Origin of the sequence: Shinella lacus, from assembly GCF_010994755.1 — a bacterium.
Lineage (GTDB): Bacteria > Pseudomonadota > Alphaproteobacteria > Rhizobiales > Rhizobiaceae > Shinella > Shinella lacus.
This window is the reverse complement of record NZ_WHSB02000013.1, coordinates 1-164,200: the sequence shown is the minus strand read 5'-3', so window position 1 is coordinate 164,200 and position 164,200 is coordinate 1. Positions and strand designations below refer to the sequence as shown.

Sequence of the window (164,200 nt, the reverse complement as noted above, 5' to 3'; positions counted from 1 at the left end):
TCTTCCAGCGGTAGAGCAGGTCGTTCAGGCAATGGCCGAAGCGCGACACCATGAGCAGCACCTTCATGCGCTCGTCGCTGTCGTTGAAGCGGTAGGTCATCGCGAATTTCTTGCCGACGGCGGCAAAGCCGGACTTGATCTCCTCCTCCGACACGCCTTCCTGGCTGAGGAAGGTGAGGCGCATGAAGAACAGGCCCGTCACCAGGTCGTCGAACTGCGAACTGTCGGAGATATAACACCCCTTCTCGGCGAGGTAGCCGGTGATCGCGGCGACGATGCCGCGGGTCGATTGGCAGGATACGGTCAGCACATGGCTCTTCATCGGTTCTTTTCTCTTGGATGTGGCGCCTCAGACCGGGCGTGCCGAACGCGCCAGTGCCTTGAAGGCCATTTCGCGCGTCAGCATGCCCGTCGCCGCGCCGCCCTCCGTGACGAGGATGGCGTCCTGCGCGGCGAGCAGCGGGAAGCACTGGCCGATGGCGGCACCGGCATCGACGGACGCCACCGCGATCGCCTCGCCCGTTGCACCGCGCGCGAGAAGGCGGGGTGCGACACCATTGGTAACGACAACGCCCGGATGCTCCCGCAACAGCGCGGCCGAGCGTTCCGGGGTCGCCTCGGCACTCGTCAGGACCGGAACCTTCGTGAAGGCCTCATGCGCATACATCGCCCGCGACAGGTCGACCTTGCGCACGAAGCGCTCGACATAATCGTCGGCCGGGCGGAACAGGATTTCTTCTCCCGTACCGACCTGGCGCAACTCGCCGTCCTTGAGGATGGCGATGCGGTCGCCGAGATGGAGCGCCTCGTCGAGATCGTGCGTGATGAAGATGATCGTCTTCTTCAGCCGCGCCTGGATGTCCTTCAGCTGCTCCTGCATGTCGCTCTTGATCAGCGGGTCGAGCGCACTGAAGGCCTCGTCCATCAGGAGCACGTCCGCCTTGGTCGCCAGCGCCCGGGCGAGGCCGACGCGCTGCTGCATGCCGCCCGAAAGCTGCCGCGGGAAGCGGTTCTCGAAGCCCTTCAGCCCGACGAGTTCCAGCTGTTCCATGCCGAGCGCCACCGCCTCGCGGCGGTTCACGCCCTGCAGGATCGGCCCGCAGATCGTGTTTTCCAGCACCGTCTGGTGCGGCAGCAGGCCGAAGCGCTGGAACACCATGGAAATGCCATTTCGACGGAAGGCGAGAAGCTCCTTCGCATTCATCTCCATGATGTTGCGGCCACCGACCAGAATGCGACCGGCGGTGGGCTCGATCAGCCGGTTGAAGTGGCGGATCAGGGTCGATTTTCCCGATCCCGACAGGCCCATGATGACGAAGGTCTCGCCGTTGCGGATCGAGAAATCGATGTCCTTGAGGCCGACGACACAACCGGTCTTCTGCAGCACCTCGGTCTTCTGCGCCCCGGCGCGCAGCTCGGCGATCGCATCGTCCGGGCGGTCGCCGAAGATCTTGTAGACCTTCTCGATCTGGATTTTCACGTCGGAAGCGGTCACGGCCTCACTCTCCGCTGGCAAGGTGTTTCTGGGCGCGCCGTCCATAGGACTGGGCGATGCGGTCGAAGATCACGGCGAGGAAGACGATGGCGATGCCGGCGATGAGGCCGCGGCTCACTTCCAGCCGCTGGATGCCCTGCAGCACCTGGTAGCCGAGGCCGCCCGCGCCGATCATCGAGGCGATGACCACCATGGAGAGCGCCATCATCGTCGTCTGGTTGATGCCGGCCATGATCGTCGGCAAGGCGAGCGGGATCTGCACTTTGAAGAGCTTTTGCCGGGGCGTCGCGCCGAAGGCGGTAATCGCCTCGACCACCTCGCCATCGACCTGGCGGATGCCGAGATCGGTGAGCCGGATGACCGGCGGAATGGCGAAGAACACGGTGGCGAGGATGGCCGGGATCTTGCCCGGGCCGAACAGCATGACGAAGGGAATGAGATAGACGAAGATCGGCAGCGTCTGCATGATGTCGAGCAGCGGCAGGGCCATCGAGCGCAGCCAGTCCGAGCGCGCCATCGCGATGCCGAGCGGAATGCCGACCACGACGGCCACCACCGTTGCGGCGAGCATGAGCGCGATCGTCGCCATGGCGTCGTTCCACAGGCCCAGCGCGCCGATGAAGACAAGCATGACCGCGGCACCGGCGGTCGCCTTCAGGCTGCGCGATGCGGAATAGGTCAGGGCGGCAATGGCGGCGATAGTGACGTACCAGGGCAGCCATTGCAGGAAGGTTTCCATGCCGCTGAGCAGCTTGAGCAGCGGCATCAGCAGCCGCTCGAACACGTCGCCATAGTTCGCCACGACCCAGCTGAAGCCATCGTCGATGGCAAAGCGCAGGCCGCGGGTGTCGATGAGCTCGGGGAAATTGTCTGCCACGGCACAAGCCTTTCAGGATACATCTCTTGCCGGCCACAAGGCGGCGCGAACCATCGGCAAAGGAAGTTTGCAAGGGCAGCGCAACCGGGAGGATTGCGCCGGCCCCACAAGATGGGCCTCAGAACGAGGCCTTGACCTTCTCGACGACATCGGCCGGCACCCACTTGGTCCAGATCGCTTCGTAGTTCTTGAAGAAGTACGTCGCGACCTCCTCCGGCGAGGCCTTGTTGTCGTCGCCCCAGGCCAGCACATCGCTGATCTCGGCGTTCGGCACCTGCATCTTCGACAGGAACTCGGCGACGGCAGGGGCCTTTTCCTTGAGGCTGGTCGTTGCGGCCACGGCGACTTCACCGATCGCCCAGCCGGTCAGTTCCGGCTTCTCGCACTTCGCATCGGTGAGGCAGGTGAACTTGGCCGCGTCATAGGCCGGCATCTCGAGCACCTTCAGCTTGTACTTGCCGATCACTTCGGTCGGCCCCCAGTACCAGCCGATGAAGGGCTTCTTGCGCGAGACCTGCCGGGCGATGGTCGCCTTCAGGTTGGCACCGGAACCGGTCGGGTAGATCTCGTAGGTCTCTTCAAGGCCGAGCGCCTTGACGAGGTTGTTGGTGATGATCTCGCAGCCCCAGCCCGGAGGGCAGGCATAGAAGCGGCCCTTGCCGGCGTTCGATTCGTCCTCGAAGACCTTCCAGTTGTCCTTGAGGTCGCTGACGGAGCGGATTTCCGGATGCGCCTCGGCAACGTAATCCGGGATCCACCAGCCCTCCTGGCCACCGCTCGCGAAGATATCGCCCGCCTTGTAGACGGTGCCCTTCGCCAGCATCTGGTCCCAGGTCGACTTGACGGTGGAGACCCAGAGTTCCGGTGCGATATCCGGCTCGCCCTTGGCCAGCATGGAGGAGGCGGTCGGCACCGTGTCGCCGGGCACAATCTGGACATTGCAGCCGTAGCCTTCGGTAAGGATCGCCTTGGCGACATAGGCGAGCGTGCCGGCGGAAAGCCAGGTCATTTCGGCGACGGTGATGGGGTCGGTCGTGCCGCATTCCGCAGCCTGGGCGGCGTTGCCGCCGAGAACCATGCAGGACAGGCAGGCGCCCGCAAGAATGGATGTCTTGATCTTCATGTCCGTTCCCTTTGTTGTGGTTGTAGTGGTCTTGACGGTTACGATGTCGAAAGCGGCCACTTTTATCAAACCGAAATAACTGATCCGGATTTCAGAAAAACTTTAGCGGAAGAGTGCTTCGATCCGTTCGATCAGCGCCGGATCGATAGGCACGCCGTCGCGCTCGGTGCGCTCGCGTGCCGCCTTCCGGCGGCCACCGGGAAGCCGCGCGCCGTCCTGCATGGCGATGGCGCCAAGCAGACTTGCGACCTGTTGTGAAAAGCCTTCGGAGAAGGCTGAAGGGTCGAAGGCGATGAAACATTGGCCGGTTTTCGGCGGACCGCCCGCCGTGCCGGAAAACGGGCTGGCATCCTTGCTGAGCACCGCCCCCGACAGGCAGGAGGCCAGGATTTCGACGAGAAGCCCGGCACCGAAGCCCTTGTGCCCGCCTGCGGGCAGCATGGATCCTTTGAGGGCGGCGGCCGGTTCCACCGTCGGCGCGCCCTCCGCATCGAGCGCCCAGCCGGGCTCGATGGGCCGCCTTTCGCGGGACCGCAGGAGAATTTCCGATTTCGCGACCACGCTCGCCGACTGGTCGAGCACGAGTGCCGCCCCGCCCCCGCCATCGGGAACGCCGAGCGCGAAGGGATTGGTGCCAATGACCGGCACGCGCCCGCCCGGCGGGGCGATGGAGGCCGGCGCGTGGGTGGTGCAGAGGCCGAGCAGGCCGGCTTCGGCGATGCGCTCGGCGTGGTGGCCGAGCACGCCGCAATTGTAGGAGTTGAACACCGTCATCACGGCGACACCGTTTTCGCGCGCAGCGGTGATGAACTTCGCCCAGCCGGCATCGATTGCCGGATGGGCGAAGCCGGTTGCCGCATCGACGACGACCGCGCCGGGACGCGGGCGCGACACGGCCGGTTGCGCCATGCCATCGACCTTGCCAGCGCGCACATGCTCCGCATAGATCGGCACATAAAGCAGCCCGTGGCTGCGAATGCCGTCGCGCTCCGCCAGCATTGTCGAGCGGGCGACGGCGGCGGCATTGGGCTTGCTGGCGCCCGCGGCCACCAAGGCGCGCAGACACAGGTGCTCGATCGCGGCGAGCGTCATCATCCGGTCCGTCATGGAAACATCCTCAATCGTTGTCGGTCGTGCCGGCGCCGGCGCCCTGGGCGCGCGACAGGTCCGAAGCCGGCACGTAGGTCCTGGCTGCCAGGCTAAGCGCTGCCGCGTAGGCCGCGGCATCGGTCGGCGTTGGCCGCGGCGATCCGGAGCAGGCGGGCGCGGCATCGTCAGGCATAACGCGCAAGGTCTTCATGGTGAGCAACAGGCCGCCGACATCGCTCACCCGGGCGAGTGGGGCGACATCGCCATTTCCCTGCTGCACGGTAAGGTTCAGCCCCGTATCCATCGCCGCCGCGCCGGCAAGGCCGATCAGCAACAGGCTATAGGCCTGATCCTCAGGCAAGCCCTGCTCGGTCTCTCCGCAGCACAGCGCATCGATGGCCGCTTGACCACGGAGAACGGCCTGCCTGCCCTGTGCCTCGTCGCCAAGGGCATCGACGACGACCCTGATGGCATCGACGCCGCGCGCCGAGAGCCAGACGGCTGCGTGGCCGATTTCTTCCGCGACGCCATGGGGCAGGCCCGCGCCGCTGGCCGCCTTGCGGGCGAGCGATTGCACTTCGTTGTAGGAAAGAAGGATCGTCGTCATGGCAGCACCGGAAGCCAGCAATCGTCGGTTTCGCCGGCCGTGATCTCGCCGGCCGTCGGCGCACCCTGGAAAAGCGTGATGCGGGTCCAGCGATCCGAGCGCGGGTCGAACTTCGAGGCGCCGAAGAAGGCGAGCTTGCAGCGCAGCATGTCGATCGGCAGGCAGCGATCCGACAGCAGGTTGTCGCGGATTTCCGCATAGGGCGCAGCCGCCGTCGTCTGGATGCGGCGCACCACGTGACGATGCTGCGGGAAACGCGCGAGGAAGGCGGCGACCGTCTGCCCGTCCGGCGTATCCGCAAGGTCGGCGGCGAGCTGCTGCACTTGCCGGGCGATATCGAGCGGCAGTTCCAGATCCGCGCCGGGCTCCGTGGCGCGACGACCGAGGCGGGGTTCCAGCTTCTCCTCCGAGACATACCAGAACTGGGCGGTTTCGGCCGGCGCGTCGAAGGCGATGGCCATGGCCCAGCCGTAGTGATCACGCAGGAGCCCGCGAAGGGCTGAGACCCGCATGCCCGTTTCAGGCCCCCCTTCCCGCGCGGCCGCCATGCCGTCCGCAAGATCGTCGTTCTCCGCGCCCGCCATTTCAATGATGAGAGCGGCCAGCAACTCCTGGAAGTCTATGGACAGGGATTGCGAACGGTCGAGCAGTGAGGCGACCGGGAACGAGGTGGCCAGCAGCCTTGCCGGATCGATCCAGCCTTCGGCTTCGGTCCATTCCCTGCGCAGGAGCAGGAGGCGTGCCATCAAGGCACCGTCCTCGACCGACCATTGATCGAGATGCAGGGCCGCCTGCCGCCAGAGATCGGCCAACCGGTTCAGCGCCGCCGCATCCGGATACGGCTTCGCCCGCACCCGCGCCAAGGCGGTTTCGCGGGCGAGGACCCAGTTGTTCAGAAGCACCGGATGGTTCGCCAGGAACGGCGCCATGCCGAGGCCGGTGGAGTTGCCGACGCCGATATGGCGGCGCAGGTCCGGCGCGAGCGGCACGAAGGTTTTTGGCGCTCTGCGCCGGGCGACGTGCTCGACCAGATCGTGGGAGAATTCACGGATCAGCCAGACGGTCAGCATCTCCGCCTGGAAGGGACCGGCGAGCCCCTCGCGTTCCGCCAGCACGAAACGATCGGCAATGCCGAACTTGCCGTTGCCGTAGACGGCGGTGGTGCGCAGCAGGTAGCCGACCTCGCCGAGGCGCTGCCGATCCGGCTGGCGGCCGTGGGCGAGGCTGTCGGCGACATGCTCGAAGAAACGCACGGACTTGTTGGCGCGGCTCAGCACCAGATCGCACGGGCCGAACCGCCCCGCTTCCTGCCGCGGCGCATTCGCCCGCAGCCGGTCAATCTCGGTCGCGTCGGGAATACCGTCATAGAGCACGTAGCTCGTATCCCAGGCTTCCGCGATCACGCGGTCGGAGCGCTGGTCGTCGGGAAGCGGGCATGAGAAGGCAACGAGACTGTAGTCGTGCCCGCCGAGCGTGAGCGTATAGACCGCATCGCCAAAACCCGCATCGTCCATGCTCCAGAGCGATCGGCGGACCGTGGTGCCGCTTGCAGCAAGACGGCGGATCAGGCTGCGCAGGAAGCTGAGCCGCGTCGGGAAGGAGGCACCCATCCGCTGCAGACGCATGACGACGTCCGGCGAACGCAGCGCCAACGCCGGTCCTGTCGTGATGTCGAGCGCCCGGCTGGTCATGGCATCGGCCCGAAGGACGCGGTGTAGAACCGCAGCCAGTTGCCGCCCATGATGCCGCCGACCTCCTCCTCGGAGAAGCCGGCATTGCGCAGGCCATGGCGCAGGTTGCCGAGGTCCGCATTGCTGCCGAACCAGGCCGGCTGCCGGGGAAAGCCCGCCGCTGCCGCCGATCCTTCACCGTAATCCGTCGCCTTCGACCAGCGGCCGTTGCGCATCCAGGTCACAACGGAATCCGGCTGATCCTGGCACAGATCGCTGCCGATGCCGACATGCTCGACGCCGTAGCGCGATGCCGTATCCGCGACCATGGCGCAAAAACTTTCCAGCGTGCAGTTCGACCCGTCCTTCAGGTGATGCGGATAGAGCGACAGGCCGAGCATGCCGCCCGACTGCGCCAGCGCCTTCAGCACGGTGTCGGATTTGTTGCGCAGTGCGGGATGCCACCAGTGCGGATTGGCGTGGGTAATGGCGATCGGGCGCGTGGAAATCTCGATTGCCTCCAGCGTGGAGCGTTCGGCGGAATGGCTCATGTCGATGACCATGCCGACCCGGTTCATCTCGGCGATAGCCTGCCGGCCGAAACGGGTAATACCCGGATCTTCCCCCTCGTAGCAGCCGGTGGCAAGCAATGACTGGTTGTTGTAGGAGAGCTGCATGAAGCGCACGCCGAGCATATGGCAGACCTCGATCAGACCGATGTCGTCCTCGATCGGCGACGGGTTCTGCAGGCCGAAGAAGATGGCGGTGCGCCCTTCCCGCATGGCGCGCTCGATATCGCTGCCGGAGCGGCCGGGGAAGATGAGATCCGGGTGACGCTCGAAATGGCGGTTCCAGGCGATGATGTTGGCCACCGTCTCGCGGAAATTTTCGTGATAGGCGATGGTGGCATGCACGGCATGCACGCCGCCGGCCCGCATCTCGGTGAAGACGCTCGGGCTCCAGTTGGCATATTGCAGGCAGTCTACGAGGGGGCTGGCGATCTTTGCGTCCATGGCCTTACTCCGGCTCCCCCGCCCGGATATAGGCGGTCTTGACCTGAGTGTAGAACTCGGCCGCCGAACGGCCCTGCTCGCGTGAACCGAAACTCGAATCCTTCCGCCCGCCGAAGGGTACATGATAGTCCGTCCCCGCCGTCGGGAGATTGATGGTGACGCAGCCGGTTTCGACATGGCGCCGGAAATGCGTGGTGCGGGCAAGCGAGCGGCTGAAGATGCCGGCGACGAGGCCGAAGCGCGTATCGTTGACGACGGAAAGTCCCTCCTCGTAGGAAGAGACCGTCTGCACGGCGGCGATGGGCGCGAACATTTCCTCGCGGTTGAAATCCATGGCATTGGTCGTGCCGGTCAGGAGCGCCGGCGTCATGTAGAAGCCGTCATGGGCGAGTTGCAGGCGCTCGCCGCCGATGGCGACTTCGGCACCTGCGGAGCGGGCGCGATCCACCCACGCGAGGTTCGCCGCAAGCTGGCGTTCGCTCACCACCGGCCCGACCTGCGTGCCGTCCGCGAGCGCATGCCCCACTTTCAACGCGGCGACGGCGGCGGCAAGTTTTTGGACGAAGACGTCATGGACCTTTTCATGCACCACAAGGCGTGAGGACGCCGTGCATTTCTGCCCCGTACCGGAATAGCCGCCGCCAATGGAGGCCGCGACGGCGAGGTCGAGATCGGCGTCATCCATGATGAGCAGCGCGTTCTTCGAGCCGAGTTCCAGCTGGAATTTCGTGAGGTTCGCGGCGGCCGCGACTGCGACCTGGCAGCCGACCTCGTAGGACCCGGTGAAAGTGATGGCATCAACGCCGCGATGGCCGGCAAGCCCGTTGCCGACGACGGCGCCCGGCCCCATCAGCAGCTGGAATGCGCCATCCGGCAGGCCGGCGCGGTGGATGATGTCGGCGAGCGCGAAGGCCGAGGCCGGCGTCTCGTTGGCCGGCTTCCAGATGACCGCATTGCCGTAAGCGAGTGCCGGCGCGATCTTCCAACTCGCCGTGGCGGTCGGAAAGTTCCATGGCGAGACGACGGCGACAAGCCCCATCGGCTCGCGGCGCATGTCGATCTCGATGCCGGGGCGCACGGAATCCGCGTTCTCGCCGAGCTGGCGCAACACCTCGGCTGCATAATAGGTGAAGAACTGGCCGGCGCGAAAAACCTCGCCGCGGCCTTCCGCCAGCGGCTTGCCCTCTTCGCGCGACAAGAGTTCACCGAGTTCGGCGGAGCGCTCCATCAGTTCCATGCCGATCTTGTTGAGGATCGCTTGGCGCTGTTCGAGCCCGGTCGCACGCCAGGTCGGCATCGCTGCACGACCGGCGGCAATCGCCTCGTCGACATCGGCTTCATCGGCCTGCGCATAGAGGCCGATCAGGTCGGTGACATCCGACGGATTGCGGTTTTCATGGAAGCGTGCGCCCTGCCTCCATTTGCCGCCGATCAGGTTGGCGTAGCGTTCTGCCATGTGCGGTCTCCATTCTGTTGAGACGAAAATCCGCCAGCACAGCACTTCAATCAAGCGGATATTTCTGTTATCAATTTCAGAAGAATTGAAGTTGGTGCTATGATCAAGCTGGAAGCATTGCGGGTCTTCGTGACGGTGGCGGAGAGCGGGAACATCAAGGACGCGGCCGATGCCGTCGGCCGCACGGCCTCGGCCGTGTCGATGACACTGAAACAGCTGGAAGAAGAGATCGGCGGGCCGCTGTTCCAGACCGACCGCAAGAACAGCCTGACGGCGCTCGGCAACCTGATGCTCGATCTCGGCCGCGAGCAGATCCGCAGCTTCGACAAGTCGGTCAGCATCATGCGCGCCTTCGCGCACAGCCGCATCGGCAGCCTGTCCATCGCCTCCGTGCCATCGGTGGCGACGAACGTGCTGCCGCCGATCCTGCAACGGTTTCTCGAAACCCGGCCGCAGGTGCAAGTGGAGCTTTTCGACATAGACACCGCGCAGGTGCGGCGCATGGTGGAGAGCGGCGTCGCCGATATCGGCATCGCCGGCGAAAGCCGCACAGGCGGCGGGGTGGAATTCACGCCACTCTTCTCCGACCGGTTCAAGTTGCTGTGCAAAGACGACCACGATCTTTGCCGTCTGGATCGGCCCGTGGAGTGGAGCGACCTCAAGGCTGCAACGCTGATCCGCAACGGCGCTTCCGACAGGATCGAGGCGGAAGACTATAAGCAGATTTCGGCACGTTCGCTGATCACCGTCTACAACGTCACCTCGCTCGTCGCGATGGTGAAGACGGGTCTCGGCCTCACCATTCTGCCTTCGCTAACCATGTACGGGGCCTATGAGGGCGTGGCGGCGCTGGACCTCGGCGATACGACGGCGAGCCGTCAGGTAGGGCTTGTCGAACGGCGCGATGTGCCGCCTTCTCCGGTCGCTGCCGCCTTCCGCGCCTTCGCCCTGAAGGAAATCCCGGTCCTGGTTTCCGAGCAGCTCGGCGGTTAGCGTCGCGCACCCGCCGGTGTCTGTCCATAGGCGGCCTTAAAGGCGCGGGAAAAATGGCCGGCGCTGGAAAAGCCAGTTGCATAGGCGATCTCGGCGATGGACAGCGGGCTCTGCTCCAGGAGCCGGCGACCATGCGCCAGACGGATCGCGCGGTAAGTATCGAGAAAACTTTCCCCGCGATGGGTTAGAAAAAGCCGGTCGAGATGCCGCGGGCTGATGCCGGCAAGTCTCGCCATTTCAGGACGGCCGAGCGGATTCTCGATCGACGCCTCCATCATCTCCAGCACCGTCAGCAGCGCCGGATGATGGGTGCCGTAACGCTCGGCCGCCGAGCCACGCTGGGGATCGGCCGATTCGGCGACGGCGGTATGGAGATACCAGTCGCTAACACGACGGGCGAAATCCGCGCCCATGCGCTCGGCGATGACGGCATGCATCATGTCGAGCGGCGCTACGCCGCCGCCGCAGGTCACGCGCCCGCCATCGACAACGAAGCGCGCCTGGCGCGGCGTGAGATGCGGAAAGGTCTCGCGCAGCAGCGGCGCATGCTCCCAATGGACCGTGAAGTCGCAGGTTTCCAGCAGACCGGCGGCGGCCAGGATATACGCGCCGCTCGAAATGCCGCCAATGCGCACCCCGTCGCGGGCGAACTTTCGCAGGGGCGCATGCAGCGCGGCGCTGTCCCGCCAGTCGGCCGGGTTGCCGCCGGCGCAGACATGCAGCGTGTGGCAGGCGCCGCCGAGATCCGCGAGCCGGCCGCAGGCGATCTCCAGTCCGGCGGAACTGCGCACCGGCAGGCCGTCCGCCGAAAGCGGTACGATGTCGTAAAGCGGAGTGCCGGCAATGAGGTTTGCCGCGCGCAGCGGTTCGCTCGCCGAGGCATAGGACATCAGGGCGAAATTCGGCACGAGCACAAAGCCGATGCGCTGGAGGTTGCGGGTGTCTGGCAGGAGCATGGCCCAAATCTATCCGAATTTGTCCTTATCATGCAATATAGGCAAGCCCGCCGCTGCTACGAAAAGCAAACAGCCTCTTTTCGACGAGCGATGCCATGCGCTACTCAGTCTTCTCCCTCCTCTGGAACGGCCTTCGCGGCAACCGCGACTGGACGCCTGCCTGGCGTCAGCCTGAACCGAAGCCGCATTACGACGTGGTCATCGTCGGTGGCGGCGGACATGGGCTGGCGACCGCCTATTATCTCGCCAAGGAATTCGGCATCGCCAATGTGGCGGTGCTGGAAAAGAATTACATCGGCTCCGGCAATGTCGGCCGCAACACAACGATCATCCGCTCCAACTATCTGCTGCCCGCCAACAACCCGTTCTACGAGCTGTCGATGAAGCTCTGGGAAGGGCTGGAGCAGGATTTCAACTTCAACGCCATGGTCTCGCAGCGCGGCGTGCTTAATCTCTATCATTCCGACGCCCAACGCGACGCCTTCACGCGGCGCGGCAATGCCATGCGCCTGCACGGCGTCGATGCCGAGTTACTGGACCGGGAGGCGGTGCGCCGCATGGTGCCCTTCCTCGATTTCGACAATGCGCGCTTTCCCATCAAGGGCGGGCTGCTGCAGCGGCGCGGCGGCACCGTGCGCCACGATGCGGTGGCCTGGGGTTATGCGCGCGGCGCCGACAGCCGCGGCATCGACATCATCCAGGGCTGCGAAGTGACCGGCATCCGGCGTGAGAACGGCCGCGTTACCGGCGTCGAGACCAGCCGCGGCTTCATCGGCTGCGGCAAGCTGGCGCTGGCGGCGGCCGGAAATTCCTCCGAGGTCGCCCGCATGGCCGATCTCAAGCTGCCGCTGGAAAGCCACGTCCTGCAGGCCTTCGTGTCCGAGGGGCTGAAACCCTTCATCGACGGCGTCGTCACCTTTGGCGCGGGACATTTCTATGTGTCGCAATCCGACAAGGGCGGGCTCGTCTTCGGCGGCGACATCGACGGCTACAATTCCTACGCCCAGCGCGGCAACCTCGCGACCGTCGAGCATGTCGCAGAGGCCGGCAAGGCGATGATCCCGGCGCTCTCGCGGGTGCGGGTCCTGCGGGCGTGGGGCGGCATCATGGACATGTCGATGGACGGCTCGCCGATCATCGACCGCACCCACATCGACAATCTCTATCTCAATGCCGGCTGGTGCTACGGCGGCTTCAAGGCGACGCCCGCCTCCGGCTTCTGCTTCGCCCATCTTCTGGCGCGCGGCACGCCGCACGAGAAGGCAGCGGCCTTCCGCCTCGACCGTTTCCGCCGCGGCCACCTTCTCGACGAAAAGGGCCAGGGCGCCCAGCCCAACCTCCACTGACGAACCGATCGAGGACCTTCGACATGGCAAGCCTTGTGCCCTGCCCGCATTGCGGATCACGACCGAAAGAGGAATTCACCATCAAGGGCGCGGCGCTGGCGCGCCCCGCACCCGACGCCGACCCGGACAGTTGGTTCCACTACGTCTATCTCCGGGAGAACCCGCGTGGCGCCTATGAGGAATACTGGCACCACACTGCCGGCTGCCGCCGCTGGCTGATCGTCTGCCGCGATACCGTAACCCATCAGGTCAACACCTCCCAGGATGCCGCCGCCGCGAAAGGACAAGCCGCATGACCTCCTATCGTTTGCCGCAGGGCGGCTTGATCGACCGCGGCCACCCCCTTTCCTTCACCTTCGACGGCAAGGCCTTGCAGGGCGTCCAAGGCGACAGCCTCGCCTCAGCACTTCTCGCCAATGGCCGCCGTCTCGTCGGCCGCAGCTTCAAGTATCATCGCCCGCGTGGCATTCTGACATCAGGCGCGGCGGAGCCGAATGCTCTGATGACCATCGGCAGCAGCGGCCGCACGGAGCCCAACACCCGCGCGACCATGCAGGAGCTTTATGCCGGCCTCGAAGCCCGCAGCCAGAACCGCTGGCCGTCGCTCGCCTTCGATATCGGCGCGCTCAACAGCCTCGCCTCGCCGTTCCTCGGCGCCGGCTTCTACTACAAGACCTTCATGTGGCCCGCGCCGTTTTGGGAGAAAGTCTACGAGCCCTTCATCCGAAAAGCTGCCGGCCTAGGCCGGGCGACGCACGAGGCCGACCCGGACAGCTACGACAAGTGCTGGGCGCATTGCGATCTGCTGGTCGTCGGCAGCGGGCCGGCGGGCCTCGCCGCGGCGCTGACAGCCGGCCGCGCCGGCGCCAGGGTCATTGTCGCCGATGAACACGCCATGGCTGGCGGCTCATTGCTTTCGGAGACCGCAATCATCGGCGGAACGCCAGCATCCGCCTTCGCCGAGGCCTGCGCGACGGAGCTAAGATCGCTGCCCAATGTCACCCTTCTGACGCGCACCACCGTCTTCGGCTGGTATGACGGCAATGTCTTCGGTGCAGTCGAACGCGTGCAGAGGCATATCGCGACACTGTCGCCGTCCCGGCCGGTCGAGCGTCTCTGGCGCATCGTCGCCAAGGGCACAATCCTGGCAACCGGCGCGGAGGAGCGACCGCTTGTCTTCGGCGGAAACGACATTCCCGGCGTGATGATGGCCGGCGCCATGCGAACCTATCTCAACCGCTACGCCGTTGCCCCCGGCAGGACGACGGCGATCTTCACCGCCAACGATAGCGGCTACCAGCTGGCCGCCGACCTGGAGGCGCGCGGCGTCCGCGTTTCGGCCATCGTCGACCCGCGGGCGGCGGGCGGCGCGACCTATGCTGGCAAGGCACGTGTGCTGCGCGATGCCGTCGTCACGGACGCCCATGGCGGCAGGAGCCTCGCCGCCATCGATATCCGCAGCGGCAGCCGTACGGACCGGCTGAAGGTCGATGCGCTCGCCATGTCCGGCGGCTTCAGCCCGGTCGTCCATCTCGCCTGCCACCGCGGCGGCAGGCCGGTCTGGTCGGATGAGAAGGCCGGCTTCCTGCCGCCGGCCAACTTCGGCGGCCTCACGCCCGCCGGTGCGGCCCGCGGCATCGACGGACTTGCGGCCTGCCTGGACGACGGCGCGCGGCGGGGGGCCAACCTGGTGGCCACGTTCGGTTTTACCGCAACGCCGGTCGCCTTCGGCACGGTCGAAGGCGATGTGCCTGTGTCGGCCCCCGCCAAAACTCTCTGGTCAATCCCCGGCGGCAAGGGAAAGGCCTTCGTCGACTATCAGAACGACGTGCATCGCAAGGATCTCGACCTCGCGGTCAAGGAAGGCTACGGCCATGTCGAGCTAGCAAAGCGCTATACCACCGGCGGCATGGCGACCGACCAGGGCAAGCTCTCCAACGTCAACGCCATCGGACTTCTCGCCGAGGCGCGCGGCCTTTCGCCGGGCGCGGTGGGCACGACTACCTTCCGCCCGTTTTATACCCCAGTGTCCTTCGGTGCGCTCGCTGGCGCTCATCACGGGGAGCATTTCCAGCCCGTCCGCCGCTCTCCGCTTCATGGCTGGGCGGCCAGGCATGGCGCGGTCTTCGTTGAAACCGGCCTTTGGTATCGCTCCGCCTGGTTCCCCCGCACCGGCGAGAAAGACTGGCGCGAAAGCGTCGCCCGCGAAGTCGTCAACGTGCGCAGGAATGCCGGCCTTTGCGACGTGTCGATGCTCGGCAAGATCGAAATCTGCGGTCCCGATGCAGCCGAATTCCTCAACCGCGTCTATTGCAACGCCTTCCTGAAGCTGCCGATCGGAAAGGCGCGATACGGCCTGATGCTGCGCGAGGACGGCATGATCTACGACGACGGCACGACGAGCCGGCTGGAGGAAAACCGCTTCCTCATGACGACGACCACCGCCTATGCGGCGGGCGCCATGAACCATCTGGAATTCTGCGCCCAGGCGCTCTGGCCGGACCTCGATGTGCGCCTTGCCTCCGTCACCGACCAATGGGCGCAGATGGCGATTGCCGGGCCGAAATCCCGCAAAATCCTGCAGGCGATCATCGACGAGGATATCGGGGACGCAGCCTTCCCGTATCTGGCAGCGCACGAGGTTTCGCTTTTCGGGGGCGCCTTGCACGGCCGGCTGTTCCGCATCTCCTTCTCCGGCGAGCTCGCCTATGAGCTCGCCATACCCGCAGCCTATGGCGACAGCGTCGCGGAGGCGCTGATGGCGACAGGTCGGACGGAAGGCCTCATGCCCTACGGCGTCGAGGCACTGAGTGTGCTGCGCATTGAAAAAGGCCATGTCACCCACAACGAGATTAACGGGACGGTGGTACCCGCCGATCTCGGTTTTGGTAAAATGGTCTCGTTGGCCAAGCCGGACTTCATCGGCAAAGCCATGCTGCAACGCGAAGGCCTTGCCGCACCCGACCGGCCGCGCCTCGTCGGCGTCGTGCCGCTCGACCCTGCCGACACCTTTCGCACCGGCGCACATATCCTCGCCAAGAACGCGGCGGCGACGTTGGAGAACGACCAGGGCTATGTGACGTCCAGCGCCCATTCCCCGCATGTCGGCTCGACGATAGGCCTGGCGCTGGTCAAACGCGGGGACGAGCGGCACGGCGAGGAGGTCGTCGTCTGGAATGGCCTCAATGGCGAATTCACCTCCGCCCGGCTCTGCCCGCCCGTGTTCTTCGATCCCAGCAACGAGAAGCTCCATGCCTGATCTTCGCGCCCTGCCCGCCCTCGCCGATCGCACGCCTCTCGTCTCGCACGGCATCCGTCTCTCACCGCTTCCCGAGGGGACGGTGCTGCAGATGATTGTCGGCCCCGACGCACCGGACCAGACGGCAAATGTCGAACGGCTCGCCAATGAATCTGGATTGGCGGCACGCCCCCTTTCACCCGGCCAGTGGCTGCTCATCGGCGATAAGCCGACGCGCCGTGCCGATATGAAGCACCTGCTTGCCGCACTCGAACCGCAGGCAAGCGGTATAGATCAGAGCCATGGCCGCGTGCGCATGCGGCTGGAGGGACCGATGGCCGTGAAGGTCCTGGCGAAGGGGACCGCCGTCGACCTTAATCAGCGTGCCTTTCCGCCCGGGAGATCCGTCGCGACCCTGATCGGCCATATCGCGGCCCACCTCACGCGCCATGACGTGGAGGATTTCGAGATTGCAGTCCTGCGTGGATTGGCGGAGGCATGCTGGATCGATCTCGCCGGTATGTGCGAAGAATTCGTATAGCGCGATGTTCTAGCCGAACTGTCATGCCTCGATAATCCCGCCCTTATAGCTGACCGTTGCACCGGCTCGAAGTGGTGACCCGAATACACCAAGGTGTTGATCCAACTTGAATCGTCGGCACGCCCTTCAAATTTCACAAGTGTTTGCCAACGGCACTTAGTCACGCAACACTGGGAGCCTGCATCCTGCACCTAGGAGATGAGTTTGCTGATATGTCAGCTGGACGTGAAGTGCTCAACAGTGAATTCATCCAGCACCGCCCTATCAAATTGGAACCCCCATCCCGCCCGATCGGTGAGGATCAGTTGCCCGTCTTTATAGACCTGGCGTGTTTCCGGCGTCACAAGAAGCTCGAAATTGTAAATGTCCTTCTCAGGCAGGAAATGTTCGACCTCTCCGCAGCGCGCGTTACGCGGATCCATTCGCGGACACCGCCGAGCACGCCAACATCTGGCTGCAGAATGTCTGCAGAACGCTGTTCGACCAACCTGCGGAACTCGTGGCGTGTCTGGTGTATCTCGCCTGTCGCTACCGGGGTTTCCAGCCTATAGGCAAGTTCAGCATGCCCGGCATAGTCGTCGGGTGAAAGAGGCTCCTCGAACCACCAGAGGCCGTCGTCTCCCGCCGCCTTTTCGAAAACGCGTGCCGCGTGCAACGCCTCACTGAAGTCGCGGTAGGCATTGTTCGCATCGAGCGCGAGCCTGCCTCGACCATCCATAGCATCGATCGCCGCCCTCACACGGTCGGCGTCTTCTTTGATCGAGAGCCCACCCACTTTGATCTTGTGGTCCGAAAAACCATGCTCGACGTTGAACCGTATTTCGCGATGGACAGCCTTGGCCCATTCCCCGTCATCCGGCTGATAATATCCGACAGACGCATAGGCCGGTACCAGCCTCACTGCGCCGCCCAGCATGACGGCCAGCGGTAAAATCCTGCGTTTCGCCGCAAGATCCCATAGCGCCATGTCGACGGCGGAAATCGCGCGCAGCGCGATCCCCTGCCGGCCGGTCAGGAGTGTCTCCTGATACATGCGGTCCCAATGACCCCAGATGTCGTCGGCATCGGCGCCGATCAGCACGGGCGAGAGGAGTTCGGCAACGATCTTTGCGGCAACCGCGCCGCCGCGCGTACACGACGAGGTAGTCGCGCTTGTCGAGAACCCGCTTGGCAATCCGCGTGGGCTTGGCGACAGTCGGCGAGAAGGACGGACTGGACAGGCCAGTTCGTCGGCAATGCGATGAAATCAGCGCCCGCCAAAGCCAGCGTCCGCGAGACCTCCGGAAAGCGAATCTCGTAGCATATCGCAACGCCGACCTTGCCCACCGCCGTCTCGAAGATCGAAACCACGAAGCGATCTGCGCCAAGGAACGGCAGATGACGCTTGCGGTGGATGCCGGTCACGCCCCTGGGCCCGATGATTGCCGCTACATTATCGAGCTTCGGCCCGACCCGCTCCAGAAAGCCGACAACGACCTCCATTTAATGCTCGGCGCAAAGCAGGCGCACCTGTTCCAGCTCAGGCCCATCCTGTTCGATGGCGCATGCATCGACCGACGTGATGTTGACGATGTGCCTGGTCGGGCCGGGCGTGTTCACGAGCCGGCGCAAGTCGCGCACCGCCGCCCCATCATGTGATAGGTGTTTCTTCACGCTGATGGCGTTTTCCAAATCCCAGTCCTCGTCAGGAATTTCGGGGATCGGTTTGCGCGGAGGCGTGCGAGCATGAAGAGGTCCTCCGATAGGAGCCGAGGGATAGCAGGTATCCCCGACAGGCAGCGACGCTATATTTTATAGAATATTTCGCTTTTCGCCGATGATACGCGGGCAAATTTTCGCGAAAACGCCTGATAGTCTGGAGCTGTTCTCTCTGTCTGGACCGTAGTAGCTTTGCAACACGGCATGCTATCGCGTACTCGCCAAAACAGGAGACTCCCATGAAGATCAGCGCACGCAACCGCCTCAAGGGCAAGATCATCGAAGTAACCAAAGGCGCGACCACGGCTCATGTACGCATCGAGGTTGCCGGCGGCGCGGTCGTCACCGCATCCATCACCAATGAATCCGTCGATGAACTGGGCCTCGCTGTTGGCGGAGAGGCCTACGCCGTCGTCAAGGCGTCGGACGTGATGGTCGCCGTCGATTAAATCGCGCTAAAAATCGCTTGCCGCAACATAGAACGCGGCAAGCGCTTCGTCCTACATATGTTCCCGCGCATATATCCTAATTTCACGGCGCCGTGACAACAGCAGTCCCTCTTCCGGCGAGGACATCAGGCTGGCACCCTTGTCAGAATGGTAAAACCTCGACGACATCTCCCTCTAGTATCTCGGTTTGTTCAGAGTGGAGGACGATCATGACGTCAGCGACGGCAAGGTAACGGAGCCTCGCCGAGCCTTGGTCCGGCAAGGGTTCGACCGCCGTGGCTCGGCCAAGCAAACCTTGACGCAATCGCCCCAAAAGAACCTGCGTCCGCCCCGGCGGTTTGGCGATCCCACTGGTGACTGGCAAATGCCAAGCGTGCCGCTCATTTGATCCCTTCCCACCAAGGCGGGCGATGATGGCACGCCCCAGAAGGGCGAAGCTCGCTGCCGCCGCCAAAGGATTTCCGGGGAGGAGCAGAATGGGGCAATCGTCGATATCGCCAAAGCCGACGGGTTTTCCCGGCCGCATGTCGAGCTTCCAGAACTCAAGGTAACCGCGCCGGACGATGATCCGTGTCAGGTGATCGGCAAAACCAGCAGACGCGCCGCCAGTGGAAATCAGGAGATCGTGGTCGGCTGCCGCGGCGACAAGCCGTTCAAGAATGAGTTCTGGGTCGTCGCGGGCAATGCCGAGATCCGTGACGGCGGCTCCGGCGGCTTGGAGCATCCGAATGAGCATGGGCCGGTTCGTATCGAATATTTTACCCGGCTCGAGGAGACCGGGATTGTCAACAAGTTCGTCACCTGTTGACAGAAGTGCCACCTTCGGTCGTGCCACAACCAAAACGGATCTAAGCCCAAGCGATGAGAGAAGCGCGATTTGGCCAGGCCCGATGCGGGTGCCGGCCACCATCACGACCGTGCCCTGGGCAACGTCTTCCCCCTTTTTGCGGATATGCAGCTTGCCACCGGCGGGAGCTCTGAGATGAACCTGATCGCCATCAAGCCGGGCAGCTTCCTGCACGACGACACGATCGGCGCCGGGTGGCACGGGCGCACCCGTCGTTATTCGCGCCGCCTCACCAGCGCGGAGCGTGCTCAAGGCTTCCTGCCCCGCTGTAATTGTCTGACTGATTTTAAGGCAGGCGGCTCCGTCCGGCCGCACATCATCTGTTCGGATGGCAAAGCCGTCCATCGCCGCATTGTCGAAACGCGGCAGCGAGACAGAGGCGACTATATCTTCCGCCAGAAGATGATCATAGGCCGCAGAAACGGAAACCCGCATGGGTGGTATTGCCGCTTCTATGTAGCTGGCGATAAAGGCCAGCGCATCGTCAAGGCTCCTTACTTCGCGATCGCTCATTGATCTTTCCACGCCCAGTTCGCTCGATTACTCGAGAGCGCGCCGTGGCAAAGCTAGCATAGGGACCAAGACATCCGCTCTTCCGAATCCGATATATTTTTTGGAATATAATGATACAAAGATGCCAGTCGAGTCTCAACTGGGATAAGCGCATCTCGAAATCGTGTGATGATGGATCCATGCAAGCGAACTCCATCAGGCGTGCGAGCTTCCTCGCCGGTCCTGCACGTATTGGCGGCTCAAGCCGGCGCAAAGCTTCTCAACGAACGGCCGCGGCATTGCCGGAGCGGCAACTCACCGCCAGCGGTTGGCTGATGGGTTCCCAGATCGGCAGTGGAGATATCTCTCTCCCATCGAACAAGAGACCGACGCCTGCGCTAGCGCTGACATTCGCCTGCATGATCTCCGCCAGGATGGAGAGCGCGATGGAGGATGCACTCTTGCCGCTTTCGAACAAGCCCGCCGGCCCGCGGATGCGACCGAGCTTCTCTTTTTCCACACCGAAGCGCGCAAGGATGTCGAGCCGGCGCTGGTGGGTCTTTCGACTGCCCATGGCGCCGACATAGAAAGCATCGGTCTCCAGGATCAGCGGCAGCAGGTTCGTTTCCCATTCATGATCGTGAAACATCACCGCGACCGCCGTGTGGCGGTCGGCGTGAACAATGGGCAGGCTTGCCGCGCTTGGAATCGGCACAACCTCGACGCCGGGCGTTTTCAGGATCTCCTCGCGTGTTTCCGCATCGGGCGAATAAAGCACCACTTCGAAACCGGTAACAAGACCGAGCCTTGAGAGCTGGACCGCGGAGGGACCGATGCCGGCGATGATGATGCGCGTGCGCGGAGCGTAGATCCGGGTCAGCGTTTCGCTCTCGTCGCCCGCAAGTGATGGTACATGCATCATGGCCGGCAGACGGCGGTGCAGGCGCGCGTCGATCGCGACGAGATCGTCATCAGCAATGTTGACGTCAAAGACGAGTTCGATCGCACTGCCGCAGGGGAGCTGGATGTCGAAGTACTTCGATCCGCGACCATAACGCACGCGTCTGTTTTCGCCGTCCTGAATGGCGGCGATGGCTTCGCTCACCACGGCGCGCTCGATACAGCCTCCCGAAAGATAGCCCGTCCAACGCCCGCTTTCCGAGACGGCCATCTGCGCGCCAAGAGGGCGTGGCGACGATCCTTCGATCTGGACAAGCGTGACGATTGCGATCCGCTCGCCGCGGCGTTTTCGGTCAACGGCGAAATCGATGACATAGTCGTCGAATTGATCCCATGATTCGGCCGGCATTTTCATCACGCACTCCTTTTTTCAGGCAGGTTCATAGGCGGTCGCGGCGCTCGCTTGCGAAGGCCGCGCCTCTGCGGCGAGCTTGTAAAGCCGATCCGCCTTGAAGGGCGTTGCGTAGAGCCGCACGCCGATGGCGTCTCGAATAGCGTTGCCGAGAGCAGCGGCGACCGGATTGTATGGGCTCTCGCTCATGGATTTGGCGCCAAGCGGACCTATGCGATCGTACGTGTCGGCGAAATAGACCTCGGCACGGGGGATGTCGGCGAAAGCCGGAATGTGATAGCCGCGGAACGTCGGATTGGTGACCTTTCCCTCTCCATCGATGTTCAGGTCTTCATAGAGGGCCGCGCCGATCGCCTGCGCGACACCTCCTTCCACTTGCCCGCGGCACTGCATCGGATTCATCACCGTCCCGGCGTCCGCCGCGTGGATCGAGCGCAAGATGCGGATTTCGCCATAACGACGGTGGATTGCCACCTCGAAACCCTGGACATTGAAGGCGACCGACCGCGGCGTACCACCGCTGCGCCCCTGCCCCGACAATTTTACGCCTGCCTCCGCAGCAGCGACAGCCAAGACAGGGAGAGCGATGCGACGGCTGCCGGCTATAACGGCACCTTCGCCAAGCTTGCATTCCGATCGCCCGACATTGGCCAAGGACGCTGCAAAATCCAGGATAATGCCGGCAAGATCTTCCGCGGCCTCCCGGGTTGCCGATCCCGCGACCACCGTTCCGGTGCTGCCGAAAGCGCCGGTATCGTGCGAAATATGATCCGTATCCGACTGCTTGATGCGGACGTGGGCCAGCGTCGTTCCAAGCAAGGAGGCGACAATCTGGCAATGTACGGTCGTGGTACCATTGCCGAATTCCGCCGTGCCGGTCTTCAATTCGTAGGTACCATCAGGCAGGAGCGTGACCCGGCTTTCGGCCCGGTGCCCGCGCGGCGGGATCGTGTCGATCATGCCGGCAGCGACACCGCGCCCGACAAGCCAATCGTCCGAAAGATTAGGGGCTGGGCTGCGGGCAAGTGCGGCTTCTACCATGTCGAGGCACTGGTCCAGGCCGTAACTACCGTACTCCACATCATGAGGCCCATCGTCAGCCGATGTCATCGGGTCACCGGGCACAACCACATTTCGCCTGCGGAACTCGATCGGGTCCATGCCGATCTGGCGCGCGATCTCATCCATCGCGGATTCAACCGCAAAATTGCTCTGGCTCAGCCCGTATCCGCGAAAGGCGCCGCTCGGCATTTCGTTGGTGTAGACCGCGACGGAATCGACTTTCTTGTTCGGGCAGCGGTAGAGCGCTATGCATTCGCCAGAGCCGTGATACATCACACCCGGCCCGTGATTGCCATAAGCACCTGTATTGGAAAGCATGCGCATGGAGATGGCGGTCAGCAGACCGTCGTTCGTCGCACCGACCTTCACCGTGATCTTCATAGGGTGACGGCTGGTGGAGGCGGAGAACTGCTCCGTTCGTGTATACTCGAGTTTTACCGGTCGACCGGTCTTGAAGACCGCAAGTGCCACGATATCCTCGGTGATCATTTCCTGCTTGCCGCCAAAGCCCCCGCCGACGCGCTCCGCAAAGACGCGAACCTTCTCCTGCGGAAGATCGAAGAGCGTGCAAAGGGCATCGCGTGTCAGGAACGGCACCTGCGTGCTCGTTCGCATATTGAGCCGCCCGTCACCATCGAGCCAACCGATAGCTCCATGCGTTTCCAGATGAGCATGTTGCACCCGTTGGATGTAATAGGTGCCCTCGTGGATGGCATCCGCTTTCGCAAAACCTTTGTCGACATCGCCCAGATGCCCATGCAGCTCGGCGACGATATTGCGCTGTGGATAGGCGATGCGTGAGGAAAGCGGCTTGTCATGAACGACATGCGCACCCGGCCGTAGGGCTTCTTCGGGATCGAAGACCGCAGGCAGCAACTCATATTCGACAGCGATCAGCTTGCATGCTGCTTCCGCAATACCCTCGCTGTCAGCGACGACCGCCGCGACACGCTGCCCGATATGGCGAATGACTGGATCCAGCACCAGCGTATCGTCTGGATCGTCGGTGTACATTTCGTGACGTGCGGTCGAAAAATAGTGATCAGGCGCATCTGCGTGGGTCAGCACGGCCACAACGCCCGGCAGGGCAAGTGCATTGCTTGTATCGATGGAAAGAATACGAGCGGATGGATGCGGCGAGCGCAGGATTTTCATATGCGTGAGGCCAGCAAGATCGCCAACTGGTGCGACATCCATCGTATAGCGCACGCGACCTGTTACCACGCCGGGTCCAGCGGGCGCGGCGAGGTTTCGCCCGCACGCCTGACCCGCACCGACACGCTCGACATGCTTGACGCCCTCAATGGCATCCGCGATTGCGCGATAGCCGGTGCAACGGCAAAGATTGCCCTTCAGCGCCGCGGGAAGATTGCGCCGCTGGGCCTGGTCGAGCGCCGCCGCGGTCATAATCGCACCTGCCGTGCAGAACCCGCACTGGAAACCCTGCGCATCGAGGAAAGACTGCTGAACCGGGTGAAGGTCGTCCGGAGAGCCGAGCCCTTCGATCGTCGTGACTTCCTGGTTCTCTGCCCGAAAGGCCGGCACGAGGCAGCTGTGCACGGGCCGTCCGTCGATGTGAACCGTACAGGCGCCACAGTCGCCCGCGTCGCAGCCCTTCTTCACGCCGAAGCAGCCAAGATCCCGCAGGAACGTGCGCAAACACTGGCCCGGCCGCGGGATCGCCTCATGCGTCTTGCCGTCAACGAGATAGGTCATGTCCATTCTCCAAGCTCTTTACGGATTTCCTCCGCGAAAAGGTGCGTCATATGTTGGCGCCAGTCGGGCAGGCCATGAATGTCGTCATAATAGAGCGCGTCCGGAATATCGTTTTCGAGGCGGCGCTCCAGTTCGCGGGCGCTTGGGCAGTGCGGGAATGCGAACTGCACCGGTCGGCGCGTCGAAGCGGTGACCGTGAGCACGAAGCCGCCCTTGGCCGAGAGCGTACCGATGAGAAGCACGCCCGAGCGACCTAGCGGGGTAAGGCTCGCCCGGCGAAATGCCGTCCTGCGTGAAAGCGCCTCCCACGGCAGGTTGATACCGCGCAGAATTTCGCCAGGCCGCAGATCATTGCTCAGTGGCCCTTTTACGAAATCGACGACCGGGACTTTTCGTGCTGAACCATCCGATGACCATATCGTGCAAACCCCTTCGAGCGCTGCGGTCAACGAGATCATGGGGCCGGCCGGCAGGGACATGCACAGGTTGCCGCCGACAGTAGCCATGTTCCAGATCTTGAACGAGGCCAGGAATGAGCGGCAGCATTTGCCGATCAGTCGCGCTGCAGGCCATGCGACAGGTGGCTCGAAAGCATCGAGCGTCGCTACCTTGCAGTTCGCGCTGATCGATAGACCGGCATCGGTCGTTGTAAGAGGCTGCCAGTCGAGCAAAGACAGATCCACGAGCCTCTGAAGTTTGGGTTGCGGCTCGGAAAACAACCATGTCCCACCGCCAAGCCATGCATCACCCTCCTGAAATGGCCAAAGTTCGGCGCGGCTCTGCGGCCTGCTGACGGCGTTGATCGTGTTGATATCCAAGGCGAAGACCTCCGGTGAACATTGGCAACGTGAATGTCCTTCATCCGGATTGATCTTGCTATTTCCAATTTAAGAGCGAATTGTTGCCTAAAAAGCATCAATGAACGGAACGTCTCATGCGCACGCCAGAAGCTGCCCCCATTCGGCCATCTCCGCCACGTGAGCGCGCACTGTCCCCTATGCTGCTCGCCCGTATATTTCACCAGCCGGCCATGATCTATTTCCAGACCGCCGCGGAACTGTTGTCCATCCGGGAATGCGCGCGCCGCCTCAACGTCGCCTCGTCTGCCGTATCCAGGCAAATCACCCAGCTTGAGGACGCATTGGGCATGGCATTATTTCAGCGCGAAGGCCGCCGCATCAAGATGACCGCCGCCGGCGAAATTCTCTATAGGCACGTCCGTCGTGTCGCCTCGCCGCTTGAAGCGGCAGTGTCGGAGCTCGACATGCTGCGCGGGCTCAAGACCGGTTCCGTCCGTATCGCCACGGTCGAAAGCGTCGGTCTGTCCTTCCTGCCGGCCCTTCTGACGGCGTTTTCGCAGCGTCACCCGACATTGCATCTAAATGTCGAAGTCACGTCCTCGTCCGACGTCGTCTCCCGCCTCATCGACGAAACAATCGACGTCGGTTTCGGCTTTGTTACGGCACCGCCTCGTGAGATCGAAATGGCGGTGCGCCGCGACGTGCGTGTCGGCGCGCTCATGCGACCGGATCACCCGCTTGCCTCTCAGCAAAGCCTTACCCTCGCGGACTGCTTTGCCCACCCTGTTGCCATTGGAACGCGCGAGCTCTCCATCCGCCGGGCAATCCAGCCCAATCTCGAAGCGGCAGCAACAGCACGGCCGCCATTACTGGAGGTCGGATCGATCCGCATGCTCGTGGAGTTGGCACAAGCCGGGCATCATATTTCCATCATGACACCAATTGGTGCACACAACGAGATCGGCAGCGGAGCATTGATTTTTCTCCCTCTCACCGATCCTGGGCTTTCGACCAATCGCTTCGGGCTGATGGTCCGAACCGGTGCAGACCTGCACTTCGCCCCTGCCGTCTTCTATGATCAGGCAAAAGAGCATTTCCGCAGCTTGGAACTGCCTGGGGCGGTGCTATCCTAGTTCACCCGAAGAGCATCACGCTTCACCTCGCCCAGGACCGAAAGCCGGAGGCAAGCTCGCTCTCAACGGGATATAGTCGGAGACCTCGTAGGCGTCGGCGCCTACGATTTTGGTGAGCGGTGATCCTGAATATCATTCCGGCAACGGTGTCGGCACGGCTTTGGGATATCTACGAAGATGGGTTGAAACCTCTTCCTGGGCCGTGGTGACGACTTAACGATTTGCGATTCCTCGCAAGGAGCAAAGCAGATTCAAGCCTGATTTTTGGGCAAGATCAGTCATGCCTGCCGATAAGGCCCCATTTATCATGGGAGCGGTTGTATCAGGCGCGCTGCCTCAGCAACGCGCCCCCGAAATCAGCGAGCGAAACTGTTCCATCACCTCAGGGTTCGCTGGACTGTAAACCATCATGTTGAGGTCAGATCTGCCTTCGACTGCAAAATTCGAGAATTCAAGTTCTATCGGCCCCAGGACAGGATGGTGGAGACGCTTTACGCCGTCTCGGAAACCCGCGATTTCATTGTCCTCCCAGAGCGCCTTGAATTCCGGGCTGCTGGCTGAAAGCTCATCCACCAACTGCTGAATTTCCGCGCCGGCACCAGCACGCGTGGCATCGGCTCGGAAAGCAGCAACCACGTAGCGGGCGACACTTTGCCAATCGTCCTGCGCCGCGCGAACCCGTTCGTCGGAGAACATCATGCGAAGGATGTTGCGCCGATCCTTGGGGAGCTTGGAATAGTCCGTCAGGATCACAGTTGCTGCCGCATTCCACGCTAACACATCCCATGTGGCTGTCCTGATAATGGCAGGGCTGAAAGGCATGGCATCGAGGACGCGTTGAAGCCGCGGGGTAATGCCTTCAGGTTGGCGGTATCGCACCTCCGGCGGATGGCCGAAAGCGAGAATGTGAAGATGGTCGCGTTCGGGCTCGGTCAGCATGAGCCCGCTGGCGATCCGATCAAGCACATGGGCTGATGGTGCTCCGCCGCGCCCCTGCTCCAGCCAAGTATACCAGGTCGGGCTTATATTCGAGCGCTGGGCGACCTCTTCGCGACGCAAGCCCGGCGTGCGGCGGCGTCCAACCTGGAAGCCGAATGTCGCGGGATCAAGCCGCATGCGCCGGTCGCGCAAGAACGTGCCCAGGATATTTTCGGAATCGCTCACGCTGATGATCCTGTTGGTGATTATACCATGATAAAGTCACTACTTTAACAGGACAATTTTTCATGGGATCAGGCGCCACGTCAATATCGGAGACTTTCCCATGCGTGTTTTCCTAACAGGTGCCACAGGCTTCATCGGATCCCGGATTCTTCCCGAACTGCTGGCCGCCGGCCATGAAATCATCGGCCTCACCCGCTCCAAGGCCGGTGCGGACGCTTTGGCAGCGGCAGGCGCAAGCGCTCATCTCGGAACGCTGGAGGATCCAACCGGCCTTGCGGATGGAGCACGGAACGCAGACGCCATCATCCATACGGCCTTTGATCATGATTTCACGAATTTCGTGGCAAATTGCGAAAAGGATCGCGGTGCCATTGCCGCACTCGGGTCGGTGCTGAAGGGGTCGGATCGGCCGCTGCTCATCACGTCGGGCGTTGGCATCGGAGACCCAGGCGATGGCCGACCTGCCAGGGAAGATGTTTTCGATGCACATCATTTCAATCCGCGCATCGCGTCGGAACTGGCGGGCCAAGCCCTGCTCGAAGCAGGCGTAAACCTGTCCGTCGTGCGGCTGCCGCAGGTGCACAATACCTTCAAGCAGGGCTTGATCTCCCCCTATATCGAGATGGCGCGGGAGAAGGGCGTGGTCGCCTATGTCGGGCAAGGCGCCAACCGTTGGGCGGCCGGCCACGTACGCGATGTGGCGAAGCTCTATGTGCTTGCCCTCGATCGCGCCGAGGCAGGTGCCCGTTACCATGCTGTCGCCGAAGAAGGCGTGGCGGCGCGGGACATAGCCGAGGTGGTCGCTGCAGGCCTCGATCTTCCGGTTGTCTCTCTTTCGCCGGACGAGGCGGCACCGCATTTTGGTTGGTTCGCGATGTTCGCCGGGGCGGATATCGTGGCATCCAGCGCCCAGACGCGGGAGAAATTGGATTGGGTGCCGACAGGCCCGAGCCTGATCGAAGACCTGCGGCAGATGGATTATTCCGTGAAGACAGCCTGACGTCTGACGCGATCGACATCAATACGAATAAGGTCATGCGGATGACGCAGGTCGACGAGCGGACGGTTGCTCGAAATCCTGGTCATCCGCAGCGGAGATCAGCCGGCGGCGCTGGGCGCCGGCGTATTGAGCAGCTGTTGTTCCCACAAGTAGGCGATGCCGCTGCCGCCAAAGTGCTGGATGAGAATCTCGGTCAGCGCCTCGACATGCTCTGTGCGCGCCCAATCGCGTTGCCATTCGCCGGCGAGCGCCATCACCGTCATCACGTTCGCGCCAGCCGTGATCAGCCGCTGGATGGCAACTTCGTGAGACTCCTTCGAAGTACCACCTGACGCATCGGTAATCACGGTCACGTCCCAGCCTTCGCCGGCGGCCTGGATCACAGGCATTGCGACGCAAACCTCGGTCCACAGGCCGGCGATGATCAGTTGCTTGCGGCCGGTCGCCTTGACGACGTTCACCACATTCTCGTCCTGCCAGGTGTTCACCCATGTGCGATCGATGACGTCCTGACCCGGGAACACGTCGGTGATCTGCTTAAAGAGAAGTCCACCGCGCGCCGCGATGACGCTGGTGAGAATGGTCGGAACATTGAAGGCTTTTGCCAGCTTCGCCAGCGCGGTCGTGCTGTTGACCACAGCTTGCGGGTCGTGGCTGTTGAGGTTCGCGAGCTGGTAGGGTTGATGGTCGATCAGAACGAGGACCGAGTCTTCGGGACGAAGAAGCGAATCAAGGCCGTTACGAAGGGTCATCAATATTTCCTTTCTCTGCCGCTATGGGCGGCATTGGGTTCACGGGGGACATGCGCCAATGGTGACGTCGCCGGAACGCAATTTGCTGTTCCTTTTCGTGATACGATAGTGCCATAATCAGGCAAGCTGTGTAGCGAAACGAGGAACGCGGAATGGACATCGAAGACCTGCAGACATTCGTTGCCGTGGCCGATGCAGGGGGTGTTTCGGCCGCCGCGCGCCGGCTCGGCGTCTCCAAGTCGATCGTCAGTCGGCGGCTCTTTCGCGTTGAGGCAGAGCTTGGCGTCCAGCTTCTGGCACGAACGACCCGCGGCGCAGCGCTCACAGAAGCGGGAATGACGTTCAGGGACCATGCGGCCCGGGCCAGCGCCGAGATCGATACGGCGAGAGAAGCGATCCTGCCGACCGGTGAGCTGCGCGGCCGCCTAAGGGTGGCGATGCCGCTCTCTTTCGGCCCGACCCACTTCGCCCCCGTGCTTGCGGAAATGGCGCAGCACCACCCGCAGCTCCACATCCATGCCGCCTACAGCGATCGCTTTGTCGATCTGGTCGCCGAAGGTTTCGATTGCGCGATCCGAGTTGGGTACCTTCAGGACTCCAACCTGATCGCCAAACGAGTCGGGCCGATCTATGGAAAGCTTGTCGCAAGCCCGGATTACATAAAAGCGCACGGTTCACCGGAGACGGTGGAACAGCTCGCCGACCATCAGGCCCTCATGCAGGGAACGGAAGCCTGGCAATTCATGGATGGCGACAGGATCGTCGCAGTTCAGCCGCAGGGCAGGTTCAAGGCCGACAATGCGACTGCGCTTGCCTCCGCCGCGGCCGCGGGGCTCGGCATCGCCTGGCTCCCCGATTGCATCACACACGACTATGTGGTCTCCGGCGCGCTCGTTCCGGTGATGACAGGCTACCCCCCACCGTCGGCAGGGGCCTATGTCGTCCGACCGCCGGGTAAGCACCCTGCGCGGAAAGTCCGGGTGCTTATCGAAATGCTGATCGCGTATTTCGCTCAAAACCCAGACGTTTGGGGTTTCGACCGTTAAGACCGAAACTTGCAGCGCGCCTTAAGCTCGTCGCTGACATTCTCCCGCCACTCTCCCAAACATCAGCCTCGCCCAGGATGACGAGCACCTTGGGCGACGCGTTGCTCCGTCGGAGCCGCCGGCAAGACGCCGGCACGGCCGATCTGGTCGGAGCGTCGCACCAAAGTTGCTGCCGGCGCGGTTGATCTCCTGCAGCGCACCCATTTCGCCATCGACGGCGGCGGCGACGATACCCTGTTCGGCATCGACCGCGATGTTTTCCTCTTACGAGGCGGCCGCATTCCGCCGCACGCCGGCGGCTGCTTCCGAAAGACGACCCAGAGATATCCGTCCGGATCGCGCCGCCGCGGCAATGCCATCGCATAAGGCATCAAGGTGCGGCCCTCCCCCAACCAAAAGCAGATCGGCTCCCGCATTGACCGAAGAGATGGCGGTTTCAAGCAGCGAGCGGCCGCGCATGGTGGCCGGTGCATCAAGGTCGTCGCTGACGATCAGGCCCCCGAAACCGAAATCGTCGCGCAGCATCGCCATGACTGCCGGCGACGTACTCGCGGCATTTTGCCCGTCGAACGCGGCAACGGGCGCCGGGCCGGTCATGATCGCCTTGATTCCAGCTTCGATCGCCGCCCTGAACGGCAGGGCATTGTGCAGAATGCGCTCCCGCGGCGTGAGCAGGGAAACATCGACGAGTGCCGGGTCGCCCGCCAGATCGTTGAAGCCCGGAAAATGCTTGGTCACGGCGGTAATGCCGGCGCTCTGGACGCCCGTGACGAAAGCGGAAACCAGCCTTGCCACGGCCTCCGGATAGCTGGCCATCGTGCGGCCCCGCAGCCATGGGTTCTGTCCGTCGATGACATCGGCGATCGGTGCCAGGAACATCGACACCCCGAGTTCACGGGCAGCCGAAGCCGTGATCCGGCACCGCTCTGCAAGCGATGCATCGTCCAGCGCGTGGGCTTCGTCCAGGGAGGGGAGCGGCGGCACCAGCCCCGTGAGCCGCTGGATGCCGCCCAGTTCCTGATCCACCGCGACGATCAAATGGGGCGTGACGGATTTCAGCTCTGCGATGCGGGCCTGGAAGACGGCCGGCGTTTCGCCGGCGAGCCTTTCTGCGGACATGGCGCGTGCGACATATTCCGCCCGCGTCTCGCCGATCAGAATGGAACAGCCGCCCTTTTCCAGGAAGGGCACCATGACATCCAGCACATCGAGCGTATCAAATGCCGGCAGCAGGATCGCTCGGGCGTCCTCGTCAGGTGAAAAAGCCATCGTCATCTCCGTAATGCAGGATGTTGAGAGGTGTCAGACAATCGTGACATCGACACCGGCCTCGCCGATGGCGGTGAGGATGGCGGTGTCTTTGCTGTCTGTGAAAAGTGCCGAGACGGCGGAAATCCGAGCGACCTCATGGGTTGCGGCCTGGCCGAGCTTGTCGGCGGTCGCCAGAAGGAGGGTCTTGTTCGCAGCCCTGATCATCGTGGATTTGAGGTGTGCATCCTCGAAGTCGTCGCTGCGCAGCATCAGGTCGTGATCGACGCCGCACGTACCGAGGATGCAGTAGTCGGCCCGAACCGCCCGCACGGCATCGATCGCTCCGGCACCGGTCGCGCTGCGGGTCAGCCTGCCCAGGCGGCCGCCAAGCATGATCACTTCGGTGAGCGGATGGTCGAGCGCGGCGGCGGCTACATCGATGGCGGTCGTGATGATGCGAATGGAGAGCGCCGGTGAAAGACTGCGCACGAACTGCACGACGGTCGTGCTGGAATCCACCAGCAGCGTCGCGCCGTCCGGGATGGTTGCGGCGGCGGCAAGCCCGATCCGCTGCTTCTCTCCGGCATGCAGCGTTTCGCGACGATGGAAATCGAGCGCAGGCGTGACAAGCCGCGCCGCACCGCCGTGAAACCGCTGCACGAGGCCTGCATCCGAAAGGTCGCGCAGGTCGCGGCGGATCGAATCTTCCGAAACGCCAAACTCCTGCGCGAGCCCGGCCGCGAGGACACGCCCCGCCGCATTCACCTTGTCGAGGATGACGGCCTGCCGCTCCTCCGGGGAAAGCGCTGCCAGTTCCGCCTTGTCCGCGCTCATGCCGTCGCCTCCTCCGCATGGGGAAGAAGTCCGAGCGCCGTCAGCCGAGCCTCCAGCGCCTCGGCCGTGCGGAAGTGTTCGGTGTGGAAGCCAAGGGCTGCCGCCGCGGCAATGTTCGCCGCGTTGTCATCGATGAAGATGCAATCCGCAGCGCGCACACCCGCCCGCTCCAGGAAGCGGTTGAAGATCGCGGCATCCGGCTTCACCAGTTTCTCCGTGCCGGAGACGACGAGAACGTCGAACAGGCCCAGGAAGGGATAGATGTCCTTTGCGCGTGGGAAGGTTTCGGCCGACCAGTTCGAAATCGCGTACACCGGAACACCGGCCGTTTTCAGGCGTCGGAGAATCTCGGCCGTCCCGGCGACCTCCCCTCCCAGCATTTCGTGCCAGCGCAGCCAGTAGGCCTCGATCAGGGCAGCCCGCTCGGGATGACGCTCGCCAAGCGCGGCGATGCCCTCGGCAAAAGGCCGGCCCGCATCGAACTGCTCGTTCCAGGCCGATGTGCAGACCTCGCTGAGGAAAGCGGACACCGCCGCCTCATCAGGGAGCAGTTTACGATAGAGATAGGCGGGATTCCAGTCGATCAGAACGCCACCGATATCGAACACAGCAACAGTCGGATTCATTTTTGCCTCTTTATGCATGTATTGATTCTTACTATGCACGAATAGGCAGATACACGCAATAAAAAGCACGAAAGAATCCGACGCTTCTCGTCACGACCTAGGACCGCAGAAATTCGGCTGCGCGCTCGCCGATCATGATGCAGACGGAATTCGGGTTGCCGGAAATCAGCGTCGGCATGACCGATGCATCGGCGACACGAAGCCGTTCAATTCCATGCACGCGCAGTTTCGGATCGACCACCGCCATGTCGTCGCCGCCCATCCGGCACGTTCCGGCAGGATGAAGGGCTGCATGCGCATCCTTGACACAGAAGGCCCTGATATCCTCCCGCGTCTTCAGCGCCGGCGATGGCGCGTGCCGTGCCGTCACGAATTTCGCGATTGCCGGCTGCGCCATGATGTCGATGGCGGCCAACGCGCCCTCGGTCATGGCATCGAGATCGTAGGGATCGGAAAAATAGCGCGGCGCTACGCGCGGGTTCGCCGCCGGGTTGGCGCTCAGGAGCGTGACTTCTCCCCTGGAGCGCGGCCGGATCTGCCCGAGATTGACCGTACAGCCATTACCGCCGGGCACCGCATCGACGCCCTCCTCGATGCCGGCACCGACGACCATGAAATACTGGATGTCCGGGCTCGCCTCGCCCCGGTTGCCCCACCAGAAGGCGCCGCCTTCGATGAGGTTCGAGGATGCCGGACCATTGCGGAACAGCGCATAGTTCAGCCCGGCAAGCGCCTTCCAATGCGGCTTCTTGTACTTGTCGTAGCTGTGCGGGCCGTTGAGTTGGTAGACGAGCGAAATCTCAATGTGATCCTGCAAGTTCTGGCCGACGCCCGGCAGGTCGGCGTGCACGTCGAGGCCCTGGCGCCGAATCTGGTCCGCCGGGCCGACGCCCGACAGCATCAAGAGCTTCGGCGTGGCGATCGCCCCCGTCGACAGGACGACCTCCTGGTCGGCGCGGTACACGACCGTGCGCTTGCCCTTGACACACTCGACACCCATCGCACGGCCGTTTTCGACGAGCACGCGCGTGACCATGGCGCCGGTTTCCACACGCAGATTGCGCCGCTTGCGTGCCGGGTTGAGATAGGCCACAGCGGCGGAGCTGCGGCGACCGTTGCGGGCGGTGATCTGGTAGAGGCCGCAGCCTTCCGGATCGCCGGAGTTGAAATCCGGATTATACGGCAGGCCCGCCTGCTGGCATGCCTGCAGCCAGGCTCGGGTCAGGGGGTGGATGTAGTCGATATCGGAAACGCCGAGCGGGCCGCCGACACCGTGCGCCTCGTTGCAGAAACGGTTATTGTCCTCGGCGCGCTTGAAGTAGGGCAGAACATCGGCATATCCCCAGCCTTCGGCGCCAAGCTCGAGCCATTGCTCATAGTCGGCCGGCACGCCGCGAATGTAGATCATGGCATTGACGGAGCTGCCGCCGCCCAGAACCCGGGCCTGCACCATGGTCGGCGTCTCCGTGCGCTCCTGTTCGGCCATCGGCTCCCAGGGAATGCGCTTCAGCAAGTCGCCCTGCGCGGTCTTGTAGTACGCGCCGGGAATATGGATGTACGGGCTGCGGTCGCGTGGCCCCTCCTCAAGCAGGAGCACGTTGACGGCGGGGTCTTCCGATAGGCGCGCGGCGACGACGCAGCCCGTCGAGCCGCCACCGACCACGATATAGTCGAATGTGGTGATCTCGTCCCGATGCCGGGGCGAAATGCCGTGACGCGCCGATCCCATGTCCCGAAGTCCCATCACTGCCCCCTTGAAATGGCGCTGCCGGCCTTGATCGCGAGGGCAGCAATGGTCAGAGCCGGATTGACGGCGGCCGATGTCGGCAGCACGGAGGCATCGGTGATGTAGAGGTTCTCGACATCATGGCTGCGGCAATCGAGATCAACCACCGAGGCTTGCGGATCGCTGCCCATGCGGGCGGTTCCGCATTGGTGCGACGTCGTCTTGCGGCCGAATGTGTGTGTCAGCACGATCGGGAAACCGGCCTTGCGCATGACCGCGCGGGTCTTGGCAATCAGCGCCTCGTGTGCGCGCATGTTCGAGCGGATCCAGTGCATGACGATGCGGTTGTCGCGCACCATCACACGACTTTCCGGATTGGGCAGGTCCTCGCTCGTCAGAAACCAGCCATAGGCGTAGCGCGCTATGAGCTTTGCGACCCATGCGGGCGCCGGCACGGGCAAATTGGCCTTGAGGATGTTGCCGGTAATGTGCCCGAGAAGCTGGACGTTGCCGAGCGGCGCGCCGTATTCGTTGTCCGCGTTGTAGAAATCGTTGAAAGCGATGGTCTTCTGGTAGACCGAGGTATTGGCCGCAAAGGGATCGATCGTCAGCATCGCCGTCGTGTTGTGGTTCATGAAGTTGCGGCCCACCTGATCCGAGCCGTTGGCGAGGCCGGTCGGATGCGCCTTGCTGGCGGAGCGCAGGAGCAGCGCTGCGGTCTGGACGGCACCCGCCGCCACGGCGAAGCGATCGGCGGAAATGCGGTGCTCGATCCCATCCTTCACATAGACGGCGGCAATGACCCGGCGGCCCGTCTCGTCGGTCTCAAGGCGTGTCACGCTGGCGCCGGTCAGGAGGCTGACATTCGGGTGGGCGAGCGCACTTGTGAGCGGCCCCACTTCCGCATCGATCTTGCCGGCGCCCGTGTTCGGAAACGCATCCCAGCCCGTCTTCGCCCGTTTCAGCCAGGCGTCGATATCGATCGAGAGCGGCAGGGCCGCCGGATGAATGCCGGCCCTTTCCAGCCGGCGGCGGACGGCCGCGATCGCCGGTTCGTCAGGAACCTTCGGATAGGCATAGGGCGTGTCGTGCGGCGGCTCCGTCGGATCCTCGGAAACCGAACCGCGCACCCGGAAAATGCTTTCGGCTGCATCATACCAGGGCGAAAGCGCCTCATAGGACATCGGCCAGCCCGGAGATGCGCCATCCATGTGCGGCCGCGGCGCAAAATCCTCGCGGCGGTAGCGATACATGACGGCACCGAAGAACTTCGAATTGCCACCCACATAATAGTAGTTGCCCGGAAGGAAGCTCTCGCCATCCGTGCCCAGCCATTCCTCCGAAGAGCGGTAGAAGCCCTTCTGGAAGATCGCACGGTCATCGCGCGCCTCCGGGCTGTCCTTCAGGTAATCGCCACGCTCAAGAATGACGATCCGCAGGTCGGAGGGCGCCAGGCTGTGTGCCAGGGAGGCGCCGCCGATGCCGGAGCCGATGATGACGATGTCTGCGGTCTGGGTCATGATGTCTTTCAGTCGATGCGCGTTTCGGATTCGATGTCGAACAGCACGGTCTTCGATGTGTCGACGGACAGGGCGGCTTCCTGCCCCGCATGGGCCTGCTTGGGCGGAAGACGGGCCGTCACCTCGACGCCGCCGAGTTGGAAGACGGCCAAGGTGTCAGGCCCGGTCGGCTCGACCACGTCGAAATCGATGGTGAGCGACGGCGGAGCAGCGCCCGTGGCAATCGAGAAGTTTTCCGGGCGGATGCCGACGAGCACTTTCTTGCCGGCGTAGCGTTGCAGGGCCTCTGACGACAGGGTGATGCCGGCAATGCGCGCCGCCGGACGCCTGGCAATGTCGATGACGGCCGTCGCCGTCGAACCCTGCACCTCCAGAACCGCCGGCACGATGTTCATCGCTGGCGAACCGACGAAGCGCGCGACATAGACATTGGCCGGCCGGTCATAGACGGCCTGCGGCTCGTCGAGCTGCTGCACGACGCCGTCCTTCATGACAGCCACGCGGGTGGCAAGCGTCATGGCCTCGATCTGGTCATGCGTGACATAGACGATCGTCGTGCCGAGACGTGCATGCAGGCGCTTGATCTCGGTGCGCATATCCACGCGCAGCTTGGCGTCGAGGTTCGACAGCGGCTCGTCGAACAGGAAAAGCTTCGGCTCGCGCACGATGGCACGCCCCATCGCCACGCGCTGGCGCTGGCCGCCGGAGAGCTGCGATGGCTTGCGATCGAGCAGATGATCGATCTGCAACAGGTCGGACGCCGTCTTCACGGCCTTGGCGCGGTCGGCCTGGGTGACCTTTCGGATCTTCATGCCGAACTCGATATTCTGCCGCACGGTCATCGTCGGGTAGAGCGCATAGGACTGAAACACCATCGCGATGTCCCGATCCTTCGGCGAAAGCTCGTTGACGGTCTTTCCCGCGATGCGGATCTCGCCACCCGAGATCGTCTCCAGGCCGGCGATCATGTTGAGAAGCGTCGACTTGCCGCAGCCGGAGGGGCCGAGCAGCACGAGGAAATCGCCGGTTCCGATGGAGATCGAAACCTCCTTCAGAACCTCGAAATGGCCGTAGGACTTGCGGACACGATCGATTTCAAGAGTGGACATGGTCTCAGCCTTTCACGGCACCGGCCGTCAACCCGCGGACGAAATATCGACCAGCGACGATGTAGACGACCAAAGTTGGGATGGCGGCGATCATGGCGGCAGCCATGTCGACATTGTACTGCTTGCGACCGGTGGTCACGTTGACGATGTTGTTGAGTGCGACCGTGATCGGGCTGCTCGAACCGGAGGTGAAGGACACACCGAAGAGGAAGTCGTTCCAAATCTGCGTGAACTGCCAGATGCAGGACACGACAATGATCGGAATGGAGGTCGGCAGGATGACACTCCAGAAAATCCGGAAGAAACCGGCGCCATCGACCATCGCCGCCTTTGTCAGTTCATCCGGCAGCGAGACGAAGTAGTTGCGGAAAAACAGCGTCGTGAAGCAGATGCCGTAGGAGACATGGACCGCCACGAGACCGGGAATGGAGCCGGCGAGCCCCAGCAGCCCGAGCGTGCGCGCCATGGGAATGAGGATCGCCTGGTACGGCAGGAAACAGCCGAAGAGCATGAGGCCGAAAACGAAGTTGGCGCCGGGAAACTTCCATTTCGTGAGGATGTAGCCATTGATCGCGCCGATCCCCGTCGACAGGGCGACGGCCGGGATGACCATCAGCAGCGAGTTGACGAAATAGGGTTTCAGCCCGGTGCATTCGGTTCCGATGCAGGCCTGCGACCAGGCCGCCCGCCACGCATCGAGCGTCACCACCTTGGGCAGGCCGATGAACGAGCCGCCATAAATCTCGTCGAGCGGCTTCAGCGAAGTCGACACCATGACCCAGAGCGGCATCAGGTAGAGCAGTGCCACGATCAGCAGGCAGGTGTAGATGACGATGCGGCCGAGGCGCGCCTTGCCGGATTGCGAGAGTGCTTCAGCCATTGTTTTTCTCCCGCAGCTCGGAATAGAGGTAGGGAATGATGATCGCCGCGACGGTCATGAGCATCATCACGGCACTGGCCGCACCGACGCCCATCTGGTTTCGCCGGAAGGTGGCGGAGAACATGAAGGTCGAGGGCAGTTCGGTCGCCGTGCCGGGGCCGCCGTTCGTCAAGGCCAGTACCAGGTCGAAGCTCTTGATGGCGATGTAGCTCAGCAGGACGATCACGCTCAGCATGGCCGGGCGCAGCATGGGAATAATGATCTGCCGGTAGATCAGCGGCAGCGTGGCGCCCTCGATCTGCGCCGCCTTGATGACGGAGTTGTCGATGCCCCTGAGCCCCGCAAGGAAGATCGCCATGGCAAAGCCCGAAGACTGCCAGACGCCGGCCACCACGACGGTGTAGATCGCCATCTGGGGATCGGTGATCCAGTCGAAGCGGAAGTCCGTCCAGCCGAGGTCGTTCACCACGCGCTGGATGCCGAGACCGGGATTCATGATCCACTTCCAGGCCGTTCCCGTGACGATGAACGACAGCGCCATCGGATAGAGATAGATCGCCCGAAGAGCCCCTTCGGCCCGGATGTTCTGGTCCAGGAGGATCGCCATCAGCAGGCCCAGGCCCGTGGACAGCGCCAGGAAGAGCGCGGAGAAGATGAACAGGTTCGCGACGGCGGTGTGCCAGCGAGGGGTCGCCCAGAGGCGCACATATTGTTCAAGCCCGACGAAATCGTAGGTCGGCACGAATTTCGACGAGGTGACGGAAATCAGCCCCGTCCACAGGATAAACAGGTAGACGGTGACGATGACGACGAGCAGGCTGGGAGCGACGACGATGCGCGGAAGCCAGGCTGCCAATCGCGATGACATGCGCGTAGAAGCGCTCATGGGTCAGCTCCGATTGCGGGTACGGTGGAGGAGCCGACAGGCGCGGCTCCTCCGGTTGGCAGTTGGGCTTTAACGCGCGTTGTCGATGCCGGAGACCAGCATCTTGACGGCGTCTTCCGAGCTCATGTTGCCGACGAAGAACTGCGCGGCGACGTCGCTGAAGACGGAGGCGAATTCCGGCTTGGCGGCGAAGCCGTGCGTCATAGCGCCCTGCATGCTGCCCTTCTCGATCGCCGCGGCGCGCTCCTGGTAGCCGAGCTTGGCGCAATCGTCGAAGTCGTCGACCGAGACGTCGCTGCGGGCCGGGATCGAGCCCTTGATCAGGTTGAAGCCTTTCTGGACCTTCGGATCCATGATGGTCTCGGCAAGTGCCGTCTGCGCGTTCTGCACGTTCTCGTCCTGTACGGTGAACATGCCGAAGCTATCGATCAGGTACTGGAAGGAGGTCACCTGGCCGGGCGTGGCGAAGCAGTAGAAGTCCTGGTTGGGCTTCAGGCCCTTCGCCAGGAACTCGCCCTTCGCCCAGTCGCCCATGAACTGCATCGCGGCTTCCCCGTTGATGACCATGCCCGTGGCAACCGCCCAGTCGCGGCCGACGAAGTTGTTGTCGACGAGGCCGCGCACCTCGCGCAGCGTGTCGAACACCTTCACCATCTCGGCACTGCCGAGCGCTGCCGGATCGAGATCGATCGCCGTCTTCTGGTAGAATTCCGGTCCGTTGACGTCCGACAGGAGGGCGTCGAAAATGATCCCGATCTGCCACGGCTCGTCACCCATCGCGACGGGAACGATACCCTTCTCCTGAAGCGTCTTGCCGGCCGCGATCAGCTCCGCCCAGGACTTCGGAACGGCAATGCCGGCATCGTCGAAGATCTTCTTGTTGGCCCAGACCCAGTTCTGGCGGTGCATGTTGATGGGGGCTGCAATGAAGGCATCACCCGATGTCACGAAGGGCAGGAGCTGAGGGGCAAGCGCTTCACGCCAGCCGCCGGTCTTGGCGAGGTCGTTCAGGTCGCGAACGACGCCCTGCTCCGCCCACTGAACGCCTTCCCAGCCAAGAAACTGCATGGCGCCCGGCGGGTTGCCCGCCGTGAGGCGCGAGCGCAGCGCCTGCTGCGCATTCGCGCCGCTCATGCCGCCCACGGCGGAATCCTTCCACGTAAACCCCTTGGCCTCGAGCTCCTTGCGAATGACGTTGAGCGCGTCCACCTCGCTTTGCGAGACCCAATGGTGCAGAACTTCGATCTCGCCTTCCGCACGCGCCGCAACGGGCACGAGCATGGTGGCGGCAAGAACAGTGGCAATAAACTTCGACATGACGTTGGTCCTCTCTGGTTGAGTTTTTTAGCGCGGCCCCTGTCGGGCTCTTGTGCGTGGTCGTTAAACGGGGTCTGCGGGCATCGCGTAGCCGACGTTGCGGCCGCCGTAGCGGCGGACACGAATGTTTGCCTGCTCGGCATGCCCGGCGAAGCCTTCCATCAGGCAGAGCCGCGAGCCGTAGGCGCCGATCATCGCGGACGCCTCGTCGGTCAGGACCTTCTGGTAGGTGCAGGTCTTCAGGAATTTTCCGACCCAGAGGCCGCCGGTGTAGCGGGCCGCCTTGTTGGTCGGCAGCGTATGGTTGGTGCCGATCACCTTGTCGCCGAAAGCGACATTCGTGCGCGCACCCAGGAACAGCGCGCCATAGTTCGTCATGTTGGCGAGGAAGTAGTCCGGATCGCGGGTCATGACCTGCACATGTTCGGACGCCACGCGGTCGCCTTCCGCCAGCATCTCCTCGATCGTGTCGCAGAAAATGATCTCGCCGAAATCCTCCCAGGCCTTGCCCGCGACCGCCGCCGTCGGGAGGATCGCAAGCAGGCGCTCGATCTCGGAAAGCGTGTCACGCGCCAGCTTCTCCGAATTGGTGATGAGAATCGCCGGCGAATTGACGCCATGCTCGGCCTGGCCGAGGAGGTCCGTCGCCACCAGTTCGCCGTCGACGCTGTCGTCGGCGATGATCAGCGTTTCCGTCGGGCCAGCGAAAAGATCGATACCGACGCGGCCGAAGAGCAGCCGCTTGGCTTCCGCGACATAGGCATTGCCGGGGCCAGCCAGCATGTCGACCGGATCGATCGTTTCCGTGCCGTACGCCATCGCGGCGATCGCCTGGACGCCGCCGATGCAATAGATCTCGTCGGCGCCGGCAAGCGCCTGCGCCGCAACGATCTTTTCGGCAATCCGGCCCTGGAAGGGCGGTGCGCAGGTGATCACCCGCTGGCAGCCGGCGACACGCGCCGTCAGCACGGTCATGTGGGCGGATGCCAGCAGCGGATATTTGCCGCCCGGCACATAGCAGCCGACATTCTGGATCGGCACGTTCTTGTGGCCGAGCACGACGCCCGGCAGGGTCTCGACCTCAACGTCCTTCAGCGCCGCCTTCTGGACCTCTGCGAACCGGCGAATCTGATCCTGCGCAAAATCGAGGTCTTCGCGTTCCCGGGCCGTGAGCGCGTTGATGCAGCCCGCGATCTCATCCTTCGTCAGCCGGTAGGATTCGCGATCGAACTTGTCGAACTGCACGGACAGTTCGCGAACCGCCTTGTCGCCGCCATCCCTGACTTTTGCGAGAAGTGCCTCGACTGCCTTGGTGACCGCGCTGTCGGTTCCGCCGTCTTCGATGGGAGCCTTGGCTGTTTTGATGTGCCGGATCATGACAAAGTCTCTTCGTTCACGGCCGCCATGGGCGCCGCGTTATCAAGGGCTTGGGAGGGCAAGGGAGGCTCAGGCCTCCCCTGCTCGAGATGTCTAGAGGTGCTGTTCGCGGGCGCGCATCTCTGCGTGTGCGGCCTGCTCCTTTTCGTAATAGGCCGGCGACGGGAAGTCCCACCAGCCGGTTGCGAAGGGACCGGCGGCATCGCGCGAGACGATCACTTCGACGAGGGCCGGACCGCCGCATTCGAGCGCCGCCTTCAGGCTGCTTTCGAGGTCCTCGTCCTTCTCCACCTTCCACGCCTGAAGGCCGAAGGCCTTGGCGGAGGCCGTGATGTCGGCCGAATAGGGCGCGCCGTTACCGGCATGGTGGTTGAACTCGGATGCGATATGGCGGCCCATGAACTTGCGCTGCCCGCCGCGGATCGACATGTAGCCCTGGTTGTTCAGCACCAGGAACACGACATTGATGCCGTTCATGACGGCCGTGCCCATTTCCGGCAGCGACATCATGAAGTCGCCGTCGCCGACGATGGCGACGACCTGCCGGTCCGGGCAGGCGAGCTTGGCGCCAAGCGCTGCCGGCACCGCCCAGCCCATCGGCGAATAGGAACCGGAGGTGAGATGCGTACGGGGTTCGTAGATCGGGAAGCTCTGCTTGACCGAGCCCTGCGTATTGCCCGAGCCGACGACGACGATGCCGTTGCGGTCGAGGACCTTGCGGAGCGCCATCAACGGGCGCTGCGAGGTGAAGGGCGTCTCGCGGCTGTTTTCGCGCGGCTCGACCTGGGCGCGCCATTCGGCCTTGGCCTTCTGCACATCGGCGACGAAGGTCTCGCGGCGCGATAGCATCTTCTGCGAATCCGCATCGGAAATCAGCGACAGGATCGCCTCCAGCGTCACCTTGGCATCGGCGACGATGCCGACTTCCGTCTCGTAGTTCTTGCCGATCTCGCGCGGGTCGAGGTCGATATGGATGAGTTTGGCCGAGGGGATCGAGAAGGAGACGCCCTTGGCATAGGAGGAGGCCGACCAGTCGGTGAAGCGGCAGCCGACCGAAACGACGACGTCGGCCGATGCGGTGATCTTGTTGCCGCAGGTCGTGCCCGTCTGGCCGACGGCGCCGATGAACAACTGGTGATCCTCGGAAATGGCGCCCTTGCCGTTCCATGTGATCGAGACGGCGGCACCGAGCTTTTCGGCAAGGCGCGTCAGTTCTGCCGATGCATTGGCCGTGATCGCGCCGCCGCCGGCGACGATGACCGGGCGCTCGGCGGAGAGAAGAACCTTCAGCGCGGCTTCAATGGCCTTCGGATCCGGATAGGCGACGCCGACCGGCAGGCGCTTGCCGAGCGGATGGATGGTGACATCCGCCGCGTCGACCTGAACGTCCATCGGGACTTCGACATGAACCGGACCCGGGCGGCCCGTCAGCAACTCGCTGAAGGCACGGTGCATAATGCTTGGGAGGACCTGCACCGAATTGGCCTGCCAGGCGCGCTTGGTCACCTGCTCGGTGATGCGCGGGAAGGCATTGTCCTGCTGGCGCTCCAGCTCCTGCATAGTGCCGTGGCCATGCATATAGGTCTGGGGCGAGCCGGAAACGTAGAAGAGCGAAGTGGAATCGCAATAGGCGGTTGCAAGGCCAATGATCGTGTTGGCCGCGCCCGGACCGACCGAGGTGGAGCAAGCCATCGGCTTGCCGCAGGCGCGGTAGTAGCCGTCGGCCATGTGAACCGCGCTCTGCTCGTGCATCACCTGGATGAAGGGGATTTCCGATCCCTCCTGCAGGAACGCGTCGAACAGCGACCAGATGCCGTGGCCGGGCACGCCCGCCACATATTCGACGCCATATTCCTTCAACGCTTTCGCGACGACTTGACCACCTGTCAGCTTCATTGATCGACCCTCTGAAATCTCGTTATCTTGTGAGCAGGACGGGGACGCCCTCCAGCGATAGGCTTATTCTTCCGCCGAGCGAGGCAAACTCGCAAGTTCGCAGCCATCGAAACACTGACGCGAGATGACGCACTTCAAAAGCAGTTTTGCGTCAGGGTTCATGATCGCGACGGCCGCGCCGCCGCCGGCGCGGTCAATTTGCAGCGGTCCGCAGGCATCCCGGTGGGGAGCGGCAGGCGATCCCGAACAGTGCCATCCTTCGCAAAGTGAAGCTGGAGCCGCGCCATCATGCGAATAAATTAATTCCGGCGCGCACTTTTTTCGCGGCGCGCGCTATGGCTTTCTCAGAACACGGACAGACAAAAGAGGCACCGCCGTGCAGAACCTGAGCAGAGACCTGGCTTTCGCAGACGACTTCATTTCCGCCACGCTTGTCGAGAACGTCGCGGACTATGACGTGACGGACGCCGTCGTGGTCAATATCAGCCCCTCCCCGATGGTCACCGGCGACGAGCATCCGGCCATCGTACCGGCGTGGAAGTCGACCTGGCTGAAGGGCGGCCGCATCCGCTCGGCGGATCGCGCCGCGATCATCAAGGTCGTCAGGCCGACCAATCTCGGTGGCTGCATGTTTCGTGGCTGGGACTGGCTGGGCAACCGCATCCGCAGCTTTCCCCGCGACACGCCGCTCTACATATCGGCGCAGGACGAGATCGGCACCGTTACCCTGGACCCCCGCGTCTTCACCAATGAACGCGCGGCAGCCGAAGCGCCGCAGACCTTCACGCTGAAGCTCAATCTTTGGTGGTCGCCCGGCGACACGGATTGCTTCATCCATAACGAGCACCCGTTCCTGGAAACGCACACGCAGATCCATGGGTCGGGTCGCATGCAGAAATTCAAGGCGCGCGACGCAGCGACGCTCTATGAGGACGTGGTGATGCCGATCGGCTATTCGCACGATCCCTTCTGCCGGGTCACCGGCGAGAACCAGTGGACCTATCCCTGGCACCGCTACTATGCGGATACCGACAGCGTCTGGCTCGCCGTCGAACTGCACCCCTGACGGATGGCCTTCAACTCATCTGGATCATGTCGGAGCCGTCGCCGAGATATTGCAGCGCCTCGCGCGGAATGCTGGGATCGTTGCGGTCCATGACCGTCAGCTCCTTGAGATGCTCGCGGCGCAGCAGGCCCGGCCCCCGGTAGTGCAGCGCGACCTTCGTGGAATAGGGCTGGCGGAAGACGGTCGCGGCAATGCCGCTGGAAATTCCGAACATGAAGCGTTTGGCGTTCCGCTTGACCTGCGCATAGACGCCAAAGGTCAATTCGTTCGACTGGATGCCCTCGAAATCCGCTGTGAAGAGGCGGTCAGCGACGGGGAAGCAGAAACCATAATATTTGAAGACATATTCCGTCTTCTTCGGGTCGTCGAAGCTCGGGAAACGCTCGACATAATAGTGCTGGAGGAATTCCTTGTTGCGATAGATGCAGAAAGCCGAGCGCAGCACGAAGCCCTTGTAGATCGAGGAGAACTGATAGCGGTCGTAGATCCCGACGATGTCGTTGTGATCGGCATTGTTCTCCACGATCATCTCCGACACGAAGCGCGAGAACTCCGGCAGCTGGCGGGCGGTCGCCATCGCATGGAAGAAGTTGCCTTCCACCAGCGTGCGGAACTCCTCCGGGTCGGCAAAGAGCATGGCGACGCTGAGGCCGAAATAGTTCGCGATGATCCTCAGATTGGCCGCCGACGGCACATGCGCGCCCGACAGGTACTTGTTGAACTGCTGCCGGTTGACATTGATCTTGCGGCAGACGGCGGCCACGGAGCCGTGCTGCTCGCACAGCGTTCTCAGGTTCGCCGCCAGGGCGGCCCCATCTCTTCCCAGCTGTTCCATTAAAGCCCCCGGTATGACGCACTGTGACGCTAATTGTACTTCATATCGCTAAAGACATCAATTGTCTGCGAAGTTGTAGCGCGCCGGGCGACCGGTCAATCTCCGGATGATGAAGAGGAGGACGTGCGGTGCATTCCGGGGAAGAACTTGGATGGTCGGTCATGGGCACCGGCACCATTGCAACCGAGCACATGGTGGCGGCGATCCGTTCGGTTGGGCATCAGCCCCTGTGGGTCGTCAGTCGGAACCGGCAGTATGCGACACACTTCTCGCAGGACATGCAGATAGCCGGCATCGCCGTTGATGCGCGGCCGACCCTTCGCGATCCGCGCGTCCAATATGCTTATGTGAGCGCCGCGCGGGACCGTCGCAAGCACTATATCCTCGCCGCAGCAGCGGCGCGAAAACACGTCCTGTGCGACGGCCCGATTGCCGGCAACAGCCGTATCGCGGCAAACTTGGCCGAAGAATGCAGGAAGGCCGGCATCCTCCTGGCCCTCAACCAGCCATTCCGCACCCTCTCGCCCCACCAGACCATGCGTCGGCTTCTGCAGGATGGCGAGATCGGCACGTTGCAGTCGCTTCTCATCGCGCGGGGCGCACCGTTTCAGCTCCCGCCCAACCGTCACATCGACGAGGCAGTGGATCGCGGCGGCGCCCTTCTTGAAATGTCCGTCGATAGCATCGATCTGGCACGATTTCTCACCGGTCAGGAACCAGCGGCGGTGACTGCCCTTTCTTCCGTGCCGGCCAGCCCCGACGGCGACCAGATATCCTACGCGATCCGTCTGTCCAGTGGAGCGCTCTTTCAATCCTACGAGAGTTTCACGACTGCGGAGTTCGAAAGTATCGTCATGCTCGCCGGCGATCGCGGCACGCTCACTGCGCATGGAACCCTCAGCGGCAGAGGGTCCGGTGCCCTGGTGCGCCGCCTGAACGGCCGGAACGAGCTTATTCCGGTGCGCGAACGCGACCAGCACATGACCACGATCGAGGCCTTCCTCGCCCTGCCCCAGAGCTCAGGCACATGGATGTCGCTTGCGGAAGACAATGTCATCGCTCTGCGCACTGCCGAAGCCGTCCAGGCAGCGGCACGCAGGCGCCACATTTCTGTCAGCAGCCCGTAATGAACGAATAGAGGAGGCCGGTGGCCATGACCAGAACCCAGAACCAACTCATCTTTCATTCGATGGCATCCAAATCGAACACCCTGGCCATCGACATCGAAATCGCCCGTACTATCGGGTTCGATGGCCTTGAAACCTCCGGCAACAAGATCGGCGCATTTCTCGATGCCGGCTTCACCGTGCCGGAGTTGAAGGCGCGCCTCGACGGCCTTTTCCTCCCCGGCATCGGCTTTCTGATCGATCTGGAACGACAGGGCGACGCCCGTCGGCAGATGCTGCGCGAAGCCGAACAACTTTGCGTGTTGGCCTCCGCGGCGGGCGCGAAAGGGATTGAAGCCATCACCGGCCCTTTGGATATCCGCGTTTTCGAGCCGGGCGCCGCGGAGCGCTATCCACATCTCTACCGCGGCCTGATCGACCTACCAACGGGTATCCAGACCGAACAAACGGCCGCCAACCTTCAGGCCGTGGCCGACATCGCCGCCTCCCACGGATTACTCGTCTATCTAGAGTCTCTGTCGTGGACGCCGCTCAACACCCTGGATGCGCAACAGCGGATCCTCGACTTGTGCAAGCGGGACAATGTGCGGATCGTCATCGACTTTTGGCACTCCTATACCTCGGGTGATACGCCGGAGCGGATCGCACGACTGGACAAGGACCTGATATACGGTGTGCACCTCTGCGATTCCCTGCCCTATACCGGCGGCATACCGAACGAACCGGTGCTGCGCGACATCCCCACCGGACAGGGCGTCCTCGATCTTCAAAGCTGGGTAGATGCCGTGAAATCGACAGGCTATACCGGCTGGTGGAGCTGCGAACTGTTCTGCACCCAACAGCACCAGGACAACAGCTTTGCCGTGGCGCGCGATCTGAAAGCCCTCATGGAGCGCCTGATTCCGGCATGACCGATGGGTTCGTCGACCCGCTTGCCAGAGATCGGGTCGCCCTTGCCATGGCCGTGTCGAACCGGGGAAGCCTCTGCGGCAAAATGGGTGCGAAGCCATGCCGGAACGCTATATCGCACCGTGCGGATTATGAACAAAAAATACGAAATAAAGCACGCCACATCGCTCTATTATAATGGCGGATAATCCCTTTTACCGGGCCATTCTTTTGCAAGGCCCGGCTTTAAAACGGGCAGGTCCGCTCTGCATCTTCGCATCTGCCGGCAACGGCAACTGATCACCATGCTTTGCAGTCTTAAGGTTATTGCATACGCCTGTTCCGGCGCTTTGCGACACTTTTCCCCGCCACCTCACGCGCTAAGGCGAGAAAAGCCTTAACGCCGGCGGATAGATTTCGGCGGCCGGGATAATACAGGCAGAGCCCCGGAAAGGGCGGCGTCCAATCCTCCAGCACGCGGACCAGACGGCCTGCCTCTATATCGGCGAGGACGCCTTGCTCCATGAAGCAACCAATGCCGATATTCTCCATGACGGCGGTTCGCGCGAGGCTTACTTCGTCGAGCATGATAGGCCCCCGCACGTCGATCTGAACCGTCTCCCCGTCCTTCTCGAAACGCCATCGGAAAAGCGCGCCGTCCGGCAAGCGCACACGGATGCATTTGTGGCCGAGAAGGTCCGGTGGGACACGCGGTTTTCCGTTGTGCCTGAAATAGTCGGGAGACCCGACGATAGCATATCGCTGCGGGCGGCCGAGTGGGACGGCGATCATGTCGCTGGGAACCAGGCCGGCAACCCGCACGCCTAGATCAAAACCATCGGCAACGATATCGATCAACCGCCCTTCGGTCACCAGGTCGACGTTCATGTCCGGATAGCGACGAAGAAATTCGATGACGAGCGGCGAGATGATTTCGCGCGCGGCAAACGGAGCGGCATTGATCCGTATCGTCCCCGAGGGCGTCTCCCGTTGGGATCGCACCATATCCAATGCGCCATGGATATCCTGAAGTGCAGGCCCCACCCGTTCCACGAACAGCCTGCCGGCATCGGTCAGCGAGACGCTGCGCGTCGTGCGATTGAACAGGCGCACGCCAAGATTTGCCTCGAGCTTTCCGATGGCATGGCTCAGCGCGGTCGTGGACATCCCGAGATCGATGGCGGCCGCTCGAAACGTTCTCCTGCGCGCAATTGCGATGACGGCATTCAGGTCGTTCAGGCCAGCGCGCTCCATTGTCCCGATTCGTTCAATTAGTCATCCCGTTTTATCCCACTTATTCATACAATCGTCGAGCCTTATCTAGGAGGAACATACAGATGAGGAAGAAGCGATGGATATGCCTGACGTTGTGAAAGCCTATTTCGACGCCGACAGGCGCAACGACCCGGATGCCCTGGCTGCGGTGTTCTCCGCGAGCGCCGTGGTTAACGACGAGGGCTCCCGCCATGAAGGTGTGGGCGCAATCCGTAGCTGGTGGGTGGCAGCAAAGGAAAAGTACCGTCACGTCGCCGAGCCCATCGAGACGAAAGGTGCGGGTGACAACGTTTCCGTCCGTGCGACGGTGACGGGACAATTTCCCAACAGCCCCGTGACGCTCGATTTTTCCTTCACCGTCAAGGACGACAGGATCGTCGGACTGGAGATTGGCTGATGACCGGATTTCTCACGTTGAAAGGCAAACGCGCCCTCATCACCGCGGGAACGAAGGGCGCTGGCGCCGCCACCGTGGAACTGTTCCGGGAGCTCGGTGCGCAGGTGCTCACGACCGCCCGCGCCCGGCCCGAGGCCCTGCCTGAAGAGCTCTTCATTGCGGCCGATCTCACCACCGAGGAAGGTTGTGCCGCCGTGGCCCACGCCGTGCGTGAGCGGCTTGGCGGCGTCGACATCATCGTGCATATGCTCGGCGGCTCCTCGGCGCCGGGCGGCGGCTTTTCGGCGCTGACCGATGCCGAGTGGCACAAGGAGCTATATCTCAATCTCTTCCCTGCCATCCGGCTTGATCGGCAGCTTGTTCCGGAAATGGTCGCTCAGGGATGTGGCGTCGTGATCCATGTCTCTTCCATCCAGAGGGTCCTCCCCCTGCCGGAGTCGACGACTGCCTATGCGGCGGCGAAGGCCGCGCTTTCGACCTACAGCAAGGCCCTGTCGAAAGAGGTGTCTCCCAAGGGCGTGCGCGTGGCGCGGGTGTCGCCGGGCTGGATCGAGACCGAGGCGGCGGTGCGTCTGGCCGAACGCCTGGCAGAGCAGGCCGGCACCGACTATGAGGGCGGCAAGAAGATCATCATGGATGCGCTCGGCGGCATTCCGATGGGCCGGCCGGCAAAGCCGCACGAAGTCGCCAACCTCATCGCCTTCCTTGCCTCCGACCGAGCTTCGGCGATAACGGGGACGGAATACATCATCGATGGCGGAACCGTGCCGACAGTATAGGCGCAACCCGCCGAGGGGCAGGACGCAGCCTGGAAAAAATCAGTTCAGGCCGTCTTCCCATGCGTTTGGCGGTGGATAATCGCCCTCCAGCGTGCAACCGGCACCAAAGCTGCGACAAACAACAGGAGCGCCGCAGCGAGCAGCAGCGCCGAACCCGGCCGCTCCAACAGCACCAGCGCATCACCGCGCGACAAAAGCATGGTGCGGCGAAAATACTCCTCCATCATTGGCCCGAGTACGAAACCGATGAGCTGCGGCGCGGGCTCGAAACGGTCGAGCCGCACCCAGAGGCCGATCAGCGGAATGTTCAGCTCCAGCAGGAAGACATTGCCGATGAGGAAGCTGACCACCAGGAGGCCCCAGAAGAGGCGCAGATGCTCCTCGACGATGCGCGGGCCGGGATGCCGACCAGCGTGCGGCAGAAAGAGGCGATCGCCGTCATGACGAGCGCGACGCCCGCCCAGCCCACGCCCGCAGCCCGAAGTACAACCACGCCGCCGTGCCGGCCGTCTGCCACCGCATCATGGTGCATGCGAGCCTTCGCGCCGGCGCCGAAGGACGCGCGCGTCTGCGCCGGATCGAGGCCGTCAACGCGGCGATCGGTAGCCTTTAGGCGGGCCGGACAAAACGGTTTTGCGCTGCGATTGTGGCGCCAAACCCCACTTTTCTCTCATTTCGACCTCGACTAATATTCCCTTTCACCTCCCGGAGCAGTTCCTCGTGAAATTCGTGTTCTTCTCTCCGCACTTTCCCGCCAACAATGCCGACTTCTGCGATCGCCTCCGGCAGGCCGGCGCCACGATCCTGGGGATCGGCGACGCGCCCTTCGACCGCCTCGCCCCGAAGCTCAAGAACGCCCTCAGCGAATATTACCGCATCGCGGACATGGAGAATGCCGAGCAGGTGCTGCGCGCCATGGGCCATTTCATCCATCGCTGGGGCCGCATCGAACGGTTCGAATCACTCAACGAGCACTGGCTGGAGCAGGACGCGGCGATTCGCACTGATTTCAACATTCCCGGCATCCGCAGCGATTTCATCGAGAACCTTAAGCAGAAGTCGAAGATGAGCGCCTTCTTCAAGAAGGCCGGCGTCGAGACGATCCGCCAGCACGGCTATGTCGACCGGGCCGGCGTGGAGGCCTTCATCGCCGAGGTCGGCTATCCCATCGTAATCAAGCCGGACCAGGGCTCGGGCGCCAGCAACACGCTGAAGATCAGCGACAAGGCGGATCTCGACGCCTTCGAGGCGGCGAAAAAGCCCGGCGTGCGTTATGTCGCCGAACAGTTCATCGACGGCATCATCCTGACCTATGACGGGCTGGTGAACCGCGACGGCGAGATCGTCTTCGCCGCCAGCCACCGTTTCGAGCAGAGCATCATGGGCGTGGTCAACGCCGATTCGCACCTCAACTACTATTGCCTGCCCTTCGTCGATCCCGCGGTACAAAAGGCCGGCCGCGCCGCCGTCAAGGCCTTCGGCATCCGCGAAAAGTTCTTCCATATCGAGTTCTTCCAGACCCGCTCGGACGGGCGCATCGTGGCGCTGGAGGTCAACATGCGCCCGCCCGGCGCCTGGATGACCGACGCCATCAACTACTCCTACGATATGGACGTCTATCGCGAATGGGCCGGCATGGTCGTCAACAACAAGGTCGCCGGCCCCTTCACGGGGCGCTACTATACCGGCTATGCCAGCCGCAAGAATCACATTCGCTACGTCAACGACCACGGGGCGATTCTGGCGGCCCATGGCAAGAAGATCGTGCATTGCGCGCCGATCGAGGATGTGTTCAGCCGGGCTATGGGCAATTTCGCCTATCAGTTCCGTTCGGAAGATTTTGAAGAGGTGAAAGCCATCGTGCGCTTCATCCAGGATGTGGAGCGTTAATACGGTGCAGGTCGACTATCAGAAGCGCTTCAGCCATCACCTCGGGCGGGAGATGGAGTTCAAGACCTACGGCCATGCCGGCCGGCCGGTGCTCGTCTTCCCCACATCCAACGGACGCTTCTACCAGTACGAGGATTCAGGCGGCGTCAACGCGCTCGCCGATCGCATTAACGCCGGCGAAATCCGGCTCTGGACCGCCGACGGCATCGACGGCGAGAGCTTCTTTTCCAACGGCCACGACCTTCCGGCCCGCATCGCCCGCCACGAATCCTATTTCCGCTACATCAACGACGAATTGCTGCCGGAGATCCTTGCCGCCGGCGGCGGCTTGCCGATCCTGTCGGGCTGTTCGATGGGCGCCTTCCACGCCAGCAACTTCCTGTTCCGCTTCCCCGACCGCGCCGCCGGCGTCATCGCGCTGAGTGGCGTCTACTCCACTCGGCATTTCTTCGGCGATGCACTGGACGGCCAGATCTACTTCAACTCGCCGGTGAACTATCTCGCAGGAATGCCCGAAGGCGATCTCCTCGACCGGATCCGCTCGCGCCGCCTCTTCTTCTGCTGCGGCCAGGGCGCCTGGGAGGAGCAGATGATCGAGGACACCCGTCACCTGGAGGCCGTGTTGCGCGAGAAGGGCATTCCCGCCTGGGTCGATTTCTGGGGGCCGGACGCGAGCCACGACTGGCCGTGGTGGCATAAGCAGATCGCGTATTTCTTCGGCAAGTGGCTGGAAATGTAAGCCACTCCGGCAGGGGAGGTGCCGGAGTGGCTTTGCTCAGAACAACGCCGCGACCTTGTCGGCGATCGCGTGTCCGAGCGTGATGTTGGTCTCGGCGGAGAAGTGGATGCCATCCACGCCGTCGGTCGAGACGTGGTCTCCGGCCGACAGGTACTCGACCTTCATGAAATCGGCGAGCGCCTTAGACTTTTCATAGCCGTCGCCGAACATGCCCTCGAACCAGAGGTCCGGCATGGGGCAAGCGGCGATGGGGTGCCGGATAGGGCGCGCCGACGCCGACCACGAGTTTGCCTATGCCGTCTGCTGCTTCTCCTCCTTCATCCCGGCCAGCATCTGTACGGCGCTGTACGATCTCGTCCGAGAAGAAATCCCACCATCGACGAAATCGTCGGCAAGACCTATGCTGCCCCCAAGGCAGTCGGCGCGGCAAGCCTGCCGTTCAGCTCACGCTTCATGGTGAAATGAGGCCGCGGGGTTCCCCTCGTCGCGCCCAACTGCATGTTGGTGTTGCCGTGAAGCGCGTTGCGCGGTCTCAGAACTGCGCGTATCGTCGCGCGCAATATCCTCCTTCACATGTTCGTTGATTCCGTTGGCCGACTTGCGCAACCTTCCCCTGCCGACGCTGCGAACATTCGAGGCGGCCGCGCGCCATCAGAGCCTTGCCAAGGCGGCGGCCGAGCTTCACCTGACCGACAGCGCGGTCAGCCATCAGATCCGCCGCCTGGAAGAGGCGCTCGGCTGCGATCTCTTCGCCAAGGCCGGACGTGGCGTGGCGCTGACGGATGCTGGCCGCATCCTCGCAAAGACGGTGTCCGCCGCACTTCAGGAAATCCTCGCCGCCACGATGCGCCTCTCCGACGCGAGCCAGGTCGGCGGGCGGCTCGACGTCGCGTGTCCGCCCATGTTCGCCAATACCTGGCTTGCCCGGCACATCAGCGATTTCTGCCAGGACCATCCCTCGATCGAATGCCACATCCGCCTGGTCGAGAACCAGCGCGTGCACGAGCTCGGCGACATCGATGTCGGCATCTCCTTTGGCCCGGGTGGCTGGGCGGATCGCTGGTCCGCGCTTCTTGCGCATGTGAATGTCACACCGGTTTGCAGCCCGCTGCTGTTCGAGCGCATCGGCGGCTCGATCACCCAACCAGCCGATCTCCGCCACTGCCTGCTGCTGCACTGGGACGACGGGTCCGAATGGCGGCGCTGGTTTTCCGAAGCAGGCGAGCCCGATCTCGCCCAGCAGGCCCGTCATCTCTATTGCAGCGACCTCGGCATGGCGATCGACCTTGCGATCCACGGCACCGGCGTCGCGCTGGTGAGCGACACGCTGTCGGCGTCAGACCTCAAGCGCGGCGTGCTGATCAAACCCTTCTCCTTTTCCATCGACGCCTTCGGCGGCTGGCATGTGGTCTGCAACAATGCGAGCCTCGGCCGATCCGTGACACGGCTTTTCCTGCGCTGGCTGCTTGCACGCTTCGGTCGCGATGCCTCCTGGGAAACTCTTCCCTGACGGGTCTCGCCCCCCGCGAAAGCTGACGGCAAATCATAAATTATTCCATCGACTTCACGGCTGCGCCTGACGCGGCTGAGGGATACATGATTTCACATCATGTATCGGGTGAAGAATCGTCATTTGCGCAAAATGCAGCCATGTCCCTAGATGGCAAAAGAATTGAGCAGAAGAGCGGTTCGAGCCGCCTCGCCAAGAGGGATCCGATGCTGAAACTCAGCGCGACAGACATTCACAAGTCCTATGGGACGCATGAGGTGCTGAAGGGCGTTTCGCTCCAGGCGAAAGCCGGCGACGTCATCAGCGTCATCGGTGCCAGCGGCTCCGGCAAGAGCACGTTCCTGCGCTGCATCAACTTCCTGGAGCGCCCGAGTACCGGCACCGTCGCCATCAACGGCGAGGTGCTGGCGACGGTCAAGGATCGCGACGGCATGCTGCGGGCGAATGACCGGCACCAGTTGCGCCGCATGCGCAGCCGGCTTGCCATGGTCTTCCAGAATTTCTGCCTGTGGTCGCACATGTCGGTGCTGTCGAATGTCGCCGAGGCGCCGGTGAGCGTGCTCGGCCTTTCGCGCAAGGACGCAATCGAGCGGGCAAAGGCCAACCTGGCGAAGGTCGGCCTCAACCACGAGGTCCTGGAGAAATACCCTTCCCACCTTTCCGGCGGCCAGCAGCAGCGCGTGGCGATCGCGCGTGCCCTCAGCATGAACCCGGACGTGATGCTCTTCGACGAGCCGACCTCGGCGCTCGATCCGGAGCTCGTCAGCGAGGTCCTGCGCGTCATGCAGGCGCTTGCGGAGGAAGGGCGCACGATGATCGTCGTCACCCACGAGATGGGCTTTGCGCGCCATGCCTCCAGCCGCGTCGTCTACCTCCACCAGGGACGGGTGGAGGAGGAAGGCACGCCGGACGCCATCTTCACCGAGGCGAAGAGCCCGCGGTTGCAGCAGTTCCTGGCCGGCCGGCTCCAGCACTAAACGCCGGCGATCCCCAAAATCCAGACGATAACCAAACCCGAGAGGACGGAACAATGAAGGCTATTCTCAAATCCCTGTGCGCCACCATGATCGTGGCCGCGACCCTGACGACGGCACAGGCCGCCGAGACGCTGGATATCGCTACCGACGCCACGTTCCCGCCGTTCGAATATATCGATTCCGAAGGCAAGCTCGTCGGCTACGACATCGAGCTGATGCAGGCCGTCTGCGAGGCCGCGCAACTCGACTGCAACATCTTCAACGCCGCCTGGGACGGCATGATCCCGGGGCTGATCGACGGCAAGTACGACGCGCTGATCTCGCAGCTCACCGTCACCGAGAAGCGCCGGCAGGTCATTGCGTTCAGCGATATCTACGACCGCCCGATCTTCCGTTTCGTCGCCAAGAAGGGTGCTGCGCTCGACATCACGCCCGAAGGGCTCGCCGGCAAGACGATCGCCGTGCAGACCGGCACGCCGATGGACGCCTATGTCACCAGCCACTACCCGACGGCGACCATCACGCGCTACGACACCGGCAGCGCGCCCTATCTGGAGCTTACGGCCGGCCGCGCCGACCTGCATATCAGCTACCAGGCTCAGGTCATCCATGGCTTCCTGAACAGCGATGCGGGCAAGGATTTCGAGCTCGTCGGGCCGCAATTGACCGGCGCGGACGCCAAGGAGTTCGGCGAAGGGGTGGCAATTGCCATCAACAAGAAGAACGAGGCCCTCGTCGAGAGCGTCAACAAGGGGCTCGCCATCATCCGCGAAAACGGCAAGCTCGACGCCATCAACGCCAAATATTTCGGTCAATGACCGGAATGGTCGCCGCATTCACCGCGACGATCCTGGCAGCGGGGTCGACGACCCTGCTGCTGGCCGTGGCCTCGCTCGTTGTGGCGACAATCCTCGGCATGGGGGCCGCCTTCGCCAAGCTCTCCGGCAACCGGCTGCTCAGGACGATCGCCTCGGCCTACACCTTCGTGGTGCGCGGCATTCCCGACCTCGTCGTCATGCTGCTGATCTATTACAGCCTGCCGGCCCTGCTCAACCAGTGGATCGACGCGATGGGCATCGACGCGCGCGTCGAGTTTCCTCCGATCGTCGCCGGCATCGCCACGCTCGGGCTGATCTTCGGCGCCTATATGACGGAGACGTTCAAGACGGCGTTGCAGAACATTCCCAAGGGACAGATCGAGGCCGCCATCGCCTACGGCCTGACGCGGCGGCGCATGTTCGTCTGTATCATCCTGCCGCAGCTCATCCGTCTCGCCCTGCCCGGCTTCACCAACAACTGGCTGGTCCTCGCCAAGGCGACGGCGCTGGTCTCGCTGATCGGGCTGCAGGACGTGATGTTTCGCGCGAAGGGCGCCGCGGAGGCGACCGGCATGCCCTTCACCTTCTATCTCATCGCTGCCGGGTTCTATCTGTTCGTGACGGTCTTCTCCCTCATCCTTCTGGCGCTGCTGGCGCGCCGCTTCGAGATCGGCCTTCGGGAGCTTGCGCCATGAACTGGGACGTCATCGCCGAAAACCTCCCGCTTTACGCCGAAGGGGCAAAGCTGACGCTGCTTCTCGCGGTCGTTTCGCTGGCCCTGTCCTTCGTGCTCGCCGTGCCGCTGGCCTTCCTGCGCAACGGCCGGGTTCCGGCGGTGCGCTATGCCGTCCTCGGCTATACGCTGGTCTTCCGCGGCACGCCGCTGCTCGTGCAGCTGTTCCTCGTCTATTTCGGTCTTGCCCAGTTCGAGCTCATCCGGGCCAGCGTGTTCTGGCCGTGGCTTTCGAGCCCGATGGTCTGCGTGCTTCTCACCTTCGTGCTCAACACGACCGCCTACAGCACGGAAATCTTCGCGGGCGGGCTGCGTCACATTCCGGTGGGCGAGATCGAGGCGGCGCGGGCCTATGGCATGTCGCGCCGGGCGCAGGCTTTTCGCATCCTCATTCCCGGCATGCTGACCCGGTCGCTGCCGCTCTACGGCAACGAGATGATCATGATGCTGCACGCAACAGCGCTCGCCAGCACCGTGACGCTGCTTGAGACGACCGGCGTCGCGCGCCGGATCACCCTCAACTATTACATCCAGTTCGAGCCCTATGTGACGGCCGCCGCGATCTACCTCACACTGACATTCGTGCTGGTTTCCGGCTTCCAGCTCATCCAGCGGCGCTGGGCCGGCTATCTCGAAAGCCGGATCGGCTGATCGCCGCCACCCCCATCCATCCAGAGCATTTTCCGGCTGAACGCCGCAACACAGGAGGACCATCCATGAATGAAAAGCCCGATCTCGGCGCGCTCTTCGGCGCGGCTGCCGAAACCGCGACCTTCCTCGGCCTTGCGGCCTGCGACAACCTCGATGCGCTGTCCGCGCCGGTGGCGCTGATCGGCGCGCCCTGCGCCACGCCCTATGCCTCCGTCGGCGCCTATTGCCGCAATGCGCCGGATGCCTTGCGCAAGGCGACGGGAGCGCTTACCGCCAATGTCGACCGCCACGACTTCGATCACGGCGGCCCCGTCTTCCCCGCTCCGCACCTGCGGCCGGTCGATTGCGGCAACCTGCCCTTCGACGAGGCCGACACTGCCGGTAACCGTGCGCGGATTGCTGAGGCTGTCAGCAAGGTGCGGGCGCGGGGCGCCGTGCCGGTGCTCGTCGGCGGTGACGATTCCATCCCGATCCCGATGATCGAGGCGATCGGCGCTTCGGCCGGCGACCAGAAATTCACGATCCTGCAGATCGACGCCCATATCGACTGGCGCGAAATCCACATGGGCGAGCGCCTAGGCCTCTCCTCCACCATGCGGCGCGCATCGGAAATGCCGCATGTCGAGCGGATCATCCAGGTCGGCGCGCGCGGCATCGGCTCGGCGGCAACCAGCGACTACGAAGACGCGCTCGCCTGGGGCGTCACATTCGTGACCGCATACGAGCTGCACCGGCAGGGCGTCGGCGCCGTGCTCGATCTCATCCCGGAAGGCAGCAACATCATCATCTGCATCGACGCAGATGCGCTCGACCCGTCGATCGTTCCGGGCGTCATCGGCCGCGCGCCGGGAGGCCTCAGCTATTACCAGGCCGTCGATCTCATCAAGGGTGCCGCCGGGCGCGGCCGGATTGCGGCCATGGATTTCGTCGAGTTCATGCCGGAACGGGACGTCGACGGCATCGGCGCGCTGACCTTCGCCCGCCTGATCACGACGGCGCTCGGCGTTCTCGTCCGCCAGGCGGCATAACCAACGGCCTGCCGGTACGCCCGGCAGGCCCCTCAAACGTCGCGCCGAAAACCTTCGCTGGCGGCGAGCAGGCCGCGGGTGTAATCCTGCGTCACCTCGCGCGCCGCGAGATCCGCGGCCGTGAGCTGTTCCACCGTGCGGCCGTTCTGCATGACCATCAGGCGGTCGCACATGTGGGTAATGACGGCGAGGTCGTGGCTGACCATGACGAAGGTGAGATTGCGCGCGGCGCGTAGCTGTTCGAGCAGGTTCAGCACCTCGGCCTGCACCGAGGCATCGAGCGCCGACGTCGGTTCGTCCAGCAGCAGGATGGAGGGTTCGAGGATCAGCGCGCGGGCGATCGCCACGCGCTGGCGCTGGCCGCCGGAAAGCTGGTGCGAATAGCGGAAGCGGAAACCGGAGCCGAGCCCCACCTCGTCCAGCGCCCGCACGATGCGGTCTTCGGCATCGTCGAAGCCGTGGATTGCGAGGGGTTCGAGCAGGAGCCGGTCCACCGTCTGGCGCGGGTGCAGCGAGCCATAGGGGTCCTGAAAGACCATCTGGACCTTGCGATAGAAGGCCTTGTCGCGTTTGCTGCCGAGGACCTTGCCGTCGACCGCGATGGTGCCGGCGGAAGCGGGCGCAAGGCCGGCGACCGCGCGCAGCAGCGTCGACTTGCCGGAGCCGGATTCACCCACCAGCCCGAAGGAACCACCGGGCGCAACCGACAGGCTCACATCCTCCAGCGCCACGAAATCGTCGAAGGCCACGCCAAGCCCGTCGATGGCGAGAGCCGGCGTCATGTTCTCCACTCCGGCCTGCGGTCGAGCACCGGCAGCGGGTGCCGGTCGGCGCCGATCTCGGGCATGCAGTTGAGCAGGCCGCGGGTATAGGGGTGCTGGGCTTCGGAAAGCCTTGCCGCCGGCAATTCCTCCACGATGCGGCCGGCATACATGACGATAACGCGGTCGCAAAAGGAGGAGACGAGCCGCAGGTCATGCGAGATGAAGATCAGGCCCATGCCGCGATCGGCGACCAGCCGGTTGAGTATCGCGAGGACGTCGAGCTGCACCGTCACGTCGAGCGCCGAGGTCGGCTCGTCAGCGATCAGGAGTTCGGGGCCGGCAATCAGCATCATGGCGATCATCGCGCGCTGGCCCATGCCACCGGAAACCTCATGCGGATAAAGATCGAAGACGCGCTCGGGATCGCGGATCTGCACGGCCGCGAGCATGTCGAGTGCGCGTTTGCGCGCCTCCGCCCGCCCAACCCGCTCATGCGTGCGGAGCGTCTCGACGATCTGGCGGCCGATGGTCATGACCGGGTTTAGCGAGTATTTCGGATCCTGCAAAATCATCGCGATGCGCTTGCCGCGCAGCGCCCGTCGCTCGGCTTTCGAGGCCTTGAGAAGGTCGATGCCGCTGAATTCCAAGCGTTTCGCATCGATCACGCCGTGCTCGGCGGTGAGCCCCATGATGGCGCGTCCGGTTTGCGACTTGCCGGAGCCGGATTCGCCGACGATGCCGAGCCGCTCGCGTCCGAGCGTGAAGGAGACGCCGCGCACGGCCTCGATGACGCCGGTGCGGGTCGGAAAGGAAACGCGCAGATCCTCAACCTCGAGCAACGCACTCATTGGCCGCTCCCGCGCGGATCGAGCGCATCGCGAAGGCCGTCGCCGAGCAGATTGAAGCCGAGGCTGACGACGAGGATGGCAAAGCCCGGTGCAGCGGCGACCCACCATTGATCGAGGATGAAGCGGCGGCCGGAGGCGATCATCGCGCCCCATTCGGGCAGCGGCGGCTGCGCGCCGAGACCGAGGAAGCCAAGGCCGGCGGCGGTGAGGATGATGCCCGCCATGTCGAGCGTCACGCGCACGATGAGCGAGGAAATGCAGAGCGGCATGATATGGCGCAGCACGATGCGCCAGGGCGAGGCGCCCATCAGCTGCACCGCCAGAATATAGTCCGAGTTGCGCACCGTCAGGGTCTCCGCCCGCGCGATGCGCGCATAGGGGGGCCAGGAGGTGATGGCGATGGCGATGATCGCATTGCCGATGCCCGGCCCGAGTGCGGCGACGAAGGCGAGCGCCAGCACGAGCTTGGGAAAGGCGAGGAAGATATCGGTGATGCGCATCAGCACCGCATCCACCCAGCCGCCGGCATAGCCGGCGACCGTGCCGACCAGAAGGCCGATGGGCGCCGCGATGACCGCCACCAGCAGCACGACCTGCAAGGTGAGGCGCGAACCGTAAATGAGGCGCGAGAGGATGTCGCGGCCCTGGTCGTCCGTGCCGAGCCAATGCGCCGGCCCCGGCGTCATCAGGCGGGACTTGGCGAGATCGCCGACATAGGGCGAATGGGGGGCAAGCAGCGGCGCAAAGATGGCGAGAAAGACCATGCCGAGGATGATCAGCAGGCCGACGACGGCGAGCCGATTGGCGGTGAAACGCCGCCAGGCGACATAGGCACGGCCGAGCCGGGCTTGCAGGCGCGATTGCGGCCGGTCGGTCAGGAGCCATTCTCGGCGGGTCATTGCGGTCTCGCTCATCGTGTCCTCGTTCTCGGGTCGAGCATGCGGTAGAGCACGTCGGACAAAAGGTTGATGGCGATGAAGACGGAGCCGATCACGATGGTGCCGCCCAGCACCGCGTTCATGTCGGCATTTTGCAGCGAATTGGTGATGTAGAGGCCGAGCCCCGGCCAGGCGAAGACGGTTTCCGTCAAGACAGAACCCTCCAGCAGGCCGGCATAGGAGAGCGCGATGACGGTGACGAGCGGCACTGCCGCATTGCGCAGCGCATGGCCCCAGATGATCCGGGTTTCCGACAGGCCCTTGGCGCGCGCGGCGACGATATATTCCTGACCAAGCTCGTTCAGCATGAAGGAGCGCGTCATGCGGCTGATATAGGCCATGGAGAAATAGCCGAGCAGCGAGGCCGGCAGGATGATGTGCGAGACGATGTCACGCAACGCGGCCCAGTCGCCGGTAATGATCGCGTCGAGCAGGAAGAAGCCGGTGACGGGCGTGAACGTATATTCGAACACCACATCCATGCGTCCGGGGCCGGAGGTCCAACCGAGGCGGGCGTAGAAGACGAGCAGCGCCAGCAGGCCCAGCCAGAAGATCGGCACGGAATAGCCGATGAGGCCGACGATGCGCACCACCTGGTCGATGAGGCTGCCGCGCTTGACGGCGGCAAGCACGCCGAGCGGGATGCCGAAAAACGCGCCGATGAGCGTGCCGACCGTGGCAAGCTCCATGGTTGCCGGGAAAACGCGACGGATGTCGGCCATGACGGGATTCGTGGTGAGCACCGAGGTGCCGAAATCACCCCGAAGCACGCCGGTCATATAGAGCCAGAACTGCTGGTAGTATGGCAGGTCGAGCCCCATTTCCTGCCGAACGCGCTCGATCACATGGGCCGGCGCCCGGTCGCCGACGATCGCCAGCACCGGATCGATCGGCACGACGCGGCCGATGAAGAAGGTGACCGCGAGCAGGCCGAGATAGGTGGTGGCGACCACCACGAGGAAGCCCGCCACCGATTTCAGCCGTGCAGAAGCGCGCCGTTTGGCGCGCCCTGCCGGCTTTCGCATTTCAGCCATGCTCAAGGAAGGTTATTCCTTGGAGACAGGCGCGAGCGGGTTGGAATCGAAACTCGGCCCCAGCTTATAGCCCTTGACCTTGCCGCGCACGCCCGCCACCTCGATCTGCTGGAAGATCATCACGAAGGGGCTGGTCTCCAGCGCCTGCTGCTGGAGCTTTTCATACATTGCCGCACGCTTGGCGTTGTCACGCTCCAGAAGGGCCGCCTTGGATTCGGCGGTCAGCTCCGGAATATCCCAGGCGTTGCGCCAGGCGAGCGTCTTGACCGATGCATCGTCGCCATTGTCCGGGTTGGAGGTGAAGGCTTCGCCATTCGAGTTCGGATCCCAGTAGTCCATGCCCCACTGGCCGATATAGAGATCGTGATTGCGGGCGCGATACTTGGTCAACGTCTGCTTACCATCGCCCGGGATGATCTCGATCTTCACGCCTGCCTGCCCGGCCGTCTGCTGGAAGGATTCGGCAATGCCCGTCACAGGCTGCGTGTTGCGCACGTCGAAGGTAACGGAGAAGCCGTCCTTCAGGCCCACCTTCTCCAGAAGTTCCTTGGCCTTCGCGACGTCGAATTTGTAGGGGCTCGCATCGAGCGCACCGAGCACGCCCTTCGCCTGGTAGGTCTGGCGGATTTCGCCGATGCCCTTGATGAGCGTCGCTCCGATCGCGTCATAATCGACAAGATACTTGAAGGCCTCGCGAACCTCGGGCTTGGCGAGATTCTCGTTCTTCTGGTTGAGGCTGATGTAATAGACCGTGCCCTTCGGCGCGCTGGCGGTCGTGAGGTCCGCGTTCTTCGACACGGCCTCCAGGTCGCCCGGCTCCAGGTTGCGGGCCACATCGACGTCGCCGGCCTCCAGCATCAGGCGCTGCGTGGCGCTTTCCTTGACGTGGCGGTAGATGACGCGGGTCAGCGCGGGCTTTTCGCCATAATAATTGTCGTTGCGCTCCAGCACGACGATTTCGTTGGCGCGCCAGTCGCGGATCTTGAACGGTCCGGAGCCGGCATAGTTGGTCTTGAGCCAGCCATAGCCGAAATCGGTGTCGTATTTGTATTCATCGCTCGGCGTCTTGGCCTCGGCGTGTTCCATCACCAGCTTCTTGTCGAGCACGGCGCCGACGGTGGCGGTCAGGCAGTTCAACACGAAGCTCGGCGCATAGGACTTGTCGACGGTGAAGACGAAGGTGTTTTCGTCGACCGCCTTGGCCTTTTCCGTCACGTTGTCGCCCGTCAGGCCGAACTGGGTGAGGATGAAGGCGGGGCTCTTGTCGAGCTTGACGACGCGCTCGAAGGACCAGGCGACATCCTCGGCGGTGATCGGGTTGCCGGAGGCGAACTTGATGCCCGGCTTCAGCTTGAACGTATAGGTGAGGCCGTCGTCGGAGACGGTCCAACTGTCGGCAATGCCGCCTTTGACCTTCGTCGTGTCGGCGATGTCGAGGCGCACCAGCATGTCATAGGCGTTGCCGATGAATTCCGCCGGCGACAGTTCGAAGGATTCGGCCGGGTCGAGCGTGATCGTATCGTCGATCGCCCAGGCCTGGACCAGCGTATCCGCCGGCGTTTCCGCGAAGGCCGGTGCCGTGCCGCCGCAGACGAGCAGCAGCGAGAAGGCCGCGCCGGCAAGCAGCGGACGCATGCGGTTCATTGTCTTTTCCCTGTTCATTGGCGTTCCCCGTTTCTGACAATAGACCTTCGCCATCCGCCTGGACGGACGTCATTATCGTAAGTCAATCATACTATTGACGGCAAAGACAAGGGCTAAACGGACAGTCGAGGCCGCGGTCGAAAACCAATCGGCAAGTCCGGCGCGGCATTATAGCTCGACGACAGCCCCGGTTGGACTTGTGGGAATGGCGCACAGGCACCATATATGCGAAGAGGAACAGAGCGCGTCGCGCACGGCGTTACCGCCTTCCTAACCCCCAAGGAGAAAATCCATGAGCAATATGAATGACGCGTCTGCGTCAGCGAAGGGCTATGACGTGAAGACACTCGCGAAAAAGCATCGCATCAGCGTCGAGGACGCCACCAAGATCGTGGCTCAGTTCGGCTCGGACCGCAAAGCCTGCGACAAGGCTGCGCGCCGCATCGCCGTCTGACGTTTACGTCCAGTTCGCTCCCGGTTCTCGTCCAAGGGGATCATCCCCTTGCATGAGAAACAGCTCCCGGGAGCGGTCCGGCCTGCCATTTCGACTGGGTTCCGCCCGTCGCGGCGCGCCTACGGCAAAACCAACGACAGTGCATCGCCCGTTCTCAAAACCGTAGCAAACTCCTGCCGCAGCGTCGCGACATGGGCGCGATGCACGTCCCGCGCGGCAATCGTCCCGCCCTCCCCGTCCGGCAGGTCGAAACAGTCGCAGGCATCTTCAATGAGAACGATCCTATAACCCAGGTTCGCGCCCACGCGGACGCTGGTCGACACGCACATATCGGTCGAAATCCCGAAAAGCACGACCGTGTCCGCGCCCATGCGGCGCAGGCGAAGGTCGAGATCGGTGCCGATGAAGGCGGCATTGACGCTTTTCGTCACCAGGGGTTCGCCGGCCTGCGGCTCGAAGCCCGGGCGAAAGGCATTGCCCGGCCGTTCCGGCCGCAGCGTGGAATTCGGTTCGACGCTGTCATGGCGAACATGGATAATGGCCCTCCCCGTGGCACGCCACGCGCCGAGCAAGGCAAGGCCGTTCTCATCCGCCTTGCCGTTCCAACGTTGCGGCCACGCGGTCTCATCGAACGCCCGCTGCATGTCGATCGGGATCAGCACGGCGGATTGCGGTATGGTCGGCATCGATATCTCTCCTTCAAACGATGACCGACGCTAGTTGCTTTTTCGTCCGCTTTCGCGCAGCAAGGTGACGGATGACCGGACACTCGTCCGGCCGGAGGAAGAGTTATCCGGATGAACGATTTGGACGAGAAGGACAGGCTGCTCCTGGGGGCGCTACGCGCCGACGCCCGCATGAGCCTTATCGAGCTTACGCGCCATGTCGGCCTTTCCCGCAGCGCGGTGCACGAACGCATCCGCCGGCTGGAGGCAAACGGCGTGATCGCCGGCTACACCGTGAAACTCGGTACGGAGAGGGAACGACCGGGTGTCGAGGCGCTCGTCGCGATCGGCTTCCAGCCGGGCCGCAACTGCGATCATATCGTGCCGCATCTCAGCGGAATCCCGAACGTCGTGACATGCTGGTCGCTCGCCGGCCCCACGGACTTGATGCTGCTCATCGAATGCGCCTCGAACGCCGAACTTGACACCATACGCCGCCAGATCGCAACAACGCCCGGCATCGCGACCGTACAGACGCACGTATCGCTACGCACCCATTTCGACCGCCGCTGACCTGCCCGGTCACGTTTAGCTGCTGCTACCGCGCCTGCCGGTGCAGGATCGCGCTGGTCACTGCGATCTGGCAGTCGAGTTCGGCAATGATATCATCAAGGCTGTAGGGCTTCGAGAAGAACCGAGCACGAGCCGACATATGCCCTTCCTTCAGATCATTCCCGCCTGAGACAACGATTTGGGCGGCGGTCGGCCGGCACTGGCTGAACAGCTCGAGCAAATCAAGGCCGCTCAAACCGCCCGGCAAATCCACATCCGTCACAAGGCCATCTATATGCGGAAATTTTCCCATAAGGCCAATCGCCTCCAAGACGCTGGAAGCAGCGAGCACAAGATAACCTTCATCTTGCAATGCCTCAATCAGAACAAGCCGGATCAGCGGCTCGTCCTCCACGACGAGGATGGTATGCTGGTCGGTGGGCATGGCTGTCTCCAGTCCGAGTTCTTTCGCGCAACAACGCGCATCCCCCGAGTTTTTACCCATCCCCGAAAATGAGTGTTTGCAAACAAATTTAATAAAATATGAACTTGCGAACGAGTCATCGCATTGCCGAAAGCACGATCGGGGCTGGGGATCTGGATAAATCGGCCAGGCCGGCCAACATTCTCGCAGCCTCATACTATTCGATCGCGGGTTCGCCGAACCAGGTTCTCAGTGCATCATCGAGACCTGTAATGCTTCCGTCTCCCACCCAGGCGACGTGCCCGTCGGGCCGGATCAGCACGGCGGTGGGAGTCTGTACCACGCCGATCACGGGAAGATCGCACACCCCTTCGAATTTCGCGTCGATCAGCTTGACGCGATCTGTCCAGCCGGCGATGCCGAGAGTGTTGGGCTCTCCGAGATTGAGCAGCACCGGCCGCGCATCGTGCAGAAGGGTGAAAACCCGAGTCGGCCCGTCGGCCGTGAGAATATCAAGATCGGGCATGCGGCGGCCGAGCAGCGGGTGGCCTTTGCCGAGGTCGTAGCGAATGTCGAGGTCGGACATCATTGCGGAATACCAGAGGCGCGGCGCGTCCATCTGCATGACTTGCGCCATCATTTCGCGCAAGGCATTCGTTCGCTCGTCGCCGCGATTGAGCGCCGTGAGCGCCAGGGTCTGTTTGAGCAGGGCTGCTCCGACCGGATGCCGCTCGGCATGGTAGGTGTCGAGCAGGCTTTCCGAAGAAATGTCCTTGACCACCTGTGCCAGCTTCCAACCCAGATTGACGGCGTCCTGGAGGCCAATGTTCAGGCCCTGCCCGCCGACGGGAGAATGCACATGCGCGGCGTCACCGGCCAGCAACACGCGCCCCTCCCGGTAGGCGGCGGCCTGGCGCGCCGCATCGGTGAATCGCGACAGCCAGGTGATGTCGTGGACGCCGAAATCCGATCCGTAAGCGGCGATGAGCGCCCCGCGAAGCGCATCGATCGTGGGCTTGTCGCCCCGTTCGAGCCGTTGCTCGGTCACGACGCCGCGCACGCGTTTGCCGTCCTCCAGCCTTCCAAGGGCGTAAACACCTCTTTCGCCATACCGCATGCCAAGCGCCGGGTCGTCCGCCATATCGGCTTCGAAGATCAGGTAGCTGATGGCCGGATCCCATCCCGGGAAGTCGATGCCGGCCGTCTTGCGGACCAGGCTGCGGCCACCGTCGCAGCCGACGAGATATTTCGATCGCAATGTCCGTCCATCGTTTAACGCGACATCGACGCACGTATCATTCTGCACGAAGCCCGTTACGTCACAGCCGCGATAGGCCTCAACCGCCAGCTCGGACGCCCAGTCGGCGAGGCCGCGCTCGATCTTGGCCTGCCACAGCGCGAGCGTGTAGTTGTGACGGGTCGGCCGGTCGCTGGCGTCGAGAACGGCGCCGGCAAACAGCACGACGCCGTGTTTTTCTCCCTGCGACAGGAAGCGGTCGGCGATGCCACGCTGGTCGAGCAGTTCGATCGATCGCGGATGCAACCCGCTCGCGCGCGAGCCCTCGACGTCCTGGTTTATGCGCCGCTCAACAATGGCGACATCCACGCCCGCCAATGCCAGTTCACCCGCCAACATCAGCCCCGTCGGGCCACCTCCGGCGATGACGACGTCATGTTCGGATGAATACATGTCGAACACCTACGGAACCGGCTGGGCCAGGACAAGCCGCAAACCGGCGTCCTCCGGGCTGCCCCAGTCGCTCGGCTCGGGCGGGATGCTGAGATCGGGAACGAGATCCGCCTTGCCGGGAAGGAACTCGTAATAGCGTGTGGAGACGCCGACACTGAGACCCGAGTTCGGCAAAGTGAACCGTCGCACCTCCTGCCAGTTGTTGGGCGCCGCGCCGGCGGGTTCGCCGACCAGAATGACCTCCGTCGAGCGCTGGAAATCCACGGCATTCGTCATCGCCGCAGAGAATGTCTTGCGGCCGATCATCACGTAGAGAACGCCGCGCCGGTTGAGCCAGGGGCGGCGCTTTATCTCTTCGACGAAAATACGCCCGATATTGAAATCGCCGCCGTCATTGTCGCGCAGGTCGATGATCAGCCTGTGCGGGTGCTCCGCGTCCAGCCTTCGCAGCAGCGCCGCCATATTGTCGGCAAGACCATCATAGGATCGCCAGTTCACATAGACGCTGCCGTCAGCAAGCCGCTCACTCCAGAAGGCTTGCTCCTCGTTCCGTTGCCAGAGCGGCACATCCCCGCTCAGCGTGGCGTCTGCCCCCGTTTCGGTTGCCGCGGTCATGTCGAGAGACTTTTGCGTGCCGTCCTCAGTCTCTAAGTTGAACGTATAGGCCGGCCCCGCCCCCAGCCCGATCGCCCGAAGAACGTCCGGATTGGCCAGCAGAGCCGGCACGCCTGCGCGAAAGTGCCATTGAGTCTCCGCCTGCGGGATGTGAGCGCGAAGCCGCTCGGTGACGTCGCTGACAGCCACATTGTTGACAGCGATCAACTTGGCGCCGAGCGCGCTGCTTTGTGATCCGGAAATGCCCGTGACACGCAGCCCATCCTCGAACCAATAGAATTCAATAGGCAGGCGCGGCCGCCCATTTGAGAGAGCCACCGACGTATGTCCATCGCCGATCAGCGCCGCAAGCCTGCGAAATTCCACGGCGACCGCAGGACCGTCCAGCTTGGGAAGCGCGGCGCGCAATTCCGATGCCTGTTGCTCGAACTGCGCGCGCGACACCCGATGGAAGGGAGATGCATGCTCGGTGGTGAGGATTGTCACCAGCCGGTCGAGATCTTCCGTCCATTGGGCGGTCGTCAGGTCGAGCCGCTGTTCGGGAGGCCTGAAGAAGCTTTCAGCGTCCGCGGCGGTGCGATGCGCCGTGATTGTTCCGGGCTGGCCTGCAAGATCGAAGGCACCGGTGAGGTCGTCTCCGGCGATGTTCAAGGTCAGGGCGCCGCTTCCGCCCTGGCCCTGGAAGCGCCCGGCAATCGCGTTTCCGCCCGCTGCGTCGACCAGTTCGAACGTGGCGCCCGGGATCGACACCGTTCCGGTCACGGCCTCGCCCGATCTGTGCAACTCGATATGGATCGGAATCGCAGGTTGCGCGCCGAGGCTCGCCTCGCCGGCGAAGCGCTCGCCCGCGCCTTGTGCCATCGCAATGCCGCCTGCTGCGGCCGAGATCAGCAGGAAAATGAAGCCAAGGATGTTTTTGAAGCGGACCATATCTTATGCCTCAGCGGTTTTGCGGTTACGGCGCTGCTGGACGATTGCGGCGACGCCCTGCCCCTCACCGGTGCCGAGGCCATCGAGCGGGATGCAGACGTTGTGGACGCGAACGCGTGACATATCGGTGCTCCTTCGGTTATTGGGATCACGGACAGAATGGCGCTGCACGCTGTCCAGATTGAGGTCGCATGCCGCGAGGATGGCATGCTGCGGCCCATTTCACAGGCTCGGTTCTTGCTCTTCTCGGGGGACGGAATGACACCATCGCGGGCGCGGCAGCTTTATTCGGGTGAGAAACGTCATGGGCTCTCCTTGCCGCGCCTCCAGGCCACCTATGCCTGGATGCCGCCATTCGAGGGTGCCTCCCGCACGCGCGCCAATCGGCTCGAAGTCGTCTTCTCCTGCCACGACCGTGTCGCACTGGAACAATCGGGACGGACCTACGATGTCGAGGTTGCCGCCGGGGGCTTTTATGTGATCGGCGAGGAGCCCACGACGCTCCTGAGCGTGCCCGAACACAGCGACACGCTGGAAATGTATCCGCATACGTCGCTGCTGGATGCGGTAGCCGAGGAAATCGGTCGCAAGGTGCCTCTCGAACCGACGCTGGGACGGCACAAGGGACGTCAGCAATTCGCCGTCGAACCCCTCATGCTGGGCATCGCCCACGTCTTGCGACAGGCGTGTCTGGGGCAGCGCACACTGTCGCCCATCGAGGCCAGCGGCCTCGAACATGCCCTGGTCCGGCATTTGCTGGGTCCGGGGAAGGCACCCCACCCCAAAGGCCAGCTTCGCGCCTCCGTCCTCGCCAGGGTGGTCGAGAAGATCGAAAGCGACGTCGCGCAGGTCCTGACCCTTGACGATCTTGCATCGGAAGCGGGTCTCAGCCCTTTCCATTTTGCGCGTGCTTTCCGCAGAACCACCGGCTTGGCTCCCCATCGCTACGTTCTGGCAAGGCGGATGGACCTGGCCAAGAACCGGATTCTCAACACCCGCCTGCCGATTACGGACATAGCCGCATCGATCGGGTTCGAAAATCCGCACCACTTCCGGCGACAATTCCGGGCCGAATTCGGCGTGCTGCCCGGCGATATGCGCGGTGCGGGCTCTCGCGAAACAACCGCGGAGTAATCCCGAACCGTCGCTCCACTTAATCCGGCGCGTCGAGAACGGATGAAAATGTTGTCGCGTTGAACACTTCGAGCCTTGCTTCCCCCTTCGGGAAGGCGAGGATGGTCAGGCTGGCCGGGCCAGCCGGGATGATCCGCGCCGGTGCAAGTCCGAGCGTGCTGTCGAGCGCCGCCCGGATCACGCCGCCGTGGCAGACCATCAGGATCGTTTCGTCCGGCATGTCGATGGCGGCCTGGATTGCCTGCCTGATCCGGGCGCGGAAATCGGCCCAGATCTCTCCGTTCTCCGGCGCGAAGGTGCCGGCCCGCCAGCCTGCATAGGCCGCTGGTGTCTCGGCCATGAGCGTTGCGATCTCTGCGCCGGTCCAGTTCCCGACGCTCTGCTCGCGCAGCAGCGGTTCGCGCACGGCATCCGCATAGCCAAGCAGTGCCGCGGTCGCGACCGCCCGTTTCAGGTCGGAGGTCAACACCACGTCCGGCGCATAGGTCGCAACCATAGAAGCGAGCGTGCGCGCCTGTTGTTCGCCAAGCGCCGATAGTCCGATATCGGCCTGTCCCTGCAGGCGCCGGATGGCGTTCCACTCGCTTTCGCCGTGTCGCACCAGGAGAATGCGTTTCATGAAATACGTTTTCCTTCACTGTCGAAAATCGCTGCGGCTGCGGGAGGCAGCCGGAAGCGGAGATTGGATGGTAACCGGTCCGTACTGTCCGTTATGGCGGTGATACGGACACCATTGGCCACCCCCGTCACGAGCCGGCGGCCGGCCATGGGCACGACTTCGGCAAGCGTCACGCTCACCGTGCGCGGCCCTGCCTCGTCGGCAAGTTCGATGGTCTCGGCCCGGACCATGGCGTGCCCCGCAATGTCCGGCAGGGCTGCGTCCGCGATGGTGCCCAGCCATTTGCCGTCGGCGATCGGGATGAGATTGGCCGCCGGGGTGCCGACAAAACCGGCCACGAAGGCCGAGGACGGTTCGGCGAGCAGGCGCTCCGGCGCATCGAACTGTTCGATCCGGCCGTGGTTCATGACCGCAACATGGCTTGCCATGGTCATCGCCTCGACCTGGTCATGCGTGACATAGACCGAGGTGGCGCCCGTGGCGGCGTGGACCTTGAGCAGTTCGAACCGCATCTCGACGCGCAGGGTGGCATCGAGATTGGAGAGCGGCTCGTCGAACAGCATCACCTTCGGGCGCGGCGCGATCATGCGGGCAAGCGCGACGCGCTGCTGCTGTCCGCCGGAGATCTCGCCCGGGTAGCGCTGGGCGAGTTGCGTGATCCCGAGCATCTCCATGGCTTCGGCGATGCGCGCCCGGCGCTCTTCGGCAGGCAGCCGTGCGACCTTCAGCGGCCAGTCTATGTTGCCGGCCACGGTCATGTGCGGCCAGAGCGCATAGGACTGGAAGACGAGGCCGGCGTCGCGTCGCGCCGGCGGCAGGGCGAAGCCGGAACCACCATCGGCGACCAACATGTCGCCGAACCGGATCTGGCCGCCGGTCGGCTGTTCGAGGCCCGCCAGCATGCGAAGCATGGTGCTTTTGCCGCAGCCGGACGGGCCGAGCAGCACGAGGAAGGCACCTTCCGGCACCGAAAAGCTGACATCGTCGACGACGCGGGTGCCGGCAAAGGATTTGGAGACCTGGTTGAGCGAAATCACGGGGCGGGCTCTCACGCAAAGGTCTGGCGCCGGCGGCCGCGCAGAAGCGTGGCGGCGCAGGTGGCCAGCATGGAGATGACGAGAATGACGAGGGTGACGGCATTGGCGAACTGATGGAACCCGTCGGAGGCATAGCTGTAGGACAGGACGGCGAGCAGCGGCGATGTCGGCGTGTAGAGCAGCACGGTGATCGCAAGATCGCCGATGACATTGACGAAGGAGATCAGCAGGCCGGCGGCAAGTCCGCGCGCTGCCAGCGGCAGGGTGATGGCCCAGAGCCGGTGGAAGAAACCGGCCCCGGTCATACGCGCCGCTTCGTCGATATCGCCGGAAATCTGCGCCACGGTCGCCCTCCCCGTCTGCACGGCAAACGGCAGCATCGCGGCCGTCAGCGCCAGGCCAAGCAGCAGCTTGGTGCCGTAGAGGGCGGGCAGCGGACCGATCGGCGCGCCGTAAAGGGCGATATAGGCGGCCGCAAACGCGATGCCGGGCAGGAGCATAGGCAGGAAGCTCAATTGCGAGACCGCATTGCTCAGCACCGGAACCTTCTGGCGCGTCAGCGCGACGGCGATCAATAGGCCGAGGGCATTGGCGGCGAAGACCACGCCCGCCCCAAGCATCAGCGTCGTCGTCAGTGCCGAGATCAATTGCGGATGGTGGAAGATACCGGGCTGGCCGCGGGCGAAGGCGGGGTCCGCCGCGCCGATCCAGTAGTGCAGCGTCCAGTCGGAAAACAGCGAGAGGGACGAGGGTGCGAGGCTGGCTGCAAGAAGAAGCAGGATCGGCAGGAGTGTGGTGAGGATGCAGACGGTCCAGGCCAGGAGCGCAAGCGGCAGCCGCATCGTGCCAAGGGTGAAGCGACGAGGCCGCGCGCCCTTGCCGCTGATGGTGGCGAAGCTGCGCCGGCTGTTGAGAATGCGGTTGCCGATGCCGAGGAAGATTGCGGAAATCGCGATCAGCAGAATAGCGAGAACATAACCGCGCTCCGTCTGGCCGATCTCGATCATGCCGAACAACCGGGTCGACAGCGTCTGCATGCGGACCGGCAGCCCGAGCAGGGCGGGAGCGGCGAAATTCGACACGGCGCCCGCGAAGGCGAGCGACCCGCCGGCGATAACGGCCGGGGTGACGACGGGCAGCACGATGCCGAACAGGATGCGCTTGCGCGATGCACCCGTCATCTGTGCGGCCTCGACCAGATCGCCGTTGACGGTCGAAAGGGCGGCGGCAATCACCGTGAAGGCCAGCGCATAGTAGTGCGCGATCAGCACGACGATCGTCGGCACCATGCCCCAGGACAACCAATCCGGCACGCTGAAGCCGAGGCCTTCGAGGAGGCCTCCCGCGCCGCCGACGCGGCCATTGCGGAAAACGCTGCCCCAGGCGAGCGCGGTCGCGAAGCTCGGAATCATGAAGGGAAGCGTTGCCATGAAGGCGATGAGCGGACGGCCCGGAACATCGGTCATCACCACGAGCCAGGCGAGGAAGCCGCCGAGCAGCACGCAGCCGCCGGCTACAGCCAGCCCGATGATCATGGTGTTGGTCGCGGGGCGCCAGAACAGGTTCTGCGACAAGCGGCTGGCGAGAACATCGGCCCAGGCGCCGCCGCCGGACTGGAGGGTCTGGATAAGGATCGTCGCAAGGGGAGCGGCGACCAGGACAACGAGGATCAGGGCCATGGCAGCGGTCAGGCCATAGCGGGCGAGCGACGGCCTGAGGCGGCGAAGCGGGACTGTCATGCGGAACTCCGGAGTGGACGGGTGCCGTGGCGCCCGTCTTGTCCCGTCAGGTTATTGCAGCGCGAGGACGAAATCAGCGACATTCGCCCGGATCTTGGCCGTTTCGGCGGCATCGATCTGCCAGCTCTTGAAGTCGGAAAGCGGGATGGCGTCGGGATGCTGGGCAAGGTCGGTGCGGGTCGGCCAGTCGCCGGCGACGTAGAACGGCTTGAAGCCATCGCCACCGGTGTTGCTGTCGTCGCCCATCATGAAATCGATGGCGAGGCGTGCTGCGGCCGGATTGGCGGCCGTGGCGTTGAGCGCAAGGAAGGCCGGAAAGACGATGCCGTTCGACGGCTCGATATCGTTGGCGACCTGCAAGGCCCAGCCTTCATCTTCATTGTCGCGGCGATCCGAATAGCTGGTGAAGCCGATGGGCGGGTTCTTCTGGCCCTTCGCGCCGATCGCCTTGTTGACGTCGTCCGTCGAGCCGACCAGGACGAGATCGTTGGCGAAGAGATCGGTGATGAACTGCTCGCCGGCATTATCGATCCCCTCGCCAAGCGCGATCGGCTTGCCGAAGGCAGCCTCATAGGCCTTGGCCATGTCGTCCGACTTCAGGACGATCTCCGTCATGAGGTCGAGGTAGTCGCCGCGTTGCAGCGGATCGACCATGATCACGCGGCCCTTCCACTCCGGTTTGGTGAGATCCCAGAGGTTCTTGACGGGGGAGCCGTCGGGATAGGCTTCCTCGTTGTACATCAGCACCTTCGTCGAAAGACGCTGTGCGAGAAGCGGCGACTTGAACTGCTCCGGCACCAGGCTTTCCATGCGCGGCGGCACGTAGCGGGTCACAAGGTTCTGGCTTGCAAGCTCCGTCAACACGACGGGCGCATCGGAGATGTAGATGACGTCGGCACCCGCAACCCCGGCGGCGGCCTCGCTCTTGATGCGGGCGATCTGCTCGGTCGACGACATGTCGAAGGCCACCATGTCTATGCCGGGATAGGCCGCCTCGAAGGCCTCCTCCACCCGGCCAATGCGGCTGGTGAAGGCGTAGACGGTGACCTTGGCTTCTTTTTTCGCAAGCGGCAGCAGGTCCGCGACGGACTTGCTGTCGAGGTCCTGGGCATAGGCGGACGTGGCCAGCGCCAGCGCACAGAATGGGGCGAGCATTTTCAACATGTGGGGAACTCCTCTTGTGGATGGTGTACCCCATGTAGTGTTTTCTTGCAACAATTATATGACATGCAAGTTTACTTGCATAATCAGTCTCCGAATTGCGTGATCAGGGCGCCCAGGCGGTCGAGTTTCGCAAGCGCGTCCGGTCCCCGCCTGTCCGCAAGGGCGAGAACAACGGCATTGCAGAGCGCCATCGGCACGGTCAGCGTCTGGTAGCTCTCCCGGCTGCCGGCGCGAGGTGCGGAGAGTAGGAGATCGGGTTTTGGCTGCAGCGAGGGACCGATGGTGCCGGACACCGTTACCGTCGAGGCCATCACGTCGCGTGCAACGTCCATGATGCGGCTGTAGTCCGGAGGCTGGCGGCGGAAGGCAAACATGAGGACGGCATCGTCCCGGCCGAGCGTCAGCATCTGCTCGGCGAGATCCCGGCGGTTTCCCGTCAGCCGCAGGGTGACGATGCCAAGCCGCCGCAGTCGACGCTCCATCAGGAGAACCAGCGTTTCGGCATTGCCGTGCCCGTAGATGAAAACCCGGGCGCGGTCGAGCATGGAAGCAGCCTCGACGATCTGCTCATCTGTGACATGGTCGGAGACCGCTCCCAGCGCAGCCATCTCCTGGTCGATCAACAGCGGCAGAAAACCTTGCCGCCTGCTTTCGCTGAGCGTCGCGGAAATCCGGCTGGCCGGGGCCGAACTGCGCAGGAACTCATCCCGCAGATGCGCGCGGAACTGCGCATAGGTCGCAAAGCCGAGCTTGCGCGACAGCCGCGACGTCGTCGCCTCATGCACGTTGAGCCGTGCCGCAAATTCGCTGGACGTGCCAAGCGCAATCTCCCGCGGCGCCTTCAAAAGCTCCGAGATCAACCGCTGCTCCGTGTCCGTCAGCGTATGCGCAACGTCCTGCACACGCTCGACAAGGGATTTGTGGTCCGCATCCTCATCCATATCCGGCACCTGTTGCTGTCGCTCAATCCCTAGAACTTCGAGCGTGGCAGAGCAACGGTCGTTGGCGAAGCATGTGGGGCGGCGAGCCGATGCTCCAAGCACCGATGGGAGCCTGCTGCTACTCGGAGCAGGCAGATGGCTTGACCGGATTTGAATCCACCAAACACGCCACCAGGGGAGAAACCGCCGGCAGCGTGTTCGGGGGAGGAGCTGGGTAAGGAAGAGGTTAGTTGAGGGGGATGGCGTTGCCGTCCTTGCTTGCCTGGTAGACGACGGAGAGGTCGTCGTATTTCAGGCGGATGGCTTCGGCTCGCTCCCTAAATTCCTCGCGCTGCGGCTCGGGAAGCCGGTCGATCAGGGCTTGGATCGATCGGCCCTTCCAGAAGGCGTTCGTCTTGTTGTAGCCGCCGGCGTCCAGTGTGAAGACTTCCTTCAGGATCTTCAGATCGTGCGGGATGGAAAACGCGTCGCGGGAATCCTCGTGGCTGAAGAAGTAGAAGAAGTTGTCGAAGCCGGCCCAGGTGATCGCCGAAAGGCACATCGAGCAGGGCTCGTGCGTCGATAGGAAGATGAGATCCTTCGAGTCCGGCCGGTCGCATTGCGGCATCTCGTAAAACCGCTTCAGGGTATGAACCTCCCCGTGCCACAGAGGGTTTTCCATCTCGTTGTTGGTCTCGACGAGGACCGTCGAGAGGTCCGACTTGCGCAGCAGCGCTGCGCCGAAGACCTTGTTTCCGGCCGCAACGCCGGTTTCCGTGGCGGGGATAACGCCGTCCTCCATCGTGCCGAACAGGGCGTCGAGCAGGCGGCGGGTTTCGGTTTCTTCCGACATTTTGTCTCCTTTGAGGTCGGTGGAAAAGTGGGTCCGGATCAGGGGCCAATCCCGATCCGGATCGCGTGGTGCAAGGCGCCTAGTGGGCGGCTTCCGGGATCATCGGGATCTCGACACCCTTGGCGTCGTAGAGCCTGCCATTGAGGAAGTAGTCGCCGTCGTGCAGGCGGGCGATGTCCGTGTAGCGGATCGTTCGCTCCGTACCCGCCACGAAGACGGATTGCTGATCGGAGTTGCCGGCCTTGACATGGTTGAAAAGCAGGTTGAGGACGATGGCCATCAGGGCGGCTGAGCTGATGCCGGAATGGAAGATCGTCGCGACCCAGGCCGGGAAATGCTCGTAGAAACCCGGCGAGGCGATCGGGATCATGCCGAAGCCGATCGACGTCGCGACAATGACCAGGTTCATGTTGTTCTGGTAGTCGACCTTGGAGAGCGTGCGGATGCCGCTGGCCGCGACCGTGCCGAAAAGCACGATGCCGGCGCCGCCGAGCACCGAACTCGGCACCGCGGCCACGACGCGCCCCATGACGGGCAGCAAGCCGAGGATCACGAGGAACAGGCCGCCCGTCGCCACCACATAGCGGCTCTTGACGCCGGTGACGGCGACGAGGCCGACATTCTGTGCAAAGGCACTCTGGGTGAACGAGCCGAAGATCGGAGCGAGTATGCTGGAAAGCATGTCGGCGCGCAGCCCATCGCCGAGGCGGCGGGAATCTACCTTCGTCTCGACGATCTCGCCGACCGCCAGAATATCGGCCGAGGTCTCCACCAGAGTGACGACGATGACGATCAGCATGGAGATGATGGCCGCGATCTCGAAGGTCGGATAGCCAAAGTGGAAGATCGTCGGCAGCGCGAAGACGGGACCGTTTGTCACTTGCGAAAAATCGGTCATGCCGGCGGCGTAGGCAATGCCGGTTCCGATCACCAGGGCAAGCAGGATGGACAGCCGCGAGATCGAAGCGCTGCCCACCTTGCTGAGCAGGAGAACGATGGCAAGCGTTACGGCCGCAAGCTGGATGTTCGACGGGCTTCCGAAATCCGGCGCCTTGCTGTTGCCGCCCATGGCCCAGAAGGCTGCGACCGGCATCAGCGTCAGGCCGATCGTGGTAATGACGATGCCCGTGACGAGCGGCGGGAAGAAACGCGTGATCCGCGAGAAGACCGGCGTAATCAGGAGGCCGATCAACGAGGCGACAATGACGGCGCCCAGGATGGACGGAATGCCGCCATTGCCGGAAATGGCGACCATCGTCGCGACCCCGGAAAACGAGACGCCCTGCACGAGCGGCAGGCGGCTGCCGAAGAAGGGCAATCCCAGGGTCTGCAGGATGGTCGCAAGACCGCCCGCAAAAAGCGATGCCGTCACCAGAAGGCCGACATCGCTGGGGCTCAGCCCCGCTGCCTGGCCGACGATCAGGGGGACCGCGACGATGCCTCCATACATCGTCAGAACGTGTTGAAGCCCATAGGCGATGTTGGCGCCAATGCCGAGCTTTTCATCTTCCGGCCGTGCGATGGCCGCACTGTCTTCATCTGCTTTTGCCAAGGTAAACTCCTCCATACCTTTGCCTGCGTTGAACTGTGAGGTGAGCCCCGTTGCACTCAGGCGCTTCGGCATGGCCACGGGGCACGGACGCATGCCGGAGCGTTTCTCACGCCCGAAGCTGAGATCCGGGCGCCAGCCGACATGGTGCGGCAGGACAACCTGCCGGGAAGGTCAAATCGGCATCGCGCTGCCAGCCAACGTGATGGTTGGCAGCAAGCGAACGACATGCCGATGGGCTGCCCAAAGTGCGAGCAGAAGAAAAATCGTCAGGAAAGAGAGTATCAGCCGTCATGCCCACCAGCTTCCATAGTTGAACCGGCTTATGGCCGGTTTCGCCAGGACCCTGTTCCAGGAGGTGCGAGCTCCGGATCGTCATCAACATACGTTGAGCGGGGCATTTCTGTGCGGGCCTAGACCTGCACTGTCATAAAGCTTGCATTCTCATGGTGGAGCCTGTCAAGGCGAGGTGCCGATAATTCATTCGTTCGACCACACGCATCACGCCGTAGGCCTGTGCGTTCCGTGCCTCGAATTCAGCCAAAACCGGGCGTGGCCGCGCTCTATGCGGCCCACCGCCAGCACTATCTTTTCGAAAAAAGCAAAACAGCTTCGGCGAAACCGACATAGGAAGCGGCTGCAAACACGCGCGTTGTCGTATTTTGCACTTTTCGCAGGAGTGTCAGTATCTTAAAAGGTTGGCACGGGAAAATTGCATAGGAGACTGCGGTGAGCCAGGACCAGAAAACCATCACGACCTGGTATGTCGACCCGGACGCGGAAGACCGGATGTCGGATGGCCATGCGCCGATCTGGCGGCACCTCATCGAGTTGATCGTCGAGCGCGACCTCAGCCAGAAAAGCGTGCTCGATTTCGGCTGCAACCAGGGTGGCCTGCTGCGGCATCTCTATGCGCTCCGGCCCTTCCGCAAGGCCCTCGGCATCGACATCGCCGAACAGTCGGTCGCCAAGGCCGAGGCTTTCAAGGGCAATATTCCCGTCCAGCATGCCGTCGGCGGAACGCTTGAGGGATGGATCGAAGAGTTCGATCTCGCGATCAGCCACGAGGTGATCTATCTTATCGAGGATATCGACGCCCATGCCGCCGATATCTTCAAGGCTTTGAAGCCGGGCGGGGTCTACTACGCCGTCACGGGCTGCCACACCGACAATCCGCTCTGGCCGAAATGGCGCGAGCTGGTCGCCCAGCGCACGAACACGATCGTTCAGGATCGCTCGATCACCGACTACGCGAAGGCCTTCGCCAAGGCCGGTTTCCAGGTCTCCGCCCGTAAGCTGGAATATGATGGCTTCATTCCCTACTTCGCCGATGGCTGGACGCCGGATTTTGCCGATGCCCTCGACTACTACACACAGACGAAGATCGTCTTCCGGCTCATCAAGAACCAGACCGGTGCAGCTTCGTAAGCTCGACGTCGAAATGGGGCGGCTTGTCGGGCGCGACCTCGACGAAGCGGCCCCTCACCCGAAAGGTCTTTTCGATCAGGCCGCTTGCGGCGAGCGCCTTGGGCTCGCCGTCGAAGCGTAGTTCGCCCTTCTCCAGAAGGGAGATACGGTCGCTGACGGCAATCGCCTGGTTGATGTCGTGGATCGCCATGAGGATCGTCACGCCGCGCTCGCGGCTGAGGCGATGCACGAGGTCCAGCACCTCCACCTGGTAGCCGATATCGAGGAAGGACGTCGGCTCGTCCAGAAGCAGGATGCCGGCCTCCTGCGCAAGCGCTGCCGAAATCCATGCGCGCTGACGCTCGCCGCCGGAAAGCTCTTGCAATGTCCGATCGGCAAAGGCGGTCAGGCCCGTGCTTTCAAGTGCCCATTCGATCGCCTCCTCGTCCTTGCGGTCATAGGAGCGGAACAGGCCGACATGGGGAAAACGGCCCTGGCGCACAAGCTGGGCGATCGTCATCTCATCCGGGGCAGTCGGCTGCTGCGGCAGGAAGGCGAGCCTCTTGGCGATGTTACGCCGCGACATGGAGGCGACCGCGACGCCCTCAATGTCTGCCCTTCCCTTCGAGGGGGTGATCAGCCCGGCCAAGGCCTGGAGCGCCGTGCTCTTTCCCGATCCGTTCGGGCCGATCAGCGCGCGGATTTCCCCCTTCTCCATCGACAGGGAGAAATTGGCCAAGGCGCTGCGGCGACCATAGTGAACCGACAGTTGCGAGCAGGCGAGCGGCATGGGCGACCTCATGGAACCTTGCGCAGAAGCACGAGCAGGACGGGCACGCCCATGAGGGCGGTGACGACGCCGATCGGCACTTCCTCCGGCCCGCCGGCGAGCCGGCCGATCAGGTCGCCCAGCGTGACGATGACGGCGCCCAGAACGATGGTGAGCGGAAGGACCAGCGGGAAATGCCGCCCCGCAAGGAAGCGTGCCAGATGCGGAACGATCAGGCCGACGAAAACGACCGGCCCGACCGCGCCGACGGCACTGGCCGCGAGCGCGCAGGAGACGAGCAGGACAAAGGAGAACTGCTTTTTATAGGAAAGCCCGAAGGAGCGGGCGACGGCCGCGTCGAACCGAAGCAGGATGAGCGGCCGGTAGATCAGCGGAAGCATCGCGAGGCCGACGATTGTGAACGGCAGCAGGAACAAGGCGTGATCCCAGGTCCTCGCATAGAGGCTGCCGGAGAGCCATTCGAGGATGATCTCGATGCGCGCCGAACCCCATCCCGCAATCAGCCCTATCGCGATGGCGTGCAGCACCGCGCCGATGGCGATGCCGCAGAGCGTGATGCGCAGCGGGCTGAGATCGAGGCGGAAGGCAAGCAGATAGATGATGCCGCCCGCGATCATGCCGCCGATCATGCCGGCGGGCGGAAGCCAGGCGATGGGCAGTTCGTTGACGGAATAGGAATCGGGATTGGCCCGATAGACCGTGAAGAGAAGGAAGACCGTGACGGTCAGCGTCGCGCCCTGCGAGACGCCCATGAGCGAGGGATCGGCGAGCGGGTTGCGCGTGATGGTCTGGAGAAGCAGGCCCGCGAGGGCAAACTGCACGCCGGCGAGAATGCCCGTAACGATGCGGGGCAACCGGATATCGAGGATGATCGAGCGCGCTTCCGGCGACCCGCTTCCGGTCAGCGCCGACAGGACGTCGTGGGCGGGGATATCGACGATTCCGAGGAAAACGGCCGCCACGAACGACAGGAGGACGAGCACAAGGGCGGCAGGCAGGACCCAGCGGCTTGGCCGGCCGATCGCCGGGGCGTCGTTCAGGCTCATACCCCCTCCCCCTTGAAATCGAGCCGGCCACGCTGGATGAGGTAGACGAAGAGCGGACCGCCGAGCAGAGCGGTGACGATGCCGACCGGCAGTTCCTTGGGGATGGCGATGGTTCGCGCGATCAGGTCCGCCGCCGTCACGATCAGCGCGCCGATGGCGGCGGTGAGGCCGATCTCCCAGAGCGTACCCCGCGGCCGCAGCAGCCTCGCGATATGCGGCGCGGCCAGGCCGACGAACGCCACGGGGCCGGCGACAGGCGCAACACCCGCAACGGGGCATATGCCAAGCAGCAGCAGGACCGGTTTCCACAACGTGAGCTGCACCCCCATCGCCGCGGCGGAATGGTCGCTGAGGGCGAACATGGCGAGGACCCGATGGAGGAACAAGGCACCCAGCACCCCGATCAGCACCCATGGCAGCATCTGGAGCAGGTGCATCCAGGTCCGGCCGGCAAAGCCCCCGGCCAGCCAGAACAGCAGCGCCGTCGATTGCGGCCCCGCAAACAGCAGCACATAGATCGTGATCGCGCCGAGGAAGAGCGACACGCTGACGCCGCCGAGTGCCAGATGAAGCGGATGGCTGTTGCCGCCCCGCGCCACCCAGAACGTCACCGACGCCGCCGCAAGCCCGCCGGCAAGCCCGACGAGCGGATAATAGAGCCCGGAAACCCAGGGCAGGAAAACGAAACAGGTAACGATCGGCGCGATCGCTCCGGCCGTAACCCCCGTGATGCCGGGATCGGCGAGCGGGTTTCGGGTGAGCGACTGGAGGAGATAGCCCGACACGGCAAGCCCCGCGCCCGCCGTCGCGGCGGCAAGGCTCCGCGGCAGCCGCAGGGTCCAGACCAGGATCGACTCGATCTTGCCATCGGGGCTCACGAGCGCCCGCAGGACCGCATCGAACGAGAGCGTCCGCGCACCCGGCATCAGCCCGGCCGCAATGACAAGAAGGGTCGCGACGACGATGAAGCCGATGGCTATCGAGGATTTCCGTGCATCCATCGTCGTCGCGGTCAATCGCTTATTTCTGGAGTTCGGCCGGGATGATCTTGGCCGCTTCCGCCTTCACGTCAACCTTGGGGAAGACATCCGGATAGAGATAATGGGCCGCCTCGCGCAGAACGATCTCGCGCGCGATCGGACCGTTGGTCTCGACCCATTGGTCGCCGACATAGAAGACCCGGTTGTTCTTGACCGCCGTGAGCTCCTTCCAGATCGGATTGTTCTCATGCGGGCGATCCGGACCATAGTCATAGATGAACAGGACTTCCGGGTCCTTTTCGAGCATGGTTTCGAGGCTGAGATCGATGCCGAACTCGCCGCCCGGCGTCATGGCGCCGGCAATGTTCTCGCCGCCGATGGCGTTCACGATCGAGGCGGACGTGTTCTCGTCATGGAAGGCGAACGGCACCTCGCCGCCCCACATGATGGCATAGCGGGGATGCGTGTCCTTCGGCGCCTTGGCCGCAATCTCGGCGAGGTGCGCGCGGAAATCCCTGTTCAACTCGATACCGCGCTCGGGCTTGCCGAGAACCTTCGCCAGCGCTTCGATTTCCTTGTCGCTGCCATCGAGCAGCTCCATGTTCCAGGCGACGTAGGGCGCGATCTTCTCAAGCTGCGGCGCATTGCCGACGGTGTAGCGTCGGATGGCGACGATGAGGTCGGGCTTTGCTTCCGAAAGCAGTTCAAGGTTCGGCTTCGCGCGCTGGCCGATCTGCGTCATGCCCCCGGTGAGGCCGAGCAGGAATTCCGGCGGACGATCCGCCACCATGTAGGTGCTCGCCACCGGCTTGATGCCGAGTGCCAGCGCCACGTCGTCGGCGAAGAACGAGATCGAGGCGATCCGTTTCGGGTGGGCGGGGATTTCGACCTCGACGCCACGGTCGTCGGTGACCTTCTGCGTCGCGTCCTCGGCAAGGACGGGCATGGCCGCAAGGCAGACGGCGAATGCGCCGGACAAAACAGCGCGCCTGCTCGGCAAGGCAAAACTGGAAAACATGGTTCTCTCCCTCGATCAGTGATGACAGTGGCGGACCGCAGGCTGCGCACGCCGTTGCGCAGAATGCATGCTGCCGCCCGGCAGAAAGCCCGGCGTGCCTTGATCGCGCCGCTTGCGGATATCGGTCTTCAAGACTGGGCTTCCCGGATAATTCTTGTCGCTCCGGAAGAATGTGGATAGATATAGTCAACTTATTTGCAATCGAAAGATTCTCACGCCGGCATGAGAAATCCTCAATCCAACCGCATCAAACTGCCGCCGCTGGCGACGCTCCCCGCCTTCTCGATCGCCGCGCGCACGGGCAGCCTAACGCTGGCGGCGCGGGAACTGCACCTGACGCCCGGCGCGATCAGCCGGCAGATCAAGTCGCTTGAGGATACGCTCGGCGTTCAGCTGTTCCACAGAAGGCACAACGCAATCTCGCTCACAGATGCGGGGCGGCAGTACCTTATCCATGTGAATGCGGCGCTGGCCACGCTGGAAAACGGCACACTCGCCCTTTTGCCGGATCGCGTGCGCCTGGTGATCCAGGCGCCGATCACGCTGGCGCGGCGCTGGCTCATCCCGAGGATCGGCGCCTACCTGCAGGAAAACCCCAGCGTCGATCTCAACATACAGTCGCTCGCGCTCGGCGCCAGCGATCTGCCCGATGTCACGATCAGCTATACCAGAGGCGCCGACGAAACCCGGTTTCCCTCCGCCTTCCTGCTCGACCGGACGGTCGCCGTCTGTTCCCCGCTCCTGATCGGCAGCGTGGCCAAAACGGTGACGCCGGAGGCGCTGCTGGATCTGCCGATCCTGCTCGACACCGCAGATGCCTGGTCGTGGCGCCGCTGGTGCGAGGCAGCAGGCATACCCTTCCGGCCGCGCAGCGGAAGCATCACCTTCGACACCGACGAAGCCTCCATCGATGCCTGCATGACCGGACTCGGCATCGGCCAGGCAAGCCCCTTCCTGATCGAGAGGGAGTTGCGCGAAGGCCAGCTCATTCTCCTCCGCCCCACGATCAATCCCATCGTCGGAGCCTACGAGATCGCCGGATCCACCCCGACCGGCAGGGCGGTCGGGTTCAACCAATGGCTCCAGACCTCGCAGGCGGCGTGACGTCTGCTTTTGATCGTCAACGCAGGCGGCAGCGGTCGACCTGTCTTGCCATGACGCACATCAGCTCGAAGAGGATGGTGGCGCCGGCGATCGCGGTCATGCCGGCGAGGTCGAATGGCGGGGCAACTTCCACGACATCGGCGCCGACAAGGTTCAGACCATCGAGGCGCCGCACCAGGTCCTGAGCTTCCCTGGTCGTAAAGCCGCCGATTTCCGGCGTGCCGGTGCCTGGCGCCATGGATGGATCGATCGAGTCAATATCGAAGGTCACATAAGTCGGTGCGTCGCCAACGATGTCGCGAACCTCGGCCATTATGGCCTCGGGACCGCGCGCGCTGAACTCTTCCATATAGATGATGCGCACACCCTGCGCCTTGGCCCAATCATGTTCGTCCGGCGAATAGATAGAGCCGCGAATTCCGATCTGCACCACCCTGCGGGGATCGAGCAGGTTTTCCTCGATTGCGCGACGGAACGGCGTGCCATGCGTGTACGGGTTGTCGCCGAAATAGGTGTCGTTGGTGTCCGAATGCGCATCGAAGTGGATGAGGCCGACCGGCGCTTTCCTGGCGACCGCCCGCAGAACCGGAAGCGTGGTAAGATGATCGCCACCGACACAAAGCGGCAGTGCACCAGCGTTGACGATATCCGCAACACCACCCTCGATGAGCTTCAGGCCATCGAGGAGATCGATCGGATTGACGGAAAGGTCGCCGACATCGGCAATATTGGCGATCTTGAACGGCTCGGTCTTGAAGACGTGATGGGTGCTACGCATGAGGCTGGACTGGTTGCGGACTTCGCGCGGGCCGTGTCGCGCACCGGCACGGTTGGTCGTTCCGCCGTCCCAGGGGATGCCTGCAAGCGCGATATCGAGCCCTTCGGCCGAGGCGACGGCGGGCAGCCGCATGAATGTCGCATGGCCTGCAAAGCGCGGCACCTTGGCGGCATCGACCGGCTGGTGGAATTTCTCTCCCATGATCAAAGTCCTATTTGAATTCTTCGTTGATGATGTCGATCATCCGGCCGACGCTGTCGGCCAGGAGCCATTCGCCCTTTTCCGCCGTCGAGCCTTCCGTCATGGACAGGACCCCGGATGGCGGCACTTCGACGGGCGGCTTGGGAAAACGATCGTAGGGCCGGAATTGTGCCGGCCCACCATGCAGGGCGCGGGTAAGATCGACGAGGTCGGGCCTGATCGCCAGCATCAGGGAGGTCTCGAGCACGCTCGCATGCTCGAGTTCGATGCCGGGATAACCATCGGGGAAGATGCGCGCGATGGTCTCGGGCCCCGCAAATTCCCAGAAGGTGGCCGACGGGGACCTCGATATCGTCATCGGCCCCCTCTCCCAAAAAGCGCCGAGTGTCACCTATCGCGACTTCGCAACGGAACCGCATTCACTCTATTGCGGCGCCGCACATCCGCTTTTTGCCAGAAACGACAAAGATCTCGACATGAAGGACATCGAGAACAGCCGGTTCTGCGTGCGGCGCTACCGGCATTTCGACGACCTCTATATCGTCGGCCATCCCCGCGCCAGCGCATCGGCCGTAGAGATGGAAGCGCAAGCCATGATGATTTTATCAGGCCATTTCATCGGCTTCCTGCCCTGCCATTTCGCCGAGCCCTGGGTGAAAACCGGCGAGTTGAGAGCCTTGAAGAAGGGAACCTTCGACTTCTCCTCCACACATCGCATCGCGTATCGGACTGCAAACGCGGCGAACCCCTTGGTCGTTGCTTTCTTGCAGGCCTTGCTCGAGCCAGCGAGATGAAATCTAGCGCTCCGTCCCTTGACGGAATTCAAACAGCTGGCCCCTCGTGTAGACAAGGATCATGCAGACTAGGACTTAATCAGTTTCCAGCGAAGCGGTTCTCAAATGCGGCGGCTACAATGTATCCATCACTCTTCTACTTCGGCAATTTGCGAATCCGACAAGACGTCAAAGCGCAATTTTGATCGTCTTCATCTGGGTGAATTCCAGCAGTTCCTCGATCGATTCTTCACGCCCCACGCCGGAAAGCTTGTAGCCGCCGAACGGTGCGCCGATGTAATGGGATGACGTGTCGTTGACCCACACGAAGCCGGACTGGACCTGCCGGGCCGCGCGATGGGCCGTGGTGACATTCGTTGTGTAAATCGCCGCGGTGAGCCCGTAGTCGACACTGTTGACATGGCGCATCATGTCCGCCTCGTCAGTCCATTTGATCACGGCGAGGACTGGCCCGAAGATCTCTTCGTGCGCGATCGCCATGTCGGGCGTGACATCGGTAAAGATCGTAGGCTCGATGAAGTAACCATTGGCAAGGTCGGGCAACGTCGGGCGCGCGCCACCCAGCCGGAGCGTCGCGCCCTGCTGCTTGCCGAGCTCAATGTAACCCATGATCTTCTCGTACTGCGCCTTGGAGATGATGGCGCCCATATTCGTTGCCGGGTCTGTGGCAAGGCCGGGCTTAAAGCGTCGCGTCGCGGCGATGATGCCCTCAACGACAGCATCGTGGATATCTGCGTGGACGAAGAGCCGCGATGTCGAACCACAGGACTGGCCGCACCAGGTGAAGTTCATGCCCCGTACCGCACCCTCGACGGTGCGGCCGATATCGGCATCGGCATAGACGATCAACGCGTTCTTGCCCGAGAGCTCACAGATCATCGGTTTCAGTCGGTCGGCGCAGGCCTTCGCAACCGCTTTTCCAGTGGCGATGCTACCGACAATCGACACCATGGCGACATCGCGGTGCGTGACCAGCGCCTGGGTGGATTCAAGCCCACAGGTCATGAAGTTGATGACACCCGGTGGCGCAATACCGTCGATCAATTCCGCCAACCGCAGAGCGGAGAGCGGGGCCTGCGGCGAAGGCTTCATGATCACGCTGTTTCCAGCTGCCAACGGCGCGCCGAGCTTGCCGCCGGCAAAGGAGAGCGGGTGGTTGAAAGCGCCGATCCGGAGGCAGACACCCCAGGGTTCGCGCACTGTCATGCACATCATGTCCTGGCCAGCGGGGATCGTGCTGCCTTTGGCTTCAAGCGCCACGCCGGCAAAATAGTCGAGCTTTGTGGCGGCGTTTTCGGCATCGCGCAACAGTGCGGTGACAGGATTGCCACAGTTGGCCGCATCGAGAAGGGCGAGCTCCTCGGCATTCTTCCGAATGACAGCCGCAATCTCACGCAATAAGGACGAGCGCGTCTTCGGTAGCGTTCCCTGCCAGTCTTCGAAACCCGAGCGAGCCGCAGCGATCGCCGTTTCAACATCGCTGATATCGGCCTGCGCAACCGGGCCTAGGCTCTCACCGGTCGACGGGTTGAACACATCCGTATAGCCGCCATTGGGAGCGTGCCAGCGGCCGCCATAATAGAGATCGCGATTTGCGGGAAGGACCGACTGTATTGTTCTGCTCATCACTGCCTCCTAATGCCCACGGGTCACGATCTTCTTGGTGTATCCGAGGGCGATATGCGCATCGATCAGATATGGCCGTCCGGCATCGACCACGGCCAGCCCACGTTCGATCGCCGCCATCAGGTCGTTGACATTCTCGACCGGGCCTTCTGCTTCGACACCTTGCGCGCGCGCCATGCCGGCCAGATCGAGAGCCGGATTGTCGATCTGTTGTCCGATCCAGCGGTTCTCTGGCGGGCGCCCGCGGTCTTTGGCCATGGCAGCCTGATGGATCTCGTCGTTGTAGTTCGAACGATTGTTGGCCACGATGAATAGCGCTGGGATCTGGTAATGCGCGGCGGTCCAAAGCGCCGTGACGCCCTGGAGAAAATCGCCGTCGCCCATGACACCAACCACTGTGCGGTCGCTGCCAAGCAGTGCCAACGCTACGCCGACCGTCAGCCCCGGGCCGGCGCCGATGCCGCCGCCGCCGTTATGCCCCATGAAGTCAAGCGGTCCACGGATCATGAAGGCGCGCGTCGACCAACCGATATTGTTGTTGGCGAGTGTAACCTTACGGCTCTCGGCGATCTTTTTGACCGCTACTTCCAGGTCGAATGGGATAATTTCCCGGTCGCTATTGACGTTGAACTCGACCGGCCCCGGATCGATGCGCGCTATGCCGGTCCAGGTCGAAATACCCTTATCCCGCCCGTTCAGGCTAACAAGGAGTTGTGCGACGAAGGCATCAGGATTGGCATCGATGGGGAAATCGGCCGGTGGCAGGCCGAAATACCCCATGTCCCAGCCATTGTGGAGTGAGCGATCTTGCGTCACATGCACGATCCTGGCTTCAAGCTGGTCGGATTTGCGATTGACCTGCCGCAGCAGGCCGTTGAGATCAACCCAGTCGAACGAAACGATGAGATCTGCTGCCTCGACGATCGGTTTGGCGTCGGCATCAAGCCAGGTGAGCGGTGGGGCAGCATGGCGAGGATGGTCGGTCGGAAAGACCGCCTTGCCGCGGGTCGACGTCATCACATAGGCACCGGCGGCCTCGACCAGCGCCACCCTGCGATCCCAGTCGCCCTGATCGACCGAGCCACGGCCAAACAGGAACAGGGGATTTCGGGCCGCCCGGACAAGGTCGGCCACAGCGTCGATATCGCGTTGCGTGGCACAAGCTGGCGAAATCGGCTGATAGCGCTCGGCTGTCGGAATATGGAAGTGTTCAGGGGCCGGGTCCTCCTGCAAGCCAGCGTCCAAGCAGATGTAGACTGGGCCACGCGGCGTAGACGCGGTGATCTGGTGGCCGCGCAGGAATGCCTCGACAATGCCGTCCGCAGAACGTGGTTCATCATCCCACTTCACATAGTTGCGCAGCAATCCGCCCTGATCCTTGGAGGTGTGGATCCAGTCGATATAGGGGCGCCGCTTTTCCGGCTCGACAGGACCGGTCGCACCGACCACGATCATCGGCGCTCGCCCGCCCCAAGCATTGAAGATGCCCATCAGGCCATGCAACAGCCCGACATTGGAATGGAGCACAGCGCCCATCGGCTTGTCGGTGACCTTCGCATAACCATGCGCGATCGAAATGACGTGGTCTTCGTGCAGGCACAGCAGCATTTGCGGCGAACGGTTACCGAGGTAGTTGACGAGGCTGTCGTGGAAACCGCGATAGCTGGCGCCGGGATTGAGGGCGACATAGGGGATATCGAGCCTTCGCAACATCTCCGCGGCGATGTCACTCTTCCAATCAAGCGTCGAGGGTGTCTCCAACCCAATGGGGCGATCAAATTTGTCCAACTCTTCCTCCTCCGGTTGTCAATGCACTTGGAAATTCCGCCAAATAGAATTTTTGATTATTATTTCGTGGGAAATTCCGTTACGTGGAATTACTTATTTTTAATCCATAAAATTTCTTCTAAGCTATACAAATACTTCAATCGCCGTCAAGCGCGTCGGAAATATAGACGCAACGCGAAAGACGGAAGGAATAGCATTGAGGAGGATTGCATGCCGCGGCACGGTCTCATGACGGGTACGCTTGATTATCTACGTCGCCCCCTGGTGGCCAACATCACGCCAGGCATGAACGTGCTCATCGTGACCGATACGGCGCATGATCCAAGGGTCTGGCAGGCTGTCATGAGCATTGTCAGCGAACTCGGCGCAGACGGCACATTGGCGCTGTTTGATCCACGACCGGCCGACTACTACGATCCGCCCAAGACAGTCTGTGAAGCGATGCTGCATTCGGACCTCAACATCCTGTTGGCATCGACCGGCATGCTGCACGCTCATGCAAACGCGGTCGCGATGGATGCTGGTGTTCCGGTCATCTGCATGGATGGCGGCATGACGCTGGAAATGTTTCAGTCCGGCGCAGTTACGGAGGACCAGAAGGAAATGGCGATCCGGCAATATTGGGTCGCTACCAACATCTTCGGTAAAGACGCCAGGCATTGCAGGGTTACCTCCAAATATGGCTGCGACTTCACCTATTCGGTCGAAAACCGCATTTTTATCCCGAATATGCCGGGCGACGACTTCGTTGCCTACAAGATCCAGAACGTCTCCAAAGTTCAGAACCGCAAGTCCAACATGCTGCGGTTCCTCTATCCCAATGGCGAATTCAACATTCCGCCGGTCGAATACAGCGGCAGCGGCAAACTGGTCATCGATCTGTGCATGCACCAGATCGGCCGGATATCCAGCCCGATCGAGCTTACGGTCGAGCACGGGCGTATCGTCGAGATCGACGGCGGCGCAGACGCGCATTTCCTACGCAACTATCTTGAGCAGTATGGTGACGAGAATGCCTATGTCTGCCCAGCGGAGGCGTCGGTGGGGATCAACTCGAAGGCCCAGATCCGCGGCGTCCAGCGCGAAGACAAGAACATCCTGGGCACCATGCATTTCGGGCTCGGCACCAATGTCGATGTGGGTGGAACCCTGCTGTCGAACATTCACATGGACGGGGTGATCCTCGAACCAACGCTTTATGTCGACGGAGACAAACGGATCGAAAACGGACGCTTCCTACGTCCGATCGACGGCCCCTTGGGCTAAGGACCATAAGCCAAGAAACTTCCGCGCGGCTCCGCGTGACCCGCGCCGTCGAAGCGCGCCCGTATTTGGTGAAATATATATCAATAAAAACAAGACAATATTGCAAAATCCTATCGTATTTCCGGATGGCGGAATTCTTTGTTCAAGCAATTGCCAAGTTTTCCTTTGCTTCCTACCGTCTCTATATTGCCTCGCAGGGGAAAGCGAGGTCGATCACTGGAGGAAAGCATTATGTTGAGACAGACCGCCATGCATTGGCTGGCGCGCGGCGCCGTCGTACTCACTGCCCTCGTTGCCGCTCAACCCGTTCTCGCGCAGGAAGATTTCTACGCAGGCAAGACCATCGAACTGGTCATCGGTTTCGCGCCCGGTGGCGGAAACGATCTCCTGTCCCGCGTCGTCTCCAACCATCTGGGCGACCACATTCCGGGTAAACCGACGATCGTGCCGATCAATCTGCCCGGTGCCGGGGGCCTGGCGGCGGCCAACCAGCTCTACAACACGTCGCCACAAGATGGCACGGTGATCGGCATTGTCTCGCAGGCCGTGCCGCTGCAATCCAAGATGATCGACAATGTCGAGTTCGAAATGTCGGGCTTCAACTTTATCGGCCGCGTCCAGCCGTCGACCAGCGTGACCATGGTGTGGAACACGAGCGACGTCAAAGACATACAGCAGGCGATGAAGGAAGAAGTGATCCTCTCGGCGACCAATGTGGGTTCGTCGATTTCGCTGTATCCGCGCGCGATGAACCAGTTCCTCGGCACCAAATTCAAGCTCATCATGGGCTATGAGGGCTCCGCAGCCGGTATGCTGGCCATGGAACGCGGAGAAGCCGAAGGGCACTCCACGACATTCGAAGCCCTGATGGCTGCCAATCCCACCTGGTTCAAGGAGGGAACGGTCCGCATTCTTGTGCAGCACGCGCTGAAGCGCGATCCGGTGCTGCCCGATGTTCCGACCTCCGTCGAGCTCGCATCGGAAGAGAACCGGCCTGTCATGGAACTGATCATGAGTTCCAATGACATCGGAAAGTACTATTTCACGACGCCCGGCATTCCGAACGACCGGCTTGAAATCCTGCGCCGTGCCTTCGATGCCATGGTCAAGGACCCGGCTTTCCTGAAGGATGCGGCTGCGATCGGTGCGACGGTCAATCCGATGTCCGGCGAGGACTTGCAGGAGATGATTGCGCGCTTCGACAAGATCGATCCCGCACTTCTCGCCAAGGCGAAGGCGGTTTATGGCGAATAGAGACCGATTTCAAAATCTAAAGGGGCGCTTGCTAGGCGCCCCTCATGTTATCCGTCGGCCTCTGGCATGCTCGCAGCCTTTGAGCATATAGAATGACGGAGGACGAGACGTGCGACTTTGGGACTTTGCCCTCGATTTCTACCGCCGAGAAGGCGTTGCAATGGCCTGCCTCGAGCTCCAGGATCGGGGCAATGTCGACGTCAATGTCCTGATTCATGCCCTCTGGCGGACGGTAATCCGGGAAGAGACCCTCGAGCAAGGCGACATCGAGGCCGCTGATGCGCACGTGGCTGCCTGGCGCGAAGAGGTCGTTCTGCCGCTGCGAGCCATCCGCCGCCGATTGAAATCAGGTCCGGCACCGGCACCGGACAAGGCGACCGAAAAGCTGCGCGACCGTGTCAAAGCTGCTGAACTCGACGCGGAACATATCGAACTCGACACACTTGAAGCCATACCAGCGGCTGCATCGCTATCAAAAACATCCGATACGCGCCAACGCGCCGCGGCGGCCGTCCTCCTCGTTCTGGAGCATTTCTCGCCGGGCCAGAGCGAGCTGCTCGCGCATGCCATAGAAACTCTCGTCGATGCAATCTAACGACAAGCTGCGGCATCACGCGTCACTATCATCACTCGTTTTGCGCGGAGCTAATCTGATGGCACCGCGAAACAGGAGCTGCGCCAGAGCGACAACCAGGATCACGCGAACGATATGGTGGCCGGAGACGAATGCCACTTCGAGATCCATAGCGAGTGCGACAAGACTCATTTCGTTGAGGCCGCCAGGAGAGTAGGCCAGAAGGATCGCCTCCAAGCCGTAAGGGGAGACAACAGCGAGCCCCATGGCGAAGAACAGCGCAATGGCGAGCATGATCGTCACAGATCCGGCGCTGACCAACAGGATGACACCGATGCGTTTCGGCGGTACGCCGGCGAAGCGGCACCCGATGAGCGTTCCGAGAACCACCTGCGCGAGAATAATCACCTCGGCCGCCGGCTGGAAATCCGTAGCGCCCGTCATATGCACCGCGGCGGAGATAAGCATCGGTCCAAGAAGGTATCGCGCCGGCAGTTTCAGGATTCGTCCGGCGACCATGCCGACCACGACACAACCTGCTAGCAACAACTCGCTCATTATGGATGTCTCAGCAATCGACAGGCGAGTTGCACTCGCTCCGGTCACAATTGTCACATCCGCGAGAAACGCGATAATCAGTGGCACCGCGGCCACGACGAAGAGGATGCGCGCAGAATGCACCAGCGCAATCGTTCTGCCGTCACCGCCTTTCTCTTCGCCGACAAGCATCATTTCAATGACGCCGCCGGGCATGGCGGAGAAGAAGGCGGTCGGCAGGTCCATGCCCGCGACCAGACGGAAGTAGGGCGTTACCAGAACAGCGCACACCAGCACATAGCCAACAAGACCGAGTAACGTAGGCACCCAGCCCGTGAGGCTGGCGAGTTGTTCGGGCGAGAAGCTCGCTCCAAGCAAAACTCCAATGATCGCCGTCATGAACGGGCGAACCGCCGCGACGGGCCGCACTGGCAGGCGGAGCAGCGTTGCGGCCGTGCAGGCACACATCGCTCCGAGCATCCAGGGGAGAGGAAAGCGGATATAGGCGAAGACTGCTCCTCCGGCCGTACCGATCAGGATCGCAAGGCCGAAGCCGGCCCACATCGCCGTTTTCGATGCCGATCCCACCATCAGGAGCCGGCGAGCTTATCGGCCTGTTCGCGGGCCTGCGTCACTTGCCCCAGAATGGAGATCGCCAGCGATGCGGCATCTCTGGTGGGACCAAACAACCCAACCGGACCATGGATCGTATCGATCAAGGTCTCTGCGATGCCGGCCTGCCTTAGGGCATCAACGCGCATCAGATGGGTTCTCCGGCTGCCAAGCGCGCCGATAAAAAACGGCTTGTGTTCCCGAAGGAGATGGCAGAGCAGGCCAAGTTCCCATTCATGGTCGTGAAACAGGAACACGACGGCGGTATAGGGATCGACAGCGAAATCGGGGCGATCGGAAGGCATCGAAAGCCAATGCGCCTTGGCGCCATTGCGGTAGACGCTGTCCGCCGTTTCGCCGTCGGCACAATAGGCGACCACCTCAAGACCGGCAGCGGTCGCTATGCGTGCCGTCGTTTCCACCTCAAGCCCACGACCGATCAGAACGAGGCGCGTCCTTGGTCGGTAGACGCGCTCGAAAATGTCGAGCTTCCAGCCCGTCCCATCGGCCTCATCGAGCGACTGGTCGAAGCGCAGCCTGCCCTCCTTAGGCAAGTAACCAATACGGAACGGCTCACGAAATTCCATCGCCTCAATGGCGGCGCGCACAATCACGGGATCGGGGGCCACATGGATATGCACGTCGATACCGCCACCGCAGGGCAGACGCACGTCGATGAGCGGCGAGCCCGAGCCGATGCGCAACACCTGGTCGCGCGCCTTCTCGATGGCCTGGATGGCTTCGGCGGCAATGGCCGCCTCGACGCATCCACCCGACACATAACCACAATAGCGACCGTCCGAGAGCACCGACATATGGGCACCCTTGCCACGCGCCGACCCTCCGATCACCTCCACGACAGTGATCAGCGCGCAGCCGAGGCCTTCCTGTTGACCGGTCTCGATCAGCCGGAAGGCGGTGAGCGCGTCGTCGGGCTGGCTATCAGGTGCGCCGAGCGGGAAATCGACGCGGGCCGCCATCATCAGCACGCGCCTTGGGAAGATTTGCATTGGTCCTCTCCTGCGGGCGCGGATTACTCGAGATTGCGCGCAGAATCTTCGGGACCCTTGCCCGAATGCTGCCGCGGCAAGGTGTCGTCGCCGTTGAGCTGCCAATCGCTTGCGGTGGCGCGCTGCGCCAAGGTTTCCCAGCGCTCGGTCCAGTCGCCCAGCGTGTAGCCGTGCCAGGGCGATTCCGCCTTGATGGCCGGCAGCCCCAATTCCTCCCAGATCGCCTTGGCGTTTTCCATGAATTCCTTCTTGGGCAAGGCGAGAGGCGGCAGCGGGCGCTTCTGCGTCGCGTCGATCAACAGGCCGGAATCGGTGTTCGAGGGGCCATATTGCGCACCCTGCACACCGCCTCTGTTAGGCGTGATCAGCACGTCCTCGGAGGGGGTCGATCGGTAGGCCATCGACCACAAGATAGCGTCGACTGAATTGGGGTCGATGTCCTCACTGATCGCGATGACGATCTTGCCGACGCTACCCATGAAGGAAGACGCGGCGTAGAGCCCACGCCAGACCTCGCTGCGCGGTGTTCCATAGGCATATTGAAGGAAGATGACCGGGCGAAGATTGGTCAACCGCTCGTGCAACACGACCTTCTTGATACCCTTGATCGACAGTTGCTTGGACAGATGGTGCAGGAACAGCGGTTCGTAGGCGACCTTCTTTATGACGCTCGATTCCGATGGGGTCACCTGGCTGATGATGGCGTTGAAGATCGCCTTCCGCTTGTGCGTGATGGCCGTCACGATCATGGGCATGTTGTAGCCCTCGAGGGCGACATAGCCGTTGCTTTCGCCGAACGGGGCTTCCGGCTCAAGCACGGACGTATCGATGTATCCCTCGATGACGATCTCGGCATCTGCCGGAACTTCAAGGTCGTTGGACACGCATTTCACAGTGTCGATCGCCTGTCCTGCTAGACCCCCGGCGACGGAAAATTCATCGACATCGACGGGCAGTTTTTGCGGTGAGGTGAACACGACCACGGGCGCTGCCCCGAGCGCGATGGCGATCGGCATCTTCTCTGCGCGCTCGCGATACTTGAGCCAGTGCAGCCATCCGCCGGCGCCGCCGGGCTTTGCCGCCATGCGAATGACCATGCGGTCCGGGGCTTTCAGAGCAGCGCGATACATGCCAGCATTCTGGACGCCGGTTTCCGGATCGCGCGTGATGCACATGGTCGCCGTGAGATAGGGTGCGGAATCGAAGCCCGGCGTCGAAACGGGCACGGGCAATGCCGCAACGCCACCATCTGGCCGCGTCAACGCCTCGCCTTGGATGACGACCGCCTGGCACGGGGCCTCCGTGACCCGGTTTGGTGGAATCGGATTGGCAATCGCGTGGTTCCAGGCGTCACCGATCTCCTCGACCGGACGGCCCATGCCCATGGCATAGATGCGCGGGGAGGCTGCCAATGCGCCAAGAAGTACCGGCATGTCGTATTTGCGCCCTTTGGAATCCACCACGTTGGTGAACAGGAATGCCTTGCGGTCATTCTCCTCCAGTCCACCCAAGAACTGCCAGCGCACCAGCGGGTGAAGTTCAGTATCCTTGTTGATGGGGCGGTCGACCCGCACCAGCAGACCCGCGGCATCGAGCGCGTCAAGATGGTCATTGAGATTGAGCGGCGGGGTTCTAGGGACGGTCATGGTTCCTCCAGCGGACGTGTTCGTTTCAATCATGCGACCGCCTCGGCAAAAGTGCCAAGGATCGCGGCAATGTCTTTTGGCCGTTCGAGTGGGGACAGGTGTCCCGCTCCGCCAATTTCCTTGTAGTCGGCGCCCGGTATACGTGCTGCCAGATCCTGCATAACGGACGGCGAGACACTTTTGTCATCGGTCGCCGCGATCGCCAGGGCGGGCACCCGGATCGTTCCGAGGCTGCCGGCATGATCGAGGCCGGCCATGGCCCGCCAGCACCGCGAATGAAGAACCGGGTCATCTTCGAGAAGCCAAGCACGAACCGTCGCCACTGTCGCCGGGTTGGCATCTTCCGAGAACCAGCGTTCCAGCGTCGTCTCGACGATAGCCGGCATGCCAGCCATGGCTGCATTCGCCCGGGCGAGAACCGCTTTCCGACCGGCATCGTCACGGCTATGTCCGGCGCTGATGACCACCATGCCTCGTACGATCTGCGGGGCCGCGATCGTTACCGCTTGGGCCAGCATGCCGCCAAGCGAACATCCGCAAATAATTGCCGGTGGTGTGCCGACCGTCTCGATGAGGTCGATCACGTCCCGCGCCATATCCTCAAGGCTGAAATCCGTCGCTGGCACATCGCTCTGGCCGTGGCCGCGCAGGTCGGGACTGATCAGCCGAAAACGGTCCGACAGCGCATCGATTACCGGATCCCAGAAGGCAGCGCGCAATCCGACCGGGTGCAGCAGTACGATGACGGGTCCAACACCGCGAGTCTGGTAATGCAGCCTCAATCCGGAGCGCGTGACGATCTGCACCATCGTTCTCAGCTCGCCCTAACAAGCGCCAGCAGCGCGCCGGCATAGTCCGAAGCGGCCTCCGGTGCCATGCTGGCGGAAAGACTCTGATATTTCTTGATCGTCGCGAGATTACGACGCGGGCGCGATGCCAGTTCGTCCACGAAGGTTTGTGCTTTCTCTTCGAAGGTGTCCTGGGGCAGGATCGCGCTGGCAAGCCCGATATCGACCGCACGCGTCGCGGAGATCGTCTCGCCTGAATAGATGAGCCATGCCAGGGCTTTGGGCGACAGATGCCGCATGACGGCGGTCATGGCCATGGTTGGGGGAATGCCGTGGTGAATCTCGCTGAAGGCGAATTTCGCTTCGCTTGCGGCAAGCGTGATGTCGCAGGCCCCAGCAAGCGCAGCACCGAACCCCAGCGCGTCGCCATGTACCTTCGCAATGACGGGGACGGGAACTCGCCGGATCGCAGCATAGAGATCGAGTACAGCCCCCATCGACTGTTCGCGCATATCGTAGGCCGAGAGTGCGCCCGGCGTTTCACCGCGGCCGTCGCGTCCGAGGCAAAAGGCCGGCCCGTGCGCGGCCAGGATAACGGTATTCAGCTGCTCCCGACCCGCAAGCTCGTGCAGTTTCTGCGTCAGCAGGCGCATCATGTCACGGGTCAGTTTATTACCCTCGTCCGGGCGGTTGAGATCGACCGTCGCGACGGTGCCCTCTCGCGAAAATTCTACAGCGAACTCGAACATGGTTCTTTCCCCTATGGAGAGACGCGCCGGCAGAAGCCGGCACGTCAGCTCTGCTTACTGGTTCGGCCAAACGGCCTTGACCCGTGCGATCAGTTCGGGCGTGGCCGAGGCCGCTTCGCTAACCACTTTCTGGAGCTCCTCGCCCGACATCGGCGAAATCTCGAGCCGCTGTTGCGTGAGTTCGTTGACGAAGTCCGGGTCCTTTAGCATGGCATCGAAAGCCCGGCGCAGCGCCTCCACGCGATCTGCAGGCACACCGGGCGTGGTAAGCACGGGCTTGCCAACCTCTACGCCGCCGAGGATCAAACGGGTTGCCGCGAGTTCGGCCGGATCCTTGATCAACTCGATCGCCGTCGGCACATTTGGTAGTTCCGCGTGGCGGGTCAGCCCGTACTGAACGAGGAAGTTGACTTTGCCGCTTGTCATCCATTCGGGGTGGGACGTCATGACGGCAGCAAGGCTCGTCGAATGTCCATCGACCTCGCCACGCTCCATGGCCAGCATGGCCTCGGCGGACCCCTCATAGCCCATGACGAGCTTGAACTTCGTTCCGGCCATGGTGTTCATCACCGAGGGATAGATCGCCACGGTCGAACTTGCACCCGTCGCCGCCAGAATGGTTTCCGTGTTCATGGCATCCTGGACCGTCTTCACATTGGTCGATGCGTTGACGAACGTCACATTGGTGTTCGAGGCGACACGACCGATCCAGTTGAAATCGGCGGACTTGAACTGGATATTCTCTGAACCCAGCTGCTCGTCGAGCGGGATCGTCGATGCGACGACACCGAGAACCGAGCCATCCTTGGGCGCAATGTTGGCAAGGTGATTTGCAGCAAGCAGACTGCCGCCGCCGGGCATGTTCAGCGGAATGACCTGGGGATTGCCGGGAATGTGCTTACCAATGTGATTGGCCACGGCGCGTGCATAGGCATCATTGCTGCCGCCCGGCGCGTAGCCGATGACCATATCGATTGTCTTGCCTTTGTAGAATTCCTCGACGGTCTGGGCGAGGGCCTGGCGCGGCGCCGTCGCCAGGAAAGCGATCGCGCCCGCCAAAAGCATGCGTCTTGTCTTCGAATACTTCATCATGTTTCCTCCCAAAGATGAAATGGATCAACTCACATCAAGCATGCGACCGGAATGGCCCATCATGTGTGAGAGTTTGGCAGCGTTCGAGCGGACAAGTTTTATGACCTGCCGCTCCAGTTCGGGCGTCATACGATGCTCCGGGGTGACTATCCCGAGGGCGCCACAGACGACTCCCGTTGCATCGAAGACCGGAGTCGAAATTCCGATGGCGTCGGGCGCGGCTCGCTGCCCGACGCTGCGCGCATAGCCGTGCCGCCGCACCATGGCGAGTTCAGCCGAAAGCGCGTCGTGACTTGGTATTGGCGCACCGGTCAGCGGGGACGGTCCTCCCTCGGACAGAACACGACGCAGTTCGCCCGGCTCCAGCCACGCCATCACCGCGCGGCCGAGGGATCCCCAGATTGGCGAAATGTTCATCAGCAGATCGAACTTGAAGCGAAGCGGATAAGCGGAATCCACTTTGTGGGCCAGCACGATACGGCTGCGCGACGGCGTGACGATCGCCAGAAGGCAGGTCTCCTTGCTCTCCTCGGCCGTTTTGGCCACGACCGGCTTGGCGACATTCAGAAGGCTGTAACGTGTCTCAACGAGGGCCGCGATACGAAAGAGTTCTGTTCCCACGCGATAGCGCCGCTTGGAGGCACGATCGATCAAGCCCTGTTCGACCAGCGGCCCGAGGAGCCTGTGCGTCGAACTCGGCGCGAGATTGAGGGCTTCGCTGATCTCGCTGATCGAGAGCACGCCCGGCCCCTCGGCGAAGATCTTGAGGACGGCGACCAATCGCTCTGCATAGCTCGCCGAATTCATGGGAACGCCTCCGTCTGCCATCATGCAACGCTCCTTGCCTTTGCTTCGTCGATCAACTGGATGATGCGTTGCGGCGACAGTGGCGCCTCGGCGATGTGGACGCCAAGGGGCGCCAGTGCATTGGCTACAGCGTTGACGATCGCTACGATGGTAGGGATGGTTCCCCCCTCGCCCGCCCCCTTGACCCCAAGCGGATTGTTGGGGCTCGCAGTCTCCTGATGATGGATTTCGACGCGTGGAACATCGGCCGCGAGCGGCAGCATGTACTCACCGAAATTGGTGGACAGCGGCTGCGCTTGGTCGTCATGGACCATGCGCTCGAAAAGCGCATTGCCAACACCGTGTGCAACCCCACCAACGACCTGCCCATCGACCACCATGGGATTGATCACCCGGCCACAGTCGTGGGACATCACGAGCCGGTTGATGTGAACACGGCCCGTCTCGACATCCACCTCGACTTCCGCAACGCTGGTCCCGTTGGCATAAGAGGACTGCGTGGGCGTGAAATAGGCGGTGTTCTCCAGCCCCGGGGTCATGCCGGGCGCGAGCGAGAAGCCGGGTTTGCCCAGCGAATAGACGGCAAGTTCGCGTAGCGTCTTGAACCGGTTGGACGGCCCCTTCACCCGGGCCACGCCGTCGGTCAGCTCGATATCGTCGGGCTCGACCTCAAGCAGTTGCGCGGCGATCTCGCGCACCTTGGTTGCCACCGCCTGACCGGCGAGGTGCGCTGAAGAACCTGCATTGACGGCCGTGCGCGACGCGAAAGTGCCGATGCCAAACGAGATGTTCGACGTATCACCCGTCTCAACCGTCACTGCATCGATCGAGACGCCGAAATGGTCGGCGACAATCTGTGCCAGCGTCGTCTTGTGCGCCTGACCTTGCGGTGTGGCACCGGTATAGGCAGTGATATTGCCATTGGTGCCAATGCGCACTGTTACACCCTCATAGGGTCCAAGGCCTGTCGCCTCGACGGCATTGCCGATACCGATGCCGATATACCGACCTTCCGAGAGCGCCGCTTTCTGCCGTTCCGCGAAGGCTTCGTAGTTGATGGCCTCAAGCGCCACCTCCTGGCATTTCGGATAGTCCCCGCTATCATAGACGACTGGACGACCATCGCGAAAAATGACCCCGACATCGTAGGGCATCTGTTCCGGTTTGATGAAGTTGCGTCGGCGCACTTCGGCCGGATCGAGGCCAAGCTCCTTGGCGACACGCTCCAGAAGCCGCTCCATGACGAAAACAGCCTGTGGCCGGCCCGCGCCCCGCACCGGCGTGGTCGGCACCTTGTTGGTGATCACCGAAATGAGGGTCATGTCATAAGCGGGAATTACGTAGGGACCGGGCACGGTTGCGACCGAAATCCACGGCAGCACGATTCCCCACGGCGTGTAGGCGCCGTTGTCATGGGTGAGCGTGCCACGGACACCGAGAATCTTGGCGTTCTCGTCGACGGCGATCTCCACGTCCCAGTACTGGTCACGCTCCTGGTGGGTAGCGACGAAATTCTCGCGGCGATCCTCGATCCATTTGACCGGACGTCCGGTTGCCATCGAGGCCGCAGCGACGGCACCATATTCCACGTAGTACGAACCCTTCGGGCCGAAGCCGCCGCCGACATCCGGCGTTACGATGCGCAGCTTGGAATCCTGAATATCGAAAAGTTCGTGGAAGGACCGCTTGATGCGATGCACGCCCTGCGATGAAACATAGACGAGCAGGTTTTCGCTGAACTGATCGTAGTGGGCGATTGCACCGCGGCATTCCATGAAGAAGGCGCCACCGCGGTGCTGGAAGATCGACTCCTTGAACACATGGCGAGCGTTGGAGAAGGCAGCGTCTATGTCCCCCGTCACCGACGGCATCGTCGCCGCAATATTGGAGTCTGCACCAAGATGCGATCGGGGCGCTCCTTCCAGAAGCCCAGCCCGGCAGTCGGCGACCACGCCGAGAGGTTCGAGGTCGACCATCACCTGCGCAACCGCGTCCTCCGCGATGTAGCGGTTTTCCGCAACGACAATGGCAATGGCCTCGCCGACATAACAGACTTCATCACGTGCCAAAGTGTACGGAAGCCGCGGATTGGTGAGTGATTCTACCGGCACGACCAGCGGCAGGCGGCGCTGCCGCAATGTTTCGGGCAGTTCGTGGTACGTGATGACAGCAATGACGCCGTCCATTGCACGTGCAGCACTCGCGTCGATCGACTTGATTTTCGCGTGCGCGAGGGGGCTTCGCACGAAAGCCGCATGCGCCATGTTGGGCAACTCGATGTCATCGACATACCGCCCCTTGCCGGTCAGAAACGCCGGGTCTTCCTTACGCTTGATGCTCTGTCCGAATGAGCGCATCTGCATCACTGTTCTCCCCGCGCCTGAGCCGCCGTCGCGAGTACCGCGTCAACGATCGCCTGATAGCCGGTGCATCGGCAGATGTTGCCCGAGAGCGCATCGCGAACCTCGGATTCCGTCGGATCGGGGTTCTCTTCGAGAAACTCCGTCATGGTCATCAGGATGCCGGGGGTACAGAAGCCGCATTGCAGCCCATGTTTTTCCCAGAATTGGTTCTGCATCGGCGTCAGCTTACCGTCCTTGGCGAGGCCCTCGACGGTCGCGACCGACTTGCCGTTGGTCTGCACAGCCAGCATCAGGCAGGAGCGGACCGCCTCACCTTCGACACGAACCGTGCATGCACCGCAGGCACCATGCTCACAGCCCAGATGCGTGCCGGTCAGCTTGAGATCGAGGCGCAGAAAGTCGGCGAGCGTGCGCCGGGTTTCGACTTCGCGCGAATAGGGCGTTCCGTTCACGGTCACGGAAATGGTACGCAGGTCTTTCATGCTCGAACTCTCTGATCGGCGCGCTCGGTGGCCTTGGTGAAGGCGCGGCGCGTGATGACGCGCGCCAGATGGCTCCGGTAGTCGGAGGTGATATAGGCGTCACTCATGGCCTCGATATCGCCAGCAGCAGCGGCAAGATCGGTGGCTGTTCCGGCATCAGGCATTGTGCCCCGCAAGCGGCCTTCCATCTCGGTGAGGCGAACAGGAGTTTCGCTGACGCCCGAAACCGCGACTGCCAGCCGGTCGATCGCGCCCCGATCGTCCAGCGTCATCAAGCAGGACACGGCACAGATCGCAAAGTCGCCATGGCGCATCGCGAATTCCTCGAAGCCATAGCCATGACCTTCCGGCCAGCGGGCAAGACGGACCGATCGCAAGAATTCATTGGGTTGTACGGATGTCGTTAGGAAGCCCAAGCCGAATTCACCGAAGCTGATACTCCGGTCACCGTCCACGCTCGTCAGCGTCAGCACTGCATCATGCAGCGCGGCCATGTTTACCAGTTCGGCGGACGGATCAAAATGACAGAGAGAGCCGCCAATCGTGCCGCGGGCTCGTGTCTGGCGGTGTCCCACATGCGAAAGGGCTTCGCCAACGATCGGCATGTGCTTGGCGATATCCTGAGAACGCTGCAGGAACCTCTGGCGCGTGGACGCACCGATTTCGATGAAGTCCCTCTGGACATCGACATAGGCAAGGCCGCCAACGGTGTTGAGATCGATGAGATGGCCGGGCTGTACGAAGCGGAAATTCATCATCGGCATTAGAGACTGACCGCCTGCAATGATGCGGACGTCGTCGAGCGTTCCAAGCAGTTCGGTCAGTTCGGCCGTCGTTGTGGGCGCGTGATAGGTGAAGGGCGAGGGCTTCATATGTTAGCCGCTTCCTTTTGATATGACGGATAGAAGGTCGTGATTTTGCGTTGTGACGCGCCCAGCAACTCGGAAAGCGTACGCGCCTTGTCGACAAGTGCCGCGAGCCAGTCCTTCTCCCATTCCGCGCGAAAGCGAATCTGCGGAGCAGTGACAGCCATGGAACCGAAGACCATCTCGCCGCGGTAGAAAATCGGAACGGCATAGCCGATCGCTCCCTCCACGCTTTCTCCACTCGACACCGCATAGCCACGGCTTCGGATCAACGCTATGTCGGAGTTGAGCCTTTCAAGATCGGTGACCGTTTCCTTCGTGGCTGAAGGAAGTCCGTGGCGCGCAATGACCGCATCGGCGTCCGCGTCGCCCATCCCTGCCAGAATCGATTTGCCGCCGGCCCCCATATTGAGATGTCGGGTATCACCGACATTGAGCGCATACGAGAGCGAGTGCGAGGTTTCCGCGACCGCAACGCAGACACAGAAGCCTTCGCTCGGAATGTACTTGTTGAGAGTGACGGTCTCCCCCGTCGTCTCCGACAGCTCCCGCATAAGCGGCAGCGCCAGTTCCTCCTCCGATGCCGCATTCCAGATGCGACGCGCCAGTTGCAGCGCCTTCCAGCCGAGGCGGTAGTGCCCGGCCGGGCCAACCACCACAAGCCCTTCCTCGACCAGTTGCGACAGCACGCGGTGCACCGTCGATTGCGGCATCTCCAGATCGCTGGCGATGCTGCCAAGCGTGGCATGTTCGCCGGCTTGGGCGACGTGCAACAACAAAGTATGAGAGCGCCTCAGCGCGGACATGGCCAGCGACATGTCAGCCCCTTCTCGACGCGCCGAAAAGGCCACCGAACCAGGCGGTAAAGATCTTCCAGAGCATGCCGCCGCCGATAGCATTGTTAGCCGATGCAGTTTTCCGCCCAGCGGAAATTGGCTCCTCTCTTTCGGAGGGCAGATCAGCCACATTTTGGGCGCTTATCTGTCGGCGGAGGTTTTCCGCGAACTGGGAAATGATGGTGCTGGACACCGCGGTGATCACACCCGAAGCGCGGCCATATTGTGCGACGAGCCCCGAGAGTTGCAGATCGGTGTCGAGCGTCACGGTCGAACCGGCAGCCGACGGCTCAACGCGCATCGTTGTGACTGCGCCGGCATTTCCCCGGCCCTGCTGGTCTGTGCCGTTGGCGCGGATCAGTGCGGTACGGGTAGCGGAATCCGCCGTTTCGATCGTCGCCGACCCGTTGAATTTGAGCGCGACGGGACCGAGCTTCACGGAGACACGGCCCTTGTAGACGTTATCCGATTCCTTGGAAGTCAGCTCGGCACCCGGAACGCATCCAACGATACCCGGCACGTCCAGAAGCGTCTGCCAGGCTTCCTCGGGTGAGGTCGGAACGTCAAATTTGTTCTGCAGTATCACGCTGATGCTCCTCCGGTATTTTTACTTTCGGTCCGTGCATACGCACAATCGACCCAAAGAAATTCCACTTAGCGGAATTATTTTCTGCTGTTCTTGCAATTAGCATCAGGTCCAAGTCACATGTCAACAAGACGGAAACTAATTCCGCCTCGTGGAAATTGAGCGCCCCAAACTGTGGTGAGGATGGGCCTCACGTGCGAAATAGGAGGAGTTTCGGACATGGACGTTTCGCTCTTGGGGGTTGCTGGCTCAGCAATGCTCAGCGTGCTCGAGCCCTATCGCTTGATGATGCTGTCAGCCGGCGTGCTGATGGGTCTTGCATTGGGCATCATCCCCGGCATCGGTGGACTTCTAGGGTTGGCGCTGCTGCTTCCCTTCACGTTCACACTTGATCCCGTGACCGCCTTCGCTCTTCTTTTGGGTATGAAGTCGGTGACGGGCACCAGCGACACGATCCCGGCGATCCTGTTTGGCGTGCCCGGCGGGTCGTCAGCCCAGGCCACCGTGCTCGACGGCTACGCCATGGCGAAGAAAGGCGAAGCAGGCCGCGCCCTGGCCGCCGCCTATACCGCGTCCCTGATCGGAGGGTTGTTTGGTGCCGCCTTGCTGGCGGCGCTTATCCCGGTCATGCGTCCACTCGTCCTCCAGATCGGTAGCCCGGAACTGCTTGCGCTGTCGATCTTCGGTGTCTCCATGGTGGCGACGCTCTCAGGCAGTGCCCCGTTGCGCGGGCTGGCGCTCGCCAGCTTCGGCGTGATGCTCTCCATGATCGGCACCGATCCCCAGACCGGCACGTTGCGCTGGACGATGGGTCAACTCTATCTCTGGGAGGGCGTACCGCTGGTGCCGATCGCACTCGGCCTTTTTGCAGTTCCGGAACTCGCCGATCTTGCCATTCGCCGGGCGGCGATCGCCAGCCATTCCCGTTTCAACGTTCGCGAGGGCATGGGTGCCGGCGTGCGTGATGCGCTCACGAACTGGTGGCTGGTACTGCGTTGCGGGGGCATCGGAGCCGCCGTGGGCGCCATCCCCGGCCTCGGTGCTTCGGTCGTCGACTGGCTTGCTTATGGCCACGCCATGCAGACGGTAAAGGGTGCGCGCGAGACCTTCGGGAAAGGCGACGTGCGCGGGCTTATCGCGCCGGAAAGCGCCAACAACTCCATCACCGCCGGTTCGCTCATCCCCACCATCGCCTTCGGCGTCCCCGGCAGCGCCAGCATGGCGATCCTGCTCGGAGCATTCCTTATCCAGGGCCTGATCCCCGGGCCGGAAATGCTGACCACCAACATCGAAATCACTTTCTCGATGATCTGGTCGATCGCCATCGCCAACATCCTCGGCGCCGGTATCTGTTTTCTGTTTTCCGGCCAACTCGCCAAGCTGGCGACGCTTCGCTACACGCTCATCCTTCCCATCGTTCTCTGTGTGGTGTTCATGGGCGCCTATCAGGAAACCCGCGATTGGGGCGACATCTACGCGCTTCTCGTATTCTCCGTGCTCGGATGGACGATGAAGCGGTTGGGCTGGGCGCGCCCGCCCCTTATGCTGGGCTTCGTCCTTGGCGCGCTGATTGAACGTTACATGTCGATCTCGGTGGTGCGCTACGGTGCCGACTGGCTTCTGCGGCCGGCCGTCGTCGTCATTCTCACCGTCTCCGTCCTCGGCATGGTTCGTCCATTCCTGCGGGAAACCAAGCGCAGCGGCGGGCTCAAGAGGATGTTGCTGGAATTCCACCGGCCGACATTCAAGGTCGCCGACCTGTTCTACGTGCTTCTTATCATCGTGGTCGCCATCATGATGTTCCAAGCCTCGGGATGGCGGGCACCAGCGAACACCGCTCCCATCATCGTAGGTTGCGTCTTCATGATCACCGCCGGCGTCAGCCTCGTCTATCAGGTTCTGCGCCGGGGTGGGGTCAGCCTTCGGGAGGGCGAACAACGCGAATCCGCCGTTCACATGGATATCAGCGGCGATGAAGCGATCGACACCCGCACTTTCCTCGTGCGGTCCGGCATCTTCCTTGCCTGGTTTGGTTCCTTCATCGTCGGAGTATCGCTGATCGGTTTCCTCCCGAGCTCCTTTGTCTTCATCATCGCATATATGCGCGTGGAGGGACGCGAGCAGTGGTGGTTGAGCGTGACGCAGGCAACATGCTTCACCATCTTCATCCATGTCCTGGCCGATCGCATCATGCATATTCCGTGGCCGGCAACGGTGCTAGGCAAGCTCATTCCTGCCCTCACGATCATCCCCACCGTCTAATGTGAACAAAGGCGCGGCGGACTTACTGCCGCGTCCCAATCGAAAGGTTCGCGATTGCCCCGACTGCCTAGCCTCGACCCCGCAACCATGTCATCCGAACAGCGCAAGATCTGCGACGAAACACTCGCCGGGCCGCGCTCCAGCCTGCCCGCTCCTCTCAAGGCCTGGCTGTTCCGGCCCGAACTCGCCCGGCGCGGGCAGAGTCTTGGCGCCTATGCCCGTTACGGCACGTCGTTGCCGACGGAACTGTCCGAACTCGCGATCCTCGTCACCGCCCGCTACTGGATGAGCGAGTACGAATGGCATGCGCACAAGCGCGAAGCTCTACACGCCGGCATCACACCGGATATTATCGATGCCATCGAAACCGACGCCACGCCACGGTTCGCCGATGCGAAGAGTGCCTGTGTCTTTGCGTTGGTGAACGAGCTCTACGTGTCACGCAGCCTTTCCGCGGAAAGCTATGAACGTGGTATCGCAGAACTGGGGCAAGACGGCATGATAGACCTCGTGGCAATCGCGGGCTACTACAGCTTCGTCGCCATGACGCTCAACGTCTTCGACATTGGTGTTCCCGACGGCGTGGCGCGACCCTTCGCCGAGCTACGTAAGACAAACGGAGGTCCATGACATGCGCCGGCTCATCGTTGCGATAACCGGGGCCTCCGGCGTCATCTATGGCATTCGCGCACTGGAGATGCTCCGGGAGATCGAGGACATCGAATCCCATCTCATCCTGTCGCCCTCAGCCATCCGGACGATCGGAGAGGAGACGGACTACGAGATCGACGCGGTCCGCGCTCTCGCCGACACTGTGCACGCGTTCAAGGATATCGGCGCTTCGCTCTCATCAGGCTCTTACAAGACGGAAGGCATGCTGGTGGCGCCCTGCTCCATCAAGACATTGAGCGGCATTGCCAATAGCTATAACGACGAGCTGATCGTGCGCGCCGCCGACGTCTGCCTCAAGGAGCGCCGTCGCGTGGTGCTGCTGCTTCGCGAAACTCCGCTGCATGCCGGCCATATCCGCCTCATGGAACAGGCGACACTCAACGGTGCCATCATCATGCCGCCCGTACCCGCATTCTACCACCGTCCCAAAACCCTGGCCGACATCATCGACCAGACCGTCGGACGCGCGCTCGATCTCTTTGATATCGATACGCATAGGGTCAAGCGCTGGATGGAAACGAAAGAGGTTTGAAGAAGAGGTCAAACGAGTTGGAATAGGGGATCGGCCGGGTCCGTCGTCAGCGTGTTCTGTTGCGCAAGTTGGAACGCAGAGAGCGTGACGAGCGCGCCGATTTCGGCGCGCTGGCATTTGATGCCGATTTCGTATTGCTCGCCGGTGGTCGGTTTGGAGACGTTGTCGTTGAACTCCGCACCAGCTTGAGGGCTGAACGACTGCACGAAGCTGACACAAGACGCGATGCCGCTATCGAAGAGATAACTCGGACGGTCGAGCCTGTCACACAAGGAGGTGGCGTGTTCCTACCGGCGCGCGCCGGATATCCGAAGAAAAACGCGTTGTGGAAGGGCAAGTCAACTACGCTCACTTTTAAGGTAGTTTATAACCGCGTCGGCGATCATGCCCTTGTGCCGCACCATTATCTCGGGTTCTGAGAGATCCCGGCGGAAGATCGTGCCGAAGGTGTAGCGGTTGGAGACACGGAAGAAGCAGAAGGCACTGATCAACATATGCACGTCGATCGGGTCGGCCTGGCGCTTGAAGACGCCATCCGCGAGGCCGCGCTCAAGGATGCCGGCGATGGTCTCGATGACCGAGACGTTGAGGTCGCGGATCGCGTCCGAGCGCAGCATGTGCGCGGCATGGTGGATGTTCTCGATGCTGACAAGACGCACAAAATCGGGATTGGCCTCGTCATGTTCGAAGGTGCTGGCGATCAACGTGCGCAGCGCCTCTTCCGGCGCAAGGCTTGCGAGCTTCAGGTCCTCTTCGAGGGTTCTGATCTTGCGGTAGGCGCGTTCGAGGACGGAAAGATAGAGCCCCTCCTTTCCGCCGAAATAATAGTAGATCATCCGCTTTGATGTTCGCGTGCGCTCGGCGATGGCATCCACGCGTCCGCCAGCGAGACCGTGAGTCGAGAATTCCTCGGTCGCGACAGCAAGGATGTCTTCTTTCGTCCGCTCCGGATCGTTCTTTCGGTTCGTTTCAGCTCGCGCCACCATTCCTCGTCACTTCTCTCCGGCGATCGTCCTGATTTTCATCAAGAAAAGCGCCCTGAAGCGGACGCGCTAACGGCCTCCGCTTTCTATCGCTCGGGGAAGTCATATTGAGATTGAAGGGGTCTTTCAAGAGAGGGCACTTGACATACGTACTAGTTCGTACATTTTGTACTGGACATTCACGGCGAGGAGGAAGCTGTCAAGGCGCGGTGCCCCTAACGCGTCCCGCCGGACCGCGCTAGGTAGGAACAGGGCCGTGCAAGCGGCAATTGGCTTTGGGAGGAGCACAATGGTTCGCATCATCGATTTCTGCTTCTGGGGACTGAAGGCTGTGATCGCCGCGCTGCTCGCCGGCATGGTCGTGCTGGTCTTCGGCAATGTGGTCCTGCGCTATGCCTTCAACACCGGCATCACCTATTCGGAAGAGCTGTCGCGCCTCTTTTTCGTCTGGCTGACTTTCCTCGGCGCGGTCGTCGCCATACGTGAACATGGCCATCTCGGCGTTGATTCCCTGTTGCGCCGCCTGCCGCCGGGAGGCGCGAAGATCGCCGTTCTGGCCGGCCAGGCGCTAATGCTCTGGGCCATCTGGCTGATGATCAGCGGAAGCTGGACGCAGACTCTGATCAACCTTCACGTCTCGGCCCCGGCGACCGGCATTTCCATGGGCGTCTTCTACGGCGCGGGCCTTGCCTTTGGCATCCCGGCTTTGCTGCTCGTCCTCTCCGACATGATCGGTGTCCTCACCGGCCGCATCGACGTCACCACGGCCGAATTCGTCAAGGACAGCGAGGACGAGTTGGCGCCGGATCACCAGCCCACTGCCCCGCTCACCGCCCCTTCCATCAAACAGTGAGGCCGCGCCGATGACCGTCTCGATCTTTCTCGGCGCCCTTCTCGTGCCCATGGCGCTCGGCGTGCCGATCGCCTTCGCCCTCATCCTCAGCGGCGTTGCCCTGATGATGTATCTCGGTCTCTTCGATGCGCAGATCGTGGCGCAGAACGTGCTCAACGGCGCCGACAGCTTTCCGCTGATGGCCGTGCCCTTCTTCCTGCTGGCCGGGGAAGTGATGAACACCGGCGGCCTTTCGCGGCGTATCGTCAACCTTGCCATGGCGATGGTCGGGCATATCCGCGGCGGGCTCGGCTTCGTGGCCATCTTCGCGGCCTGCATCCTGTCCAGCCTTTCGGGCTCGGCGGTCGCCGATGCCGCTGCGCTCGGCGCCCTGCTCTATCCGATGATGCTGAAATCCGGCCACGATCCGGCAAGGACGGGTGGGCTGCTCGCATCCGCCTCGGTCATCGGGCCGATCATCCCCCCGTCTATCGGCTTCATCCTCTACGGCGTCGTCGGCGGGGTCTCGATCATGAAACTCTTCCTTGCCGGCATCTTTCCCGGCCTGATGATCGCCGGCGCGCTCTGCCTCACCTGGCTGCTCGTTGCCCGCAAGGAGCAATTCGCGCTGCCGCCGCGCCAGAGCGGCGGCGCCCGCCTGAAGGCCTTCACCGACAGTATCTGGGCGCTGATGCTACCTGTCATCATCATCGTCGGCCTGAAATTCGGCGTCTTCACGCCGACGGAGGCGGGCGTGGTCGCGGCGGTCTATTCGCTGTTCGTGGCGATGGTCGTCTATCGCGAACTGCCGCCGGCCAAACTCTTCGGCGTCTTCGTCGCGGCGGCGAAGATCACGGCGGTCGTCATGTTCCTCGTCGCCTGCGCCGCCGTCTCGGCCTGGCTCGTCACCGTCGCCGACGTTCCCGGCGAACTCGCCTCGCTCGTCCGGCCGCTGATGGACAACCAGACGCTGCTGCTGCTCGCCATCATGGCCCTGGTCGTGGTGGTGGGCACCGCCATGGACATGACGCCGACTATCCTGATCATGACGCCGGTGCTGATGCCGATCATCCGGGAGGCGGGCATCGATCCGGTCTATTTCGGCGTGCTTTTCATCATCAACAATTCCATCGGCTTGATCACGCCCCCCGTCGGTACCGTGCTCAACGTCATCTGCGGCGTCTCCAAGCTCAGCATGGAGCAATTGATGAAGGGGGTCATGCCCTTCCTCATCGCCGAAATCATCGTGCTTCTGCTGCTCGTGCTGTTCCCACAGCTCGTCACGGTTCCCGTGGCGCTGATGGGACACTGAGCCGCGGAAACTCAACCGGCCGAGTGCAAAGGCACGGCCAAACCTGGGAGGAAACCATGTTCGATACACTGAAGAAACTGGCGCTCGGAACGATCGTGCCGCTCGCCCTGCTTGTCGCCTTGCCGGCCTCGGCGGAAATCCGCGAACATCAGCTCAAATTCGCTGCCGCCAACAACAAGGGTCATCCGCAGGTGACCGGCATGGAAAAGTTCGCCGAACTCATGAAGGAGAAGAGCGGCGGAAAGATCGAGGTAAAGCTGTTTCCGGGCGGCGTTCTCGGCGGCGACGTGCAGACCGTTTCGGCGCTGCAGGGCGGCGTCATCGAGATGACCGTGCTGAATGCCGGTATCCTCGCCGGCAACGTCAAGCAATTCGGCGCGGTCGACCTGCCCTTCCTTTTCAACAGCGGCGAGGAAGCCGACAAGGTGATGGACGGCACCTTCGGCACGAGCCTCATGGAGCTTCTGCCCGAAACTGGCCTCGTCGGCCTCGGCTATTGGGAACTCGGCTTCCGGAACCTCACCAACAACCGCCATCCGGTGACTAAGCTTGAGGACATCAAGGGGCTGAAGATCCGCACGATCCAGTCGCCGATCCCGATCGAGCTGTTCAACAGCCTCGGCGCCAATGCCGTGCCGCTGCCCTATACCGAACTCTACACCGCGCTCGAAACCGGCACCGTCGACGGCCAGGAGAACCCCTCCGCCAACATCCTCAATGCAAAATTCTTCGAAGTGCAGAAATACATGACCGTGACCCGCCACCAGTACAACCCGCAGATCGTGCTGATCAGCAAGAAGGTCTGGGACGGCCTCAACGACGAGGAGAAGGCGCTCTTCCAGTCCACCGCGGCGGAAGCCCGCGACTACCAGCGCACGGTCTCGCGCGAGGTGGACGCCAAGGCGCTCGCGGACATCAAGGCGACCGGCATGGAGGTGAGCGAGCTTTCGCCCGAGGAAACCCAGAAGCTGCGCGACGCCGTCAAGCCGCTGATCGAAAAATTCGGCGCCGAAATCGGCCCGGATACGGTCGCCGCCCTCTTCAAGGAACTCGAAACGATCCGCGGCCAGTAAACCCGCCGGAACCGGCCCGCCGGACGGGCGGGCCGGACCACACCCCAATGGATTGCAAGAGATGATCGACACGCTCATCAAACCGATGAAAGCCGGCCTGATCGGTGCTGGTATCCAGGCATCGTTGACCCCGGCCATGCATATGCGCGAGGGCGAGGCTCAGGGTTTTTCCTACGACTATGCGCTGATCGACCTCAACCAGATCGGCGCCACGCCTGAAGACCTGCCGCGCCTGATCGGCGAGGCGGAGGCGCGCGGGCTTGCCGGGCTCAACATCACCCATCCCTGCAAGCAAAGCGTCATTCCCCATCTCGATGAGCTATCGCCGCAGGCGCGCGATCTCGGCGCGGTCAACACGGTCGTGCTGCGCGACGGCAAGCGCTTCGGCCACAATACCGACTGGTGGGGTTTTGCCGAAAGTTTTCGCAGGGGCCTGCCGCAGGCCGAGCTATCCGCGGCGTTGCAACTCGGCGCTGGCGGAGCGGGCGCGGCGACCGCCTATGCTCTGCTATCGCTGGGACTGGAAAGGCTTCTGGTTTTCGACCGGGAGCCGGAACGCGCCGCAACCCTGGCAGACAGCATGGCCGCGCTTTTTCCCGCAGCCCATGTCGAGGCGGCCGAGAATCTAGTCGCGGCCATGCGGGCCGCCACGGGACTCGTCCACGCGACACCAACCGGCATGGCGAAATATCCCGGCCTGCCGCTGCCGGCCAATCTGCTCGCGCCGCGCCACTGGGTCGCTGAGGTGGTCTATTTCCCGCTCGAAACCGCGCTGCTGCACGAAGCGAAACGCCACGGCTGCCGCACGCTCGACGGCGGGGGCATGGCGGTGTTCCAGGCGGTCGGCGCGTTCCGGCTGTTCACCGGCCGCGAACCCGATGCCAACCGCATGCTCGCCCATTTCAACATGCTCGCCCGCTGAGAAGCGCCGGAGGACATCGCCATGAAGACCTCGATCGCCACCGTCTCGCTCAGCGGCGACCTCAGCGAAAAGCTCGGCGCCATCGCCAAGGCCGGCTTCGACGGCGTCGAGATTTTCGAGAACGATTTTCTCGTCTTCGACGAAAGCCCGCGCCAGCTCGGCCGCATCGTGCGTGATTTCGGCCTGGAGATCACGCTGTTCCAGCCCTTCCGCGATTTCGAAGGGATGCCAGAGCCGCTGCGCAGCCGCACCTTCGACCGCGCCGAGCGCAAGTTCGACCTCATGCAGGATATGGGCACCGATCTCGTGCTGGTCTGCTCGAACGTCTCCAGCGCCGCCCTCGGCGGGCTCGACCGCGCCGCCGCCGACTTCCACGAACTCGGCGAACGCGCGGCAAAACGCGGCCTTCGGGTCGGCTATGAGGCGCTCGCCTGGGGCCGGCACATCAACGATCACCGCGACGCGTGGGAAATCGTGCGCCGGGCCGACCACCCCAATATCGGCCTGATCCTCGACAGCTTTCACACTTTGGCGCGCAAAATCGACGTCAACTCGATCCGCTCGATCCCGAAGGAAAAGATCTTCATCATCCAGCTTGCCGATGCGCCGAAGATCGACATGGACCTGCTCTACTGGAGCCGCCACTTCCGCAACATGCCGGGCGAAGGGGACTTGCCGGTCGAGACCTTCATGGCCGCCGTGGCCGAGACCGGCTATGACGGCTACCTCTCGCTCGAAATCTTCAACGACCAGTTCCGCGGCGGCTCGCCGGGCGCGATTGCCGTCGACGGTTACCGTTCCCTCGTCTATCTCGGCGACCGCATCCGCCGCGCCAACCCCAGCCTCTCCCTCGACGTGCCGGCCATGCCGGCGCGCAGCCGCGTGGAGGGGGTCGCATTCGTCGAGTTCACGGTAGACGAGGCAGAGGCACCCGATCTCGAAGCCATGATCGCCACCCTCGGCTTCCGCCGGGAGGCCCGCCACAAATCGAAGAACGTCACCGTGTTCCGGCAGGGCGATATCCGCATCGTCGTCAATGCCGACGAGCGCGGCTTTGCCGGCTCCTCCTATCTCGTGCACGGCACCTCCGCCTATGCGATGGGCCTTCTCGTCGAGGATGGGAGGGCCGCGCAGGCGCGCGCCGTCGCGCTCGGCGCCGAGGCCTTCGGAGAACCGCTCGATCCCGGCGAGATCGAAATGCCGGCGGTGCGCGGCGTGGGCGGCGGCGTGCTCTATTTCCTCGACCGGACGAGCGAACTCGCCCGCATCTGGGACATCGAGTTCGATCCCGTGGAGGAAGATCCGGGAATGCGGGACGCCGGCCTCGGGCGCGTCGATCACGTCGCCCAGACCATGCCTTATGACGAGCTTTTGACCTGGCTGCTGTTCTACACCGCGATCTTCGAGGCAGAGAAGACGCCGATGGTCGACATCGTCGACCCGTCGGGCCTGGTGCGCAGCCAGGTGGTTGAGAACGGCGAAGGATCGCTGCGCATCACCATGAACGGCGCGGAAAACCGCAACACGGTGGCCGGCCGCTTCATCAGCGAAACCTTCGGCTCCGGCATCCAGCATCTCGCCTTCACCACCGACAACATTTTTGCGACGGCCGACGCGCTCGCCGCAAACGGTTTCGTCGCTCTGGACATCTCGCAGAACTACTACGACGACCTTGAAGCGCGCTTCGGCCTCGACCCCGCCCTCACCGAACGGCTGCAGGCCCGCAACATCCTCTACGACCGTGACGAGCATGGCGAATATTTCCAGCTCTACAGCCCCACCTACGGCGAGGGTCTCTTCTTCGAGATCGTCGAGCGGCGCGGCTATCGCGGCTATGGCGCGGCAAACGCGATCTTCCGCATCGCCGCCCTGCGCCGTCATCTCCGGCCACTGGGAATGCCGCGTTCCTGACACGCAATTTCCTGACGGAAAATCGGACAACCAATTTTTCGAAGGAACGTTGTGCTTGGGGAACGCATGTATGCGGCCTTCGCTTGGCGAGGGCTTTTGGTGTCAGCGCGAGCCGGTGGGGTTGAGGCCGCCAACTAGACTCCGAACGTCCATTAATTGACGTCGCATGAAATGATCACAGTACCGCCGCGCCAAACCCGACCGCGGTCGTTTGGCTGTCCTGATTAATCAGCCAATATTCAATCTCAACGCTGGTCCCACCATCTAACGGTTCCCTACTCGTCACGATGCCCTCGATCGTGATCACGTCTTTCGGATAGATCGGCATGAGGTAGGTCGAGAAATGCCGGCCGGTGGAAAGAAAGCTTTCGCCGAAGAGACCTGCGAGATATTGCGACGCCCAGCAGGATTCCATCATGCCCTGGGCGATGCATTCACGCAGGCCCGCCTTCTTTGCGATCTCCAGATTGGTGTGGATGCCCTGCTTGTGGAATTCGGCACCGGTGAAGACGGACATCTGGGCCTGGCGCACCTGTTTCATCATCGGCCGCAGCGCCGTGCCAACCGGCGTTTCCGCGGTGACACGTCCTGCCCGCTCGGCCGGTAGCGCACGCGGGCTGACCCGCCGCTCCGGCTCGGCCGAGCCCGTGCCGACCTTGACGCCTTCAGGCATGCGCATGACTTCCGTCGATCGTTGCAGGATGACGATGTCGCCCTCTTCGTCCCGCGCGATGCTTTCCAGCACCGTATAACCCTTCCCGCGCTTCATGTATTTGTCGACATAGGTACCGGTGAGCGTCAGCTTTGCACCAACCGGCACGGGCTTGTAGTGGATGACCTCTTCCTTCTGGTGCAGGCCCACCACCTTGTCGCGGTCGTAGACCGTCAGGAAGATCTGCATGAGATCCGACACGATCATGTGGGGCGGTACCGCGCCGACCGGCTGGACCATGCCGTCGACGATCCGCATGCCGCTGTAATCGTCGAGGGCATAGGCGTAGCTGCGCAGGAAAAAGTCGTCGAGCACGAGGTCGACCGGTCCGAAGGTCTCGCCGATATAGACGTTTTCGTAGGTCGGGTCCTTGAAGGTCGGGGGCGTCATCGTCAATCGAATCCTTGTCGAGATGGGAGCCCGCCACCCTGCGGCAGCGGGCAGAATGCGGGTTACTGAACGCTGCGGACCTTGGCGAGAAGCGCGACGGCCTTGTCGCCGAGGCTGGCGGCGAACTCGTCCTGGAAGGTGGCAAGACGGGCTGCGAACTTGTCGAGACCCTGGGTCTCGATGATGGTCACGCCGGCCTTCTTCATCTCGTCGAGCGCCTTGTCATTGAAGTCGTTAACGAGGCTTGCCTGATAGGCCTGCGCCTCGGCAGCCGCGTTTACCAACACGTCCTGCTGTTCCTTGGGGAGCGCATCGAACTTCGCCGAATTCACCGGGATGAAGCGGAAGTGCCAGATGTGCTTGGTTAGGCTCACGCTCTTCGTCGTCTCGTACCATTTGGTGGTCGAGAGCGTCGCCGGCTCGCCTTCCGTCGCATCCGCAACACCCGTCTCAATGGCGGAATAGACTTCCGGGAACGGGATCGGCGTCGGAACCGCATTCAGTGCCTTGGCAAAGCCGATATAAAGAGGCGATTCCGGCACGCGGATCCGCAGCCCGTCCATGTCCTCGATCGTGTTGATTGCCTTCTTGCTGGCGATCGACCGGGGGCCGAGGTAGAGGAAACCGAGATTGCGCACGCCCTGTGCCTGGAAGGCTTCCTGCACGTCTGGCGCAATTACCGCGGCAACGCGCTGCATGTGGTCGAGGTCCTTATAAAGATAAGGAAGCTCCAGGACCTGCAATTCCGGGAAGAAGCGGCCGATGCCCGACATGCCGCTCGGCGCGATGTCGACCGAGCCGGAAACGACGCTTTCCGCCAGTTCGCGCTCATTGCCGAGCGTGGCGTCGCCATAGACCTCGATCTTCACCTCGCCATTGGTGCGCTCGGCGACCAGCTCGGCAAAGCGCTTGTCGGCCAGCGTGTTGCTGTGGTCGGCCGCATAGATGTCGCCAAGCGTCAGCGTTGTTTCGGCCTGGGCCAGCGCGGTGCTGGCGGCGAGTGCGAGTGCGGTCAGCGCACCCATCAAGAAACGTTTTTCTACGAACATGCTCTACTCCTCCGTTGAGCCTTGATGCACCGTCACATGAAGGACGGCAGATAGGTTGTGAAGAACGGGACGAATGCGATCAGCAGGTTGACCAGCAGCAGCGGGATCAGGAACACCCAGACCAGCACGAGGATGCGCGACAGCGGTATGCGCGCGATGCTGACCCCGATGAACAGCAGCGTGCCGACCGGCGGCATGACCGCGCCCATCATGATGGCAAGCACCATGACGACGCCGAACTGCACCGGATCGAAGCCCATCTGCACGCCGATGGCCGCAAGCGTGGGCACGAACAGCACGGCGGTCGATACTTCGTCCATCAGGCCGCCGATCAGCGTCAGCACGATGATAAGGATGGTGACGACGAGCAGCGGTTCTGTGGTGATCGAGAACAGCACCGAGGTGATCTGCTGCTCGAAGCGGCCAAGGGCCAGAATGGTGCCGAAGACCGCTGAAAAGCCGACGATCATCATGATGTTGGCGGAGGAGAGGGCCGCCGACATGGTGAGTTCGCGCAGGTTCTTGAGGTTCAGCGAGCGTTCGATGACGAAGCCGTAGAACAGCGCATAGACCACCGCGACTATGCCGGCTTCCGTCGGCGTGAAGATGCCGAACCGGATGCCGCCGATGATGACGAAGGGCATGACCAATGCAAAACCCGCCTTCATAGCGGATTCCTTCAAGCGTTGACCGGAGAATTTTACCGTCTCCACCTTGAACGACGTGAAGCGTGTCAGGATAAAGGCGAGGATGAGCAGCGAAAAGCCGACAAGCAGGCCCGGGATGATACCAGCGAGGAACAGCCGTCCGATCGAAACGCCGGACATCGAGCCGTAGATGATCAGGAAGATCGACGGCGGGATAAGCGGCGCCATCATTGCCGAGAATGCCACCATCAACGCCGCGAACTCCGGCTTGTAGCCCTGCTCCTTCATGGCCGGGATCAGGATCGAGCCGGTGGCAGCGCAGTCGGCCGACGCAGAGCCCGAAACGCCCGCCATCATGACATTGGAAATAACCGTGACATAGGCAAGGCCTGCCCGAAAATGCCCGACGAGGGCGATCGCCAAATCGACGATGCGTTGCGTGAGGCCTGAGCGCGACATGACCTCGCCGGCCAGCACGAAGAACGGGATCGCCATCAGCGTGAAAGAATCCATGCCGCCGAAGGTTTTTGTGATCAGCAGGCGTTCCTGCACGATGGGATAGTTGAGTACGACGACGAGCGCCGCAAGACCGGTGGAGAAGGCCACCGGCAGGCCGAGCAGCAGAAAGAGGAAGAAGCAGCCGAAGAGTGTGAGCGTCATCGGCCTGCCTCCTGTGCACCGTTACGCACGTCGCGCAACATGCGTGCGATCGTAGCAAATATGATGAGGGCCGCGCCGACGGGAATGGCGAGATAGATCCAGAAGAGCGACAGCGACAGCGCCGACGACAATTGCGGCGCATTCACGCGCGCCATCAGCCAGCCGTAGTAGACGAAGGTCCCCATCAGCACGATGACGGCAAGATCGAGAAGGATCGCGATGACGCGCTGTATGGGCTTCGGCAGCATGTTGGTGAACAGGTCGACCGTGAACATGGCGCGCCGCCAGACGAGGATCGGCGCGGCCAGCCAGAACAGCCAGATGAAGGCATAGCGGATGACCTCTTCCGACCAGAACAGCGCGTAGTGCCCGTTGAAGACATAACGCAGGCAGACGGACGCAAAGCCTATTGCGATGATGGCGAGCATCAACGGAACGATGACGGCTTCCCCGATACGCTCGAGCAGCGTCGGATTTTCTGGGGCTTCGACGATTTCGGATTGTTCTTGCATCAGGCTGCCAGTGCTCCCCCGTCGACCTTGATAACGGCGCCGGTTATATAGTCCGAGAGCGCGCTGGCAAGGAAAGCGATGGCGCCGCCGACTTCTTCTGGATTTCCCGCACGCCCCATCGGAACGCGGTTTTCTACCTTCGCCAGCCATTCCTTGTTGTGGAAGAGCGGCTCGGTGAGTTCGGTGCGGAACCAGCCCGGCTCGATGGCATTCACCCGGATGCCGGCCTTGGCCCATTCGACGGCGAGGCCCTGCGTGATCTGCTTGACGCCGCCCTTCGAAGACCCGTAGGCGACGATGGCCGGCATGCCGATCTCGCTTGCCATCGAGGCGATGTTGATGATCTTGCCATAACCATTGGTGCGCATGACGCGGCCGGCCGCCTGCGACATGAAGAACAGGCCGCGCGTGTTGATCGCATGTACCCTGTCCCAGTCCTCGACGCCATAGTCGAACGAATCGCCGCGGATGTTAAGGCCGGCGGCGTTGACGAGGATGTCCAGCTTGCCGTGTTCGGCGACAATACGCTCGACGAGCGCGCGTGTTTCCGTTGCATCGCTGACATCGCAGGTCATCGCCTGCGCTCCCGCCTCGGTCGCAGCCTTTTCGAGCACATCCTGACGCCGGCCGGCGATGATGACGGTTGCACCTGCCGCCACCAATGCATCCGCACCGGCCCGCCCAAGCCCCGTTCCGCCACCCGTGACGAGTGCGATACGGCCTTTCAGATCAATGGACAGCGACATGTTGAAACTCACCTGCATTTTGAAGATTGATACGGCGGCCATCGCTTTCGACGACCGCATGGGCAAGAGCCAGCGCCGCGATGCCATCCTCGATGGACGGGGTGACCGCGCTGCCCGCCGCAAGACCGGCCGCGAGATTGCGCATCTCGCCGACATAACCCATGTGGACGAGCGACGCGTTCTCGCCGGAAATGTTCGTCATGTTCGGTTCCCAGATCAAGCGCTCGCGCTCCGGCGAGAAGGCGCGGCCGGGCACCATGGGTTCGGCATCCCGTGTATAGGTGACGCGCGTGACGTTTTCGACTGTGACGCTGGCGCCCTTCGAGCCGGTGATCTGCACGCGCTCGTTCGGCACGCCACGGCTTTCGTAATTCGATATTTCAAGCAGCCCGGCCGCCCCGCTGGCATAACCGAGCAGCACCGCGAAACCGAACCGCTCATCGGATGCCTGTGTCTTGACGGCCGAGACCCAATCGACCGGGCCGCCGAAGAAGCGCATCAGATCGAGAAAGTGCACGCTGTGATCGAGCACGAAGGAGAACGGCGTCAAGGTCTTCGACCAGGCCGGCGTCCAGACGCCGGAGGTGATGCGCGCGCTCACCATCTGTACCGCGCCGAAATCCGCCGTATCGGAAATGTCCTTCGCCATGCGGTAGCCGGTCGCGAAGCGCTTCATGAAGCCGACGATGAGTTGCCGGCCGGCCTTTCTTGCGGCCAGCGCCATCGCCTCGCCCTCGGCAAGCGTGATCGCCGGCGGCTTCTCGACGAAAACATGAACGCCGTGGGCAAAGGCTTGCACGGCGAGTGTGGGATAGATCGTCGGGCCGACAGCCATGACGACAGCATCCACCGTTTCCGCGGCCAGCATAGCGGACATGTCGGCGTAGCAGGCGCCGGCGCCGGCAGCCCGCATCGTCGCTTCAGCGCGCGCCGCATCCGGGTCGCAGACTGCCACGATGTCGATATCAGCCATGCGCATCGCTGGAAGCAGCGCGGCATTGGCAAACGCCCCGCATCCTACTAGCGCCGTTCGCAGACGGTCCTGCTGCATCCTGAAACTCCTCCACCGGAAAGAGGCCTCCACGCCTCAGAAAACGTTTTTCGAGAAACGGTTTTCGTCGTTTTGATTAGCCCCCTGCCCGCGACCTGTCAATGTTAGTATTTGACTATTTCCGCCGACGATTCTCAGCTAATGTCGCTTGGCGCCGTGAAAATAGCGCCACGATAAAATCGGTTCTGCAACTGGAGTTTGAAGCGTGCCCGACAATGGCCGGATTACAATCAGGGATGTGGCTGCGGCGACCGGACATGCGGTTTCGACGGTCTCGAATGCGTTGGCCGGCAAGCGGCACGTTAACGAGGAAACCCGCCGCCAGGTGAAGGAAGCCGCTGAACGGCTGGGTTATCGACCCTCCGCCGTGGCGCGCTCGCTGCGCATGAAGCTGAGTTCAACCATCGGCGTGCTGGTGCCCGATGTCAGCAATCCCGCCATCCCGGAATTTATCCGCGGCATCGACGACATCGCCGTGCGCGAGGGCTGTACAATCCTGCTCTGCAACACCGACGAGCTCGTCGAGCGCCAGGTCAGCCAGATGCAGACGCTGCTGGATCGCCAGGTGGACGGCATGATCCTGATCTCCCAGCACTGCGACACGCCGGAGGTGCGCAAGCTGCTCGACGGCAAGACGCCCTTCGTGCTCATCCAGCGCCGTTCTTCACGTTTTCGCGACGACTACGTTGGCTCTGACAATCTTCAGGGCATGCGCGACAGCGTGACCTACCTGCACGGGCTCGGCCACCGCCGGATCGGCCTCGTGACCGGCCCAGGAACCTCCAGCACGGCGCAGGAACGTTTCGAAGCCTTCGAGGCGACCATCGCTGACCTCGGCTGCGACGAGGACCCCGACCTGATCTATCGCGGCGACTACACCGTCGAGGCCGGCTATGACGCCATGCACTACTTCGCCACACTCTCGAAGCGGCCAACGGCGGTGATCGCCAGCAACGATGTCTGCGCGCTCGGTGTGCAGGATGCGGCAAGCGAACTCGGCCTGTCCATTCCGCAAGACTTGTCGCTGCTCGGCTGCGACGATATCGATCTAGCACGGCTGCGCCGCATCAATCTCAGCACGCTTCACCTGCCCAAGCGCGAAATGGGCGCTGCCGCCGCGGAACTGCTGATGCGCCGCATCCACTCCAAGCGCCCGCCGACGCCGCGCGAAATCATCATACCGACGGAGCTGGTCCTGCGCGAATCATGCGCGGCCCCTGCCGATGGCGGGAACGCAAAAAGGCCGGCAGAACGCCGGCCTCTCGTCTCTCCAGGCTGAGGCTGGCTTCAGGCCACAAGTGCGGCCGAAAGCTCCTTGATCGCCAGCATGCCGGGATCGTCGATGCCGATCGTCTGGTCACCGAACATACGTGCGCGGCCGATGCGGTTCGGCTGCGAACGGAAGGTTTCGAGCGCCTCGGATGCCGCCTTCGCTGCATCCCGTGTCGCCTGTTCCGGCGTTTCGGTGCCCTTTAGCGCCTCGGCAATGGCATCGAGCGAATCGAGCACGGTCTTGTCGCCAAGCGACGCGCCGCCGCGCGCAATCATCGCATCGCGCGCCGTCGCAAAGAGGCTGGAAAGGTCGCCAACGTCGAGTGTCGCCCGGCCCTTTGCCTCGCGGCCCGCGGCAAGCAATCCCGTCGCGAACAAAGTGCCCAGGCTCGATCCCGTCGCAACCGTCGCCGCTTTGGCGAGCTGGCTCAAGGCAGCGCCCGGATCGGCGGTGGAAGACAGGTCGACCTCGGCCATCTTGCCGATGACCCGGGCGAGCATGCCGCCCGTGTCGCCGTCGCCGAGTTTTGCATCGGCGTCGTTCAATATCTGCTCCAGCCCGCCCATCGCCTTATCGGCGCGGGTGACGGCAGCGGCGATGGAGGCGACCGTAATGCTCATGCCGTCACCGTCCAGAATGGGCAGTGGGCGGGGGCGGCCAGCAACGCCTCGATCTCGTCGTCGACGAAGCAGAGCGAGATGGAGGCGCCGGCCATTTCCATCGACGTCGCATAGTGGCCCACGAGCGGCCGGACGATCTCGATGCCTGCTGCTTCGAGCGTCGCCCTCGCTCGGCGGTAGAGGATGAATAGCTCTTCCAGCGGCGTGGCACCAAGGCTATTGACGAGGATGGAGACGCGCTTGCCCGCCCCCTCCGGCTTGTCGGCGAGCAGGCGCTCAATCATCTCGTCGGCAATGGCGTCGGCTTCGCGCAGCGTGTCGCGCCAGATGCCCGGCTCGCCATGGATGCCCATGCCCATCTCGATCTCGTTTTCGCCGAGCGTGAAGGACGGCTTGTCGGAGCCCGGCACCTGGCAGGGCGCAAGTGCAACGCCAATGGTGCGCGTGCGATCCACCGTCTTCTGCGCGATCGCCGTCACGGCATCGAGATCGGCGCCGGTTTCCGCAAGCGCGCCGGCCGTCTTGTAGGCATAGATGATGCCCGCAACGCCGCGGCGTTTCTGCCGCTCGGCCGGGCCGGCGCTTGCGACATCGTCATTTCCGAGCACGGTCGTCGTGCGGATGCCCTCGTCCTCCAGCATTTCGCCGGCCATGTCGAAGTTCATCCGGTCGCCACCGTAGTTGCCATAGAGGCGCAGCACGCCCTTGCCGCCATCGGCAAGCTTGATCGCCTCCATGCAGGAGCCGACCGTCGGCCCTTCGAAGACGTTGCCGATCGAGCAGCTGTCGAGCAGCCCCTCCCCGACATAGCCGGTGAAGAGCGGCAGGTGGCCGGAGCCGCCGCCGGAAACGACGCCGACCTTGCCGCTGCGGATAGGCTTTGCGCGGTGCACGACGCGGCCGGTGTCGCCGCCGAGCGCCAGCGAGGGATTGGCGGCAACGAGACCGTCGAGCATTTCATCGACAAAGCCCGAGGGCTTGTTCATCAATTTCTTCATGACGTCGCCTCCCTCAGTAATTCAGCGCGGAATTGTCGTTGAACATGGTGATCGGCGGATAGGCGCGCTCGTCGGTCAAGACGTCGAGAACGGTCGTGGTGTTGGCCGCAAACGCCGCCTTCAGCGCCGGCAGGAAATCCTCCGCCTTCTCGATGCGCACGCCCGCGCAACCCGCCCCGCGAGCAATCGCCGCGTGGTCGACTGGCGTGAAATCGCAGGCATCAGAATATTCGTTGAAGATCACCTTTTCCGCGTGTTTCTCATAACCGAGGATCGAGTTGTTGAGCACCGCGACCACGACGTTCAGCCCCATGCGGCGCGCCGTCTCCAGCTCCGACCAGACATGCGCGAAACCGCCATCGCCGACGAGCGCGAAGACCGGCGCATCCGGCCGGGCGCATTTGGCGCCGAGCGCATAGGGCAGGCCCCAGCCGAGGCCGGCAAGGCCACGCGGCGTGAGGAAGCGCATGCCGGGCTTGCGCGCGGTCAGGTGGTTGCCGATCCAGATCGAGGAATAGCTGGCATCCGAGACGACGATGTGGTTCGGCGTCAGCAGGCTGTCGAGATCCCGCATCAACCGCTCCGGGCGAAGCGGGCTGGCATTCGACGTTTCGACAGCGGCGGCATCTTGGCGGCCCTTGGCAAGGCCTTCAGCAATGGTCTTTTCAAGCGCCGGACGGGCCGCCTTGCGCTTCGCCCCATCTTCCGCATCGAGCGCTGCCGAGAGCGCCTTGATGCCGAGTTTCGCATCGCCGACGAGGCGCAGCGCCTCGTAGTTGCGGCCGATTTCCTGACCGTCCACGTCGAGGTGGATGTATTTTGCGCCCTTCGGGAAGAGCGACCAGCTATCCGTGCCATTTTGGTTGGTACGGTTGCCGATCAGCATGATGACATCCGCCTCGGTGACCAGCGCGCGCAGGTGCTTGGTGCGGCTGCGCGTCGCCATGAAATAACCGACGATGCCGACGGAGAGCGGATGGCCCTCTTCGACAGCGCCCTTACCCATTACGGTGGTCGCCACCGGAATAGAGAAGCGTTCCTGAAGAGCTGCAAGCTCATCGGCAGCATCAGACACATGCACGCCGCCGCCGGCGATGATCAGCGGGCGCTCGGCGGAGGCGAGCAGCTTGGCGGCTTCCGCGATGCGGTCCGGATCAGGTCCGCTGCGATCGAGCGGGAAAGTACCGAGCGATGCCATGCGCCCCTCGGTACGGCTTTCCGCCGTATCGACGAACATGTCGATGGGCGCGATCAGCACCGCGGGGCCAGGGCGACCGGAGGCAGCGGCCGTGAAGGCCATGTCGATATAGTCGTCGATGCGGTTGACGTCGGCGACGCGCTTGATCCACTTGGCCACGCCCTTGAAGAGGTCGAGATGATCGAGTTCCTGGAAAGCGTTCTTGTCGGCGAAGGGGCGCGCCACGTCCTGCACGATGGCGACGATCGGGATCGAGGCCTTGTAGGCCTCTGCCAGACCAGCCACCAGCAGCGTCGCGGCCGGCCCGTTCTGCGCCGTCACGACCGCCACCTTGTGCGAAATGCGCGCATAGGCGTCGGCCATCACCGCGCCGGCATTTTCCGTGCGATAGCCGATCTGCCGGATGCCGTAATGCGGCGCCGCGAGGAAAAGCGCTGCCGGAATAGCCTGGCCGAAGATCACCTCTACACCATGCCGCTTCAGCGCCTGCGCCATCACATGCGCCCCGCTCCTGTTACCCTTGCTCACGTTCTATCCTCCTCGAAACCTTTGAAAATGCGGATGAATTCTGTCAGATGACCGTTGCCGAGCGGAGCTTGGCGATCTCCTCGTCCGGCATGGAAAGCCACTCGTGCAACACGTCGTCGGAATGTTCGCCGAGCATCGGCGGCGGACGCCGCACGGCGGTCGGCGTGGTGCCGAGACCGACGGGCGGCCCCTGCATCGGCACCACGCCAGCCTTGGGATGCACGACATCGACGATATGACCGGCTTCGCGCATGTAGGGGTCGTTCGCGACCTCCTCGACGGTGCGGATGCGGGCCGAAGGAAGTTCTGCAACGCGCAACACCGCGAGCACCTCGTCCGCCGTGTGCTCCGCAATCCATGCGGCCGCGATCGCCTCGATCGCCTCGACATTCACCATGCGCTGCTCGAGCGTCGAGAAGCGTGGATCGTCCAACAGGTCGGGTCGGCCGATCATCGCCGCAAAACGCGGGAAATGCGCATTGTTGCCGGCGACCATGTGGATCCAGACGTCGTCCTTGGCGCGGAAAGTGTTGGCGGGCGCGGCATACCGGTCGCGGTTGCCGGCGCGTGTCATGCGGCGGCCGTTGACCAGGAATTCCGGAATGGCAGTCATCAGCATGGAGGTCGCGCCGCCGATCAAGCTGACATCAACGACCTGCCCCTCGCCCGTCCGGTTGCGATGGTTCAATGCGGCGAGAATGCCGATCGTGGCATGCAGCGCAGTGGCATAGTCGACGAGGAAGGTGCCTGCCATCATCGGGCCGCCCTTCGGATCGCCAGTGAGGTCCATGAAGCCCGTGATCGCCTGGGCGATGCCATCGAAGCAGGGTTCGGCGGATAGGCTGTTGTTCTGGCCGAAGCCGGAAAGCCGGGCCATGATCAGCTTGGGGTTGATCTTGCGCAGATCCTCCCAGCCGCAGCCCATTTTCTCCATCGTACCGGGTCGAAAATTCTCGACCAGCACGTCGGCCTCCAGCACGAGGCGGCGCAGCAGGTCCTGCGCCTCCGGATTGCGGAAATTGAGCGTCAGGCTGCGCTTGTTGCGGTTGAACATCATGAAGTAGATGCTCTCGCCCGCAATATAGGGGCCGAGCGAACGGGTGTCGTCGCCGGCGCGCGTGCGTTCGACCTTCACGACATCCGCACCGAGATCGCCGAGCAGCATGGCGCAATGCGGGCCGGCGATGAAGCGTGAGAGATCCAGCACCTTGATGCCGGAGAGGGACGAAACCGTGGACTGTGCGTTTGAAGACATGATCAGACTTTGAGCAGGATGCGGTTGGGGTCGATATCGCTGCGGATGTGGGCGAGTTCCTTCACCGTCGGCGGCTCGGTCTCCGGAATCGTTTCTGGAACCAGCGGAACAAAAGACATGGCGGCAAGCACCGCATCCTTCGTCACGCCCGGATGCAGCGATTTCAGCCGCATCTCGCGCGTGTCTTCGGCAAAGTCGAAGACCGCCTTGTCGGTCACGACAAGCGCCGGACCACCCTCGCTCAGCCCGGCCTCGCGGCGACTGTTGCCGCCCGAGAGATGGCCGGCGCTGGTAATGAAATCGACCTTCTCGACGAAGCTGCGCGCATCGAGGTCCATTAGCAGCAGGGGCCGGCGCACGAAGGCGAAATGCTCCGGCTGCGCCAGGCTGCCGACAAGGCGCACCTTCGGATTGCGGTAGTCACCGATCGCCGTGATGTTCATGTTGCCGTAGCGATCGAGCTGGGCGGCGGAATTGAACGACACGTCGAACCGTCCGCGCGCCAGCATGTCGCATTTCACGCCCGTATCCGGCGGGCAGGCGGCGGCCTGCCATTGCGTGAACGTATCCTGCGTGAAATGTTCCGGGATCACCGAGAGGTCTGGCTCCAGCAGGTTGCCCCAGTAGACGGCGGCACCCGGCGCATGGTGCAGCTGCGCGAGCCGCACGGCAGCCAGCGGCATGCCGACGGCAAGCGTAAAGGCGCGCCCATTGGTGCCAACGCCGACGAAGCAAAGATCGTCTTCGCGGATCTGGCGGGAGAGATAGGCGGTGATGAGTTCGTTATTGGTGAAGTCGGCCATGGCTTACGCCCTCCCCTTGACGTCGAGGGCGGCGAGCGCAGCGAGGCCCCCGCATTTTTCGAGATAGGCAGCGTGATCCGGCAGAGCGTTTGCGAATTCGTCGAGATAGGCCTTCACGCCCTCGGCGGTCTTCGAGCGGGCGACGTAGTCGCGCAGATGCGCGTCGTCCTCGTCATAAAGCGTGTCGCAGGCGGCGGGATGCGCGCCATAGGGCACCTCGACGATCGCCTCCACCCAGTTACCGGGAATGTAGGTCAGCGACGGCTGCTTCTTGATCTCCTCATGTGGCACGATCTTTTCGACCGTCACGATCAAGCGTTTTGCGCCGGAGGCGAACGGCTGGTCCATGTCGTCGGTGTCGCGCACGACCGGCCACTGCACATTGCCGTATTTGTCGCCGGCGTAACCGTGGATGAGGGTGAAGTCCGGCTCGGCGGCGGCAATCGCCTGCAGCTTCTGTCCGGTGAACGGGCAGTCGAAGGTGCGGATCTGCTCGGGATTCACCTTGGCGATATCGGAGCCGAACAGCGTGCGGATCGGCAGGAAGGGCATGCCCTGGGCGGCCGCGCGCAGGCGCGCCACCATTGCCGTTTCGGAGAAATCGCGCACCTCGATGCGCCCGCTCTCGACGGCGCGGCGGAAATTCGGCGCCAGCCCGTAGTTGAACAGGCCGACATAGATGCCCTCCCAGCGGCGAATGGCATCCGCGGCAGCCAGCAGATCGATCGCCGTCGTGCCGGCCCAGCTCATCACGGTCAGGTCGCGCACCCTAGCGCGGATCAGCTGGCGCACGGCGGCGTTCGGCTGGCGGCGCAGCAGACTGCCGCCGATCGCCACGGACGAGCCGGACACGATCGGAGACAACGCGCTCTCCAGGGTCGTCAGTTTCTCTTTCAAAATGCGGTCCTCCCGATAGGTAGAACCGGATATAAAAACGTTTCTGGATATTGGCAACAAAAAACGTTTCTTGCTTGGTATTTTTCTGTTAGGCCGGAGCTCGACAGACACCACTCATTGGCAGGAGGACACGCCGGATGGCGGATGAACATCGACTCTATGGATTGATCGGTTACCCGATAGGCTTCGTCCGCTCGCCGGGCATTCTGAATACCTATCTCACCGAACATGGGCTGCCGGGCCGCATGATCCCGTTCGGTGTAAAGCCGGAATCGCTGGACGCCGCCCTCACCGGCTTGCGGCATGTGGAAAACCTCGCAGGCTTCTTCGTCACAATGCCGTTCAAGGAGAGCATCCTGCCACTTCTCGATGATGCCAGTGAAACGGCGCGCATTGCCGGCGCTGTGAACATCGTCCGCCGCACGCCGGATGGCCAGCTCTTCGGCCACCAGCTCGACGGTGCCGGTTTTGTCGGCGCCATGACGGCCGCAGGCATCACCATTGCCGGTGCCTCGGCCCATGTGGCCGGTGCGGGCGGCGTCAGCGCCGGTATCTGCTGTGCACTCGCCGAAGCCGGCATCGGCCGCATCGCGATCGCAAACCGCAACCGAGAACGCGCGGAAACACTTGCGAACCGGCTTCGCAGCGCCTTCCCGGCGACCGTCTTCACTGTGACGACTGCTGCGCCCGGCGCAGAGATCGACATCGTCGTAAACGCCATCAGTCTCGGTCTTTCGGCCGATGATCCGCTGCCCGTCGACCTTTCGGCGACGCGGCACGGCATCTTCGTCGGCGATGTGGTGAACGTCCCGCATATGACGCCCTTTCTGGAGGTGGCCGAGGCGCGCGGCTGCCGCACGCAGCATGGCAAGGCGATGTTCGGCCCACAGATCCCGCTGGCGCTCCGCTTCTACGAAAACGGTCTGTGACGTCCTGGTCGTGCTCAATGCACGACCAGATTGCCACCGGTGATGAGCTTGACGATGTCGTCGGGACTGGTTTCGGCCTTTTTACGCACCCCTGCCGTCTGGCCCTGACGCAGCACATGGATGCGGTCGCAAACCTCGAAAATATGGTGCAGGTTGTGGCTGATCAGGATGATCGAGAAGCCGCGCGAGCGCAGGTCCTTGATCAGCGACAGGACCTTCTCCTGCTCTGGCACGCCGAGTGCCGCCGTCGGCTCGTCGAGGATGACGACCTTGCGGCCGAAGGCGACGGCGCGTGCGATGGCGACGCTCTGGCGCTGGCCGCCGGACATGCCCTTCACGGTAAAATGCGTCGACTGGATGTGGATGTTGAGCGACTTCAACAGATCCTTCGAGCGGCTGTGCATCTCTTCGGCCTTGAGAAACTTCGCGCCGAGCACGTTGCGCACGGCCTCGCGTCCGGCAAAGATGTTTTCCGCGACGTTGGAATCGTCGAAGAGCGCCAGATCCTGATAGACCGTCTCGATGCCAAGATGCCGGGCATCCTCGGGCTTGCGCACCGTCACTTCGCGGCCCTCGAACCAGATCTGGCCGCTATCGGCCGGCTGCGCGCCGGAGATGATCTTGATGAGGGTGGATTTTCCCGCACCGTTGTCACCGGCCAGCGCCACCACTTCCGATTCATAGAGTTCGAAATCGATATCGGTCAGCGCACGCACGGCGCCGAACGACTTGCAGATATTGTTCAGTTTCAGCAATGGGGTCATCACGCATATCCTCTGGGCGGTCGAGGGGATGGCCCCTCGACCGCAGCCGATTACTTGCAATAGGTGTCGTGCGTTTCCTTGGTGATCATAGGCGTATCGAGGAAGGTCATCTTCTCGACCTTTTCGCCGGCAAGCACCTTCATCGCGAGTTCCAGCGATTCCGGGAACATGGTGGGGTAATAGACCGAGCCCGTCAGGCGGCCGGCGGCAACGCCGTCGCAGCCTTCCTTCGCCCCATCCATGCCGACGGTGGCGACACCTTCGATCTTCTGCTCCTCCAGCACCTGAGCCGCACCCAGTGCCATCGTGTCGTTATGCGCGAAGACCGCCTTCACATCGCGATGTGCGGTGACGGCGTCTTCCATTGCCGCTACGGCTTCTTGCAGACGATAATGGCCGACATATGAGACCACCGTGATGCCCGGATGCTTGGCAATTTCCTCTTCGAAACCCGTCTTGCGGTCGACAGTCGCCGAAGCGCCAGGCGTTCCTTCGAGCTGGATGACCTTGCCCTCCTCGCCGATCTTCTCGACGACGAAGCGCGCGGCGACGCGACCCATCTCGACATTGTCCGAGCCGATGAAGGCGGCGAAATCCGTTTCCGGTACGTCGAGCTTACGGTCGAAGATGATCAGCGGAACGTTGGCGCGCTTGGCGGCGTCGGCGATCGGCGCCAGCGCCTTGGAATCGTTCGGCGACATGACGACGGCCGAGACGTGGCGAGTGATCAGATCCTCGATGCCGGACAACTGCGTCGCGCTGTCACGCCGGCCGTCAACAATCGTCAGCTTTACGTCTGGGTGCTCGGCGCCCCAGGCCTTTGCCCGCTCGATGCCGCCGACGCGGTAGGGATGTTCGAGGTTCGGCTGGGCGACGCCGATTTCCACCGTCTGGGCAGTTGCTGCCGCCGGTGCGGCGAGGATCGTGCCGGCCAGCATGGCGATTTGGAGTGTCTGTCTGTAAGTCATGGTTTCCTCCCGTTTTGACTTGATCCGGCCTGCGCCGGGGTTTGCTGCGCTATTTCCTCACCCGGCTCCTGGCCTCACGGCGTATGCTGAACATCACGGCGACGACGATGATGACGCCGCGTGCGAAGTCCTGTGCGTAGGGTGAGACGGAGAGAAGGTTCAGGATGTTGTAGGTCAGCCCGATCACCATCAGACCGACGAAGGTGAGCAAGATGCTGCCGACGCCGCCAACGAAGGGCGTGCCGCCGATGACGACCGCTGCAATGCCGGAGAGTTCGAACAGCATGCCGCCGGTCGGCTCACCGACGCCAAGGCGTCCGAGGAACAAGAGGCCCGCCATCGCCGCCAGCACACCATGCAGCGTGTAGACACTGCGGATGACGCCCTGGACCTGAATCCCGGAGCGGTGCGCGCCGACCGGATTATCACCGACGAGGCAGACATGCCGGCCATAGACCGTGTATTTCAGCGTCACCGCTGCGACGATGAAGACGATTGCCGTCAGCAGCACCGGCATCGGGATCGGCCCTAGATAACCGCGGCCGAAGGCGAAGACGAATTCCGGCGCGAGATCGGCCGTCACCGTGCGTCCCTCGCTGAGGATGAGCGCAAGCCCACGCGCGGCAGTCATCATGCCGAGCGTGGCGACGAAAGGCGGCACCTTGCCCCAGGTGATGAGGGCGCCGTTGATATAGCCGCAAGCCGCACCGACGAGAATGACGACGGCGATCATGCCGGCCGATCCGACCAGCGGAGCGGACAGAGCGCCGACGACAGTCGCCAGCGCCAGCACGGCGCCGCCCGAAAGGTCGATGCCGCCGGAAATGATCACGAAGGTCAGGCCGATCGCGATCAACCCCACCATAGTCCATTGCCGCAGCACGTTGAACAGGTTGTCAGCCGTCAGGAAATAGGGTGACAGGAAGGCCGAGATGATGATGAGCACCAGAAGACCGGTGACCGCGATGTTGCGCAGCAGCAGATCCTTGACGGTCGCCGAGAGATTGCCTTTGGCGAACATGGGTGTCCTTTCGCTGAGGTTAGTTCCGTTCGACACGTCAGCCTCCTCAAACCTCGACCTTGGCAGACGCCCAGCCGGCGGCGGTCATGAGACCATCCTGGTTGCGCGTCCAGATTTCGAGTTCGAGCCGGCCGTCATCCGTGCGGCCGGTGACGACGCCATGCGCCGTCAGCTCGTCGCCGGCATAGACCGGTTGCAGGTAGACGTTCTTCATCCAGCCGGAGGTGAACCAGGCGGCGGGACCGAAGAAATTCGCCAGCATTTCCGACATCCAGCACGTCGTCTGGACGCCCTGCGCAAGGCGGGCGCGGAAGCCGGCAGCGCTTGAGACGTGGTCGTCCGTGTGAATGTTATGCCGGTTGAAGTGGATGCCCGAGAACACGGCCATCTCGTCGTTGTGCGCCGTCTTCCTTAGCGACGGGATCGGTGTGCCAGCGGGGATATCCAGACGGGCGCAGCCGATTGGAGAAACGTTTTCGGAAACTGTGCCGGAAACGCGCCCCGCGCGCGGCGTGGAACTGCCCTCGCCCATGCGGATGCCTTCGGGAATGCGCATGATCTCCGTCGATTTCTGGCGCACCAGAAGGCGACCGGCCTCGTCGCGCACGTCGACGTCGAGTACGCAGTAACCCTTGCCACGCCGTTCGTATTTATCGACATATTCGCCGGTCAGCGTCACCTTGCCGCCGAAGGGAACGGGGGCGTGGTACCAGAGCTCTTCCGATTGGTGCAGACCGACGACGGTGTTCGGATTGTACTTGGTCAAAAACAGCGCAACACCGTCACGAACCAGCGCTGCGGAAGGCACGATGCGGTATCCGAATGCCGGGTCTGCATGAAAATAGCAGTCGGAATAATCGGACAAAGCAAAGCAGGCCGAGCGCAGGTAATGCTCGTCCATGTCGAGAACCTGGGGGCCGAATGTTTCACCCAGTTCGACGGATTCGAAGGTCGGATCCTTGTAGTGCATAGAACTCCTCACCGGTATGGCGCCGGCCCTGCCGGCGTTTTCAAAACAGCCGCACGCATGTCGTGAACGCCGATCAAGGCGCATCACCGGACATACCGTTTCCCTGGCAAATCTTCTCCCGACACAAAGACTTTCATATAAAAACGTTTCTGCAAACGTTTTTATTGGTCATAGTACAAAAACCATCAGGCGGAGGAGCAAGGGATGGGAGCGAGACGACGGGCAAAACGCGGCGTGACCATCGTCGACGTGGCAGAGGCACTGGGTGTGGCACCATCCACGGTGTCGAACGCCCTGCACGACAAGGACATCGTGGCGCCGCGCACGAAGGCGCGCATCATGGCCATGGCGAAGGCCATGAACTACGAGGCGTCCGCGGCCGCTCGCGCGCTCGTCACCCGCCAGTCCTCCTCGGTCGGCGTGATCCTGCCGGATTTCGCCAACCCGGTGTTCAACGAGATCATTAGTGGGCTGAATTCGATCCTCGTGCCCGCCGGCTACGCGACGCTCGTCGCCAGCACCGCGAATGACGGGCGGACCTGCAAGGCGGCGATCCATGCCTTCGTCAAGCGGGATGTCGACGCCATCGTCGTCATTTCGCAGTGTCTCGACATCGAGGAGACCGCACAGCTTGCCGGCTGCGGGTTGCCGGTCGTGCTCGTCCACCGCACGCCCGCCGACTGGCAGACCACGCATGCGCCGAGCTCGACCTTCGACTATGTCGGCATGGACAATACCGGCGGTGTTTACGCCCTCGTCCGCCACCTCGCCGATCTCGGTCACCGGCGTATCGGCTTCATCACCGGCCCCAAGCAATCCTCTGCCGCCTGCGAGCGCACCCGCGGCTTTCGCGACGGCGTCGCAGCCCTCGGCCTCGACGCCGCCCCCGAACTGGTTGCGGACGGCAGCTACGATTTCATCGCCGGCATGCGCGGGGCGCGCGAACTTCTGTCGCTGCCACAGCGTCCGACGGCCGTGATCGCAGCCAACGACCTTATGGCCTTCGGCACCATGGACGTGGCGCAGCAGATGGGGCTTTCCGTGCCGAAGGACCTGTCTATCGTCGGCGTCGATGACGTCTTCTTCTCGGCCTTCCCGATGATCTCGTTGACCACCGCCCGCCAGCCGGCGACCGAAATCGGCGAAAGCGTCGGCGAGCGCCTGCTGGAACGCTTTTCCGACGAGGCCCTGTCGCCGATCGCCGTAACGCTGCCGGTCGAAATCATCGTGCGCCATTCCACGGCGGAGGCCCCGAGCCGGGTCGACCCCGGCAGCCCCCTTTCGACTGACAATCTGGAGGCTTACCTCGCAAGCCGCTGGAAACCATCAACCATCATCGTTGCATAGACTGGAGCAGACATGTCGCTTACCCCGCCCCTCGCCGCGCCCCTTGATGGCCTGCGCGTTCTCGACCTTTCCCGTTTCATCGCCGGCCCCTTCTGCGCCATGCAGCTCGGCGACATGGGCGCTGATGTCGTGAAGATCGAAAAGCGCGGCAGCGGCGACGACACGCGGCTCAACCATCCGAAGATTGCTGGCGAGAGCACCTATTTCCTGTCGTTCAACCGCAACAAGCGCAGCGTCGAACTCGATTTTCGCGACCCGAAGGACCAGGAAACTTTGCGCCAGCTTGCCGCCACGGCCGATATCCTCATCGAGAATTTTCGACCTGGAACGCTCGAAAAGATGGGCTGCGGCTGGGATGTCCTGTCGGCGATCAACCCGCGCCTCATCGTCGTGCGCATTTCCGGCTTCGGCCAGGATGGCCCTTTCGCCAACCGCGCCTGTTTCGATGTGATCGCCCAGGCGATGGGTGGCATCATGAATCTGACGGGCCAGCCGGACGGACCGCCCACCATGGCCGGCACCTTCATGGTCGATTACTCGACGGCGCTCTACGCGACGATCGGCACGCTCTGCGCGCTGGAGGCCCGCCGCCAGACCGGCAAGGGTCAGCTCGTCGAAGCAAGCCTGCTCGAAACGAGCGCCAGCCTGCTGATGAGCGCCATCCCGGATTTCAGGCAGCTCGGCCAGTCGATGACACGCATGGGAAGCCGCGACCGTTACACCGCACCCGTCAACAGCTTCCGGTGCAGCGACGACGAATGGGTCTACCTCTCGGCCGGCACCGATTCACTCTTTCGCCGCTTCGCCGCAACCGCCGACCTGATGCACCTGCTCGACGATCCACGTTTTGCCACGGCCGACGCCCGCCTCGCCAATCAGGAGGCGATCGAAGCGATCGTCCAGCAATGGGTTGGCCTGCATCCCTCAAGCGCCGTCGTTGAGGCGATGGAAAAGGCAGGCGTGCCCTGCGCCAAGGTCGCCAGCATTGGCGAGGTGACGGAAAACCCGCAGCTTCGCCACCGGGGCCAGATCGTCGATATCGAACACCCAACCGTCGGCACGTACACGACCCACGGCGTGACCGTGACGTTGCACGACACGCCCGGCCGCATCACCCGCCCCGCGCCCCTGCTTGGAGAGCATACGGACGAGGTGCTGGCGGAGTGGTTGGGCGATAGGGAAATATAAGGAATGTCCAAACTTTACATATTTTTGCCAGGCAAGAGGAAGCATTATCAGAAGCGGAGGAGCTTTTGAGCTCACTTGCAAAACGGCCGAGGAACAGTTTGTTGCAAAGCCGGAGCGCCAGCCCAGACGAAGATGCTATCCACCGCGGTAGAATAGTCATGTACACAAGCTCGCCAGCGCCCCTATGAGGGCTTAGGCGTCCGGCAAAAAGCACCAGATTAACATATTGCTTTTCTGCCGGAGCAACGTGAACTGCCGAGCAATAGGCTTGCCGACATTTTGTGCAGAGCGCCTAATTCGCATTCATTCCGCACACGCGGGGTTATCCAATTCGCCGCAACATGCGCCCAATTTCCTGCGCGTTGAGCGGCAGGCCAGATTGGCACGATACCTGCTTCTGAACTCGCGAATGTCGATGAGGGTCGACTTCAGTTTGGTCCCATGCGTGAAGGAATTCGTATGACAAAGTTTAAACTCGAATATGTCTGGCTCGATGGCTACAAACCAACCCCGAACCTTCGCGGCAAGACCCTCATCAAGGAATTCGACGCCTTCCCGACGCTAGAGCAGCTCCCCTTCTGGGGCTTCGACGGTTCCTCGACCATGCAGGCCGAAGGCAACAGTTCGGACTGCGTGCTCAAGCCCGTCGCCGTCTATCCCGACCCGGAGCGCAACAACGGCGCCCTCGTGCTTTGCGAAGTAATGATGCCGGACGCCAAGACGCCGCACCCGTCCAACACTCGCGCCGGAATCCTTGACGACGACGACGCCTGGTTCGGCTTCGAGCAAGAATATTTCTTCTACCAGAACGGCCGCCCGCTTGGCTTCCCGGATGCGGGCTTCCCCGCCCCGCAGGGTCCGTACTATTGCGGCGTCGGGTACAGCAATGTCGGCGGCGTCGCCCGTAAGATCGTCGAAGAACATCTCGATATCTGCCTTGCAGCCGGTATCAACCACGAGGGCATCAATGCCGAAGTCGCCAAGGGCCAGTGGGAATTCCAGGTCTTCGGCAAAGGCTCACGCAAGGCGGCCGACGAAATCTGGCTTGCCCGTTACCTGCTGCAGCGCCTGACGGAAAAGTACGGCATCGACGTCGAGTACCATTGCAAGCCTCTTGGGGACACCGACTGGAACGGGTCGGGCATGCACGCCAACTTCTCGACCAAATACATGCGCGAAATTGGCGGCAAGATGTATTTCGAGGGCCTGATGGATGCGTTCGCCGAAGCCCGTGCGGACCACATCGCCGTTTACGGCCCCGACAACCACATGCGCCTCACCGGCAAGCACGAGACCGCCTCGATCCACCAGTTCAGCTATGGAGTGGCCGACCGCGGTGCTTCGATCCGTGTTCCGCACAGCTTCGTTAACAATGGCTACCGTGGCTACCTCGAAGACCGCCGCCCGAACTCACAGGGCGACCCCTATCAGATCGCATCCCAAATTCTGAAGACGATTTCAACGGTGCCGACAAACTTGGAAAACCGTGAAGCAGCCTGACGGCAGAACAAAATCACGAGCCACCCGCGCGACCCCGAACGGTGTTCCGCGGGCGGCAACGTGGTTTACCGGAGTTGGTTACCGGCCTTAACGCCTCTGTCGGTGGGCGACCTGCTCACGCGCAAGGTGGATATCGCAATACGCGCACACCGCCGGTTCAGTCCGTCGCTGTGGTGCAGAAACTGCTGCTCGGAAAGCCGGATTGCAATGATCACCTGTCCATCGGCCAGGTGTCGGAGACCCGATAGCCACCCTGGAACGGGTCAGTGGGATCGGCCATCAGTTGTTTCGTTCCGACGATCCAGGCGCGGCCTGAAAGGGTCGGCCGGATTGCTGGCAAACCGTTGAGCTCGAGCGCCTCGTCGAGGCTGCAATGGAACTCGCTGTCGAGCAACGAGATGCCGACGAACCCGTCGCCGGCCTTCATCAACCCCCTGGCGTAGAGAACGGCCAGGCGGGCGGAGCAGCCTGTGCCACAGGGCGAACGATCGACCTTGCCGGGGCGGATCGAGACGGCGTTCTTACCGTGCAGGACGCCGTCTTTCATAAACACGCGATCGGTCATCTGGCAGAAGGAAATCCCACTCCAGCCATTTGTCGGGTGCTTGAAGCCGATCTGCTCGTTGGCGGCCTCCGTGATCTTCACACCCATGCGCGCAATGTCGCGCGCCTGCTCGGGGCGGAGGCTCAAGCCGAGCGACGCGGCATCGACGATGACGAAGCTGTCGCCGCCATAGGCGGTATCGACGGTGATCGTGCCGATCCCTTCCACTTCGAGCGTCACGTCGAGCTTGTCGGCGAAGGAGGGCACGTTGCGCACGCGGATACGCTCGGCCTTGCCGTTTCGGCATTCCGCCTCGACATCGATCAGGCCGCCAGGCGCTTCCAGGGTCAGGCGTGTGACCGGCTCCTGCATGGGGATGATGCCGGTGTCGAGCAGGACTGTCGCCACGCACATCGAATTCGAGCCGGACATGGGCGGCGTATCGGCGGGCTCCATGATGATCCAGCCCATCTATGCCTTCGGGTCCTTCGGCGGCACCAGCAGGTTCACATGACGGAACACGCCGCCGCGTGGCTCGTTGAGGACGAAGTTGCGGAGTGTTTCGTCTTCCGCGATCCAGCGCGCCTGGTCCCAGATCGTCGCACCGGGAGGCGGCGCGACACCGCCGACGATGACGTCGCCGACTTCGCCTTCGGCATGGCAGCTCACGACATGGACTATCTTGGATGAGCGCACTGTTCAGGTTCCTAGATGGAGGTCAAATGGATTTGAGGAAAGCCGCGGTTTCCGGCTGCTGGGGGTTCTCGAAGATCTGATCCGGCGAGCCGATCTCGTGAATGCGCCCCTCGCGGAAGAAGGCGACGCGATCCGACACCTCGCGAGCAAAGCGCATTTCGTGGGTGACGACGATCATCGTCATGCCCTCCTTCGACAGCATGCGCATTGTATCAAGCACCTCGCCGACGAGCTGCGGATCGAGCGCCGAGGTGACCTCGTCGAACAGCATATAGTCGGGTGACATCGCAAGCGCTCTTGCGATGGCCATGCGTTGCTGCTGGCCGCCGGAAAGCCGGGACGGGAACACGGCGAGCTTTTCCTTCAACCCGACATGAGACAGTTGCTCGACCGCGATCACCTCCGCCTCTTCCCTGGATTTGCCGAGAACTTTTCTCGGCGCAAGCGTGACATTCTCCAGCACCGTGAGATGCGGAAAGGCATTCCACTGCTGGAAGACGATTCCAATGCGGCGGCGCAGTTTGTTGAGGTCGGTGGCCTTGGCGTGAACCTCGACGCCATCGACCGTGATGCGGCCCTGCTGGATGCCTTCGAGGCCGTTGATACACATCAGCATAGTCGATTTACCGGATCCCGAGCCGCCGATCATCGAAAGGACCTCGCCCTTCTGCACCGACAGATCGACACCTTTCAGCACATGCAGCGCGCCGAATTGCTTGTGAACGTTCTCGATGGCGATCATTGCGTGCCCCACTTCTTCTCAAGTTGATTGCCGAGTCTGGCGATAGGAAAGCTCATCACGAAGTAGATCAGCCCGGTGATGCCGAGGATCAGCAGCGGTTCCTGAACCCGCGACGTGACGATCTGCGAGCTGCGCAGGAGTTCGACGATGCCGATCCACAAGACGAGCGCCGTGTCCTTCATCACGCCGAGCGTCAGCCCGATCCAGCTCGGAAAGACGATCCGGGTGGCGATCGGCAGCGTGATCGACGTCAATTCCTGCCGCCAGGTGAGGCCGAGAGAACGGGCAGCGCGGCGTGTCGTCTGAGGGACTGCGCCGACACCGCTTCTGACGATCTCGGTGCAAAAGGCTGAGGCGTAAATCCCCAGGCAGATGCAGCCGACAGTAAAGGTCGGCCAGTTCAGCTTGAGCATGCTGTTGAACGAGTTGAACAGTACGAGCTGAATGAGGAGCGGCACGGACCGGAAGACATCGAGGACCGCGCCGAGCGTGTTGCCGATCCACCAGGGCGCGCCGGCCCGGATCAGGCCGAACAGGACACCGAGGACGGTACCGATGACGACGGCGACAAGGGTGATTGAAAGCGTGGTCACGGCTCCCGACAGAAGGAAGAGGAAGTCGCCCCTCGAAAATGATCCACCGAAATACATCGCGACCTCCTAATAGCGGAACAGGCGCCAGGCCACGACGCGCGCCGATAGCGTGAAAGCCTTGGAAATGAGGTAGTAGAGGCACGCCGCGACGAAGAAGTACTCGAAGGTCCTGTAGGTCACGACGTTGAGTTTCTGGGTAACGCCGGTCAGGTCCGTGGTCAGGCCGACAATGACCCCGAGCGAACTCATCAGGACGGACCACACCATCTGGTTGGTCATGGCGTGGAAAACCGCGCGCAGCATCTGCGGGATCACGATGTGCCACTGGGTCTGCACCGCCCCCAGTCCAAGGGAGCGTGCCGCCCGTGTCTGCGTCTCTGGAACGGCTGCAAAGCCACCGCGGAACGTCTCGGCGAGATAACCGGCATTGTTGAACGTGATGCCGAGCAACAGCGCGGTGTAGGATCCGACCTGCAAGCCGAGCGAGCCCAGGCCGAAATACAACATGTAGATCTGGAAGAGTGCGGGCGTGTTTCTCGCCGTCTCAATCCACATGTCGGCTGGCAAGGACAGGTATTTTTTGCCGGATCGTTTGGCGAGGGCCAGGAAAATGGCGAGGACCGTTCCAAGCATCATGGCGAGGCCCGCGATCTCGATCGTTTGCAGAGCGCCCCACAGCATCTCGGGAAGCGAACGCAGGACCGGCCTCCATTGAAATTCATAGTCCATTTGCGACCTCATTCTTTGTCAGCGCTCGGTTGTCGCGGACGCAGATGCCCGCCAAAGGTGGCGCCCGATCGATTGCGACCGGGTGCCTTCTTGCGATGAGACGAATGCTGGTTATCGGTAGACGCCGGGGACGGTTAGAGCCGGGGCTGCACCGGCATCCTCACCGATCCACTTCTTGTAGAGTTCGGCATAGCGGCCCGAACGCACCTGGCGGTTCAGGAACAGGTTGACGTAGTTGAGCCAACCCTGTTCCTGTCGCTTGACGATCAGTGCGCAGTAATCGGCATCGACCGGCGCGGGGCCGACAACCTTGAGGCCCGGATATTTGCCGGATTCGATGATCGCTGCGGCGATCGTCGACGTGGTGTAGGTCGCGTCGATGCGCTTCTGGCCGAGTGCCAGGAAGGTGTCCGACTGGGTCTGGAACGTCAGCATTTTCGACGCCGGATCGTTCTTCTTCTCGACCTCCTTGGCAAGCGCGAGCGTTTCATAGGCGCCCGCCGGACCGCCGACCGTATGACCCTTGATATCGTCAGGCGCCTTGATGCCCGAATCCTCGCGCGCCAGCACAATCGTCTCGAACACGAAATAGGGGATCGAGAAGCCTACGGTCTTCGCACGCTCCAGCGTGTCGGAGGCGACGGCGACCGCAACGTCGGCCCGGCCCGACAGGATCGCCGGGATGCGGTCATTTTCCGGCGTATCGACGATTTCCACTTCGACGCCAAGCGCCGCGCCGAGATCGTTGCAGTAGTCGACGTCGAAACCGATTGGGTTATTGTTCGCGTCGCGCGAGCCATTCGGCGGGAAGTCGAGCTGCACGGCGCAGCGAAGCTTGCCGGCACTGATGATGTCGTCAAGCTGGTCTGCTTGGGCAGCCGAACCACATATTGCCACAGCGGCGAGCGCCATAAGCGGGATCATTTTCTTCATTTGCAGTTCCTCTCTTGTTATGGATTATTTCGCATATTGGCTATCGTATACGCTCTAAAGTGCCGCTATTCCCCGCAAAGAGAGAGGTAAGAGGCGCCTTGAAACGAATCCGATGGCCTTCCCAATTCACCGCGACGGCCGGTCCGAAGTGTCCGTAGCGATCATTGCACGCGCCACGCGGCATGCCGCGAGGTCCCACGCCGCACAGCCGACGCTCTTGAAGAAGATCGGGCCAGCGACATCTGCCATTCCCTTCAGAACGTCAGACAGGGAAAGCACCTTGGACCAATCGGCGCCGGCCTGGATGAGATCACCCGCCTCGTGCCGCGCACCGGCGGCATCATCGACGATCAGAGAGCTGGCCAGCACTGTTTCCCTTCCAACCTCGGCTGCATCCGGCGTAAAGGCCCCTACCCCCACGACAAGCCGATCCCGCGTCGCGACTTCCGCATAGACCGGCGTCTTGCTGGTGGTGAGCGTCACCACGACGTCAACGCGAGACCAGTCGCGATCCGCAAAGGGCCTGACGGCGCAGGCGGTATGCCTTGCACAAAATTGGTCTTCCTCTTCCCGGGAAATCCCAGCGACGACCAGGTTTGCGCCGGGAAAGAAAGAGGCGAATGCCTGTGCATGTGTGGACGCCTGCTTGCCTGTTCCGATGATCGCGATGGTCTTCGGCGGCGTTTTCCGAAGCCGGCTGATGGCCAGCAGCGTCACCGCCGCCGTTCGCCGTCCGGTGACGGTCGGACCGTCGAGGGCGAAGAGGGAAACGCCGGTGACGGCATCGTAGGCAACGACCTCACCGTTGATCGTCGCAAGATTACGCGAAAGGTTCGACGGGCAGACATTGACGAGCTTGTGGCTCGCAATGTCCTCGGCGCTCGCGGGCATGGAAAGCATGACACCGCCGGCCGCTAGAGGAATGACCAGCCGCTCCGGACTGACGATCTTTCCGTCGGCATACGCGGCCACGGTTCTTTCCAGCTCCCTGACGAGCAGACCGAAGGGCAGCAATGTCTCGGTTAGGGATGCATCGAAGTGCTGGACCATCGTCAGCTCACCAGGAAGCCGTATTTGAGCGGATCGGCTTCATCGATCACCCAGTTGGCAAAGCCGCAAATATGGGCGCTGCCTTCCACTTCCGGGACGACGGCGTCGAAGTCGCCGACCTTGGTTTCGAAAAGCACACGTCCTTTGAAGATCGTGCCAATGATCGATTCATTGACCAGCGTCTCGGCACCGGTCATCTCGCCGCGAAGATAAAGCTGGGCAACGCGGCCCGCCGTACCCGAACCGGTCGGCGAGCGGTCGACGGCGCGGTCGGCATAGACGCAGCAATTTGCCTGTGTGGAGCCCGCATGGCGGGGGTCGCCATAAACCATCACGCCGTAGACATTGTTGAATTCCGGGATTTCCGGATGCACGAACGGCATCTTGGCATTCACCGCCTTCTTGATCTCGTATCCGAGCTGCATGACGCGCTGCGCATCGAATTCGCGAATTTCGACGCCGTGCTTGCGGCCGTCGACGTAGAAATAGGTCGCACCACCATACGCGACATCGCCGGTGACCTCGCCGAAGCTCGGCGTCTCAACGGTTACGTCGCGGCTGAAGATGAACGAGGGCACATTGACGAAACGAACCGCGCCGGTGCGCTCGCCATCCCATTGGACATAGGCTTCGATGAAGCCGCATGGCGCATCGATGCCGACCTTCGTTTCCGGCGCTTTCCGCTCGATCCAGCCGAGCTCCACGGCGGCGGTCGCAAGAGCGATGACACCGTGACCGCAATGGGGGCTGTAGCCCATGTTGTTGAGGAAGATCACGCCGAAATCGGCCTCGGGATGAACCGGCTCGGTCAGATAGCCGCCGTAGAGATCCTTGTGGCCGCGGGGCTCCAGCAGCACGGCGCGTCGATAGTGATCCGCGTTCTGTTCGAGCCAGGTGATGCGCTCGACAATCGTCTTGCCGGGGATCTTGGGCAGGCCCTGGGTGACCAGGCGAAAAGTCTCGCCGCAGGTGTGCAGCTCCACCGTGGTCAGGAAGCGATCGAATTTCATGTGTCTTCCTCTCACCGACGACCCGTTCGTCGTCGTTCATTCTTCTATTTCAGATATCGTATACGATCTACCAAATGTGTCAAGGCCGTTTACCGCCTTGCACCGACGATATGTTCAGTGGCCTGGCAGGCCGGCGAAAAATCGCTCCAGGCTGAATGCCGAAAGATCAGGAGTAGGCCTTCCCCTCAGCACGGCCGATACCGTCTCGCCAATCCCCAATGCATGTTTGAACCCATGACCCGAACAGGCGGACACGAGGAACAGCCCCGCAATGTCCGGATGCCAATCCAGCAGGAATCCATGATCGGAGGTCGACGTGTAGTAGCAGGCCTCCATCGCCTGCAATTCCGGGGAAATCCCGGAGAAGAACGGCGCGACATGCTGCTCGAAAAACCGATCGCTCGACTGGCCGATGCGGGCATCGACCTCCGTGTCCGCGACAAAGAACTTGAGCCCCTCCTCCGATCCTTCGAGCGGGAAAACCGTCGCGCAATCACCACCGACACGCTCGCGAAACCACATCAAGGTCGGGAATCGCTCCGCGCGGTAGGCAGCCGCATCACGCACTTTGAACGTAAAGGTCCGCTGCCGGCCGACAGTCAGCAGGCTCGCAAGCTGGTCGCCAAGGAGTTCGCCCATCCACCGCCCTGCCGCAACGACGACCTGCCGGGCGCGGATCCGCACCCCCTCGGCCTCGATCTCGACACCGCCGGAGACCGACGTGATCCGTTTGATGGCAGTATTCCTCAAAATCTCGGCGCCCGCGTGTTCGGCAAGGGCGATCTGCAGATCCAACAGCGGCTCGGGGCGGATGAACCCGGCGTCAGGCTCAAGATAACCCGTGTCCTCTTCGGCTATGCCGATGAGCTGCGGATAGCGTCTGCGCAACTCCCTTGACGGTAGAACTTCGTGCACAATGCCATTCGCCTGGGCAATCCCAATGGTATCGCGCAGGAAACCGCTGGCGCTGCTCGTCGCCTCCGACCCGATGATCAAAGTTCCCGTGCGCTGCATCAGGCTGACGCCGTAGCGGTGTTCGAGGTCACACAGCAGCGCATTCGAGCGCCGGACAAAATGCAGATAGGCCGGGCCTTCGGCAACGGCTTCTCTCGTCACCTTGTAGCCGCCATAGCTTGCGCCATGGCCATGCGGGGGGCTGTATGTGTCGATACCGACGACCTTCCCGCCCGACTGGGCCAGGAAATACAGCGTTGAAGCGCCCATGACGCCAAGGCCGACAACGGCACAGTCGACGTCGAGAATGGTTTGATGGGTAGCCATGATAGCTCGAAACCCCACTTGCCGTGCCTCAGGACGACTGGCGCATGAAGAAAAGACCGGGCAGGTTGGCCGTGAACCCCCACTTTTCGTAGAAGGGCCGCATTTCTTCGAGGCAATAGAGTTCGCGATGCTTGACGCCCGCGAGGACGGGATCCGTCATGACGGTGTCCATTAGGAGGCGCCCGAGCCCGGTGTTCCGCCAGGTATCCTTGACGATGATGTCGAAGATCATCGCCTTGTAGACGCCGTCCGTCATGGCGCGCGCGAAGGCGACCAGCTCTCCGTTCAACGGATCGATAAAGGCGAACACCGGCCCGGCATTCTTCATCAATCGTTCGACATCCGCTTTCTCCCGGCCTTTGGTCCACCACTCCTGCTGAAAGAGATCAACCAGTTGGTCCACCTGCTCGGGCGTGAGGTCCCGCCGAAGTTCAAGTCTGTTCCTGTCGAGCGTCATGTCATGGCCTTCCTGTTTGAGCCGATCCATTTCGGGTTTCATGGCGCCTCCCCCGCCAGCGTTCGAAGCCGCTGGAGTTCGCCCTGTGCGATCGGGATGCCGGACTGCTCGGCCGCCGCACGGTTCGCAAATCGCCGCGCGCCGGGGAGCCGATCCTGGCCGGCATCGATCAGCCGGGTGCACAGATGCGCAAGGCGCGTTTCAAAGCCTGTAGAGCCACCCCAGTTCGGATCGATCGCGATGAGGAACTGCCCCGCTTTCGGCGTTTGCGCGCCGGGATAACCGGTAAAGTCGTTTTCGAACGAGAGCTGTCCCCCTGTGACGGCGCTCGCGAGAATCTCGACGAGCAAGGCGATCGACGACCCCTTGTAGCCGCCGAAGGTGTTCAAAGCCCCGCCCGCCAGGATCGCGTGCGGATCCGTCGTGGCATTGCCGTCGCGGTCGACACCTGTTCCGACAGGAACCGGCTTGCCGGCGAGAGCCTGCAGACGGACTTCGCCATTCGCCATGACGCTGCTGGCTTGATCGACGACCAGCGGCGGCGCACCTTCCACCGGCGCGGCAAAGGCTATGGGATTGGTTCCATAGATCGCCTGCCGGCCGCCATGGGGAACCACATTCGCAAGCCCGTTCACCGCCGTGATGGCCATGTAGCCCGAAAGCGCAAAAGGTTCGACGTCCGGCCACAATGCGCTGAAATGGTGGGAATTGCGGATCGCGGCGATGGCTATACCTGTCTCGCGAAGAGCGTTTCTGACAAGCGGGTCCGCGGCCGCAAGCGCCCGCTGGGCAAAACCGTTCCGCGCATCGACGCGGATGAAGGACGGTCCAAGACGCGTGGCATCGGGCACCGCCAGGCCGTCCACCCATCCCGACCGGAGAGAACCGACATAGCCCGGCATGCGGAAGATGCCATGGCTGAGCGCACCGTCCCTTTCGCATCCGGCGCAGTTTTCCGCGAGGATTTCGGCGGTCTCCGCGGCTGTGCCATTGTTGACGAAAATTGTCGTCAGAAGCGATTTCAGCTCGTGAAAGCGAAGATGGGTGTCTCGAGTTTTGTTTCTCTCAACCATCAGCGAGAAACCTCCTCAGGCAATTTTCGAGAAGCCGCGAGACATTGTTGTCGTAGTTGTTGTGCGACAGGCTCCCGCAAAAGGTGATCGAGCCGACGGCAAAAAGCCCCCCACCTGTATCCGACTTTCCGTAGACGATGTTGGCGCTGATGCCGCCATGCGCCCGCGGCGCGCCGTCGAACACACCAGGCAGAAGAAGTTCCTCGAACGTCGTGTGGAACGAAGGCCCATGCCCTTCGGAGAAGGCGACGATCGTCGCGAATTCCGGCGTGCCGAGATCGGTTGCGGCTTGGTCGATCTCGAAACCCGCCGCCCCACCACCGGACAATCCGAAGTCACCGATGCGCTCATCGGACGATATGCCGTCAAAGAGAAAGGCAAGATACTCCGCGTAGGAGGCAGCGGTGCGGACATAATACGAGCCCTCGAACCCGCCCTCGGCAGTAAAGCCGACGCCAGCGACGGCCTGGGGCGGAATTCCGTTGCGGCGCCAAAGGCCGCCATAGTCTCCATCGAGCTGGTGGTAGTATTCGCCCGGCTGGCTCGCCCATACCCGCATGCCGCCCTCGGCACGCCGGACCTCGATCAGATGGGGCATGTCGTCATTGCGGCCGATCTTCCAGTAGAAGCCGTTGCCCCCAAGATACATGAGATTGCCGCCGGCTTCCCGATAGGCGATCAACGCCTCCATGGTGCGTCGGGTGTGGTATTCGGGGTGCGTGCCGGTCAGCACGACGTCATAGGGCGACAAGGCGGCAAGGCCATCCCGGTCAAGGTCTTCATCGGTTATGACGTCAAAGGAGAAACCCTTTTCCTCAAGCCAATCCGTCAGGTGCGAATCTGCCGGGAAATGTCGCATGCCCGATCCATTCGCATCGAAGTAGACGAGATAGTTCGGACGCATGGTCATGATGGGCCGCAGGCGCGATGACAGGGTGACCCCGGTTCCGTCGGGATGGCGGCTATAGGTAGAATATCCGTAGGCGCCGACCTCGTCGGGATTGTGCGGATAGGCATTCCAGCCCGCGCCCCTCTCGGCGAGGTCGCCGGCGAAATTGCCGCGCGCAAAATTCGCATAGGCCATATAGGTGAAGGTCGGCGCCAGGAAGACGATCCGCTGCCGCTTGGTCCTCTCCCCCGGGGTGACATAGAACGGGATCGTGTCCTTGCTGGCGCCGTTGTCGATCTCAAGCCCGTAGACACCGGAGCGCACGCCCTCGGGCACGTCCATGCGGATCGTTGTTTCCCAGGCACAATCGCTGAGGTCGTCGGAATGAAAACGGATCGCGGCATAGTCTTGCGGCGCCTGCTTCCAATCCTGGTTACGTCCGGACCATGCCGATGACCTGACGGCGCGCATCGGCATGTTGATCAGGGAAAGCCGCCGCCCACGTCTCGTCTCGTCCTCCACCCAGACCTCGCGCGCGTCTCCGCCGAAATTCCAGCCGGCGATGACGTCCCATGCGGACGATTCCGGGCGTCTTGCCCTCACTGCCGGATTTTCGAGAGCCCCGTTGAAGGTCTGCTCGGGGTGTCCTCGCCACACAGCGGCAAAGCAGATGTGATCGGCTCCGACCAGTACCGCACTCGTAACATCGGAAAAGCTGGCCCGCTTGCTTTGGTCGCCCCCGGGCCTCCCTTCCGAGACGACCACCGAGAAACCATCGAACTCAAAGGTCACCTCGAGACGGGACCAACGGTCCTGCGCCATGCCCAAGCCGACATCGAATACCCGACCCGTTCCCAACTGCTGGAGAAACAACATGCCGCCGCGAACAATCGTCGCCACGCCTGCGGTCCCGCCGGCGTTCTGCAAGGAGAAGACCGTCTGCGCCCGTTCGGAGAATAGGGTCGGCTGCACCATCAGCCCAATCCTGGCCGACGCAAAGTCACTGAGATCCGATATTTGGCCGAACGCGCAGGAGCCGAGGTGGGCCTGCTGCTCTGAAGCCGGATAGCTTTCCGCGAGGCCGAAGTCAGCAGCCTCGGTCTTGACGCCAGGTCCTGCCGGATTCGGATCGCAGCAGATGAGACGAAGTCCCCGCGCAGCAACCGGCCGATTGCCTTGAGAGGAAACCTTGAATTCCAGAGTGCCACCGGGCGTAGCGCTGAGGGGCGCAACATAGCCGATCAATCCCGGTGTTTTTTGCCCGTCCACCACGCACAACTCTCCTTCTTTCCTTATATAGAATATCGTATACGATTACGAGTCAAGACAGACAAGCACCGATCGTATATACGCTACGGTATTCGAAGCGCCCACGCGACCGCGCCGAGCGACCATGGAGTGAAAGTTGCCGCTGAAAGCCCAAAACCTGCCGTCACTCGGCAGCACGCCCCCGACTTCGGATATCATCGCGAAATACATTCGCGAAGCGATTGTCACTGGCGTCCTGGATGAGGGCGAGCCAATCCGCCAAGACGACATTGCCAAGCTCTTCGACGTCAGCAAGATTCCCGTCCGCGAAGCGCTGAAGCGTCTCGAAGCCGAGGGGCTTGTCGAGTTTCAGCGCAACCGCGGCGCTGTCGTAACGAGTATCACCGAACCGGAAATCGCCGAGATCTTCGAAGTGCGGGCCATGCTGGAAGCCAACGCGCTGAAACTTTCGGTTCCGAGAATGACCGAGCGCACATTCGAGCGTGCTGAAGGCTATTGCGACGAGTTCGCCCGCGAGACAGATGTCGCGCGATGGGCAGAACTGAACTGGCAATTTCACTCCTGTCTCTACGAAGACGCAGACAAACCCTTCCTGCTCAACCTCATCCGATCGGTGAACGACCGGATCGAACGATATCTTCGCATTCAGCTGACACTATCGGGCGGAACCGGCGTCGATGATCGAGAACACCGCCAGATTCTTGCCGCCTGCCGGCAGCGCGATGTCGCGCTCGCGACAGACCTGCTCGTTACTCACATCACCAAGGCATGCGAGTCTCTGCTGAGCAATTTGCCCAAAGTTAGAGGGAACAAATAGTCATTTGCGGCTGTATTTGCCGTTGAAAAGATCTTGACTGCCGACCCGTAAAATGGACGAGCATGAGTGCGCCCCGTCTCCCACTGTGCGCTGCTTCCGCCCGAGCGTAATCCGTATTAGACGGCCGACGATATCCGTATGTCCCACCAGGTCGACGACGTCGAAGGCAAGCATCATTTCGAATACGAAGGCCCTGCCGACCGCATCATATATGGGCTGAAGGCGCGGCTGGCCCCGGCAGTAAACTCCCACTCGATGCCTGAGAGAAAGATTACAGATCGGCCATGTTTGGTGCCTGCGCCCGGCGCAACACATAGAAAAGCAAACAATTGAAAAGAAACGGTAATTCGAGAACACTTACCGGGCAAGCTCCTCAATCCGGGCATTAATTTGGCGAAAAAGGCGCCCGAAACTTTATTTAATTGTAACATGACCAGACCGACCGGGCGGGCCTATAGATGATGACAGGCTGGATGCCGCCGGCGGGAAGGAACCGCGACGCGACGACACCGGACAGCCGGGTGGAGGGTACGTCTTCCCTCCTTCTTCGAGGATACGCGTCATGCGCTCGACATTGAAAACCATCACCTTTGCCACTATCGCTCTTTCGCTTGCCGTAGGCGGCGCCTTCGCCGCCGGCCGGCACGAGCCTCCCTCGGGGCGTGTTTCGACCCATGATCACGACTCTACCGATCCCCAGGCGTCATCGCAGTATATGCCAGCGCTTCTCTACAAGCCGCGTCTCAACCAGGTTCTCATCAGGCTACGTTCGGCCGACGAGAAGATACAACAAGAAGAGGCCATGCATCGGTTGTCGGCAAGCGCCGTGCGCAAACTAGAAAGCGAAACCGGTAGCATCCACAACCAGGCAATGACCGCCGCCAACTCCCATGCCGGCGCGATCCCGAACACCACTTACAAACGCCTCAAGAGCGACATCCGCAAGCTCGACCAGGATATCGTACGGTTGAGCTGACCTTCGGTACCCGTCGGCGACGTTCGACCACATTTCACCCCCCCAGCCCTGAACACGAGAGCGGCCGCCCTGCACCTGCGGTCCGGTCTCGTACGCTCCGGCGCCTGTCTCGCAGGCACCGGAGCACCGAACAAAGGAAGACGACCATGACCAGAATTCTTGAAAAACATCGTGTCGCAGCGCTCTTCGGCGTCGCCCTGCTGGTGCTGCCGATGGCTGCCTCCGGCCTTCTCGGCACGAAAACCGCGCAAGCTGCTGCACCGCAAAGCTTCGGCTCACCGCTCGCCGAGGGTTCCTTCGCCTCGGTCGTATCGGCCGACAAGCCAGCCGTCGTCACCATTACGACAACCCTCAGTGCGGAAGATGCCAGTGCCGATGGCACCTCCCCCTTCGGCGGCGGTTCGCCCTTCGACCAGCAGTTCCGCGACTTCTTCGGCCAGCGGCAGATGCCGCAGCCGCGGTCTGCCGAAAAGGCCCAGGCGCTCGGCTCCGGCTTCGTGCTGACGAGTGACGGTTACATCGTCACCAACAACCACGTCATCGACAAGGCGAACACCATCAAGGTAACGCTCGACGACGGCACGGAACTGTCGGCGAAGCTCATCGGTGCGGACCCGAAGTCGGACCTCGCCGTGTTGAAAATCGACAGCGACAAACCGCTGGCCACGATTGGCTGGGGCGAATCGGATAACTTGCGCGCCGGCGATCCGACCCTCGCCATCGGCAACCCCTTCGGCATCGGCACGACGGTAACGGCCGGCATCGTCTCGGCCCGCGGCCGCGACCTGCACAGTGGACCTTATGACGATTTCATCCAGATCGATGCACCGATCAACCACGGCAATTCGGGCGGTCCGCTTGTCGGCGCCGACGGCAAGGTCGTCGGCATCAACACGGCGATCTATTCGCCAAATGGCGGCAGTGTGGGCGTCGGTTTCGCCATACCTTCCAACCAGGCGCAGGCGGTCGTCGCCAAGCTGATGAAGGACGGCTCGATCGAGCACGGCTTCATCGGTGTGCAGATTCAGCCCGTGACCGCCGACATCGCCGATGCAATCGGGCTTGCCAAACCGACGGGTGCACTGGTGGCGAAGGTCGATGACGGCACACCGGCCGGCAAAGCCGGTATCCGTTCCGGCGACATCATCACCGCGCTCGGAGGCAAGGCAGTGACCTCGCCGCGCGATCTCTCACGCATGGTTGCCGATCTCAACCCCGGCGCGAAGGAAAGCCTGACGGTCTGGCGCGATGGCGGCGACAAGGACCTTTCGATTACCATCGGCAACAATGAGGACGGCAGTGGGCAGATCATAGCCGATGCCGGCGGCAAATCGGGCAAGGCGGCACAACATGTGCCGACCATCGGCGTTCAGCTTGGCGACCTGACGGCGGACATGCGGCAATCGCTCGGCCTGCCGAAGGATGAAAACGGCGCGGTCGTCGAGGGTGTCAACCCAGACAAGCCCGCCGCCGACGCCGGCCTCCAGCCGGGCGACGTCATCCTTTCGGTGAATCAGAAGCCGGTTGGCTCGGCCGGTGAAGCCAAAACCGCAGTTTCTGAAGCGGGCAAGGCAGGCCGCAAGGCCGTCCTGCTTCTGGTACAGCGGCAGGACCAGCAGACCTTCGTGACGGTCCCCTTCGCCCAGGGTTGAGTGTTTCAGCCTTTCAACAGCCGTCCAGCGCTGCTGGGCGGCTGCTTTTTGACGGCATCTGTCGGCTAGTCACATTCCTGAGGCGAAATAGGTGCGAGAGCCGGCTCCCCTCGAGCGACTTACGTTATGCGCGGGAACGAAAAGTTAATTGCAGCGATTCTTGAGCAACTGTCGCGCCTGATAGGCGCGAACCGACATGAATACCGCCCAGAGACGGCGGGCAGTGCTCTGTGATTTCGCTTTGTCTGTCGAACGCATCGTGCTGTCCTCGCTTTCCGGCGTGAATCTACAACCTGCCGTGTCAGCGACGCAGTGCAGATTGCGCATTGCAGCGTTGCAGCTTGCTCGATGCTTGGCGGAACGGAAGGTAGATGATTTAAGAAAGCGAACCTTATGCGGACAATCCCTGATGCATATCCCCATCAAGCCGATTTTTGTCTTCCATACAGCGGCTCGCGCGGGCAGCATTTCGCGCGCCGCTAAAGAGCTCAGCGTCACACCATCAGCCGTCAGTCAGCAAATCCAGGCGCTTGAACTGCAGCTCGGCGTCTCCCTATTGGCCAAGGCGGGTCGCGGCATTGTGCTGACAGAGGCCGGCGAACGCTATTTTTCGATGATAGCAGACCAGGTCGAGCACATCGCCGAGGCGACTGCGACCATCAAGGGTTTCCGCTCCGTCACCAGCCTCACCATTCGCGCGACGCCGACGCTTTCCAACAAATGGCTGCTTCCGAGGTTGGCCTCGTTTCTCGACCAGCAGCCCGACCTGGAAGTGCGCCTCGATGGCACGAACGAGCCGACTGATTTCAGCCAGGAGATCGTCGATATCGAGCTTCGCCACGGCGACGGGCGCTGGCCAGGCCTGTTTGTCGAGGGTGTGGTGGAGGAAGAGTTCATGCCGGTCTGCTCGCCGGGCTACGCCGCAGCCGATAGTCTTTCTCCGGAGGATTTGCCGAAGTTCCGCCTCATCCACTCCGCCAAGTCTCAGGCGCAATGGACGACATGGTTTCCTTTGGCGGGAGTGACATCCACAGACCGTTGGCAGCGCGTATTGTTCGACCGCAGCCATATGGCAATCGACGCCGCCGCACGCGGCATGGGCATTGCCTTGGAAAGCACGCTGATGATGGAGGAGGAACTCGCTTCCGGCCGCCTCGTTTGCCCCGTCGCGTCCTACCCGGCAATCCGGCTGGTGACCCAGTGGATCGTCTGCCCGTTCGATCATCTGCGGCGAAAAAAGGTGCGCACCTTCCTAGACTGGCTGCGTGAAGAACGGGATGCCTGGGCGGCAAGGCGCTGAGGATCAGCCGCCGGTGGAAGTCCGCCCATCGAGCTGGGCAAGCGCGAACACGACGATTTCATCGGGCGACATGCGGATATCGAGGTACACGACATCCTCGTCTTCTGCCGGTGGCTCCAAGGTCTGCAACTGGCTTTCGAGCAGCGAGGCACTGGCAAAATGATTCTGACGGTCGGCGAGCCGCTCGCCGATCAATTCCGGGGCGCCGGTGAGAAAGAGGATCGGGAACGCTCCAATCTTCGCGCGGAGGAAGTCACGGTAGCTTCGCTTGAGGGCGGAGCAGGCAATGATGACGGGCCGGCCTTCCGCGCCAATCGCGGCTTCCGCCACAGCCGTCAGCCACGGCCAACGGTCGTTATCTGTGAGACCGATACCCTGGCGCATGCGTTCGACATTCTCGGGGCTATGATAAGCATCCGCTTCAACGAAGGTACCGCGAAGGGAGTTCACGAGACGGCTGGCGATCACGCTTTTTCCCGTGCCCGCAATGCCCATGACGAGAATGTAAGCCGCCTGCATCATTTCAGGGCGCAGACTTTGAACTGCCTTAGCCATCGTCAATACATTCCCAAAAGACGGATCGGGCCGAGAGTGAGGATCGGGAAGAGCACCAGCGCGAAGATGGCCAGCGTCAATACCGCCATCGGCGCCAGCGAGCCGCGGATGACATCCTCCACCTTCATGTTGGCCACCTGCGCCGCCGCAAAGAGGCAGACACCGATGGGCGGGGTCACGAGGCCGAGTGTCAGCGTCATGACGGTGACGATTAGGAAGTGGATCGGGTCGATACCCAGCGCCTGCACCGGCGGCATCAGCACGGGGATAAGAATGAACATGGCGGGGATCGCCTCCATGAAGATGCCGATGATCAAAAGGAAAAAGAAGATGACAAGCATGCCTGTCAGCGGGCCGAGGCTCATGATCTGCATCAGTTCGGCCACCTTCTCCGGCAGGCCATCATAGGTGAAGATCCAGGCGGCAAGCTGCGAGGTGGCGGCGATGAAGAGGATGGTGCCGGAGATGCGCGCCGTCGAGATCAGGATTTCCGGAATCTCGCGGAGCGGAAGGGTCCGGTAGACCAGAAGGCCGAGGACCGCGACATAGATCACGGCGATTGCCGCCGCCTCGGTGGGCGTGAACAGACCGCTCGCAATACCGATGATGAGGATCAGCGGCGTCAGCATCGGCAGGATGGCGCGCAGGCCCGTCACCACCAAGAGTCGAAAATTGAAGGGCTTCGGCGGATTGTAGCCGTAGTAGACCGAATAGAAATGGTTGAAGACCAGGAAGGCGAAGGCGATGAACAGGCCCGGCACGAGACCGGCGACCAGCAGTGTGCCGATCGACACGTTGGCGATAGAGCCGGCGATGACAACGAGGATGGACGGTGGGATGATCGAGGAGAGCGTGGCGGTGCAGAGCGTCATGCCGACGGCATAACCCTTGGGAAAGCCGTGCCGCTCCATCGCCTTGATCTCGATGGCGCCAACGGAGGCAATGTCGGCGACGGAGGAGCCGGACACGCCTGAAAAGATCACCGACGAAATCACGTTGACATGGCCGAGACCACCCGGAAGCCAGCCGACGATCGCCTCGGCGAAGTCAAAAATACGTTCGGCGACCCGGCCGCGCTCCATCACGGCCCCGACCAGAATGAAGAGCGGCACCGCCACCAGCAGGAACGAATTCATCGACGAGAACATCGTCTGTGACAGGAGATCCATCGGCATGGACGTGAACAGCCAGAGCGTGGCGATACCGGCGAGCGCTAGAGCTACTGCAAGCGGTATGCCGAGCATGCTCAGCCCGAAGAAGGAAAGGAGGAGAAAGAGCGACATGGGTCAATGTCCCGCTGATATGGAGATGTCGGCATGGGCACTTTCACCCGCCGGCAGGCCGAGTTCTGGAAGTGCGATGAGGTCGCGGCGGCGGCGCAGGGAATCGAAGATCGCCAGGATCGCGATCGCCGCGGAGACGGGCATCACCATGCCGATCACCCACATGGGAATGGGCAGCGTCGCGGCGGTCTCGTTCATCATGATCTGCTGACGCACCAGCGTCAGCCCGGTCCATCCCATCAAAGCAAAAAAAAGGACGGAAGACAGGACATAGATCGGCACGGCGAGATTCTGGAAGAGCCGGCGCGCAAGCACGAGGAAAATAACGACGCGAGCACTCTCGACGGTCCTGAAGCCGGCGGCGAGACCGAGAAACACCATCCAGATGAAAAGAAAGCGCGTCGCTTCCTCGGTCCACGGAAACGGGTGCCCGGCAAGACGGCCGACGACTTGGATCAGCACGACGACCAGGATGCCGGCGCACGCAGCACCGGCGGCGACATCGGCGATGATCTTCACGAAGGTGCCGAGCGGGGAGCGCAGGGGAGCACGCATGGAAATACCTTTCCGCGGGAGTGAAACAGAAGCCTGGGCCGACATCTGTCCCAAGACAAGGTGTCGGCCCAAACGTCAGTTCGTCTTGGCGAAAGACTGGGTGCGATCGAAGAAGGACTGGTCCTTCACGAGAGCGGCAAACGTCTCCGACAGCCCGGCTGCGACGTCAACGAACGCCTGACGCTGCTCTTCCGTCAGTTCGTTGACCTCCATGCCCTTTGCCTTGAGGGTCTCCAGCGACTTTGCGATATCCGCAGCGTCGTTCTCGGCCTTCCAGGCCTCGGTTTCCTTGGCAGCATCCTGCAACGCGGACTTGAAGGCATCACTCAAGCCTTCATAGCGTGCCGGGTTCATGCCCAGCACCCAAGCGTCGGCGATGTGGTTGCTGATCGTTGCGTATTTCTGCACTTCGAACAGGCGGGCGCTGACTGGAACGTTGATCGGATTCTCTTGCCCGTCGACCACCTTCAACTGCAACGCATTGTAGACTTCAGCGAAAGCCATTGGCGTCGGCGCAGCACCCATCGCGCCAAAGAACTCAACCCAGAGCGGATTGTTCGGCACGCGTAGCTTCATGCCCTTGAGGTCAGCCGGTGCGGTGATCGGAAGCTTCGAATTGGTAATCTGGCGCAGTGGTCGGGACCAGAGATCAAGACCGAGAATGCCGATATTGCTGAGATCGCCTTGGAGCTCCTTGCCGAGATCACTATCAAGATAAGCGCGCAGCTGCTCAATGTCCCGGAACTGGTAGGGGATAGCGATTGCCGTGAACTTTGGATTGAAAGTTGCGTAAAGCGATGTGGAGTTCAAGAGCATATCCAGCGAACCACCCGCAAGCTGCTTGACGCCAGCCGATGGATCGCCGCCGTAGAGCGTGCCATTGGCAAATACCTTGATTGTCAGCTCGCCATTCGTCTTGGCAGAGACCAGCTCGGCGAATTTGTTGGCGGCAAGGGTGATTTCCGACGTATCGGCATCCGGTGTTGAAAGCGTCAGGGTTTCGGCCGCGGCGAACGAGGCCGAGAAGAGCGTTGCTGCCGCGACGAGGCCGCGAATGGTAAAGAGTTTCATGTCATTCCTCCCAAAGAATTTGATGTCAGGTACAAGCCGTCGGTTGCGCGGTATCGTTCATGCGCCGAAGTTCAAGAATGATGCCGCTATGATCCAGATCGCCATCGCCGTTGTCGACCATGGCCTGGTAGAGCCGGTCGACCTCCTCGCCGACCGGTAGCCTCAATCCCCGGCTATGTGCAAATGCCAGGGCCGTGGATGTATCCTTCACTTGGTATTTCGCCGGACCGCCCGGCTGGAAATCGCCCATGACCATTCTCAGGCCGTGTTGACGGAAGATGGTGGAATCGGCGAAACCGCCGAGCAAGGCCTCGCGTACGCGGGCTGGATTTGCCCCGCCCCGTTCTACGAGTGTCAGAGCCTCGGCAACCGCACAGATTGTCGAAGCGACGATGAGCTGGTTGGCGAGTTTCGTCAGTGCGCCGCTGCCGGCAGGGCCGACGTGCGTAACCCGTCCGAGGCACGCGAAGACGGCGGCAAGTGCCGCAACATCCGCCTCGACGCCCCCCGCCATGATGGCAAGCGTGCCATCCCGCGCGCCTTTCTCACCGCCGGAAACCGGGGCATCGCTATAGGTAAGGCCGCGACCGACCACCTGCTCGCCGATGTGCACCGCTGTTTCCACCGGAATGGAACTCATCACGACGAGCGCGGCGGCCGTTTTCATCGCGGCCACGACACCGCCGGCGCCCAAAAGCACGTCCTCGCAGACCGGGCCGGAGCTGAGCATGCAGATCACCACATCGGCGCCGGCGGCGGCCTCCGCCGCCGAGCCCGAGACGGCGATGCCGCGGGACGACAGCACATCGGCCTTGTCCCGCGTCCGGTTCCAGGCAGCCACCTGAAAACCCGCATCAGCCAGCCGGCCGGCCATGTGCCCGCCCATGATGCCCGTTCCGATAACGGCGATCCGTTTCACACTTTCGGCCATGGCACACCCTCTTCACGGATAGTGGCGGTGAAGGAAGCGGACAGGCCGCTCCTCCAGGATGAAGGATGGGAAGGCCGCCCGGAAACGCTTGAGATGTGGCGTTTGCAGATGGACATCGAACGCTGCGCGGCTGTCGTAGACTTCGTAGAAGACAACAGTGCCGTCTTCTCCTTGCGGCTGGACGACGTCGAATTGACGGCATCCCGGTTCATCCGCCAACGAATGCTGCGCATCTTCGCGCGCGGCCTCCAGAAAGTCCGCAAGCCTCTCCGGCCACACGCGAAACTCGGCAACAACGACGAAAGCTTCCATCTTCCCGTCCTCTTACCGCGCGATCAGGCTGCCGCTTCCTGGCCGGGGCGGAAGCGTGCTTCCATGTCCTGGCGCAGTGTGACGACATCGAGGTCGTTGACGATCTCGACATCATCAAAGCTGACGATCTGGTCCTTCTTGATCGGCCGCTTGAGCTTGACATTATGAGCAAGGCCGATCGGCAGAGCCTTCAGGTCGAGGCTGCGCGTCGCCGGGATTGCGTTGGCCCAGACAGCGTACCCGCCCTCACCGTCCAGCATTTCACCGGGCTGCATGTCCTTCTTGGCAGTCGCAACCGCGTCGCCGCGGAACTGCTTGGATGTGCCGGTCGGTTCATTGCGGAGCACTGCGGACAAAACGCTAACGGAAGTTTCGAGGCCAATGATGTGGAAGGGGCGCCACATGGAGGCATACCAGCCCGACGGATCGGTAAGGAGGCCATATTGCTTGAAGCAGGCGCGGGCATATTCGTTGTGCGCCTTGAAAGTCACGAAGACGCCGTAGCGGATATTGTTGAAGACCTCGCGGCCATCAGGCTCCTGGCTGGCCGCGATGTCGACGAGGCCGGACCGGGCCATGCGACCGCCGTCGCTCACCGGACGGAAAACGCGGGCGAGATCGTGGAGACCAGCGGGCGGGAACGCAAGGCCATCATCCGGGCAATCGAGACCCGTGCCGTTTGCAACGGCGGCCATCTCGATTGCAGCCTTGGTGCCGTCCGTGAAGGAGTTGTAGAGCTTCGGGTTGAGATTGTCTGCGGCAACCTGTTCTTCAGTCCAGCCGAACAGTCCCCATACCGTGTCTGGCGTGGAATAACGGTAGCGCGGCTCGAAATTCATGCCCTTGCCGGCAGAGGTGACCTCGAAGCCGGTGGCGCGAGCCCAGTCGACAAGCTCGCAGATCAAGGCCGGCTGGTCGCCATAGGCCATGGAATAGATCACGCCGGCCGCGCGGGCCTTCTCCGCCAGAATCGGACCGACCATGACGTCGGCCTCGACATTGACCATCACAACATGCTTGCGGCTTTCGATAGCAGCAAGCGCATGGCGCGTACCGGCGATCGGATGGCCGGTTGCCTCGATGACGCATTCGATCTCGTCGCAGCCGAAGATCGCGTTGACGTCGTTGGTTACGAAGGTTTGGCCGGTTTTCAGCGCCTCGCCGCAGCTCCGTGCCTGGTAGCGCTCCTTGGTCCAGCCGACCCGCTCCATGGATTCGCGTGCCTTGGCGACGTCAAGGTCGGCGACGGCAACCATGTGCAAGCCGTCAATGCGCTGGGCCTGAGCAAGGACCATCGAACCGAACTTGCCGGCGCCGATCAGTGCCACACGAACGGGACGGCCCTCGGCCGCACGCAGGGAAAGAAGGGAATAAAGGTTCATCGACAGGGTCCTCAGCTTGGGGATGATTGTGAGGAGTGCCCCGCCGAAGTCCGCGCATCGTCGAGTGAACGGCAAAGCGCATGCGCTTCACCGGCCACAATCGTCGCAATGAGCTTGGTCTCCTCCGAGGAGGGCGAATTCGCCGCCACTCCCAGCCGCCTCCCGAGCAGCTTCGGAAGGAAGGTACGGCCGATAAGCGCTTAGCTCAATTTAGAAAGTCGAATGAATTTGTTAGATTTTCTAAGCAATCCGATGCCGCATATGGTCAGTTCAAACGCGCCAAGCGCGCCGCCGCTTCGCCTGCCGGTGAAAATTCAGCCAGCGCTTCGCAGACGCAACTATGGACGAACCGACGCGGCAAGGGTGACGATAGCAACTTGCTGGCAGCGAGGACGCTCAATGAAATCCCGCCTGCACAAAGTGCCCCTTTGAGACCTCTTGGTACAGGCGCTTTGGCGGCTCGTAGCCGATGTGATGGATTGGGCTCCGAATCTCGTCGGTTGACACAGGCCGTTTGATGTTACGCCGCGACGGGTTCGGTACAGGGACTGCCGCCATCCGCTTTTGCGTATAGGCATGCTGCGGATTCTCGAACACGGCCTGGCGCGGACCAATCTCGACGATCTCAGCGAGATGCATAACTACCACCCGATGGCTCACCTTCTCCACCACGGCGACGGGGCATTCGCGTATCAGCACGTTTCAACGCCTTGGGTTTTATGCATCAGCGAAATGCAAGGGGTGCCGCGCTTTGTCGGTGCGGCACCCCGAGCCATTACTGCCGGCCCGCAGTTTCCTTCGCGATCCATTCTTGAAGCCAAGTAAAGGTCGCGTCGTCGAAGGCCACGGCGCCGCGCAGGATCTCGCCGGCTTGTGCGCCGAGCGCTTGCGGATAAGGACCGACGATCTCGTCGGACTTCTCGACGTTTTCCGGCTTGCGCAGGTCGACGAGCACCTCCTTCATCGCGGTATTATAGGCCTCCACGATTTCGCTCGGCGTGTCCGCTGGCAGCGCAAGTGCCTTCGAGGCCATGACATTGAGGTTAAAGACGGCTCTCCATGCCTCGAAGCCTGGTCCTTCCGGGTCCTTGCCGAACATCGAGCGATACACTTCGACAAAGGTCGGCAGGTCGGGGACCGTGGGATCACGCACGATCTTTCCGTTTTCGTCGGCAATGCCGAAGGCAAAGAGCGGCACGGCCTCGCCCGCCTCGATCAGCGGCTTGACCTGTGTCGGATAGGCTTGGGTCGAGTCGAAGTTGACGTTGAACTCGCCGCGCTCGAAAGCGGGCCGGGCATCGCCGCGGTTGATGCCGTAGATCGGCTTCAGGTCGAGATCCAGCAGATCCAGGCTCAGCAGCACGCGCATGTCGCCGCCCGAAGGGTTGTTCGCCCCCATAACCAGTTGCTTGCCCTTGAGAGACGCCATGTCTCCGAGCGTTTTCGGCCCAATATCCGGCCGGGCATAGACCACCGTGCCGGCGGGCGAACTGATGATCGGAATCCAGGTGTCGAGCTTGTAGCGAACCCGTTCATCCCGGAACACATAGTTTGACGTAACCGACGCCGCGACCGCAATGAGCGACAACCCATCCGGCTTGGCACGCTCCTGGAACTGGTTGCTGCCGGCAATCGCGCCAGCGCCTTCCACATTCGTGACGATGACCGTGGGGTTGCCGGGCAGCTTCGCCGAAAGAAAGGGGGCGAGATAGCGCGCATAAAGGTCGGTTCCCCCGCCAGCCTCGTATGGCACGATGATCTCGACACGCTTTCCGCCGAAATCGGCTGACTGCGCATAGGCTGCACTCGCCCACATGGCCGCAGCCGCGACCATGAGTCGACCCAAACTCTTGATAGGCTTCATAAATTCCTCCCGTTTCACGATGTGAAATGTTGTTCCACAAATTTATCGTAGTTGGGTTGCGCACCGGGAGTCAAATCAATATGTTTCACACCATGGAATAGCATTTCAAGCGCTATACATAGCGTCGTCCGGGTTCTCCCGGTGTTCAAAAACGGGGGAATCATGAAAATCGAGCGGATCGAAATCATTGTCAGCGACCTGACCCAGCGCCTGCAGCGTATGCGTTCCACCGGCTCCTATGATACGGGACGCTCGGGCGACCTGCTCGGTAAGCCGGTTCTGGTGAAAATCTTTGCAGAAGGTGTTGTCGGCTACGGCCAGATCCGCCCGCTTTCGCCGCATCACTCGATACCCGACACCTATGCCAGCATCATTACCGCGATCCAGGAGGTGTACGGGCCTCACTTGATCGGCCGGTCGATTTTCGACGTGGAAGCGATCCACGCGATGTTCGACAATCGCGGCCCGCAGAACGTCAATGCCCGCGCCCTCATCGACCACGCCCTATACGACGCCATGGGCAAGGCGCTCGGCCAGCCGGTCTACAACCTGATCGGCGGTCTCTGTCAGGAGCTCATCCCGCTCGAATGGTCGATCAGCATGGCAAGCGACATTGCGCGCGTGGTTGAGGATGCGCAGCGCGCGGTTTCGCAGTTCGGCATCACCGTACTATGTATGAAGGCCGGCCATCCGAACGGCTGGCGCGAGGACGTGCGAACCTTCCGCAAGATCCGCGAGGCGATCGGGCTCGACATCGTGCTCGGCATGGATCCCAATACCGGCTGGAGTTGTAGCGACACGTTCAGCGTTCTTGAAGCGCTGAAGGATTATCGCCTCGATTACCTCGAACAGCCGATCGACCGGCATGACCTGCGAGGCATGGCGGCGATCAGGGCCGCGGCAAGCGGCGTGCCGCTGATGGCGGACGAGGCCTGCGGGACGATCAAGGACGCGCATGCGATCATCGCTGCGGGCGCCGCCGATGTGCTGTGCATCAAGCTCTACAAGCATGGTGGCATCACGCCGGCCCGCAAGATTGCGGCACTCGCCGAAGCGGCAAACCTCAAGATCAATTGTGGTGGGCTTGCTGTTCTCTCACAGCTCGAGGCCGCCGCCGGCGCGCATTTCTATGCCAGCCGGCCCGCGCGGCAGGTCATGCCCGCCGGCGAGTTCATTTTCGGGCTCGGCGTCATGGGTCCGGATCCGATCGCTGCAGAAAACGACTTCCAGATCCGTGATGGTCACGTCCGCGTGCCGAACGGACCCGGCTTCGGCATCACCATCGACGAGACGGCACTGGAGCGCCTGACGCTGCGGCGCGAGGTACTCGCATGAACACCATGTCAACGACGGTTATCGCCCGGCTCGGCGCGTGGCTGAGCTCACTGCGTTATGAGGATCTTCCGTCCGACGTCGTGGAGCACATGAAGCTGTGCCTGCTTGATGGCATCGGCTGCGGCCTCTTCGGCGCTCGCCAGCCCTGGGGGTCGATGGTGTCGGAACTCGCCTCGGAGCTCGGCGGCAGGCCCGGCGTAACACTCTTCGGGCGTGGCGAGACGGCGAGCCCGCCCAATGCGGCGCTCGCAAACGGCACGGCCATACATGGCTACGAGATCGATGACGTGCACGTCTCGTCCTCCCTGCACCCGGCTGCCGTCACCATTCCCGCAGCCCTGGCAGTGGCCGAAGCCGAAGGACGCAGCGGACGCGACCTGCTCCTGGCACTTGCGGCCGGCTATGAGATCGGTATACGCGTCGGCATCTGCGCCGGCGTTAGCCACTCGACCAGCGGCTTCCATGTCACTGGGACGGTCGGGACGTTCGCCGCGGCCGCGGCCGCCGCATCCTGTCTCAAGCTCGACGCGACTGCGAGCGCACATGCGATTGCGCTTGGCGCCACGCAGGCAAGCGGCCTCTATGCGGCGCGCAAGGGCGCGATGGCCAAACGCTTCCACGCCGGCCGCGCCGCCGAAAGCGGTGTTCTCGCCGCCCTCCTGGCCCGCAAGGGATTTACCGGCGCACTCAATGGAATCGAGGCGCAGTCCGGCGGTTTCATGAGCACGATGAAGGGACAATTCGATCCCGAGACAATACTCGAAGGATTGGGGGAAAACTGGGAATGCCGACGTGTCGGCTTCAAGCTCTACGCGGCATGCGCAAGCGCACACACGACGATAGACGCGGTCAGGGAGCTGACAGCAGCAGGCCTTCGCGCCGATAACCTCCAGCACCTTACCATTAGCCTCAGCAAGAAGGGCGCCATGAATGTCGGCTGGCCCTACCAGCCGGTGGATATCGTCTCAGCGCAGATGAACGGATCGTTTGCCGCGGCGATTCAGCTGCTCGAAGGCGATGCCTTCGTGAAGCAGTACAGGCAGGATCGCCTCGCCGATCCCGACGTGCTCACGCTCATCGCGAAGATGGAATTCAGGCATGAGCCGGAGCTCGACGCCGGCGGCGCCGCGAACCGTCATCGCGTCACGGCCGTCGCACGCATGACGGACGGCCGGGTCCTCGAGACGGACGTGCCCCATCGCACGGGCAGCGCGGAACGCCCTGTCGGGCGGCAAAGGATTGAACAGAAGTTTTTCTCGCTCTGCGATGGCATCGTGCCACCCGCTCAAGCCCACGCGATCGCCTCCACGATTGCCACGATGGATGCCCAGGCCACCCTCCGTGAACTTGGCCGGCATCTCTCCGCTACCCATTAGCCTGAGCCGACTCGCGGGCTCCCTCACCGTCGGCATCCTCGGTTCAAGCCTCAGGGTGACGACGGTAAAGTCGATGCGTGCCCGTTCAGAGCGCCTTCTGTAACTCCGGCAGCGCCTCGAAGAGATCGGCGACGAGGCCATAGTCGGCGACCTGGAAGATCGGCGCCTCCTCGTCCTTGTTGATCGCCACGATCACCTTGGAGTCCTTCATGCCGGCGAGATGCTGGATCGCACCCGAGATGCCGCAGGCGATGTAGAGCTGCGGCGCGACAACCTTGCCCGTCTGCCCAACCTGCCAGTCGTTCGGCGCGTAGCCCGCATCGACTGCCGCGCGCGAGGCACCGACGGCAGCACCGAGCTTGTCGGCAACCGGAAGGATGACCTCCTGGAATTTTTCAGACGAACCAAGCGCACGCC

At 62.5% G+C, this 164,200-nt stretch carries 156 protein-coding genes and 3 pseudogenes; 50 read left to right on the top strand and 109 right to left on the bottom strand.

The annotated features are described in order from the left end of the window. The 9 genes and pseudogenes from purU to GB927_RS26530 all read right to left on the bottom strand — a co-directional run. Nucleotides 1-322, bottom strand: a pseudogene (purU, locus tag GB927_RS26570) (formyltetrahydrofolate deformylase); the annotation flags it as partial. A 27-nt stretch (nt 323-349) separates the two neighbouring features. Then, entirely contained in the window at nt 350-1,495 is a 1,146-nt protein-coding gene (locus GB927_RS26565) for a quaternary amine ABC transporter ATP-binding protein (protein WP_256120238.1), read from the bottom strand. Between the two features lie 4 nt (nt 1,496-1,499). Next, entirely contained in the window at nt 1,500-2,372 is an 873-nt protein-coding gene (locus GB927_RS26560) for an ABC transporter permease (protein ID WP_439655533.1), read from the bottom strand. A gap of 118 nt (nt 2,373-2,490) precedes the next feature. Beyond that, nucleotides 2,491-3,495 carry a glycine betaine ABC transporter substrate-binding protein gene (locus GB927_RS26555; protein ID WP_256120237.1) on the bottom strand — a complete coding sequence of 335 codons (1,005 nt, stop codon included), beginning with the start codon at nt 3,493-3,495 and terminating at the stop codon, nt 2,491-2,493. Nucleotides 3,496-3,597: 102 nt separating this feature from the next. Then, on the bottom strand, nt 3,598-4,602 hold the full coding sequence (locus GB927_RS26550; protein ID WP_256120236.1) for an Ldh family oxidoreductase: 1,005 nt from the start codon (nt 4,600-4,602) through the stop codon (nt 3,598-3,600). Nucleotides 4,603-4,612: 10 nt separating this feature from the next. After that, nucleotides 4,613-5,191 carry a DUF3726 domain-containing protein gene (locus GB927_RS26545; RefSeq protein ID WP_256120235.1) on the bottom strand — a complete coding sequence of 193 codons (579 nt, stop codon included), beginning with the start codon at nt 5,189-5,191 and terminating at the stop codon, nt 4,613-4,615. Then, nucleotides 5,188-6,882, bottom strand: coding sequence for a hypothetical protein (locus GB927_RS26540; protein WP_256120234.1), 1,695 nt, complete (start codon nt 6,880-6,882; stop codon nt 5,188-5,190). The genes GB927_RS26545 and GB927_RS26540 overlap by 4 nt, the downstream gene beginning before the upstream one ends. Beyond that, nucleotides 6,879-7,874, bottom strand: coding sequence for a membrane dipeptidase (locus GB927_RS26535; RefSeq protein ID WP_256120233.1), 996 nt, complete (start codon nt 7,872-7,874; stop codon nt 6,879-6,881). The genes GB927_RS26540 and GB927_RS26535 overlap by 4 nt, the downstream gene beginning before the upstream one ends. A 4-nt stretch (nt 7,875-7,878) precedes the next feature. Beyond that, on the bottom strand, nt 7,879-9,330 hold the full coding sequence (locus GB927_RS26530; RefSeq protein WP_256120232.1) for an aldehyde dehydrogenase family protein: 1,452 nt from the start codon (nt 9,328-9,330) through the stop codon (nt 7,879-7,881). 99 nt (nt 9,331-9,429) lie between these two features. Here GB927_RS26530 and GB927_RS26525 point away from each other — a divergent pair, with 99 nt between their 5' ends. Further along, nucleotides 9,430-10,323, top strand: coding sequence for a LysR family transcriptional regulator (locus tag GB927_RS26525; protein WP_256120231.1), 894 nt, complete (start codon nt 9,430-9,432; stop codon nt 10,321-10,323). On the opposite strand, the gene GB927_RS26520 is transcribed toward GB927_RS26525, so the two are convergent. After that, nucleotides 10,320-11,279 (bottom strand): GlxA family transcriptional regulator, encoded by a 960-nt coding sequence (locus GB927_RS26520; RefSeq protein ID WP_256120230.1) that lies wholly within the window; start codon nt 11,277-11,279, stop codon nt 10,320-10,322. The two genes, GB927_RS26525 and GB927_RS26520, sit on opposite strands and share 4 nt — an antisense overlap. A 95-nt stretch (nt 11,280-11,374) precedes the next feature. On the opposite strand from GB927_RS26520, the gene GB927_RS26515 reads away from it, so the two are divergent. The 4 genes from GB927_RS26515 to GB927_RS26500 are packed head-to-tail and all read left to right on the top strand — an operon-like array spanning nt 11,375 to nt 16,404. Then, a complete protein-coding gene (locus GB927_RS26515) occupies nt 11,375-12,625 on the top strand; it encodes a sarcosine oxidase subunit beta family protein (protein WP_256120229.1) in 1,251 nt (416 codons plus the stop codon). A 23-nt stretch (nt 12,626-12,648) separates the two neighbouring features. After that, complete coding sequence (locus GB927_RS26510; protein ID WP_256120228.1) at nt 12,649-12,921, top strand: sarcosine oxidase subunit delta; 273 nt, start codon at nt 12,649-12,651, stop codon at nt 12,919-12,921. After that, entirely contained in the window at nt 12,918-15,884 is a 2,967-nt protein-coding gene (locus tag GB927_RS26505; RefSeq protein ID WP_256120227.1) for a sarcosine oxidase subunit alpha family protein, read from the top strand. Before GB927_RS26510 ends, GB927_RS26505 begins: the two co-directional genes overlap by 4 nt. Further along, entirely contained in the window at nt 15,877-16,404 is a 528-nt protein-coding gene (locus GB927_RS26500; RefSeq protein ID WP_256120226.1) for a sarcosine oxidase subunit gamma family protein, read from the top strand. Before GB927_RS26505 ends, GB927_RS26500 begins: the two co-directional genes overlap by 8 nt. Nucleotides 16,405-16,744: 340 nt before the next feature. Here GB927_RS26500 and GB927_RS26495 read toward each other — a convergent pair whose 3' ends face one another. The 3 genes from GB927_RS26495 to GB927_RS26485 are packed head-to-tail and all read right to left on the bottom strand — an operon-like array spanning nt 16,745 to nt 18,075. Beyond that, nucleotides 16,745-17,485 (bottom strand): mandelate racemase/muconate lactonizing enzyme family protein, encoded by a 741-nt coding sequence (locus tag GB927_RS26495; RefSeq protein ID WP_256120225.1) that lies wholly within the window; start codon nt 17,483-17,485, stop codon nt 16,745-16,747. After that, on the bottom strand, nt 17,479-17,886 hold the full coding sequence (locus tag GB927_RS26490; protein WP_256120224.1) for a carbon-nitrogen hydrolase family protein: 408 nt from the start codon (nt 17,884-17,886) through the stop codon (nt 17,479-17,481). Before GB927_RS26490 ends, GB927_RS26495 begins: the two co-directional genes overlap by 7 nt. Next, entirely contained in the window at nt 17,887-18,075 is a 189-nt protein-coding gene (locus GB927_RS26485) for a hypothetical protein (RefSeq protein ID WP_256120223.1), read from the bottom strand. Between the two features lie 266 nt (nt 18,076-18,341). On the opposite strand from GB927_RS26485, the gene GB927_RS26480 reads away from it, so the two are divergent. After that, the gene (locus GB927_RS26480) at nt 18,342-18,551 is read left to right on the top strand and encodes a TOBE domain-containing protein (protein ID WP_023511854.1); all 210 of its coding nucleotides are present in this window, start codon (nt 18,342-18,344) and stop codon (nt 18,549-18,551) included. Between the two features lie 142 nt (nt 18,552-18,693). On the opposite strand, the gene GB927_RS26475 is transcribed toward GB927_RS26480, so the two are convergent. The 4 genes from GB927_RS26475 to GB927_RS26460 all read right to left on the bottom strand — a co-directional run bounded on the left by GB927_RS26475 (nt 18,694) and on the right by GB927_RS26460 (nt 24,798). Beyond that, entirely contained in the window at nt 18,694-19,911 is a 1,218-nt protein-coding gene (locus tag GB927_RS26475; RefSeq protein WP_256120222.1) for a molybdopterin molybdotransferase MoeA, read from the bottom strand. Nucleotides 19,912-20,170: 259 nt separating this feature from the next. Further along, nucleotides 20,171-21,199 (bottom strand): XdhC family protein, encoded by a 1,029-nt coding sequence (locus tag GB927_RS26470; protein ID WP_256120245.1) that lies wholly within the window; start codon nt 21,197-21,199, stop codon nt 20,171-20,173. Nucleotides 21,200-21,220: 21 nt separating this feature from the next. After that, entirely contained in the window at nt 21,221-23,980 is a 2,760-nt protein-coding gene (locus GB927_RS26465) for a molybdopterin-dependent oxidoreductase (RefSeq protein WP_256120221.1), read from the bottom strand. Beyond that, nucleotides 23,977-24,798 (bottom strand): FAD binding domain-containing protein, encoded by an 822-nt coding sequence (locus GB927_RS26460; protein ID WP_256120220.1) that lies wholly within the window; start codon nt 24,796-24,798, stop codon nt 23,977-23,979. The genes GB927_RS26465 and GB927_RS26460 overlap by 4 nt, the downstream gene beginning before the upstream one ends. 212 nt (nt 24,799-25,010) lie before the next feature. Between GB927_RS26460 and GB927_RS26455 the strand changes: the two genes are divergently transcribed. After that, nucleotides 25,011-25,913 carry a LysR family transcriptional regulator gene (locus GB927_RS26455; RefSeq protein WP_256120219.1) on the top strand — a complete coding sequence of 301 codons (903 nt, stop codon included), beginning with the start codon at nt 25,011-25,013 and terminating at the stop codon, nt 25,911-25,913. A gap of 336 nt (nt 25,914-26,249) precedes the next feature. Here GB927_RS26455 and GB927_RS26450 read toward each other — a convergent pair whose 3' ends face one another. Beyond that, nucleotides 26,250-27,077, bottom strand: coding sequence for a helix-turn-helix transcriptional regulator (locus GB927_RS26450; RefSeq protein ID WP_256120218.1), 828 nt, complete (start codon nt 27,075-27,077; stop codon nt 26,250-26,252). A gap of 100 nt (nt 27,078-27,177) precedes the next feature. On the opposite strand from GB927_RS26450, the gene GB927_RS26445 reads away from it, so the two are divergent. Beyond that, nucleotides 27,178-28,077 (top strand): SDR family oxidoreductase, encoded by a 900-nt coding sequence (locus tag GB927_RS26445; protein ID WP_256120217.1) that lies wholly within the window; start codon nt 27,178-27,180, stop codon nt 28,075-28,077. Between the two features lie 98 nt (nt 28,078-28,175). On the opposite strand, the gene GB927_RS26440 is transcribed toward GB927_RS26445, so the two are convergent. After that, nucleotides 28,176-28,829: a hydrolase gene (locus tag GB927_RS26440; protein WP_256120216.1), complete on the bottom strand. Its 654-nt coding sequence runs from the start codon at nt 28,827-28,829 to the stop codon at nt 28,176-28,178. Between the two features lie 152 nt (nt 28,830-28,981). Between GB927_RS26440 and GB927_RS26435 the strand changes: the two genes are divergently transcribed. Beyond that, nucleotides 28,982-29,875, top strand: coding sequence for a LysR family transcriptional regulator (locus GB927_RS26435; protein ID WP_256120215.1), 894 nt, complete (start codon nt 28,982-28,984; stop codon nt 29,873-29,875). Between the two features lie 264 nt (nt 29,876-30,139). Here the strand turns inward: GB927_RS26435 and GB927_RS26430 are convergent, their stop codons facing one another. From GB927_RS26430 to GB927_RS26380, 11 genes are all read right to left on the bottom strand, one after another. After that, nucleotides 30,140-31,144: a glycoside hydrolase family 3 N-terminal domain-containing protein gene (locus GB927_RS26430; protein WP_256120214.1), complete on the bottom strand. Its 1,005-nt coding sequence runs from the start codon at nt 31,142-31,144 to the stop codon at nt 30,140-30,142. Nucleotides 31,145-31,177: 33 nt separating this feature from the next. Beyond that, complete coding sequence (locus GB927_RS26425) at nt 31,178-31,960, bottom strand: DeoR/GlpR family DNA-binding transcription regulator (RefSeq protein ID WP_256120213.1); 783 nt, start codon at nt 31,958-31,960, stop codon at nt 31,178-31,180. Beyond that, nucleotides 31,957-32,655 (bottom strand): HAD family hydrolase, encoded by a 699-nt coding sequence (locus GB927_RS26420; protein WP_256120212.1) that lies wholly within the window; start codon nt 32,653-32,655, stop codon nt 31,957-31,959. Before GB927_RS26420 ends, GB927_RS26425 begins: the two co-directional genes overlap by 4 nt. A 28-nt stretch (nt 32,656-32,683) precedes the next feature. Further along, nucleotides 32,684-34,315, bottom strand: a complete 1,632-nt coding sequence (locus GB927_RS26415; protein ID WP_256120244.1) for a GMC family oxidoreductase — start codon at nt 34,313-34,315, stop codon at nt 32,684-32,686. Between the two features lie 14 nt (nt 34,316-34,329). Next, a complete protein-coding gene (locus GB927_RS26410; protein ID WP_256120211.1) occupies nt 34,330-35,832 on the bottom strand; it encodes a GMC oxidoreductase in 1,503 nt (500 codons plus the stop codon). A gap of 8 nt (nt 35,833-35,840) precedes the next feature. Further along, nucleotides 35,841-36,941, bottom strand: a complete 1,101-nt coding sequence (locus GB927_RS26405) for an ABC transporter ATP-binding protein (protein WP_256120210.1) — start codon at nt 36,939-36,941, stop codon at nt 35,841-35,843. Between the two features lie 4 nt (nt 36,942-36,945). After that, the gene (locus GB927_RS26400; protein ID WP_256120209.1) at nt 36,946-37,821 is read right to left on the bottom strand and encodes a carbohydrate ABC transporter permease; all 876 of its coding nucleotides are present in this window, start codon (nt 37,819-37,821) and stop codon (nt 36,946-36,948) included. Continuing rightward, a complete protein-coding gene (locus GB927_RS26395) occupies nt 37,814-38,707 on the bottom strand; it encodes a carbohydrate ABC transporter permease (protein WP_256120208.1) in 894 nt (297 codons plus the stop codon). Before GB927_RS26395 ends, GB927_RS26400 begins: the two co-directional genes overlap by 8 nt. A gap of 69 nt (nt 38,708-38,776) precedes the next feature. After that, the gene (locus tag GB927_RS26390; RefSeq protein ID WP_256120207.1) at nt 38,777-40,024 is read right to left on the bottom strand and encodes an ABC transporter substrate-binding protein; all 1,248 of its coding nucleotides are present in this window, start codon (nt 40,022-40,024) and stop codon (nt 38,777-38,779) included. Nucleotides 40,025-40,087: 63 nt separating this feature from the next. Beyond that, entirely contained in the window at nt 40,088-41,401 is a 1,314-nt protein-coding gene (hisD, locus tag GB927_RS26385; protein ID WP_256120206.1) for a histidinol dehydrogenase, read from the bottom strand. A 93-nt stretch (nt 41,402-41,494) separates the two neighbouring features. After that, entirely contained in the window at nt 41,495-43,297 is a 1,803-nt protein-coding gene (locus GB927_RS26380) for a thiamine pyrophosphate-binding protein (RefSeq protein ID WP_256120205.1), read from the bottom strand. 376 nt (nt 43,298-43,673) lie between these two features. Here GB927_RS26380 and GB927_RS26375 point away from each other — a divergent pair, with 376 nt between their 5' ends. Next, the gene (locus GB927_RS26375) at nt 43,674-44,363 is read left to right on the top strand and encodes a hypothetical protein (protein ID WP_256120204.1); all 690 of its coding nucleotides are present in this window, start codon (nt 43,674-43,676) and stop codon (nt 44,361-44,363) included. Nucleotides 44,364-44,373: 10 nt separating this feature from the next. Here GB927_RS26375 and GB927_RS26370 read toward each other — a convergent pair whose 3' ends face one another. Continuing rightward, nucleotides 44,374-45,198 (bottom strand): helix-turn-helix domain-containing protein, encoded by an 825-nt coding sequence (locus GB927_RS26370; RefSeq protein WP_256120203.1) that lies wholly within the window; start codon nt 45,196-45,198, stop codon nt 44,374-44,376. 161 nt (nt 45,199-45,359) lie between these two features. Here GB927_RS26370 and GB927_RS26365 point away from each other — a divergent pair, with 161 nt between their 5' ends. Together GB927_RS26365 and GB927_RS26360 are read left to right on the top strand one after the other, a co-directional pair. After that, the gene (locus tag GB927_RS26365; protein WP_256120202.1) at nt 45,360-46,325 is read left to right on the top strand and encodes a Gfo/Idh/MocA family protein; all 966 of its coding nucleotides are present in this window, start codon (nt 45,360-45,362) and stop codon (nt 46,323-46,325) included. Between the two features lie 26 nt (nt 46,326-46,351). Then, nucleotides 46,352-47,236: a sugar phosphate isomerase/epimerase family protein gene (locus GB927_RS26360; RefSeq protein ID WP_256120201.1), complete on the top strand. Its 885-nt coding sequence runs from the start codon at nt 46,352-46,354 to the stop codon at nt 47,234-47,236. 301 nt (nt 47,237-47,537) lie between these two features. Here GB927_RS26360 and GB927_RS26355 read toward each other — a convergent pair whose 3' ends face one another. Beyond that, nucleotides 47,538-48,467, bottom strand: a complete 930-nt coding sequence (locus GB927_RS26355; RefSeq protein ID WP_256120200.1) for a LysR family transcriptional regulator — start codon at nt 48,465-48,467, stop codon at nt 47,538-47,540. Nucleotides 48,468-48,564: 97 nt separating this feature from the next. Between GB927_RS26355 and GB927_RS26350 the strand changes: the two genes are divergently transcribed. Next, nucleotides 48,565-48,885 (top strand): nuclear transport factor 2 family protein, encoded by a 321-nt coding sequence (locus GB927_RS26350; protein ID WP_256120199.1) that lies wholly within the window; start codon nt 48,565-48,567, stop codon nt 48,883-48,885. Next, a complete protein-coding gene (locus GB927_RS26345) occupies nt 48,885-49,664 on the top strand; it encodes an SDR family oxidoreductase (RefSeq protein ID WP_256120198.1) in 780 nt (259 codons plus the stop codon). The genes GB927_RS26350 and GB927_RS26345 overlap by 1 nt, the downstream gene beginning before the upstream one ends. A 44-nt stretch (nt 49,665-49,708) precedes the next feature. On the opposite strand, the gene GB927_RS26340 is transcribed toward GB927_RS26345, so the two are convergent. Then, the gene (locus GB927_RS26340) at nt 49,709-50,014 is read right to left on the bottom strand and encodes a hypothetical protein (RefSeq protein ID WP_369431727.1); all 306 of its coding nucleotides are present in this window, start codon (nt 50,012-50,014) and stop codon (nt 49,709-49,711) included. Between the two features lie 370 nt (nt 50,015-50,384). Here GB927_RS26340 and GB927_RS26335 point away from each other — a divergent pair, with 370 nt between their 5' ends. Then, nucleotides 50,385-51,554 (top strand): ATP-grasp domain-containing protein, encoded by a 1,170-nt coding sequence (locus GB927_RS26335; RefSeq protein ID WP_256120197.1) that lies wholly within the window; start codon nt 50,385-50,387, stop codon nt 51,552-51,554. 4 nt (nt 51,555-51,558) lie between these two features. Continuing rightward, nucleotides 51,559-52,293: an esterase family protein gene (locus GB927_RS26330; RefSeq protein ID WP_256120196.1), complete on the top strand. Its 735-nt coding sequence runs from the start codon at nt 51,559-51,561 to the stop codon at nt 52,291-52,293. Between the two features lie 36 nt (nt 52,294-52,329). On the opposite strand, the gene GB927_RS26325 is transcribed toward GB927_RS26330, so the two are convergent. Further along, a complete protein-coding gene (locus GB927_RS26325; protein ID WP_256120195.1) occupies nt 52,330-52,527 on the bottom strand; it encodes an SGNH/GDSL hydrolase family protein in 198 nt (65 codons plus the stop codon). A gap of 364 nt (nt 52,528-52,891) precedes the next feature. On the opposite strand from GB927_RS26325, the gene GB927_RS26320 reads away from it, so the two are divergent. The 6 genes from GB927_RS26320 (at nt 52,892) to GB927_RS26295 (ending at nt 58,010) form a co-directional block, all read left to right on the top strand. Beyond that, the gene (locus GB927_RS26320) at nt 52,892-53,803 is read left to right on the top strand and encodes a LysR substrate-binding domain-containing protein (protein ID WP_256120194.1); all 912 of its coding nucleotides are present in this window, start codon (nt 52,892-52,894) and stop codon (nt 53,801-53,803) included. A 206-nt stretch (nt 53,804-54,009) separates the two neighbouring features. Beyond that, the gene (locus GB927_RS26315) at nt 54,010-54,780 is read left to right on the top strand and encodes an ABC transporter ATP-binding protein (protein ID WP_256120193.1); all 771 of its coding nucleotides are present in this window, start codon (nt 54,010-54,012) and stop codon (nt 54,778-54,780) included. 53 nt (nt 54,781-54,833) lie between these two features. Then, nucleotides 54,834-55,598, top strand: coding sequence for a transporter substrate-binding domain-containing protein (locus tag GB927_RS26310; protein ID WP_256120192.1), 765 nt, complete (start codon nt 54,834-54,836; stop codon nt 55,596-55,598). A gap of 5 nt (nt 55,599-55,603) precedes the next feature. Then, complete coding sequence (locus GB927_RS26305) at nt 55,604-56,293, top strand: ABC transporter permease (protein WP_256120191.1); 690 nt, start codon at nt 55,604-55,606, stop codon at nt 56,291-56,293. Then, nucleotides 56,290-56,982 carry an ABC transporter permease gene (locus tag GB927_RS26300; RefSeq protein ID WP_256120190.1) on the top strand — a complete coding sequence of 231 codons (693 nt, stop codon included), beginning with the start codon at nt 56,290-56,292 and terminating at the stop codon, nt 56,980-56,982. The genes GB927_RS26305 and GB927_RS26300 overlap by 4 nt, the downstream gene beginning before the upstream one ends. 65 nt (nt 56,983-57,047) lie before the next feature. Then, on the top strand, nt 57,048-58,010 hold the full coding sequence (locus GB927_RS26295) for an arginase family protein (RefSeq protein WP_256120189.1): 963 nt from the start codon (nt 57,048-57,050) through the stop codon (nt 58,008-58,010). A gap of 32 nt (nt 58,011-58,042) precedes the next feature. On the opposite strand, the gene GB927_RS26290 is transcribed toward GB927_RS26295, so the two are convergent. From GB927_RS26290 to GB927_RS26270, 5 genes are read right to left on the bottom strand one after another with little or no spacing between them, the layout of a single operon-like run. Continuing rightward, on the bottom strand, nt 58,043-58,792 hold the full coding sequence (locus tag GB927_RS26290) for an ABC transporter ATP-binding protein (RefSeq protein WP_256120188.1): 750 nt from the start codon (nt 58,790-58,792) through the stop codon (nt 58,043-58,045). Next, on the bottom strand, nt 58,789-59,622 hold the full coding sequence (locus tag GB927_RS26285) for an ABC transporter ATP-binding protein (RefSeq protein ID WP_256120187.1): 834 nt from the start codon (nt 59,620-59,622) through the stop codon (nt 58,789-58,791). The genes GB927_RS26290 and GB927_RS26285 overlap by 4 nt, the downstream gene beginning before the upstream one ends. Beyond that, on the bottom strand, nt 59,619-60,536 hold the full coding sequence (gene nikC, locus GB927_RS26280; RefSeq protein WP_256120186.1) for a nickel transporter permease: 918 nt from the start codon (nt 60,534-60,536) through the stop codon (nt 59,619-59,621). The genes GB927_RS26285 and nikC overlap by 4 nt, the downstream gene beginning before the upstream one ends. Continuing rightward, entirely contained in the window at nt 60,533-61,594 is a 1,062-nt protein-coding gene (locus GB927_RS26275) for an ABC transporter permease (RefSeq protein WP_256120185.1), read from the bottom strand. The genes nikC and GB927_RS26275 overlap by 4 nt, the downstream gene beginning before the upstream one ends. Before the next feature lie 12 nt (nt 61,595-61,606). Beyond that, entirely contained in the window at nt 61,607-63,238 is a 1,632-nt protein-coding gene (locus tag GB927_RS26270; RefSeq protein WP_256120184.1) for an ABC transporter substrate-binding protein, read from the bottom strand. Between the two features lie 292 nt (nt 63,239-63,530). Here GB927_RS26270 and GB927_RS26265 point away from each other — a divergent pair, with 292 nt between their 5' ends. Further along, the gene (locus tag GB927_RS26265; protein WP_256120183.1) at nt 63,531-63,692 is read left to right on the top strand and encodes a hypothetical protein; all 162 of its coding nucleotides are present in this window, start codon (nt 63,531-63,533) and stop codon (nt 63,690-63,692) included. Nucleotides 63,693-63,811: 119 nt separating this feature from the next. Here the strand turns inward: GB927_RS26265 and GB927_RS26260 are convergent, their stop codons facing one another. After that, nucleotides 63,812-64,378 carry a cysteine hydrolase family protein gene (locus GB927_RS26260; RefSeq protein ID WP_256120182.1) on the bottom strand — a complete coding sequence of 189 codons (567 nt, stop codon included), beginning with the start codon at nt 64,376-64,378 and terminating at the stop codon, nt 63,812-63,814. 111 nt (nt 64,379-64,489) lie between these two features. Here GB927_RS26260 and GB927_RS26255 point away from each other — a divergent pair, with 111 nt between their 5' ends. Next, nucleotides 64,490-64,930 carry an Lrp/AsnC family transcriptional regulator gene (locus GB927_RS26255; protein WP_256120181.1) on the top strand — a complete coding sequence of 147 codons (441 nt, stop codon included), beginning with the start codon at nt 64,490-64,492 and terminating at the stop codon, nt 64,928-64,930. 25 nt (nt 64,931-64,955) lie between these two features. On the opposite strand, the gene GB927_RS26250 is transcribed toward GB927_RS26255, so the two are convergent. From GB927_RS26250 to GB927_RS26240, 3 genes are all read right to left on the bottom strand, one after another. Beyond that, nucleotides 64,956-65,354, bottom strand: coding sequence for a response regulator (locus GB927_RS26250; RefSeq protein ID WP_256120180.1), 399 nt, complete (start codon nt 65,352-65,354; stop codon nt 64,956-64,958). Between the two features lie 196 nt (nt 65,355-65,550). Continuing rightward, the gene (locus GB927_RS26245; protein WP_256120179.1) at nt 65,551-67,023 is read right to left on the bottom strand and encodes an FAD-dependent monooxygenase; all 1,473 of its coding nucleotides are present in this window, start codon (nt 67,021-67,023) and stop codon (nt 65,551-65,553) included. A 9-nt stretch (nt 67,024-67,032) separates the two neighbouring features. Continuing rightward, nucleotides 67,033-68,568, bottom strand: coding sequence for a S41 family peptidase (locus tag GB927_RS26240; protein ID WP_256120178.1), 1,536 nt, complete (start codon nt 68,566-68,568; stop codon nt 67,033-67,035). Between the two features lie 159 nt (nt 68,569-68,727). Between GB927_RS26240 and GB927_RS26235 the strand changes: the two genes are divergently transcribed. Further along, nucleotides 68,728-69,702 carry a helix-turn-helix domain-containing protein gene (locus tag GB927_RS26235; protein ID WP_256120177.1) on the top strand — a complete coding sequence of 325 codons (975 nt, stop codon included), beginning with the start codon at nt 68,728-68,730 and terminating at the stop codon, nt 69,700-69,702. A gap of 19 nt (nt 69,703-69,721) precedes the next feature. On the opposite strand, the gene GB927_RS26230 is transcribed toward GB927_RS26235, so the two are convergent. The 7 genes from GB927_RS26230 to GB927_RS26200 all read right to left on the bottom strand — a co-directional run bounded on the left by GB927_RS26230 (nt 69,722) and on the right by GB927_RS26200 (nt 77,601). Then, the gene (locus GB927_RS26230; RefSeq protein ID WP_256120176.1) at nt 69,722-70,321 is read right to left on the bottom strand and encodes a histidine phosphatase family protein; all 600 of its coding nucleotides are present in this window, start codon (nt 70,319-70,321) and stop codon (nt 69,722-69,724) included. Further along, on the bottom strand, nt 70,318-71,358 hold the full coding sequence (locus GB927_RS26225; RefSeq protein ID WP_256120175.1) for an ABC transporter ATP-binding protein: 1,041 nt from the start codon (nt 71,356-71,358) through the stop codon (nt 70,318-70,320). The genes GB927_RS26230 and GB927_RS26225 overlap by 4 nt, the downstream gene beginning before the upstream one ends. 11 nt (nt 71,359-71,369) lie before the next feature. Beyond that, a complete protein-coding gene (locus GB927_RS26220) occupies nt 71,370-73,097 on the bottom strand; it encodes an ABC transporter permease (protein WP_256120174.1) in 1,728 nt (575 codons plus the stop codon). Nucleotides 73,098-73,148: 51 nt separating this feature from the next. Continuing rightward, a complete protein-coding gene (locus GB927_RS26215; protein WP_256120173.1) occupies nt 73,149-74,261 on the bottom strand; it encodes an ABC transporter substrate-binding protein in 1,113 nt (370 codons plus the stop codon). Nucleotides 74,262-74,344: 83 nt separating this feature from the next. After that, nucleotides 74,345-75,202: a MurR/RpiR family transcriptional regulator gene (locus tag GB927_RS26210; RefSeq protein WP_256120171.1), complete on the bottom strand. Its 858-nt coding sequence runs from the start codon at nt 75,200-75,202 to the stop codon at nt 74,345-74,347. Between the two features lie 226 nt (nt 75,203-75,428). Then, on the bottom strand, nt 75,429-76,034 hold the full coding sequence (locus GB927_RS26205) for a nucleoside deaminase (protein WP_256120170.1): 606 nt from the start codon (nt 76,032-76,034) through the stop codon (nt 75,429-75,431). 79 nt (nt 76,035-76,113) lie between these two features. Then, the gene (locus tag GB927_RS26200) at nt 76,114-77,601 is read right to left on the bottom strand and encodes a nucleobase:cation symporter-2 family protein (protein WP_435268877.1); all 1,488 of its coding nucleotides are present in this window, start codon (nt 77,599-77,601) and stop codon (nt 76,114-76,116) included. Nucleotides 77,602-78,312: 711 nt separating this feature from the next. Between GB927_RS26200 and GB927_RS26195 the strand changes: the two genes are divergently transcribed. Further along, nucleotides 78,313-79,011, top strand: coding sequence for a class I SAM-dependent methyltransferase (locus tag GB927_RS26195; RefSeq protein ID WP_256120168.1), 699 nt, complete (start codon nt 78,313-78,315; stop codon nt 79,009-79,011). Here the strand turns inward: GB927_RS26195 and GB927_RS26190 are convergent. From GB927_RS26190 to GB927_RS26175, 4 genes are read right to left on the bottom strand one after another with little or no spacing between them, the layout of a single operon-like run. Beyond that, on the bottom strand, nt 78,983-79,780 hold the full coding sequence (locus GB927_RS26190; RefSeq protein WP_256120243.1) for an ABC transporter ATP-binding protein: 798 nt from the start codon (nt 79,778-79,780) through the stop codon (nt 78,983-78,985). The genes GB927_RS26195 and GB927_RS26190 overlap by 29 nt on opposite strands. Before the next feature lie 8 nt (nt 79,781-79,788). Then, the gene (locus GB927_RS26185; RefSeq protein WP_256120167.1) at nt 79,789-80,826 is read right to left on the bottom strand and encodes a FecCD family ABC transporter permease; all 1,038 of its coding nucleotides are present in this window, start codon (nt 80,824-80,826) and stop codon (nt 79,789-79,791) included. Continuing rightward, nucleotides 80,823-81,827, bottom strand: coding sequence for a FecCD family ABC transporter permease (locus GB927_RS26180; RefSeq protein ID WP_256120242.1), 1,005 nt, complete (start codon nt 81,825-81,827; stop codon nt 80,823-80,825). Before GB927_RS26180 ends, GB927_RS26185 begins: the two co-directional genes overlap by 4 nt. A gap of 19 nt (nt 81,828-81,846) precedes the next feature. Then, nucleotides 81,847-82,824: an ABC transporter substrate-binding protein gene (locus GB927_RS26175; RefSeq protein WP_439655532.1), complete on the bottom strand. Its 978-nt coding sequence runs from the start codon at nt 82,822-82,824 to the stop codon at nt 81,847-81,849. Between the two features lie 222 nt (nt 82,825-83,046). Between GB927_RS26175 and GB927_RS26170 the strand changes: the two genes are divergently transcribed. Then, nucleotides 83,047-83,928, top strand: a complete 882-nt coding sequence (locus tag GB927_RS26170; protein ID WP_256120166.1) for a LysR family transcriptional regulator — start codon at nt 83,047-83,049, stop codon at nt 83,926-83,928. A 16-nt stretch (nt 83,929-83,944) separates the two neighbouring features. Here the strand turns inward: GB927_RS26170 and speB are convergent, their stop codons facing one another. Then, the gene (gene speB, locus GB927_RS26165; protein ID WP_256120165.1) at nt 83,945-84,907 is read right to left on the bottom strand and encodes an agmatinase; all 963 of its coding nucleotides are present in this window, start codon (nt 84,905-84,907) and stop codon (nt 83,945-83,947) included. Between the two features lie 10 nt (nt 84,908-84,917). Next, nucleotides 84,918-85,265 (bottom strand): creatininase family protein, encoded by a 348-nt coding sequence (locus GB927_RS26160; RefSeq protein ID WP_256120164.1) that lies wholly within the window; start codon nt 85,263-85,265, stop codon nt 84,918-84,920. Between GB927_RS26160 and GB927_RS26155 the strand changes: the two genes are divergently transcribed. After that, on the top strand, nt 85,237-85,701 hold the full coding sequence (locus tag GB927_RS26155; RefSeq protein WP_256120163.1) for a substrate-binding domain-containing protein: 465 nt from the start codon (nt 85,237-85,239) through the stop codon (nt 85,699-85,701). The two genes, GB927_RS26160 and GB927_RS26155, sit on opposite strands and share 29 nt — an antisense overlap. Before the next feature lie 168 nt (nt 85,702-85,869). Here GB927_RS26155 and GB927_RS26150 read toward each other — a convergent pair whose 3' ends face one another. Beyond that, nucleotides 85,870-87,327 carry an aldehyde dehydrogenase family protein gene (locus GB927_RS26150; protein ID WP_256120240.1) on the bottom strand — a complete coding sequence of 486 codons (1,458 nt, stop codon included), beginning with the start codon at nt 87,325-87,327 and terminating at the stop codon, nt 85,870-85,872. 9 nt (nt 87,328-87,336) lie between these two features. Beyond that, entirely contained in the window at nt 87,337-89,115 is a 1,779-nt protein-coding gene (locus tag GB927_RS26145) for a thiamine pyrophosphate-binding protein (protein ID WP_256120162.1), read from the bottom strand. Nucleotides 89,116-89,325: 210 nt separating this feature from the next. On the opposite strand from GB927_RS26145, the gene GB927_RS26140 reads away from it, so the two are divergent. The 3 genes from GB927_RS26140 to GB927_RS26130 all read left to right on the top strand — a co-directional run bounded on the left by GB927_RS26140 (nt 89,326) and on the right by GB927_RS26130 (nt 92,230). Continuing rightward, nucleotides 89,326-90,381, top strand: a complete 1,056-nt coding sequence (locus GB927_RS26140; RefSeq protein ID WP_256120161.1) for an aminopeptidase — start codon at nt 89,326-89,328, stop codon at nt 90,379-90,381. Nucleotides 90,382-90,612: 231 nt separating this feature from the next. Further along, nucleotides 90,613-91,635 carry a Bug family tripartite tricarboxylate transporter substrate binding protein gene (locus GB927_RS26135; RefSeq protein WP_256120160.1) on the top strand — a complete coding sequence of 341 codons (1,023 nt, stop codon included), beginning with the start codon at nt 90,613-90,615 and terminating at the stop codon, nt 91,633-91,635. A 109-nt stretch (nt 91,636-91,744) separates the two neighbouring features. After that, a complete protein-coding gene (locus tag GB927_RS26130) occupies nt 91,745-92,230 on the top strand; it encodes a TIGR02444 family protein (RefSeq protein WP_256120159.1) in 486 nt (161 codons plus the stop codon). 15 nt (nt 92,231-92,245) lie between these two features. Here GB927_RS26130 and GB927_RS26125 read toward each other — a convergent pair whose 3' ends face one another. The 12 genes from GB927_RS26125 to GB927_RS26070 are packed head-to-tail and all read right to left on the bottom strand — an operon-like array spanning nt 92,246 to nt 104,583. Beyond that, nucleotides 92,246-93,337, bottom strand: coding sequence for an AbrB family transcriptional regulator (locus GB927_RS26125; protein ID WP_256120158.1), 1,092 nt, complete (start codon nt 93,335-93,337; stop codon nt 92,246-92,248). Continuing rightward, nucleotides 93,337-94,341 (bottom strand): XdhC family protein, encoded by a 1,005-nt coding sequence (locus tag GB927_RS26120; protein ID WP_256120157.1) that lies wholly within the window; start codon nt 94,339-94,341, stop codon nt 93,337-93,339. Before GB927_RS26120 ends, GB927_RS26125 begins: the two co-directional genes overlap by 1 nt. Before the next feature lie 50 nt (nt 94,342-94,391). Continuing rightward, complete coding sequence (locus tag GB927_RS26115; RefSeq protein WP_256120156.1) at nt 94,392-96,047, bottom strand: UbiD family decarboxylase; 1,656 nt, start codon at nt 96,045-96,047, stop codon at nt 94,392-94,394. After that, nucleotides 96,044-96,823 carry an alpha/beta fold hydrolase gene (locus GB927_RS26110; RefSeq protein ID WP_256120155.1) on the bottom strand — a complete coding sequence of 260 codons (780 nt, stop codon included), beginning with the start codon at nt 96,821-96,823 and terminating at the stop codon, nt 96,044-96,046. Before GB927_RS26110 ends, GB927_RS26115 begins: the two co-directional genes overlap by 4 nt. A 5-nt stretch (nt 96,824-96,828) precedes the next feature. After that, nucleotides 96,829-97,551, bottom strand: coding sequence for an enoyl-CoA hydratase/isomerase family protein (locus GB927_RS26105; protein WP_256120154.1), 723 nt, complete (start codon nt 97,549-97,551; stop codon nt 96,829-96,831). Between the two features lie 54 nt (nt 97,552-97,605). Further along, nucleotides 97,606-98,643, bottom strand: coding sequence for a Bug family tripartite tricarboxylate transporter substrate binding protein (locus tag GB927_RS26100; protein ID WP_256120153.1), 1,038 nt, complete (start codon nt 98,641-98,643; stop codon nt 97,606-97,608). A gap of 24 nt (nt 98,644-98,667) precedes the next feature. Continuing rightward, complete coding sequence (locus GB927_RS26095; RefSeq protein WP_256120152.1) at nt 98,668-99,474, bottom strand: IclR family transcriptional regulator; 807 nt, start codon at nt 99,472-99,474, stop codon at nt 98,668-98,670. Continuing rightward, nucleotides 99,471-101,813 (bottom strand): xanthine dehydrogenase family protein molybdopterin-binding subunit, encoded by a 2,343-nt coding sequence (locus GB927_RS26090; protein ID WP_256120151.1) that lies wholly within the window; start codon nt 101,811-101,813, stop codon nt 99,471-99,473. The genes GB927_RS26095 and GB927_RS26090 overlap by 4 nt, the downstream gene beginning before the upstream one ends. Then, on the bottom strand, nt 101,813-102,295 hold the full coding sequence (locus GB927_RS26085; protein WP_256120150.1) for a (2Fe-2S)-binding protein: 483 nt from the start codon (nt 102,293-102,295) through the stop codon (nt 101,813-101,815). Before GB927_RS26085 ends, GB927_RS26090 begins: the two co-directional genes overlap by 1 nt. Continuing rightward, nucleotides 102,292-103,167, bottom strand: a complete 876-nt coding sequence (locus tag GB927_RS26080; protein WP_256120149.1) for an FAD binding domain-containing protein — start codon at nt 103,165-103,167, stop codon at nt 102,292-102,294. Before GB927_RS26080 ends, GB927_RS26085 begins: the two co-directional genes overlap by 4 nt. Continuing rightward, nucleotides 103,164-103,979 (bottom strand): IclR family transcriptional regulator, encoded by an 816-nt coding sequence (locus GB927_RS26075; RefSeq protein WP_256120148.1) that lies wholly within the window; start codon nt 103,977-103,979, stop codon nt 103,164-103,166. The genes GB927_RS26080 and GB927_RS26075 overlap by 4 nt, the downstream gene beginning before the upstream one ends. 1 nt (nt 103,980) lies before the next feature. Next, complete coding sequence (locus tag GB927_RS26070) at nt 103,981-104,583, bottom strand: SRPBCC family protein (RefSeq protein WP_256120147.1); 603 nt, start codon at nt 104,581-104,583, stop codon at nt 103,981-103,983. Nucleotides 104,584-104,802: 219 nt separating this feature from the next. Here GB927_RS26070 and GB927_RS26065 point away from each other — a divergent pair, with 219 nt between their 5' ends. From GB927_RS26065 to GB927_RS26055, 3 genes are all read left to right on the top strand, one after another. Then, on the top strand, nt 104,803-106,845 hold the full coding sequence (locus tag GB927_RS26065) for a tripartite tricarboxylate transporter permease (protein WP_256120146.1): 2,043 nt from the start codon (nt 104,803-104,805) through the stop codon (nt 106,843-106,845). Between the two features lie 87 nt (nt 106,846-106,932). Next, entirely contained in the window at nt 106,933-107,475 is a 543-nt protein-coding gene (locus GB927_RS26060; RefSeq protein WP_256120145.1) for a carboxymuconolactone decarboxylase family protein, read from the top strand. A gap of 1 nt (nt 107,476) precedes the next feature. After that, on the top strand, nt 107,477-108,049 hold the full coding sequence (locus GB927_RS26055) for a UbiX family flavin prenyltransferase (protein WP_256120144.1): 573 nt from the start codon (nt 107,477-107,479) through the stop codon (nt 108,047-108,049). A gap of 8 nt (nt 108,050-108,057) precedes the next feature. Here the strand turns inward: GB927_RS26055 and GB927_RS26050 are convergent, their stop codons facing one another. Then, nucleotides 108,058-108,321, bottom strand: a complete 264-nt coding sequence (locus GB927_RS26050) for a TonB-dependent receptor domain-containing protein (RefSeq protein WP_256120143.1) — start codon at nt 108,319-108,321, stop codon at nt 108,058-108,060. A 66-nt stretch (nt 108,322-108,387) separates the two neighbouring features. Beyond that, entirely contained in the window at nt 108,388-109,035 is a 648-nt protein-coding gene (locus GB927_RS26045; protein ID WP_256120142.1) for a TetR/AcrR family transcriptional regulator, read from the bottom strand. A gap of 286 nt (nt 109,036-109,321) precedes the next feature. On the opposite strand from GB927_RS26045, the gene GB927_RS26040 reads away from it, so the two are divergent. The 5 genes from GB927_RS26040 to GB927_RS26020 all read left to right on the top strand — a co-directional run bounded on the left by GB927_RS26040 (nt 109,322) and on the right by GB927_RS26020 (nt 115,082). After that, nucleotides 109,322-109,885 carry a TRAP transporter small permease gene (locus tag GB927_RS26040; protein WP_256120141.1) on the top strand — a complete coding sequence of 188 codons (564 nt, stop codon included), beginning with the start codon at nt 109,322-109,324 and terminating at the stop codon, nt 109,883-109,885. A 10-nt stretch (nt 109,886-109,895) separates the two neighbouring features. After that, on the top strand, nt 109,896-111,176 hold the full coding sequence (locus GB927_RS26035) for a TRAP transporter large permease (RefSeq protein WP_256120140.1): 1,281 nt from the start codon (nt 109,896-109,898) through the stop codon (nt 111,174-111,176). A 56-nt stretch (nt 111,177-111,232) separates the two neighbouring features. Beyond that, the gene (locus tag GB927_RS26030) at nt 111,233-112,249 is read left to right on the top strand and encodes a TRAP transporter substrate-binding protein (RefSeq protein ID WP_256120139.1); all 1,017 of its coding nucleotides are present in this window, start codon (nt 111,233-111,235) and stop codon (nt 112,247-112,249) included. A 61-nt stretch (nt 112,250-112,310) separates the two neighbouring features. Beyond that, a complete protein-coding gene (locus tag GB927_RS26025; RefSeq protein ID WP_256120138.1) occupies nt 112,311-113,171 on the top strand; it encodes a shikimate dehydrogenase in 861 nt (286 codons plus the stop codon). 21 nt (nt 113,172-113,192) lie between these two features. Further along, a complete protein-coding gene (locus tag GB927_RS26020; protein WP_256120137.1) occupies nt 113,193-115,082 on the top strand; it encodes a bifunctional sugar phosphate isomerase/epimerase/4-hydroxyphenylpyruvate dioxygenase family protein in 1,890 nt (629 codons plus the stop codon). 175 nt (nt 115,083-115,257) lie between these two features. On the opposite strand, the gene GB927_RS26015 is transcribed toward GB927_RS26020, so the two are convergent. The 6 genes from GB927_RS26015 to GB927_RS25990 all read right to left on the bottom strand — a co-directional run bounded on the left by GB927_RS26015 (nt 115,258) and on the right by GB927_RS25990 (nt 120,849). Beyond that, entirely contained in the window at nt 115,258-116,184 is a 927-nt protein-coding gene (locus GB927_RS26015; protein ID WP_256120136.1) for a MaoC family dehydratase, read from the bottom strand. 62 nt (nt 116,185-116,246) lie between these two features. Further along, nucleotides 116,247-117,233 (bottom strand): TRAP transporter substrate-binding protein, encoded by a 987-nt coding sequence (locus tag GB927_RS26010; protein WP_256120135.1) that lies wholly within the window; start codon nt 117,231-117,233, stop codon nt 116,247-116,249. 32 nt (nt 117,234-117,265) lie between these two features. Next, the gene (locus tag GB927_RS26005; RefSeq protein WP_256120134.1) at nt 117,266-118,540 is read right to left on the bottom strand and encodes a TRAP transporter large permease; all 1,275 of its coding nucleotides are present in this window, start codon (nt 118,538-118,540) and stop codon (nt 117,266-117,268) included. Continuing rightward, nucleotides 118,537-119,052 carry a TRAP transporter small permease gene (locus GB927_RS26000; protein WP_256120133.1) on the bottom strand — a complete coding sequence of 172 codons (516 nt, stop codon included), beginning with the start codon at nt 119,050-119,052 and terminating at the stop codon, nt 118,537-118,539. The genes GB927_RS26005 and GB927_RS26000 overlap by 4 nt, the downstream gene beginning before the upstream one ends. Beyond that, nucleotides 119,052-119,798, bottom strand: a complete 747-nt coding sequence (locus GB927_RS25995) for an SDR family NAD(P)-dependent oxidoreductase (protein ID WP_256120132.1) — start codon at nt 119,796-119,798, stop codon at nt 119,052-119,054. The genes GB927_RS26000 and GB927_RS25995 overlap by 1 nt, the downstream gene beginning before the upstream one ends. Continuing rightward, on the bottom strand, nt 119,782-120,849 hold the full coding sequence (locus tag GB927_RS25990; protein WP_256120131.1) for a Gfo/Idh/MocA family oxidoreductase: 1,068 nt from the start codon (nt 120,847-120,849) through the stop codon (nt 119,782-119,784). Before GB927_RS25990 ends, GB927_RS25995 begins: the two co-directional genes overlap by 17 nt. Nucleotides 120,850-121,054: 205 nt before the next feature. Between GB927_RS25990 and GB927_RS25985 the strand changes: the two genes are divergently transcribed. Further along, nucleotides 121,055-122,128: a LacI family DNA-binding transcriptional regulator gene (locus tag GB927_RS25985; RefSeq protein ID WP_256120130.1), complete on the top strand. Its 1,074-nt coding sequence runs from the start codon at nt 121,055-121,057 to the stop codon at nt 122,126-122,128. 8 nt (nt 122,129-122,136) lie between these two features. Here GB927_RS25985 and GB927_RS25980 read toward each other — a convergent pair whose 3' ends face one another. Genes GB927_RS25980 through GB927_RS25955 form a run of 6 tightly spaced genes read right to left on the bottom strand, consistent with a single transcriptional unit; the run spans nt 122,137 to nt 128,421 of the window. Then, the gene (locus GB927_RS25980; RefSeq protein WP_256120129.1) at nt 122,137-122,742 is read right to left on the bottom strand and encodes a dihydroxyacetone kinase subunit L; all 606 of its coding nucleotides are present in this window, start codon (nt 122,740-122,742) and stop codon (nt 122,137-122,139) included. Further along, on the bottom strand, nt 122,739-123,740 hold the full coding sequence (locus GB927_RS25975; protein ID WP_256120128.1) for a dihydroxyacetone kinase subunit DhaK: 1,002 nt from the start codon (nt 123,738-123,740) through the stop codon (nt 122,739-122,741). The genes GB927_RS25980 and GB927_RS25975 overlap by 4 nt, the downstream gene beginning before the upstream one ends. 13 nt (nt 123,741-123,753) lie before the next feature. Further along, nucleotides 123,754-125,466: an acetolactate synthase catalytic subunit gene (locus GB927_RS25970; RefSeq protein WP_256120127.1), complete on the bottom strand. Its 1,713-nt coding sequence runs from the start codon at nt 125,464-125,466 to the stop codon at nt 123,754-123,756. Nucleotides 125,467-125,509: 43 nt separating this feature from the next. Next, nucleotides 125,510-126,721 (bottom strand): CaiB/BaiF CoA transferase family protein, encoded by a 1,212-nt coding sequence (locus tag GB927_RS25965; RefSeq protein ID WP_256120126.1) that lies wholly within the window; start codon nt 126,719-126,721, stop codon nt 125,510-125,512. Between the two features lie 2 nt (nt 126,722-126,723). Then, nucleotides 126,724-127,524, bottom strand: a complete 801-nt coding sequence (locus GB927_RS25960; RefSeq protein ID WP_256120125.1) for a CoA-transferase subunit beta — start codon at nt 127,522-127,524, stop codon at nt 126,724-126,726. Between the two features lie 3 nt (nt 127,525-127,527). Next, the gene (locus GB927_RS25955; RefSeq protein WP_256120124.1) at nt 127,528-128,421 is read right to left on the bottom strand and encodes a CoA transferase subunit A; all 894 of its coding nucleotides are present in this window, start codon (nt 128,419-128,421) and stop codon (nt 127,528-127,530) included. A 137-nt stretch (nt 128,422-128,558) separates the two neighbouring features. Here GB927_RS25955 and GB927_RS25950 point away from each other — a divergent pair, with 137 nt between their 5' ends. Continuing rightward, nucleotides 128,559-129,350: a shikimate dehydrogenase family protein gene (locus tag GB927_RS25950; RefSeq protein WP_256120123.1), complete on the top strand. Its 792-nt coding sequence runs from the start codon at nt 128,559-128,561 to the stop codon at nt 129,348-129,350. Nucleotides 129,351-129,364: 14 nt separating this feature from the next. Here GB927_RS25950 and GB927_RS25945 read toward each other — a convergent pair whose 3' ends face one another. Genes GB927_RS25945 through GB927_RS25930 form a run of 4 tightly spaced genes read right to left on the bottom strand, consistent with a single transcriptional unit; the run spans nt 129,365 to nt 133,073 of the window. Then, on the bottom strand, nt 129,365-130,114 hold the full coding sequence (locus tag GB927_RS25945; RefSeq protein ID WP_256120122.1) for an ATP-binding cassette domain-containing protein: 750 nt from the start codon (nt 130,112-130,114) through the stop codon (nt 129,365-129,367). A gap of 50 nt (nt 130,115-130,164) precedes the next feature. Beyond that, nucleotides 130,165-131,082 carry a substrate-binding domain-containing protein gene (locus GB927_RS25940; RefSeq protein ID WP_256120121.1) on the bottom strand — a complete coding sequence of 306 codons (918 nt, stop codon included), beginning with the start codon at nt 131,080-131,082 and terminating at the stop codon, nt 130,165-130,167. Nucleotides 131,083-131,131: 49 nt separating this feature from the next. Further along, a complete protein-coding gene (locus GB927_RS25935; RefSeq protein ID WP_256120120.1) occupies nt 131,132-132,139 on the bottom strand; it encodes an ABC transporter permease in 1,008 nt (335 codons plus the stop codon). 10 nt (nt 132,140-132,149) lie between these two features. After that, on the bottom strand, nt 132,150-133,073 hold the full coding sequence (locus GB927_RS25930) for a MaoC family dehydratase (RefSeq protein ID WP_256120119.1): 924 nt from the start codon (nt 133,071-133,073) through the stop codon (nt 132,150-132,152). 204 nt (nt 133,074-133,277) lie between these two features. On the opposite strand from GB927_RS25930, the gene GB927_RS25925 reads away from it, so the two are divergent. From GB927_RS25925 to GB927_RS25915, 3 genes are all read left to right on the top strand, one after another. Next, entirely contained in the window at nt 133,278-134,420 is a 1,143-nt protein-coding gene (locus GB927_RS25925) for a LacI family DNA-binding transcriptional regulator (RefSeq protein WP_256120118.1), read from the top strand. A gap of 12 nt (nt 134,421-134,432) precedes the next feature. Then, on the top strand, nt 134,433-135,608 hold the full coding sequence (locus tag GB927_RS25920; RefSeq protein ID WP_256120117.1) for a CaiB/BaiF CoA transferase family protein: 1,176 nt from the start codon (nt 134,433-134,435) through the stop codon (nt 135,606-135,608). A 459-nt stretch (nt 135,609-136,067) separates the two neighbouring features. After that, complete coding sequence (locus GB927_RS25915; RefSeq protein WP_256120116.1) at nt 136,068-137,108, top strand: glutamine synthetase beta-grasp domain-containing protein; 1,041 nt, start codon at nt 136,068-136,070, stop codon at nt 137,106-137,108. Nucleotides 137,109-137,319: 211 nt separating this feature from the next. On the opposite strand, the pseudogene GB927_RS25910 reads toward GB927_RS25915, so the two are convergent. The 11 genes and pseudogenes from GB927_RS25910 to GB927_RS25860 all read right to left on the bottom strand — a co-directional run bounded on the left by GB927_RS25910 (nt 137,320) and on the right by GB927_RS25860 (nt 148,377). Beyond that, a pseudogene (locus tag GB927_RS25910) lies at nt 137,320-138,348 on the bottom strand (trans-3-hydroxy-L-proline dehydratase). Between the two features lie 22 nt (nt 138,349-138,370). Beyond that, nucleotides 138,371-139,090, bottom strand: coding sequence for an amino acid ABC transporter ATP-binding protein (locus GB927_RS25905; RefSeq protein WP_256120115.1), 720 nt, complete (start codon nt 139,088-139,090; stop codon nt 138,371-138,373). Then, nucleotides 139,087-139,740, bottom strand: coding sequence for an amino acid ABC transporter permease (locus tag GB927_RS25900; RefSeq protein ID WP_256120114.1), 654 nt, complete (start codon nt 139,738-139,740; stop codon nt 139,087-139,089). Before GB927_RS25900 ends, GB927_RS25905 begins: the two co-directional genes overlap by 4 nt. 9 nt (nt 139,741-139,749) lie before the next feature. Next, nucleotides 139,750-140,412, bottom strand: coding sequence for an amino acid ABC transporter permease (locus GB927_RS25895; RefSeq protein WP_256120113.1), 663 nt, complete (start codon nt 140,410-140,412; stop codon nt 139,750-139,752). 111 nt (nt 140,413-140,523) lie between these two features. Then, nucleotides 140,524-141,345, bottom strand: a complete 822-nt coding sequence (locus GB927_RS25890) for a transporter substrate-binding domain-containing protein (protein WP_439655531.1) — start codon at nt 141,343-141,345, stop codon at nt 140,524-140,526. A gap of 126 nt (nt 141,346-141,471) precedes the next feature. Further along, nucleotides 141,472-142,395, bottom strand: coding sequence for a bifunctional Delta(1)-pyrroline-2-carboxylate/Delta(1)-piperideine-2-carboxylate reductase (gene lhpI / locus GB927_RS25885; protein WP_256120112.1), 924 nt, complete (start codon nt 142,393-142,395; stop codon nt 141,472-141,474). Nucleotides 142,396-142,397: 2 nt separating this feature from the next. Continuing rightward, a complete protein-coding gene (gene lhpH, locus GB927_RS25880; protein ID WP_256120111.1) occupies nt 142,398-143,405 on the bottom strand; it encodes a trans-3-hydroxy-L-proline dehydratase in 1,008 nt (335 codons plus the stop codon). 114 nt (nt 143,406-143,519) lie between these two features. Beyond that, a complete protein-coding gene (solA, locus tag GB927_RS25875) occupies nt 143,520-144,686 on the bottom strand; it encodes an N-methyl-L-tryptophan oxidase (protein WP_256120110.1) in 1,167 nt (388 codons plus the stop codon). Between the two features lie 28 nt (nt 144,687-144,714). Next, a complete protein-coding gene (locus GB927_RS25870; protein WP_256120109.1) occupies nt 144,715-145,185 on the bottom strand; it encodes a GNAT family N-acetyltransferase in 471 nt (156 codons plus the stop codon). After that, nucleotides 145,182-146,216 carry an Ldh family oxidoreductase gene (locus tag GB927_RS25865; protein ID WP_256120108.1) on the bottom strand — a complete coding sequence of 345 codons (1,035 nt, stop codon included), beginning with the start codon at nt 146,214-146,216 and terminating at the stop codon, nt 145,182-145,184. The genes GB927_RS25870 and GB927_RS25865 overlap by 4 nt, the downstream gene beginning before the upstream one ends. Beyond that, nucleotides 146,209-148,377, bottom strand: a complete 2,169-nt coding sequence (locus GB927_RS25860) for a N,N-dimethylformamidase beta subunit family domain-containing protein (RefSeq protein WP_256120107.1) — start codon at nt 148,375-148,377, stop codon at nt 146,209-146,211. Before GB927_RS25860 ends, GB927_RS25865 begins: the two co-directional genes overlap by 8 nt. A 133-nt stretch (nt 148,378-148,510) precedes the next feature. Between GB927_RS25860 and GB927_RS25855 the strand changes: the two genes are divergently transcribed. The 4 genes from GB927_RS25855 to GB927_RS25840 all read left to right on the top strand — a co-directional run bounded on the left by GB927_RS25855 (nt 148,511) and on the right by GB927_RS25840 (nt 153,119). After that, nucleotides 148,511-149,191, top strand: a complete 681-nt coding sequence (locus tag GB927_RS25855; RefSeq protein WP_256120106.1) for a GntR family transcriptional regulator — start codon at nt 148,511-148,513, stop codon at nt 149,189-149,191. A gap of 562 nt (nt 149,192-149,753) precedes the next feature. Next, nucleotides 149,754-150,167, top strand: coding sequence for a hypothetical protein (locus GB927_RS25850; RefSeq protein WP_256120105.1), 414 nt, complete (start codon nt 149,754-149,756; stop codon nt 150,165-150,167). 146 nt (nt 150,168-150,313) lie between these two features. Beyond that, complete coding sequence (locus GB927_RS25845) at nt 150,314-151,819, top strand: DegQ family serine endoprotease (RefSeq protein WP_256120104.1); 1,506 nt, start codon at nt 150,314-150,316, stop codon at nt 151,817-151,819. 409 nt (nt 151,820-152,228) lie between these two features. Next, the gene (locus GB927_RS25840; protein ID WP_256120103.1) at nt 152,229-153,119 is read left to right on the top strand and encodes a LysR substrate-binding domain-containing protein; all 891 of its coding nucleotides are present in this window, start codon (nt 152,229-152,231) and stop codon (nt 153,117-153,119) included. A gap of 3 nt (nt 153,120-153,122) precedes the next feature. On the opposite strand, the gene GB927_RS25835 is transcribed toward GB927_RS25840, so the two are convergent. The 9 genes and pseudogenes from GB927_RS25835 to GB927_RS25795 all read right to left on the bottom strand — a co-directional run bounded on the left by GB927_RS25835 (nt 153,123) and on the right by GB927_RS25795 (nt 161,072). Continuing rightward, the gene (locus tag GB927_RS25835) at nt 153,123-153,674 is read right to left on the bottom strand and encodes a gluconokinase (RefSeq protein WP_256120102.1); all 552 of its coding nucleotides are present in this window, start codon (nt 153,672-153,674) and stop codon (nt 153,123-153,125) included. 2 nt (nt 153,675-153,676) lie between these two features. Continuing rightward, nucleotides 153,677-154,957 carry a TRAP transporter large permease gene (locus tag GB927_RS25830; RefSeq protein ID WP_256120101.1) on the bottom strand — a complete coding sequence of 427 codons (1,281 nt, stop codon included), beginning with the start codon at nt 154,955-154,957 and terminating at the stop codon, nt 153,677-153,679. A gap of 3 nt (nt 154,958-154,960) precedes the next feature. Further along, nucleotides 154,961-155,512, bottom strand: coding sequence for a TRAP transporter small permease (locus GB927_RS25825; protein ID WP_256120100.1), 552 nt, complete (start codon nt 155,510-155,512; stop codon nt 154,961-154,963). 75 nt (nt 155,513-155,587) lie between these two features. Beyond that, entirely contained in the window at nt 155,588-156,583 is a 996-nt protein-coding gene (locus tag GB927_RS25820) for a DctP family TRAP transporter solute-binding subunit (RefSeq protein WP_256120099.1), read from the bottom strand. Between the two features lie 25 nt (nt 156,584-156,608). Continuing rightward, entirely contained in the window at nt 156,609-157,514 is a 906-nt protein-coding gene (locus tag GB927_RS25815) for an NAD(P)-dependent oxidoreductase (RefSeq protein WP_256120098.1), read from the bottom strand. Between the two features lie 12 nt (nt 157,515-157,526). Further along, the gene (locus GB927_RS25810; protein ID WP_256120097.1) at nt 157,527-157,826 is read right to left on the bottom strand and encodes a putative quinol monooxygenase; all 300 of its coding nucleotides are present in this window, start codon (nt 157,824-157,826) and stop codon (nt 157,527-157,529) included. A gap of 23 nt (nt 157,827-157,849) precedes the next feature. Further along, complete coding sequence (locus GB927_RS25805; RefSeq protein WP_256120096.1) at nt 157,850-159,208, bottom strand: NAD(P)H-dependent oxidoreductase; 1,359 nt, start codon at nt 159,206-159,208, stop codon at nt 157,850-157,852. Between the two features lie 396 nt (nt 159,209-159,604). Next, nucleotides 159,605-159,886 (bottom strand): annotated as a pseudogene (locus GB927_RS25800) (ABC transporter ATP-binding protein); the annotation flags it as partial. Nucleotides 159,887-159,983: 97 nt separating this feature from the next. Next, nucleotides 159,984-161,072, bottom strand: a complete 1,089-nt coding sequence (locus GB927_RS25795) for a type 2 periplasmic-binding domain-containing protein (protein WP_256120095.1) — start codon at nt 161,070-161,072, stop codon at nt 159,984-159,986. A 162-nt stretch (nt 161,073-161,234) separates the two neighbouring features. Between GB927_RS25795 and GB927_RS25790 the strand changes: the two genes are divergently transcribed. Both GB927_RS25790 and GB927_RS25785 read left to right on the top strand, forming a co-directional pair. Further along, nucleotides 161,235-162,407 (top strand): mandelate racemase/muconate lactonizing enzyme family protein, encoded by a 1,173-nt coding sequence (locus tag GB927_RS25790; protein WP_256120094.1) that lies wholly within the window; start codon nt 161,235-161,237, stop codon nt 162,405-162,407. Beyond that, a complete protein-coding gene (locus tag GB927_RS25785) occupies nt 162,404-163,783 on the top strand; it encodes an MmgE/PrpD family protein (protein ID WP_256120093.1) in 1,380 nt (459 codons plus the stop codon). The genes GB927_RS25790 and GB927_RS25785 overlap by 4 nt, the downstream gene beginning before the upstream one ends. A gap of 85 nt (nt 163,784-163,868) precedes the next feature. Here the strand turns inward: GB927_RS25785 and GB927_RS25780 are convergent. After that, nucleotides 163,869-164,200: electron transfer flavoprotein subunit alpha/FixB family protein (locus GB927_RS25780; RefSeq protein WP_256120092.1), on the bottom strand; the 332-nt coding region annotated here is incomplete at its 5' end.

Coding starts and splice junctions, on each gene's coding strand:
- hisD (WP_256120206.1), bottom strand. CDS start 41,401: ATGATCCGGCACATCAAAACAGCCAAGGCTCCCATCGAAGACGGCGGA.
- GB927_RS25900 (WP_256120114.1), bottom strand. CDS start 139,740: ATGTATTTCGGTGGATCATTTTCGAGGGGCGACTTCCTCTTCCTTCTG.
- GB927_RS26525 (WP_256120231.1), top strand. CDS start 9,430: ATGATCAAGCTGGAAGCATTGCGGGTCTTCGTGACGGTGGCGGAGAGC.
- GB927_RS26360 (WP_256120201.1), top strand. CDS start 46,352: ATGACCAGAACCCAGAACCAACTCATCTTTCATTCGATGGCATCCAAA.
- GB927_RS25930 (WP_256120119.1), bottom strand. CDS start 133,073: ATGCACTACAAGGATCCGACCTTCGAATCCGTCGAACTGGGTGAAACA.
- GB927_RS26125 (WP_256120158.1), bottom strand. CDS start 93,337: ATGGTGGGATCGGCATCGAAAACGGCGATGTGGGCCGGCTTCGGCCTT.
- GB927_RS25975 (WP_256120128.1), bottom strand. CDS start 123,740: ATGAAGAAATTGATGAACAAGCCCTCGGGCTTTGTCGATGAAATGCTC.
- GB927_RS25890 (WP_439655531.1), bottom strand. CDS start 141,345: ATGAAGAAAATGATCCCGCTTATGGCGCTCGCCGCTGTGGCAATATGT.
- GB927_RS26440 (WP_256120216.1), bottom strand. CDS start 28,829: ATGACCCTTCGTAACGGCCTTGATTCGCTTCTTCGTCCCGAAGACTCG.
- GB927_RS25940 (WP_256120121.1), bottom strand. CDS start 131,082: ATGACTTACAGACAGACACTCCAAATCGCCATGCTGGCCGGCACGATC.
- GB927_RS26365 (WP_256120202.1), top strand. CDS start 45,360: ATGGGCACCGGCACCATTGCAACCGAGCACATGGTGGCGGCGATCCGT.
- GB927_RS25825 (WP_256120100.1), bottom strand. CDS start 155,512: ATGCGTGCTCCCCTGCGCTCCCCGCTCGGCACCTTCGTGAAGATCATC.
- GB927_RS26030 (WP_256120139.1), top strand. CDS start 111,233: ATGTTCGATACACTGAAGAAACTGGCGCTCGGAACGATCGTGCCGCTC.
- GB927_RS26010 (WP_256120135.1), bottom strand. CDS start 117,233: ATGTTCGTAGAAAAACGTTTCTTGATGGGTGCGCTGACCGCACTCGCA.
- GB927_RS26090 (WP_256120151.1), bottom strand. CDS start 101,813: ATGCAGATGCGCTCATTCGGACAGAGCATCAAGCGTAAGGAAGACCCG.
- GB927_RS26095 (WP_256120152.1), bottom strand. CDS start 99,474: ATGATGGCAGACGGAGGCGTTCCCATGAATTCGGCGAGCTATGCAGAG.
- GB927_RS26040 (WP_256120141.1), top strand. CDS start 109,322: ATGGTTCGCATCATCGATTTCTGCTTCTGGGGACTGAAGGCTGTGATC.
- GB927_RS26390 (WP_256120207.1), bottom strand. CDS start 40,024: ATGTCGAAGTTTATTGCCACTGTTCTTGCCGCCACCATGCTCGTGCCC.
- GB927_RS26055 (WP_256120144.1), top strand. CDS start 107,477: ATGCGCCGGCTCATCGTTGCGATAACCGGGGCCTCCGGCGTCATCTAT.
- GB927_RS26265 (WP_256120183.1), top strand. CDS start 63,531: ATGAGCAATATGAATGACGCGTCTGCGTCAGCGAAGGGCTATGACGTG.
- GB927_RS26380 (WP_256120205.1), bottom strand. CDS start 43,297: ATGAAGCTGACAGGTGGTCAAGTCGTCGCGAAAGCGTTGAAGGAATAT.
- GB927_RS25790 (WP_256120094.1), top strand. CDS start 161,235: ATGAAAATCGAGCGGATCGAAATCATTGTCAGCGACCTGACCCAGCGC.
- GB927_RS26170 (WP_256120166.1), top strand. CDS start 83,047: ATGAGAAATCCTCAATCCAACCGCATCAAACTGCCGCCGCTGGCGACG.
- GB927_RS26500 (WP_256120226.1), top strand. CDS start 15,877: ATGCCTGATCTTCGCGCCCTGCCCGCCCTCGCCGATCGCACGCCTCTC.
- GB927_RS26185 (WP_256120167.1), bottom strand. CDS start 80,826: ATGAGCCTGAACGACGCCCCGGCGATCGGCCGGCCAAGCCGCTGGGTC.
- GB927_RS26470 (WP_256120245.1), bottom strand. CDS start 21,199: ATGCCGGCCGAATCATGGGATCAATTCGACGACTATGTCATCGATTTC.
- GB927_RS25830 (WP_256120101.1), bottom strand. CDS start 154,957: ATGTCGCTCTTTCTCCTCCTTTCCTTCTTCGGGCTGAGCATGCTCGGC.
- GB927_RS26140 (WP_256120161.1), top strand. CDS start 89,326: ATGCCGCGGCACGGTCTCATGACGGGTACGCTTGATTATCTACGTCGC.
- GB927_RS26290 (WP_256120188.1), bottom strand. CDS start 58,792: ATGACGCCGGCTCTCGCCATCGACGGGCTTGGCGTGGCCTTCGACGAT.
- GB927_RS25805 (WP_256120096.1), bottom strand. CDS start 159,208: ATGAACCTTTATTCCCTTCTTTCCCTGCGTGCGGCCGAGGGCCGTCCC.
- GB927_RS26475 (WP_256120222.1), bottom strand. CDS start 19,911: ATGAGCGATCGCGAAGTAAGGAGCCTTGACGATGCGCTGGCCTTTATC.
- GB927_RS26110 (WP_256120155.1), bottom strand. CDS start 96,823: ATGGTGCAGATCGTCACGCGCTCCGGATTGAGGCTGCATTACCAGACT.
- GB927_RS25845 (WP_256120104.1), top strand. CDS start 150,314: ATGACCAGAATTCTTGAAAAACATCGTGTCGCAGCGCTCTTCGGCGTC.
- GB927_RS26305 (WP_256120191.1), top strand. CDS start 55,604: ATGGTCGCCGCATTCACCGCGACGATCCTGGCAGCGGGGTCGACGACC.
- GB927_RS26065 (WP_256120146.1), top strand. CDS start 104,803: ATGGACGTTTCGCTCTTGGGGGTTGCTGGCTCAGCAATGCTCAGCGTG.
- GB927_RS26520 (WP_256120230.1), bottom strand. CDS start 11,279: ATGCTCCTGCCAGACACCCGCAACCTCCAGCGCATCGGCTTTGTGCTC.
- GB927_RS26210 (WP_256120171.1), bottom strand. CDS start 75,202: ATGGATGAGGATGCGGACCACAAATCCCTTGTCGAGCGTGTGCAGGAC.
- GB927_RS26345 (WP_256120198.1), top strand. CDS start 48,885: ATGACCGGATTTCTCACGTTGAAAGGCAAACGCGCCCTCATCACCGCG.
- GB927_RS26410 (WP_256120211.1), bottom strand. CDS start 35,832: ATGACCCAGACCGCAGACATCGTCATCATCGGCTCCGGCATCGGCGGC.
- GB927_RS26425 (WP_256120213.1), bottom strand. CDS start 31,960: ATGAGCGCGGACAAGGCGGAACTGGCAGCGCTTTCCCCGGAGGAGCGG.
- GB927_RS26215 (WP_256120173.1), bottom strand. CDS start 74,261: ATGTTGAAAATGCTCGCCCCATTCTGTGCGCTGGCGCTGGCCACGTCC.
- GB927_RS26535 (WP_256120233.1), bottom strand. CDS start 7,874: ATGGACGCAAAGATCGCCAGCCCCCTCGTAGACTGCCTGCAATATGCC.
- GB927_RS26445 (WP_256120217.1), top strand. CDS start 27,178: ATGCGTGTTTTCCTAACAGGTGCCACAGGCTTCATCGGATCCCGGATT.
- GB927_RS25810 (WP_256120097.1), bottom strand. CDS start 157,826: ATGGAAGCTTTCGTCGTTGTTGCCGAGTTTCGCGTGTGGCCGGAGAGG.
- GB927_RS26085 (WP_256120150.1), bottom strand. CDS start 102,295: ATGAAAGACCTGCGTACCATTTCCGTGACCGTGAACGGAACGCCCTAT.
- GB927_RS26135 (WP_256120160.1), top strand. CDS start 90,613: ATGTTGAGACAGACCGCCATGCATTGGCTGGCGCGCGGCGCCGTCGTA.
- GB927_RS26075 (WP_256120148.1), bottom strand. CDS start 103,979: ATGTCGCTGGCCATGTCCGCGCTGAGGCGCTCTCATACTTTGTTGTTG.
- GB927_RS25820 (WP_256120099.1), bottom strand. CDS start 156,583: ATGAAACTCTTTACCATTCGCGGCCTCGTCGCGGCAGCAACGCTCTTC.
- GB927_RS26115 (WP_256120156.1), bottom strand. CDS start 96,047: ATGATTGAAACGAACACGTCCGCTGGAGGAACCATGACCGTCCCTAGA.
- GB927_RS25990 (WP_256120131.1), bottom strand. CDS start 120,849: ATGCAGCAGGACCGTCTGCGAACGGCGCTAGTAGGATGCGGGGCGTTT.
- GB927_RS26510 (WP_256120228.1), top strand. CDS start 12,649: ATGGCAAGCCTTGTGCCCTGCCCGCATTGCGGATCACGACCGAAAGAG.
- GB927_RS26005 (WP_256120134.1), bottom strand. CDS start 118,540: ATGACGCTCACACTCTTCGGCTGCTTCTTCCTCTTTCTGCTGCTCGGC.
- GB927_RS26550 (WP_256120236.1), bottom strand. CDS start 4,602: ATGACGGACCGGATGATGACGCTCGCCGCGATCGAGCACCTGTGTCTG.
- GB927_RS25925 (WP_256120118.1), top strand. CDS start 133,278: ATGGGAGCGAGACGACGGGCAAAACGCGGCGTGACCATCGTCGACGTG.
- nikC (WP_256120186.1), bottom strand. CDS start 60,536: ATGAGCGAGACCGCAATGACCCGCCGAGAATGGCTCCTGACCGACCGG.
- GB927_RS26515 (WP_256120229.1), top strand. CDS start 11,375: ATGCGCTACTCAGTCTTCTCCCTCCTCTGGAACGGCCTTCGCGGCAAC.
- GB927_RS25815 (WP_256120098.1), bottom strand. CDS start 157,514: ATGGCCGAAAGTGTGAAACGGATCGCCGTTATCGGAACGGGCATCATG.
- GB927_RS26180 (WP_256120242.1), bottom strand. CDS start 81,827: ATGGATGCACGGAAATCCTCGATAGCCATCGGCTTCATCGTCGTCGCG.
- GB927_RS26310 (WP_256120192.1), top strand. CDS start 54,834: ATGAAGGCTATTCTCAAATCCCTGTGCGCCACCATGATCGTGGCCGCG.
- GB927_RS26505 (WP_256120227.1), top strand. CDS start 12,918: ATGACCTCCTATCGTTTGCCGCAGGGCGGCTTGATCGACCGCGGCCAC.
- GB927_RS26465 (WP_256120221.1), bottom strand. CDS start 23,980: ATGACCTATCTCGTTGACGGCAAGACGCATGAGGCGATCCCGCGGCCG.
- lhpI (WP_256120112.1), bottom strand. CDS start 142,395: ATGGTCCAGCACTTCGATGCATCCCTAACCGAGACATTGCTGCCCTTC.
- GB927_RS26045 (WP_256120142.1), bottom strand. CDS start 109,035: ATGGTGGCGCGAGCTGAAACGAACCGAAAGAACGATCCGGAGCGGACG.
- GB927_RS26160 (WP_256120164.1), bottom strand. CDS start 85,265: ATGACGATATCGAGGTCCCCGTCGGCCACCTTCTGGGAATTTGCGGGG.
- GB927_RS25785 (WP_256120093.1), top strand. CDS start 162,404: ATGAACACCATGTCAACGACGGTTATCGCCCGGCTCGGCGCGTGGCTG.
- GB927_RS25850 (WP_256120105.1), top strand. CDS start 149,754: ATGCGCTCGACATTGAAAACCATCACCTTTGCCACTATCGCTCTTTCG.
- GB927_RS26025 (WP_256120138.1), top strand. CDS start 112,311: ATGATCGACACGCTCATCAAACCGATGAAAGCCGGCCTGATCGGTGCT.
- GB927_RS25795 (WP_256120095.1), bottom strand. CDS start 161,072: ATGAAGCCTATCAAGAGTTTGGGTCGACTCATGGTCGCGGCTGCGGCC.
- GB927_RS25905 (WP_256120115.1), bottom strand. CDS start 139,090: ATGATCGCCATCGAGAACGTTCACAAGCAATTCGGCGCGCTGCATGTG.
- GB927_RS26240 (WP_256120178.1), bottom strand. CDS start 68,568: ATGGTCCGCTTCAAAAACATCCTTGGCTTCATTTTCCTGCTGATCTCG.
- speB (WP_256120165.1), bottom strand. CDS start 84,907: ATGGGAGAGAAATTCCACCAGCCGGTCGATGCCGCCAAGGTGCCGCGC.
- GB927_RS25995 (WP_256120132.1), bottom strand. CDS start 119,798: ATGTCGCTGTCCATTGATCTGAAAGGCCGTATCGCACTCGTCACGGGT.
- GB927_RS25960 (WP_256120125.1), bottom strand. CDS start 127,524: ATGGCCGACTTCACCAATAACGAACTCATCACCGCCTATCTCTCCCGC.
- GB927_RS26455 (WP_256120219.1), top strand. CDS start 25,011: ATGATCTATTTCCAGACCGCCGCGGAACTGTTGTCCATCCGGGAATGC.
- GB927_RS25865 (WP_256120108.1), bottom strand. CDS start 146,216: ATGGTTGAGAGAAACAAAACTCGAGACACCCATCTTCGCTTTCACGAG.
- GB927_RS26400 (WP_256120209.1), bottom strand. CDS start 37,821: ATGGCTGAAGCACTCTCGCAATCCGGCAAGGCGCGCCTCGGCCGCATC.
- GB927_RS25950 (WP_256120123.1), top strand. CDS start 128,559: ATGGCGGATGAACATCGACTCTATGGATTGATCGGTTACCCGATAGGC.
- GB927_RS26315 (WP_256120193.1), top strand. CDS start 54,010: ATGCTGAAACTCAGCGCGACAGACATTCACAAGTCCTATGGGACGCAT.
- GB927_RS26545 (WP_256120235.1), bottom strand. CDS start 5,191: ATGACGACGATCCTTCTTTCCTACAACGAAGTGCAATCGCTCGCCCGC.
- GB927_RS26285 (WP_256120187.1), bottom strand. CDS start 59,622: ATGAGTGCGTTGCTCGAGGTTGAGGATCTGCGCGTTTCCTTTCCGACC.
- solA (WP_256120110.1), bottom strand. CDS start 144,686: ATGGCTACCCATCAAACCATTCTCGACGTCGACTGTGCCGTTGTCGGC.
- GB927_RS26395 (WP_256120208.1), bottom strand. CDS start 38,707: ATGAGCGCTTCTACGCGCATGTCATCGCGATTGGCAGCCTGGCTTCCG.
- GB927_RS26430 (WP_256120214.1), bottom strand. CDS start 31,144: ATGGCTTTTTCACCTGACGAGGACGCCCGAGCGATCCTGCTGCCGGCA.
- GB927_RS26250 (WP_256120180.1), bottom strand. CDS start 65,354: ATGCCCACCGACCAGCATACCATCCTCGTCGTGGAGGACGAGCCGCTG.
- GB927_RS25920 (WP_256120117.1), top strand. CDS start 134,433: ATGTCGCTTACCCCGCCCCTCGCCGCGCCCCTTGATGGCCTGCGCGTT.
- GB927_RS26175 (WP_439655532.1), bottom strand. CDS start 82,824: ATGTTTTCCAGTTTTGCCTTGCCGAGCAGGCGCGCTGTTTTGTCCGGC.
- GB927_RS26350 (WP_256120199.1), top strand. CDS start 48,565: ATGGATATGCCTGACGTTGTGAAAGCCTATTTCGACGCCGACAGGCGC.
- GB927_RS26245 (WP_256120179.1), bottom strand. CDS start 67,023: ATGTATTCATCCGAACATGACGTCGTCATCGCCGGAGGTGGCCCGACG.
- GB927_RS25915 (WP_256120116.1), top strand. CDS start 136,068: ATGACAAAGTTTAAACTCGAATATGTCTGGCTCGATGGCTACAAACCA.
- GB927_RS26480 (WP_023511854.1), top strand. CDS start 18,342: ATGAAGATCAGCGCACGCAACCGCCTCAAGGGCAAGATCATCGAAGTA.
- GB927_RS26220 (WP_256120174.1), bottom strand. CDS start 73,097: ATGACAGTCCCGCTTCGCCGCCTCAGGCCGTCGCTCGCCCGCTATGGC.
- GB927_RS26015 (WP_256120136.1), bottom strand. CDS start 116,184: ATGACGCCCCCGACCTTCAAGGACCCGACCTACGAAAACGTCTATATC.
- lhpH (WP_256120111.1), bottom strand. CDS start 143,405: ATGAAATTCGATCGCTTCCTGACCACGGTGGAGCTGCACACCTGCGGC.
- GB927_RS26060 (WP_256120145.1), top strand. CDS start 106,933: ATGTCATCCGAACAGCGCAAGATCTGCGACGAAACACTCGCCGGGCCG.
- GB927_RS25980 (WP_256120129.1), bottom strand. CDS start 122,742: ATGAGCATTACGGTCGCCTCCATCGCCGCTGCCGTCACCCGCGCCGAT.
- GB927_RS26190 (WP_256120243.1), bottom strand. CDS start 79,780: ATGCCGCTCGCCTGCTCGCAACTGTCGGTTCACTATGGTCGCCGCAGC.
- GB927_RS26000 (WP_256120133.1), bottom strand. CDS start 119,052: ATGCAAGAACAATCCGAAATCGTCGAAGCCCCAGAAAATCCGACGCTG.
- GB927_RS26105 (WP_256120154.1), bottom strand. CDS start 97,551: ATGTTCGAGTTCGCTGTAGAATTTTCGCGAGAGGGCACCGTCGCGACG.
- GB927_RS26490 (WP_256120224.1), bottom strand. CDS start 17,886: ATGGAGGTCGTTGTCGGCTTTCTGGAGCGGGTCGGGCCGAAGCTCGAT.
- GB927_RS25835 (WP_256120102.1), bottom strand. CDS start 153,674: ATGGCTAAGGCAGTTCAAAGTCTGCGCCCTGAAATGATGCAGGCGGCT.
- GB927_RS26370 (WP_256120203.1), bottom strand. CDS start 45,198: ATGGAACAGCTGGGAAGAGATGGGGCCGCCCTGGCGGCGAACCTGAGA.
- GB927_RS26415 (WP_256120244.1), bottom strand. CDS start 34,315: ATGGGATCGGCGCGTCACGGCATTTCGCCCCGGCATCGGGACGAGATC.
- GB927_RS26355 (WP_256120200.1), bottom strand. CDS start 48,467: ATGGAGCGCGCTGGCCTGAACGACCTGAATGCCGTCATCGCAATTGCG.
- GB927_RS26035 (WP_256120140.1), top strand. CDS start 109,896: ATGACCGTCTCGATCTTTCTCGGCGCCCTTCTCGTGCCCATGGCGCTC.
- GB927_RS26325 (WP_256120195.1), bottom strand. CDS start 52,527: ATGCCGGACCTCTGGTTCGAGGGCATGTTCGGCGACGGCTATGAAAAG.
- GB927_RS26260 (WP_256120182.1), bottom strand. CDS start 64,378: ATGCCGACCATACCGCAATCCGCCGTGCTGATCCCGATCGACATGCAG.
- GB927_RS26205 (WP_256120170.1), bottom strand. CDS start 76,034: ATGTCGGAAGAAACCGAAACCCGCCGCCTGCTCGACGCCCTGTTCGGC.
- GB927_RS26270 (WP_256120184.1), bottom strand. CDS start 63,238: ATGAACCGCATGCGTCCGCTGCTTGCCGGCGCGGCCTTCTCGCTGCTG.
- GB927_RS26555 (WP_256120237.1), bottom strand. CDS start 3,495: ATGAAGATCAAGACATCCATTCTTGCGGGCGCCTGCCTGTCCTGCATG.
- GB927_RS25945 (WP_256120122.1), bottom strand. CDS start 130,114: ATGACCCCATTGCTGAAACTGAACAATATCTGCAAGTCGTTCGGCGCC.
- GB927_RS26405 (WP_256120210.1), bottom strand. CDS start 36,941: ATGTCCACTCTTGAAATCGATCGTGTCCGCAAGTCCTACGGCCATTTC.
- GB927_RS26275 (WP_256120185.1), bottom strand. CDS start 61,594: ATGGCTGAAATGCGAAAGCCGGCAGGGCGCGCCAAACGGCGCGCTTCT.
- GB927_RS26020 (WP_256120137.1), top strand. CDS start 113,193: ATGAAGACCTCGATCGCCACCGTCTCGCTCAGCGGCGACCTCAGCGAA.
- GB927_RS26100 (WP_256120153.1), bottom strand. CDS start 98,643: ATGATGAAGTATTCGAAGACAAGACGCATGCTTTTGGCGGGCGCGATC.
- GB927_RS26230 (WP_256120176.1), bottom strand. CDS start 70,321: ATGAAACGCATTCTCCTGGTGCGACACGGCGAAAGCGAGTGGAACGCC.
- GB927_RS26200 (WP_435268877.1), bottom strand. CDS start 77,601: ATGGAGGAGTTTACCTTGGCAAAAGCAGATGAAGACAGTGCGGCCATC.
- GB927_RS26300 (WP_256120190.1), top strand. CDS start 56,290: ATGAACTGGGACGTCATCGCCGAAAACCTCCCGCTTTACGCCGAAGGG.
- GB927_RS26080 (WP_256120149.1), bottom strand. CDS start 103,167: ATGAAGCCCTCGCCCTTCACCTATCACGCGCCCACAACGACGGCCGAA.
- GB927_RS26435 (WP_256120215.1), top strand. CDS start 28,982: ATGGACATCGAAGACCTGCAGACATTCGTTGCCGTGGCCGATGCAGGG.
- GB927_RS26235 (WP_256120177.1), top strand. CDS start 68,728: ATGGCGCTGCACGCTGTCCAGATTGAGGTCGCATGCCGCGAGGATGGC.
- GB927_RS25965 (WP_256120126.1), bottom strand. CDS start 126,721: ATGTCTTCAAACGCACAGTCCACGGTTTCGTCCCTCTCCGGCATCAAG.
- GB927_RS25840 (WP_256120103.1), top strand. CDS start 152,229: ATGCATATCCCCATCAAGCCGATTTTTGTCTTCCATACAGCGGCTCGC.
- GB927_RS25895 (WP_256120113.1), bottom strand. CDS start 140,412: ATGGACTATGAATTTCAATGGAGGCCGGTCCTGCGTTCGCTTCCCGAG.
- GB927_RS26295 (WP_256120189.1), top strand. CDS start 57,048: ATGAATGAAAAGCCCGATCTCGGCGCGCTCTTCGGCGCGGCTGCCGAA.
- GB927_RS26255 (WP_256120181.1), top strand. CDS start 64,490: ATGAACGATTTGGACGAGAAGGACAGGCTGCTCCTGGGGGCGCTACGC.
- GB927_RS25870 (WP_256120109.1), bottom strand. CDS start 145,185: ATGAAACCCGAAATGGATCGGCTCAAACAGGAAGGCCATGACATGACG.
- GB927_RS26540 (WP_256120234.1), bottom strand. CDS start 6,882: ATGACCAGCCGGGCGCTCGACATCACGACAGGACCGGCGTTGGCGCTG.
- GB927_RS26530 (WP_256120232.1), bottom strand. CDS start 9,330: ATGGCAGAACGCTACGCCAACCTGATCGGCGGCAAATGGAGGCAGGGC.
- GB927_RS26150 (WP_256120240.1), bottom strand. CDS start 87,327: ATGAGCAGAACAATACAGTCGGTCCTTCCCGCAAATCGCGATCTCTAT.
- GB927_RS26120 (WP_256120157.1), bottom strand. CDS start 94,341: ATGATGGCGGCCCGCGTCGATTTCCCGCTCGGCGCACCTGATAGCCAG.